This is a genomic window from Ralstonia sp. 22111, assembly GCF_052045895.1.
Classification (GTDB): domain Bacteria; phylum Pseudomonadota; class Gammaproteobacteria; order Burkholderiales; family Burkholderiaceae; genus Ralstonia; species Ralstonia wenshanensis.
On sequence record NZ_JBQEPR010000005.1, the window covers coordinates 51,791 to 278,543 of the forward strand.

Genomic DNA, 226,753 nt, shown 5'->3' on the forward strand with positions numbered 1-226,753 from the left:
TGCGGGTCATGCAGGATCAGGCTCAAGCGGCCATGGAAAGCGGGGAGAGCGCATCACGCAAGGTGCGTGGACGACTGAAGCGGCGCAGCCAGCCGAACGGGCCGTTGGCGAGCTCGCGGCGCGTGACGCGGTAGTGGGCGTAGTGCGAGTCGCCGGTCAGCACGAGCGAGACGGCGTCGATTCGGCCGTCCGCCAGCGCATCGGCGGCGGGGGTAAACCAGTCGCGGTCGTAAGCGCGGAGGGTTTCGATCCAGTCGTACCAGTCGGCGGAAAGATATGGCTTGCCGGCGTCGCCCAGCAGCACGGCGGCGCTTGTGTCGTCGAACGGCACAGCAGCCAGCGTTTCCGCGCAGAGTTCGGTGGCGTTGCCGGCGTGACACAGTCCGGCGAAGAATGGATCAGCGCCGATCATGCGCTCCGCAATGGGGCGGGCATCGACCAGTGCGCCCTGGCCGAACAGCCAGACCGAATTGACCGGCAGCAGGCCACGCGCCTCGCGCGCTTGGTTGACGGGGTGGTCGTACCACGTCATCTGGATCTCATTCTGGAATTTGCGCCAGGCGCGCTCCTGCTCGCCCCTGTGCATCCAGATGTCGATGTTGTGGCCGGTGGCGCGCTGCGGCGCGGCGGCAATCAGGTCGCCAAAGGGCGAATCGGCGACGTACCAGCGCGCGGCGTGCGTGGCATCGAGCGTGATGCCCATTTCGGCAACCAGCGGGGCGATGGCGGCGCGCAGGGCGTCGGCGTCGGCGGCTTCCAGGCGGAGCTGGGCCGGGTCGAGCATCACCAGATGGTCGCGGGCGGCGTGGATGTGGACCGGCTGCAGGCAGGCCCAGGTGCGCGTGTCGGCGGTGCCGCCATCCGCCAGGCGCATGTACGGCGCCGACGGCAGCGGAGAAATGGGCAGCCCGGCGTGCTTGGCCAGCCAGCGCTCGTGCGGCAGCGTGGGCAGGTAGGCGTCGTCGTGGCGCTCCCGTTCTGCTTCGCGCGCATGAGCAAGCAACCTTTCCAGGCCCGGCAAGGTCAATTGACGATAAGCGTCGTCCGCCACCTCGGCAGCGGGCGCGCAAAACGGGACAATCAGGGTGAGTTCAGGAATCATGGCTCCGAGATTGTAAACTTCCGGCTCGTCGGCCAGTGAGCCGGACAAATCACACCCACGGGGAATCCCCTTTGAAACTTCCATACGAATGGCAGATCGGCTGGCGGTATACACGCGCAAGCAAGCGCGCCAGCCGCAACAGCTTCATCTCTTTCATTTCGCTCATCTCTATGCTCGGCATTGCGCTCGGGGTGGCGGCGCTGATCATCGTGCTCTCGGTCATGAACGGCTTCCAGAAGGAGGTGCGGGACCGCATGCTGTCGGTGCTGGCGCATATCGAAGTGATGGCGCCGAACAGTCTGCCGGACTGGCAGCGTACCGCCAATGAGGCGATGCAGAACAAGGAAGTCATCGGCGCGGCGCCGTACGTGGGCGCGCAGGCCATGATCACGCGTGACGAGGCGGTGCGCGGTGTGCTGCTGCGCGGCGTGTCGCCCGCCGACGAGCCGAAGGTGTCGGACATCGCCAAGGACTTCAAGACAGGCACGATCGACGACCTGAAACCGGGCGAATTCGGCATCGCCCTGGGCAGCCAGCTCGCCAACGGCCTGGGCGTGCACCAGGGGGACAAGGTCACGCTGGTGGCGCCGCAGGGCACCATCACCCCGGCGGGCGTGTTGCCGCGCCTGAAGCAGTTCACCGTGACGGGGATCTTCGAATCGGGCCACTACGAGTTCGACAGCTCGCTGGCGCTGATCAACATGGAAGACGCCGAGCGCCTGTTCCGCCTGGACGGCCCGACCGGCGTGCGCCTGAAGCTGGTGGACATGGACCGCGCCCCGCAGGTGGCCGAAGCCCTGTCGCGCACGCTGACCGGCGAGCTGTACATCCGCGACTGGTCGCGCCAGAACCGCAACTGGTTTGCCGCCGTGAAGACCGAGAAAAAGATGATGTTCATCATCCTCACGCTGATCATCGCCGTGGCGGCGTTCAACCTGGTGTCTACGCTGGTGATGACGGTGACGGACAAGCAGGCTGACATTGCCATCCTGCGCACCATGGGCGCACAACCGGCGTCGATCATGAAGATATTCATCGTGCAGGGCGTGGCGATCGGTTTTATCGGCACATTGCTGGGCGTCGGCTTCGGCACGCTCATCGCGTACAACATCGACGTGATCGTGCCGTTCATCGAGCGTCTCTTCCACGTGCAATTCCTGCCGCGTGACATCTATTTCATTAGCGAACTGCCCTCGGACCCCCGCGTGAACGACATTGCGACCATTGGCATCATTTCCTTCATCCTCGCCTCGGTGGCGACGCTGTATCCAAGCTGGCACGCCTCGCGCGTGAATCCGGCGGAGGCACTGCGCTATGAGTGAGGCCGTCATGACTTCCATGGAAGCGCCGGCCGCGGCGCCGCAGGGCGTGGTGGTGCAGGCCGAAGGGCTGTCCAAGTCGTTCCGCCAGGGCGGCCTGAACGTCGACGTGCTCAAGGGCGTGGACATCCGCATCGGCGTGGGTGAGAAGGTCGCCATCGTCGGCGCCTCGGGCTCGGGCAAGAGCACGTTGCTGCATGTGCTGGGCGGGCTGGATGAGCCGACGTCGGGCCGCGTCTCGCTGCTCGGCAAGCCTTTCACCGCAATGAAAGAGCGCGAACGCAATACGCTGCGCAACCGGGCGCTGGGCTTCGTCTATCAGTTCCACCATCTGCTGCCGGAATTCACGGCGCTGGATAACGTCGCGATGCCGCTGCGCATTCGCGGCGTGGAAGAGGCGCAAGCGCGCCACACCGCACAGGCGATGCTCGAACGCGTGGGTCTGGGCCCGCGCACGGCACACCGTCCGGGCGAGCTGTCCGGCGGCGAACGCCAACGGGTGGCGATTGCGCGTGCGCTGGTCGGGTCTCCGGCTTGCGTGCTGGCGGATGAGCCCACCGGCAACCTGGACGACCACACGGCCGGTGAAGTGTTCGACCTGATGCTGGAACTCACGCGCACGCTTGGCACCAGCTTTGTCATCGTCACGCACGATATCGAGTTGGCAGGCCGTTGCGATCGCATTTTCCGCCTGCGAGAGGGCCATCTGCACCAGGAGCGCTGAGTCGGGTGGCACGATCGGAAAAGGCGGATTCCAGAACACCCCGCTTTCCGGTACGTTGCCGCCTTTTCCAACGCAGAACGGACTATGTGGATCGATACCCATTGCCACCTCGACGCCAGCGACTTTGATACCGACCGTGATGCGATCGTTGCGCAGGCGCGTGCGGCGGGGGTCAACCTCATTGTCGTGCCGGCGGTCGCACGCTGGAATTTCGATGCGGTGCGGGCGCTGGCCCATCAGCATGCCGGGTGCAGTTATGCGCTGGGCATCCATCCAATCTACGCCGCGCAGGCCAGCGACGACGATCTGCTCGAGTTGCGCCGCCAGATCGCCGCGTCAATGGACGACCCGCGTTTCGTGGCCGTCGGCGAGATCGGCCTCGATTTCTTCATTCCCGACCACGACGTCGAACGGCAGACCGCCGTGTTCCGCGCGCAACTGCGCATCGCACGCGAATTCGATCTGCCTGTGCTGATGCACGTGCGCAAGTCGCAGGACCAGGTGCATAGCGCCGCCGCCAAGGCGGGCGTGCGTGGTATTGCGCATGCGTTCAACGGCAGCCCGGAACAGGCGCGTCGCTTTGTCGATTCGGGCTTCAAGCTCGGGTTTGGCGGCGTCTTTACCTTCTCGCGTGCCAACCGGGTGCGTCGGCTGGCGCAGGACATGCCGATCGAGTCGATCGTGCTGGAAACCGACGCGCCCGACCTGGCCCCCGCCTGGCTTGCCGACGACCAGTTCGGCGAGCAGGGCGCTGCGCGCAATGCACCCGCCGAAGTCGCTCGTATCGCCGAGGCGATGGCGCAACTGCGCGGCATCTCTATCGACGCGCTGGCCGCCCAGGCACGCCGCAACAGTATCGAAGCCATTCCTCGCTTGGCTGCGCTCCTGCACGCTTGACGCTCGCACATGCGTCTTGGGTTGATCGGCTTCGTTGCCGGCTGCGTGGCATTGCAGATGCAGGCGGCGCTGCCGCCGGTTTGGCAGCCGCTTTGCGTGCTCGTGCTCTGTCTGTCGCTGGCGGCCGTCATGCGGCGTCGACCAGCGCTGTTTCCCGTGTTGCTCGTCGCCAGCACCGTTGCGGCTGGTTTCGGCTGGAGCGACTGGCGCGCGCAGCAGCGCATGGCCGTGGCGCTCAGTCCTGCGTGGGAAGGCAAGGACATCATCGCGACCGGCGTGGTGGCCGAGCTGCCGCAGACGGGCGATGAGGCCACGCGTTTTCTCTTCCACATCGAATCCAGCAATGCGGGTGATGCCGTGCCGCCACGCGTGCGCCTGTCCTGGTATGGCACGCGGAACTGGGGCAACGTGGGCGAAGAGGGCGCAAAGCCCGATCGACGTGCCGGCATCCCCGATCTGCAACCCGGCCAGCGCTGGCAACTGACGCTGCGCGTCAAGCGCCCGCACAGCCTGACCAACCCCGGCGGCTTCGATGGCGAATACGCGATGCTGGCCGACGATATCCGGGCCGTCGGCTATGTGCGTACAGGCAAACGCGCGCAGAACATCGCGCTGGATGAGGAGGGTGCCGGGTTTGGAATTGGCGTGGAGCGCTGGCGTGCCAGCGTGCGGCGCCACATCTTGGCCGCGTTGCCCGATGCACGCTACGCGGCTGTCATGGTGGCGCTCGTGGTGGGCGACCAAAGCGGCATCGCCCGCGACGACTGGGGCCTGTTCCGCCGCACAGGCATCAGCCACCTTGTCAGCATTTCAGGGTTGCACGTCACGATGATCGCCGGGCTGTTTGCCGCGTTGTGGATGGCGTTGTGGCGCCGGTCGTTCGGGTTGGCGCGCTGGCTGCGCACGCCGTTGCCGCTGCGTATGCCTACCCCGCGCGCAGGTGCCGTCGCGGCCATGTTGGGGGCGTTCGGCTACTGCTTGCTTGTCGGCATGGGCGTGCCAGCGCAGCGCACGCTGCTGATGCTGTCCACCGTAGCCATCGCCCGGCTGACCGATCGCAATGTGCCGGCCAGCCTGTCGCTGTGCTGGGCGGCGGCAGTGGTGGCGATGGTGGACCCGTGGGCAGTCATGTCGGCGGGGTTCTGGTTGTCGTTCGGCGCGGTGGCGATCATCTTCTTCGCCGCCCGAATGGCTGTCGATGACACGCGCAATGGCGAAGTCGACGGCAAATTTGAAGGCATCCGCCGAGCGGTGGTTGGTGCTACGCGGATTCAGTTTGCCGTCACGTTCGGCTTGTTGCCGTTGACCTTGCTGCTGTTCCAGCAGACGTCGGTCGTCTCTGCGGCGGCCAACGGGCTGGCGATCCCCATGGTCAGTTTCGTGACGACACCGTTGGCGCTGATCGGCGCAGCGCTCCCTGATCCGCTGGCGCAGCCCGTGCTGATGTTGGCCGAGGCGAGCTTCCGCTGGCTGGCGGTTTGGCTTGAGTGGCTGGCGCAGCCGCGCTGGGCGGTGTGGGTTGCGCCGGCCGCGCCCAAGTGGGCGTTGCTGCTGTCGTTGCTTGGCGTAGCGCTATTGCTGGTGCCCGGTGGCGTGCGTGCATGGGCGTGGCGCGCTCAGGGCGCCTTGCTCCTCTTGCCGCTGGTGCTGGCGCGGGTGCCAATGCCATTACCCGGCGAATTCCGGCTTGTCGCGTTCGACATCGGGCAAGGTGCCGCAGCATTGGTCGAAACCGCCAACCATCGTCTGCTGTTCGACACCGGCCCGCGCTACGGCGATCACGCGGATGCTGCCGCCCGCGTCATCGCTCCTTACCTGCGCAGCCACGGCGTGGAATCGCTCGACACGCTTGTCGTCAGCCACGAAGACAGCGACCACGCCGGTGGCACCGAAACGGTGATCGGTGCGGTGCCGGTGCGCACCATGTTGGCGTCTTTGCCTCCGGGACACGCCTTGCGCGGCGTGGCCGATGAAAGCGGCGTCCGCTTTGCCGATTGTTTGGCTGGGCAAACATGGACGTGGGACGGCGTTGTCTTTGAGGTGCTGCACCCCCTGCGCCTGCCCGCTGAAAGCGAGCGCGTGTCCAGCAATGCTCGCAGTTGTGTGCTGCGTATCGCCAATGGCCGCCATGCTGCGCTGCTGACGGGCGATATCGAAGCCGCCCAGGAAAGCGCCCTGATCGCCGCTGAAACGCCTGAGCGACTGATGGCAGACATCTTGCTTGTGCCGCATCACGGCAGCAAGACAAGCTCCAGCGGCGCGTTCTTGGACGCGGTTTCTCCGCAGGTGGCGGTTTTCCAGGTCGGCTACCGCAATCGGTACGGACATCCGCATCAGCAGGTCTGGCGCCGCTATGTGGCGCGCGACATCGACAGTTTGCGCACGGACAAGACCGGTGCCGTCGTCATCGAGACCGGCGGCGATGTGCTGAACGTCCAGACCGCGCGCACCATGCGGCCGCGGTACTGGTCTTCCGCGCAGGAAGTCGAACCCCTGGCAACGGCCGCCGGCGCCGTCGACGCCCAGCCGTGAAACTTGGTGGCATAACGGGTTGGCCCCATTGTGGGGGTCAAAACCGCTGTGCTATAAAAACCACGTGCCGCGTACATCGCGCGGCGCCGTCAGGGGGAGAAAAGCATGGCAGTCCGGTTCTACGATGAAATGCTCAACTGGCATGACGGGGGCCGCAACCCCCATGCCGCCGAACCGGCCCCGGCAGCACTCGTCCAGCAGGGCGAGGTACGCGGCCACTACGGACGTTTCGCCGAATGGCTGGGCGCGCAATCGGCCACGACGCTGCAGAACAAGCGCGCCGAGGCAGACCTGATCTTCCGCCGCGTCGGTATCACCTTTGCCGTGTACGGCGACAAGGACGAATCGAACAGCGGCACCGAGCGCACGATTCCGTTCGACATCATTCCGCGCATCTTCCCGGCCAGCGAGTGGGCCACGCTCGAGCGCGGCCTTCGGCAACGCGTCGATGCGCTCAACCGCTTCCTGCACGACATCTATCACGAGCAGAACATCCTGCGCGCCGGTGTCATTCCGCCCGATCAGATCTACAACAACGCCCAATACCGCCCCGACATGCTCGGCGTGGACGTGCCGCGCGACATCTACGCGCACGTGGCCGGCATCGACATCGTGCGTGCCGGCGAGGGCGAGTTCTACGTGCTGGAAGACAACCTGCGCGTGCCATCGGGTGTGTCGTACATGCTGGAAAACCGCAAGATGATGATGCGGCTGTTTCCGGAGTTGTTCGCGCGCAATCGTGTGGCGCCCGTCGCGCATTACCCCGACATGCTGCTCGACATGCTGCGCAGCGTGTCGCCGCAGAACATCGCCGACCCGACGGTAGTGGTGCTTACGCCCGGCATGTACAACTCGGCGTATTTCGAGCATGCGTTCCTTGCGCAGCAGATGGGCGTGGAGCTGGTGGAGGGGCACGATCTTTTCGTGCAGGACGATCACCTTTATATGCGCACGACGCAGGGCCCGCAGCGCATCGACGTCATCTACCGCCGGGTGGACGACGACTTCCTCGATCCGCTGGTGTTCCGCCCGGATTCTTCGCTGGGCGCGGCTGGGCTGCTGTCGGTCTATCGAGCGGGCAACGTCACCATCTGCAATGCCATCGGCACCGGCGTGGCAGACGACAAGTCGATCTATCCGTACGTGCCGGACATGATCCGCTTCTACCTCGGCGAGGAGCCGATCCTCAATAACGTTCCGACGTACATGTGCCGTCGCCCCGACGACCTGCAATACGTGCTCGACCACATGGGCGAACTGGTGGTCAAGGAAACGCACGGTGCAGGCGGCTACGGCATGCTCGTCGGTCCGGCGGCCACCCAGGAAGAGATTGCCGCTTTCCGTGAGGTGGTGAAGGCTCGCCCCGATCAGTACATCGCCCAGCCAACCCTGGCACTGTCGACTTGCCCGACGTATGTGGAAGCCGGTATCGCGCCGCGCCATATCGACCTGCGGCCGTTCGTGCTATCCGGCAAGGATGTGCGCATGGTGCCCGGTGGCCTGACGCGTGTGGCGTTGCGCGCCGGCTCGCTGGTGGTCAACTCGTCGCAGGGCGGCGGCACGAAGGATACGTGGGTGCTGGAGCGCTGAACGCTCGCGCAGTGTCGCAACAGGCAATCGATCAATCGCCTATCGAATACGTAGAAGGGAACGCCATGCTCAGTCGCACCGCAGACCACCTTTTCTGGATGGCGCGCTACACCGAACGCGCCGAGAACACCGCCCGCATGCTCGACGTGAACTACCAGACCTCGCTGCTGCCGCAATCCGCGGAAGTGGCCGAGCAGGGCTGGTGGGCAATGCTCGACATCTCCGAACTGACGCAGGTCTTTGACGAGCGCTATGGCCTGCTCTCGCGCGACGATGTGATCGATTTCATGGTGCGCGACATGACCAACCCGTCGTCGATCATGAGCTGTCTGCGCGGGGCGCGCGAGAACGCCCGGGCGGTACGCGGCTCCATCACGACCGAGGTTTGGGAGACCATCAACACCACGTGGCTGGATGTGCAGCGCCTGATTGCCGAAGGCATGCTGCGCGATGATCCGTCTCAGTTCTTTGAGTGGGTGAAGTTCCGCTCGCATCTGTCGCGCGGCGTGCAGGTCGGCACCATGCTGACGGACGACGCGTTCCATTTCATGCGCCTGGGCACCTTTCTGGAACGCGCCGACAACACTGCCCGGCTGCTGGACGTGAAATTCCAATCAACGCCTACGCGCGATGAAACGGCGGCGGAGCAGGGCGACTTCTACCATTGGGCTGCCACGCTGCGCTCGGTGTCGGGCTTCGAGGTCTACCGCAAGATTTATCGCAACGTCATCACGCCGACGCGCGTGGCGGAGCTGCTGATTTTGCGCAGCGACATGCCGCGGTCGCTGCTGGCCAGCATGGACGAGGTGGTCGAGATTCTTTCGACAGTGCGCAACAGTCAATCGGCAGAGACTGAACGTCGCGCTGGTAAACTGCACGCCGACCTGCGGTACGCCCGCATCGAAGATATTTTTGCTGTTGGCCTGCATGCCTGGCTGACCAACTTCCTGGAGCGGATAGGCGACCTAGGCAACGGCATCAGCCAGGATTTCCTGGTGCCGCTCGAGGTGGCGTGACGTGCAGGACAACGTGCATACATCGGGGCGCCGCTTTCGGGTGGCGCCCGTGTCATCGTGAAATACCAAATTCGACATACGACGGTCTACCGTTATGCCGAGCCGCTGCGCCACAGCGTGCACGAGCTGCGGCTGACACCTCGCAGCGGCGAGCTGCAGCAGGTGGACACCTGGCAGATCCATGCGCCCGGTAACCTCACGCGCGCCACCGACGGTTTCGGCAACGTCGTTCATCACTTCACCCTCGGCAACCGTACGGAAGACGTCATCATCGACGCGCGCGGCGTTGTCGAGGCGTTTCCTGCGGGCTCGCCGGGCAGTCAACGGTTTGTCGATGCGCCTGGGCAAGGGCGCTATCGCGTATCGCCGCTGTACTTTTTGAGTGCCACGCCGCTGACTTCCGCGCCGCCCGAAATGATCAACTTCGCGCGCGAGCACGCGCTGGTGCTCGGAGACGCGGAATCTGCCGTGCGGCTTGCGCAAGCTATCGCCAAGCGCGTGAGCTATAAGCCGAATACCACTCACGTCGGCACTACCGCAGCGGAGGCGTTTGGCCTGGGCACGGGCGTATGCCAGGACCAGGCGCAGGTGATGGTCGCGTGCTGCCGGGCGTTGGGCGTGCCGGCGCGCTATGTCAGCGGCTATTTCCACGCCGTGGGCGAAGAAGACCTCGCCAGCCACGCGTGGGCCGACGTTTGCCTCGATGCCGAATCGCACATCTGGTGCAGCATCGACGTCACCCACCAGTGCTTTACCGATGCCCGCCACATTCGGTTGGCGGTCGGGCGCGATTACCAGTCGGCAGCACCGGTACGCGGCGTGCGGCAGGGCGGGGGTGCCGAGACGCTGGATGTCAGCATTTCCATTGAGCCATTGCCCGTCGAGGCGGCTCGAGTGAATTGAGCACCTCTTCCAAGCGCGCGGATGGGTTCCGATCGGCGCGCTAGAATGCCTTCAACCTACCGATTCCGTTTGTTGCTTCGCCCATGACTTATTGCGTCGCCATGCGCCTGGACGCAGGCCTTGTGTTCCTGTCCGATTCCCGCACGAATGCGGGCGTGGACGCCATTTCCACGTTTCGCAAGATGACCGTGTTCGAGCGCGAAGGCGATCGCGTCATGGTGCTGCTGACGGCCGGTAATCTCGCCATCAGCCAGGCGGTGCGTCAGGTGCTGACCGAAGCGCGCGGCAAGCCCCGCTCGCTATGGACGGCGCGGGACATGTTCGAGGCAGCCACAATCGTTGGCGAGGCCGTGCGCGATGTCTACGACCGCGATGCCGCGGCGCTGGCCAAGGCCAAGATCGACTTCAACGTCAGCATCATCTTTGGCGGGCAGATTGGCGCAGAGCGCCCGCGCCTGTTCAACGTCTACGCAGCAGGCAACTTCATTGAAGCCACGCCCGAGAACTGCTACTTCCAGATCGGCGAGGCCAAGTACGGCAAGCCGATCATCGATCGCGTGGTCAGCCCGGGGCTGCCGCTGGACGAAGCCGCAAAGTGCGCGCTGATCTCGATGGATTCGACGCTGAAGTCGAATATTTCCGTGGGTTTGCCGCTGGATTTGCTGGTCTATGAGGCCGACTCCCTGCGTGTGACGCGCTTTGTCGCCATCGACGAAGAGAACCCATATTTCACGATGATTCGCGGCACGTGGGGCAAGCGCCTGCGCCAGGTGTTTGCCGAGATCGACGATCCGGACTGGGAAACCGGCACTTCGCCTTCGCACCCGTTGCGCCGCGAGGGCCATTCTTCCGCAGAGGTCGAGCCCGTGCGCATTGCACCGCCCGCCGCCGACGTTCCAGCCGCGCCGGATCGTGCGCCCGGCCCAGCGTTGGAGCAGGTGTCCACGATCCAGCGCGTGGCTGGCGGATCGCAAAAGTCGCACTGAACGGCACAGGATCTGCGATGCGCGATGTGATGCTTTTTTCGCATGCCAACGGCTTTCCCGTGGGGACGTATCGCAAGATGCTGGGCGTGCTGGGTGACGAATTCGACATCCGCGCCGTGGAGCGTTTTGGTCACGACCCGCGTTTTCCAGTGACCCGTTCGTGGCCCGGTCTGGTGAAGGAGCTGCTCGCCGAAATCGACGCGCAGGCGGAGCCGGTCTGGCTGGTGGGCCATTCGCTGGGCGGCTTCTTGAGCTTGATGGCGGCGCTGCGCCGGCCCGAGCGCGTGCGCGGCGTCGTGATGCTCGATTCGCCGATCATTGCCGGGTGGCGCGCCAAGCTGCTGCGCGTGGCGCAATGGCTGGACATCGATGAGAGCCAATCGCCTGCTGCAGCGACGAAGAACCGGCGCCATCTGTGGCCCGATCGCGACGCCGTCTGGAGCCACTTCAAGGCCAAGCGCAAGTTCGATCGTTGGGACGAAGACGTGCTGCGCGATTATGTCGAACATGGCACCGAGCCCACGGGCCGTGACCACGAGCGCACACTGCGTTTCTCACGCGAAATCGAATACCAGATCTACCGGACGTTGCCGACCAACATGGGGCGCAAAGTCGCGGGCGGCACGGCGTTCCCCGTCAGCTTTGTGGCGGGCACCCGTTCGCGCGAGATTCGCCAGGTCGGGCTGGGTGCCACCCGGCGCATCGTCGGCGGCAGGCTGCGCTGGATCGAAGGTAGCCATCTTTATCCAATGGAAAAGCCGCTCGAAACGGCTGAGTTGATCCGCGAATTGATCAACGAAATGCGCGCCAACACAGGCGCCATGCGGCACGCCGCATAGGCGAGGCTGGTCGGGGGCAAATTCCACCGTTCTGTCACGGATTGGTGAGGGGACCTTTGCTATAATCCGGCTTTCCCCGGCAAGCTAGGTCATGACCAAGTTCGTATTCGTTACCGGTGGCGTAGTGTCCTCACTCGGCAAGGGCATCGCCGCCGCCTCGCTCGCGGCCATTCTTGAGTCGCGCGGCCTCAAAGTCACCCTCCTCAAACTCGATCCTTACATTAACGTCGACCCGGGCACGATGAGCCCGTTCCAGCACGGCGAAGTGTTTGTGACCGAGGACGGCGCAGAAACCGACCTCGATCTTGGCCATTACGAGCGTTTTGTCTCGGCCAAGATGCGCAAGGCGAACAACTTCACCACCGGCCAGATTTACGAATCCGTGATCCGCAAGGAGCGTCGCGGCGAGTATCTCGGCAAGACGGTGCAGGTCATTCCGCATATCACCAACGAAATCCAGGCGTTCATTGAGCGCGGTGCAGCGGCTTCGCACGACGGCAAGGCCGATGTGGCGATCGTGGAAATCGGCGGTACGGTGGGTGATATCGAATCGCTGCCGTTCCTGGAAGCCGCTCGTCAGATGAGCCTGCGCCTGGGTCGCAACCAGGTAGCATTCGCGCACCTGACGCTGGTGCCGTTCATTGCCAGCGCCGGCGAGCTGAAGACCAAGCCGACCCAGCACTCGGTGCAGAAGCTGCGCGAAATCGGCGTGCAGCCGACCGCGCTGCTGTGCCGCGCCGACCGCCCGATCCCTGACGATGAACGCGCGAAGATTTCCCTCTTCGCCAACATGCCGCAGGACGCGGTCATCTCGGTGTGGGACGTCGACACCATCTACAAGATCCCGCAGATGCTCAACGAGCAGGGGCTGGATCGCATCATCTGCGAAGAGCTGCGCATCGAAGCGCCGCCGGCGGACCTGTCGGTGTGGGCGCACATGGTGCACACGCTGGAAAATCCGCAGCACGAAATCACCATCGGCATGGTCGGCAAGTACGTTGACCTGACCGAGTCGTACAAGTCGCTGATCGAGGCGCTGCGCCACGCCGGCCTGCATACCTCGACGCGCGTCAATATCGAGTACATCGATTCCGAGGAGTTGGAATCGGGCCATACCCAGGTGCTGGACACACTGGATGCCATTCTGGTGCCGGGCGGCTTCGGCAAGCGTGGTACGGAAGGCAAGATCCGCGCAATTCAGTACGCCCGCGAAAAAGGCGTGCCGTACCTGGGCATCTGCCTGGGGATGCAGTTGGCCGTGATCGAATTCGCTCGCCATCTGGCCGGCATGAAGGACGCCAACAGCACGGAGTTCAACGACGAGACCGAACATCCGGTGGTCGCGCTCATCACCGAATGGCTCGATCGCGATGGTCGTGTGGAAAAACGCTCGGCCGACTCCGATCTGGGCGGCACCATGCGCCTGGGCTCGCAGCGCGTGCCGGTGCAATCCGGCACCAAGGCAGCGGCAATCTACGGCGCGGAGGTCAACGAGCGCCATCGACACCGCTACGAGGTGAACAACCACTACGTGCCGCAGCTGGAAAAGGCCGGGATGATCATCTCGGCGCGCACGCCGTCGGAAAACCTGCCGGAAATGATGGAGCTGCCGGCGTCGATGCACCCGTGGTTCGTCGGCGTGCAGTTCCACCCGGAATTCACCTCGACGCCGCGCGACGGCCACCCGCTGTTCAAGGCCTACGTTGAAGCCGCGCTGGCGCATCACCAGCAGAACACGCAACGCGCTGTCGCCTGAGCGCCGGCACACGGGAACATCATGAAACTCTGCGATTTCGAAGTCGGCCTCGACAAACCGTTCTTCCTGATTGCCGGCACCTGCGTGATCGAATCGGAGCAGATGGCGATCGACACCGCCGGCACGCTCAAGGAAATCACGGGCGCACTGGGCATTCCGTTCATCTACAAGTCGTCGTTTGACAAGGCGAATCGGTCGTCGGACGCCTCGTTCCGCGGTCTGGGCATGGACGAGGGGCTGCGCATTCTGGCGGAAGTGCGTCGTCAGGTTGGCGTGCCGGTGCTGACCGACATCCACGACATCGACGAGATCAAGCCGGTGGCCGAAGTCGTGGACGTGCTCCAGACGCCGGCGTTCCTGTGTCGTCAGACCGATTTCATCCGTGCGTGTGCGCAGAGCGGCAAGCCCGTCAACATCAAGAAGGGTCAGTTCCTCGCGCCGCACGACATGAAGAACGTCATCGACAAGGCGCGTCACGCCGCCCGCGATGCCGGCCTGCCGGAAGACAACTTCATGGCCTGCGAGCGCGGCGCCTCGTTCGGTTATAACAACCTCGTGTCGGACATGCGCTCGCTGGCGATCATGCGCGAGACAGGGGCGCCGGTGGTGTTCGACGCCACGCATTCGGTGCAGTTGCCGGGCGGCCAGGGCACCAGTTCGGGCGGCCAGCGTGAGTTCGTGCCGGTGCTGGCCCGTGCTGCCATCGCCGTAGGGGTTGCGGGTGTCTTCATGGAAACGCACCCGGATCCCGCATGCGCAAAATCAGATGGCCCGAATGCCGTGCCGCTGCGCCGCATGAAAGACTTGCTGTCAGTACTGAAAGAACTGGATGCGCTCACCAAGCGCAGCGGTTTCCTGGAAAATCAGTTCGACTGATTCTTCCCGATGACCGGCGGCTCCACTAGCCGCCGCAGTCGTTTTCGGTTCAGCCCAGTTCAGTTTTCGTTTCGGCATCCGGAGAAAGACACATGGCCGCTGGCTACATCCTCGCGTACGTGGACGTGACAGACCCCGTGCAGTACGAGCAATACAAGACGCTGTCGACCAAAGCCATGCAAACGCATGGCGCCGAGCCGCTGGTGCGCGGCGGCAAGACGGAGCAGTTGGAAGGCGAGTGGAACCCTACCCGCATCGTTGTGCTCAAGTTTCCGAGCTACGACGCTGCCAAGTCGTTCTACGACAGCGAGGAGTATCTCGCTGCGCGCAACGCGCGCGCCAAGGCTGCCAACATGAACATGATCGTGGTCGAAGGCGTTTGAGCTGCCTGTCGACCTCGTAGCGTTACCTGCTTTAAGACACCAAGAGGGATTTTCATGAGTGCCATCGTAGATATCATCGGTCGCGAAGTGCTGGACTCGCGCGGCAACCCCACCGTCGAATGCGACGTGCTGCTGGAATCGGGCGTGATGGGCCGTGCAGCGGTGCCGTCGGGCGCGTCCACCGGCTCGCGTGAAGCCATCGAACTGCGTGACGGCGACAAGTCGCGCTACCTGGGCAAGGGCGTGCTCAAGGCCGTCGAGCACATCAACACCGAAATCTCCGAGGCCATCATGGGCCTGGACGCGTCGGAACAGGCGTTCCTGGACCGCACCCTGATCGATCTGGACGGTACCGAGAACAAGAGCCGCCTGGGCGCCAACGCCATGCTGGCCGTGTCGATGGCCGTTGCCAAGGCCGCTGCCGAAGAAGCCGGCCTGCCGCTGTATCGCTATTTCGGCGGTTCAGGCGCCATGCAGATGCCGGTGCCGATGATGAACATCGTCAACGGCGGCGCACACGCCAACAACAGCCTGGACATCCAGGAATTCATGGTGATGCCGGTCGGCCAGTCGAGCTTCCGTGAAGCCCTGCGCTGCGGCGCGGAGATCTTCCACGCGCTGAAGAAGATCCTGGCTGACAAGGGCATGAGCACGGCCGTGGGCGACGAAGGCGGCTTCGCACCGAACTTCGCCAGCAACGAAGAGTGCCTGAATACGATCCTGTCGGCCATCGAGCAGGCTGGCTACAAGGCGGGTGAAGACGTGCTGCTGGCGCTCGATTGCGCCGCGTCCGAGTTCTACAAGGACGGCAAATACCACCTCGAAGGCGAAGGCCTCCAGCTGTCGTCGGAAGATTTCGCCAACTACCTGGCAAATCTGGCTGACAAGTTCCCGATCGTGTCGATCGAAGACGGCATGCACGAGAGCGACTGGGCCGGTTGGAAGGCCCTGACCGAAAAGCTCGGCAAGAAGGTGCAGCTGGTGGGCGACGATCTGTTCGTCACCAACACCAAGATCCTGAAGGAAGGCATCGAGAAGGGCATTGCCAACTCGATCCTCATCAAGATCAACCAGATCGGTACGCTGACCGAGACGTTCGCTGCCATCGAGATGGCCAAGCGCGCCGGCTACACCGCCGTGATCTCGCACCGCTCGGGCGAGACCGAAGACAGCACGATCGCCGACATCGCCGTTGGCACGAACGCCGGCCAGATCAAGACCGGCTCGCTGTCGCGCTCGGATCGCATGGCCAAGTACAACCAGCTGCTGCGCATCGAAGAGGACCTCGGTGATATCGCCAGCTACCCGGGCAAGTCGGCGTTCTATAACCTGCGATAATCCCTCGCAGTTTCGCTCCGCATGACTGTGCGACCGCCGCTCTGGCGGTCGCATGGTATTTGGGGCCCGAGTACTGCCAACGCTTGTCTCTATGCGCCTGATTACGCTGTTCCTGCTGCTGTTGCTGCTTGCTATCCAGTACCCGCTTTGGCTGGGCAAGGGCGGCTGGCTGCGCGTGTGGGATATGCAGAAGCAGGTGACGGCGCAGAATCAGCGCAACGCTGAACTGAAGCAGCGCAACACCAAGCTTGAAGGCGAGGTGAAGGATTTGAAGGAAGGCACGGGCGCCATTGAAGAGCGCGCGCGCTATGAACTGGGGATGGTGAAAGACGACGAAGGCTTCGTGCAGTTCGTCGCACCGGCCCCGAAAACCAGCGAAACTCCGCTACCTCCGCCCCCTCCGGCGGGCCAGCAGGCGCATCACTGAGTCTGCTATGCGACGTGTCCTGCAGACGCGATCGCCTTCAGGGCAACTTCCGGGATTTACCAGTAGTACGGATAGCCCCACACGGGCGCCCCGTAGCTGACGCCCCAGCCGCCACGGTGGTGCCATCCGCTGCCGTAATACACCGAATACCCCCCGTAGTACGGATACGGCGCGTAGTACGGCGTGGCTGCATAGGCGCGCGCTTCCGCATCGCGTCGGATGGCTTGATCCGATTCGCGCAGCGCCTTGGCATTCAGCGCATCCAGCTTCTTGCGGTCTTCAGCCGACAGCGGCGCCGGTGCCGCGGCCTGCGTATCGTCCGACAGCCGGGCGGTGTAGGGCATGCCGCCCGGGCCACGCGGCAAGGCAACGCAGGCCGACGCCAGCAGCGCCGCCGCAATCGGCAACGCCAGCGCGCCAGCGCGAGAGAAATTCAACGATCGCAAGGGCGAGGAAATGAGCTTGAACATGGTGCGCTCCGCAGCAAGCGGCAGATGAAGAATCTGGCGATTTAGAGCGTGGCCGGCACCGATAAGTGCCGCGCGCCACGCGCACTTCATACTATGTCGCTTGTATTCAGTGACGCTGCTCGGACGCGCCCTGGATGCCTTGCGCGACGGTCTCTTGCGCGAAGAGTTGCGCACAATCCACAGCGTCGAAGCTGTAATGCTGGCCGCAGAATTCGCAGTCGATTTCCACCTTGCCGCGTTCTTCCAGAATGCTGTCGACTTCGGGTTGGCCAAGCGTACGAAGCATGGAGCCCACGCGCAGCCGAGAGCACGAGCAGCGGAAACGCGGGCTCTGCGGCTCGAACATGCGGATGCCGGCCGATTCCATTTCTTCCCAGTACAGGCGCTTGATGAGCGTGTCGATCGGCTGCTCGAGCAGTTCGTCGCGACGCAGCGTCTTACCGAGCTGGCAGACGCGTTCCCACGTGTCGAGGTCTTGCTCCTGCACGTCCTTGTGCAGCGGCTGGCCCGTTTCACCGACCTGCGCGGGGGCATGGCCGGTGCGGCCTTCCATTGCCCCGCCATATGAAGGCAGGCGTTGCAGCAGCATGCCCGACGCGACCTTGTTGTCAGCCGCCAGCCACAGGCGCGTGTCGAGCTGCTCGGAGCTTTGCATGTAGTGCTCAAGCACTTCGGTGATGGTGGCGAGCGGCCCGTTCTCGTCCGACAGCGGCACGATGCCCTGATACGGCTGTTGGCCGGGCAGCTTGTCCTGCGGATCGAGCGTGATGGCGAAGCGTCCGTTGCCGTGCACGTTGACCATGGCGGCCAGCGTGGCGTCGTCGGCAATCTCTGCGCCTTCGGCAATCTTGGCGGTGGCGCGCATCGACAGGTCGGAGTTGCACTCGACGACCAGCATGTGTACCGGGCCGTCGCCGTGCAGTTGCATGACGAGCGCGCCGTTGAACTTCAGATTGGCAGACAGCAGTGCGGCCGCGGCCATCATCTCGCCCAGCAGCGTGCTGACCGGGGCGGGGTAGCGGCGGCGGCTCAGCACCTCTTGCCACGTTCCTTCCAGGCGCACCAGTTCACCGCGCACAGGCGCGGCGTCGAATACAAATTTCTTCAGCTCGTCAGTCATCCATCGATCCGTTTCAGTTGCTGCTTGTACATCGCCTGTCGCACCGCATACGTTTCGGTGTTCAGGTGCATCTTGGCGATGTCGTCTTCCGTCAGTTTGCGTACGGCCTTCGCAGGCGCGCCCAGAATGAGTGTGCCATCTTCGAAGACCTTGCCCTCCGTCACGATCGCACCCGCACCTACCAGGCAGTTCTTGCCGATCACCGCGCGATTGAGTACCACCGCCTGGATGCCGATCAGCGAGCCTTCGCCGATCGTGCAGCCATGCAGCATGGCTTGGTGGCCGATCGTTACGCGGTCGCCAATGTTCAGCGGGCAGCCCGGGTCGGTGTGCAGCACCGAGCCCTCCTGCACGTTGCTGGCCTCGCCCACGGTAATCGGCTCGTTGTCGCCGCGGATGACGGCACCGGGCCACACGCTCGCGCGTGCTTTCAGCTCCACGCGGCCGATGACGGTCGCTTCGGGGGCCACATAGGCGTTGGCGTCAATGGTCGGTGCAACATCGCCGAGTTGGTAGAGGGCCATGCGATCGGTCTCCATAATCTGCGTAAATGGGGGAAAAGGGCGCGTCTTCAAGCTTGCCGGGCAAGGCAAGCCGATGCGTCGAATTAAAATGGCGGAAAGCCCAAATTGTACGCTGATGACCGCTCCGCAGCCTTGCCCCAAAACGCCTTCCGACACGCTGCGCCATGCTGCCTTGGCGGCCCTGTGTCTCACAGATCCAGCCAGCAAGGTGGACGCCACGCTGCATCTGGGCGAGCGCGCCAAGTGCGCCGACGACGCGAGCTGGGGTATTGACGAAGCCATTGCAGCACCCGAAAGCGGAGTCCCGGGCCGCCCAGACGCGCCGGTGCTCGTGCCGCCTTCCGAGGTTCCGCGCCGTCGTGCGATCGATACGCCACGGGGCCGGGGCGCGTTACTGCACGCGCTCGCGCACATCGAATTCAATGCCATCAACCTTGCGCTCGATGCTGTATGGCGTTTTGCGGCGATGCCCGTGGCGTTCTACCAGGACTGGGCGCGCGTGGCGGCGGAAGAGGCGACGCACTTTTCGTTGCTTGCCGCCCATCTGGAAACGCTCGATTGCCGCTACGGCGATCACCCCGCCCACGACGGCTTGTGGCAGATGACGGAGAAAACCGCCGCCGATCCGCTCGCGCGCATGGCGCTGGTGCCGCGCACGCTGGAGGCGCGCGGGCTCGACGCCTCGCCGCCGATCCGCGCCAAGCTCGCCCAGGCGGGCGATATGGCCGCTGCGGGCATCCTCGACATCATCCTGCGGGACGAGATCGGCCACGTGGCGGTCGGCAACCGCTGGTACCGTTGGCTCTGCGAGCGCGCGGGGCTGGACCCCGTGCCGACGTATCGCAAGCTGGCCGAGCAATACGGTGCGCCGCGTTTGCGCGGGCCATTCAACCTGGAGGCGCGCCGCCAGGCTGGTTTCGACGACGACGAAATTGCCACGCTGGAAGCGTCGTTCTAAGCGCGACGGCGTTGCCCATCCGCCGCTATAATCCCCAGAAAAAGAACGATCGTTCGATTTCTATTCGGTGACGGAAACCATGGACTCCACCACGCAGCCTGCCGCACGTCAGGCCTCAAGTTCGACATATTTGCCCGTGCGCGGTCTGCGCTACCACATCCGCGAATGGGGCGAGCCGGGGGCGCCCATCCTCTTCCTGTTTCATGGGTGGATGGATGTGTCGGCATCGTTCCAGTTTCTGGTCGATGCGCTGCGCGAGCGCTGGCATATCGTGGCACCGGATTGGCGCGGCTACGGCCAGTCTGCCCGGCCGACCGACGCCCCGGGTGTAGAGAGCTACTGGTTTGCCGATTACGTGGCGGACCTCGAAGCCATCATTGATCACTATCAGCCGGAGGGGCAGGTGACACTGGTCGGGCACAGCCTGGGCGCCAACGTGGTTTGCCTGTACGCGGGTATCCGGCCCGAGCGCGTGCGGCGCGTGGTGGATCTGGAGGGCTTCGGCATGTCGGCGTCGAAGGCATCCCAGGCGCCGCGCCGTTACGCGCGTTGGCTCGACGAGCTGAAGGACAAGCCGCGCCTGAACACCTACGCTACCGTTGAAGACGTCGCCGCGCGCTTGCAGAAGACCAACCCGCGTCTACCGGCCGACAAGGCGGCATTTCTGGCGCAGCACTGGTCGAGCCAAAACGCCGAAGGGCGCTGGGAGATCCTTGGTGACCCTGCGCACAAGATCATCAATCCGCAGCTTTATCGGCTGGATGAGGTGATGGAAATCTGGCGCCGTGTTGCCGCGCCCGTGCTGCACGTCGAGGCCGTCGATTCGCCCACGCTGAAGGCGATCGCGGGCGACGTGCCGCTGGCCGAGTTCAAGACGCGCTTTGCGGCGTTTCCTGATTTCCGTGAGGTGCTGATTGCAGACGCGGGGCACATGCTCCATCACGATCAGCCGGAGCAGGTGGCCGCGCTGATTGAAGCGTTCTGCTTGCAGCGCTGAGCGGCAGGCTCAATGAAGAAACCGCTGTGCTGCGCCGGGCGTCGGCAGCATGCGCGGGTCGCGCGGCGCTTTCATGCCACGCACGGCCGTCTCGCGCGAAGAGCACGGTAGATGGCACGGTAGACAACGATCATTCGTGCTCCAACGTCGCCAGGTCGAGATAGCCTCGATACGCCGCGACCACGCCCAGTAACGGCACGCTGGCGCGTATGTTGAAGTGGAAGCGGTCACCGTCGCCGGATTCCTCGGCCAATACGGCCGGCCGCAGCCATGCCGGGCAGGGGATACCGAGGAAGCGCAAGCCTTGCAGGCGCATTTGCAACACACCGTGCTCTGCTTCGAGCGCAAAGAACAGACGCACCGCGCCGAGCCGCTCCGTGAGGCGCCCCTGCCGCAGCGACAAGGTTGAGCGCATCGTGTGTCGGGGAAAATCGCGCGTCCAGGTTTCTTCCATGGCGGCGGTTTGGAGCGTGACCCGGATCGGGCCACGCGTCGGTGTCCGTGGCGTGCGAATGCACCATGCAAGCACCCGTGCGAGGCGCGAGGCGGGCGTTTCTGTTTCGACCTCGCCGTGCAGGGTCACCACGCCGGTCATTCGGTGGAATGTCTGCACGGCCGGCGCCAGTTCCGCATATCGCGCGCCAAGCACAGTTTCGTAGAGCGACGGCGCGCGCATGCGAGACCTTATTCCGCCGTTACATGCAGCTTCGTCTGCAGCCCCGCATCGTTGCTCGAATGCGTATGCACGAGCGTCTTATCCGGATTCGCGTAGCGGTATGCCCGGCGCAGCGCCATCGCCACCTCATGGAAGCCCGACAGAATCAGCTTCTGCTTGTTCGGATACAGCGCGATATCGCCTGCGGCGAACACCCCGGGGCGCGACGTCTCATACGCCGTCGTTTCGACCGTGATGCGGCCCGCGCGCATCTCAACGCCCCAGTTGGCAATGGGCCCAGGCTCGGAAACCAGCCCATACAGCGCGATCAGTTCGTCGCAGGGCAGTACGGTTTCGCCGTCGCGCCCGCGGATGGCCGCGCCGGTGAGCGTGCCGTCGGGCGTGCTGTCCAGGCGCGAAAGCATGCCGAGCACAAAATCCATTTCGCCGGCGGCGACGGCGGCGCGCATTTCAGCGACGCTCGCATCGGCGGCGCGAAAGCCCTCTCGCCGATGGACCAGCGTCACGCGTGCGGCCACCTTACGCAACGCGAGCGCCCAGTCGAGTGCGGAATCGCCGCCGCCTGCGATCACCACGCGCTTGCCCGCAAAGCGCGCGGTGTCGCGCACGGCATAGTGCAGATGGCGACCTTCCAGCGCGGCCGCTTCAGGCAAGGCCACGCGTTGTGGGGTGAACGCGCCGTTGCCCGCCGTGATGAGTACGGCGGCGCAGTCGAACACGTCGCCGGCGCTGGTGGTGACGCGAAAGCGCTGGCTGTGCCCGCTTTCCAGCGTTTCGACGGTTTCGGCGCGGCGTCCGCAGAGGATGGGGTAGTTGAACGGCGCACATTGCGCCATCAACCGGTCAACGAGTTCCTGAGCTGTGCACGAGACCAGCGCCGGGATGTCGTAGATCGGTTTTTCCGGGTACAGCTCCGTGCATTGGCCGCCCGGGCGGTCCAATGCGTCCACCAGCACACACGACATGCCCAGCACGCCGGCCTGGAAGGCTGCAAATAGGCCCACCGGCCCCGCGCCCACGACGAGCACGTCGATGCGTTGCTCCAAGGGCTGAGGGAGATCGGCGGGGGCTGTGGCGGCGGAAGTCATTGCAAAGCGTCGAGGACGAAACAATGCGACCACTATAGCCCGCAGCAAGCGCCTCGCCGTGAACACCGCCACGGGCAGTCGGGTCTTCCGAATGCCGATCTTTAGTGGGGTGAGGCCCCCGGTTGCGCGACGCAGCAGTAAAATGGCGGAATGCCAAACCTCTCCGCCGCCTCCGCCCGAAATGCCGATCTGCACTGCCATTCCACGGTGTCGGACGGCATGCTTGCACCGCACGAAGTGGCCGCCCGTGCTGCTGCGCACGGTGTGACGCTCTGGGCATTGACCGACCACGACGAAGTGGGCGGGCAGGCCGCCGCGCGCGAGGCCGCAGCGGCGCTGGGCATGGATTACCTGTCGGGCGTAGAGATTTCCGTGACCTGGGCGGGGCGCACGCTGCACATCGTCGGCCTGGGTATCGACCCGGATAACGCCGATCTGGTGCAGGGGCTGGAGCGAACACGCTCCGGTCGCTGCGCGCGTGCTGAAGACATCAGCGCCGCGCTGGCCAAGCTCGGCATCGAAGGCGCCTACGAAGGTGCATTGCGCTACGCCGGCAATCCCGACATGGTCTCGCGCACCCATTTCGCCCGCTTCCTGGTCGAGCATGGACACTGCCGCGACATCCACGAAGTGTTTGACCGCTACCTGGGCGACGGCAAGCCGGGCTACGTGCCGCATCGCTGGGCGCGTCTGGCCGATGCGATCAACTGGATCAAGGGCGCGGGTGGGGTCGCGGTGATGGCGCATCCAGGACGCTACACGCTGTCGCTGGTCGAGCACGGCGCGCTGTTTGATGAATTCAAGGCGCTAGGCGGGGAGGGCGTCGAAGTCATCACCGGCAGCCATACGCCCGACCAATACGCGCTGTACGCCGACGTGGCCCGCCGTTACGGCCTGATGGCGTCGCGCGGTTCAGATTTCCATGGCCCGGGCGAGGGCCGTGTCGAACTCGGCACGCTGCCGCCGCTGCCCGACAACCTGACGCCGGTGTGGAGCCGGTGGATGTCCTGAGCGCGCGGCTGCCATGTCCCAGTTCTTCCAGATTCACCCGACTACGCCGCAAGGGCGCTTGGTTCGCCAGGCCGTGGAGATTATCCGCGCCGGTGGCCTTGTCGCGCTGCCCACAGATTCCTGCTACGCACTCGCCTGCCATCTTGACGATAAATCGGCCGTCGAGCGCCTGCGCCGCGTGCGGGGCATCGACGATAAGCATCACCTCACGCTGATGTGCCGTGACCTTTCCGAGCTGGCCACGTTTGCGCGCGTCGATAACAAACAGTACCGCGTGCTGAAGGCGGCCACGCCGGGGCCGTTCGTCTTCTTGCTGGAGGCGACTAAGGAGGTGCCGCGCCGGCTTTCGCACCCGTCGCGCAAGACCATCGGCCTGCGCGTACCGGAACACGCGATCCCCCTGGCGCTGATGGCTGAACTGGGTGAGCCGCTGCTCTCCGCCACGCTGCAACTGCCCGGCGATGACGAGCCGCTCAATGAGGCCGAGACCATTCGGGATCGGCTTGAAAAGCAGCTTGAACTCGTCATCGACGGCGGCCCGGCCCCGGCCGAACCTACCACCGTCATCGACCTGACGAGCGGCGAGCCCGAACTCGTAAGGCGCGGCCGAGGCGATCCGGCCCGCGTGGGCTTGTAGGCGAGCGTTTGGTGCGCGCTTCGGTGGCGTCGTGCCGAGGCGCGCGCTTGCTACAATAGCCCGCCTATGGACCCCGCACTGATCCAAAACATCGCGGTTTACGCGATTCCCGTCCTGTTTGCCATCACGCTGCATGAGGCGGCGCATGGCTATGTCGCCAAGCATTTCGGCGACGATACGGCCTATGTCATGGGTCGCATCAGCATCAATCCGCTGCGGCACATCGATCCGATCGGCACGATCGCGATGCCGCTGCTGCTGTATTTCGCCACCAAGGGCGCGTTTGTGTTCGGTTATGCCAAGCCGGTGCCGGTGCGCTTCGGCCGTCTGCGTGATCCGCGCTGGCATGGCATGTGGGTGGCGCTGGCCGGGCCCGCTACCAACTTTGTCCAGGCGATCTTCTGGGGCGTGCTGGCAGTTGCGTTCGCGGTGGGCGGTGTGAACGAGCCGTTCCTGATCGGCATGGCGCGCGCTGGCATTCTGGTCAATATGGTGATGGCGGCGTTCAACATGTTTCCGCTGCCGCCGCTTGATGGCGGGCGCGTGCTGGCGGCACTCCTGCCGCCTCGGCTGGCGCTTGGCCTCTCGCGCATCGAACCGTTCGGCTTTTTCATCGTGATGGCGCTGATCATTTCCAACGTCATCACCAATGTCTGGATGCGCCCAATCATGGCGCTGCTGTTTCAACTGCTGCAGTGGATCCTGAGTCCGCTGCAGATGCTGTTTTCCTGAGTCTTCAACTCCATTTCCCACATGTTTCCTGACCGCGTTCTCTCCGGCATGCGTCCGACCGGTGCTCTGCACCTGGGGCATTACCACGGCGTCCTGAAAAACTGGGTCCGGCTGCAAGCCGAGTACCCATGCTTCTTCTTCGTAGCCGACTGGCATGCGCTGACCACGCACTACGAGTCGCCCGAGGTGATCGCGGAATCGGTGTGGGAAATGTTGATTGACTGGCTGGCTGCCGGCGTCGATCCGACTCAGGCCACGCTGTTCATCCAGAGCCGTGTGCCCGAGCACGCAGAGCTGTTCCTTCTGCTCTCGATGGGCACACCGCTGGGCTGGCTGGAACGCGTGCCGACGTACAAGGATCAGATCGAGAAGCTCAAGGAAAAAGACCTCTCCACCTATGGCTTCCTCGGCTACCCTTTGCTGCAGGCCGCGGACATCCTGATTTACCGCGCCGGCTTCGTCCCCGTGGGTGAAGACCAGGTGCCGCACGTCGAGATGACGCGCGAAGTTGCCCGCCGCTTCAACTACCTCTACGGTCGTGAACCGGGCTTCGAAGAGAAGGCGCTGGAAGCGGCCAAGAAGCTCGGCGGCAAGCGCGCCAAGCTGTATCTGGAACTGCGCACGGCCTACCAGGAGCGCGGCGAAGACGAAGCCCTGGAGCAGGCCCGCGCGCTGCTGGCCGAGTCGCAGAGCCTCTCGATGGGCGACCGCGAACGCCTGTTTGGTTACCTGGAAGGCGCCCGCAAGATCATCCTGCCCGAGCCGCAGGTGCTGCTGACCGAGGCGTCGCGCATGCCGGGTCTTGATGGCCAGAAGATGTCCAAGTCGTACGGCAACACGATCCGCATGCGCGAGGACAAGGAAACTGTCGAGAAAAAGGTTCGCACCATGCCGACCGATCCGGCCCGCGTGCGCCGCACCGATCCGGGCGACCCGGACAAGTGCCCGGTCTGGCAACTGCACCAGGTCTACTCCGACGCCGACACGAAAGAGTGGGTGCAGAAGGGCTGCCGCAGCGCCGGCATCGGCTGCCTGGAGTGCAAGCAGCCTGTGATCGAGGGCATTCTGCGCGAACAACAGCCGATGCTCGAACGCGCCCAGAAATACATGGACGATCCGTCGCTGCTGCGCGCCATCATCGCCGATGGCTGTGATAACGCGCGCAAGGTCACGCAAGAGACCATGCGCGAGGTGCGCGAGGCGATGGGTCTGACGTATAGCTGATGGGCCGTTGATGTCTGCTGTCGCATTGGATCCGCACACGCTTGCTGCGCCGTCACCGTGGGTGGCACGGTGGGCGGTTGAACTACCGGCCGGCGCCTCCGTGCTGGATGTGGCTTGCGGCAGCGGCCGCCACGCACGTTGGCTTGCTGGACGCGGCCTGCAAGTGACGGGCATCGATCGTGACGCGGCAGCGCTGTCGGGCCTCGCGGGCATCGCCCAAACCATCGTCGCCGACATCGAAGGAAACCCGTGGCCGTTGCCCGCGGGGGCCACTTTCGATGCCGTTGTGGTCACGAATTACTTGCATCGACCGCTCTGGCCGCGCTTGCTTGCGTCCGTCGCGCCGGGCGGCCGCCTGATCTACGAAACCTTCGCCATCGGAAACGAAACCGTCGGGAAGCCGTCCAATCCGGCATTCCTGCTGGCGCCGGGCGAATTGCTCGATGCCGTGCGCGGCCAACTGCGGGTGATCGGCTATGAGGACGGCTTCCTCGTAGCGCCCCGAGAAGCTTACGTGCAGCGGGTTTGCGCGGTTCGCGAGCCGGCCGGGTCGGTTGCGCCGCGCTACGCACTTTGAAGTTGCTGAGGACGGCGGCTTACCCGTCTCTTGGCGGGTCCCAGATGTGGCGAATCCGTTCTGACGATCCGGTACAATCCGACTGTTTACGTTCACGTTTTTGTCTGCTTTCGAAACCATGATCCAGATTTCCGGCAGTCTCGTCGCCATCGTCACGCCCATGCACGAGGACGGCAGCCTTGATTTTCCGTCCCTGCGCAAGCTCATCGACTGGCACATCGCCGAAGGCACCGACGGCATCGTGATCGTCGGCACCAGCGGCGAATCGCCGACCGTGTCGGTGGAAGAGCACCGTGAGCTGATCCGCGTGGCGGTCGAGCAGGCCAACAAGCGCATCCCCATCATTGCGGGTACCGGCGGCAACTCCACGACCGAGGCCGTCGAGCTGACGGCCTATGCCAAGCAAGTGGGCGCCGATGCCTCCCTCCAGGTCGTGCCGTACTACAACAAGCCGACGCAGGAAGGGATGTACCTGCACTTCCGCAAGGTGGCCGAGTCGGTGGATCTGCCGGTCATTCTGTACAACGTGCCGGGTCGCACGGTGGCCGATATGACGGTCGAAACCATGCTGCGTCTGGCCGAAGTGCCGGGCGTCATCGGCGTGAAGGAAGCCACCGGCAACATCGACCGCGCGGCGCACCTCATCAAAGGCGCGCCGGCCTCGTTCAAGATTTATAGCGGGGATGACCCGACGGCCATCGCGCTGATGCTGCTGGGCGGCCACGGCAACATTTCCGTGACAGCCAACGTGGCGCCGCGTGCCATGCACGAACTGTGCGCGGCTGCCATGCGTGGTGACGTGGAAACGGCTCGCCGCATTCACATGCAATTGCTGTCGGTGCACAAGAACCTGTTCGTCGAGTCGAATCCGATTCCCGTCAAGTGGGCTCTCCAGGCCATGGGCAAGATGGAAGGTGGCATCCGCCTGCCGTTGACGCCGCTGGCACCCCAGTATCACGAGGTTGTGCGCGCATCCCTGAAGGATGCCGGGCTGCTCTCCTGATTGTTTCAAGGCCCCTTCCAGACGCTTCTGGGCCCTTAAGCCATCGTTCTCATCTGAAGGATCGCAAGTCAATGAAACTGCACCAAACCCGTCGCGGGGCTGTGGCGACGTCCGCTCAACTGTTGCTGGCCGCGCTGTCGGTTGCCCTGATTTCCGGTTGCGATACCGTCAATGAGGCGATGCAGCCGGACCGCATCGATTACAAATCGCAGGCCAAGAAGGGCCCGACGCTTGAAATCCCGCCCGACCTGACCGGCATCCAGGCTGATCGCCGCTATGCCGCGCCGGACACGGGCACGACCACGCTGTCGGCCTACACGTCGACGGCGCCCAAGGTAACGACGCCTGGCTCGGGCACCGACAACGTGCTGCCGGCCGTGTCCGACATGCGCATCGAGCGCGATGGCAATCAGCGCTGGCTGGTCGTGAAGACCACGCCGGATGCTCTGTGGCCGCAATTGCGCACCTTCTGGCAAGAGCTGGGTTTCCTGCTGGTGATCGATTCGCCCGAGACCGGCATCATGGAAACCGACTGGGCCGAGAACCGCGCGAAGATTCCGCAGGACATCATCCGCCGCACTGTCGGCAAGGTGTTCGATGGTCTGTACTCGACGTCGGAACGCGACAAGTTCCGCACTCGCATCGAGAAGGGCCCGAATGGCACGGTCGAGGTCTACATCTCGCACCGCGGTGCGCAGGAACAACTGGTCGGTTCGTCCAAGGACCAGACTGTGTGGACACCGCGTCCGGCCGATCCCGAACTCGAAGCCGAATTCCTCTCGCGCCTGATGCAGCGTCTGGGTGCCAGCAAGGAAGCCGCACAGCAGAAGCTTGCACAAACGCAGGCTGCGCATCCGGTGCAAGACGGCACGAAGGCTGAACCGGCCCCGCGTACCGGCCCGTCGCTGCTGACGCAATCGAATGGCCAGCCGGTTCTCCAGGTGCCGGAGCCTTTTGATCGCGCCTGGCGTACCGTGGGTCTGGCGCTGGACCGCGTGAACTTCACCGTGGATGATCGCGACCGCTCGCAAGGCGTGTACTTCGTCCGCTACGCCGATACGCGCGCCGAAGCCAACGCACCTGGCTTCTTCTCGCGCCTGTTCTCGGGCACGAAGATCGAAGACCTCAAGCGCGCCAAGCGTTACCGTGTGGTGGTGAAGGACGCAGGCACGTCGTCGACGGTGCTGGTGCAAAACGACGATGGCTCCGCGCAGACCGGCGACATCGGCAAGCGCATCCTGTCGCTGCTCGACGAGCAACTGCGGTAATCGGCATCATGCAGTACGGCTGCCTGGGTGGGCGATGACACTGAGATTCGCGAGCCTTGGCAGCGGCAGTGAAGGGAATGCGCTGCTCGTCGAATCCGCGAGCGGAGCGACGTGCACGCGCATTCTGCTGGATTGCGGATTCGGTATCCGCGAGACTGTGAGGCGGCTCGAACGCCTGGGCTGTACGCCCGAATCCCTCAACGCCATCCTCGTCACGCACGAGCATAGCGATCACGTTGGCAGCGCCTATGCGTTTGCCGCCAAATTCAATATTCCCGTCTGGACCAGCCACGGCACGTATCGCGCCACGGAAAACCTGCGCGGCGCTGACCGTGCGGCCGTGCGTTTCTGCCGCGCCGACGATATGTTCTGTGTTGGCGATCTGCAAATCTTGCCGTACACCGTGCCGCACGACGCGCGCGAACCACTGCAGTTTGTTTTCGATGACGGTGCGCGGCGCCTGGGGGTGCTTACCGATGCCGGCATGTTGACGGAATACCTCTGCACCCACCTGACGGGCATGCACGCCCTCGTGCTGGAATGCAATCACGACCGGGAGATGCTGGCCAACTCAGCCTATCCCTGGTCATTAAAGCGTCGTATCGGGGGGGATTTTGGCCACCTGGCCAATGACATTGCCGCCGCGATCCTCACTCGCGTGCGCCATGACGCCTTGCATACTGTCGTGGCCGCGCATCTGTCCAAGCAGAACAACACACCGCTATTGGCGGCTGAGGCGATCGCAGTGCCGCTGGGTGCCAGCGTTGGAGACGTGCCGATCGCGGATCAGGAAGAAGGGTTGCTCTGGCGCACCGTTTGAGTGCGGCAGGACAGATCGGAGCGCTTTGTAAGATTCAGAAACAACTTTGAATAACAGAGGGCCAGCGCGACTGCTGCCCGGATGCTCGAGCGCCAGTTTGCGCCCATAAAAAAAGCCGACCCGAAGGTCGGCTTTTTTGTCTCGCGAGAAACGCGATTATTGCTTGGCAGCCGGAGCCGAAGCAGCAGCGTCCGAAGCAGCCGGAGCAGCAGCGGCGTCCGAAGCGGCCGGGGCAGCCGGAGCAGCAGCGTCCGAAGCAGCCGGAGCGGCCGGAGCAGCAGCGGCCGGAGCCGAGGCTTCCGGAGCAGCAGCCGGAGCAGCAGCTTCTTCCTTCTTACCGCAAGCAGCCAGAGCCACAGCAGCCATCAGCGAGGCGATCAGGAGAGACTTTTTCATTTTTTCGATCCTTAAACTGAATATGGAAAGCGGACAACAAAAAGGGCGATGAATAATTACCGGTAATTATCGCTCAGGTACTACACCTTCTTCTCTGCTGGCAGCCAAGCCGCACGAGGGCTGCTCGGCCTGCAAGCTAGCGTCGGATTATAGCGACCTTTACCTACCCTGTGTAGCCGAGTCGGGGCTGACGCACGTGCGATTCAGACGCTTTTGTAACGATCTGTTTCAATGGGGAATCATCGCTGTGCGGGGCCACCCAGCCTCAGCCAGCCTTCTTCGTACCATGCATGCAGCGTATCCATCAGATCCGGCAAACCGGCCGCCGCATCGACGGACGCCGCGCTCGCACGACGGGCGTCCGCCAACGCGGAAAGCCACGCAAGCAACGTTCCCGAAGGCTCGAACGTATCGCCGTTGATCCAGAATCGGTGCGCGTCATACAGCGCCTGTGTGCGCGCGTCGAGCACGATGCCTTCCTTGCGTGCCCGGGCTGTGAAACGGGCGAGCGGCAAACGGGGCTGCGTGACGAAGTCGACGTGATCCTTGGGCTCGGAAAGGTACGCGCCTAGGAACTCGCCGACGAGTTCAGGCGTCCAGCGCAACGCATTGAGTTTCTGGGCGAGGGCCTTGACCATGGCAGCCGGCAGTTCGCCGGGGTGCGCGGTGGGTTTTTGCTCGGGATCGGCGTACCGGCCTTCGAAGTTGGGATCGTCTTCCAGCGTTTGCGACAGGAAGCCCAAAAAGTGGCCGGCCAGTTCACGGTACGAGGGCGAGCGGAATCCGATGGAGTACGTCATGCAGTCTCCCTCTGCCACGCCATCGTGTGCGTAGTGCGGGGGCAGATACAGCATGTCGCCTGGCTCGAGCACAAATTCCTCTTCAGGTTGGAAGTTGGCCAGGATTTTGAGCGGCAGATCGGGGACGAGCGTGAGATCGTCCTGGGCGGAAATGCGCCAGCGGCGTTTGCCGTGGGCCTGCAACAGGAACACATCGTACGAATCGAAGTGCGGGCCGACTCCGCCGCCGTCGGTGGCGAAGCTGATCATCACGTCATCGAGCCGCGCGTCCGGAATGAACCGGAAGCGCTGCATGAGCGCTTCAACCGCCGGCTCGACGAGGTTTGCGCCTTGCACAAGCACCGACCAATTGCGCGTCTTGCGTGACGGCAGCGGGCGTTCGTCGAAGGGGCCGTGGTTGAACGACCAGCGCCCGCGCGATTGCGCGATCAGGCGGGACTCGACGTCAGGGCGCTCCGCCAGGGCAAGGACACGTTCGGGAGATAGCGGAAAGTGCAGTGCACGCATCTCTTCCGGGGAAAGTGCCTGCCGGATCAGCAGAGGCTTTTTCTGCCAGTGCGTGCGCATGAAATCGCGCGGCGACAGCCCGCCGAGGAGTTGCGCCGGCCGCTCGAGCGGAAGAGCGGGTTGGACGCCGCCATCGGCAGCGTATAATGGGACTTCGTTCATGGAGTGCGCAATTGAAAATCGCGAAGAATACGGTGGTGTCGGTGGCTTACAAACTGTCCGACGCGCAGGGCAACGTCATCGAGGAATCCGATGAGCCGATGGTGTACTTGCACGGCGGCTATGATGGCACGTTCCCCAAAATCGAGGAAGCGCTGGACGGCCAGGAGCAAGGCTTTGAGACCAAACTGCAGCTCGAGCCGGACGACGCCTTCGGTGACTACGATCAAGAGCTGATCAAGATCGAGCCGCGTGATCGCTTTCCGGAACCGCTTGAAGTCGGCATGCAGTTCGAGGGCGTGCCCGAAGATGGCGACGAGGAAGACGCCATCGTCTACACCGTCACCGACGTGGCGGAAGACAAGGTTGTTCTGGACGGCAATCACCCGCTGGCCGGCATGGCGCTGCGCTTCGAACTGAAGGTTACGGAAGTTCGTGAAGCCACGGCAGAAGAAATCGAGCACGGCCATGTGCACGGTGAAAACGGCCTTGAAGTGGTGGACGAGGACGAAGACGACGACAAGCCGCACACGCTGCACTGATCGGCAAGTCCATCGAGATGCAAGAACGGGAGCTTCGGCTCCCGTTTTTTATTGCACCGGCGCTGGCGTGATTTCCGGCGCCGGGGCAGGGGTGTTGTCGAGGCGACGGCTGCGGAGATGAAACAGCGGCGAGTGGCCTGGTGTGACGGACACTTCCAGCCAGCGATCCAGCACTGGCGAACCATAGGTCCGGGCGCGCATCACGTGCGAGTCCGGGCGGCCGTTTTCGTCCTTGAGCGGACGGTCGAGCATGAAAGTCTGACTGGCGCCGTGGATCAGGAGGACGGCGCCGTCGTAATCGCGCGTGAGCGTTCGCAACTGGCGCTTCAGTGCGAGGTAGCCGTCATGCGAGCGCCGCCGAAGCAAGCCGTCGAACAGATTAGGCGCACGACGCCGTTCCCATCCGTCTTCAAAGAGCGGGTCGGCCTGCATCATGATCACCACGCCGGCCATCTTGCGTTGGCGCGCGACGGCAAAGGCGCGTGCTAACCATTGGCGATTGGCTTCGAGGCGATCTTCGTATTCGCCGTTGCGTCCGCCTGCGATCTTGTAGTTGTTGTTGTCGCCGGGCACGTTGAGGGTGACGAACAGCACGTCATTCATCGTCCAGCGTGTGTTTTCGCGGTAGCTGCGGAACTTGGCCTGATCGGACTGGCGCATGACGGTCATGGCGCGCTGGCCGAGCGTGTTGTCGTCCGGGTAGAACAGCTCGCGCAGGCGCAACAGGCGCTCCACCGGGTCGAAGCCGCCGGCGGCGGGGCGTTGGCAGTCGCTCCAGTCGTGGTCGCCCGGGATGTAGATGACCGGGGTGATCAGGCTGTCGAGCAGGTCATGACGTGCTTCGAGCAGCGTGTCGGAGCACGATTCATCCCGGCCCTTGAGGTTGCCCAGATGGACAACAAAGGCCGGATGTTCGGCGTCGATGGCGTCCAGTAATGCATGCGCAGGGGCGACATCTTCAGCGCGCTCGGGCACATTGCCGATCACCGTGAAGGTGAAGGCGGCCGGCGCGTCAGTTGCAGGCTTCGTGCTCTTTGACGCGGCGGGCGCAGCCATCGGCAGCAGCATCGCCAACGTTATGGCGATGCATTGGAGCGTGCGGAAAGCTGCGCCGGGCCGGGTCATCGGAATCAGGCGGATGGGCTTGCCAGCGCCTTGAGGCGGTACAACGCGTCGAGCGCCTCGCGCGGCGTCATGTCGTCAGGGTTGATTCCGGCGAGCGCATCCGTCAGCGCGCTGTCGGGGGCTTCATCGCTGGCATCGTCTTCGTCGTCGATGGGCGTTTCGGCTGCGAGTGCGAACAGGTCGAGCTGGGGCGTGGCGCCGGTGTCGGCGGAATGCTGCTCCAGCCAGGCGAGCCGTTTGCGTGCGGCACGAATGACCGGTTGCGGCACCCCGGCCAACTGCGCGACCTGCAACCCGTAGCTTTGGCTGGCCGGACCTTCCTGCACGGCATGCAGAAAAACGATGCCGTCACCGTGTTCGACGGCGGAGAGGTGCACGTTGGCGGCCTGTGCAAACTCCTGCGGCAGTTGCGTCAGCTCGAAATAGTGCGTGGCGAATAGCGTGTGGCTGCGGTTGTGCGACAGCAGGTGGCGCGCAATTGCCCAGGCGAGCGCCAGACCATCAAACGTGCTCGTGCCGCGGCCGATTTCGTCCATCAGCACCAGGCTGTTGGGCGTGGCGCGGTGCAGGATGGCAGCGGCTTCGGTCATCTCGACCATGAAGGTCGAGCGCCCGCCCGCCAGATCGTCGGCCGCGCCGATGCGCGTGAAGATGCGGTCGATCGGTCCGATGACGGCTGCTTCCGCCGGCACAAACGCGCCCACGTAGGCGAGCAGCACGACCAGCGCGGTTTGCCGCATGAAGGTCGATTTACCACCCATGTTGGGGCCCGTGATCAGCAGCAGCTTGCGCGCCTCCTGCAGCACGCAGTCGTTGGCGACGAACTGTTCGACTTGTTGTTCGACCACCGGATGGCGTGCGCGGGTCAGTTCAATGCCGGGTGCATCCGTCAGCATGGGACGCGACCACGACAGCGCATGCGCACGCTCGGCCAGCGTCGCGAGCACATCGGCCTGGGCCAGCGCGGCGGCAATGCGCTTGAACTCGGCCAGATGCGGCAGCAGCTTCTGCAGCAGTTCCTCATAGAGCAGCTTTTCGCGCGACAGCGCGCGGTCTTGCGCCGACAAGGCCTTGTCTTCAAACGCCTTCAACTCGGGCGTGATGTAGCGCTCGGCGTTCTTCAGCGTCTGGCGACGCCGATAATCGTCGGGCACCTTGGCGGCCTGGCCATTGGTGACTTCGATGTAGAAGCCGTGCACGCGGTTGTACTCGACCCGCAGATTGGCGATGCCGGTGCGCTCGCGCTCGCGGGCTTCCAGATCGACGAGAAACTGGCCACAGTTTTCAGAGATATCGCGCAGCTCATCAAGGTCTGCGTCGTAGCCTCGGGCGATGACGCCGCCGTCACGCACCATGGCTGCGGGCTCAGCCATCACGGCGCTCTGGAGCAGAGCGTGGGCATCTTCGGGCAGGGTGAGCGCGGCGTACAGCTCGGCGAGCAGCGGCGCGGCATCGCTTTGAGGCAGCTCTTCGCGAATCTCAGGCAGGCGTGCGAGCGTGTCACGCAACGATGACAGGTCGCGCGGGCGCGCCGACAGCAGCGCCAGTCGCCCGGTAATGCGCTCCACATCCGAGAGCGTGCGCAGCGTCGCACGCAACGTTTGCCAATCGCTGCCGAGCAGCACTTCGATCGCCTGCTGCCGTGCTTGCGGCACTGCGCGATTCCGCAGCGGATGATGCAGCCAGTGGCGCAGCAGACGGCTGCCCATGCTGGTCGCGCAGGTGTCCAGCAGCGAGAACAGCGTCGGCGATTCCTGCCCACGCAGCGTCTCGGTCAACTCCAGGTTGCGGCGCGTGGCGGTGTCCAGGCCGATGAATTCGCTCTCATGCTCGACGGTCAAGCCGATCACGTGGCGCAGAGACTGGCCTTGCGTGGCCGCCGCGTAATTGAGCAGCGCGCCGGCAGCCGCCAGTGCGGCCGTCAACGTTTCCGCACCGAAAGCAACGAGGCTCGCCACACCGAGTTGTTCGCGCAGGCGGCGGGTGCCGGCTTCCACGTCGAAATGCCAATCGGGCAGGCGCGTGCGGGCAACATCCACCTGGATGGTGTTCAGCGTTGCATCGTCGGCCAGAACTTCAGCAGGACGGATGCGCTCGAGTTCGCGGTCGAGCTGGTCGGGGCTGCACTCCATCACGCGCAGTTCGCCGCCGACCAGGTTGAGCCACGCCAGACCGATCAGCGGTGCCGAGCCACGCTTGCCCGGTAAGTGCGCGATGGCCAGTAGGTGATTGTTGACCTTGTCGGAGAGCAGCGCGGCGTCTGTCAACGTGCCGGGTGTGACGACGCGCACGACCTTGCGCTCGACCGGCCCCTTGGTCGTGGCCGGATCCCCGATCTGCTCGCAGATCGCAACGGATTCGCCCAGCTTGACGAGCTTGGCGAGGTATTGCTCCGCAGCGTGGAACGGGATGCCCGCCATGCGGATCGGATGCCCGTTGGAGCTGCCGCGTGCGGTGAGCGTGATATCGAGCAGGCGCGAGGCTTTTTCGGCGTCTTCAAAGAAGAGCTCGTAGAAGTCGCCCATGCGATAGAAGACAAGCGTGTCTGGATGCCCAGCCTTCAAGCGAAGGTACTGTTGCATCATTGGAGTGTGCTTGTCGAAGGGGCCGTATTTCGGGTCGATCTCCAGAACCGGAGCGGAGTGTTCAGCCATGAGTACCAATGCGCAGCGCGCGGCCCGATGTCATGCGATTAGGCCGCGCGCGGAAGGTGTTGAATCGTGCAATTGTTGCACACCCGCGAGGGCGCATCACCGCACATCGTCGGTGAGCCTGGCTTCCAAAAAGTCGAGAAAGCACGCAATCCGCGAAGCCAGCTGCGTGTTGCGGTAGTACACCGCGTGAATCGGCTGCAGCACCTCGACCGTGGCATCCGGCAGCACCTGCACAAGATCGCCGGCGCGGCGGTCTTCAGCGGTCATGAAGTCGGCCAGACAGACGATGCCCGCGCCTTGCAGGGCGAGCTGGCGCAGGGTTTCACCGCTTGATGCTTTGAGCGTGGGTTCGATGCGCAGGCGGTCGCCGTGCGGGCCGCGCAGGGGCCAGAAATTGAGCGATTCCGGCTGCGCGAAGCCGAGCAGGGCGTGCTTCTGCAGGTCTTCCAGGTTGCGTGGCCGCCCGTGCGCTTTCAGATAGGCGGGGCTTGCCAGCACACGCAGCCGCCGCGTGCCGAGCAGACGCGCACGCAGGGTGGAATCGCGCAGCGTGCCGATGCGGATCGCCACGTCGGTGTCTTCCTCCAGCAGGTCGATGATCAGGTCGTTGGTGTTCAGTTCCAGCTCGATCTGCGGATACTGTGCGCGGAAGTCCGGCACCAGCGGCGCCACCACATGCAGCATGAAAGGCATGGCAGCGTTGACGCGCAGGCGGCCGGCTGGCTGCTGGCGGCGCAGGGCGATCTGCTCCTCGGCCTCGTCGACGGCGGCGAGGATCCTGCGCGCCTGCGCCAGAAATGTCGCGCCCTCGTCAGTAAGTGACAGCCGCCGCGTTGTGCGCGAGAGCAGGGTGGTGTCCAGCTTCTCTTCGAGGCGGCGCAGCGCCCGGCTCACACCCGACACAGTCTGGCCGAGCTGCTCCGCAGCGGCCGTGACGGAGCCCGTATCGACCACCGTGCGGAAGGCGAGCAGTTCTTCGAGCGTGGTTTTCATCGTCGATTGTCAATTCCAAATCAAAAGAATTCTGACCAATGTAGCGTGATTTGCAAAGATCAATCGCCGCCCCCGTCGTCGTGGGAAGGCCGAAATGCCGCGTAGCCGCTCGGCGCGCGGGTACGCGCCCTCAAGATTGGGGCCCTGCCTGCCGATAGACCATCCGGACCCCTAAAACCATAGTGGAATCGCATTTGCGCAAACGGCGCGTCGCGGTTCCGCATCCGGAGACTCTGGAATGAGCAAGCTCAGCTTTCGCCAAAAGCTTTGGCTGCCGTTGGTCATCAGCCTTGTCGCGCTGACCTTGATCTCGGTATTCAACGCGTATCAGGCGCGCGAGATCCGCGTGGAGGAGCGCAAGAACAACCTCGTCAGCGTGACGACCATGGCCATGAACCTGGTCAAGCAGTACGACGACCTGACGAAGAACGGTACGTTGACCAAAGACGCCGCGCAGAAGGAGGCGATCGACCGCTTCAAGGCGCTGCGCTACGACAAGGACGGCTACTTCACCATCACCAGCTCCAACAATGTGGTGGTGATGCACCCGATCAAGCCGGAGTTCGTCGGCAAGGACCAATCCGGCTTCAAGGATGCGCAGGGCAATGCGGTCTACATGGGCCTGACCAATGCGGCCAAAGATCCCAAGGGCGGATTCACCAGCTATGTCTGGCCGAAGGTCGGCGGCACGGAGCCGGTGCCCAAGACGGCGTTCGCGATGCGCTATGAGCCGTGGGACTGGGTCTTCTCGACCGGCGTCTACATGGACGACATCAATGCCGCGTTCATGACTTCGCTGTACCAGACGGGCGGCCTGCTGGTGCTGGTGGCCGGTTTGCTTGTATTGCTGGGCGGTATCGCGAACCGCGGGCTGCAGCGCACGCTCGGCGGGGACCCTGCCTACGCGGCGGATGTGGCCAATCGCATCGCCGGCGGTGACCTGACGGTCGAAATTGCCACCCGTGCCGATGACAACCACAGCCTGCTCTACGCCATGAGCCGCATGCGCGGCGCGCTGGTGCAGACCATCGGCCGCATCAAGGGCGCCTCGGAAACCATTGGTACCGCCACGCGCGAGATCGCCAGCGGCAACCTCGATCTGTCGTCGCGCACCGAACAGCAGGCCAGCTCGCTCGAAGAAACGGCTTCTGCCATGGAACAGCTGATGTCGACGGTGCAGCAGAACGCCGACAACGCCCAGCAGGCCAACCAACTGGCGGCGTCCGCCTCGGATGTGGCCGTGCGCGGCGGCGATGTGGTGACGCGCGTGGTGGAGACGATGGGCTCGATCAACGCGTCGTCGCGCAAGATCGTCGACATCATCGGCGTGATTGATGGCATTGCCTTCCAAACCAACATCCTCGCGCTGAATGCCGCGGTGGAAGCGGCCCGTGCCGGTGAGCAGGGCCGTGGCTTTGCGGTGGTGGCCGGTGAAGTGCGCAGCCTCGCGCAGCGCAGCGCCGCTGCCGCCAAGGAGATCAAGGCGCTCATCGACGATTCCGTTGTCAACGTGGATGCAGGTAGCGCGCTGGTGGAAGAGGCGGGTACGACGATGCGCGAAATCGTTGCGAGCGTGAAGCGCGTGACCGACATCGTTGGCGAGATTTCGTCGGCCAGCCAGGAACAGCGCTCGGGGATCGAAGAAGTCAGCCACGCCGTCACGCAGCTTGACGACGCCACGCAGCAGAACGCCGCGTTAGTGGAACAAGCCGCCGCAGCCGCGCAATCGCTCGAAGAGCAGGCGGTGAGTCTGACGCAGGTGGTGGCGCAATTCCGCCTCGACGCGCATGCGCTGCGTGCTCCCGCCATGGTGGCCAAGGTTGAGCCAGTTGTTGCGCCGGTCAAATCAATCGCAGTTGCAGCGCCGGGAGCGCCCAAGGATGAAGCGCCGCGCCGCGGGGCCGCCAAACCGAGCACCGATGCGGCCAAGCCCAGGCTGACGTCGCGCAAGCCGCCTGTGCTGCGCAAGGCGGCGGCCAAGCCGGTCGACCGAGCCGAGACGAGTGCGCCCGCACCGGCGGTGATACCGGCAAGCCTGACCAAAGCGAAGCCGCTGGTGGCCGCAGGAGACGATTCGGACTGGGAAACGTTCTGACCTCCGACCGACTTTCACCTCGTTGACTTCACGCACGCAATCGCGTGCTTGCCTGCCCGGATTCCGGAGACAAGATGGACCGCATTTTGAAGAACACCAGCGTGCGCGCTGGCCTGCTGGCGATTCTGATCACCTTTGCACTGATGATCGTGGTCGGGGCGGCGGTGGGTGTGCTGGCCCTGCGCACCACCAACACTGCCACTGAGCGCGTGCATGAGATTTCTGACCGCAGCATGCTGTTGAACGACGCGTACAAGGACATGCAACGTGCCCGCACCGGCATGTCGCGCCTGTATAGCGTCCTGCGCGAGAACATGGATGACGCCGCCAAGGCAGCAGCGCTTGCCAGTTCGGAGAAAGGGCTGAAGAAATCCATCGCGCAGGTGGAGGCATTCAAGAATGCGCCGCCCATCGAAGGTGTCGACGAATCGCTGCACCAGGCGATCGTCCAGGCCGCACAGACGCACATCGAAGCCGTGCAGCGCGCCCTCGCCGCCTTGCGTGCCGGTGATGCCGCAGCCTATGCCCCGATCAACTACAAGGACGTGACCGATACCGGTGCGGCGTGGTCTGTGCAGATCGAGAATTTCCAGCAACTCGTCAAGAAGCTGGCCAAGGACGAGGCTGACAATGGCCGCGCGCGTTATGAAACGATTCTGAAGTTCGTGGCACTCGGCATTGCGATGGCACTGGCGTTGATCGTGGCGGTGTTCTACGGGCTCAGGGCCTTTGTGATCACGCCGCTCAACGAAGCCGTGACCGTGCTGAGCCGCGTGGCTGAAGGCGATCTGGCCGTTCACGTCAAAACGGGTGGCCGCAATGAACTCGGCCGTCTGCTGGCCGCTGTGGGCCGCATGCGCGAAAGCCTGGTGAACACCGTACGCCAGGTGCGCAACAGCTCGGATTCGGTCAACACCGGCGCGCACGAAATCGCCAGCGGCAACCTTGATCTGTCCACGCGCACCGAGCAGCAGTCGGCCTCGCTGGAGAAGACCGCCGCGAGCATGGAGCAGATGACCTCCACGGTGACCAACAATTCCGAGAATGCCCGTCAGGCCAGCGCGCTGGCTTCGAATGCGGCAGACCTGGCTTCGCGCGGCGGCGACGTGGTGCGCGGCGTGGTGGCCACCATGGATGACATCAGCGCAGGCTCGCGCAAGATGGCCGACATCATCGGCGTGATTGACGGCATTGCCTTCCAGACCAACATCCTGGCGCTCAACGCTGCCGTGGAAGCCGCTCGCGCTGGCGAGCAAGGCCGCGGCTTTGCCGTGGTGGCTGGCGAAGTGCGCGCGCTGGCTCAGCGCAGTGCGGCCGCTGCCAAGGAGATCAAGACGCTGATCGACGATTCAGTGTCGCGCGTGCAAGCGGGCCACACGCAGGTCGCGCAGGCCGGCGAGACCATCACCGAAACGGTGGAGGCCGTACGCCGCGTCGCCAATATTGTTGAAGACATTGCTTCCGCATCGGCCGAGCAGACGCAGGGCATCCTGCAGATCGGCCAGGCCGTGACGGAAATGGAGCAGGTGACGCAGCAGAATGCCGCGCTGGTCGAACAGGCCGCTGCCGCGGCGCAGTCGCTTGAAGAACAGGCGCAGAACCTCACGCAAGTGGTGTCGCAGTTCCGGTTGGACGGGGCAGAGACCGCCGCGATGGCTGTGGCGAGACCTGACAAGACTATGAAGCCTGCGGCCAAGGCCGCAGCAAAGCCGGTCAGCGCGGCCAAGCCCGCGCGCGCGGCTCTGCGCAAGCGTGAACCGAAGATCGCTGCTCAGCCGGCGGCAGCTGCGCCGGCCGCACCTGCCGCAGCTGCCGCAGCTGCTCCCGCCCGCAAGCAACCTCTGGCCGTGGCCGGTGGCGGTTCCGACGCCGATTGGGAAACGTTCTGATCGGTTGAGAACTCAGGCATCGAGCGCTGGGCCATCAATGCGTTTGGCCCAGCTTTCCACCTCGCCGCGTGCGAGGCGGCCCTCCACAAGCTTGCGCCATGACGGCGTGAGCGGCAGCGTCAGCATCTCGGCCAGCGCCGCACGATCGAGCATGTTGCGGTAAAGCACGTCGAGCACACGCGCCAGCGGCCATTGCGGCCATGGGCGCTCAAGCCATTCGAGCGCATCACCGGCGCGCAGTGTGCCGCCTTCCAACACCCGGTAGTACCAACCGGTGCGCCCTGTGTTCTGCACGCGGCGCGCCATGTCACGCGCGTTGAAGCGGTCGTTGAGCTTCCAGCATGGCTGACGCAGTTGCGATACCTCCAGCACCACGCTGCCCGCACGCAGGCGGTCACCCACGCAGATGTCGGCTTCGGTGATGCCCGTCGTGCTCAGGTTTTCGCCGAAAGCGCCGGGCTGTGCGAGCAGGGGCTGCGCGCCGATGTCCGTTTGCCAAGCCGCGTAGTGGTCGAACGGGTAGTGGTGGATCGCCTTGTCGGGGCCGCCGTGCACCCGCAAATCGCCTTGCTCATCACCGACGATGCCGTTGACGTCTACCTTCACCGCGTCGCTCACCGGGCGCTTATCGATGGCGCTGCGTGAGCCCGGACGCGTGTAATCGACAGCACGGCCGGTGAGGAGGGTATCGATGCGAATAGGGCCAGGCAGCGTCATGCCGCCTCCGCGCCATCCAGCCAGGCGATGAAGACTTCGCGCGCGCGTTGCGCCAGGCGTTCCGCAATTGCCGGTGCCTGAGCACGCAGCGCGCGCGGGTCGATGCCTGCGGCACTGAGCTCCGCCGCATGCCCGATCAACCAAGCTTCCAGCTCCTTCAGATTTGCCTCCAGATGGAATTGCAGCCCCAAGGCGTGGTTGCCAATGGCGAAGGCCTGCTCTGCGCAGACTGCCGTGAATGCCAGCCGTCGCGCGCCCGGCGGCAAGTCGTATCGATCGCCATGCCAGTGCAGCACCGGCGTGCCGTCGGCCAGCGGCGCGAGCGGCGAATCTGCGCCTTCGGCCGTGAGGGTGATAGGCGCAAAGCCGATCTCCTTCGTGCCCATCGGCTTGACCGCCGCACCCAGCGCCCGTGCCATCAACTGCGCCCCCAGGCAGATGCCAAGCAGCGGCTTGCGTGCGGCCAGTCGCTGCGCAATGGCGGCGGCTTCCTCGCGCACGAACGGATACGTTGCATCGTCGTATGCACCGATTGGCCCGCCCAGGACGATCAGCAAATCGGCCACCGCCATGTCGTCGGCTGGCACAGGCTGCACGCCCACGTCCACGGTGCGCACGGTGTAGCCGCGCGCTTGCAGCAGCGGCTGCAGGATGCCGAGATGCTCGAACGGAACGTGGCGCAGAGCGAGGGCGGTTTTCATGGCTGGCAATGACGGTTGTAGGCGAATCGCATTGTGATTGAGGGGCGCCCGTTGCAAAACCCGTGCGGGTGGCGAGGGAGTGTTTTGCGGCATTGGCGCGGTGCGGCGTTGGAATATGCCGGCAAAGCATTGCTTATATCAGCTCTTAATAACTTGCATCGGTACCCCCTCGAAAAAGGCCATGCGAGGGGATGTCCCTTCCTTAGCAGTTCATTAAGATCAGCTGTCGGCATACATGCGGGAAGCGCAGAGCCGACGGAGTCAATAAGCAAATTCGATGAAAAAAGGGGTAAGGGAGTAATGCGTTCACTATCGAAACTGGCGCTGATCGGCATGGTCGCGCTGTCGGGTTGTGCCGTGATTCAAAAGCCGATTCCGGCTTCTCCGGCGCTATTTACGGATCACGAATCGACTGTCGCCGTGGTCATGACAAAAATGCCGGAGCCCGCTGCGCGAATGACGGGCGCGCAGGGCATTCTTGATATCGCGATCAATCGCGGCCTGGCGAAGCCGATCGTCGAGCGCCTGCAAAAGCAGGATTTTTCTACGGTAGCGGCGCTGCCCAAGAAGATGGCCGAGGGGTTGGAGTCGCGACAGATGAAAACAGTGCTGATTCAAGAGCCCCTAGATGTGGCCACGATGAGCCAGTTCACCGAAGGTTCGGGTGAGGGAATCGCCCGTCTAGACTATCGTCCCCTGGCGAAGAAGTACGATGCGCAACGCTTGTTGGTGCTCTCCCCGATTTGGCTGGGAACCACGCGGGCCTACCATGGCTTTCTCCCCCTGGGTGCACCGAGCGGATACGTCGCGATCGTTGGCCAGCTTGTCGATTTGAAAACGAACAAGCTGCTTTGGTATCAGTCGATCGAATCCAGCGAGTTCGCAGCGGGCGAATGGGATGAAGCGCCCGAATATCCGAACCTGATGAAGGCGGTCAGCAGCAGTACCGACGATGCAGCGACCCGGTTGCGTACCTCGTTCTTCATGGAAGGTACGACGCCGACGGTGGCAACGACTGCAGCAGCAACAGCGACCGCACCTGCTGCGCAGTAATGCGGTGGTGGACAATAAAAAAGCCCGCATGAAACGGGCTTTTTCTATCGGCGCCTACTGGCAAGCAGCGCACCGATCAAACCTCAGCTTTCGACCGCGAGAACGGCGAGGTGATCTTGATCATCTGCACGAAGGCCTTCGGGTTGCCGGCCAGGATTTCACCCTGGTCGAGGTAGCCCGATTCGCCGGTGTAGTTGCCCACCAGACCACCCGATTCCGTCACGAGCAGCGAGCCGGCGGCCATGTCCCATTTGCTCAGGCCCTGCTCGAAGAAACCGTCGAGGCGGCCGCAGGCAACGTAGGCGAGGTCTAGCGCAGCAGCGCCAGGGCGACGCAGGCCGGCGCAGTTTTCCGTCATGGTCGCAAACAGGCGGGTGTAGTCGTACAGGCCTTCCATGTCGCGGTAGGGGAAACCTGTGCCGATCAGGCAGTCGGCCAGCTTGTCGCGGCGCGTGACGCGGATGCGGCGGTTGTTCAGGAACGCGCCGGCGCCCTTGGAGGCGGTGAAGAGTTCGTCGCGCGTCGGGTCGTACACCACGGCCTGCGTGACGACGCCACGCTGCATCAGCGCGATGGAAACGCCGTACTGCGGGAAGCCGTGGATGAAGTTCGTGGTGCCGTCGAGCGGGTCGATCACCCAGACGTTTTCGCTGATCGTTTCGCCGTCGGCCCAGGATTGGCCGGACTCTTCCGCTAGAATCGCGTGATCGGGGTAGGCAGTCTTGATGACTTCGATGATCGCCGCTTCAGCTGCGCGGTCGACTTCGGTAACGAAATCGTTGTGTTGTTTGCGCTCGGTGCGCAGGCTATCGACGTCGAAGGACGCGCGGTTGATGACGGTGCCGGCCTTGCGAGCAGCCCGGACGGCGATATTGAGCATCGGATGCATCTGGGATCTCCGCGCCTGGCGCGCCGATTTTTCGAAAGCGGCCGCAGGCGAAACAACACAACGAATTGTAGAAGAACGAGCGGCGGGCCAATCTCGCGATCCTGCCCGCCGTCAAAAGAGTGGCCGTATTGTATATGAACCCCGCCTCCGGCGCCCCGCGAATTGCGCCAATGAGCACCCCAAGCACCACCCCCGCCGACCCGGAAACGCTGCACCAGCGCGCCGCGCGGTGCCGTTTCGTGCTGGTTGAGACCAGCCACCCCGGCAATGTCGGCTCCACCGCACGTGCGCTCAAGACGATGGGCTTTGGAGAGCCCGGCAGCTTCGTGCTCGTGCGCCCGCGCGAGGCCGACGCCCAACGCCACGCCGATGCCGTTGCCATGGCAAGCGGTGCCGATGACGTGCTGGCCGCCGCCCGTGTGGTAGACGGCATTGGCGAAGCGCTGGCCGGCGCCTCGCTCACCATCGCATTGACTGCCCGCCCGCGTGAATTCGGCCCGCGCCGCATCGGCCCGCGTGCCGCGGCAGAAGAAGTGGCCGCATTGCTGGCCGCGCCGGACACCACCGTCGCGTTCGTCTTCGGCAATGAACGATTCGGTTTGCCCAACGAGGTGGTGGAGCGCTGCCACGTCGTCACGCACATTCCAGCCAACCCGGCGTATGCCTCGCTGAACCTGTCGCAGGCGGTGCAGTTGATTGCGTACGAGGTCCGGATGGCGCTGCTGGCCGGCACGGGCACGGGCGACACCCGCATGGAAGGCGTCGGCTTTGTCGGCGAGCCGGCCACCGCCGAGCAGATCGACGGGATGTTCGAGCATCTGGAGCAGGGTTTGGTCGAGATCGGTTTTCTGGACCCCGCCCAGCCGAAAAAGCTGATGTCGCGCCTGCGGCGGCTGTTTGCCCGCACGCAGTTGGAGACCGAAGAGGTCAACATCCTGCGGGGGATTGCCAAGCGCATGCTGGGCCGCCGCGCCGCAGCCGCCACGCCGCCCACCGGCGCAGCCGACGACTGTCGCTGACCGCCCTGAGAGCCGCCCGTTGTTGATCGACCTGGGCGGCATCCCCTGCATGTCTGGTTAAAACCCTTGCCGCAGCACGGTAAGGCAATGCCTTACACTGCCCTCAGCGCATCGCGCATATAGAAATAACGATCCACACACCTCAAGATGTTCACACGCATTCGCGAAGATATCGGCGCCATCATGGAGCGAGACCCGGCCGCGCGCAGCCGCTGGGAAGTGCTGACCTGCTACCCAGGTCTGCACGCCATCATCGTCCATCGGATCGCGCATGCGTGTTGGCACGGCGGCTTCCGGTGGCTGGGGCGGTGGTTCTCGCACCTCGGGCGTTTCCTTACCGGCATCGAGATCCACCCCGGCGCAACGATCGGGCGGCGCGTGTTCATCGACCACGGCATGGGTGTCGTGATTGGCGAGACGGCCGAGATCGGTGACGACTGCACGATCTACCAGGGCGTCACGCTGGGCGGCACGTCGCTCTACAAAGGCGCCAAGCGGCACCCGACGCTCGGCAAGGGCGTGGTGGTCAGTGCGGGCGCCAAGGTGCTCGGCGGCTTTGTCATCGGGGATGGGGCGCGTGTTGGGTCCAACGCGGTCGTGCTCAAGCCGGTGCCGCCGGGTGCAACAGCGGTTGGCATACCGGCGCGCATCATCGAGCGCGATGTCGCTACCGAAGCCCGGTCTGCGCTCAAGCAGGAGTTTTCCGCGTATGGCATCACGCCCGATGCGGACGATCCAGTATCGCTGGCGCTCAAGCGGCTGATCGACCACAGCGAGCTTCAGCAGGAGCGCATCGAGTCGATTCTTTCTGCGCTGGATCGCCTGGGCGCGCACCTAGAGAACTCCCCGAACGACCCGTTCGATGCGAGCGAGTTGAAGCGGATGCTCAAGTAAGCAAGGTCAGGTGGGCAGGTGGCGGCGGCTTATGTCGTCACTTGCTCGACCGTCAGCGTGCCGTCTTGCAGTTTGAGGAAACTGCCGCGCGGTTGCTCTTGATCGAAATCCCAGTCGGAAAGGACCCAGCGCTCACCGCTGGGCTCGTGATGCAGCTGCGGGCGGTGCGTGTGGCCGTGGATCAGCGTGCCGGTATTCGATGCCGTGAGTAACGCGTCCACCGCCTCTGGAGCGACGTCGCCCATCATCGCGGCGGCGCGGGGCTCGCCGGCGACATTGGCGGACACGGCGCGGCCGGCTTCGCTCTCTGCGCGCATCTTCTGCGCGACCTTCAAGCGCCAGCGCAGCGGCATCGCCAGGAATATCCCTTGAACCCAGCGCTTGCGCGTCCAGTGGCGAAAGCGCATGTAGGCCGTGTCGCGCGTGCAAAGGGCGTCGCCGTGGGCAAGCACGATGCGCGGGCCATCGTCCGCTTGGAGCACGGTGGGGTCGGGCAACAGCGTAGCGTGCGCAGCCTTCAAGAAGCGCTTGCCGAGCAGGAAATCTCGATTGCCGTGCATGAACAGCACGCGCGTGCCGGCCGCGGCCAGTTCGGCGAGCAGGTTGGCGATGTGCCGGTGGAACGGATCAGCCAATTCTTCATCGCCGACCCAGTATTCGAAGAAGTCACCCAGGATGACGAGCGTGCGTGCCTCGCGGGCGCGCGTGCGCAGGAAGCGCTCGAACGCGGCGGCGGTGGCCGGCATGCTGGCCGTCAGGTGCAGATCCGAAATAAAAAACACCGGCCCGGAAACCCGGACCGGTGTCTTCAGCGCGGAGGCCTGTGCGGCGTGCGCTGCGTCGATCATTCGATCACTTCAGCGCTTTCGATGATCACGTCTTCCATCGGTACGTCCTGATGGAAGCCGCGGTTGCCGGTGCGCACGGAGCGGATCTTGTCGACCACATCCATGCCTTCGGTCACCTTGCCGAACACGGCGTAGCCCCAGCCTTGCGGCGTCGGCGACGTGTGGTTCAGGAAGTCGTTGTCAACCGTGTTGATGAAGAACTGGGCCGTGGCCGAGTGCGGATCGTTGGTGCGTGCCATGGCAATGGCGCCGCGCTCGTTCTTCAGGCCGTTGTTGGCTTCGTTGTCGATCGGAGCCTTGGTGGGCTTCTGGTTCATCTTCTCGCCCGGCTCAAAGCCGCCGCCCTGGATCATGAAGCCCTTGATGACGCGGTGGAACACCGTGCCGTTGTAGTGGCCATCCTTCACATAGGCGACAAAGTTGGCAACCGACTTCGGTGCCTTCTCAGCGTCCAGGGCCAGGGTGATGTCGCCGTGGTTGGTGTGCAGCTTGACTTGGGTCATGGTGAATTCCTTGGGTGGGGCAAAAATGCGTTACTTGGAGACGACGGTAGCCGATTCAATCACGATCGGCTTCACGGGCACATTCTGGTGCGGGAACTTGGTGGTGGTTTCCACCGCCTTGATCTTGTCGATGGTGTCGGTGCCATCGACCACCTTGCCGAAGACGGTATAGCCGTAACCGTCCTGACCAGGGTAGTTGAGCATGTTGTTGTCGACCACGTTCACGTAGAACTGCGCGGTAGCGGAGTTCGGGTCCATGGTACGTGCCATGGCGATCGTGTACTTGTCGTTCTTCAGACCGTTCTTCGATTCGATTTCGACCGGTGGGCGGGTGTCCTTCTGCTTCATGTCGGCCGTGAAGCCGCCGCCCTGGATCATGAAGCCGTCCATCACGCGGTGGAAGATCGTGCCCTTGTAGAAGCCGTCCTTCACGTACTGCAGGAAGTTGGCGACCGTCTTGGGTGCCTTGTCCGGATACACCTCAACGGTGAAGTTACCCATCGACGTCTTGAACTGGACGCGCGGCGCGGACGCGGTGGCTGCCGTGGCTGCGGTGGCGGTTACGGCCAGTGCACACACGAGCCCGGCAAAGAGGGAGCGAATACGGAGCATGGTCAGGAAGAGAGAGCTTGTGGGTGGGAAAAGCAGGATCGGGGCCGCGTCTTCTTATTGACGCTTCGCTGGCTTGGCACTCACGCCGCTGGCTGCGGGCAGCGTGGTCGTGGCGGGTTTGGACGCGGGATGCACGCCTGGCAGATCAAGCAGGGCATCCAGACGCGCGCGCGCGGTGGCGTTCTTCGGATTCAGCTTGATCGCGCTCTGATACGACTGCGCGGCCAGGCGGACGTAGACGTCGCCAAGGTTGGATTGCGCTAGCGCATTCTCCGGCGCCACGCGGTTCGCCATGATCAGGTTGTCGCGGGCGCGGAGTAGCTCGCCGCGCTCGGCATACAGCGCGGCCAGGTTGATGTACGGTTCGGGCAGTTCCGGGAAATCTTGTGTCATCTGACTGAAGGCGACGATGGCATCGTCGGCGCGGCCCAGGCCGGCAAGTGCCACGCCTCGCTGGAAGCGAGCCTGCGCGTTGCGCGGCTGGGAGGCGACGTCCTTGTCCAGTTCGGCCAGTGCCTCGGCGTATTGCTTCTTGGCCAACGCGTCGTCGATGCGCTTCTGGCGCGCGACCTGCGGCGCTTGCTGCGTGCTGGGCATCAAATCGGCCGGCAAGGCAAAGCCGGCGGTCTGGGCGAAGGCCGGTGCCGCCGACATGGCAAGCAGGCAAGCCAGGGTGGCAGCGGTCTGACGCAGCGGTCTGTTCATGAGAATCGGTTCCGTTATACTCCGCCGCATTCTAACAAACCGTCTTTGTGCGCAGCAGCGGCCGTGCGCGCCAGGAAAGGTTCTTGACGGGGAGCATGCCAGACGCACTGGCAGGCCGCCCCGTCAGCGCAGTTCCGGTAAGATATGCCGCTAGTTTTGCAGGCGCCGCGCCGGCGCCGATTGCCTCCAATTTGGTCCGCCCGCAACGTTGTACATCGCATGCGCGGCGCGCTGAGTCTCCCGACACCGCTTCATGGAATCACTCAAGATCTACAACACGCTCGCGCGTGAGAAACAGACGTTCGTCCCCATCGAGCCCGGCCGCGTGCGCATGTACGTGTGCGGGATGACGGTGTACGACTACTGTCACGTGGGGCATGCGCGGGTCATGGTGGTGTTCGACATGGTGCAGCGTTGGCTGCGTGCGGCAGGTTACGAGGTGACCTACGTGCGCAACATCACCGACATCGACGACAAGATCATCAAGCGTGCGGTCGAGAACGGCGAGACGATGAGTGCGCTCACCGGCCGCTTCATCGCCGCCATGCACGAAGACGCAGATGCGCTTGGCGTGCAGCGCCCCGACCACGAACCTCGCGCCACCGAATACGTGCCGCAGATGCTGAAGATGATCGGCAGGCTGCAGACGAACGGTCTCGCCTACCAGGCCACCGACGGCGACGTGAACTACGCCGTGCGCAAGTTCCCCGGTTACGGAAAGCTCTCCGGCAAGTCGCTCGAAGACCTGCGCGCCGGCGAGCGCGTGGCAGCCAACGATGCCAAGCAGGATCCGCTCGACTTCGTCCTCTGGAAATCCGCCAAGGCAGACGAACCCGCCGAGTCGCGCTGGGCGTCACCGTGGGGCGAGGGGCGCCCTGGCTGGCACATCGAGTGCTCGGCGATGAGCTGCGAACTGCTGGGCGAGCATTTCGACCTGCACGGCGGTGGCGCCGATCTGCAGTTTCCGCACCATGAAAACGAGATCGCCCAGTCCGAGGGCGCGACCGGCAAGACGTTCGTCAACACGTGGATGCACAACGGTTTCGTGCGCGTGAATGACGAAAAGATGTCGAAATCGCTCGGCAATTTTTTCACTATCCGTGACGTGCTGAAGGTGTACGACGCGGAGGTCGTGCGTTTCTTCATCCTGCGCTCGCACTATCGCAGCGACCTCAACTACAGCGATACGCACCTTGACGACGCGCGTCATGCCCTCACACGTCTGTACACCGCGCTAAAGGATGTGCCGGCGGCCGCGGGTGCGAAGCCCGACTGGAGCGAGTCGCACGGCAAGCGCTTCCTTGAAGCCATGAACGACGACTTCAATACGCCGGTTGCCGTGTCGGTGCTGTTCGAGCTGGCGAGCGAAGTCAACAAAACGCGCTCGCCCGAGCTGGCCAACCAGCTCGCTGCGCTGGCAGGTGTGCTGGGCCTGCTGGGCCGAGATCCGCACGCGTTCCTGCAGGGCGGTGTGTCGGCCGATGGCCTGGACGCCGCAGAAGTGGAAGCGCGCATCGAAGAGCGCCGCGCGGCCAAGGCTGCCCGCGACTTCGCCCGTGCGGACGCCATCCGTGCTGAGTTGCTCGCCGCTGGCATTGTTCTGGAAGACAAGCCGGGTGGCGTGACCGAATGGAGACGCGCATGAACGCGGTGGCCAAGAAAGCCAACGTAGTGCGCAGCACCGCCGCCAAGAAAACGCCGGCGGCGAAGGTGCCGTCTGCCAAGAAGGCGGCTGTCAAGAAAGTCGATGGTGTGGCGAGCAAGTCGGTCGCCGGCAAGAGCGCACCGATCAAGGCCGCCAAGGCGCCGGCCAAACGCGCACCCGCGAGCAAGGTGCCGCTGCCTGAAACGCTCGCCGCTAGCGAGGCGCTGCCTGTACCGGCGGAAGTGGTGCTTTCTGGCCCACCCGAGTATTGGCAAGAAGCTTGCGCAGACCTGATGAAGCGAGACCGCATCTTGCGCAAGATCATCCCCACGTATGGCCCTGCGCACTTGGCGTCGCGCGGCGACCCGTTCGTCACGCTGGCGCGATCGGTCGTTGGTCAGCAGATTTCAGTCAAGGCAGCGCAGTCGGTGTGGGAACGGGTGGTGGCTGTGTGCCCCAAGCTCGTGCCTTCCCAGTTTTTGCGTGCCGGCCAAGAGAAGCTGGCGGGTTGCGGGCTGTCGAAGCGGAAGGCGGAGTACATTCTTGACCTCGCCGATCACTTTCGCAACGGCACGGTGCACGTCGCCAAGTGGGCCGAAATGGACGATGAGGATGTGATCGCCGAACTGACGCAGATTCGCGGCATCGGCAGATGGACGGCGGAGATGTTCCTGATGTTCAACCTGATGCGGCCGAACGTGCTGCCGCTGGACGATATCGGGCTCATCAACGCGATTTCACAGAATTATTTCAGTGGCGAACCCGTCACTCGCAGCGAAGCGCGTGAAGTGGCTGCCAACTGGGAACCGTGGCGCACTGTGGCCACTTGGTATATGTGGCGCAGCCTCGACACGGCGACCACCTATTGATCTGTTCATTTCGATGAAACGGAGCGCGTCGCCGGGCGGTCAAAATCCGGTAGAATGCGCGCCTTCAAGAGCCTTTCAGAAGATCCATGAAAACAACCTTCCTGGAGTTCGAGCAGCCGATCGCAGAACTTGAGGCGAAGATCGAAGAACTTCGCTTCGTACAAGACGATTCCGCTGTCGACATTTCTGAAGAAATTTCCCGCCTGGCTTCCAAAAGCCAGCAGCTCACCAAAGATCTGTACGCCAACCTGACGCCATGGCAGGTCGCGCAGATCGCCCGGCACCCGCAGCGTCCGTACACGCTCGATTACGTCCGCGAGATCTTCACCGACTTCCACGAACTGCACGGCGACCGTACTTTCGCCGATGACTTGTCGATCGTGGGCGGTCTGGCGCGCTTCAACGGCCAGGCTTGCATGGTGATCGGTCACCAGAAGGGCCGCGACACGAAGGAGCGCGCGCTGCGCAACTTCGGCATGTCCAAGCCTGAGGGTTACCGCAAGGCCAAGCGCCTGATGGAACTGGCGGACAAGTTCGGCCTGCCGATCTTCACGTTCGTCGATACGCCGGGCGCATTCCCCGGCATTGACGCAGAAGAGCGCGGTCAATCCGAAGCCATCGGTCACAACCTGTTTGTGATGGCCGGTTTGAAGGTGCCCCTGATCGCCACCATCATCGGTGAAGGCGGTTCGGGCGGTGCACTGGCCATCGCCATGGGCGACTCGGTGATCATGCTGCAGTTCGCCACCTACGCCGTGATCTCGCCGGAAGGCTGCGCGTCGATCCTGTGGAAGACCGCAGAGAAGGCGCCGGAAGCCGCTGAGGCTCTGGGCCTGACCGCGCATCGCCTGAAGGCGCTCGGCCTGATCGACAAGATCGTCAACGAGCCGCTGGGCGGCGCGCACCGTGATCCGAAGGGCATGGCGACGATGCTCAAGCGCGCGCTGGCCGAGTCGCTGCGCCAGTTCCAAGGCATGAAGACGTCGGAACTCCAGGCGCGCCGTCACGAGCGCCTGATGGCTTATGGCAAGTTCAAGGAAACCGAAGGTCGCTGATTCGTCGGCTGATCTCGTCAACAAGGTCGCACAACGCGTTGCCGCGTGTGCGGCCTTTGTTGCTTCTGGCGGGGCCGAAGCACCGATCGTGGCGATTGCCCTGTCGGGCGGACGCGATTCTGCCGCGCTGCTGCACGCGTGTGCGGCGTGGCGTGATGCGGGTGCTCACGTGCAGCTCGTTGCGCTGCATATTCACCATGGCTTGCATGCCGAGGCCGATGTTTGGGAATGCGCCAGCCAACGCATGGCAGAAGCAGCCGGCGTCGCGTTTCATGCGCGTCGTGTCCATGTGGCGGTCGATGCGGGGCAGGGGGTAGAGCAGGCAGCGCGCGAAGCCAGATACGCCGCGCTCGAAGCGCTTTGCGCCCAGGCAGGCGCCTCCATTTTGCTGACGGCGCATCATCAGGATGACCAAGCTGAAACGGTGCTGCTGCAATTGATGCGCGGCGCTGGCCTCGACGGCCTCGCAGCTATGCCGATGGCTCGGGCGGGCGCTGTCACATTGCTGCGTCCGTGGATCGATGCGCCGCGCAGCGAGATCGAGTTGTACGCACATACGCACGCGCTCAGCTGGGTCGAGGATCCGTCCAACGCCGACGCACGTTACGCACGGAATGCGCTGCGTCCTCTGCTTGTGGGCATGGCGGATCATTTCCCGGCGTATCGCGAAGCGCTGTCGCGCAGCGCTGGACACTTGGCGGATGCAGCTGCGCTGATCGACGAGATCGCACGGGCCGATTTGACGTTGATCGCCTCAGCGGACGGGTTGGATGTGGGCGCGTTGAGCGCACTATCCGTGCCGCGTCAGCGCGCGGTGCTGCGTGCCTGGTTGGCCGATGCGGGGGTGCGCGCGCTCTCCACGCGTCGCCTTGAGGATCTGCGTACGCAACTGGTCGACGCGCGCGACGATGGGGCGCTTTGCATTGAATTGCCTGCGGGACAAGTTAGGCGCTATCGCGGCGTTGCGCGAGTCGACGCTGGCACCGGCGACGCATCGGATCTGGTCGCGTTGGCCATTGAGGCGACGCAATTTGAACCGACGCATCCGGCTGAGCAACGCGTGAATGTGGCCGCATGGGGTGGGGTGCTGTCGTTTGCACCCGTGGCACGCGATGGCATCGCTGTGCAAACCTTGCAAGCGCCGCTGTTGCTGACGCCGCGCCGCGGTGGTGAACGCATCGTGCTGCGCCCGGGAGGACCGTCCCGCGCGCTCAAGCAGGCGTACCAGGAGGCTGGCATTCCTGCCTGGGGGCGCCAGCGCTTGCCGCTGCTGTATGCGGGCGACTTCCTGGTGTTTGCGGCCGGGTTGGGAATGAACCGAGCGGCCCTCCACAGCGGCGCAGGCTGGCAGGTCACATGGTCTGCCGCTACCGAGGGTGCACCCTGATACACATCGGCAGCAGTGAATTGCTTGCCGATCGATGCAAATTGCTGTATTTTCAAAAGCTTTTGCACCGCTCCGCCTCCTCCTGATCTTTCCAAGATGGCTCTCATCGTTCACAAATACGGTGGCACCTCGATGGGTTCGGTTGAACGCATCAAGAATGTCGCCAAGCGCGTTGCCAAGTGGCACCGTGCAGGTCACCAGATCGTGGTCGTTCCGTCGGCCATGTCTGGCGAAACCAACCGCCTGCTGGGCATGGCCAAAGAGATTTCGGCCCAGCCCGACCCGCGTGAACTCGACATGATTGCCTCGACTGGCGAGCAGGTGAGTGTGGGACTGCTGGCCATCGCGCTGCACGCCGAAGGCATTGACGCCCGCAGCTACACGGGCTGGCAAGTGCCGGTGAAGACCGATTCGGCCTACACCAAGGCGCGCATCCAGTCGATCGACGATGAACGCGTACGCGCTGATTTGGACGCTGGTCGCGTGGTCGTCATCACCGGCTTCCAGGGCATCGACAGCGAAGGCCATATCACCACGCTGGGCCGTGGCGGTTCGGACACCTCGGCCGTGGCGGTTGCCGCTGCGCTCGAAGCCGACGAATGCCTGATCTACACCGACGTGGATGGCGTCTATACGACCGACCCGCGCGTGGTAGACGACGCCCGTCGCCTGGACAAAATCACCTTCGAAGAGATGCTGGAAATGGCCAGCCTCGGTTCCAAGGTGCTGCAGATTCGCTCGGTGGAGTTTGCCGGCAAGTATCGCGTGAAGACCCGCGTGCTGTCGTCGCTGACCGACCCGCTGATGCCGCTCGACGTTGAGATGAACTCCGGCACGCTGATTACTTTTGAGGAAGATTCGAACATGGAAGCCGCCGCCATTTCCGGCATCGCCTTTGCCCGCGACGAAGCCAAGATCACCGTGATCGGTGTGCCGGACAAGCCTGGCATCGCTTATCAGATCCTGGGGCCGGTCGCCGACGCCAACATCGACGTCGACATGATCATCCAGAACCAGTCGGTGGAAGGTAAGACGGACTTCACCTTCACCGTGCCGCGTGGCGAATACCAGCGCGCCCTGGCGATCCTGAACGACAGCGTGAAGGCGCACATCGGTGCGGCCAGCGTGTCGGGCGACCCGAAGGTCTCGAAGGTTTCGGTGGTGGGTGTGGGCATGCGCTCGCACGTGGGCATCGCCAGCAAGATGTTCCGCACGCTCTCGGAAGAAGGCATCAACATCCAGATGATCTCCACCTCGGAAATCAAGATCTCGGTGCTGATCGATGAGAAGTACATGGAGCTGGCCGTGCGCGCGCTCCATAAGGCGTTCGAGCTGGATCAGGCGTAATCGGCTGAGCTGAGACCGGATGGCCGGGTGGCGACCCAGGGCCACAGATTCTCATCGCGTGTCATGCAGTTGTCGTTGACCGGGTGGGGTGAAGTGGCTAGAATACGCGCTTCGTTGCACGGGCTCCTTCGTGTGACGCGAGTTTGGGAGACGTGGCCGAGAGGTCGAAGGCACTCCCCTGCTAAGGGAGCATCCGGGCCAAAACCTGGATCGAGGGTTCGAATCCCTCCGTCTCCGCCAGTTTGGCGCTTCTCGCGGGAAGCGCACACAACAGGCGGATGCGAGTCGAGCTGACGTGACGGCTCGCATTGCACTGCACGTCAAAAAGCCCGCATGGCGCAAACCATGCGGGCTTTTTCTTTCGTCTGCTCTGCACGCACGCGCCTTCCGAAGATGGCGCGCGCATGCGTAGTGCATTAACGCATCAGCCTTGGCCGACGACGTCCGGCACACCGGCGGTCACGTTGAAGCCACAGTCCACGTACGTGATCTCGCCAGTCATGCCGCTGGCCAGATCCGACAGCAGGAACGCCGCCACGTTGCCCACCTCCTCGATGGTGACGTTACGGCGCAGTGGTGCCACGTCTTCCATGTACTTGAGCAGCTTGCCGAAATCCTTGATGCCGGACGCGGCGAGCGTCTTGATCGGGCCCGCCGAGATGCCGTTGGCGCGGATGCCCTTCGGACCCAGCGCGCTGGCCAGGTAACGCACGCTCGCTTCGAGCGACGCCTTGGCCAGGCCCATCGTGTTGTAGTTCGGGACCACGCGCTCAGCACCCAGGTAGGTCAAGGCCAGCAGCGAAGCATTTGGCGAGAGCATCGGCAGCGCGGCCTTTGCCAGCGCCGGGAAGCTATACGCCGAGATGTCGTGGGCGATGCGGAACGATTCGCGCGACAGGCCATCGATGAAGTTACCGGCAATCGCTTCGCGCGGCGCAAAGCCGATCGAGTGCACCAGGCCGTCGAAATGACCCCAGTGCTGGCCAAGATCTTCGAACACCTTGGCGATCTGTTCATCGCTGCTGACGTCGCAATCAAACACCAGCTTGCTGTCGAACTCGGTGGCGAATTCAGTAATGCGGTCCTTGAAGCGTTCGCCGACATAGGTGAAGGCCAGTTCCGCGCCTTCGCGCTTACAGGCGTTGGCGATGCCGTAGGCGATCGAGCGGTTGGACAGAAGGCCGGTAATCAGAATGCGCTTGCCAGCGAGGAATCCCATGGTTTCTCCGTACAAATGTGGGGCAACGTCGCGCCCGTATGTTGCTTGGGTTACTCGTCACTGCGGTTAGGCAGCGGCGGTATCCCGGGCACGAGGCAATTAGGTGGGCGCGATCATACCGGAAAGCGCGGGGCGGCTCCGCATTTGCGCAGTGCCGCACGACCGGCTGCCAGTCTTGTCAATGCGGGACGATCCTCGGGCCGGAATTGGTCGGATTGCCATGTGAGGGCGTTAGAATCGTCCAAAACAGTTTTTCAGACAGCGATCAATCGGATCAACGCATGCAAGGACATTGGGGGCAAGGGGCGCAATGAGCGTGCGCGTTGCGACACACAAGCGATTCATGGCGCTGGTCAGCCTGCTGGCGGCGCTCTGCGCGACACCCGCCTGGGCGGCCCATGGCTACGCCGAATATGGCGACCTCAAGTATCCGGCCGGTTTCTCGAACTTCGGCTATCTGAACCCGAAGGCGCCCATCGGCGGCATGCTGCTGCTCGGCAATCCAGACCGCCGCACGAGCTTCGACAAGTTCAATCCCTTCACGATCAAGGGGACGTCGGCACCGGGGCTGAATCAGCTTGTCTTCGAAAGCCTGCTCATTACAAGTTGGGACGAGACCGCCAGCGGCTATGGGCTGCTTGCCGACGACGTGACGGTGGCGCCCGACGAGCTTTCGGTCACGTTCCACATCAACCCGCGCGCCCGATTCTCCAACGGCGATCGCGTGCGCGCTTCAGACGTCAAATACTCCTACGACATGCTGATGGGCAAGGGTGCGAGCCCGGCCTACCGCAGCATGACAGCGGACGTGGCCAAGGTGACGGTGGTGGACGCGAGCACCATCCGTTACGATTTCAAGCGCAGGAACAAGGAGCTGCCGCTCATCGTCGGTGGGCTGCCGGTGTTCTCGCCAAAGTGGGGCAAGGGCAGTGGCAAGCCCGACGACCCGGACGGCGGCAAGGATGTCGCGTTCGACAAGCTGACCTTCCAGGACCCGATTGCCAGCGGCCCGTACGTAATCGACCGCTTTGATCCGTCGCGCGGCATTACCTTTCGGCGCAATCCCGACTATTGGGGCCGTGATCTGAACGTGCGCCGTGGTTCGTTCAATTTCGAACGCATCCAGTACAAGCTCTACAAGGACGAGACGGCCCGCCTCGAAGCCTTCAAGGCCGGCGAGTACGACGCCATGGTGGAATACCGCGCCAAGAACTGGGCGAAGAGTTACGTCGGCGTGAAGTTCCGCAGCGGTGAACTGATCAAGAGCGAATTCCCGCATCGCAACGGCGCGGGCATGCAGGGCTTTGTGATGAACCTGCGGCGCCCGCTGTTTCAAGACCTTCGGGTGCGCAAGGCGCTGGCGCTGGCGCTTGATTTCGAATGGCTCAATCGCCAGCTTTTCTATGGCGCCTACCGCCGGCTCGACAGCTACTTCGCCAATAGCGAGCTGGCCGCGTCGGATTCGCTCACGGGCATGCCCAGCAAGGGCGAGCTGGCGTTGCTGGAGCCGCTGCGCAGCAAACTCGATCCGGACGTGTTTGGCGTGCTGCCCGCACCGCCTTCGACTGATCCTCCCAGTTCACTGCGTGACAACCTGCGGCAGGCGCGCCGCCTGTTGGCGCAGGCCGGTTGGACGTACGCAGACGGCGCGCTGCGCAACAGCAAGGGCGAGCCGTTCGTCTTCGAGATGCTTGACGACGGCGGCGCCATGAGCCGCGTCATGGCGGCGTATGCGCGCAACCTGGAAAAGCTCGGCATCCAGGTCAACCAGCGCATGACCGACTTCGCGCTCTACCAGAAGCGATTGGAGGAGTTCGATTTCGACATGATTTCGCTGCGCTTCCCCGATTCGCAAAGTCCCGGCAACGAGCTGAAGGACCGCTTCGGCTCTGCCGCGGCCGACGAGGCGGGCTCAGATAACGTGATCGGCCTGAAATCGCCGGCCGTCGATGCGCTGATCGATGATGTGCTGCGTGCTGACAGCCGCGACGAGCTGGTCATCGCTTCGCGCGCGCTCGACCGCGTACTGATGCAAGGCTGCTATGTGATTCCGCACTGGTATTCGGCTTCCCACCGCGTGGCCTACAACAAGAACCTGATGTACCCGGATCGTCTGCCGTATTACTACTCGGCCGAGGCCTGGGTGCTAACGGCGTGGTGGCGGACGCCGGAATCCGCCCAATCGGCTGCCAAATGACCGCATCGGTGACACCATGTTCGCGTACCTGATCAAACGGTTGCTGCTTCTGATCCCGACACTGATCGGCGTGATCACGCTGACGTTTATCGTGATCCAGTTCGTACCTGGTGGCCCGGTCGAGCAGATGATGATGGAGATGAAAGGGCGCGGCGCAGGCAGCGAGGCCAGTGGCGGCGGTGCGTTTGACTATCGCGGCCGCCGCGGCGTCGATCCCGAGAAGATCAAGGAAATCCGCGCGCTGTATGGTTTCGACAAGAGCCCCGTCGAGCGCTACTTCCTGATGCTCGGCCGTTTTGCACGCTTCGACCTTGGCGAGAGCTATTTTCAGCACCGTAGCGTGTGGGACCTTATCAAGTCGAAATTGCCGGTATCGATTTCGATCGGGTTGTGGACGTTCTTTCTCACGTACCTGATAGCGGTGCCGCTCGGTATTGCAAAGGCTGTGCGGGCTGGCAGCCGGTTTGACCTGGTGACCAGCATCATCGTGTTGGTCGGCTACGCCATCCCGGGCTTCGTGCTCGGGGTGCTGCTGCTTGTGCTGTTTGGCGGCGGCACGTTCTTCCAGTGGTTCCCGATCCGGGGGATCACATCGGATAACTGGGATCAGCTCAGCCTGCTCGGCAAGATCACGGATTACCTTTGGCACATCACGCTGCCCGTCATGGCGTCGGTGGTGGGCAGCTTTGCCGTCATCACCATGCTGACGAAGAACGCGTTTCTTGAGGAAATCCGCAAGCAGTACGTGCTGACGGCACGCAGCAAGGGGCTGTCGGAGCGGCGCGTACTGTGGAAGCACATCTTCCGCAACGCGCTGCTGCCGCTGGTGACGGGCTTCCCGTCGGCCTTCATCGGGGCATTCTTCACGGGGTCGCTGCTGATCGAGCAACTGTTCTCGCTCGACGGCATGGGCTTGCTGTCGTATGAGGCGGTGGTGCGGCGCGATTATCCGGTCGTGCTCGGCACGCTGTACCTGTTCACGCTGATCGGGCTGGCCGCGCGGTTGATTTCCGACGTGTGCTACGTGCTGGTTGATCCGCGTATCCATTTCGGCTCGGTCGGGCGATAGGCGGGCCGGCAATCATGACCCAGTATTCGCGCACTTCCACGCATCCATCCAATACGGCAACGCCGCATCCCGTGCGGCATTCGCCGTCGCCCCTCAAGCGGGCGTGGCGCCGCTTCAAGCAGCATCGGCTCGGTTACTGGAGCCTGATCATCTTCGTGGCGCTGTTCGTGCTCAGTCTGGGCGCCGAATGCATCTCAAATGACCGGCCGCTGGTGGTCAAGTACCACGGCCACTGGTATTTCCCGATCGTGAAGGCCTACCCCGAGACGACCTTCGGCGGGGATTTCCCGACCCCGACGGATTACCTCGATCCGTTCATCCGAGACAAGTTCAAGGAGCCGGGAAGCTTTGCGATTTATCCGCCCAATCCGTATTCGTACGAGACGCTGAACTATTTTTCGAAAGAGCCCAACCCGGCGCCGCCCTCTGCCGAGAACTGGCTCGGTACCGATGACCGTGGTCGCGATGTGTTTGCGCGGCTGCTGTACGGCTTCCGTGTCTCGGTGCTGTTCGGGCTGGCGCTCACGGTGCTTGGCGTGCTGGTCGGCACGCTGACGGGCGCGCTGATGGGCTTCTTCGGCGGGCGCTTCGACATGGTGTCGCAGCGGCTGATTGAAATCTGGAGTTCGATGCCAGAGTTGTACCTGCTGATCATCTTCGCGTCGATCTTCACCCCCAGCCTTGGGCTGCTGATCATTCTGCTGTCGCTGTTCGGGTGGATGAGCCTGTCGGATTACGTCCGCGCCGAGTTCTACCGCAACCGCTCGCTCGACTATGTGAAGGCCGCGCGGGCGATGGGCCTGTCCAGTTGGCAGATCATGTGGCGCCACATCATGCCCAACAGCCTGACGCCCGTGATCACCTTCCTGCCGTTCCGCATGAGTGCGGCCATTCTTGCGCTCACCAGCCTGGATTTTCTTGGCCTGGGCGTGCCGCCATCCACCCCCAGCCTGGGTGAACTTCTCGCACAGGGCAAGGCCAACTTGGATGCGTGGTGGATCTCGCTGTCGACTTTCGTGGTGCTCGTGCTGACCCTCGTGCTGCTGACCTTCATGGGCGACGCGCTGCGCGATGCCTTCGACACGCGCCTGTCGTTCGCCCAACTGCGTACGCGCCAGAAACCGGCGGGGGTGAAATGACTCGCGTTGATCTGCGTACCTCCACGCCGAAGTACGACGGTCCGCTGTTGCGGTTGGATGACCTGTGCGTGCATTTCGAATCCGAACACGGCGAGGTGACGGAAGCCGTCAAGCACGTCTCGCTCGACTTGCACGCCGGCGAGCGCTTCGCCCTGGTGGGCGAATCGGGCTCCGGCAAGTCCGTGACCGCGCTATCGATCATGCGATTGCTGGCCGACGCGCAATACAGCGGCCGCATCCTGCTCGAAGGCCGCGACCTGCTGGCGGCCAGCGAGCGTGAGATGCGCGGCCTGCGTGGCGCCGACGTCGCCATGGTGTTCCAGGAGCCGATGACGGCGCTCAATCCGCTGTACACGATCGGCAACCAGATCGTCGAAACACTGGAATTGCACGAGGGTCTGGACAAGCGCGCCGCCAAGGCGCGCGCGATTGCTCTGCTGGAACGCACCGGCATTGCCGAGGCGCCGCGCCGGTTTGACGCCTTCCCGCACCAACTGTCAGGCGGGCAGCGCCAGCGCGCAATGATCGCCATGGCGCTGGCGTGCTCGCCGAAGCTGTTGCTGGCCGACGAGCCGACCACCGCGCTGGACGTGACGGTGCGCATGCAGATCCTGCAATTGCTGCGCGAGCTGCAGGCCGAGTTTGGCATGGCCATCATGCTGATCACGCACGACCTGAACATGGTGCGCGCCTTTGCCGAGCGCGTTGGCGTGATGGAGCGCGGCGTCCTGGTCGAAACCGGCAACACGGCCGACGTGTTTGCCGCGCCCAAGCACCCGTACACGATCCGCCTACTTGAGAGCCGCCCGCAGCGCGACGTGCTGCCGCTGGTGCCGCTTGCGCCCGTGCTGCTCGAAGCCGACAAGCTGACGGTCACCTACGAACGCCATCGCCCAGGGTTTGCGGGCTGGTTCAGGACCGACCCGTTCACCGCGGTCGACTCCGTGTCGCTGCAACTGCGCGAAGGCGAGACGCTTGGCATCGTGGGCGAGTCAGGTTCTGGCAAGACCACGCTCGCGCAGACGCTGCTGGGTTTGCAGGCGGCAAAGAGCGGCGACCTGCGTTTCCTGGGCAATTCGCTGCTGCGTATTTCGCGCGACGAGCGCCGCGCAGTGCGGGCGCGCATGCAGGTGGTGTTTCAAGACCCATACGGCTCGCTGTCGCCACGCATGACGATCGAGGAGATCGTGGGCGAAGGGCTGGCGCTGCACCAACCGCACATCAACGCCACGGAGCGACGTCACCGCGTGATCGAAGCCCTGCGCGAGGTGGGGCTTGATCGCACGGCGCTGGGCCGCTATCCACATGAGTTTTCGGGCGGGCAACGCCAGCGCGTCGCCATTGCCCGTGTCCTGATCCTCAAACCGCAGCTGCTGGTGCTCGATGAGCCGACTTCAGCACTCGATGTGTCGATCCAGCAGCAGGTGCTTTCACTGCTGTCAGCCCTTCAGAAAAAGTACAACCTGTCGTATCTATTCATCAGCCACGACCTTGCTGTCATCCGCGCGATGTCACATCGCGTGGTGGTGATGAAGGATGGAAAAGTGGTGGAAGAGGGTGACACTGAAGCGGTGTTGGCGTCCCCCTCGCACCCCTACACCTGCAAGCTGATGGCGGCTGCCTCACTCATCCCTGCGCGGGATAACCCGTAAAACCTATCGCGTTTGCCCCGAATCAGTGCAGTTTTGATGCGCGGTTTTTGTAAGAATGCGCATCCAAAGTCATGTCTAAGTGCCTGATTTGCATGTGGATTCCGAAGAATTTGTAACGACCTTTGACAAGTCAAAGTGTCACTTTTATCATCCTGCGAGATTGTTTTAACAAGATTCGGACTGGTCTCATTTGCGGGGGCATATGTTCGCCGCATCATTACGAGTTTCCGAGGGAGAACCAATGCAGCATTTCGTACTTCATTCCATGGCGCGCCTGGCGGTAGGGGTTGTGATCGGCTGCGGCGTGATCGTGTCGAATGCAGTGCACGCTGATACGGTCTTCAAGGACACGGAAGTCCGCGCCGACGTCAAGCCTGAAGCCAAACCGGGCCTCATCTCCAACGTGATGAGCAAGACGGGTGACGTGGTTATGAACGCGCTGGGCATGATTGGCCTGCGTTACCGCTTCGGTGGCAACACGCCGGAATCTGGCCTCGACTGCAGCGGATTCGTCCGCTACGTCTTCAACGACACCTTTGGTTTCCTGCTGCCGCGTCGCGCTGTGGAAATGAGCCGCGTCGGCACCAGCGTGGACACAGCTGAACTGCGCCCCGGCGACTTGGTGTTCTTCAACACCATGCGCCACACCTTCTCGCACGTCGGTATCTATATTGGCGACAACAAGTTTGTGCACGCACCGTCCACGGGCAGCAAGATTCGCGTGGATGACATGACCGCCTCGTACTGGGTGACGCGCTACAACGGCGCCCGCCGCATCGAAGGCAACTCCGGTGCGGCCATCAAGGACGGCGCCGATAACTTCGTCGAGCAACTCAAGCGCGTCGATCCGAACGCCGCCGGCAAGCCACTCGCAATGTACGGCGGTTGATTCGCTCGGGCTCGCTATCACACAATAGAAAAAAGACCGCCGCGGCGGTCTTTTTTGTTGCCTGCTGAAGGGGCATCAGCGGGGTGGCAGCGGGGTGCCGACGATGGTCTGCGTCAGATGCAGCTTCTCCCGCAGCAGCGGCATGGCGGCCTGGGCGGCCTGCTCGCCTGCCAGAATCGCCTCGTTGCGCGCGGTGAAGTCGCTGCCCTTAACAAACGGCAGCGATGGTGTGATCACCACGTCCGCCTGGGCCAGCTCGGTCTTGTTGATGCTCTGACCCATGATGGCCGTCGTCTGCAGCAGCATGCTCGCTTGCCCCGATACCGCCTGGTTGGACGGGTCTGCCGAGATATTCACTGCAATCACGAACGTTGCGCCCATCTGCTTGACGTACGTCACGGGCACGGGCGCCACCAGTCCCCCGTCGACGTATTGGCGGCCGCTGATCGTTACCGGCTGGAACACGCCTGGGATGCTGCACGAGGCACGCACCGCCTGACCGGTATTGCCGCGCCGGAACAGGATTGGCTTGCCGCTCGCCAGGTCCGTCGCCACGATGCCCAGCGGAATATGCATCTGCTCGATGGTCTTCTGCTTGACCAGCCGGTTGATGTACTTCTCCAGCGCCTCGCCCTTGAGCCAGCCGCCGAAGCGCGTGCCGAACGGCAGAGCCCAGTCGGCGATCATGGCTTCGTCCATCTTGAGCGCCATGCGGTTCATTTCCAGTCCTGACATGCCGGACGCGTAGATCGCCGCTACCACGCTACCCGCACTTGTGCCGGTGATGAAGTCGATCTGAACGCCCTGGGCTTCCAGCATCTTGATGACCCCGATGTGCGCAAAACCGCGCGCGGCACCGCCGCCTAGAGCCAATCCGATTCGCACGGGCTGTGTGGCCGGCTGCGCCGTAGGCGGCAGCACGGCCGTGGCGGGAGTGGCAGGTGTCTCGGTTTTGCCGGATGAGAAACCCGTCACGGTGCAGGCGGAGAGGACGGAGGCGCCGGCGGCGCCCAGGAAGAGGCGGCGTTGCATGAGGAGGTTGGGGCGGTTTGATATGCCGCGCAGTGATGTTCAGTCGTAACCGAGCGCACTGCGGCCGGCCGCCATTGTGCCAAAGTTCAGCGACAGGTCGGCCGGATATGCGTGGCACGGTTGCTATAATTTCGGTTTTGATAGAGGCCGCTCAGGATCCGCGCTCGCGGTCCGACCATGCGGCCTTATTCGTTCAGCCATTCCTATGACACAGCGCGTCCGCACTCGTTTCGCCCCAAGCCCCACGGGCTTCATCCATCTCGGCAACATCCGCTCGGCACTCTATCCGTGGGCTTTCGCGCGCAAGATGAAGGGAGACTTCATCCTGCGCATCGAAGACACCGATGTGGAGCGTTCCAGCCAGGAAGCCGTCGACGTGATCCTGGAGGCGATGGCATGGCTGGACATGGACATCGATGAAGGCCCGTTCTACCAGATGCAGCGCATGGACCGTTACCGCGCCGTGGTCGCGCAGATGGTGCAGCAGGAACTGGCTTATCCGTGCTACATGAGCACCGAAGAGCTTGACGCCCTGCGCGAAGCGCAACGCGAGCGCGGCGAGAAGCCCCGCTACGACGGCACCTGGCGCCCCATGCCCGGCAAGGTCTTGCCCACGCCGCCGGCCGGCGTGCAGCCTGTGATCCGTTTCAAGAATCCCATCGGCGGTAGCGTCGTTTGGGACGATGCGGTGAAGGGCCGCATCGAAATCTCCAACGACGAGCTCGATGATCTCGTGATCGCGCGCCCGGACGGCACGCCGACGTACAACTTCTGCGTGGTCGTTGACGACATGGATATGCAGATCACGCATGTGATCCGCGGAGACGACCACGTCAACAACACGCCCCGCCAGATCAACATCCTGCGCGCGCTTGGTGGCACGCCGCCGGTCTACGCCCACTTGCCGACCGTGCTCAACGAGCAGGGTGAGAAGATGAGCAAGCGGCACGGTGCCATGGCCGTCACGGGCTACCGTGACGCGGGCTATCTGCCCGAGGCCATCGTCAACTACCTTGCCCGCCTGGGCTGGGCGCACGGCGATGCCGAGATCTTCTCGCGCGAGCAGTTCATCGAATGGTTCGATCTCGAGCACCTGGGCAAGTCGCCCGCGCAATACAACCCTGAGAAGCTCGCCTGGCTGAACAACCACTATATCAAGCAGGCCGACAATGCGCGCCTGGCTGATTTGGTGAAGCCGTTCATCGAAGAGCTGGGTGGCAAGGTGGATGGTGGCCCCGTCCTGGCTGACGTGATCGCTCTCGTGAAGGACCGTGCCAACACGTTGCGTGAAGTCGCCCAGACGGCGCTGCTGTTCTATCGCACCGATCTGGCTGTCGAACCGGAGCTGGCCGCGCAGCACCTCACCGACGACGTACGCCCTGGCATCGCAGCGCTGGCTGAGAAGCTCGGCGCGCTGCCTGAGTGGAAGCGCGAAGCGATTGGTGCAGCCTTCAAGGAAGTGCTCGCCGCACACGGCTGGAAGATGCCGAAGCTGGCGATGCCGGTGCGCTTGCTGGTGGCCGGGCAACTGCAAACGCCGTCGATTGATGCCGTGCTGGAACTGTTCGGCCGCGACGTTGTTCTGCGTCGTCTGGCGGCGTGACGAGCACGACGCAAAAAATTTTGCGAAAGGGTATTGCCAAGCGCTAAATACTTCCCCTATACTCTTGTTTTCGCTGCAACACGAAGCGAAATGCAGTAAGAAGCAAGCAGTAAAAGACAGTACCTCGGGGCTATAGCTCAGCTGGGAGAGCGCTTGCATGGCATGCAAGAGGTCAGCGGTTCGATCCCGCTTAGCTCCACCAAAATGCCGGAAGATTCGATTCAAAAAAATAATTTGAAAAGAGGCTTCCAAAACGCAAAAAAGTTCGTTATAGTAGCGGACTTCGCAGCGTAAGACAGAAAGCGTTGCAAAACAGTTTCTGTCCCCTTCGTCTAGAGGCCTAGGACATCACCCTTTCACGGTGAGTACAGGGGTTCGAATCCCCTAGGGGACGCCAAAACAAGAGCTTAACCAGAAGCTCATTAGCAAAATCAGTCTCTAGCTGATTTTGCAACCGACACGGAGCGGTAGTTCAGTCGGTTAGAATACCGGCCTGTCACGCCGGGGGTCGCGGGTTCGAGTCCCGTCCGCTCCGCCAAATCAAAACCCGCTGCTTGCAGCGGGTTTTTTCTTTTGCGCTTTCAATTCAAGCCACGCTAATCAAGATTGATGCTGCTTTAAAGTGAGTGTGAATGGCTCGCTTTAATTGGCAGCGCGGCTCACGCGATTGAAATAGCTGACCAGCAGCGCGCCAGCCACCAGCAAACTGAGCCCATTGGCGGCCCAGAAACCGGCTGCGCCGCGCAGTGCCGCAGCAATGTCCCCCAACAGCCCAAATCCAAGCACATAACCGCCGCCAATCCCTACGCCCCACAGCGATAGCGCATAGATCACAGTGGGGATGAGCGCGATTTTGTATGCGCGCAGAATGAACGCCGTCATGACCTGGAGCGCATCGAACATCTGATAGAAGGCGATGAAAGGCAGCAGCGGCACCGCAATCGCCAGGACGGCGGCATCGTGCGTGTATAGGCTGACCAGCTCCCGCCGCAAGAACAGCACGGCCGCGCCAACGATGACCGCACACATCACCGCCAGCTTGATGCCATTCAGTGAGATGCGCCGTGCTGCTACGCGATCGCGGGCCCCAATGGATTGCGCGGCCAGCGTGGACGTCGCGATCGATAGCGATAGGGGCACCATATACGCAACCGCTCCAAGGTTGGCGGCAATCTGATGCCCGGCCAGGACCACCGTGCCAAGGCGCGCGATGAAGATCGCCATCAACGTGAACGACGTGATCTCGATCAGGTAGGTGAAACCCATTGGCACGCCCAGGTGTACCAGCGCCCACAGCCGCGCGCGGTTAGGGGGCGAGTAGTGCGTGAAAATCGCGAACGGCTTATATGCCGGATTGCGCATCAGGATGATGACCGCTGCGACGAACCATAGCCAGCTGATGATCATCGAGGCAAGTGCGCAGCCTGGGCCGCCCATCGCCGGGAAGCCCATGCCGCCGTACAGAAATAGTGCGTTGAGAGGAAACTTGATGGCGAGGCCTGCGAGCTGCAGTACCGTCACCATCACCGGGCGCGACAGCGCGTTGTTCAACGCAGAGTAGATCCGGAAGCCGAGTGCCGCAGGCAACGCGAGCGCTTCATACCGCAAATAGGCGGTGGCTTTCTCAGTGAGTTCTGGCGTGGCGTCCGCCAGGTGCAGTAGTGGGGCGGGGAACCAGAGGATCAGCATACCGATCGCGGCGAGCACCAGTCCGAGCCAGGCGGCCTGGCGCACTTCTTCGCCGATCTCGCTGTGCCTTTGCGCGCCGTAGAGTTGTCCTGCGATGGGCGAGAGCGCTTGCAGCACGCCCATCAGGCTGATGTACACCGTCACGTAGATCGAACCGCCGAGGCCGATGGCCGCGAGGTCTGCTGCAGAGGCGCGGCCAGCCATCGCCGTGTCCAGTACGCCGAAGGCGATGACAGCCAACTGGCCGATCAGTACCGGCCAAGCCAGTTCGGTAATGCGGCGGACGTCGGCGACAAACATGAGGGGCTACGGAAACCTTACTGGCGCAGCTTGCGTCGGCGTGTGGTTGCCGGGGTGGGCGGCGGATGTTTGGCGGCCGCGGCCTCAGTCAGGCGGTACATGCGGAAGTGCTCATCGCGATCGGCTGGGCGGCGGCCTTCCCAGATCAGGCGCCACTCGTAGTTGGAGACGCTCGTCGGTGCGCCGTAGTCGTACGGATCATGACGCAGCAGGATGTCGCAGTTGTCTTCGGCGCTGCCAAAACGGATGTGGCCGAAGTACGCAAATGAGGCGAGCTGCGCATCGCCCATACGGATCGGCTGCACGCACGTGTAGGTGCGCGGCAGTGCGAGGGCGGCCGACTGCGCGACATCGCGATATGTCTTGGCGTAATTGATGGTGGGTAGCCACAGCGTCATCATCAGCACCCACATTAGCGTGGTGCCGGCGGCCGAGATCACCACTGCGCGCCAGATGGCCTTTGGTGCGCGTGATGTACGCCAGACGACGATCAGCACCCACGCCGCGGTCACGAGCAGTGCGCAGACCAGTGCGGTCCAGCTGAACTCGGGGCGATAGCCCGGCACGATGCGGTACACGTTGCGCGCAAGCTGAGGCGGAAAGCCCGTCATCTTGGCGATCCACAGCAGCCAGAGGGTGCCACCCAGAATGGTGAAGGCCAGCAGCGCAAACCAGTCGATTGCGCTGATGGCGCCACGCTTGAGTGTCGGCAGCGCGAACGTGGCCATCACCGCCATCGGTGGAATCAGCAGCAGGAAGCCGTCGTCGCCCGGGTGGGGCTGCATGAGCAGCAGCACCAACTGCGGCAGCAGGACGGCCAAGGGCAACGTGATATGCGGAGCGGTGCGCATGCCGCCCCAGCTCTTCCACGCCCATGCGGCCAGCGGCCAGACCGGCCAGGCGAACAATGGCAGGTTGCGCGCGACAAAGCCGAGCGAATGCGCCGTCGGGCCAGCGTATTGGTGGCGATCGAAGCGTGCCCATTCGCGAACGTAGGTCACGGCGTCAGTCGGATTATTTGCCAGCAAGTACGCCATCGCCGGCCACGAGCATCCCAGTACGAGCGACACGGGCAGTGCCACTGTGAGCAGTGCGCGCAGCGGCAGCACGCGCGTGGCATGCGCGGCGATCAATACGGCCACCGTGATTGTCAGGGGCAGGATTGGGCCGCCCGCCAGCGACAGGCAACCGATGCCGATGCCGTAGATGAGACTGCCGTGCACCGGCTTGTCCAGCGCTCGGATCAAGCCATACACCGCGACCGCCACGAAGCAGAGCGCCCCAACCAGCGGTGTCGTTTCGTGACCGCGCTGCGCGAGGCCTACGCAGGCGAGGAAGATCAGTAGTGCGCCATCTGCCAGCGTACGGCCGTAGTCGCGCGTGTTGGGCTGGCCACCAAAGACGAATTCAAACGGTTGGACTTCCGCGCGACGACCCAGCAGATAGGCGCCATACCAGATGCACGCGCTGGTGACGAAGAAGAAGAGGGCGGTCGCCAGGCGCGACGCATCCGCGGGGCCGAGCCATTGTCCGAAGAGGCGAATGAACGCCCCGCCGATCCAGAACACCAGCGGCCCCGATTGCACGACAGGGCGCCCGACGATGTTTGGCATCAGCCAGTCTTGCGCGTTGCCGGTGGCCAGCGTCCACATCGCGCCGAAGCCGGCGGCGTCTTCGTTCTTCCACGGGTCGCGCGAAAACAGGCCCGACAGGCCGTAGATCACGCAGATGGCGAGCAGCAGCCAACGCGGCAACTCACGGGTGGCGGCGGCAGTCAGGCGGATGCGCGAGACGCGGGTGGTGTTCATCGAGTGTCAGACCGGGCGAGCCCGGCCGGGGTTGCACAGCGACGTGCTGATCGTAAAGAGAGGGGCCGAATCAACGGCCTAACATGTGCCGAAAAACAAAAAAGGCAGCCGGAGCTGCCTTTTTCTGACCACTAAGACGGTCTGCACTGAGCGGGTCATGCGCTGAGCCGTCTCCGGCGCCGGTATTACTTGGCAGCCTTGCCGATCTTGCTGCCGAACTTGTTGCGGAACTTTTCGACGCGGCCTGCCGTGTCCAGAACCTTTTGCTGGCCCGTGTAGAACGGGTGCGATTCGGACGAGACTTCGATCTTTGCCAGCGGATATTCCTTGCCGTCCAGCGTGATCATTTCCTTGGTCTGGATGGTCGAGCGGGTGATGAACTTGAAGTCGCTGGACATGTCCTGGAACACGACTTCGCGGTAATTCGGGTGAATGCCTTCTTTCATGATGGGCCCTGGGGTAGAGGTAGCCAATTCGCGGCGCGCTTCAGGTGCTCACATGGTAGGAGCCACCGTGCGACCAGCCCTCGAATCACTTGCCGGGTGGAGAAACGAGGATTATGCCAGAGAAACAAAGGCTTGAGCAACGCGCCAGCCGCAAAATCCGTCGTGCCGGCGCATCGGAAAGTGACTTTAGGAGCCTATTTCGATCAAGGTTTGGCCAGACGCTCGATGGTGAGCACGCCGTGGCCGTCCAGATCCACGGTCCTGGTGTCGCCGACGCGCAACGAGGTGTCGAGGTTGCGCGCCAAGGTGTCGACGCGTGCAGGGGCCTCGGTGTCGGGCGACGGCTGGAACCGATGCAGCGTTACACCGATGGACAGCGTCTGGAACTCGCCCGACGCTCCCATCGGCCGCAGGGTGACGTCCACGCCGGTCTTGGCCCAGCGGTGGCGCATGAATTGGCAGGTAGTGGTGTCGCAGCCGAGCGGGATTGTGTCATCGGGCAGGCCGGCGGCGAAGCGCGCCTCCCATTCTTTCCTGGGCATCGAGCCGCCCACGTCGTACGTGTGGGTACGTTCGAGCAGTGCGATGTGCTCGCCCGTGGTGGATGTGTCGGCCGAAAGCGTGACGCGTTTGGTTTCTGATTGCCCATCGAATTGGGCGGTGACGCTGAGGATTACGGGCACGGCTGGCTGTGCCCACGCTGTGCCGGCAGCGAGACAACAACCGAGCAGCGTTGTGCGAAGCGCTTGGCGAATCGTCATGGCAGGAAACCCTCCTGGCGTTGCTCAGCGTCCAGCACGCGCCGTGCCGGATCTTGCAGGTAGAAGTCTTGCAGGAGCGCGTACAACGAGGGCAGCGTCTCAAACAAAGCCACCGGTTCAACGAAGAACACTTCCGACGCTACCGCAAAGAACTCGGCCGGATGCTGTGCGCCATAGGGGTCGAGCAATGAAAGGATCGGGTCGTCGCCCCACCGGCGCTCGGGAATCTGGTCGCAACGATTGGCGAAGGCGTCGTACTCGGCATAGAGTTCATCGGCCCATTGCTCGCTGTCAACATCGGCATGCAGCCGCGATGAAAACGCCGGGACGCCGTCCGATTCGCCGTTGAGCATGTCGAGCTTGTGTGCAAACTCGTGCACGACCACGTTGTATGGCTGCGCGCCTGGCGCGGCCAGTGCGCCCCCCAGTTCGATGTCCTGCCACGAGAGGATGACCGGGCCGTGCTCCCATGCCTCACCGGCGGCTTCTTCACGCACGTTGTGCACGACGCCGTCTTCGTCCATGACCTCCTTGCGGATGACGAACTCTCCGGGGTAGATGACCACCCCGTGCCATCCGCCGTACCACGACATGCCCAACTCAAGGATCGGCACGCTGGCCTGCACGGCAACGCTGATCACCATGTCGTCGGTGAGCGGCAAATCGTGCGCGGTGGTGAATTCCTTTTCGGCGATGAAGAGCGTGGCCTTTTCACGCAGGCGTGCGAGGTCTGCGTCAGACCAGTCGACCAGGAAGGGCAGGCTATCGAGCGCGCGTGACCACAGCGCGTCGGAGATGGCGTAACGGTTCAGCCGCCGCGTGCGTGCGCGGCCGGAGAACCACCGGAGGACAGACGAAAGCATGCGTCCAGTATATCGGCCGGCGCCTGCAGCTTTGCGACGCGCGCTTGCGCCCTTGTCGGGGAATCAGGCGACTGACAGGAGTCGTGCACCGCGCTGATTGGCGACGTACACGGCCTCGGTGCGGCTGCGGACTTTCAGGCGCCGATACAGCGTGCTGATATGCGCCTTGGCTGTCGCCTCGGAGATGTTCAGCATGCGGCTGATGGTCTTGACCGGATGCCCGCGCGAGAGCAGCACCAGAATCTCGTACTGCCGCGGCGTGATGCCGAGCAGCTTCGGATCGGTCTGCGGGTCGCCTGCAAGCGCCGGGTTGGGTGCGCCGTCCAGGCGTGATTCCGGCAGCAGCGCGCTGGCCGGAATGTACTGACCACCCACCAGAACGAGCTCCAGCGAAGCCGCGATGACTTCGCCCGGCGAATGCTTGAGCGTGTAGCCTGACAATCCCATCTGCATGAGCGTACGGATGATGTCGGGCGATTCGGATTCCGCCAGCACGACCACGTGGCGCGCATGGGGCCGATGCATGATTTCGCCGATGGCCGACAACTCGTCGAGATGTGGCAAGGGCAGGCCGATCACAAGCAGTCCGGCGTCGGCATTGGTTTCGATGGCGTCGAACATCCCTTCGTCCGGTTCGACAACCGTGACGCCAGTGACGCCCTTGAGCGTCCGTAGCAGGTGCGCAATGCCTGTACGCACCAACGGATGGGCTTCGATCAAAACAGTGTTCATCGTTGTTCTCGACCTGTTACCGATCTTGCGAACATCCTTGTCGCCCAGGCGAGATACAGGCCGGAGCAGACCCCCGTTCCGAATCATTTTAGTGGCGGAAGTCAAAAATGACAGCCGCCACGGCCATGCCTCGGGACCCTCCTTGCGGCGTCCTGGGTACTGTAGCCCAGCGTTTGCCAGGGCGCGCAATTCGACCACCGCAGCACCTGCGCCCGATAACCGCGGTTTTTGTGGCGACTGCTGTTTCAGTCGCGACACAAAAAGCGCATGCCATGCAGGGGCGCGCGGTTCTCCGTGTGGAAAATATCCCGTTAAAACAAGGCGTTAGCCATCATGGCATGGATGTCGCTCTATATCCGTCGGGGAGGAGCGAGCCATGCCGACAATCGCGCAGCGCTGTGCTCGACGTTTGCCGTTCGGGTGGACGGTCGAGAAGACCGGAGTGGTCGCAAATCGCACGGCCATGATCGTCATGGTGCCTGCGCTTGCATTAGACGGCGATTTCGTCGCGCGGCGTCCAGTTACACCGCTGATCGCCCTTCGAAGCGTTCTCGCCGATACGTTGCCGGCGCGACTCGCATTCGGTCTCATTCCCACCCGCGCATTCGATCCATCCACCGGTTCTGTCGTGTCCGCACTCACGGACGGCGAACTGAGTACGTCGCATGCGTGGCTTAACAATCCAACGGCGAAGGGGCTTTCGCAATCCCCCCGGAAGTGGGGTGCTTTGCGGTATGTGCCGCTTACCGTGTCAGATTGCCGGCGCCGCAACAGTCTCTTGGCACAGGTTGTCGTTGGTTGCGCAGCCTTGGGTGCACCAAAAATGTGGCGCTTTCGCAACGTGCGCCGAACAGGCCGGCGTAGCGGCTCTTCAACGGTTTCGTGCTCCGTCCCCCGGCGGGCACTCTTTTCTTAATAGCCATCCTGGAGCTAGATCCCGATGCACACCAACCTGGCCGCGTTTGCGGCGCTGGCACCGCCGATTGACTCCGTTGCCGGCAACTGAATTGAATGCACTGAACCAAATGCTGGATGAATCCGGTTGGGGGAAGCAGGCAGTGCCAGGTCGGTCATTTTTCGTTCTTGCCCTCAATGCCCCTCAGGAGCGCAGCGCTAACGCTACGCCCCCGATCGCATGAAACCGATGAGACGGACGACGCTCAGGCCGTATGCAGCGGATGCTCTGCGCGAATGCCGTGCTTTTGCATCAGCCGGTACAGCGTGACTCGGGACACCGCCAATTCGCGCGCCGTCATGCCCATGTGGAAGCCGTTGCGCGCGATGGCCGTACGGATGGCGTCCGACTCGGCGCCTTCGCGCGCTTCTTCCAGCGTCTGGCCCGACACGGATGCGTAGCCTTCGAGATGCAGGTCAGCGGCGGAGATCTTGCGGTTGTCGGTCATCACCAGCGCGCGGCGCACGCGGTTGATGAGTTCGCGTACGTTGCCCGGCCACGGGTAATGCATCATCGCGTGCAACGCGCAGGGCGTGAACCCGCGGATGCGGTGCGAGGCTTCGCTCGCGTGCTGGGCCAGGATGTGTTCGGCCAGCAGCACGATGTCGCTGCCGCGCTCGCGCAGCGGCGGCACCGACAGGGTCAGCACGCACAGTCGATGGAACAGGTCGGTGCGGAATCCGCCGTGGTGTTGGGCTGCCTCCAGATCCACGTGTGTCGCCGAGATGATGCGGATGTCCAGCGGGATCGCCTGGTGCCCGCCCAGCCGCGTGATCGTGCCTTGCTGCAGGAACCGCAGTAGGCTGACTTGGCTCTCGAGCGGCAGGTCGCCGATTTCATCGAGGAATAGCGTGCCGCCATTGGCATGCTCGACCCAGCCGATATGACGTTGATGCGCGCCGGTAAATGCGCCTTTTTCGTAGCCGAACAATTCGGACTGGATCAGGTGCGGCGGAATCGCTCCGCAGTTGATGGCGATGAACGGCCCGCCTGCGCGCGAGGACGCTTCGTGAATGGCCTGCGCTGTCAGCTCTTTGCCGGTGCCCGACTCGCCCGCAATGAAGGCTGGCGCACTGTTCTGCGCGACCTTGCGGATGGCGCGGAACAGGCTGTGCATGGCGGGGCACTCGCCCAGCATGCGAGCGTGATTCGCCTTGGGCGCCGGCGTGACTTCTTGTGCGAGCGAGGCCATGCCCCAGGCGTGACGCAGCGAATACGCGGCTTCATCCATACGCAGCGGCATCTGCACGTAGTCCACGCAGTAGTCGCGCACGAGTTGGCGCACGCGTTCGTGGTTCAGCATGGCGGGCGGTAGGGCGGCCACCCAGCCTACATGCGAGACCTGCATGCAGCGCTCGAGCAAATCCAACTCCGCAGCGGAGAACGCGCTGCTGAAATCGACCAACCCGGCCATGGGAACGCCGTCGCGAATGGCGCAACCCAGTTCACGCATCGACGTTACGCGCCGCACGTGCCACTCTGCACCCAGAATCGTCTCGTCGATCTCCCCCATCCCTGCGCGCGACGCCACTACGACGGTTCGGCACGCAGCAGTACATTCCAGCGACTCTTCGCGCATGGTTTCCCCCGTTCGATTCTTGGTGTGGTTCGTTCTTTGCCGAGGCGGCTCAGCCAGGGCAGGCTTGCAGTATGGTTGCCGAGTTTCTCTTTTGCGATGACGTTTAAGGACGATGGTGGCAAACGCTTGCGCGCCCGCGCTGTAATGCAAACGAACTAGCGAATTTCACAGCTATGACGAGGAAATCCGCTGGAAAAACAGGCGGTTGACGCAGCAATAAAAAAGCGCACCACAATGGGTGCGCTTTTCGCTATGCAGACAGGAGATTCAGCCGCCGCGTCGCATCATGTCGAAGAACTCGGCGTTGTTCTTTGTCGTCTTGAGTTTGTCGAGCAGGAATTCCATCGCCTCGACCTCATCCATGTCGTGGATGAACTTACGCAGAATCCACACCTTCTGCAGAATGTCCGGTTTGATCAGCAGCTCTTCGCGGCGCGTGCCCGACTTGTTCAAATTGATGGCGGGGTAGACGCGCTTCTCGGCCAAGCGGCGTTCCAGGTGCACTTCCATGTTGCCGGTGCCCTTGAATTCTTCGTAGATCACGTCATCCATGCGGCTGCCGGTTTCGATCAGCGCCGTGCCGATGATGGTGAGCGAACCACCTTCTTCCAGGTTACGTGCCGCACCGAAGAAACGCTTCGGACGCTGCAGCGCGTTGGCGTCGACACCGCCGGTCAGCACCTTGCCCGAGGTCGGCACCACGGTGTTGTAGGCGCGGGCCAGACGCGTGATCGAGTCCAGCACGATTACCACGTCCTTCTTCAGTTCGACCAGGCGCTTGGCCTTTTCGATGACCATTTCGGCCACTTGCACGTGACGAACGGCCGGCTCGTCAAACGTCGAGGCCACCACTTCGCCGCGCACGGTACGCTGCATTTCGGTCACTTCTTCCGGGCGCTCGTCGATCAGCAGCACGAACAACTCGGCTTCCGGATGGTTGGTCGCGATGGCGTGCGCAATGTGCTGCAGCATCACGGTCTTGCCGGACTTCGGGCTTGCCACCAGCAGCGCGCGTTGGCCGCGGCCGATCGGGGCAATCATGTCGATGATGCGGCCGGTGATGTTTTCTTCGGCCTTGATATCGCGTTCGAGCGTGAGCGGCTTGTTCGGGTGCAGCGGCGTCAGGTTCTCGAACATGATGCGGTTCTTGACCGCCTCAGGAGGCTGCGTGTTGACCTTGTCGACCTTCACCAGCGCGAAGTAGCGCTCGCCATCCTTGGGCGTGCGGACTTCACCTTCGATCGTGTCACCGGTGTGCAGATTGAATCGGCGGATCTGCGACGGGCTGATATAGATGTCGTCGGTGCTGGCCAGATACGAGGTTTCCGGCGAGCGCAGAAAACCGAAGCCATCGGGCAGCACTTCAAGCGTGCCGTCACCGAAAATCGTTTCCCCCTGTTTCGCCTTCTTTTTCAGGATGGCAAACATCAACTCCTGTTTGCGCATGCGTTGGGCGTTATCGATCTCCAGCTGCCCCGCCATTTCCAGCAATTGGGACACGTGCAAGGATTTCAGTTCTGTCAGATGCATAGACGAAAGATGAGGGAAGGGCCCGAACGGGCGGCGAAACGAGAAACGGGGGGAGGGGGAAAGGTCGAGCGAACGCTCGGAGAAACAGATTGGCTGCAATCTTAGCACAACGCTGGCGAGCTTCCAGGCGGAAGTGCGCCAGCGTGGGCGAGGGGCAACGCGAAGGGTCGCCCGCAGCCGAAAAAGGGCTTACAGGTGGCTGTCCAGGAATGCGGTCAGCTGCGACTTGGACAGTGCGCCCACCTTTTGCGCCGCCACAGCGCCATTCTTGAACAGAATCAGCGTCGGGATGCCGCGAATGCCGAACTTGGCCGGCACGCCTTGGTTTTCATCGACGTTGATCTTGGCGATCTGCACCTTCTCGCCGTAGTCCTTGGAAACTTCGTCCAGGATCGGGGCGATCATTTTGCAGGGGCCGCACCATTCGGCCCAGAAATCGACCAGCACGGGTTTGTCGGACTTGAGCACGTCTGCCTCGAAGGACGCGTCGCTCACATACTTGATCTGTTCGCTCATGGCGGGAACCTCTGTTATTTCGTAATAGCTGGCGACGTGCGCCGAACCCATACATTACACGATTACACGAACCGGCGTGTATTGAGACCACTGTCGGCGCGGATGCTGCTGATATAGTACCGACGCCCTCATTTTCAACCGATTCAATCGTTGATTGTGGCTATCAGGCCGATAGCCGCACGTTTCCCGGTATATCGCCATATTCCCTCGCATGCAGACGCTTGCCTTCGCGCCTGGCCCAGCATTCCTTTCCCATGCCGCCGACGCTGCATGGCGCTTTCTGGATGTGCATGCCCAATCCTCGCGTGCCGCCACGGTTGTTGTGCCGACAGCCGCGCAGATTCCTGGGGTGCGCAGTGCCCTGCACGCCAGTGCGCAAGCAGCCGGCACGCCGCGCTTGCTCCCTCGCATTCTGACGCTGGGGCACTGGCTGCTCGATTTGCCACCCGAAGCGGGTGTGCCGGTTGCGCGCACGCCGCTGTCGCGACTGCTCGCCGTGCAGCAGGCCCTCAAGACGCAGGCATGGCTGCGTGAAGCGCTTGGCGCACAGGACGATGCCGCCCTGTGGGGCGTGGCGCAGGTGCTTGTGACGGTGTCGGATGAGTTGTCTCAACGTTGGCTGACGCTGGATGCCGCGCACAGTGGCGCCGATGGGCGTTCCGACGAGCTGGAGTCGGCATTGGCGGAGGCGTTGGAGCGTACCTACGCACAATTGTCCGAGCGTTTCCTCGGTACCGAATCGCGCATCGTGCTGACGTTCTGGCGGTTGCTTTCGGGCGCGGCGGACCCGATTCCAATGCGCCTGCGGGCCATGCGGCGCCTGCTGGACGAACTGGACGGGCCGATCGTGTGGATGAGCCCGACCGATCCCGAGGCAGTTGATCTGGATTTCCTGCAGCGCGCCGCCGAGCGCGTGCCTGTGCTCAACATCGGCTACGACTGGAATGCCCCTGAAGCCGGCGCGTCTGCGGCGCCCGCCACACACGCGGATTTCCGCGATCTGCTGCTGCATGCTTGGCCCGAATGCGTCACGCCCGCCCAGGCGGCGGACGATGCTGGCGACGCGCAGATTCCGGCGCCAATCCTGCGCATTGCGGGTGCCGCCCGCTTTGAGGACGAGGCGGCCTTCGCCGCGCATACGCTGGTCGACTGGTTGAACGCCGGACGCCGCTCGCTGGCGTTGGTGGCGCAGGATCGCATCGTCGCGCGGCGTGTTCGCGCGTTGCTGGCCCGGGTGAACGTGCCGGTGCGCGACGAGACCGGCTGGAAGCTTTCCACGACGCGCGCCGCTGCGGCGCTCATGCGCTGGGTCGACGTGGTGCAGGGCGATGGCGATACCGCTGCGCTGCTCGATTTCATCAAAAGTCCGTTCTGTTTGCGCGATGCCGATGCAGGTGTTGCCACGCCCGCATGGGTTGCGGAACTGGAGCGTCGGGTGCGCCGGCATAACGTTTCGGGTGGCTGGGGGCGGTTGCGCCGACTGGTGGCCGATCGCTCCACCAATGAAGCCGATGGCGAAGCGAAGGTCAGCCGCCTGGCCGATCGCCTCGGCGTGCTGGCTGACGAGGCGGCCCTGTGGCGCCGCGCCGGCAGCGCCACGCTCGGCGCATGGGTAACGCTGCTGGCAGGCACGCTCGATCGTCTGCATATGCGCACCGGTTTGCAGAACGACGATGCAGGCCGCCAGTTGCTGGACTGGATTGACCGCCTGCGTACTTCCATACATGGCAGCACCGATGCGGGCGCGCGGTTCTCGCTCACCGAGTGGCGTGCGTTGCTGTCGATGCTGCTCGAATCTGCGGTCTTCAGCGAGCCTTCACCCCCTGCGGATCGGCGTGTTGTCATCCTGCCGCTGAACGGCGCGCGCATGCGGCGCTTCGATGGCGTCGTGGTGGTGGGTTGTGACGATGCGCAATTGCCGTCGGCGCAGCCGGAGTGGCTGTTCTTCTCCAACGACGTGCGACGCGAACTCGGTTTGCCCGACCGGGCCCAGCGCTTTGCGCAGCAGGCGCGCGACCTGGCCGAAGTGCTGCTCAACCAGCCCGAGGTGGTGTTGACCTGGCAACGCCATGGCGGACGCGGCGAGCCGCATCGCCTTTCGGGCTGGCTCGAACGCTTGCAGCGCCGGCTGGCGGTGAGCGGCGTTCGTATCGATACGTCGGTCACGTTGCCCAGTCTGCAGACCACGAGCCAGCCCACCGACATGCCCGCGCCCGCCGCTCCGTCTCTGGTGCCGTCCACGCTGAGTGCGGCCGCTTACAACAGCCTGCGCCGTTGCCCATACCAGTTTTTCGTCGGTCGCATGCTTCGTCTGGGCGAGCTGGAAGAGGTGTCCGACGAGCTGGAGAAGCGCGACATTGGCGAGATCCTGCACGCGATCCTGCATCGTTTTCACCGGCAGTTGCTGGAAGTGCCAATGCACGATCCGGCGGATCGTCAGGGCTTGCTGCTAAGCATCACCGATGAACTGTTCGGCCCGCTGTTGGCCGAGGATGGCAACGCGCTGCGTTTCTATCGGCGCTGGCTCGGGGTGATGCCGTCGTACCTGGCGTGGCAGGCCGCGCGCGAGGCTGACGGCTGGCGCTTTGAGGCGGGCGAGGTCGATGCCGATACGTCCATCACGTTGCCGGACGAGCGCCCGCTGCGCTTGCGCGGCCGTATCGATCGCATTGACGTGCACGCCGAACACGGCGTGGCGGTGCTCGATTACAAGACGCAATCGCAAATGGTGCTGGTGCGTCGCGCCAAGTCGCCGTTTGAGGATTGCCAACTGCCGTTTTACGGCGTGCTCGATGCGCGCGCAGACTCGGGCGGCTGGGTTTCGCTCGACGGAGAGGCGCGCGGGGACAAGCGCGACGTTGCGTTGCCCGACTTCACGCAAGTCGTCGACTGGTTGATCGAACAGATGCAAAAGGACATGACGGCCCTTGCAGCCGGTGCGCCGCTGCCGGCCTTCGGTGATGAATCGGCGTGCCGCTACTGCGCGGCGCGTGGCCTGTGCCGCAAGGGGTATTGGACAGACGGCGCACCGCGTGAGCCGGAGGGCACGGCATGAGCGATCACGCTTACGAACGCGATGGCGCAGCGGTCTCGCCCGAGGCCTTCTCGCGCGCCGCGTGTGACCCGCAGGGCTCCGTTGTGGTTGAAGCGTGCGCGGGCAGCGGCAAGACGTGGTTGCTGGTCACGCGCATGCTGCGCCTGCTGCTGGCGGGTGCGGCACCATCGGACATTCTCGCCATCACGTTCACGCGCAAGGCGGCCGAAGAGATGCGCCAGCGTTTGCTCGACATCCTCGCGCAACTGGCCAGCGCTGACGATGAAGGCGTCGTGCGCGAGCTGATCGCGCGCACGGTGGATGAGCGCGATGCGCCGGCGCTGATTGAAACCGCGCGTGGGTTGTATGCCCGCGTGCTGGAATCGCCGTCGCGCATGGCGATCGACACGTTCCACGGCTGGTTCGGTTCGCTGCTGCGCGGGGCGCCGTTGTCGTCTGGCGTGCAGCAGGGCGCATCGTTGCGTGAAGATGCCGGGCGGCTGCGGCGTGAGGCTTGGGCGCCTTTCTGGCGCGGCTTGCTGGCCGACGATCACGCTGACTTGCGCGCCGCGTATGAAGCGCTTGCCGATCTGGTCGGCGATTTCCAGGCGGGTCGCCTGCTCGATGCAATGTTCCACCAGCGCAGCGATTGGTGGGCGTACAAGGCCCAGGCGGCGGGGCGTCCGCTGGATGCATTGGACGGACTGCTTGGCGACGATGCGACGGTCGATCCGTTGATCGAAGCGCTGCAGGATGCGGCGCTGTTGGCCGACATGCTGCGCGTGTCAGGCTGGCTCGGGCAGGGCGGTGCGGCCGAGGGCAAGCGCGCGGTCACCATCGAATCGGCGGTCACCGCAGCGCGCGGAACCGATGTGTCGGATGAGGCCGCTCGTGCGCAAGCATTTGATGCGCTCTTCGCCGCCTTCCATACGCAAGCCGGCAAGGCGCGCGCGTGCAAGCCGACCAAGGCGCTCATCAAAGCCGTTGGCGACGAGCACGCACAAACGCTGGTGACCTTGCACACCACGCTCTGCGAAGCGCTGACCGCCATCCAGGCCCGCCGCCAGGAAGCCCGCGTGCGCGCCGTCAACGCAGCATTGTTTGCGCTGGGCGACGCACTCATCGAACGCTATCAGGCCTACAAGCGCCAGGCGCGCGCGATGGACTTCACCGATCTCGAATGGGAAGCCGCGCGCCTGATGCAGCAAGACGATACCGCCGCCTACCTCCAGGTGCGGCTCGACGCGCGCTACAAACATCTGCTGCTCGACGAGTTTCAGGATACGAACCCGATGCAGTGGTGCATCCTGCAGGGCTGGCTGGCCGGTTATGCCGGCACCGGCACGCAGCCGAGCGTGTTTCTGGTGGGCGATCCAAAGCAATCGATCTACCGTTTCCGCCGCGCGGATGCGCGATTGTTCGATGCTGCGCGTGAAATGCTCGTCGCCGAATTCAACGCGACCGTGCTGCGCACCAACCGCACGCGTCGCAATGCGCCGGCCGTGCTGGAGTGGGTCAATGCCGTGTTCCTGCAAGCGCGGGCGCGCGGCGACTATCCCATCTACGCCGAGCAAAGCACTGCCGTGGACGCACCCATCGGGCAGGCGCTGCTATTGCCACTGGTGCCCGTGTCCGAAGCCGAACAGGCTGACGAAGCCGCCCCCCGCGATACGCTCACCGAGCCGCGTGAGGAGGCCGGCGATTCGCAGCGCTATGAAGAGGGCCGCCAAGTGGCCGCTTGCCTGCGCGCATTGCACGCTAACGAGCGCATTCGCGAAGGTGGCGTCGAGCGCCCCGTGCGGTGGAGCGATTTCCAGCTGCTCGTCCGCCGCAAACGCTATCTCGCCGATTACGAACGCGCGCTGCGCGACGCCGGCGTGCCATATCTGAGCCCGCGCCGTGGCGGTCTGCTGGCGACACTCGAAGCGCTTGATCTGTGCGCGCTGCTTGATTTCCTGATGACGCCGCAAGCCGATTTGTCGCTCGCCCATGTGCTGCGCAGCCCGGTCTTCGCCGCCACCGACAAGGACCTCATCGCGCTGGCGGAGTTTGGCGAAAGCACGGTCGCATTGACGTGGTGGGAGCGCCTGGCCGCGCTGGCCGCCCAGGCTGATGCGGCGGACACCTTGCGTCACGCGCATCGCATGCTGTCGCGCTGGCTGGCAGTGGCGCCCACGCTGCCCGTGCACGATCTGCTCGATCACATCGTCTACACGGGCGAACTCAAGCGCCGCTATGCAGAGCGCGCACCGGCCGCAAACCGCGATCAGGTGCTTGCCAACCTGGATGCGTTTTTGAAGCTCGCGCTCGATCTGGATGGCGGCCGCTATCCGAGCCTGCCGAAGTTCATGGCCGAACTGCGCGCCATCCGCCAGGGCGACGAGGACGAAAGCCCTGACGAAGGCATGCAGGGCGACACGGAAGCGCCGGACGCCATTGATGCCGAAGTTGCCAGCGAAGGCCTTGACGCCGTACAGATCCTGACCGTACATGCCTCCAAGGGGCTCGAGGCGCCGTTCGTCGTGCTGCTCGACAGCCACCACAGCGACGCGCGTGTCGATACGGCCGGCATCTTGATTGATTGGCCGCCCGGGGCGCAGGCGCCTGTGCATTTTTCTGCGTTCGGCAAAACGTCAGAGCGCGGCCTCGCGCGCGAGTCTCTCTTCAAGCAAGAAAATGAGCTTGCCGAGCGCGAGAACTGGAACCTGCTCTACGTGGCGATGACCCGTGCGCGGCAAGCGCTCATCGTTTCCGGTGTGGCGAACAAGCGCGATGTCGCAGCGGCCCAATCAGTCGATGAAGGTGATGCGCCCGAGGTGGACGGCACGGCGAGCTGGTACACGCTGCTCGCCACGGCAGGCGTGGCGTCACCTGCGCCGATGCTAGATGGCCTAGCAGATTCGGCGGGCAATGCGGCAGGGGCGGAGGCGGTCTCTTACCACGACTTCCGCGCGCCGCTTACGGTGACGGTGCGTGTCGGAGCGGCCGGCGCATCCGCAGAGGGGCCTGCCGATGTCGTCTTTGACCAAGGCGCCGTCGCACAGGGCGAACTGCTGCATGCCGTGCTCGAGCGCCTGACGCGCCGTGGCTTGCCTGAACAGGCGCCCGACGCAGAGACAATCGCGCGCTGGTTCGGTGCCACCGGCGTCACGCAAACCGACGCCACGCGCGCCGCCGATGCCGTGCGCCGGATGCTTTCAGCCGAGGCGCTGGCGCACGTTTTCGACCCCGCGCGCTTCGATGCCGCACATAACGAGATCGAACTCTTCGGCCCAGACGGCGCGCTGTTGCGCATCGATCGCCTGATCGAACGCGGCGACGACATCCTCGTGGTCGACTACAAACTGCGCTTGCTGCCCGTTGAACGTGCCGCCTATGCGGATCAGTTGCGCGGCTATGTGGCCGCCGTCGCGCCGATGTATCCGGGGCGCACCGTGCGCGCAGGCGTGGCGACCGCGCAGGGGGAGTGGATCGACCTGGACGCGTTGCCCAAGCCGGTGCAGACGTCACACGACGACAGCCAAGGCGCGTTGTTCTGACGCGGGCGGCACAAACAGAAAAGGGGAGGGTGATGCGGACGGGCAAAAGAGAAGGGGGACGAGCCTGACCCTCGGCACTGGCGGAAAACGGCTGTGGCTGCTTCGTTCCCGACCTGACCAGGTTGACCGCGCCACCATGCGAGGAGGCCCGTCCGACCGGCATTGTAACCGACTCCCACGTCCCCACCTGAATATCCTTGCAATTCGCTCGGCGCGCATGGCGGTTGACCCCTCCGAAGCCGCGTCGGAAATCCACCTCGCTTTGCTACAATCCGCCGCATGAGTTATCAAGTGCTCGCCCGCAAGTGGCGCCCTCGCGATTTCACCACGCTGGTCGGTCAGGAACACGTGGTGAAAGCGCTCACGCATGCGCTCGAACAGCAGCGCCTGCACCACGCATACCTGTTCACGGGTACGCGCGGTGTCGGCAAGACGACGCTGTCGCGCATCCTTGCCAAATCGCTCAATTGCGTCGGCGCAGACGGGCAGGGCGGCATCACCGCGCAGCCGTGCGGCGTGTGCCGCGCCTGTACCGAGATCGATGCCGGGCGCTTTGTCGATTACATCGAGATGGATGCCGCCTCCAACCGCGGCGTCGACGAGATGGCGCAGTTGCTGGACCGCGCGGTCTACGCGCCAACCAGCGGCCGCTTCAAGGTCTACATGATCGACGAAGTGCACATGCTGACCAACCACGCCTTCAACGCGATGCTGAAGACGCTGGAAGAGCCGCCCGAGCACGTCAAGTTCATCCTCGCGACCACCGATCCGCAGAAGATTCCGGTGACGGTGCTGTCGCGCTGCCTGCAGTTCAACCTCAAGCAGATGCCGCCGGGGCACATCGTGTCTCACCTGGACCGCATCCTTGGCGAAGAGGGCATCGCCCACGAGCCGAATGCGTTGCGTCTGCTGGCGGCCGCTGCCCAGGGTTCGATGCGCGATGCGCTGTCGCTCACCGACCAGGCCATTGCGTACAGCGCTGGCGAGGTGAGTGAAGCTGCCGTGCGCGGCATGCTTGGTGCGATCGACCAGAGTTACCTCGTGCGTTTGCTCGATGCGCTGGCCGATGAGAATGGCGCGGCGCTTGTCGAGATCGCTGACGAGATGGCCGGGCGCAGTCTGAGCTTCTCGGGCGCGCTGCAGGATCTTGCATCCCTGTTGCAGAAGATTGCGCTGGCGCAGGTCGTGCCTGTTGCCGTGCAGGACGACTGGCCCGAGGCCGACGATGTGCGCCGCCTTGCCGAGCGCTTCGATGCGCAGTCGGTGCAACTGTTCTACCAGTTTGCCAACCTGGGCCGGAACGAACTGGCGCTTGCGCCGGATGAATACGCCGGCTTCACGATGACGCTGCTGCGCATGCTGGCGTTCCAGCCCGGACAGTCGGGTGGGGACGCGCCGCCGCCTTCGGGCGGTGGTGGCGGGAAGCGGGCGATGCCGCTGGCAGCAACCCCGACCGCATCGACGCGCTCTGCGGCCCCGGCGATTGCGCCCGTGGCGGCACCGCATGCTGAGGTTGCGCCGGTGGCGGTGCGTCCGGAGCAGGTGGTCGAGGCGCCGCGTGCGACTTATCAAGCGACTCCGACGGCCCCAGCGGCCGTTGCAGCGGCCGTGCCGACGCCGGCTGCGGCGCCAGCGCGTCGCTCGCCGGCGATGGAAGCCTTGGCCGCCGCGCGCCAGGCGTCGAGTCGTGGCCGCGGCGGAGCTTCTGCACCTGTTGCTACGCCGGTAGCGGCGCCCGCGCCTGTCGCGCCTGCCTCTGCATCCGCTGCAGGTCCACGTCCGAATCCGGCTGCTGCGCCGGCATCCGCACCGCAGCGCCGTGAAAAGCCGGTTGCAGTTGCCGCGCCCACCGATGACGGCCCGCCGCCCTGGGATGAAATGCCGGGCGAGTTTGCTTCGCCGTCGCTTGAAGAGATGGACGCCGCGTTTGCCGGCTGGGATTCCGCTTCCAACGTGCGCCCCGGAGCGTCTGAGCCGGCGGCACGTCGTCCTGCACCGATCGAAGCGCCGGCAGCTGCGCCTGCGCCGGCTAAGGCGGTCGCCCCGGAGCCGGTAGCCGCAGCGACGCCGCCTGATCTGAGCGCCAGCGGTCTTACCACGTTCGACGGCAATTGGCCGGCACTGGCAGCGAGCCTGCCGATCCGCGGTCTGGCACAGCAACTGGCCTACCAGAGCGAGTTGGCTACCGTCGAAGGCGTCACGATGCGCCTGCGCGTACCGTTGCCTCCGCTGACTGACGCCAACGTCGTCGAGCGCCTGGAGGCAGCACTGACGGAACACTTCGGCACGCCCGTTCGCGTGGCGTGCGATATCGGGCCTGCACGCGCCACCGCGGCGGCTGTCGATGCCGAACAGCGCGCCGAGCGCCAACGCAATGCCGAAGACGCCATCGCCGCCAACCCGTTTGTGCAGGCGCTGGTTCGTGACTTTGCCGCGCAGGTCGTTCCCGGTTCGATCCAACCGCACGCGCACTGAATCGCATTCCAAGACTGAACATTGAATACCGGCGCGCCAACCTGAGCGGCGCGCCCTTCACGACCCATTTCAAGGAGCAACGACCATGATGAAAGGCCAGATCGCGGGGCTGATGAAGCAAGCCCAGCAGATGCAGGAAAACATGAAGAAGGCGCAGGAGCAGCTTGCGTTGATCGAGGTGGAAGGCGTGTCCGGTGCCGGCCTCGTGAAGGTGGTGATGACCTGCAAGAACGACGTGAAGCGTGTGTCGATCGACCCGAGCCTGCTGGCCGAAGGCGAAGACAAGGATCTGCTGGAAGACCTCATCGCCGCTGCGTTCAATGACGCCGTGCGCAAGGCCGAGGCCACTGCGCAAGAGAAGATGGGCTCGCTCACCTCCGGTTTGGGCGGCATGGCGAGCATGCTGCCGCCCGGCTTCAAGCTGCCGTTCTAAACGACGCTGATCAGGATCGCGCCATGGTGCTGGAATCCGCGCTGCTGCACGTCAGGCCCGGCCAGGAAGCTGCCTTCGAGGCGGCCTTCGGCGAGGCTCGCCACATCATCGGTGCGATGCGGGGCTTCGTTTCGCTTTCACTGTCGCGCTGCGTGGAGAAGACTAGCGATTACCTGCTGTTGGTGCAGTGGCAGAAGCTGGAAGACCATACCATCGGCTTTCGTCAGTCGCCCGAGTACCAGCGGTGGCGCGCGCTGCTGCATCATTTCTATGACCCGATGCCGGAAGTGCTGCACCACACGACGGTTCTGGAGCACGTGTGATGCGTAACGCTCCAGGCACGCCATCGGCGCTGCAGATGCTGGTTGAAGCCTTGCGCGTCCTGCCGGGCGTGGGCCCCAAGTCTGCCCAGCGGATGGCGTATCACCTCATGCAACATGACCGCGAGGGCGCCGCGCAACTGGCGCAGGCGCTGTCGGAGGCGACGGAATCGATCCAGCACTGCAGCCGCTGCAATACCTTTACCGAGCAGGAAATCTGCGAGACCTGCCTGGACACGCGCCGCGATGCGTCGCTGCTATGCGTGGTGGAAACGCCGGCTGATCAGATGATGATCGAGCAGACGCTGACTTATCGGGGCCAATACTTCGTGCTGATGGGGCGGCTCTCGCCGCTCGACAACATCGGCCCGAAAGAGATCCACCTCGAACGCTTGCTGGCCCGCGCGATCGATCCTGCGCTGGGCGGGCCCTGCTCCGAGGTCATCCTTGCCACCAACTTCACCAGCGAGGGTGAGGCGACCGCCCACTACATTGGCGAGATGTTGAAGGCGCGCGGTATCAAGGCGACGCGTCTGGCGCGTGGTGTGCCGGTGGGCGGTGAGCTGGAATACGTGGACGCGGGCACCATTGCCCGCGCGGTGCTGGATCGGCGCCAGCTCTGAACCGGCGCACCTGAATCTCAGAATTCGGTATGCAGGCGCGTACCGAAAAACACCGCAGGACCCCGATCCGCGTTGTAGCCGGGATTGCGAATCCATTGCGCGTCGGCACTGATCCACAGGTGCTTGGTCGCCTGGAAGCTATAGAACGCCTCGACGATCTGCTCGGGCGCATAGTTCAGCTTGCCGTCTCCCAGGAATACGCCCAGGCCGCCTTGCTGCAGGTAGCGACGGTGATCCGGCGACAGCATGTTGATCGCCGCCGCGAGCCCGACCGTGTCATCCGAGCGGCCCCACTTGCTGCCCTTGACCAGCGTGCCGAACGACACGGAGCGATCGATCTCCGTAAAGGCGTAGGTTTCCGTCTTGCCGTCCGCCCAGGATGCACGTGCGAAGACGCCAATGTCATCGTTGATCTGCTGTTCGCCGCCAATACCGACGCCGACCTTGGAGTTGTCGCGTCGCGCCAGGCTGATGTCCGGCGCGCTGCCCGTCGACTGGCCGAGGGCGAGGGCATCGTCGTAGCGGGCCATGTCGGTCCTGTTTCGGAAGAGCATCACGCGCAGCTTGCCGGGCTGGCCCGCGAGCGTGTGGCTCCGCTCGACTTCAAACACGTCGCCGTAGTGGCGGCCGATGCGCGTGTCGAGCGGCAGGCCGTTGGATTCTTCCGGCTGGATGAAGCGGCCGATGCGATAGGCCCAGTCGCCGTCGTAATACTCCAGGGCGGCACCCCAGGTGTAGCCGCGTGCATCAGCAGCGTAGTCGAACGCGCCGTGCGTGAGGAACGACCAGTTCAGGAATTGCGTGCGCGGATCGTGCGCGTAGGTCACGCTGTCGAACACGTCCAGCACCGAAAAATTGCCGGCTGTGAAGACAAGGCGACGCTTGTCGACTTGGCCGGCAAACTGGTTCATCTCGGCTTCCCTCTCTTCAGTGCCGCCACCCAGGCCGACCGTCTGGCGGAAGAAGGCGCGTGCGCGGTAGAGCGTCGGGTTCGGCCCGGCGGTTTTGGCCAACTCACCATTGGTGAATCCGGCCAGGCCATGCAGACCCGAGAAGGGCTGGCCGAACGCCATTTCCGGATTGAAGTGCACTTCAGCGCCTTGCCACAGGCGCATGCCCAGATCAAGCGTCGTCGTGACCGAATAGCTGGTGGTGGACTTGCTCGACAGGCTGTTCGGCCCGCTGTACGGCGAGTGGAACGATAGGTCGTGCTGCCACACGTAGGTGGCCTGGCCATGCACGGCAAAGCGGTCTGGATCGTTGATCGTCCAACTGGCGGTGTCGCCTGTGCTGCTTTCGGCTGCCAAGGCATGCCCGGCGCTCAAGGATAGGGCGCACAGGGCGGTCAAGCGGGCAAGACGGAACGGAAGCGGCATGGCGGCAAGCAAGGAGAACGCCGTTAGAATCCCTTTTTCGGATCCGGGAACGGCAAAAGTCCGCCATGTTAAACGTGGGCGGGTGACGGTCGGATGAAACACGCACGGAACGTGCCCCGATGTCACATCCGATGTTGTGTATTTCCCACCTTCAGCTTTCCACAATGAATCTCGCCCGCTTCGATCTCGTCACCCTCGGCCTGTTTGTGGCGGTGGCCCGGCTGGGCAGCATTTCGGCCGGGGCGCGCCAGTCGCACTTGGCCGTGGCTGCGGCAAGCAAGCGGATTTCCGATCTGGAAGCGGCTGTGGGCGCGCCGTTGCTGTATCGCCATGCCGCCGGCGTGGAACTGACCGAGGCCGGCCAAGCGTGCTTCCGCCATGCTGTGGGCATCCTGCAGGACGTCGAGCGTATGGCCGGCGCACTGTCGGACTTTGCCGCGGGCACCCGCGGGCTGGTGCGCGTGTGGGCCAACACGTCGTCGATTACGCAATTCCTGGCAGATGACCTGGCCGCCTTCATGCTGGCCAATCCGGCCATCCGCATCGCGCTGGAAGAGCAGGACAGCGGCGATATCGTTGCCGCGCTGCGGGAGAACCGGGCAGACCTTGGCATCTTCGCGGCCGGTACACCCTGCGACGGGCTGCAATCGTTCGATTACCGCGAGGACGATCTCGCGTTGGTGACACCGCGCGGGCATCCATTGGCCGGGCGCAAGCACGTCCATTTCGCTGATGCCGTGGATTTCGACTTCGTCAGCCTGCCGCCGGGCACGTCGCTGGCCGCGCAACTGGTCGACGAGAGTGTTCGCCTGGGTAAGCCGCTGCGTTTGCGTATCCAGGTGCGCAGCTTTGAAGCCGTCTGTCGCATGGTGGCCTCCGGTCTGGGCGTGGGCGTGTTGCCCCGCATCGCCGCGCAAGGGCATGTATCGAGCCTGCCGGGTGCGGGTCTGGCGCTGGTGGCACTGCAAGACGAATGGGCGCATCGCCGCCTGTTGGTGGGCGTGCGCGACCCCGATGCCCTGACCAGCTCTGCGCGCCTGCTGATGACGCATCTGCTTGGCAACCCCGCTGCACTGTAAATTCAACGTTTTCTACAACCATGCCGACACAGGTTTTGCAGGACATCCGCGTGCTCGAACTCGGGCAACTGATTGCCGGGCCGTTTGCAGCCAAGACGCTCGCCGACTTTGGCGCGCAGGTCATCAAGATCGAGCCGCCGGGGCAGGGCGATCCGCTGCGCAAATGGCGGATGCTGCATGAGGGCACGTCAATCTGGTGGGAAGCGCAGTCGCGCAACAAGCAGTCTGTTTGTGTGGACCTGCGTGTGCCGGAGGGGCAGGAAGTCGTACGCAAGCTGGCCGCCGAAGCCGATGTCCTGATCGAGAATTTCCGCCCCGGCACGTTGGAAAAGTGGGGGCTGTCGTACGAGGCGCTTTCCGCCATCAACCCGAAACTGATCATGCTGCGCGTGTCCGGCTATGGCCAGACGGGCCCCAAACGCGACGAGCCGGGCTTTGCCGCCATTGCTGAAGCCATGGCCGGCCTGCGCTATCTGACCGGTGAGCCGGGGCGGCCGCCTGCACGTGCGGGGCTGTCGCTTGGCGATACTATCGCCGGCCTGCATGGTGCACTAGGCGTGTTGCTGGCCTTGTACGAACGCGATGCGCGTGGCGGCAAGGGGCAGGTGATCGACGTGGCGCTGTACGAATCCGTGTTCAACCTGACGGAGAGCCTGCTGCCCGAATACTCGGTGTTCGGGGCAATCCGCCAGCCGGCGGGCGGGGCGCTCCCGGGCATCGCACCATCGAACGCCTACCGGTGCGCCGGCGGCGAGTATGTTCTGATTGCCGCCAACGGCGACAACATCTTCCGCCGCCTGATGCAGCAGATGGGCCGGCAAGATCTGGCTGACGATCCCGATTTGGCGCGTAACGACGGCCGCGCCGCCCGGGCGGAAGAAATCGATGCCGCTATCAACGCCTGGACGGGCACGCTGCCCATCGCCGATGTACTGGCCGCGCTGCATGCGGCCGAAGTGCCCAGCGGCCCGATCTACACCGTCGCCGACATTGCCGCAGACCCTCACTACCGGGCGCGCGGCGTGATCGAGACGGTGCGCGCGCAGTCCGGCATTGATGTAGAGATGCCGGGCGTGGTGCCCAAGCTTTCCGCTACGCCGGGCGCCGTGCAGGCGAGCGCGCCGCGTCTGGGCCAGCACACGCGGGACGTACTGCGCGGCCACGGCCTGACCGACGCGCAGATCGACGCGCTGGCTTCGCAAGGCATCATTGCCGAAGCCAAAAGCTGAACAGCTAGGACGATCCCGCATGTTGTGTTGCAAATCGTTGCGGTAATATCGCCGCCGAGGCAGTGAACGCCGCAAAACGGGAGACAGACATGGGGACACGAGTCATTGGGCGCTGGGCAAAATGGGTGGGAGCAGCACTGTGTGCGACGAGCCTGGTGGCTGCCAGCCCCACCGTTCTGGCACAGGGCAAGCCTGAAAAGAGCAAGGTCACCATCGCAGTGGGCGGCAAGGCGCTGTTCTACTACTTGCCGCTGACGATTGCCGAGCGCCTGGGCTACTTCAAGGACGAAGGCCTGGACGTTGAAATCGTCGACTTTGCCGGCGGTGCGAAAGCGCTGCAGGCGGTGGTGGGCGGCAGCGCCGACGTGGTGAGCGGCGCGTATGAGCACACGCTGGTGCTGCAGGCCAAGGGCCAGATGTACCAGGAGTTCGTGTTGCAAGGGCGTGCCCCGCAGATCGTGCTGGCGGTCAATAACAAGACGATGCCCAACTACAAGTCGATTGCCGATTTGAAAGGCAAGAAGATCGGCGTGACGGCTCCGGGTTCATCGACCAACATCATGGTCAACTACGTGCTGGCGCGCGCCGGCATCAAGCCGAACGAAGTGTCGATCATCGGCGTGGGCCCGAGCAGCGGTGCGATTGCCGCCGTGCGTGCCGGCCAGATCGACGCCCTGGCCAACCTGGACCCCGTGATGTCGATGCTCACGCAGAAGAACGAAGTGCGCGTCGTCTCGGATACCCGTACGCTGGCCGATACCAAAGCGGTCTTCGGCGGCAACATGCCGGCCGGCTGCCTGTACGCATCCACGGCGTTCATCCAGAAGAATCCGAACACGACGCAGGCGATGACCAACGCCATGGTGCGCGCACTCAAGTGGCTGCAGAAGGCGGGCCCGTCGGACATCGTCAAGACGGTGCCGGAAGCCTATCTGCTGGGCGATCGCGCGCTGTATCTGGCAGCGTGGGACAAGGTGCGCCAGGCCATCTCACCGGATGGCACGATGCCCACCGACGGCCCCGCCACGGCACTGCGCACACTGTCGGAGTTTGATGCGGAAGTGAAGGGCAAGCAGATCAAGCTCGACCAGACCTTCACCAATGCCTTCGTGCAGAAGGCCAACGCCAAGTACAAGTAATTCCAACAGGCTTTCAGCAACGCGCCCGGCTCCGCCCGGGCGTATTGCTTTTGGACCGCAGACCATGTCTCATCCCGCGCTTTCGTTTGATCAGATCACCTGTACGTTCATTTCACCCGACACGCCGGGCCAGCGTTACACCGCCGTCCAAAACACCTCGCTGGAGGTGCAGGCCGGGGAGTTCGTCTCCGTGGTGGGCCCGACCGGCTGCGGCAAATCCACCTTGCTGAATCTGGCGGCGGGCCTGTTGCAGCCGTCTTCCGGGCAGGTCCGGGTGTTTGGCGAACCGCTGGTCGGCATCAATCGTCGCGCCGGCTACATGTTTCAGGCAGAGGCGTTGATGCCATGGCGCAGCGCGCTCGACAACGTGACAGCCGGGCTGCAGTTTCGGGCCATGCCCGACAAGGAAGCGCGTGATCTCGCTATGTCTTGGCTCGCGCGCGTGGGTTTGGCTGGGTTTGAAGACCGTTATCCGCATCAGCTTTCCGGCGGCATGCGCAAGCGCGTGAGCTTGGCGCAAACGCTGGTGCTCGACCCAGACATCATTCTTATGGACGAGCCGTTTTCCGCGCTCGACATTCAGACGCGCCAGCTGATGGAAAACGAGGTGCTCGATCTCTGGGCCGCCAAGCGTAAGGCGGTGCTGTTCATCACGCACGATCTGGACGAAGCGATTGCCATGAGTGACCGCGTGGTCGTGCTGGCCGCCGGACCCGGCACGCACCCGATCGGCGAATTCACGATCAACCTGCCGCGCCCGCGCGATGTGGCCGAGATTCGCGACCAGGCCGGCTTTGTCGACCTGCATTCGCGCATCTGGGATGTGCTGCGCGAAGAAGTGCTCAAGGGCTATGCGCAGCACCGCCGCGTGGCTTGAACTGAATCTGATCGATTGCATCCATGGCTAACCGTCCGCTTTCTCTATTCGCGCTGCGCACCTGGCAGCTTGGCCTGCTGGTCGTCACGTTGGGCGTGTGGCACTTCGCCACGCGCTCGCAGGAAGTCGCGTTCTTCTTCGGAGAACCGCTCATCGTTGCCCAGCGCATCTGGGCGTGGTTTGTCACTGAGGGCGATATCTATCAGCACCTTGGCGTGACATTGGCCGAGACGGTGCTGGCATTTGCGATCGGCACGGCCACTGGCCTGGGTGCGGGGCTGTGGCTGGCGCTGAGCCCGGCCGCATCGGCGGTGCTTGATCCGTACATCAAGGCTGCCAACTCGATGCCGCGCGTGATCCTGGCGCCAATCTTTGGCGTGTGGTTCGGGCTGGGGATCTGGTCAAAGGTCGCGCTGGCGGTGACGCTGGTGTTCTTCATCGTCTTCTTCAACGTCTATCAGGGCGTGAAGGAAGTGAGCCCGGTCGTGCTGGCCAATGCGCGCATGCTGGGCGCATCGCAGCGGCAACTGCTGCGCTTTGTCTACCTGCCGAGCGCGACGAGCTGGGTGTTCTCGTCCCTGCATACGTCGGTGGGCCTGGCCTTCGTGGGCGCGGTGGTGGGGGAGTACCTCGGCTCCGCGCGCGGTGTTGGCTACCTGATCCTCCAGGCCGAGGGGACGTTCGACATCAACACCGTGTTTGCAGGCATCGTCGTGCTGACGGTCTTTGCGCTGGTGCTCGACTGGCTCGTCGGTTTGATGGAAAAACGCCTGATGCGCTGGCAGCCGAAGAGCGGCGAGACCGAGAAGCTCTGAGCGAGCGCGCTAACGACGCGAACGTCACATCGACCCTGCTCGTGGCAGGGTCATGCGGCTAGACGGTCGGTCTACTACAATGCGATCCATCATGAGCAAGCACCCCGAACCCGTCACCGCTGAAGGCGCCGAAGCCCGGCACGACACCCGCGACCGCATTCTGGACGCCGGTGCCGAGCTGATCCTCGGGCGCGGTTTCTCGGCTGTCGGCTTGGCGGAAATCCTCGGCCGCGCGCAGGTACCCAAAGGCTCGTTTTATTACTACTTCGGGTCGAAGGAAGACTTTGGCGTCGCCATGCTGGAGCGCTATTTCCAAGACTACGACGCAGGCGTTGTCAGCCTGTTCAACGACACGCGCATCACCGCCCGCGAGCGGCTGTTGCGCTATTTCACGGCCTGGATCGATCTGCACGAGCGCAGCGCATGCGAGGTCACCTGCCTGGCGGTCAAGCTGTCGGGGGAGGTATCGGATTTGTCGGAGCCGATGCGCAAAGTGTTGTCGACGGGAATGACGCGCATGGTCGAGCGTATCGCCACGGCAATCGAGGCGGGCGTCACCGACGGTTCGTTAGCGCCTGTGGAGGATGCGCGCCAGTTGGCCGAAGGGCTGTACGCCATGTGGATGGGCGGCGCGCTGTTGGCCAAGGCGCACCGCAATGTCGCCGCGTTCAAGAGCTGTGTGACGCAAACGGAAATTCTGCTGGCCAAGCCGAAACACTGATTGCAAAAGCCATTGCCGGCGAGGCACGTTCCTCGCTTTTTCTTTGACTCCGGTTCTAGATGACCGGTCGAATAGTCTTTCTTTCAGGAGCTGATATGACTCAACAATTGCTGTCCCCGATTCAGACCGGCCGTACGACCCTCGCCAATCGTGTCGTGATGGCGCCGCTCACGCGCTCGCGCGCCGGTCAGCCTGGGGACGTGCCGACCGAGCTGAACGTGATTTACTACGCCCAGCGTGCAACCGCCGGCCTGATCGTCACGGAAGCAACGCAAATTTCCCGCCAGGGCCAGGGCTACGCCTGGACGCCGGGTATGTACACCGACGAACAGGAAGCCGGTTGGAAGGCGGTCGTGGATGCCGTGCACGCCAAGGGTGGCCGCATCTCGCAACAGCTCTGGCACGTGGGCCGCATTTCCAACACGTTGCTGCAGGAAAACGGCCAGGCGCCTGTCGCGCCGTCGGCCATCGTCGCCAAGGGCGCGCAGAGCTTTGTCGTGCAGCCCGACGGCACGCCCGCCAATGTGCCGACCAGCGAGCCGCGCGCGCTCGCCACGGAAGAAATCCCTGGCGTGATCGCGCAATATCGTCAGGCTGTGCTGCGTGCACGCCGCGCTGGTTTCGACTTCGTCGAAATCCACGCAGCCAACGGTTACCTGCTGCACCAATTCCTGTCGACCAACAGCAATCAGCGCACCGACCAATACGGCGGCTCCCTGGAAAACCGCGCCCGACTGATTCTCGAGGTGGTCGATACCGCCATCGCCGAGATTGGCGCAGACCGCGTCGGCATCCGCCTCTCGCCGCACTTCGTCGCGCATGACATTGCCGACGCACAAGCCGAAGAAAGCGCGTTGTACTTGGCCCGCGAGCTGACCAAGCGTGGCATCGCCTATCTGCACATCGCCGAGCCGGATTGGGCTGGCGGCCCCGAGCTGACCGACGATTTCCGCCGGCAACTGCGCGACGCCTTCAAGGGCACGCTTATCGTGTGCGGCCAATACACGGCGGAAGAGGGCGAGCAGATGATTGCCTCCGGTCTGGCGGATGCCGTTGCGTTCGGTCGTCCGTTTATTGCCAACCCCGATCTGGTGGCGCGCTTCCGTGTCGGCGCCTCGCTTAACAAGCCCGATCGCGCAACCTTCTACGGCGGCCAGGAAAAGGGCTACACCGACTACCCGACGTTGGAAGAAGCGGCCTGATAATCGGTCGCGTCAAAAAGAAAGCCGCGCAGGCGATCAACCTGCGCGGCTTTTTTGTCTCCGGCGCCCCCGTTTTTAAGGCTGGATCACCACCTTGCCCGTCACCTTGCGCGCCGCCATGTCGAGCAGCGCCTGTGTCGTCTGCTCCAACGGATAGCGCGCCGAGATGTGCGGACGAATCTTGCCTTCCTGCATCCAGCCGAGCATCTGCATCATGTTCGCCAGATTCGCCTTCGGCTCCCGACGTGCAAACTCGCCCCAGAACACGCCCACCAGCGACGCGCCTTTGAGCAGCGCCAGGTTCAACGGCATCTTCGGGATCTCGCCGTTGGCAAAGCCAACCACGAGGTAGCGGCCACGCCAGGCGATCGAACGGAACGCCGGTTCTGCATAGATTCCGCCGACCGGGTCATAGATCACGTCCGGGCCCTTGCCGTCGGTCAATTCCTTGATGCGCTCGCGCAGGTCTTCGGTCGAATAGTTGATGAGCGCATCGGCGCCGTGGTCTTTGCAGACCGCGAGCTTCTCGTCGCTCGACGCCGCCGCGATGACGCGTGCGCCAATTGCCTTGCCGATCTCAATGGCCGCCAGCCCGACGCCGCCCGCCGCGCCGAGCACCAGCATCGTTTCGCCAGCCTTCAGTTGCCCGCGATCGACCACCGCGTGGTGCGACGTGCCGTATGTAAGCGTGAATGCGGCTGCGGTGTCGAATGCCATGCCAGGCGGCATTGGCATCACCACCTTGGCCGACGCCTTGACCTGTGAAGCAAACGCGCCCTGGCCAAGAAACGCGATCACGTGGTCGCCGGCATTGAGGTGCGACACGCCTTCGCCTACTGCATTGACCACGCCCGCGACTTCCGAGCCGGGCGTAAACGGCAGCTCCGGCTTGAACTGGTATTTGTTCTGGATGATCAGCACGTCAGGAAAATTCACCCCCGCAGCCTTCACGTCGATGACCACTTCACCGGCACCCGGCGAGAGGTCCGGCAGCGTTTCGATCACCAGCGATTCGGGCGGGCCCCAGGTTTTGCAGACGACGGCTTTCATCATGTGTCTCCTCAACAGTCTTGCGTTGGATTGTTCGCCATCTCGCATGCATTGCACGCGATCTCGTCCGGCAGTGTAACCGAATAAAAGCACGGTCGTTCGATTTAGCCGGCGGCGATAAATCGTGCGGCTTGTCGATGCATTTTTTGTAAGCGTGTAGAACGTGTGCGCGAGCACGATTCGCGAACGTTGCTCGGTTACAATCCGCGCCATGCATATTCTCATTGCCAACGACGACGGATACCTCGCGCCCGGGCTCGCGGCGCTGCATCGTGCGCTGAGCCCTCTCGGCCGCGTGACGGTGGTCGCACCGGAGCAGAACCACAGCGGCGCGTCGAACTCGCTCACGCTGCAACGGCCGCTTTCGGTGTTCGAAGCAACCGAGGGTGCCCAGAAGGGCTTTCGCTTCGTCAACGGTACGCCAACGGACTGCGTGCACATCGCGCTCACCGGCATGATCGAAGAGAAGCCCGATCTGGTCGTCTCGGGCATCAACCAGGGCCAGAACATGGGTGAAGACGTGCTGTATTCCGGCACCGTCGCCGCTGCCATCGAAGGTTATTTGTTCGGTATTCCGTCGATTGCGTTCTCGCAGGCCGACAAAGGCTGGACGCACCTTGACGCTGCCGAGCGCGTCGCCCGTGAGGTTGTCGAGCGCTATCTGTCCGATCCGCCGGATGGCCCGGTCCTGCTCAACGTCAATATCCCGAATCTGCCGTACGGCGAGCTTGGCGGCTGGCGCGCAACGCGTCTAGGCAAGCGGCACCAATCGCAGCCGGTGATCCGCCAAGCCAATCCGCGCGGCGAGCCGATCTTCTGGGTCGGTGCCGCCGGCGATGCGAAAGACGCCAGCGAAGGCACCGATTTCCATGCCGTCGCGCATGGCTTCGTCTCGCTGACACCGCTGCAGCTTGATCTGACCGATACGGCCCAACTGCGTACTGTGCGCCGCTGGCAGACGCCATGATCGCCTTGGTGGCTCATGTCTGAACGCCCGCGCGACCGGCGCTTTCCGTTGACGCTCGATGCTGTGGTCGAGCGCAAGCCCGTGGAACGTCAGCGTGAAACGCGCATCTCGTCGGGGGTGAGCGCAGTGTCGTGCCCCACGCCGGTGCGCATGGCATCCGTCGAGCGCGCGTCGCCCGCATCCGCTCCGGCGCCTGCGCCACAGCGTGTGGCGGGTGTCGATGCGGCAGTCGGTGCCGTCGCCGCGAGCGCCGTTCAGGCACGCACGGCTGCAGCGCACGCGGCAGCCGGTGGCATGGCATCGGATCGTGCGCGTCAGGCGCTGGTTGGCCGTGTGCAGGCGGGAGGCGTGAGTGATAAGCGCGTGTTGGCTGCAATCGGCACGGTGCCGCGTCATCTGTTTGTCGATGCCGGCCTTGCCTCGCAGGCGTACGAAGATTCCGCATTGCCGATCGGCCATCAGCAAACGATCTCGAAGCCGTCAGTGGTCGGACGGATGATCGAGCTGTTGTTGAGTGGGCGGCCCGGCCGCACTGGCATGCCGCTGGCGCGCGTGCTGGAAATTGGTACCGGCTGCGGCTACCAGGCAGCCGTTCTCGCACAGCTCGCCGACGAGGTGTACTCGATCGAGCGCGTTCGCCCGCTGCATGAAAAAGCCAAAGCGAACTTGCGGCCACTCCGCGTGCCAAACATCCGTCTGCACTATGGCGACGGCATGCTGGGGCTGCCGAAGGCCGCGCCGTTCGACGCCATCATCCTGGCTGCGGCGGGGCTGGAGGTGCCGCAGGCGCTGCTCGACCAGTTGACAATCGGCGGCAGGCTGATCGCCCCCGTGGCTACCGACCGCAACAGCGGCCCCGCGCAGCAGCTCGTTCTCATCGAGCGCCGCAGTCGCTTCCAGTTTCACAGTACCGCGCTTGAAGGCGTTTTCTTTGTCCCGTTAAAATCAGGAACTGTTTAGCATGTTCATTTCCCGGAGCTCCATGAACCGTCCAAGCCCCGTACGCGCAGGCCGGCTCGCCGTGGCGATGGTATCGGCCGCACTACTGGCGGCTTGCGCATCCTCCGGCAACCAAGCGCCCGTTCTCGATCGTACATCGCGCGCCGGCAACACTGGCACCGTGTCGCAAGAGCCACCGCCCCCCGGCTACTATCGGGTCAAGCGTGGCGATACCTTGTACAGCATCGCCTTGCGTAACGGCCAGGCGCCGCGTGACCTAGTGGCCTGGAACAACATCGCCAACCCCAACCAGATCGAAGTCGATCAGCTGTTGCGCGTCGTTCCGCCGAACGCGGAAGTCAGCAGCACCGGGGCCGTGGTCACGCCGGTTCGCCCCGCCAACACGAGCACGCAGCCGGTCGATTCCGCACCGGTCACGCCGCCGCCCGCAGCGTCGTCCAGCGCTCCTGCCGGGGCAACCGACGGCGCAATTTCGCTGGCGTGGCCTGCCCGCGGCTCGCTCATCAACCGTTTCGATGACAAGAGCAACAAGGGCATCGACATTGGTGGCAAACGTGGTGACGCGGTGGTCGCTGCCGACGACGGAAAAGTGATCCACGTTGGACCCTTGCGTGGGTACGGGAATCTTGTCATCATCAAACACAACGACACGTTCCTGACCGCCTACGGCAACAACGATAAGGTTCTGGTCACCGAGCAATCCACGGTTAAGAAAGGGCAGAAGATCGCCGAAATGGGCAGTACCGATGCGGATCGCGTGAAGCTTCATTTTGAAGTGCGCCGCAACGGTAAGCCGGTCGATCCGATGCGCTACTTGCCGCCTCAATAGAGGAATGCATGCCGCGCCAGAAAGCCGCCACGCCCGTCACCCCCGCCGATGACAACATCGACGCTGCTGTAGAGGGCCAGCGCACCCCGAATGGGCGCGCTGGGCGGCGTGCGCGCGGCGAGGCGCAGCCGCCCGCTGAAGAGATCGAAGTCGTCGACGCGCTCGTCGACGACCTGCCCGTTTCCGATTCCGCCGAACTCAACGACACGTCGGACAGTGCCGACGAGCCCGATGAAGAAGAGGAAGAAGGTGAAGAGGCCGAGGAAGCTGCACCAGAGGAAGATTTCCGCAAGGTGCTGCAGGCCGAACTGGCCGCCGACACCGTTCAGCACTATCTCAATCGCATCAGCATCAAGCCGCTTCTGACGCCGGCCGAAGAACTGCATTTCTCGACGTTGGCCAAGGCTGGCGAGTTTGCCGCGCGCCAAGTCATGATCGAGCGCAATCTCCGCTTGGTCGTAAGCATTGCCAAGGGCTATCTGAACCGCGGTGTGCCGCTCCTTGATTTGATTGAAGAGGGCAACCTTGGGCTGATGCACGCGATCGAAAAGTTCGATCCGGAACGCGGATTCCGCTTCTCCACCTATGCAACGTGGTGGATTCGCCAGAGCATCGAGCGCGCGATCATGAATCAGGCGCGCACGGTTCGTTTGCCGGTGCATGTGATTCGCGAGCTCAACCAGGTGCTGCGCGCCAAGCGCCATCTGGAAAAGAGTGGCGTGGATGGCCGAGACGCAAGTCTTGAAGACATCGCCCACCTGCTCGGCAAGACCACGGAGGAAGTGCAGGACGTGCTCTCGCTCAATGAGCACACGACTTCGCTGGATACGCCGTTCGATCTCGACCCGGGTACGAGCCTGCTCGATTTCCTGTCGGACGAGCATGGTGCCTCGCCCGATCAAGAGGTGGCACATCGCGAGCTGTCACTCTTGATGAAGTCGTGGCTCGCACGCTTGTCTGACAAGCATCGCTATGTCGTTGAGCGCCGCTTCGGCCTTAACTACATCGAGCCCGCGACGTTGGAAGAACTTGCCGCCGAGATGGGTTTGACGCGTGAACGCGTGCGTCAGATTCAGCAGGAAGCGCTGGTGAAGCTCAAACGCCATTTCGCCTCGCAAGGCGTGCGCAAGGACGCGGTGCTGTAAGGCACTGCTGTCCCTTTGTCCCTCGTCTCTTTTTCTAGTCGTTCCGAAGCTCCAGCAGCATCGGTTGATGATCCGATGCCTGGGTGGTGCTGTTGACTTCCAGGCGCAGAACGCGCGGCTTCAGTGGTTCGCTGACCAGCATGAAATCGCACGCGTAGGCCGGTTCGGTCCACCCAGCGCGGTCGTGCACGCCGAAAGTCGGTGGCTGCGGCGTCGCGCCGTGCGCAATCTCCCACGCATCATGCAAAGCGGGTTCGCGAGTGAATGGCACGGTAGCCAAGCGCTTGGGCGTCGAGTCGGGCTTGCAGTTGAAATCGCCGCAGACGATGGTTGCCGAGGTCTGTGCAAGCGGGCGGAAAGGGCCAGCTTCGGGCTCTGTGCCAAGCACGGATGGTTGAGTCGTGCGCGCGCAACCTTCTGCGTGGATGGCCCGCAGAGCATCGACTTGCGCGACACGCTGATGTTCCGAGTAGTACTCCAGATGTGTGGTGACAACACGCAAGGCACCGAACGGCGCCTGCACGATTGCCTCAATGGCCATGCGCGGCATGCACGGTGTGGCATCGGGCGGACAGGGCAATGCGTGGCGCCGGATGTAATGCACGGGCAGGCGCGTGACAATGGCGTTGCCGAAGCGCTGCGCTTGCGCGCCGTTGTGGCGCTCCAGCGCGAATCCACTGATGACGGTGTATTCGCTGCCAAGCGCCTCGGTCAGCTCGCTCCATTGGTCGACGCCCGGTCGGCCCGGGAGGTCGCTGAAGCCGGAGGTGACTTCCTGCAGGCATAACACGTCAAATTCGTCCATCGCACGTGCTTGCGCGAGTTGGCGCTCGAGGCTGACGTGTCCGTCGGCGCCCCGGCCCCATTGGATGTTCCACGTCAGGATGACGGTGCCCATGCTGGTCCTCCAGTGTCTTACAATGCCGCCCTTGCCCTCATTTTGCCCAGGCTCGCTCGTGTCTCAAGCTGCACCCAACGTCACGCCTTCCTCTTCTGCTCCAGCAACGGTTGCGCCGGACGCACCGTCGGCCAAGCCACGTGGTCGCCGTAAGCCCGAAATGCCCGTGGCAGGGCCGCTGGACATCGTCTCGCTCGATGGCGAAGCGCGTGGCATCGGGCGTTTGATGAACGAGGATGGCACGCCGGGCAAGGTTGTTTTTGTGGAAGGCGCACTGCCGGGTGAGCGGGTGATGTATCGCAGTCACCGCGTCAAGCCTTCATACGAGCAGGCGAGCGTCGTGAACATTCTGCGCCAGTCCGCCTCGCGCGTGACGCCGCAATGCAAGTTCTTTGGTGTGTGCGGTGGTTGCTCGATGCAGCATCTGGATTCGCGCGCGCAGGTTGCGATCAAGCAGCGCGTGCTGGAAGACGATCTGTGGCATTTGGCCAAGCTGCGTCCGGACGTGGTGTTCCGGCCCATTGCTGGCCCGGATTGGGGCTACCGCTATCGGGCGCGTTTGACCGTGCGCCATGTTGCGGCCAAAGGTGGCGTGCTGGTGGGTTTTCACGAGCGCAAAAGCAGTTATGTGGCGGACATGACGTCGTGCGAGGTGTTGCCGCCGCACGTGTCCGCGCTGCTGGTGCCGTTGCGCGAATTGGTGGGGCGCCTCTCGATCGTGCAGCGCATGCCGCAGATCGAGCTCGCAGTCGGCCAGGATGTGACCGCGTTGGTGCTGCGTAACCTCGAGCCGATCACCGCTGAGGATGAGGCCGAGCTGCGCGCTTTTGCCGATCATCACAACGTTCAGTTCTGGCTGCAGCCCAAGGGGCCGGATACGGTTTATCCGTTCCATCCGCTTGATCGTACGCTGACGTACACGCTGCCCGAGTTCGGCATCACCATGCCGTTCAAGCCGACTGATTTCACGCAGGTCAATCACCAGATCAACCGGGTGCTGATGTCGCGGGCGCTGAAGCTGCTCGATGCGCAACCGGGTGATCGGCTGCTCGACCTGTTCTGCGGTATCGGCAACTTCACGCTGCCAATGGCGACGCGTGCCCGCGAGGTTATGGGGATCGAGGGCAGTGAGGCGCTGACGACGCGTGCCTTGGCCAACGCCCAGTACAACGGCCTGGACGCGAAGACAACATTTGCTTGCCGCAATCTGTTCGAAGTGACGGCTGATTATATTGCCGCGCTGGGCAAGTTTGACCGTTGGCTGATCGATCCGCCGCGCGAAGGCGCGCTGGCTGTGTCCAAGGCGCTGGCCGAGTTGTTTCAGCGTGGTGGTGATGCGGCTGAATTGTTGCCGAAGCGCATCGTCTACGTGTCCTGCAATCCGGCGACGCTGGCGCGCGACGCGGGTCTGCTTGTGCATGAAGCCGGCTACAGGCTGGCCGGTGCGGGCGTAGTGAACATGTTCCCGCACACATCGCACGTCGAGTCGATGGCGGTATTCGAGCGCGACTAAGCACTCGTCACGTAATCTTGCGGACAACAAAAAACCGGCGCACTAGGCGCCGGTTTTTTTGTTGCTACGCGCCAGTGCTCGCGCGTGGGGGGGGGCGAATTTCGGTCAGTTGCGATTTCCGCCGAAGATGCCGAGGATCGCCAGCAGGTTCGTGAAGATGTTGTAAACATCCAGGTAGATCGCCAGGGTGGCGGTCACGTAGTTGGTCTCGCCGCCGTTCACGATGCGCTGCACATCGAACAGGATATAGGCAGAGAAGATCGCGATGGCCAGCACCGAGATCGTGAGCATCATCGCCGGCAGTTGCAGCCAGATATTGGCCACCGAGCCTACGATCAGCACCAGCACGCCCATGAACAGCCACTTGCCCAGCCCAGAGAAATCACGCTTGCTGACCGTGGCGACCGTCGCCATCACACCGAAGATGATCGCTGTCCCGCCGAACGCCGTCATGATGAGCGACGCGCCGTTCGAGAAGCCCAGGATCATGCCGATCAGCCGCGACAGCATCAGCCCCATGAAGAACGTGAAGCCCAACAGCAGGGCCACGCCCAGGCCGCTGTTCTTGAAGCGCTCAATGGCGTAGAAGAAGCCAAAGGCCACTGCCATGAAGATGACGAACCCCATCAGCGGGTTACGCCCCATCAGGTTGAATCCGGTGGCGACACCGATCCACGCACCGAGGATGGTGGGGATCATGGAAAGCGCGAGCAGCCAATAGGTATTGCGCAGCACGCGGTTGCGGACGGCCAACGCGCCGGCGGTGCCGGAAGCGCCAAAACCGTACGTGTTGAGTTGGTTGTCCATGCGAACTCCTTGGGGTGAATGACATTGCAGACAATGCGACGACGCAGCGAATGTGGCATCCGAAGACGGCTTTTGCAAGCCGCATCGTCCTTAGTTGGAGAGCCAGCATGCCACGCGGTTCCGGTCGCTGGCAGGCAATCACGGCGGAAAATGCCCTCCGCAGGTGACTTTCCGTGCGCCCGATAAGGGGATCCTAAGGCGCGTTCATCGAACTGGTGGTGTGCTCAGTGCGAAGTGATCGCTGAATCTCGTGGCTTTGCCAGCATTCGTGGCGTGGGGTTGCACCGCTTGACATTCAATCTGGCTCCCTCCCGTGTTAGAATCTAACGTTTATCTTTCACGTAACACCTTCATTTTTTGGAGTTTTTGATGGCGCTCGAACGCACTTTGTCGATTATCAAACCGGATGCCGTGGCCAAGAATGTCATCGGCCAGATCTACGCCCGCTTCGAAGGCGCAGGCCTGAAGGTCGTCGCGGCCAAGATGATCCATCTGTCGCGCGCAGAAGCCGAGCAGTTCTACGCCGTGCACAAGGAGCGCCCGTTCTTCAAGGATCTGGTGGACTTCATGATCTCGGGCCCGGTGATGGTGCAGGCACTGGAAGGCGAAAACGCAATCGCCAAGAACCGTGACCTGATGGGTGCAACCGACCCGAAGAAGGCTGAGAAGGGCACGATTCGTGCCGACTTCGCTGACAGCATCGACGCCAACGCCGTGCACGGTTCGGATGCTGCTGAAACGGCTGCCGTGGAAGTCGCTTTCTTCTTCCCGGGCCTGAACATTTACAGCCGCTAAGCGTCAACACTAGACTGGAATTGGTGGTTTCGGGTTGCAAGTCATGAGCGATGTGGTGAATCTCCTCGATTTCGACGCACAGGGCCTTATCGCGTACTGCGAGAGCCTGGGCGAGAAGTCGTTTCGCGCCAAGCAGTTGCAGCGCTGGATTCACCAGTCGGGCGCATCCGATTTTGGCGAGATGACCGATCTCGCCAAGTCGCTGCGCGAAAAGCTTGCGACCCGCGCCAACATCCAGGCGCCGGCGGTCATTACCGATCACCTTTCGTCGGACGGCACGCGCAAGTGGCTCGTCGACGTAGGGCAGGGCAATGCCGTCGAGACGGTCTACATCCCCGAAGAGACGCGTGGCACGTTGTGCGTATCGTCTCAGGCGGGGTGTGCCGTCAACTGCCGGTTCTGTTCGACCGGCAAGCAGGGCTTCTCGCGCAATCTCAGCACGGGCGAGATTATCGGTCAGCTGTGGATGGCCGAATTCGCCATGCGCAAGCAGCTCGGCCGCGGCCCCAAGGACGATCGCGTCATCACCAACGTGGTAATGATGGGCATGGGCGAGCCGCTGCTGAACTACGACGCCGTGGTGCCGGCGCTGGCCCTGATGCTGGATGACAATGCGTATGGCCTTTCGCGGCGCCGCGTAACGGTGTCCACTTCTGGCGTTGTGCCGATGATGGACCGCCTTGCGCGCGATGTGCCCGTGGCGCTTGCAGTGTCTCTGCATGCGTCCAACGATGCGTTGCGCGACGTGCTCGTGCCGCTCAACAAGAAGTACCCGCTGGCCGAACTGATGGCAGCTTGCCGCCGCTATCTTGAGTTTGCGCCGCGCGATTTCATCACCTTTGAATACTGCATGCTTGATGGCGTCAACGACACCGTCGAGCATGCCCGTGAACTGCTGCGCGTCGTGGCCGACGTGCCGTGCAAGTTCAATCTGATCCCATTCAACCCGTTCCCGGAATCGGGGTTGAAGCGCTCGAACAATGAGCAGATCCGCCGCTTTTCACAGGTGCTGCTGGATGCCGGCATTGTCACGACCATCCGCAAGACGCGGGGTGACGACATCGATGCGGCCTGCGGTCAGCTCGCCGGCGAGGTCAAAGATCGCACACGCCTGGCCGAGCGCGGCAAGTTCGGCAAGATCGTCGAGATCCCCGTGGTCGGGGCCGACTCAACTCACCGCATGGGTACCGCATGAAGCGTTGGTCGACTGCTGTCAGTCTGGTCTTCACGCTGGCAGCTGCCGGGTGCGCATTGTCGCCGCCGGTCCAGACACAGACACGAGAAGTCACGACCGTCCCGGATCAAAAGGCTGACGCCGGCCGTCGCGCCGCGATCCGGTTGCAGCTCGCGACGCAATACTTGGAAGCTGGTCAGAATGCGACAGCGCTTGAGGAAATCAAGAACGCCATCGCGATTGATCCGAGTGTCCCAAATGCGTATCACATCCGCGCGCTGGCCTATATGAATCTCGGTCAACGCGAACAGGCTGACGAGAGTTTCCGCAGCGCGCTGGCCGCGACTCCGCAAGATGGTGACCTGCTGAACAACTATGGCTGGTTCCTGTGCTCGCAAGGCGGCAAGCCGGATCAAGGCATGGCGATGTTGCGCCGGGCCATCGAGACGCCTGCTGCTGCCAGCCCGGCCAAACCGTGGACGAACCTGGGCGTTTGCCAGATGCGTCAGGGCGATCTTGATAGCGCGGAGAAGAGCCTGACGCGCGCCACCTACATCGACGCGAACAATCTGCTGACTAACCTCACGTTGGCGCAGCTCTATTACAAACGCCGCGAATATGCGCGTGCCATGCCGTTTATCGAACGTGTGAATGGCCGTGGCAATGCGACCGCAGAAAGCCTGTGGCTGGGCGCGCGCATCGCGCGTCGCCTGGGTGACACTTCGCAGCAGAACGCATGGAGCGCGCAATTGCAGCGTCGCTTCCCCAATGCGCCCGAAGAGGCGGCATTCGAACGAGGAGCCTGGGATGACTGACCGCGACGTGGCAAACGCTGCCGACCTCTCTCACGGCACAGCGCCTGCCTCGAATCCGCCTGCCGCCGCGTCGCCTGAGCGCGACGATGCGTTGCGTCAGATTGCCGAACGTCTGCGTGCCGGCCGCGAGCGTCAGCGTCTGACGGTCGACGATCTGGCCACGCGCTTGAAAGTGGCGCCGGGCAAGTTGTTGGCGGTGGAGTCGGCGGATGTCAGTGCGTTGCCCGACATGACGTTTACCAAGGGCCTCATCCGCGCCTATGCGCGCGCTCTGCAGGTCGATGTCGATGATCAGCTTGCGCGTTTGAACGCGCGTGCGCAGGTCACCAACATCGGATTGCGCCCTGAAGGCGGGCTCGGTGAATCGTTCTCTGACAAGCCGAGCTTTGCCAAGCGTCGGGGTGGCAGTGGTCGCTGGCTGATTGGCGTGCTGGTTGCGGTGATCGTGGCCGCCGGTGCGCTTGCGGGTATGGACCGTCTCAAGCAGTGGTTTGCCACGCAAACGGCGGCTACGCAGAGCACCGACTCAACCGCGAAGGAAGCACCGACTGCGGAGCAAGCCGCGCCCGCGCAAGTGGCTCCGGCGGCTGAGCAGGCACCGGCAGAAGCGCCGGCCGCTTCGATGCCGACGCCATTGACGCCCGTTGCACCGGCCGCTCCGGCCTCCGGTGTGGTGACTGCGCCGCTGGCGCCGCCGCCTACGCTGCCGCGTTCGGACAACGGTGGCGCGCCGGCTCCCGCTGTACCGGGTGCGAGTGCCAAGCCGGCTGTCATCAACGTCGACGCTCCGGTCGTTGCGCTGCCGGCAGAAGCCGCCAAGCCGGCTGAATCGGGCAGCGGCACGGTTTCGGTACGCTTCTCGGGTCCGTCCTGGTACGAGATCAAAGATAAGACCGGCAAGACGCTCGCCAGTGGTATTTCCAAGGAAGGCGACGCGCGCGATCTGACCGGCACGCCGCCGTTCAAGGTCGTCTTTGGCAACGCGGAAGCTGTCGAATCGCTGGCCGTGGGCGGTGCCACCGTCGATCTTCAGAAGTACGCCCGCAATCGCGTGGCACGGGCTACGTTGCCCTGAACCGTTTTGTAAATGGCGCGGTGCCTGTAGGCGGCGCGCCTTGCCTGATCATGGAAATCACCACGCCTCTCGATTGCGCTCCAGCCTTGGTGGGCCCGTTGCCGCGCCGGAACTCGCGCGCGGCAGAAATCCGCTGGGGCGATCGCGTTGTGCACGTTGGCGGCGATGCGCCAGTCTGCGTGCAATCGATGACGAATACCGACACGTCGGACGCCATCGGTACCGCAATCCAGGTAAAGGAACTCGCACGCGCCGGCTCTGAGTTGGTGCGCATCACGGTCGATACGCCGGCCGCTGCTGCTGCAGTGCCGGCCATCCGCGAGCAGCTCGACCGCATGGGTGTGGACGTGCCGCTGGTCGGCGATTTTCACTACAACGGCCACAAGTTGCTGCAGGACTATCCGGAGTGCGCGCAGGCGCTTTCCAAGTATCGGATCAACCCGGGCAACGTCGGGCAGGGTGCCAAGCGAGACACGCAGTTCGCACAGATGATCGAGATCGCCTGCCGCTACGACAAGCCGGTGCGTATCGGCGTGAACTGGGGCAGCCTTGATCAGGATCTTCTCGCGCGCATCATGGACGAGAACGCACGGCGTGCAACTCCGTGGGATGCCCGGGCTGTGATGGTCGAGGCGCTGATTACCTCGGCGATCCAGTCCGCGCAGAAGGCTGAAGAGCTTGGCTTGCCGGGCAGCCAGATCATCCTGTCGTGCAAGGTGTCAGCGGTGCAGGATCTGATTGCTGTGTACCGCGAGTTGGCGCGTCGCTGCAATTACGCGCTGCACCTGGGGCTGACAGAGGCAGGCATGGGTAGCAAGGGGATTGTCGCTTCCACGGCGGCGCTTTCGGTGTTGCTGCAGGAGGGCATCGGCGACACGATCCGCATTTCGCTCACGCCGGAACCGGGTGCGCCGCGCGAGAAGGAAGTCATCGTCGCGCAAGAGATTCTGCAGACCATGGGCCTGCGCAATTTCACGCCCATGGTGATCGCGTGCCCGGGTTGCGGGCGCACGACCAGTACTGTGTTCCAGGAGTTGGCGGCGCGCATCCAGTCGTACCTGCGTGAGCAGATGCCGACGTGGAAAAAGCAGTACCCCGGCGTCGAAGAGATGAACGTGGCCGTGATGGGCTGCATCGTCAACGGCCCCGGCGAGAGCAAGCACGCCAACATCGGCATTTCGCTGCCAGGCACGGGCGAATCGCCGGCGGCGCCGGTGTTCGTTGACGGCGTGAAGGTGAAAACGCTGCGCGGCGAGCGCATCACAGAAGAATTCCAGACGATCGTCGACGAGTACGTGCGCACGCATTACGGCGCACAGACCCCGGCGACGGTCTAAGCGGCACAGGCTTCAAAGCTTGAAACTGAAGCGCGAAACGACCGGCCGGCCCCCGTACGAAGGTAGATGCGAGAGGCGGGCTTTCAACGTGACATCATGAGCGATACACAAAAACAACGCGTGCAGAAGATCGCCGGCGTCAAAGGCATGAACGATCTGCTGCCTAGTGACGCCCCGCTGTGGGAGCATTTTGATAACGCCGTGCGCAGCATGCTGCGCGCCTATGGCTACCAGCAGATCCGCACGCCGATCGTCGAGCAGACGCAATTGTTCGTGCGTGGCATCGGCGAGGTGACGGACATCGTCGAGAAGGAGATGTACACCTTCACCGATGCGTTGAACGGCGAGCAACTGACCATGCGCCCGGAAGGCACCGCCGCCGCCGTGCGCGCCGTGATCGAGCACAACCTGCTGTACGACGGCCCGAAGCGCTTGTGGTACACCGGCCCGATGTTCCGCCACGAGCGTCCGCAGCGCGGTCGCTATCGCCAGTTCCATCAGGTGGGTGTGGAAGCGCTGGGCTTTGCGGGCCCGGACATCGACGCAGAAGTCATCCTGATGTGCCAGCGCCTGTGGGACGATCTCGGTCTGGTCGGTCTGAAGCTTGAGTTGAATTCGCTCGGTCAGGCGGAGGAGCGCGCTGCGCACCGCGCCGATCTCATCAAATATCTGGAAGGCTTCCAGGACATTCTGGATGAGGACGGCAAGCGCCGTCTTTACACCAATCCGCTGCGGGTGCTCGACACAAAGAATCCGGCGCTGCAGGAAATGGCGGGGGGCGCGCCGAAGCTGATCGACTATCTGGGCGACGAATCGCGCGCGCACTTTGAAGGCGTGCAGAGGCTGCTGAAGGCGAACAACATTCCGTTCACCATCAATCCGCGTCTGGTGCGCGGGCTGGATTATTACAACCTGACCGTCTTCGAGTGGACCACCGATAAGCTGGGTGCACAGGGCACCGTGGCCGGCGGCGGCCGCTATGACCCGCTGATCGAGCAGATCGGCGGGAAGCCAGCCCCCGCGTGTGGTTGGGCGATGGGCGTTGAGCGCATCATCGAACTGTTGCGTGAGGAGAAGCTGGAGCCCGAAGCGCAAGGCTGTGACGTCTACATCGTCCATCAGGGCGATGAGGCGCAGGTTCAGGCGTTGATTGCGGCAGAGCGGCTGCGTGATGCCGGCCTCGACGTCATCCTTCACGCCTCGCCGGAAGGTCGCAACGGCAGCTTCAAGTCGCAGTTCAAGCGTGCTGACGCAAGTGGCGCATCCTATGCGGTTATCATTGGCGACGATGAAGTCACCCAAGGTGTTGCACAGATCAAACCGCTGCGTGGCGATCCGGCCGCGGATGCCCAGCAGACCGTGCCGTCGGACCAACTGGTCGACCGCCTGATTGACGCCATGGTGGCCAACAACGACTAATCGCGACAGTGCGTTCGGCAGCGAACCACCGTGATTCACTTCCAATATTCAAGCTCTGCAAAGCATGGCCTACGATCTCGAAGAACAGGAACAGATAGAGAGTCTCAAGCACTGGTGGCGTGATAACGGCAACGTGATCACGTGGGTCGCCATCGTGGTGCTGCTGGCCGTGGCCGGTTGGTTCGGCTGGAAAAACTGGCAGCGTAAGCAGGCCGGCGAAGCGTCCGTGCTGTACGAGCAAGTGCAGAAGGCCGTTGATGGCAAGGACGCTGAAAAGATCAAGCGTGCCGCGACTGACATGGAAGACAAGTTCGGCGGCACGGCCTACGCGCAGATGACCGCGTTGGCCGCGGCCAAGGCGCTTTACGAAGCCAACGATGCGGCCGGCGCCAAGGCGCAGCTGCAATGGACGGTTGATCACGCGCGCGACGATGAATACAAAGCGCTCGCCAAGCTGCGTCTGGCCGGTCTCCTGCTCGATGAGAAAGCCTACGATCAGGGCATCGCGCTAGTCTCCGGCGACGTAGCGCCGGCGTTCGCGGGCTTGTACGCCGATCGTCGCGGCGATCTTCTGGCCGCGCAGAACAAGAACGAAGATGCCCGTGCCGCCTACAAGCTGGCGCTGGAAAAGTTCGGTCCGGCTGATGCTTCGGCGCGCCAGATCGTGCAGTTCAAGCTGGATGCCCTGGGCGGCGCCTGATTGGCGCACCCCATGCAATTCGACGCATAACAAAAGGATCCCGATTTCATGATTCACGCACTTGAGCAGGGTGGTGCTGCGCGCGGTGTTGCACGGGCGGCACGCGTGGCAGTGCTGGCACTGGCAGCGACGGCCGTCCTTGGCGGTTGCTCGCTGTTCAGCAGCAAGAACAAGCATGAGCCGGCCAAGCTGAAGGACGTTCAGCAAGTGCTGGTCGTGCGCCAGGTGTGGAGCGTGAGCGTCGGCAAGAGCGGCCGCTACGTGATGCAGCCGGCGGTGGCGGGCAACAACGTCTATGTGTCGGCCGCTGGCGGTACTGTGACCGCCCTGGATGGCGCCACCGGTCGCACGGTTTGGCAAGGCAAGGCAGACGTGGACCTCACCTCCGGTCCCGGCAGCGATGGCACCCTGACAGCCGTGGCGGGTGAGAAGGGCGCGGTCATCGCGTTCGACGAGAAAGGCGCACAGAAGTGGAAAGTTGCTGTCAACGGTGAAGTCCTGACGGCGCCGCTGGTTGGCCAGGGATTGGTGATCGTCCGTACGACCGATGGCCGCGTCATGGGTCTGGACCCCAGCAATGGCGAACGCAAGTGGATTTACCAGCGTTCTCCGTCGGCGCTGAACCTGCGCAGCAGTCTCCCGATGATTTTCTCCGGCGATAACATCATCCTCGGATTTGCAGGCGGCAAGCTCGGCGCACTGTCGGCCAGCAACGGCGCCTTGCGCTGGGAAGCTGCCGTGTCGTATCCGCGTGGGGTATCGGAAATCGAGCGCCTGAACGATGTGACGGGGGCACCGTCGGTCAACGGTTCGCAAGTCTGTGCAGCCAGCTTCCAAGGGCGCGTGGCATGTTTCGATACGAGCACCGGCGCACCGCGCTGGGGTCGTGATTTCTCGTCGCCGACCGGTGTAACGCAAGAGGATGACGGGCTGTTTGCCGCTGACGAGAAGTCGGTGGTCTACGGTTTTAACGCACAAAACGGCGCTGACCTCTGGAAGAACGACGCGCTGCTGTGGCGCGACCTCGGCACGCCGCTGGCGTTTGGCCGTGCGGTCATCGTGGGCGATTCCGAAGGTTGGCTGCACTTCCTGTCCCGTGATGACGGCAAGTTCGTCGCCCGCGTGAAGACCGACAGCAGCGCCATTGGAGCAGCACCCGTGGTAGTTGGCCAGACGCTGGTCGTGCAAACCCGCGGTGGCGGTGTCTACGGCTATCTGCCTAAGTAACATCGGCCGCCTTGGCCCGGATGGGCTGCGGCGGCACACGCATCACATCGGGGCGGTATCGCCGCCTTGAACTTGCGCCCGCGTATTCCGCGGGCGTCTTGCATCTGTGTCGTCAGGCATTCAGCCGTACAGATGCCAACCGCAGTTGCAACAACCAGAATTTGCCGTGGCGCCATTCGCGTGCGGCACACAAGCATGAAACCAGTCATTGCCCTCGTAGGGCGGCCGAATGTCGGCAAATCGACCCTCTTCAACCGTCTGACGCGCTCGCGTGACGCGTTGGTGGCGGATATCCCGGGCTTGACGCGCGATCGCCACTACGGTGAGGGCCGCGTGGGCGATCGTCCGTTCATCGCTATCGATACCGGCGGCTTCGAACCTGTCGCCAAGGACGGCATCGTTGCAGAGATGGCCAAGCAGACGCGTCAGGCCGTGGTCGAAGCCGATGTCGTGATCTTTATCGTCGATGGTCGTCTGGGGCTGGCGCCGCAGGATCGCGTGATCGCCGACTATCTGCGCAAAACCGGGCGCCGCATCCTTTTGGCCGTCAACAAGGCTGAGGGCATGCGCTACACCGCCGTCGCCAGCGACTTCTACGAGCTTGGCCTGGGCGATCCGGCTGCCATCTCGGCCGCGCACGGTGACGGGGTCAATGATTTGGTGGCCGAGGCGCTCGACCTGGCGTTTGCCGAGCGCCCTGAACTTGCCGAGGCAGCCGACGCGCACGACCATGGCACCCGCATTGCCATCGTTGGTCGTCCGAACGTGGGCAAGTCGACGCTGGTGAACGCGTTGATCGGCGAAGAGCGTGTGATCGCATTCGATATGCCGGGCACCACGCGCGACGCCATCTATGTGGATTTCGAGCGTAACGGCAAGCCTTACACGCTCATCGATACGGCCGGCTTGCGCAAGCGTGGCAAGGTGTTCGAGGCAATTGAGAAGTTCTCGGTGGTGAAGACGCTGCAGTCGATTGCCGACGCCAACGTGGTTGTGCTGATCCTCGACGCGCAGCAGGACATTTCCGACCAGGACGCGCATATCGCCGGATTCATCGTAGAGTCCGGGCGGGCGCTGGTGATTGGCGTCAACAAGTGGGATGGTCTGACCGGCCATGCACGCGATCGCATCAAGCACGATATGGAGCGCAAGCTGCAGTTCCTTTCGTTTGCCAACGTGCATTACATCTCGGCCAAGGAGGGCACGGGCATTGGCGCGCTGATGAAGTCCGTGGACGCCGCGTACGCTGCCGCCATGGTCAAGCTGCCGACACCCAAGCTCACGCGCGTGCTGATGGAGGCAGTCGAGTATCAGCAGCCGCGTCGCGCAGGCGTCTCGCGCCCGAAGCTGCGCTACGCGCACCAGGGCGGTTCCAACCCGCCAATCGTGGTGATTCACGGCAATGCGCTGTCGAATATTCCCGAGACCTACCGCCGCTACTTGGAAGGGCGTTTCCGGGAGGCCTTCCAACTGAAGGGCACACCGCTGCGGATCGAATTTCGTACGAACAAAAACCCGTACGCCCAATCGAACGATTGAGCATCGCACGGGCGGTGCTCCACGGCGGGGGCGTGTGACGCGGGGGCATTTGAACGGGGGATCACCAAAAAGGCCGAGCCATTTCATATGGCGGGGTCATCGGTTTTCCGTTTGCTTTCCCTGATTTCTAAGGCTAAATTCTCGAGACATGGCGCTTGGTGTCTGCAAATCCCAGGCGCCATTGGCGTCATTTGGACGCGTCTGGCCGACTCTTTTGACGAACTTTTTTTGCGTCGCCTGCTTGAACCCGGGCTTCCTAGCCCCATAACCCATCACTAAACCTATAAATCTGGAGTGTGCCATGAGCAACAAAGGGCAATTGCTACAAGACCCGTTTCTGAATGCGCTGCGTAAGGAGCATGTGCCGGTGTCGATCTATCTCGTCAACGGTATCAAGCTGCAAGGCAACATCGAGTCGTTCGACCAGTACGTCGTGCTCCTGCGTAATACCGTGACGCAGATGGTGTACAAGCACGCAATCTCCACCGTGGTGCCGGCCCGTGCCGTGAACTTCCGCGTGGACGAAGCGCCTGACGCCTGATTCTGCCTCGCTCCCGCCGCCGTCCGCGCGGCGGGACGCACCCACCCCGTTTCTCCCTTCTCTATTTCCCCGTTTGGCATCCCATCCCACCTCCAGCTCGGAGCCGACGCGCGCCATTTTGGTCGCCATCGATTTCGGCAAGCATGATTTCCAAGAAAGCCTGAGTGAACTGGCCCTGCTGGCCTCCACAGCCGGCTCTGAACCGGTGCGCGCGGTTACGGGTAAGCGTTCCCGGCCTGATGCAGCGCTGTTCATCGGCGCAGGCAAGGCGGAGGAAGTAAAGATCGCCGCAGACGAGGAGGACGCGGAAATCGTCATCTTCAACCACGCGCTGAGCCCAGCTCAGCAGCGCAACCTCGAGCGCTTTTTCGGGCGCCACGTGGTGGACCGGACCGGCCTCATTCTCGATATTTTCAGCCAGCGCGCGCAAAGCCACGTCGGCAAGGTGCAGGTTGAGCTCGCTCGCGTGCGATATCAGGCGGCACGTCTGGTGCGTGCGTGGAGCCACTTGGAGCGCCAGAAAGGCGGTGTCGGTCTGCGCGGTGGCCCGGGCGAGCGTCAGCTCGAATTGGACCGGCGGATGTTGGACGAACGCGCCAAGCGGCTATCGTCCGAGTTGGACAAACTGCAGCGTCAGCATGATACGCAGCGCCGTTCGCGCAGCCGCAACGACGCGTTTTCCGTCTCCCTGGTCGGCTACACCAACGCCGGCAAATCGACGCTTTTCAATGCGCTGACCAAGGCGCGCGCGTACGCGGCCAACCAGTTGTTCGCCACGCTGGATACGACATCCCGCCGGCTGTACCTCGAAGGGCTGGGCAACGTGGTGCTGTCGGACACGGTCGGGTTCATCCGCGATTTGCCCACGCAACTGGTGGCGGCTTTCCGCGCCACACTGGAAGAGACCGTCCACGCAGACGTGCTGCTGCACGTGGTGGATGCAGCCAGCACCGTCAAGCATGAGCAGATGGAGCAGGTAGATCGCGTGCTGGATGAAATCAATGCCAGCGGCATTCCCCAGATTCTGGTGATGAACAAGATTGACGCGGCGGAGGAGCTGCGTGCGGCTGGCCCGCGCATCGAGCGTGACGAATCCGGCGCCGTGCGGCGTGTGTTCGTTTCCGCCATCGAAGGTACCGGGCTCGATTTATTGCGCGAGGCGCTGGTCGAGACCGCGATCCGCTTGCGTGAGCACCCCGCGCCGCATGGCGGCGATTTCGATCCGCGCTTCGATACCCGCCGTGATTCGCTGCCGGCGCACCGTGACGAACTGTCGCAAAGCTTGCCGAACAGCGGTTCTTCAGCCAAAGGTGACGAAGAGGGCTGATAGAATGCCCCGTCACTCCTTCGCAGTCAGACAATCAGGACAAGCCCGACCGCTCATGCCCGAGATTTCGACCCAGTCTTCCTCCATGGCCTCGCCGCGTCCGGCGCGAGGTTTGTGGCACCGCTTGCGTGTGCTGCTTTCGCTGAACGATCCCCGCTGGGGTCGCGGCGATGACAACAACGCCGAGCGCGAAGGCAAAGACGAGCCAAAGCGTCAAAGCAAGCCGCCTCAGGACGGCCCCCCCGACCTCGACGAGTTGTGGCGCGACTTCAATCGCCGCCTGAATAACCTGTTCGGTCGCAAGGATAGCGGTAACGGTAACGACGGCCCCACGCCGCTGCGTCCGGGTAATGGCCGAAGTGGTTCGGGCCTGGGCGTCGGTGTGCTGCTGGCGGTGCTTGTTGGCCTGTGGCTGGCCAGCGGTTTCTTTATCGTGCAGGAGGGCCAGACGGGCGTGATCCTGCAGTTCGGCCGCTTCAAGTATCTGGCAACGCCAGGTATCAACTGGCGCTTGCCGTATCCGATCGAATCGCACGAGATCGTGAACCTGTCGGGTGTACGCACGCTGGAAATCGGTCGGACTACCCAGATCAAAGATACAAACCTGAAAGACTCGTCGATGCTCACGCAAGACGAGAACATCGTCGACGTGCGGTTCTCGGTTCAGTACAACATTGCCAACCCCGTCGACTACCTGTTCTACAACCGTACGGACCGCGGCGGCGATGAAGAGCTGGTGACGCAGGCGGCAGAGACGTCGGTGCGCGAGATCGTCGGCCGCAACAAGATGGACGCGGTGCTGTACGAAGGTCGCGATGCCGTTGGCCGCAACCTGGCCGAGTCGATTCAACGTATCTTGTCGGCGTATAAGACCGGGATCCGAATCCTTAGCGTCAACGTGCAGAGCGTGCAGCCGCCCGAGCAGGTGCAGGCCGCGTTCGATGACGTGACCAAGGCGGGGCAGGACCGCGAGCGTGCGATCTCCGAAGGTCAGGCATATGCCAACGACGTGGTGCCGCGCGCCAAGGGTACCGCCGCACGTTTGGGTGAAGAGGCGCAAGGCTACAAGGCACGGGTCATTGCACGTGCGGAAGGTGATGCGGCTCGCTTTGCGTCGGTGCAACGCGAATACGCGAAGGCGCCGCAGGTCACGCGCGACCGTATCTATCTGGAAACCATGCAGGACATTTACGCCAACTCGACCAAGGTGCTCGTCGATCAGGGCAGTGGCAGCCTGTTGTATCTGCCGCTGGACAAGCTGATCGCGCAAACGCAGGGCGATACATCGCGTCCGGCCGCCGCGCCTGGTGCGTCGCCCCAGGATAGTGGTTCTGCGCAGGGCGTGCCGACCCCCTCCAATCCGTCGCCGGCCAATGACGCAGATTCGCGCTCGCGCGAAGCACTGCGCAACCGTGACCGCGATTCGCGCTAACAGGAGGGCACTATGAATCGTCTGATTTCTGCCTTCGTGGCGCTGGTCATTGCCCTGGCGGTGTTCTCGTCGGTGGTGTTTGTGGTGGATCAGCGGCAGTACGCCGTGGTGTTCGCCTTTGGTGAGATCAAGCAGGTCATCAAGGAGCCGGGCCTGCACTTCAAGCTTCCGCCGCCGCTGCAGAACGTGGTGTTCATGGACAAACGCCTGCAGACCATCGATGTGGCCGGCGCCGACCGTTTCATTACGGCTGAAAAGAAGAACCTGCTGGTCGACTGGTTTGTGAAGTGGCGCGTGTCTGATCCGCGTCTGTTCTACGTGAGCTTCAAGGGCGATACTCGCCTTGCGCAGGACAGCATGACGCAGAAGATCAACTCCATCGCTCGCGATGAGTTTGCGCGCCGCACCGTGTCTGACGTGGTATCGACGGATCGTGAAGCGGTGATGCAGAGCATCCTCAAGGGCGTGCAGGAGTACGGCAAGTCGGTCGGCGTAGACATCATCGACGTGCGCCTGAAGCGGGTGGACCTGCTGGCCAGCGTGACCGAATCGGTCTATCGCCGCATGGAAGCCGAGCGTAAGCGTGTGGCCAATGAGCTGCGTTCGACGGGGGCTGCCGAGGGCGAAAAGATTCGCGCCGATGCCGATCGTCAGCGCGAAGTCGTCTTGGCCGACGCCTACCGTGATGCCCAGAAGATCAAGGGTGAAGGCGATGCCCGCGCCGCCGACATTTACGCCGATGCGTTTGGCCGCGATCCGCAGTTCGCCGCATTCTGGCGCTCCATGGAGGCGTATCGCGCGTCATTCCGTGACCGGAAGGACGTGATGGTGTTGCAGCCGAACAGCGATTTCTTCAAGTACATGCGCAGCCCGAACGGCGGCGGCTCGGCCGCAGCGCCAGCTGCCCAGACGGGGCGCCATCGCTAGTACAATGCGTCGCTGATCATTTGAGGCGGACAGACCCCGGCTTGCCGGGGTTTTGTTCGTTCGCCAACCGCACCCCATGGAAGAGTCACTCCCCACCGTTTTGCTGGCAGCGTGCGCGCTGGTGCTCGTAGTCGAGGGCATCCTGCCGTTTGTAGCGCCGCAGGCCTGGCGACGCGCTTTCCAGACGCTGACCGAACTGCCGGACGAAAAGCTTCGCGTGATCGGTCTCGTGTCGATGGCGATCGGGCTGATCCTCCTGCGGTTGCTGCATCGCTAGCCCACTCCCTGCGTTTTTACGAATTTCTGCTGTACCAAGACTCCCGAGCGAGACCGCCATGCCGACCAATTGGCTGCTGCCTGAATCCATTGCTGATGTGCTGCCTTCCGAGGCGCGCAAGATTGAAGAGTTGCGCCGCCGCATGCTCGACCTGTTCCGTACTTACGGCTATGAACTGGTCATGCCCCCGATGCTGGAGTACATCGAGTCGCTGCTTTCGGGCACCGGTCACGATCTGGATCTGAAAACGTTCAAGCTGGTCGACCAACTTTCGGGGCGCACCATCGGTCTGCGCGCCGACATCACGCCGCAAGTCGCCCGTATCGATGCACACTTGCTGAACCGTGCTGGCGTGACGCGTCTTTGCTATGCGGGATCGGTATTGCATACGCGCCCAAGTGGATTCCACGTCACGCGTGAGCCGCTGCAGATCGGTGCCGAAATCTATGGTCATGCCGGTCTGGAGGCTGACCTCGAAATTCAAGAGCTGATGCTTGCCGCGCTGTCGGCCGCCGGTCTGGCGGATGTACGCTTGGACCTCTGTCACGTTGGGGTGGTGGCGGCATTGCTAGACCAGTCGCCGGTTGCCGCTCGTATTCAGGACGACCTCTTCACGGCGCTCGCCGCCAAGGACGTCCCCGCTTTGCGTGCTATCACGGCCGACTTGCCGCCGACACAGCGCGACGCCATCAACCTGTTGCCAGCACTGTACGGCGGTGTCGATGTGCTGGACCGTGCGCGTAAGCAGTGGCCCGCGCTGCCCGCCATCGGCCGTGCGCTGGACGACTTGGCTACACTGGCCGAGCGCGCAGGCGGGGCAACCGTCAACATCGACTTGGCCGATCTGCGCGGCTACCACTACCACAGCGGTGTGATGTTCACTGCCTACGTGGCCGGTGTGCCGAATGCCGTGGCGCGTGGCGGTCGGTACGACAAGGTTGGAGAGGCTTTCGGCCGTGCTCGCCCGGCGACCGGCTTTTCGCTGGACTTGCGTGAGGTCGCAGGCATTTCGCCGGTGGAGGCGCGCGCCGCTGCCATCCACGCGCCCTGGTCGGGCGATGCCAAGCTTCGTGAGGCCATCGCTGCGCTGCGCGCGGCGGGCGAGATTGTCATCCAGTCGCTGCCGGGCCACCCGGAAGATCTGGAGGAGTTCGCTTACGATCGGCAACTCGTCGAAGAGGGCGGTCGCTGGATCGTCAAGCCCCGCAACGCTTCGGTCTGAAGTTGTTGCATAACGTTGTGTAAATACCCGGTAATTCCAGGGAAGGCCCTGGCAACAAGGGTAGAATACGTTTTTAACCCATCTGCAAATTCAACATGTCCGCACCAGCAGTGAGCCAAGGACGCAATGTCGTCGTCATCGGCACCCAATGGGGTGACGAAGGTAAAGGGAAAATCGTCGATTGGCTGACCGATCATGCGCAAGGCGTGGTTCGTTTCCAGGGCGGACATAACGCAGGCCATACCCTCATCATCGGCGGCAAAAAGACGATTCTGCGTCTGATTCCGTCGGGCATCATGCGCGATGGTGTCGCGTGCTACATCGGCAACGGTGTTGTGCTCTCGCCTGAAGCGCTGTTCAAAGAAATCGACGAGCTTGAATCGGCCGGCGTGCAGGTGCAGAACCGCCTGCGCATTTCGGAAGCAACCAACCTGATCCTGCCGTACCACGTGGCCATCGACAAGGCGCGCGAAGCCAAGCGTGGCGCCGCCAAGATCGGTACCACCGGCCGCGGCATCGGCCCGGCATACGAAGACAAGGTGGCCCGCCGCGCGCTGCGTGTGCAGGACCTGTTCGATCCGGCTTACTTTGCCGAGCGTCTGCGTGAGAACTTGGACTTCCACAACTTTGTTCTGACGCAGTACCTGAATCACCCGGCGCTGGATTTCCAGCAGACCCTGGACGAGATGCTGTCGTACGCAGGCCGCCTCGCCCCGATGGTGACGGATGTGTCGGCCGAACTGTTTGCCGCCAACGCGGCCGGCAAGAATCTGATGTTCGAAGGCGCGCAAGGCACGCTGCTCGATATCGACCACGGTACGTATCCGTTCGTTACGTCGAGCAACTGCGTGGCAGGCAATGCCGCGGCGGGTGCAGGCGTTGGTCCGGGCCAGCTGCATTACATCCTTGGCATTACCAAGGCGTATTGCACGCGCGTGGGTTCCGGCCCGTTCCCGAGCGAGCTGTATGACGCGGACAACCCGGCGCGCCAGGATCCGATCGGCGTGCGTCTGGCCAATGTCGGCAAGGAATTCGGCTCGGTCACTGGCCGGCCGCGCCGCACGGGCTGGCTGGATGCCGCCGCCCTGCGTCGGGCGATCCAGATCAACGGCGTGTCGGGTCTCTGCATGACCAAGCTCGATGTGCTGGATGGCCTGGAAACGCTCAAGCTGTGCGTCGGCTACATGCTCGATGGCAAGGAAATCGACATCCTGCCGCGTGGCTCCGATGCTGTGGCGCGTTGCCAGCCGATCTACGAAGAATTCCCGGGCTGGAACACCTCGACCTTCGGCCTGAAGGAGTGGGATGCGCTGCCCGAGACTGCTCAGGCTTACCTGAAGCGCGTCGAAGAAGTGGCTGGCATTCCGATCGCCATGATCTCCACCGGCCCTGACCGCGACGAGACCATCCTGCTGCGTCATCCCTACAAGGACTGATGCGCTGCTCTCAGATTCGCCCGGTGATTCGCCGGGCGAATTTGCATGGAGCGCCGTTTTTCATAGAACACGATAGCGGCAACTCACGCCGCATTCACGATACGAAGAGGTACACCATGAACCAGCCGATCAACGACGACTCGCACCTGTGGGTGTCTTGGGATGACTACCACGGCCTGATCGAGCGCCTGGCGCTCGTCGTGCACGAGTCGGGCTGGAAGTTCGACAAGATTCTGTGCCTGGCGCGCGGCGGCTTGCGTGTTGGCGATCAGCTTTCGCGCATTTACGACCTGCCGTTGGCCATCCTGGCGACGAGCAGCTATCGCGAAGCCGCTGGCACGCAGCAGGGCGATCTCGACATCGCGCAATACATCACGATGACGCGTGGCGAGCTGTCGGGCCGCGTGCTGTTGGTGGATGATCTGGTGGACTCGGGCATCACGCTGGAGCGCGTTGGGCGTCACCTCAAGGAGCGCTACCCGGCCGTGACCGACGTGCGTACTGCTGTGTTGTGGCACAAGGCGTGTTCGAAGATCAAGCCTGATTATGCCGTGCAGTTTCTTGCGACCAATCCGTGGATCCATCAGCCGTTCGAGGAATACGACACGCTGCGCCCGCATAACTTGGCGGCGTGGATCAAGCGCGGCAAGTCACGTTCAGCCGGCAACGGCGAGGCGCCGGCAGTTTGAGGCGTTGGTCGATAGCGTCGAGGAGCGAATGGAGTGGCGTGTGCGGCTTGCGTCGTGCGTGCCACTTCGGTAACCTGCTGTCACGGGCTGCAATATTGGCCCGAAACCCGCGTACGGATTGGCTTTGCAGGAGTTGGTCAATCGGAGGTGCGCGGTTGATCGAGGCGAGGTGTGTCTTTGTGGATGCACTGGGCTTCGAGCCCACCCAGCGTTTGGGGCAGGTGAGGCCGGTGATCCTGGCTCGGCCCTGGCGCGATAGCCAAGACACAATGCACGTCGCACTTCGCGGAATGTCGCATCAGCAACTGAACAACGGCAATCCAGCCGCAGAAAAGAAAAACGGCGCAACTTGCGTTGCGCCGTTCCTAAACTCTGGTGCCCAGGAGAGGACTCGAACCTCCACGGAGTTACCCGCTAGTACCTGAAACTAGTGCGTCTACCAATTCCGCCACCTGGGCAGGTGTGCGTGTACCTAAGCTGTAATTATTACGGGATCCAGCGATCCTGTCAACACTCTAGAAGAAAAAATTGAATCAACCGACTTATCCGATCCCGAGCCGCGAGGAAATCCTCGGTGTGCTACGCACGTCGGGGTCTCCGCTGTCTGCCACCGACATTGCCAAGACGTTGTCTGTCACGCGCAAGGAGCATGACGGTTTTATCAAGCGTCTGACCGCCATGGAGCGGGATGGTCAGATCGAACTCAACCGCAAGGGGCGCTACGAACTGGCGCACCAGCCCAATTTCATCGAGGGCCGCGTGATCGGCCATCGCGACGGCTTCGGCTTCTTCGTGCGCGATGATGGCGAGCCCGATATCTTCCTGCCCGAGCGCGAGATGCAGAAGGCCATGCACGGCGACCGCGCCCTGGTGCGTGCCGTCGGCTACGACCGCCGCGGGCGTTCGGAAGGGCAGATCGTCGAGATCCTGCAGCGGGCCAACAAGCGCGTCATCGGACGGTTGCTGTCGGAGAGCGGCACGCTGGTCGTGGCGCCCGAAGACAAGCGCCTGGGCCGCGACATCCTGATCGCGCCGAAGGGACAGGGCAAGGCCAAGGTCGGCCAAGTGGTGAGCGTCGAGATCCTGGAATATCCGGATCGCTACGTACAACCGATCGGCCGCGTGGTCGAAGTGCTGGGTGAGATTGACGACCCGGGCATGGAGATCGAAATCGCGGTGCGCAAGTACGGCGTGCCGCACGAGTTTTCCGAGCCGACGCAACGCGAGGCGGAAGCGCTGCCAGACGTGGTCCGCGACGCCGACCTGGCTGGCCGCATCGACTTGCGCGATGTGCCGTTGGTCACCATCGATGGTGAAGACGCACGCGATTTCGATGACGCGGTCTACGCAGAGCAGGTCAAGATCGGCCGCACCAAGGGCTGGCGTCTGATCGTGGCGATTGCCGACGTGTCGCATTACGTGCGGCCCGGACATCCGCTGGATGCAGACGCCATTGATCGCGCGACCTCGGTCTATTTCCCGCGCCGCGTGATCCCGATGCTGCCGGAGAAGCTCTCGAACGGCTTGTGTTCATTGAACCCGGAAGTGGACCGTCTGTGCATGGTCTGCGATGCGGTGATCACGGCCAAGGGCGAGATCAAGGCTTATCAGTTCTACCCGGCAGTGATGCACTCGAAGGCGCGCCTGACCTACAACGAGGTCTGGGCGATCCTGTCGAACGTGAAGGGTCCGGAGGCTGCCAAGCGTGCGCCGCTGGTGCCGCATCTGCAGGATCTGTACGAGCTGTATCAGACGCTGCTCAAGGCGCGCCGCGAGCGTGGCGCGATCGACTTCGACACCACCGAGACGTACATCGTCTGCAACGCGCAGGGCAAGATCGAGCAGATCCTGCCGCGCACCCGCAACGACGCGCACAGGCTGATCGAGGAGTGCATGCTGACGGCCAACGTCTGCGCGGCCGAGATGCTGGAGAAGTACAAACATCCGGCGCTGTACCGCGTCCACGCTGGCCCGACGGAAGAAAAGCTGCAGGCGCTGCGGGCCTTCCTGAAAACGAGCGGCTTGACCCTGGGCGGCGGCGACAAGCCGCAGGCGGCCGATTACGCCGAACTGATGGAAAAAGTGGCTGCGCGTCCTGACGCACCGATGCTGCAGACCATGCTGCTGCGCTCGATGCAGCAAGCGGTTTACAGCCCGGACAACATCGGCCACTTTGGCCTGGCGTATCAGGCATATGCGCACTTCACCAGCCCGATTCGCCGCTACCCGGACTTGCTGGTGCATCGTTCCATCAAGTCGATCCTGCATCGCACGCGCTATGTACCGGCGCTGGCACCGGGCGTGCAATTGAATAGCGCGCTGTCGCCCAAGGCGCGCCGTTTGCAAGCCGAAGCCGAGAAAGGCGTGCCGGCAGCGGTCGTCAACAAGGCCAAGACAGAAGCGATCTGGAATGAACTGGGCGTGCACTGTTCGGCCAACGAGCGTCGCGCCGACGAAGCCTCGCGCGATGTTGAAGCCTGGCTCAAGTGCTACTTCATGCGCGACAAGCTCGGCAACGAGTTCTCGGGCACCGTCAGCGCGGTCACATCGTTCGGCATCTTTGTGCAGCTGGATGAGCTGTACGTGGAAGGCTTGGTACACGTGACCGAGCTGGGCAGCGATTACTTCCAATACGACGAAGCCCGCAACGAACTGCGCGGCGAACGCACGGGCATCCGTTATCGCCTGACCGACCGCGTGCGCGTGCAGTTGCTGCGCGTGGATCTGGATGCCCGGAAGATGGATTTCCGCCTGATCCAGGAGCCTTCAACCAAGGCGCTGCGCCCGGCCAAGGTGACCGGCGCCCCAGAAGCCGCGACCGCGCGTCAGCCTGCAGGGGCAACGCCGGCGCCGCCGGTTGGCCGCAAGAAGCCGCGCCAGTTGGCCGCATTGCTGGGCGGTACGGCCAAACCGGAGGAGTCTTTTGACGAGACGCTTGATCGCGTCATCGAAGAGCAGCCGGTGTTTGAGCCGGGAGGCCGTGCCGTGCCCCCGGGCCATGCCCACGCCAAGCCAGCGCGTAAGAAGCAGCCGGCGCGAGGCCCGAAGCCCAAGGGCAGCGCCAAGACTGCTGCGCCGCGCAAGACAGCAGGCAAGGCTCCGCGCAAGACCAAGGGACGTTAAACCGGTTAAAGCGGCCGGGGAGCGAGGGCAGACGGGTACAATCGCGCCATGTCTAAGTCCAAGCTCCTCATCGGCTTTCATGCCGTTACCGCCCGACTGCGCCACGGCGCCAAGTCGATCGACGAAATCTACTTCGAGGCCAACCGCCGCGACCGCCGCATGCAGGATTTCCTGAAAGCGGCGGAAGCAGCGGGCGTGCGTCTCATCCCCGCTGATGCCGACCGTCTGCGCGGCATTGCCGGGACCGACCGCCACCAGGGCGTGGTTGCCAAGGCAGAGTCGCTGTCGCTGGCGCTCAATCTCGATGAACTGCTCGACGGCATCGAAGGCACGCCGCTGCTGCTGGTGCTCGACGGTGTGACGGATCCGCATAACCTCGGTGCGTGCCTGCGCGTGGCGGATGCTGCCGGCGCGCATGCCGTGATTGCACCGAAGGACCGCAGCGTTGGGATCAACACGACGGTCGCCAAGGTGGCCAGCGGCGCGGCCGAAACCGTTCCGTACATCACCGTGACCAACCTGGCGCGCACGCTGCGCGAGTTGCAGGAGCGCGGCGTATGGGTGATTGGCACGGCTGACGAGGCCGAAAAGGATCTCTACCAGGCGGACTTCAAGGGCCCCATCGCCATCGTGATGGGCGCCGAAGGTGAGGGCATGCGTCGCCTCACGCGCGAGACGTGCGACGCGCTGGTCAGCATTCCGATGGCGGGCAGCGTGGAGAGCCTGAACGTATCGGTGGCCAGCGGCGTGTGCCTGTTTGAAGCTGTGCGCCAGCGTGCAGCGGCACCTGCCAAGAAGTAATGAGTATCGAACCCTCGGCCGCATTGGCCCAGGCCCGTGCCTGGGTCGAGGCCGCCCAGCGCGTTATGGTGCTGACGGGCGCTGGCGTCTCAGCAGAATCCGGCGTGCCTACCTTCCGTGATGCGCTGACTGGCCTGTGGTCGCGGTTCAACCCCGAAGACATGGCCACCGAGGCCGCGTACCGCAAGCACCCGCGCACCGTGTGGGACTGGTATCAGGAGCGCCGCGAGCGCGTGCTGCAGGCGCAGCCGAATCCCGCCCATCTGGCGATTGCCGCACTGGCCAAGCGCAAGAGGGTGACGCTCGTCACGCAGAACGTCGATGGTTTGCACCAGCGCGCCGGCAGCGAAGGGGTGATCGAACTGCACGGCAACCTGTTTGCCAACAAGTGGTTGGGTGGCTGCGGCAAATGCGATATCGCCACCGCCGAGCAGGGCAGGCCGCCGCGTTGTGCGACGTGCGGCGCGATGTTGCGCCCCGGCGTGGTGTGGTTTGGCGAGCAGCTGCCCCTCGTGGCGAACTACCGCGCTGAAGAGGCAGCCAACACGTGTGACGTATGCCTGGTGGTTGGCACGTCCGGCATGGTGTATCCGGCGGCCGGGCTGCCGGGGTTGGCAAAGGACCACGGCGCTAAGGTGATCGTCGTGAATCCGGAGCCGAGCGCGCTGGATGCAACGGCCGACCTGGTGATCCACCAGCGGGCGGGCGTCTGCTTGCCCGCCATGCTGGAATAAGGCGCGGCGTTCTTCTTACGCTGCCACGCGCAGCGGCTCAATCAACGCTTCCAACTTGACCGCGTCCGCCGCAAACAGGCGGATGCCTTCGGCCAACTTTTCGGTGGCCATGGCATCGGCGTTCATGTGCCAGCGGAACGATTGCTCATCAGCCGGCAGCCGCACGATGTTGGCGGCGTTGGCATTGTCCGGAGAGAGCTTGCGTTCGACGGGCGCGTCGGACTGCTGCAGCTGGGCGAGCAAATCGGGGCTGATGGTCAGGAGGTCGCAGCCGGCCAGTTCAACGATCTGCGAGATGTTGCGGAAGCTCGCGCCCATCACTTCGGTCGGGTAGTCGAACTTCTTGTAGTAGTTGTAGATGCGCAGGACGGACTGCACGCCGGGGTCGTTCGCGCCGCCTTGTGCGATCGGGTCCCAGTTTGCGCCGGCGTCCTTCTTGTACCAGTCGTAGATACGGCCGACGAACGGCGAGATGAGCTGCACACCTGCTTCCGCGCACGCCACGGCCTGGGCCAGCGAGAACAGCAGCGTCATGTTGCAGCGAATGCCTTCGGCGCGGAGTTGATCCGCTGCGCGAATGCCTTCCCACGTCGACGCGATCTTGATCAGCACGCGCTCGCGCGCCACGCCACGCGCCTCGTACAACGCAATCAGATGCTTGGCCTTGGCGACCGTCGCCTCGGTGTCGAACGACAGGCGCGCATCGACTTCGGTCGACACGCGGCCCGGGATGATCGACAGGATTTCGCAGCCGAATGCCACGAGCACGGCATCGATGATGTCCTCCACGCTGTCGCTGCGGGCGTCACGCACGGCTTGTTCCAGCAGCGGACGGTACTCGGCCTTCTGCACGGCCTTGAGAATCAGCGACGGATTGGTCGTCGCATCGTGCGGCGCGAAGGCGCGCATGGCCTGGAAATCGCCCGTGTCGGCGACGACGGTGGTGAACTGCTTGAGTTGATCGAGCTGAGTCATGAAGCGAGTCCGAAGTGCGTTCCAGCGTTTCGCTGGAGGTGGAAAGGTGAATCGATTGTACTCCGCAGGTTTGCCTCCGCCAGCCGGTCGAGAGCCATCGCATTGATCCGGTACACTACCGGGTTTTCCGATCCCGACCGAGTTTTTGCGATGACGCAGGATGAACTGAAGGCGCTGGTGGCGCAGGCCGCAGCAGATTACGTATTGGCCAACGTACCCGAGGGCGCCGTGCTGGGTGTCGGCACCGGCTCGACCGCCAACCTGTTCATCGACGCCATGGCGCCGCACAAGGCGCGCTTTGCCGGCGCGGTGTCCAGTTCCGAAGCTTCGACGCGCCGCCTGCAGGGGCACGGCTTCACGGTGCTCGATCTGAATGAGGTCGATGCCATTCCCGTGTACGTGGACGGCGCTGACGAGATCGACGCCTCGGGCGCCATGATCAAGGGCGGCGGCGGTGCGCTCACACGCGAGAAGATCGTCGCCTCGGTCGCCAGCGTGTTTGTCTGCATCGCCGATGGCAGCAAGCTGGTTGAAACGATGGGTGCGTTCCCGTTGCCGGTGGAAGTGGTGCCGATGGCACGTGCGGCCGTGGCCCGCCAACTTGCTGGGCTGGGAGGTCAACCGCGTCTGCGCATGACGAAGGAAGGCCAGATCTACAAGACCGATAACGGCAACGTGATCATCGACGTGGTGGGCCTGCGCATTGCCGATCCGAAGGGCCTGGAATCGATCGTCAACGATATTCCGGGCGTGGTGACAGTCGGCCTGTTTGCCAAGCGCGGCGCCAATGTGCTGCTGCTGGGGACCGAAGCGGGTGTGCAGCGTCGCGATTTCTGATCGCTGTTCGCGCATTGTCGAAAGGCTGCCCATGCAAATGGGCGGCTTTTTTTGTGGTCGTTGCGGCGCGTTGAGTCGGCATTGCCCAAACAAAAAGCCGTTCAGTTTTGCGCTGAACGGCTTTTTATTGGCAACGGCCGATTAGGCCGAGGGCGGCGGCACGTAGCCGGCGGCCTCGTCTGCACCATCGCCAAAAAAGTACTTCTCGGTCTGCTTGAGCAGGTACTGGCGTGCGCGCGAGTCCGCCATGTTCAGGCGGTTTTCGTTGATCAGCATGGTCTGGTGCTTGAGCCAGCCGGCCCAGGCTTCCTTCGAGACGCTTTGCCAGAGTTTCTTGCCCAGTTCGCCGGGCAGGGGCGGGAAGTCGAGACCTTCGGCTTCCTTGTTGAGCTTGACGCAGTGGACCATGCGGGCCATGGGGATTCCTCTTGTGTGGCGGGAGCGCCGCTCGAGCGCGACGCAGGTGCCGCTATTGTAAAGGCCGCGCGCCGCCGGGCTAGGATTCCACGACGCGCGCCAAGGGTTTAGAGCTTCTTCATCAGCACCATCGAGCGCCGCTGCCAGTTGTACAGCTTGCGGCGGTCTTCCGGCAGATCGTCCACGCTGGCACGTACGAAGCCACGCTTGAGGAACCAGTGTTCCGTCCGAGTCGTGAGCACGAACAGGCGCTTGAGGCCCAGCGCACGGGCGCGCACTTCGGTGTGCTTGAGCAGGCGTTCGCCGTCGCCGGTGCCTTGGCTGTCTGGGGAGACGATCAGGCAGGCCATTTCGGCCATGCCGTCCTTCGGGTACGGATACAGCGCGACACAACCAAAGATGATGCCGTCGTGCTCGATGACCGAGAAGTTTGCGATGTCGCGCTCCAGCAGCCGGCGTTCGCGCGGCACCAGCGTGCCGTCTGCCTCGAGCGGCTCGATGAGCGAGACGATGCCGCCCACGTCGTCCAGTGTGGCATCGCGCAGATATTCCAGATCGGTGTGCGACACCATGGTGCCCACGCCGTCGTGCAGGAACAGCTCCAGCAGGATGCTGCCGTCCAGCGCAAACGGAATCACGTGTGCCCGGCGCACGCCGCCGCGCATCGCCTTGACGATGTGCTGCAGGTAATACGCCGTGTCGTGCGACAGGCTGCCGTCGCGCAGGCGTTCGATGGCGGTTTCCATCGACAGGTCTTGCTGCAGCTTGCCCACGCGGTCCATGATGCCGGGCAGCTCTGTGATGAAGATGAGCTTGTCGGCCTTGAGCGCGGTGGCGGTGTTGGCGGCCACGTCTTCCATCGACAGGTTGAACGCCTGGCCCGTGGGCGAAAAGCCTAGCGGCGAGAGCAGCACGATCTTGCGGTTGGACAGCGAGTGCTGGATCGACTCCGCATCGATCTTGCGCACCAGCCCCGTGTGCTGGAAGTCCACGCCGTTGACAATGCCCACCGGCCGCGCCGTCACGAAGTTGCCGGACACTACCGACATGCGCGCGCCGGCCATTGGGGTGTTGGGCAGGCCTTGGCTGAAGGCGGCTTCGATATCCAGGCGCAGTTCGCCGGAAGCCTCTTTGGCGGATTCCAGCGCGGCTGCGTCCGTTACGCGTACGCCATCCACGAACTGGGTTTTCACGTTGCGCAGGGCAAGCTGTTCTTCCACCTGCGGGCGCGAGCCGTGCACGAGCACGATGCGCATGCCCATCGCATGCAACAGCGCGACGTCGTTGACGAGTGCGCCCAGCATGCCGGCCTGGACCAGCTCGCCGCCAAAGCCGATCACGAACGTCTTGTCGCGGAAGGAATGAATGTAAGGCGCCACCTCGCGCAGCCAGTCCACAAACTGCTGCTGTTCGGGCGTGGGCGGAATTGGCGCGACGTCGACTGGGGCGGGCGTGTGCGCCGCCAGCGAAACGCCGGAGGCGGGGGCGGAGGAGCGAGCGGTCACGGACGGAGGAGGAAAAGCGGCACGGGGCGCGGGCCGGCGTAGGAAAGATGCGCGGATTATAATCCCGCCCGATGTCAGATTCCCACGCCCAGCCGCCCCGGCCACGCCCGGCGGCGCCTTCCCCGAAATCGCCGAAAGACACGCCGCCGCCCGAGCGCAAGCCGGGCGGCAATGGTCGTCCGCAGCGCCGCCAAAAGCCCACGCCGGAAGAACTGGCCGCGGCGCTGGAGGCTCGCCGCGCACGTGCGAACCGCGTCCCCCCGATTACATTTCCTGAAGCGCTGCCCGTGTCGGCCCGGCGCGACGAGATCGCCCAGGCCATCGCCGCCAACCAGGTGGTGATCGTCTCGGGCGAGACCGGCTCAGGCAAGACCACGCAGTTGCCGAAGATCTGCCTGTCGATCGGGCGAGGCATTGGCGCGGGCGGTACCGGGCTGATCGGCCATACGCAGCCGCGCCGGATTGCCGCAACGTCTACCGCCAAGCGCATCGCGCAGGAAATCGGCACGCCGGTGGGCGAGCACGTGGGCTTCCAGGTGCGCTTCAACGACACGCTGTCGGCGGGTGCATCGGTCAAGCTGATGACCGACGGCATCTTGCTGGCCGAGACGCAGAACGATCCGCTGCTGCGCGCCTACGACACGATCATCATTGACGAGGCGCATGAACGCAGCCTCAACATCGATTTCCTGATCGGTTACCTGAAGCAGCTTCTGCCGCGCCGGCCTGACCTGAAGGTGATCATCACCTCGGCGACCATCGACGCGCAGCGGTTTGCCGAGCACTTTGCGGGCCCCAAGGGGCCGGCGCCCGTCATTGAAGTCAGCGGCCGGTTGTATCCGGTCGAAGTGCGCTACCGCCCGATCCAGCGCGACGAGAAAGACAAGGAGCGCGATCTTTACGAAGCCCTCGTCGATGCGGTGGACGAACTGGCCCGCGAAGGGTCGGGCGATGCGCTGATCTTCCTGCCGGGCGAGCGCGAGATTCGCGAGGCGGCCGAGGCGCTGCGCAAGCACCATCCGGCGCATACCGAGATCCTGCCGCTGTTTGCGCGCTTGTCCGTGCAGGAGCAGGAGCGTGTTTTCAAGCCGTCCAATGCGCGGCGCATCGTGCTGGCAACCAACGTGGCCGAGACCTCGCTCACGGTGCCCGGTATCCGCTACGTGGTCGATACGGGGCTGGCGCGCGTGAAGCGCTATTCGTATCGCAACAAGGTCGAGCAACTGCAGATCGAGCCGGTGTCGCAGGCCGCGGCCAACCAGCGCGCCGGTCGTTGCGGCCGGGTGGCCGATGGCGTGTGCATCCGCCTGTATGACGAGGCGGATTTCGTCGCGCGGCCGCGTTTTACCGATCCGGAAATCCTGCGTTCGTCGCTGGCGGCGGTCATCCTGCGCATGAAGGCGTTGCGGCTGACGGACGTCGAGCAATTTCCCTTCATCGAGCCGCCGCTGGGCCGCGCGATTGCAGACGGCTATCAGCTCTTGCAGGAACTCGGTGCTGTCGACGATGAAAACGCGCTGACGCCGCTGGGCAAGCAGGTCGCCCGTCTGCCGCTGGACCCGCGCGTGGCTCGGATGATCCTGGCTGGCCGCGACCACCAGTGCCTGCGCGAGATGTTGATCATCGCGAGCGCCTTGTCCGTGCAAGACCCGCGCGAGCGTCCGCAAGAACTGCAACAGCAGGCTGATCAGGCGCATCGCCAGTTTGCCGATGAGAAATCGGAGTTCCTCGGCTGGGTGAAGCTGTGGAAGTGGTTTGAAGAGGCTGTCGCACACAAGAAGTCGAACAAGCAGCTGCAGGATCAGTGCCGCTCGCACTTCCTGTCGCACGTGCGGTTGCGGGAGTGGCGCGACGTGCATTCGCAGTTGCACACCACGGTGGCGGAGCAGGGCTGGAAACTCAACGAATCCGATCCGACGTATGAGCAGTTGCACCTGGCGCTGCTGACGGGGCTGCTCGGCAATATCGGTGTGCGTATTGAAGAGGCGGATGGGAAAGGCCGCGAATACCTCGGCGCGCGCGGTATCAAGTTCTTCCTCTGGCCGGGGTCGGTCATTGCGCGCAAGGCGGGCAAGTGGGTCGTGGGTGGCGAACTGATCGAGACCAGCCGCCTGTTCGGCCGCACGCTGGCACGCATCGAACCGGAATGGGTGGAGAAGGTCGGCGCGCACCTGTTGAAGGTGTCGTGGAGCGATCCGCACTGGGAAAAGAAGGCCGGGCAGGTGATGGCCTTTGAGCGCGGCACGTTGTACGGCCTGCCGGTCTATCAGCAGCGCCGTGTGCATTTCGGGCCGATGCAGCCGAAGGAAGCGCGCGAGATGTTCATCCGCCGCGCGCTGGTCGATGGCGAGTTCGAAACGCGTCTGCCGTTCTTCACGCACAACCAGCGCCTGGTGCGGGAGATCGAAAACCTCGAACACAAGTCACGCCGACAAGACGTGCTGGTGGACGACGAACTGATCTACGCGTTCTACGACAGCCAGATTCCGGCGGACATCTACAACACCGTATCGTTCGAACGCTGGTATGCCGAAGCCGCCAGCGCGGGCGGCAAAAGCGGCCAGAAGCTGCTGTACCTGAATCGCGATGACCTGATGCGGCACGAAGCGGCCGGCATCACGACTGACCTGTTCCCGAAGGTGCTGCCCATTGCCGGTATCGACATGGGGCTGACGTACCACTTCGAGCCCGGCAGTCCGCGCGACGGCGTAACGCTCACCGTGCCGCTGTATGCGCTCAACCAGGTGCCCGTGCAGCGCACCGAATGGCTGGTGCCGGGCATGCTCAAGGAGAAGGTGCATCTGCTCCTGAAGAGCCTGCCGCAGAAGCTGCGTCGCCATTGCGTGCCGCTGCCGGACTACGCCGCAGGGTTCGTCTCGCGCGTGCGGTTGGGCGATGGCGACCTGCTCGACCGCTTGATCGCCGACGTGCGCGAGCAGACCGGCATCGCGCTCAAGCGTGCCGATTTCAAGCTCGAAACGCTGCCCGCGCATCACTTCATGAATTTCAAGGTGATCGACGAGCACGGCCGCCAGCTCGACATGGGCCGCAATCTGGCCCAGTTGCGCGCGGAGCTGGGCGGACGCGCGCAGCAGACATTCCAGTCGATCGCCGCGCAGGACGCTTCCGTGGCCGGAATTCAGAGCGACAGTGCGAGGCCCGGCAAGGCGGGCAAGTCGGAAGCGCCGTCAAACGCCGCGCTTTACTCGGGCCTGACGACATGGAGCTTTGGCCAGTTGCCGGAACTGCTGGAGGTCCGCAAAGGCAACCAGACGCTGTTCGGGTATCCGGCACTCGTTGATGCCGGTGATCACTGCGATGTGGAAGTCTTCGATGATCCGGCGGAAGCCACGCGCATCCATCGCCTGGGCTTGCGGCGGTTGTTTGCAATTCAGCTGCGCGAGCCGTTGAAGTACCTGGAAAAGAACATCCCGGGCCTGTCGCAGATGGCGATCCAGTTCATGAACCTCGGCACGCAGGACGATTTGCGCGACCAGATCCTGGATGCCACGCTGGAGCGTGCCTGCCTGCAAGACCCGCTGCCCACCGATGACGCCAGCTTCGGTGCCCGCAAGGACGAAAGCCGCGCGCGCCTGACGTTGCTGGCACAGGAGATTTCGCGGCTGGTCGGCACCATCCTTGCCGAATATGCGCAACTGCCGCGCAAGCTGCAGATCGCCAAGCCGTTTGCCGCCGCCACCGCCGATATCGACGCGCAGCTCAAGACGCTGATGCACAAGCGCTTTATCGAGGCGACGCCGTACGCGCAATTAACGCATTTCCCGCGTTACCTGAAGGGCATCGCCCTGCGCATCGACAAGCTCAAGGCTGACCCCGCCCGCGACACGCAGCGCATGCAGGAGATGGCGCCGCTCATCCAGCAATACCAACGCGCCGAAAAGGCCTTGCGCGTGCAAGGGCAGGGCGGTAACGACCCACGCATGGAGGAATTCCGCTGGATGCTGGAGGAGTTGCGCATCGCCCTGTTTGCACAGGAGCTGCGCACGCCGGTGCCGATGTCGGTCAAGCGGCTGCAGAAGGTGTGGGAATCAATGCAGCGATAGCTGGAATGCGTTGTCGGGAGCGGGGAAAGTTCCCGCTTTCTTTTTTTGATTTGTGTCAGCGATGGCGTAAATGCGAGCGTTAAAATGGCTGGCTAAGTTGCTGAATCTTCTCGATATGTCTGCCTTGCGCGCCTCGTTTGCCTCCCGTTGGTTTTCCACGCTTGTCCTTTCGGCCGCTGCTTTGATGGCAGCGCATGCGGCGCGTGCTGAAGTCGTCACCGTGCTCAATTCGGGCGACGCAAGCGTCTCTTTGATCGATAAAGACACCCGCAAGGTGCTGGAGACGTTTCCGATCGGCAAGGAGCCGCACCACCTGATCGCGACGCCAGACGAAAAATCGTTGATCGTCGCCAACGCCGTCGGCAACGAGCTGGTATTCCTCGATCCCGTGACCGGCAAGATTCAGCAGCGTGTTCCGCACATCGACGATCCATACCAAATCGGCTTCTCGCCGGACCAGAAGTGGTTTCTGACGACCGGCAACCGTCTGGATCGCGTTGACATTTACCGTTGGGACGGCCACGCGCTGACCATCGCCAAGCAAATTCCGGCAGCCAAGACGCCCAGCCACATTGCCTTCACCGCCGACAGCAAGATCGCGTTCATCACCCTGCAGGATTCCAACGAGGTAATGGCCATCGATTTGCCTACGCAGAACGTGATGTGGCGCATGACCATTGGCTCTGCACCGGCCGGCGTGTGGGTCACGACCGATCAGAAATACCTGCTGGTGGGCATGACCGGCGCGGATTACGTCGAGGTGATCGACTGGCACAACCGCACCAGCGTCAAGCGCATCCCGACCGGCAAGGGCGCGCACAACTTCCGCGCGCTGGGTGACAAGCGTCACCTGTTCCTGTCGAACCGCGTGTCGGGCACGATCAGCATCATTGATCAGCAAACGCTGACGAAGGTGGGCGACATTACCGGCCTGCCGCCTGGCCCCGATGACATGGAATTGACCGCCGACGGCAAACAGCTGTGGGTGACCTGCCGCTGGGCCAAGCGCGTGGCGATCGTCGACGTGGCAAGCCGCAAGGTGGTGGAAGAGATCAAGGTGGGGCGCTCGCCCCATGGCATTTACTTCCGCACACGCGCTCCCCTGATTTGAGTATTGCGACGATGAAATCCGGCCTGTCGATGTTGCGCACGGTCGCTGCTACGGCGGCGCTTGGTTTGTGCGCGTTGGCCACGGCTGCGCCCGGTGGGGTGAATGCCGGCGCGTGCAAAGGCACCGTCTATTTGACGTTCGACACAGGCAGCATGAGCCAAGCGCAGTTGATTGCCGACACGCTGCGCCGCCATCGCATCCACGCCACGTTCTTCCTTGCCAACGAGAAGACCATCCACGGCGACAGCACGCTGGATGACGGCTGGGCGCCGTATTGGAAATCGCTTGCTGCCGATGGTCACGCCTTCGGTACGCACACCTTCGACCACGTCTACTACAAGGGCGAGGCGGGCGTGGGCAAGGTCCGCTTCCGCCCGCAGTTTGGCGAGCAGGGCGGCCGTAATGTCGTGTGGGGCGAGCCTGAATTCTGTGCGGAACTGAAACACAGCGCCGAGCGCTTCAAGGCCATGACCGGTCAGCCGATGGACCCGCTGTGGCGCGCGCCGGGTGGGCATCTTTCGGCAACGACCGAGGCCTGGGCCAAGCAATGCGGGTTTGCCCACGTGGCATGGGCGTCCGCCGGTTTTCTGGGCGATGAGTTGCCGTCCGAGCGTTACCCGAACGATGCGCTGTTGCAGAAGGCACTGTCCAGTCTGCGCGACGGCGACATCACCATGGCGCATCTGGGCATCTGGTCGCGTAAGGATGCGTGGGCGCCAGCGGATCTGGAGCCGCTGATCACCGGTCTGGAGCGCAAGGGTTTCTGCTTTGCCACGCTGCGCGATCATCCGCAGTACAAAGCCTGGTTTGCTGCTCACCCGGCACACACGGCGGCCCGCTGACATGTTTGACTGGATTGCCGACACCTTCACGCAAGCCCAGGATGTGCTCTTCCAGCACGTCGTGATGCCGATCACCTATGCCATCGGCCTGGGTGGTTACGTTGAAGATGCGTACCCGGGCACCGAATGGCTGCTGATGGGGCTGGTGCAGATTGCAGTGCTGCTGTTGGTCTTCCGCCCGCTGGAGCGCTGGCGCCCGGTGGAGCCGATGCATGACCGCAAGGCCGTGCGCGCCGACATCTTCTACACGCTGTTTCACCGCCTGGGATTCTTTCCGCTGCTGCTGTTCTTCACGCTGCAGCCGCTGATCGACCGCCTCGACGGCAAGCTGCGCTTCTGGGGCTGGGCGCATTTGAACGTTGAAGACTGGTGGCCAGGCGTCACGTCGGTTTCCATCGTCAGCTTTCTGATCTATCTGGTGATGTTCGACTTGCTCGACTACTGGTACCACCGCCTCTCACACAAATTTCACTGGTGGTGGAACCTGCATTCGCTGCATCACAGCCAGCAACAGATGACGCTGTGGTCTGATGACCGCAACCACATCCTCGACGATGTGCTGCGCGGCGCGGTGTTTGCCGTTGCGGCACTGGTCATTGGGGTAGAGCCCTCGCAGTACGTGCTGCTCGTGGCCATTTCGCAGTTGCTGCAAAGCCTGCAGCACGCCAACGTGCGGTTGCATTTTGGCTGGCTGGGCGACCGGCTGCTGATCTCGCCGCGCTTTCATCGGATGCATCACGCCATCGGGCTGGGGCATGAGGTGCCGGGGAAGCCCGGCGTGCTGGGTGGCTGCAATTTTGGCGTGCTGTTCCCGTGGTGGGACATGCTGTTCGGCACCGCCATCTTCTCGCCGGAGTACCACGCCACCGGTATCCGCGATCAACTTCCCGCACCGCAAGGGCGCTCGCGAGACTACGGACGCGGCGTGCTGCGTCAGCAGTGGCTCGGCCTCAAGCGCTTGTTCGGCCGAGCGTAAAGCGCACGTGCGGCGGCGCCGGCGTCGTTTCTGCGCGCTGTGCTAGGCTGTTCGCTCCCTGAATTCCCGATTTCTGCATGAACGACCTGATTCGCTCATTTGGCCGGGCGCTGCTCTCGCAACTGCATCCGCGCATGCTGTTCCTGACCGTCATGCCGTTCGTCGTGGCTGTCGTTGTCTGGGGCGGGCTGCTGTATTTCGGCTGGGATGCCATGAACGGCATGGCCCGCAACGCCGTGGAAGGCTGGGCCTTCATGGGCTGGATCAAGAGCGGCCTCAACGCTATCGGCATGGCCGGGTTGTGGTCGGCCATCGCACCGCTGCTGGTGATCACCTTGCTGGTGCCGGTGATTGTCGTGTCGATCCTGGTGCTGGTGAGCGTGGCGTCCGTGCCGGTGGTCATGCGTTTTCTTGATCGCAGCTATCCGCAGTTGGAGCGTCGCAAGGGCGGCTCGGTGTTGGGCAGCCTGACGCATGCGCTGCTATGCACGCTTGTGGTCATCCTGGTGGCCGTCGTCACGCTGCCGCTGTGGCTGATTCCCCCGTTTTTTGCACTGATTCCACCCTTGTTGTGGGGGTGGCTCACGTACCGGTTGATGACGTACGACGCGTTGGCTGACCACGCGACGGTCGAAGAGCGTCGTGCGATCATGCAGCGCTACCGGCTGCCGCTTCTGGGTATCGGCGTGGCCGTTGGCATGTTGGGCTCGGCGCCCACGCTGCTGTGGGTATCGTCGGTGGTGACGATTGTGCTGTTCCCGATCATCGCCATCGCCGTCATCTGGTTGTATGTGCTGATCTTCATTTTCTCGGCACTGTGGTTCGGTCATTTCTGCTTACGTGCGCTCACGCGCCTTCGCGCTGAAGCGCCGCCCGCGCGCATGGTCGAGGCCAGCGTGATCGAAGTCACTACCATTGAACTACCTCGCGAATAATCAGAAACCATCGGAACTGACATGGCTTTCGGCATGATCATCATCGGCGACGAGATTCTCTCCGGCCGCCGCGAAGACAAGCACCTGCGCAAGCTGATCGAAGTGCTCGGCGAGCGTGGCCTGGCATTGGAGTGGGCCGAGTACGTCGGCGATCAGCCCGCGCGCATCACGAGCGTACTCAAGCGTACGTTCGCCAGCGATGACGTGGTGTTCTGCACTGGGGGCATCGGCGCAACACCCGATGACCATACACGCCAATGCGCCGCTGCTGCGCTGGGCGTGCCATTGGAGCTGCATCCGGAAGCGCGCGAGCAGATCACGTTGCGTATTTCAGAGTCGGCCAACGGTGACCCGGTCAAGGCCGATGTCTCCACGCCTGAAAACCAGCACCGCTTCAAGATGGGTGAATTTCCGCTGGGCGCGCGCATCATCCCGAACAGCTACAACCGTATCCCCGGATTCTCGGTGGCGCATCACCATTTCATGCCGGGTTTTCCGGTGATGGCGTGGCCGATGATGGAGTGGGTGCTTGACACCTATTACGCCGATCAATTCCACCGCGCGCCGCGTGAAGAGCGCTCGTTCCTGGTGTTCGGCTTGCCGGAGTCGCGGCTTACGCCGCTGATGGAGCGCATCGAAGCTGAGTTCGATGGGGTGAAAGTCTTCAGTCTGCCCAGTGTGGGCGATGCAGCGCGCGGCGAGCGCTATGCCCGCTCGCACATCGACCTGGGCGTTAAGGGCTCACCGGACGCTGTGTCGCGCGCCTATCTGTTGTTGCGAGAGGGCGCGTTGGCGCTGGGTGGCGAGATTTTCGAGGCGGACGCCCCTGCGGCGTCCTGACGCCCAGCAGCGTGCCTCAGGCGCCGTGCCAGGGCAGGCCCCGGAAGCACCAGCCTTCCACGGTCTTGCGATGGCCTTCGGTGTCTTTGGCGCCCTCAAAGCCTTCCAGCACATCCATCGCTGCCGCATAGCCTGCTTGCGCAGCCGCTGCCGCCGCGTGCTTGGAGCGCGCAGCGCTGCGGCACAGGAAGAGCACCGGCGCATCTTTTGGAACGGCAGCTTCCAGCGCGCTCAGAAAGTTGGTGTTGCGTACGCCGCCCGGATACTGATTCCATTCCACATGCACGAACTGGCTTGGCGAGATGTCCGGTGTGCCGACCCAGTCGAGCTCGGCGCGCGTGCGCACATCCACGAGACGAGCCTGCGGGTCGGCGGCCAATAGGGCGGCAGCCTCTTGCGGCGACAGTGCGCCGAAGTACGGCAGTTGGTCTGCCTCGCGGCGGGCGGCAGCAGCCTCGAGCAGGGACTCGCGGGTCAGCGTGGTGGCAGTCATGGTGGGCAGGAGCGAGTGAAAGGGTAAATGACCATTTTAGCGCCGCCGTCACATGGCGCGGGTGAAAATCCCCGAGATGGTGCGCGCACCGTCTTTGTGCACACAAATAGTGCTGCTTGGGGTGATATGCACTGTTTGTGTGCGTTGACTATGCTGCTTGGACAGCCTTAGCTCTTTCAGCGGGGCAGCGCGAACATGGGGCCGGCCGGATTGGCGGGACGCGCGCACCGTGTCAGGCATGGGCTGGCGCGGCGCTGCACTGTTTGCGGGAGTGCATGCCCGATGTCGGACCGGAATTGGCATAGTTTCTGCTAAGATTCCCGCGGTCTTTTTCGGGGGCGTCCGTTCGTGTCGGACGACCTTGCTGGAAAGAAGATGTTTCGGAGTGAGGACGAATTGCGGCCGATGTGCAGCGATCCGTCACACAACCGGCTCACAATACTTTGCGTTATTGCGCTACCAGGAGAATGGCATGTCCCAAAGCATTGCAGACGTGATGAAGCTCGTGAAGGAAAACGACGTCAAGTTCGTCGATTTCCGCTTCACCGATACCAAGGGTAAGGAGCAGCACGTCTCGGTCCCCGTTTCGCATTTCGACGAAGACAAGTTCGAAAGCGGCCACGCTTTCGACGGCTCGTCGATCGCCGGCTGGAAGGGCATCGAAGCGTCGGACATGCTGCTCGTGCCGGATGCAAACACCGCGCACGTCGACCCGTTCTATGAAGAGCCGACCCTGGTCCTGACCTGCGACGTGGTCGAGCCGTCGGACGGCAAGGGCTACGATCGCGACCCGCGCTCGATCGCCAAGCGTGCTGAGGCCTACCTGAAGAGCACCGGCCTGGGCGACACCGCCTACTTTGGTCCGGAACCCGAATTCTTCATCTTCGACGGCGTGACCTGGAACATCGACATGCAGGGTTGCTTCGTGAAGATCGATTCCGAAGAAGCTCCGTGGTCGTCGGGCAAGGAGTTCGAGCACGGCAATTCGGGTCACCGTCCGGGCAAGAAGGGCGGCTACTTCCCGGTTGCTCCGATCGACACGTTCCAAGACATGCGCTCGGAAATGTGCCTGATCCTGGAATCGCTGGGCATTCCGGTTGAAGTGCATCACCACGAAGTGGCAGGCCAAGGCCAAAACGAAATCGGCACGAAGTTCAGCACGCTGGTGCAACGCGCCGACTGGACCCAACTGCAGAAGTACGTGATCCAGAACGTCGCACACACCTACGGCAAGACCGCAACGTTCATGCCGAAGCCGGTCGTGGGCGACAACGGTTCGGGCATGCACGTTCACCAGTCGATCTGGAAGGACGGCCAGAACCTGTTCGCAGGCAACGGCTACGCCGGTCTGTCGGAATTCGCGCTGTACTACATCGGCGGCATCATCAAGCACGCTCGCGCGCTGAACGCCATCACCAACCCGGGTACGAACTCGTACAAGCGTCTGGTGCCGGGCTTCGAAGCCCCGGTCAAGCTGGCTTACTCGGCACGCAACCGCTCGGCTTCGATCCGTATTCCGTACGTTGCGAACCCGAAGGGTCGTCGTATCGAAACGCGCTTCCCGGATCCGCTGATGAACCCGTACCTGGGCTTCTCGGCACTGATGATGGCCGGTCTGGATGGCGTGCAGAACAAGATCCACCCGGGCGAAGCCGCAGACAAGAACCTGTACGACCTGCCGCCGGAAGAAGACGCAAAGATCCCGACCGTGTGCTCGAGCCTGGATCAGGCCCTCGAGTACCTGGACAAGGATCGCGAGTTCCTGACCCGCGGTGGTGTGTTCTCCAACGCCATGCTGGACGCCTACATCGAACTGAAGATGGAAGAAGTCACGCGCTTCCGCATGACGACTCACCCGCTCGAGTTCGAGATGTACTACTCGCTGTAATCTGTGAGCGCCCCGGGCAATGTGTCGGGGCGAAGAGACGGTTGTGAGAGGAAGGGCGGCGCAGGTCGCCCTTCCTTTTTATGAGCGGAGTTTTGTGGCTAGAATGATCGTCCGCCGGACTCCGGCGCCCGATCGACGTATCCGCCAGGTTTCCATTCATGCTCCGTCCTTCCCCACGCATCGCATCCGGACTGTTTGCCGCGGCTGCGGCGGTGTTTGCCACGCTGTCCGTGCAGGCGCCCGCGTACGCCGATGATGTCTATCTGTGCACCGGCCCGAACGGCGTGCCGGAGTACCGCAACAGCGGCAACGTGAAAGGCTGCAAGAAGTTGACGCTGCCCGATGTGGTGACCGTCCCCGGTACACGCAGCCCGCGCAGTGCAGGAGCCGCGCCCGCACCGGCTCAAAACAATGCAGGCGGCGGTTTCCCCCGCGTGGACAACGCCACGCAGAAGGCACGTGATGGCGAGCGCCGCCAGGTGCTGGAGGCCGAGCTGGCAGACGAGGAGCGCAAGCTCCAGGCGTTGAAGACCGAATACAACAACGGTCAGCCCGAGCGCCAGGGCAACGAACGTAACTATCAGAAGTATCTGGACCGCACCGCGCAGTTGAAGGGCGACATCGAGCGCAGCCAGGCCAATGTCGATTCGATCCGCCGGGAGCTGGGCAACCTCAAGGACTAGATGAACCATGCGTCGACTGATCCGCAAAGCGGCACGCCGCGATGAACAGGAACAGACGACGCCATCCGCGCCGTCAGCCTCCGCCGCCGGGCTGGAAGTCTCCGTAGGCGAGCCCATCGACGGGCCGCCGCTGATTCCGTTCTCACATGGTGCACCGCCGTCGTTCCCTGGGCTCGATGCGGTGCCCAATCCCATCCTGTTCGTCCGCCATCCGGCGCTGACGGTTTTCTACGCCAATCCTGCTGCTGAAGCCGCACTGGCCGTGTCCCGCCGCCAGTTGGTGGAGATGTCGCTGTACGAGCTGTTTGCCGATCCGTCGGAGCTGGCCGAGATGATCGCCACCGTGGCAGCGCGTCAGTTCGACGCCAAGCGGCGCGACGTCTCGCTCGACCGTGTGGGTCATGAGCCGCTGCACGCGCACGCCGTGGTGGGGGCGCTCGACTTTGCGCCCGGTTCGGTGCTGCTTGAGCTGCTGCCCAACGAGCAGAAGATCCGCAGCGAGCGAGAAGAGCGTCTGCTCGACCTGACCTCCGCCAACAAAGAACTGATCCGCAACCTTGCGCATGAGATCAAGAACCCGTTGGGCGGCATTCGCGGCGCGGCCCAGTTGCTGGAGTTCGAGCTGCCCGAGCGCTCGCTGCGCGAGTACACACAGGTGATCATCAAGGAATCCGACCGGTTGCAGACGCTGGTCGACCGCCTGCTGGAGCCGCACCGGCATCCACATATCGTGGGCGATGTGAACATCCACGAGGTGCTGGAGCGTGTGCGCTCGGTGGTGCTGGCGGAGTTTCCGCAGGGCTTGCGGATCGTGCGCGACTACGACGCGAGCCTGCCGGAATTCCGAGGCGACAAGGAGCAGCTCATCCAGGCCGTGCTCAACATCGTTCACAACGCGGCGCATGCGCTGGGCCCTCGCATTGCGCAGGGCGACGGCGAAATCATTCTGCGCACCCGAGTGGCACGCAAAGTTACGATTGCAAAACGTCTTTACAAGCTGGCATTGGACTTGCATGTAGTGGACAACGGTCCTGGTATCCCGGAGGACATCCGCGAGCGAATCTTCTTCCCGCTGGTGTCCGGAAGGGAGGGGGGAAGTGGGTTGGGCCTGACACTCGCGCAGACGTTCGTGCAGCAGCACGATGGTCTGATTGAATGCGAGAGCAGGCCAGGCCAGACGGATTTCCGCATTCTCGTGCCGCTGCACTGAAGCGCCTGAGCTTCAGCGACGCAGCGCGAGACGGCCCAGGCGAGACGAAGTCAAGCAGACGAACCAACACATGAAGCCAATCTGGATAGTCGACGACGATCAATCCATCCGCTGGGTCCTCGAGAAGGCGCTCGCGCGTGAGAGCCTGCTCTCACGCAGCTTTACCAACGTGCGCGACGCGCTCAATGCGCTCGACGAAGAAACGCCGCAAGTCCTGATTTCTGACGTCCGCATGCCGGGCGGCTCGGGGCTGGATCTCCTGCAGGCCATCAAGGCCAAGCACCCCGGGCTGCCGGTCATCATCATGACCGCGTATTCGGATCTGGACAGCGCCGTGGCGGCGTTCCAGGGTGGCGCGTTTGAATACCTCGCCAAGCCGTTTGACGTGGATCGCGCGGTCGAGCTGATCCGCCGCGCGCTGGAAGAGAGCCTGCGCGAAGAGGAAATCGACGATCGCCTGAGCGATGCGCCTGAGATTCTCGGTCAGGCGCCGGCCATGCAGGACGTGTTCCGCGCGATTGGGCGGCTGTCGCAGTCGAACGTGACGGTGCTGATCACCGGGGAATCGGGCACGGGTAAGGAACTGGTGGCCCGGGCGCTCCATAAGCACAGCCCGCGCGCGAGCGGCCCTTTCATCGCGCTGAATACGGCGGCGATTCCGAAAGACCTGCTCGAATCCGAGCTGTTCGGCCATGAGCGTGGCGCCTTCACTGGCGCACAGACCATGCGCCGCGGTCGCTTCGAGCAAGCCGAGGGAGGCACGCTGTTCCTCGACGAAATCGGCGACATGCCGTTCGATCTGCAAACGCGGTTGCTGCGCGTGCTGTCGGATGGGCATTTCTATCGCGTGGGCGGTCACAACCCGCTCAAGGCCAACGTTCGCGTCATCGCGGCCACGCACCAGAATCTTGAAACGCGCGTCAAGGACGGTCTGTTTCGCGAGGACTTGTTTCACCGCCTGAACGTGATCCGTCTGCGCTTGCCGGCGCTGCGTGAACGCCCGGAAGACATCACGCTGCTGGCACGTCATTTCCTGCAGAAGAGCGCCAAGGAGCTGGGCGTGGAGCCCAAGCGTATGTCGGATGATGCGCTGGCGCATATCGCCACGCTGCCGTTCCCGGGCAACGTGCGACAACTGGAAAACCTCTGCAACTGGCTCACCGTGATGGCGCCGGCGCAGACCATCGAAGCCAAGGACTTGCCCGCCGACCTGGTGCGGGGCAATGCGCAGATGCTGCCGGCCATGGGCGACGCCCCGGCGCGCCAGGCATTCATTGGCGAGCCGTCGCAGGGTGCCGAACCGTATGGTGTTGCGCCGTCGGTCGATACGTTGCTCTCGACCGCTTCAGTAGGCGCATCCATCGCCGCAGGGTGGGAGCGTGCGCTCGCGGGTGAGGCCAAGGCCATGCTTGAAGCGGGCCAGCCTGACGTGATGGACGCGCTTACCCGTCGCTTCGAAAAGGCGATTCTGGAGGCTGCGCTTGGTGTCACGCGCGGGCGCCGCGTCGAGGCGGCAACGCGCCTGGGCATCGGCCGCAACACCATCACACGCAAATTGCAGGAGCTTGGCTTCGACTGACGCGCTGTCAGCAGGGCCAGTCCACCGGATATCGTCGAGCTTGGCGATTGGGATTGGGCGGATTTCCGATACGGGAGTCCGCCCTTTTTTTGTGCCGCGAATGCGTGCCGCGCTTAGTGCAGCTTGTGCTTCAGCTGCGACAGTTCTTCATGCGCGCGCATCACGGCCGATTCCACGGAGTGGTCGACCTTGCCGGTGGCGTTTTGGCAGGCCATCTTCGCGCGGTCGGAGCAGGCTTCGAGCTTGTCGATGGCCTCGACGAAGGTCTGCTGATCTTCAGCGCCTTCCAGGCGCGAGTGGCATTGGCGAGCTTGGTCGTCCAGTTGCTGGATCGATTGCTTCAACGAGTCGGGCACGTCCTTGTGCGAGGCACAGGTCCGGGCCAGTTCGGCGATGGTGCTTTCCGCATGTTCAAAACGTTGGCGCAGTTTCTCTGTTTGCATGGAGGGCTCCTGTCGGTTGCGTGAAAAGGGCGTTGCCGCCGTATGCACCGTTATGAGGCCGTCACATGGTGCAAAGCGGTGCAACGCCCAATTTCGGCGCAAGCGGCGTGCCGTGTGCGGCAAGCGACGCTGCACCTCCGGGTTGTGTTGCGGTGCAAGGATGCTGTGTCAGTCGCGTGGCGCGGGCAGGGCCAGAGAACGCGCTTCCAGGATGCGCTGGGCAACTTCGGCAAAGCCGCCGCCGCCCTCGGCCTCTGTGAGGTAAGTGGGCGGCACGGGCAGCGTATCGATCACGTCCAGCACATTGGCCACACCCACCGAGAGCGGGAAGAACTCGAACATTGCAGCATCGTTGGCAGAGTCGCCCACGAACACCCAGCGGTCGCGCTCGGCATGCAAGTCCAGGCCGAATGCGCGGCGCGCGAGCGACACGCTGGCGCTCAGCTTGTCGTGCTTGCCGAACCAGCCGTTGACGTGAATCGAACTGACCGTGGCATGCATGCCGTGCGTGCGCATGATGTCGACGATATGTTGCACGGCGTGTTGCGGCAGCGGCGGGACTTGCTCCGCATGATCGACAGCGAGATCCGCCGCGTGCCAAGCCTGGTCCGTTGCCAGCGCAGAACCCGGCACGGCGCGCCTGATCTCCGCACCGACTTCACGGATGCGCTCCAGATTGCGCGCGCGCGTTTGCGCGTCGTCAACAAAGTCAGTGGCGAGATGCCCGCGCGAATCGACGCGCATCGCAAACGCGCCGTTCTCGCCGATCACGGCATCGACGGGCCACAGTCGCGCGATGACTTCGCACCAGGCAATCGAGCGGCCCGTGACCGGCACGACCTTGATGCCGGCACGATGCAGGCGCTCGAGCGCCGAGTACGTCTGCGCGGGAAGCTTCCCCCTCGTGGTGAGGGTGCCGTCCACATCGGTGAAGACGCCGGTGATATTGCGCAGCGCATCATCCGAGAGCTGGTGCAAGGCCAGCGGAACACGTCGCTCGGCGATGAGGGGCGTGGCTTCAGGCGAGTCCGGAGCGGCAGGAGTGGTGGGCGAGGCGAGCATGCTGCGGGTGCAAAAGAGAGTGTCTTGAACCCATTCTAACGGCCGTTGCAAGCCAAACCTTGGAGGGATTTCCCGATTTCTTTGTGACAGAAAGCCAAGTAACATCCCGCTGTCATAAAAATGACCGACCGTGCATATACAGTCGGCGCGCCGTGGGCGGAGCGAGGGAGCCCGCCGGGTCGAAACCAGGAGAAATCATGTCGATCAAGAAGATTGCGGGGGCCGCAGCAGTATTGGCCGCGTGTACGTTTGCGCAAGGCGCGTACGCGGTGACGGAAATCCAATGGTGGCATTCGATGGAAGGCGCCTTGAACGACAAGGTGAACGAGATCGCCGCCAAGTTCAACGCGAGCCAGTCCGACTACAAGATCGTGCCGGTCTACAAGGGCCAGTACGATGAATCGCTGGCTGCGGGCATCGCGGCATTCCGCGCCGGCAACGCACCGGCCATCCTGCAGGTGTTCGAGGTGGGTACCGCGACGATGATGAACGCCAAGGGCGCCATCGTGCCGGTGGCCAAGGTCATGAAGGACGCCGGCGAGAAATTTGATCCGAAGGCCTACGTGCCTGCTGTGGCTGGCTACTACACGTCGAACAAGGGCGAGATGCTGTCGTTCCCGTTCAACAGCTCGACGACGATCATGTATTACAACAAGGACGCCTTCAAGAAGGCCGGCCTTGACCCGAACAAGCCGCCCGCAACGTGGCAGGAAGTGGCCATCGATGCGGCCAAGCTCAAAGCCGCAGGCGTGCCCTGCGGCTACACGACCGACTGGCAGTCGTGGGTGCATCTGGAGAGCTTCTCGGCCTGGCACAACGTTTCGTTTGCGACCGAGAACAATGGTTTTGGTGGCGCAAAGGCTCGCTTGAACTTCAATGGCCCGGTGCAGATCAAGCACATCCAGAACCTGCTCGACATGGAGAAGAAGGGCTACTTCACCTACGCCGGCCGCAAGGACGAGCCGAAGGCGAAGTTCATTGCGGGTGAGTGCGCCATGCACACGGGTTCGTCGGCAGCGCTGGCGAACATCCGCAAGGGCGTGGGTACCAAGTTCGCCTTCAGCCCGGCTCCGCTGCCGTACGAAGCCGGCGTGCCGGGCGCCCCGCAGAACACGATCATCGGCGGCGCTTCGCTGTGGGTGATGGGCGGCCACAAGGCTGAGGAGTACAAGGGCGTCGCGAAGTTCTTCTCGTTCCTGTCGCGTCCGGATATCCAATCTGACTGGCACCAGTCGACCGGCTATCTGCCCGTCACGATGGAAGCGTATGAGCTGACCAAGAAGTCCGGCTACTACGACAAGAACCCGGGCGCCGACGTGGCCGTCAAGCAGATGATCGTCAAGACGACCGACAAGTCGCGCGGCATTCGTCTGGGCAACTTCCCGCAGATCCGGCAGGTGATCGACGAAGAGCTGGAAGCCGTCTGGGCCGGCAAGAAAACGCCAAAGGAAGCGCTGGATACGGCTGTGGCACGCGGCAACGAGCTGCTCGCCCGCTTCGAGAAGACCGTCAAGGAATAAGCGCCGATTCGGTGCTCGTCTAAACCGCCGGCCTCGTGCGTTCGCACCGGCCGGCGGTGCGTTTTTGGAATGTCGCATGGAAAAACGCGTCGTTTTTCGGTCGCGCTGGCTGCCGTATGTGCTGGTGGCCCCGCAGATCGTCATTACTCTGGTGTTCTTCTTCTGGCCCGCGGGGCAGGCGCTGTATCAGTCGCTGCTGCGCCAGGATGCCTTCGGCATCAACCTCGAATTCGTGGGGCTGGAGAACTTTCGTGATCTCTTCAACGATCCGACCTATCTCGGGTCGTTCCAGACCACGGCGGTGTTCGCCATTGGCGTTGCGCTGGTGGGTCTGGGCACCTCGCTGGCGCTGGCGTACTTTGCTGACCGCGCGCTGCGTGGTGCCACGTTCTACAAGACCCTGCTGATCTGGCCGTACGCCGTTGCGCCGGCCGTGGCTGGCGTCTTGTGGAGCTTCCTCTTCAACCCGACGCTGGGCATCGTGTCGTTCGTGATCCGCAAGATGGGCGTGGACTGGAACTTCGTGCTCAACGGCGGTCAAGCGCTGACGCTGGTGGTCATCATCGCGGCGTGGAAGCAGATCAGCTACAACTTCCTCTTCTTCCTGGCGGGGCTGCAGAGCATTCCGAAGTCGCTGATCGAAGCGGCGGCCATTGACGGTGCGGGGCCGTGGAAGCGCTTCTGGTCGATCGTTTTTCCGCTGCTGTCGCCCACCACGTTCTTCCTGATGGTGGTGAACGTCGTGTACGCGTTTTTCGACACCTTCGCCATCATCGATTCGGTCACGCAGGGCGGGCCGTTCAAAGCGACGGAGACGCTGGTGTTCAAGGTCTATCAAGACGGCGTGCGCGGTCTCGATATCGGTGGATCGGCGGCCCAGTCGGTGATCCTCATGGCCTTGGTGATCGTGCTGACGATCGTCCAGTTCCGCTACGTCGAACGCAAAGTCCAATACTGAAAGGGGGGCAACCGTACCATGATTGAACGCCGTCCGTTCCTGGACTTCTTCACTCACGTCGTGCTGATTCTTGGCGTGATCGTCGTGGCGTTTCCGGTGTACGTCGTCTTCGTCGCGTCGTCGTTGACGGCCGAAGACGTGCTGCAAGCACCGATGACGTTGATTCCTGGTCCGCACCTCATCGAGAACTACCGCACGGTGCTCACGTCGGGCATGGGCAACTCGGCCACGCCGGTCGGCACCATGCTGATGAACAGCCTGATCATGGCGTTGGGCATCTCGCTCGGGAAGATCGCGATCTCCATCATCTCGGCCTTCGCGATCGTCTATTTCAAGTTCCCGCTGCGCAAGACGTTCTTCTGGCTCATCTTCGTTACGCTGATGCTGCCGGTGGAAGTTCGCATCCTGCCCACGTACAAGGTGGTGTCGGATCTCGGCATGCTGAACACCTACGCTGGCATGACGATTCCGATCATCGCGTCGGCCACGGCCACGTTCCTGTTCCGGCAGTTCTTCCTGACCATTCCCGATGAACTGGCGGAAGCTGCGCGCATCGATGGCGCCGGCCCGCTCAAGTTCTTCTGGGATGTGGTGCTGCCGCTCTCGCGCACCAGCATCGCGGCGCTGTTCGTGATCCAGTTCATCTACGGCTGGAACCAGTACCTCTGGCCGCTCCTGATCACGACGGAAAAGAACATGACCCCCATCGTGCTGGGCGTGACGCAAATGATCTCCCGCTCTGGCGATTCCGCCACCGACTGGAACCTGCTGATGGCCACCGTGATGCTGGCCATGTTGCCGCCCGCGGCAATCGTGATCGGCATGCAGCGGTGGTTTGTGAAGGGCCTCGTCGAAACCGAAAAGTAAAAGAAGCAAGATGGCAAAACTTTCGCTACGCAACGTGCAGAAGCATTACGCCAACCTCCAGGTCGTGCACGGCATCGACATGGAAATCGGCGACGGGGAGTTCATCGTCATCGTCGGCCCGTCGGGCTGCGGCAAGTCCACGCTGCTGCGCATGGTGGCGGGGCTGGAGCCCATCACCGGTGGTGAAGTGTGGATTGGCGACCGCGTCGTCAACGAACTGGAGCCGGCCGAGCGCGATATCGCGATGGTGTTCCAGAACTACGCGCTGTATCCGCACATGAGCGTGTTCGACAACATGGCCTACGGCCTGAAGATTCGCGGCTTGCCCAAGAGCGATATTCAGGCGCGTGTGGAACAGGCGGCGGGCATTCTTGAACTCGGCAAGCTGCTGGATCGCAAGCCGCGCCAGCTCTCGGGCGGCCAACGCCAGCGTGTGGCCATGGGCCGCGCGATCGTGCGTGAGCCGGCCGTGTTCCTGTTCGACGAGCCGCTCTCCAACCTGGATGCCAAGCTGCGCGTGCAGATGCGCCTGGAGCTGAAGGATCTACATCGCCGTCTGCGCACGACGAGTCTTTACGTCACGCACGATCAAGTTGAAGCGATGACGTTGGCTGATCGCATGATGGTGCTCAACGGCGGGCGGGTCGAGCAGATCGGCACGCCGCTTGAGGTGTACTCGCGTCCGGCCAGCACGTTCGTGGCGGGTTTCATCGGTTCGCCGCCGATGAACCTCGTGCCCGTGTCGCGCCATGCCGGCGGCGGTACGCAGATCCGGGTGGATGGTGCGAAGGAGGGTGAGGCTGCCGCCACGCTGGGCCACCTGCCGATGGGCCTTCACCTGCCCGAGCGCGCGCTGATGGGTTTGCGCCCCGAGCACATCGAGCCGTGCTCTGCCGATGAGGCCATCGCCTTGATTGACGTGCGCGTGGTCGAAGCCCTCGGTGCAGATGCGTTCGCGTACGGCACGCTGGCGGGTCACCCTGTCGTGGTCCGCCTGGAACCGCACGCCAGCGTAAAGGCCGGTGACAAGCTGCCGATCACCGCCTCGGCCGAGCATCTGCACTGGTTCGACCCGCAAACCACGCGCCGCATCGAGGCCCTGGCATGACCGGCGCACGCGTCTTGCCGGCCTGGCCGTATCCGCGTGCCATTGCACACCGTGGCGCGGGCAAGCTGGCGCCCGAGAACACGCTCGCTGCGTTCCGCCATGGCGCATCGTTCGGCTACCGCATGTTCGAGTTTGATGTGAAGCTCTCCGGCGACGGCGCATCGGTCCTGTTGCACGATGCCACGCTGGATCGCACCACCAACGGCGCAGGCCGCCTCGATGCGCTCACGCTCGGTCAGATTGCGCACCTCGACGCAGGCAGTTGGCACAGCCCCGCCTATGCCGGCGAGCCGGTGCCGACGCTGGCAGCCATCACGCGCTACCTGCGCGCCAACAACTTCCTCGCCAATATCGAGATCAAGCCGGTGCCGGGCGCCGAGTGGCGCACGGGCGCTGCTGTCGCGCTCGACGCCCGCACGCTGTGGGCCGGCGCCGACGTGCCGCCGCTGCTGTCGTCGTTCTCCGAAGAAGCGCTGGCCGCCGCGCGCGAAGCTGCGCCGGAGTTGCCTCGCGCTTTGCTGCTCGACAAACTGCCCGCTGATTGGCTCGATCGCCTGCGTGCATTGGATTGTGTTGCGCTCGACGCCAACCATCGCGAACTGACGCCCGAAATCATTGACGAGGCACACGCCGCAGGGTTTCGCGTCTGCTGCTACACGGTCAACGACCTGGACCGTGCGCAGTTGCTCTGGGGCGCTGGGCTGGATGGGTTGATCACCGATTGGGTTGACCGCATTTCGCCCGCCTGAATGTGATCAAGGCATGGCTTTGACGTGGCATAACAACGGTCCTTTGTCACGTCAAAGAATCAGAATATTGCTTATAAACATGCTATGCTTCCCCTCCGTGAAGACTTAGGTCCTTCCCGCACAACTTGTCTGTAAAAGCTGTCTCGGTACCTCCTTTCTGCATTGCGCGATCCGGTCCGACCAGGTGATTTCAGGCGATTTAGTTTGCGATCCGCTAACCGGTCAAGCCGTGTCGCGGAAGGTTGATGAACCCGCTGAACTCCGGCAGACCCGGAGAAAAGTGAGCGCCCCATGACAGAGCTGTATAAGCAGTACCAGGACACTTCGTACCTGTCCGGCGGTAACGCCGCCTACGTTGAAGATCAGTACGAAGCGTATCTTCAAGATCCCACGTCCGTTAGCGAGGCCCTGCGCGCGTACTTCGATGCGCTGCAGAACGTCCCCGCCGTCGACGGTTCCAACGCCCGGGATATCCCCCACGCCCCCATCGTCACGTCGTTTGCTGAGCGCGCCAAGTCCGGCCCGATCAAGACGATTGTCGCGTCTGCCGATTCCGATATGGGTCGCAAGCGCGTGTCGGCCACGCAGCTGATTGCCGCGTACCGCAATGTGGGCCTGCGTTGGGCCGATCTTGATCCGCTCAAGCGTCAGGAGCGCCCGCCGGTGCCGGATCTGGACCCGGCTTTCTACGGTTTCACCGAAGCCGATCAGGACATCATCTTCAATGCCAGCAACACGTATTTCGGCAAGGAGTCGATGAGCCTGCGCGAGCTGGTCAACAACCTGCGCGAAACGTACTGCGGCTCGATCGGTGCCGAATTCATGTACATCAGCGACCAGGCCCAAAAGCGCTGGTGGCAGGAGCGTCTGGAAACCATTCGCTCCAAGCCGACGTTCTCGGCTGAAAAGAAGAAGCACATCCTGGAACGCCTGACGGCCGCTGAGGGCCTCGAGCGCTTCCTGCATACCAAGTACGTCGGTCAGAAGCGCTTCTCGCTGGAAGGCGGCGAGAGCTTCATCGCGGCGATGGACGAACTGATCCAGCACGCCGGCGCCAAGGGCGTGCAGGAAATCGTGATCGGCATGGCCCACCGCGGCCGCCTGAACGTGCTGGTCAACACGCTGGGCAAGATGCCCGCCGACCTGTTTGCCGAATTCGAAGGCAAGCACGTGGACGACCTGCCGGCCGGCGACGTGAAGTACCACAAGGGTTTCTCGAGCGACGTCACCACCCCGGGCGGCCCCGTCCACCTGTCGCTGGCGTTCAACCCGTCGCACCTGGAAATCGTCAACCCGGTCGTGGAAGGCTCGGTCAAGGCACGTCAGGAACGCCGCGGTGACAAGCACGGCGCGCAAGTGCTGGCAGTGCAGGTGCACGGCGACGCGGCCTTCGCAGGCCAGGGCGTCGTGATGGAAACGCTGAACCTCGCACAGACGCGTGGTTACGGCACGGGCGGTACGATCCACATCGTCATCAACAACCAGATCGGTTTCACGACGTCGGACCCGCGCGACTCGCGCTCGACGCTGTACTGTACCGACGTGGTCAAGATGATCGAAGCGCCGGTCCTCCACGTGAACGGCGACGATCCGGAAGCCGTCGTGCTGGCCATGCAACTGGCCGTGGATTACCGTACCGAGTTCCAGAAGGACATCGCGGTCGACATCATCTGCTTCCGCAAGCTCGGCCACAACGAGCAAGACACGCCGGCGATGACGCAGCCGCTGATGTACAAGAAGATCGGCACGCATCCCGGTACGCGCAAGCTCTACGCAGACAAGCTCGTCACGCAGAACACGCTGAAGACCGAAGAGCCGGACGGCCTCGTGCAGGAATTCCGCGCCGCCATGGACGCGGGCAAGCACACGGTCGACCCGGTGCTGTCGAACTTCAAGAACAAGTTCGCTGTGGACTGGATGCCGTTCCTGAACCGCAAGTGGACGGATGCGGCCGATACCGCCGTGCCGATGGCCGAACTCAAGCGTCTGGCCGAACGCATCACCGCCATCCCGGATCATTTCAAGCTGCACCCGCTGGTTGAGAACGTCGTCAACAACCGCGCCAAGATGGGCAAGGGCGAGCTGTCGCTGGACTGGGGCATGGGCGAGCACCTGGCCTTCGCATCGCTGGTGGCGTCGGGCTATCCGGTGCGTATCACCGGTCAGGACGCTGGTCGCGGTACGTTCACGCACCGCCACGCCGTGCTGCACGATCAGAACCGCGAGCGTTGGGACGCCGGCAGCTACATCCCGCTGCAGAACGTGTCGGAGAGCCAAGCTCCCTTTACGGTGATCGACTCGGTGCTGTCGGAAGAAGCCGTGATGGGCTTCGAATACGGCTATTCGTCGGCTGAGCCGAACACCCTGGTGATCTGGGAAGCCCAGTTCGGCGACTTCGCCAACGGCGCACAGGTGGTGATTGACCAGTTCATCTCGTCGGGCGAAGTGAAGTGGGGCCGCGCCTCAGGCTTGACGCTGATGCTGCCGCACGGCTACGAAGGCCAAGGTCCGGAGCACAGCTCGGCACGCCTGGAGCGCTACTTGCAGCTCTGCGCAGACCACAACATGCAAGTGGTGCAGCCGACCACGCCGGCACAGATCTTCCACCTGCTGCGTCGCCAGATGATCCGGATGTTCCGCAAGCCGCTGATCATCCTGACGCCGAAGTCGCTGCTGCGTAGCAAGGACGCTGTGTCGCCGCTGTCGGATCTGGCCAAGGGCCATTTCGAAACGGTGATCGCCGATACGGCCGAAGATCTGAACGCCGCCAAGGTCAAGCGCGTCGTGGCCTGCTCGGGCAAGGTCTACTACGACCTGGTCAACGCCCGTAAGGAACGTGGCCTGACCGACACGGCCATCATCCGCGTGGAACAGCTCTATCCGTTCCCGCACAAGGCGTTCGCAGCCGAGCTGAAGAAGTATCCGAACCTCGCTGAAGTGGTGTGGTGCCAGGACGAGCCGCAGAACCAGGGTGCCTGGTTCTTCGTGCAGCACTACATCCTCGAGAACATGACCGAGGGGCAGAAGCTGGGCTACGCAGGCCGCCCGGCATCGGCATCGCCGGCCGTGGGCTACTACGCGAAGCACAACGAGCAGCAGAAGGCGCTGATCGATGCCGCGTTCGGCAAGCTCAAGGGCTTCGTGCTGAACAAGTAAGCGACCTCTGCACCAGGGCGGCAGCTTCGGCTGTCGCCTTGACGCATCTTCGCTCCCGAATTCCACCGTATATCGAATTAGCGCGGCTCCCGCACAAGAGGAGTACGTGCACATGAATCCAAGGAAGCACCGAAATGGCTATCGTTGAAGTCAAGGTCCCGCAGTTTTCCGAGTCCGTTGAAGAGGGCACGCTGATCTCCTGGAAGAAGAAGCCGGGCGAAGCCGTGGCCCAGGACGAAATCCTGATCGAAGTCGAGACCGACAAGGTCGTGCTGGAAGTGCCGGCCCCGTCGGCTGGCGTGCTGGCTGAAGTGCTGGTGGCGGACGGCGCAACCGTGACGTCGGAACAACTGCTGGCCAAGATCGACACCGAAGGCAAGGCAGGCGCTGCCGCTCCGGCTGCTGCTGCACCGGCTCCCGCAGCTGCTGCACCGGCACCGGCTGCCGCCGCTCCGGCCGCTGCTGCTGCGGGTGGCGTGGCCATGCCGTCGGCTGCCAAGCTGATGGCTGAGAACAACCTGTCGGCTGGCCAAGTGGCCGGCACGGGCCGCGATGGTCGCATCACCAAGGGCGACGTGCTGGGTGCCGTGGCTGGTGGCGCCAAGCCGGCTGCCGCTGCCGCTGCCGCTCCGCAAGCCGCTCGTCCGGCGCTGCAGCAAGTCGCTGCACCGGTAGATTTCGCCGCCCTGGGCGACCGTCCGGAAGAGCGCGTGCCGATGAGCCGCCTGCGTGCCCGTATCGCCGAGCGCCTGGTGCAATCGCAATCGACCAACGCCATCCTCACCACCTTCAACGAAGTCAACATGAAGCCGGTGATGGACTTGCGCGCCAAGTTCAAGGACCAGTTCGAGAAGACCCATGGCGTGAAGCTGGGCTTCATGTCGTTCTTCGTGAAGGCGGCTGTCCACGCGCTGAAGAAGTACCCGGTCATCAACGCCTCGGTTGACGGCAACGACATCGTGTACCACGGCTACTTCGACATCGGTATCGCTGTCGGCTCGCCGCGCGGCCTGGTGGTGCCCATCCTGCGCAATGCCGACCAGATGAGCCTGGCCGATATCGAGAAGAAGATTGCCGAATTCGGCCAGAAGGCCAAGGACGGCAAGCTGACGCTCGACGACCTGACCGGCGGTACGTTCTCGATCTCGAACGGCGGCACGTTCGGCTCGATGCTGTCGACTCCGATCATCAACCCGCCGCAATCGGCCATCCTGGGCGTGCACGCCACCAAGGACCGTGCTGTGGTGGAGAACGGCCAAGTCGTCGTTCGCCCGATGAACTATCTGGCCATGTCCTACGACCACCGCATCATCGACGGCCGCGAAGCCGTGCTGGGTCTGGTGGCGATGAAGGAAGCGCTGGAAGACCCGGCCCGCCTGCTGCTGGATCTGTAAACCTGCCCACGGTCCTACTGCGCGACCCGATCTTGAACCTGCGGTGCTCGCCGTACCCGTGTACGGCCGCGCTTCTCGCTCCAACCTAGGGCCGCTCGCTACAGACCGTGAACAGGTTTAAACCGATTGTTGACGTTCCCGCTTAGGCGGGAACGACAGACCAAAGGATTTCTCCATGAGCAAAGAATTTGACGTGCTGGTGATCGGCGCCGGCCCCGGCGGTTACATCGCCGCCATCCGCGCTGGTCAGCTCGGCCTGAACGTGGCCTGCTGCGAAGACAACCCCTACGACGATCCGAAGGGCGAGCCGCGCCTGGGCGGCACCTGCCTGAACGTCGGCTGCATTCCCTCGAAGGCGCTGCTGGCCTCGTCGGAAGAGTTCGAGAACGTGAACCACCACCTGGCCGACCACGGCATCACGGTGGACGGCGTCAAGGTCGACGTGGCCAAGATGCTCAAGCGTAAGGACGACATCGTCGGCAAGATGACGAAGGGCATCGAGTTCCTGTTCCGCAAGAACAAGGTGACGCTGCTCAAGGGCCACGGCAAGTTCGTCGGCAAGACTGACGCCGGCTATCAGGTCGAGATCGCGGGCAAGGCCGGCACGGAAGTCGTGACCGCCAAGCACGTGATCATCGCGACGGGCTCGAAGGCTCGCCACCTGCCGGGCGTGACGGTCGACAACGTGACCATTGCCGACAACGAAGGCGCACTGAAGTTTGGTGAAGTGCCGAAGAAGCTGGGCGTGATCGGCGCTGGCGTGATCGGCCTGGAGCTGGGTTCGGTGTGGCGCCGTCTGGGTGCCGAAGTGACGATTCTCGAAGCGCTGCCGAGCTTCCTCGGTGCGGCTGACGAATCGGTTGCCAAGGAAGCCAACAAGCTGCTGACCAAGCAGGGCCTGAAGATCAACGTCGGCGTGAAGGTCGGCGAGATCGAATCGTCGGGCAAGGGCGTGAAGGTGAACTACACCGACGCTGCCGGCGCTGCGCAAGTGCTGGAGTGCGACAAGCTGATCGTGTCGATCGGCCGCGTGCCGAACACCGACAACCTGGGTCTGGAAGCGATCGGCCTGGCGGCGGATCAGCGCGGCTTTATCGAGGTCGATGAGCACTGCGCGACCAAGCTTCCGAACCTGTGGGCGATCGGCGACGTAGTGCGCGGCCCGATGCTGGCGCACAAGGCTGAAGACGAAGGCGTGGCCGTGGCCGAGCGCATCGTCGGTCAGAAGCCGCACATCGACTACAACTGCATTCCGTGGGTCATCTACACCTACCCGGAAATTGCATGGGTGGGCAAGACGGAGCAGCAGCTCAAGGCCGAAGGCCGCGAAACCAAGGCCGGCCAGTTCCCGTTCATGGCGAACGGCCGTGCACTGGGCATGGGCGCATCCGACGGTTTCGTGAAGGTCATCGCCGACGCGAAGACCGATGAAATCCTGGGCGTGCACATCGTGGCAGCCAACGCCTCGGACCTGGTTGCCGAAGCCGTGGTGGCGATGGAGTTCAAGGCTGCAGCCGAAGACATCGGCCGCATCTGCCATCCGCACCCGTCGATGTCGGAAGTGATGCGCGAAGCTGCGCTGGCCGTCGACAAGCGTCAGCTCAACATGTAAATCGCAAGCCGTAAGGCAAGCACGATGCCCGGTGAATCCACAAGATTGCCGGGCATCGGTCCATTTGGGCCCGCAAACGGTGCCCCATGCAGAACAAGCAGATGAACGTCCAGGAAACCTACCTGCAGGAACTGAAGGCGCGCGGCTATCAGCCCGACGAAGCGCAACAACGCGCCGTCGATCGTCTGCAGCGGTGCTACGACGAATGGGTCGCCTACAAGGCCCGTCGATCGAATGCGCTGCGCAAGATGCTCGTGCGCCCCGATTTGCCGCGTGGCGTCTACATGTGGGGCGGGGTCGGGCGCGGCAAGTCGTTCCTGATGGATGCGTTTTATAGCTGCGTGCCGTTGGTGCGTAAGACGCGCCTGCACTTTCACGAGTTCATGCGCGAAGTGCATCGCCAACTGGAAGAACTGCGCGGCCGCGCGGATCCGCTGGACGAGCTGGCCCGGCGCATCGCCAAGCGCTACCGCTTGATCTGTTTTGACGAATTCCACGTCAGCGACGTTGCCGACGCGATGATCCTGCACCGCTTGCTCGATCAGTTGTTTGCCAACGGCGTGCAGTTCGTGATGACATCCAACTATCGGCCCGACTTGCTGTATCCGGACGGCTTGCACCGCGACCGTGTGCTGCCGGCCATTGCGCTGCTGCAGGAGAAGCTCGACGTCCTCAACGTCGATGCGGGCGTCGACTACCGCAAGCGGGCGATGGAGCAGGTGCAGGCGTACTACACGCCGCTAGGCGCCAAGGCCAACTCGGCGCTGCGCGATGCGTTCGCTGCGGTGGCCGGAGTGCCGGACGAGTCCCCGGTGCTACGCATCGAGCACCGGGAGATTCGCGCGGCGCGCAAGGCGGGCGGGGCGGTGTGGTTCGATTTCGCCACGCTGTGCGGGGGGCCGCGCTCACAGAACGATTACCTGGAAATCGCCTCACGCTTTCACACCGTCATCCTGGCCGATGTGCCGAAGATGACGCCGCGCATGGCGTCTGAAGCGCGCCGCTTCACGTGGCTGGTCGACGTGTTCTACGACCACAAGGTCAAGCTGCTGATGTCGGCGGAGGTGCCGGCGGAAGAGCTGTACACCGAAGGCCAGATGGCCAACGAATTCCAGCGCACCGTGTCGCGCATCGTCGAGATGCAGTCGCGCGAATACCTCGAGGCACCTCGCCGCGAAGTGGACACGTCACTGACCTGAGCGTGCTGAGCCTTGCCTTAGTGTGACGTCGGCGGCGAATTGCGGTGCGACGGCGGTGCCTGCGAGGGCCCCAGGCTTGCGCCAAAGAAGTCCTGTGGCAGGCGCTCGGTCTTGCGGTTGACGTTGCGGAACGCGCCTTCGACCAGCATGGGGGCGACGTTGCTCACATCGGTTTGCGAAGCCATGGTCACGTCTTCGGTAAAGCCGCGTTCGCACAGTTCGCGGCCGGACACTGAATCAAGCAACCACGCTTTCATCATGCCGGTCCGCGACGCCTCGCGATAGATCGCACGAGCGGCGAGCGCTTCGGGCGACAGCGCTTGGGGCAAGAATCCCGCCACCGTTTCCGACAGGTGATGCACGATCGCCCCGGCGGCCAACCAGTCTTCCAGGGCCGGGCGCAGGCTGCCATCAGCCCAGCGCTCTCCTGACGCCACCACAGCCACGCGACGGCCCAACCGCGACGCGGCTTCCGCCACCGCGCGCGCGTTGCGCAGGCAACCAGCAAACGTCGGCGTCGACCCGGTGGCGAGTGCGAGCGTTGCCCCATTGGGCGAGGGCAGGACCAAGCTGCTGCCGATGGGCAATTCACGCAGCGACGCTGGCGAGAGCGTATACCCCGCCTGGCTGCGGTTGTAGCCCGCTAGCATGGCGCCGGCGCGGCGCGCGAAAGTTTCAGCGCTGGCGTCGCGCCATGGATACGGATAGATGCGTGCCCCGCGCGCCACGGCCACATCCACACAGGTGCAAAAAGACAGCACGTCCACCACGATGACGGCGTCGCAATGTGGCGCCAGCGCGGATGCTCCGTGCTCACCCCATTCACAGTGGATGTTGTACAGGCTGAATTCGGTTGCCATGTCGCGCCCTCCTGTTTGCCTGGTGCAGCTATTCACTATAGGCGGCCTATTTTTTTATGGGAGGGTAGGCGTGGTTGATGTGCGCTGAGAATCGCCTGACCGGTGGATTCTTATTGCGCCGTGCTTGATGCGCATCAAGGGCGCGCCCGGGGTTACTGGCTAGCATCGTCCCCATAATGACGACGATATTCGCCCCCAACCATCCAACCGCGCCGGTTGACGGCATAAGCTCGCCTATCGGCCCGAGCGGGGCAGGCGCGTCGCACGTCACCTGCTATCACTGCGCGTCGCCACTGGACGGCGCCACGGCCGTCCATGCCGACATTGGCGGCAAGTCCCGGGAATTTTGCTGCGCTGGCTGTCAGGCTGTCGCGCAAACGCTGCACGCCTCCGGCATGGGGCACGTCTATGACGGCCCAATCGCCTTCGCCAAGCCGATCGAAGGCGACCGTCGCACCGAAGCCGAAGCCGTTTGGGCGACCTACGATCTGCCCGTCATGCGTGAGCGCTTCGTACGCACACGGGCTGACGGCGCGGAAGAACTTTCTCTTGCCATCAGCGGCATGCGTTGCGCCGCGTGTGTATGGCTGATCGAGCGCGCGCTCTCGCGAGTGCCAGGCGTGCGCGAAGCCACCGTCAATTACGCCACGGAACGCGCGCGCATCGTTGGAGATGCCGGGGCGATGCGGCTGTCCGCGGTATTTGCCGCCGTTGCCGACGTCGGATACGAAGCGTGGCCCGACCAGCCATCCGCCCGCCGCACTGCCGAAGCGCGTGAGCGCCGCAGCCTGCTGATCCGCTTGGGGCTGGCGATGCTCGGGATGATGCAAGTGATGATGTACGCGTGGCCGGTTTACCTGCACGGCAGCGACATCCCCGTGAGCCAGACGCGCCTGATGCAGTGGGCCAGCTTGATGCTGACCGTGCCGGTGGTGTTGATTTCTGCGCGGCCCATTTTCGTCAATGCTTGGCGGCAAGTGCGGCATGCGCACGTCGGCATGGATGTGCCCGTGGCGCTGGGAGTCGGCGCGGCGTTCATTGCCAGTGTGCTGGCGACTTTGCGTGGTCATGGCGAGACGTATTTCGATTCCGTGACGATGTTCGTCGCTTTCCTGCTGGCGGCGCGCTATCTCGAACTGCGTGCGCGACAGAGTGCTGCTTCTGGCGCTGAAGCGTTGGTGCACCAGTTGCCAGCCACCTGCCGTCGCTTCCATGCCGAAAGCGGCGCGCTGGAAACCATCCCCGTTGCAGCCTTGCAGCAAGGCGATTGCGTGGAAGTGCGCGCCGGCGAAGTTCTGCCCGCCGACGGCACCATTGAACGCGGCACCACCGAGATCGACGAATCGCTTCTCTCCGGTGAAAGCGTGCCGCGTCCGCGTGACGTGGGCGCGACCGTGCTGGCGGGCAGCTACAACGTCGTGAGCGCCATTCGCGTGCGTGTGAACCGCGTGGGCGCCCAGACGCGCCTTGCCGCCATCGTCGATCTGCTGGAACGCGCACTGTCGGACAAGCCCCGTATGGCTGAACTCGCCGATCGTGTGGCCGGGCGCTTTGTGGCAGTGCTGCTCGGTTGGGCGCTGCTGACGGCGATCGCGTGGTGGTGGATCGATCCGACTCGCATGTTTGCCGTCACCGTGGCGGTGCTGGTGGTGAGCTGCCCATGTGCGTTGTCGCTGGCCACGCCGTCTGCATTGGCCGCAGCCAGTGGCGCGCTGGCACGGCGCGGTGTGCTGGTCACGCGCGGTCACGCGATCGAGAGCCTGGCAGCCGTGACGGACGTGCTGCTCGACAAGACCGGTACGCTCACCGAAGGGCGTCTGCGCTTGCTGAGCATCGAGACATTCGCCGATGTGGATGCCGAGCACTGCCTCGCATTGGCGTGCGCGATGGAGCAATCCGAGAATCATCCGATCGCCCAGTCGTTGCGCGCCGCCACCTCCGCTGAAATGCTTTTGCCAACGTTGGGGCGCGTGACGAATGTGCCGGGGCAGGGCGTGTATGCCGCGGCTGATAACCAGTTGGTGCGTCTTGGTACGCAGTCGTTCGCAGCAGCGCGCTACGCAGATCAGCCGGTTGCTTCCATTCGCTACGGCACGCAAGCGCCGATGGAGGAAGTGCCGCCGGCGGCCGCATGCACGTCGATCTGGCTCGGCCGCGATGGCCAACCGCTCGCGCGCTTCACGCTGGCCGATACGCCACGTGCCGATGCGCCCGCATGCTTGAGCGCGTTGCGTGCACAAGGATTGCGCCTGCATCTCGTTTCCGGCGATGCGCCAGAGACCGTGCACTGGTGGGCCAACCGCCTTGGCATCGACCGCGCCGTGGGCGGCGCCAGCCCCGAAGACAAACGTGCCTATGTGCGCCAGCTGCAGGCAGACGGCGCTCGCGTGCTGGCCGTCGGCGACGGCATCAACGACGCGCCGTTGCTCGCGCAGGCGCAGGTCTCCATCGCCATTGGGTCCGGTGCGCCGCTGGCCCAGGCCGGTGCGGATGCCATTCTCACCGAGCCTCGCCTGTTTGCCATCAGCGAGGCCGTGTCGATTGGCCGTCGCACGTTGCGCGTGGTGCGCCAGAACCTTGGCTGGGCCTTCGCTTACAACGCGATCAGCATTCCGCTCGCCACGCTTGGGTGGCTGTCGCCGCTGGTAGCGGGCATCGGCATGTCGGTGTCGTCGTTGCTGGTGGCGCTCAATGCGTGGCGTTTGTCACGTGCCGCTTAAGGAGCCGAAATGGAAACGCTGTTCCTGCTGATTCCGCTGTCGCTGATGTTGGTGGTGGCGATTGTCGGAGTGCTGTGGTGGGCCGTCGGCTCGGGCCAGTACGACGATCTCAAGGCGCCTGCTGAATCGATTCTGCTGGACCCTGATACTCCGGCGCGTGACGCAGTGTCGCGGGACGGAACTACTTGACCACGTTGGCTGGGGTGCCTTGACGCACGTCAAGACTCGAATATCGCCCCATTCTTAACATGACCCTATCAAACCAACACTCTCGGGGAGCAAGCATGCAATCGTCCAGCGCGTTGCAGCCCACCCAGACCTTCAATTACCGCGTTGTTCGCCAGTTCTCGATCATGACGATCGTCTGGGGCATCGTCGGTATGGCGGTCGGTGCGCTGATCGCGGCCCAGTTGATCTGGCCGCAACTGAATTTCGGGGTGCCTTGGCTGACCTACGGCCGGCTACGCCCTCTGCACACGAATGCCGTCATCTTTGCGTTTGGCGGCAGCGCGCTGTTTGCGACGTCTTACTACATCGTGCAGCGTACCTGCCAGGTGCGTCTGCTTTCCGACAAGCTTGCTGCCTTCACGTTCTGGGGCTGGCAGGCAGTGATCGTGGCGGCTGCCATCACGCTGCCGCTGGGCTACACAAGCTCGAAGGAATACGCCGAACTCGAATGGCCGATCGACATCCTGATCACCGTGGTGTGGGTGGCTTACGCGATCGTGTTCTTCGGCACAATCGCCAAGCGCAAGACCCGGCACATCTACGTGGCCAACTGGTTCTTCGGCGCCTACATCATCACGATTGCTTTGTTGCATATCGTCAACAACGCTGAATTGCCGGTGTCGATGTGGAAGTCGTACTCGGCCTATGCCGGCGTGCAGGATGCGATGGTGCAATGGTGGTATGGCCACAACGCAGTGGGCTTCTTCCTGACCACCAGCTTCCTGGGCATGATGTATTACTTCGTGCCCAAGCAGGCCGAACGCCCGATCTATTCGTATCGCCTCTCGATCGTGCACTTCTGGGCGCTGAACTTCACCTACATGTGGGCGGGTCCGCACCACCTCCAATACACGTCGCTGCCCGACTGGGCGCAGTCGCTGGGCATGGTGTTCTCGCTCATTCTGCTGGCCCCGTCGTGGGGCGGCATGATCAACGGGATCATGACCCTGTCGGGTGCCTGGCACAAACTGCGCACCGATCCGATCCTGAAGTTCCTCGTGGTGGCGCTGTCGTTCTACGGCATGGCGACGTTCGAGGGCTCGATGATGTCCATCAAGACCGTGAATGCGCTGTCGCACTACACCGACTGGACGATCGGCCACGTGCACTCCGGCGCCCTGGGCTGGGTGGCGATGATCACTATCGGTTCGATGTACTACATGATTCCGCGCCTGTTCGGTCAGCAGAAGATGTACAGCACGCGTTTGATCGAGGTCCACTTCTGGGTGGCGACCATCGGCGTGGTGCTCTACATCGCCGCCATGTGGGTTGCCGGCGTGATGCAAGGCCTGATGTGGCGCGCCACCGAGGCTGACGGCACGCTGACCTACAGCTTTGTCGAAGCGGTGAAGGCAACGTACCCGTTCTACCTGATTCGCTTGGCTGGCGGTCTGTGCTTCCTGGGCGGCATGCTGCTGATGGCATTCAATGTGTTCAAGACCATCCAGGGCAGCAAGGCCATCGATGCACCGATTCCTCAATCGGCCCAGACCCCGATGGTCGCGGCACAGTGAGGAGGGGAACATGAGCAACCAATCCAACAAGTTTTTCTCGCACGAGACGCTGGAAAAGAACATCGGCTTGCTGATTGTGATGACGCTCGTCGTCGTCAGCATTGCGGGCCTGGTGCAGATCTTGCCGCTCTTCTTCCAGCATTCGACCACTGAACCGGTCAAGGGCATCGCCCCGTATTCGGCGCTGCGGCTGGCGGGGCGCGACATCTACATCCGCGAAGGCTGCGTTGGCTGCCACTCGCAGCAAGTGCGTACGCTTCGCGCCGAGACCGAGCGCTATGGCCACTACTCGCTGGCTGGCGAGTCGGTGTTCGACCACCCGTTCCTGTGGGGCTCCAAGCGTACGGGCCCGGATCTGGCGCGCGTTGGGCAGCGCTATTCGGACGACTGGCATCGCATCCATCTGCGCGATCCGCGTGAAGTGGTGCCCGAGTCGAACATGCCGTCGTATGCGTGGCTCTCGAAAACGCCGCTGGACAACAGCGACATCGAGAAGAAGATGCATGTCTTGCGTCAGCTGGGTGTGCCTTATACGGATGCCCAGATCGCCGGGGCGCGCGAGCAACTGGCAGGCAAGACCGAAGAAGATGCCGTGGTCGCCTATCTGCAAGGCCTTGGCGTGGAGCTGCGTAACGTCAGGGACGTGGCTGTCGCTCCGGCTGCCGCGCCTGCCACCGTTGCAGCGAAGGAGTAAGCCATGGCCACGCTGAGTGCAATTGCGACTGCCGTCTTCCTCGTGCTGTTCGTCTGCATTACCTGGTGGGCATTCTCCGCGCATCGCCGCGCTGCGAATGCGGAATCGGCCATGCTGCCGTTCCTGCTGCCCGATGAGACCGAGGTCGCCGGTGCGCACGCAGACGCGTCGCGCCCGCATCAATAAGGACACAGAATCATGAGCGACTTCATTTCGGAGTTCTGGGGGTATTACATCGCAGCGATCGCCCTGGTCGGCATCGTGTGGTGTGTCTGGTTGCTGTTTTCGCAGCGGCGCATTCAAGTGGCACCCGGGCACAGCGCCGGGGAAGATACGGGCCACGTATGGGATGGCGATTTGCGGGAATTGAACAACCCGCTGCCGCGCTGGTGGATGTGGATGTTCCTGCTGTCGTGCATCTTTGCGTTGGGGTACCTGATCCTCTACCCGGGGTTGGGTTCATACGGCGGCGCGCTCGGTTTCTCGACACGGGGCGAATTGGCCGCGCAGCGTGCTGCAGCCGATGCGCAGGTCCGTCCGGTCTATGCGCGTTATGCCAGCATGGATATCAAGCAGATCGCCGCCGATCCCCAGGCCCACGAGATCGGCCAGCGCCTGTTCCTGAACAACTGCGCGCAGTGCCACGGCTCCGACGCCGGCGGCTCGAAGGGCTTCCCGAACCTGACCGACAGCGACTGGCTGTACGGCGGCGATCCCGAGACGATCCTGACCACCATCACCAAGGGGCGCCACGGTGTCATGCCATCGCTGGCTGCGGTGGTGGATGGCAACCAGGCGGTCAACGTGGCCAACTACGTGCGCTCGCTGTCGGGCCTGTCTTACGACCCGATCAAGGCAGCGCGTGGTGAACCGACGTTCAAGTCGGTCTGCGCGGCCTGCCACACGGCAAGCGGCAAGGGCAATCAGACACTTGGCGCACCTAACCTGACCGACCGCGTCTGGCTGTACGGCAGTTCGGAAGCAACCATCGTCGAGACCATCCTCAAGGGTCGTGACAACACGATGCCGGCACACGAGAACCTGCTCTCACCAGAGAAGATCCGCATGCTGGCGGCCTATGTCTGGGGTCTGTCGAACAGCAACACGAGTCACGCGCAATGAGCGACAAAGAACCAGCCTGGCGTCCGATGACGCCCGCCACCGCGGCGGCGGGCGCCGAAGACGCACCCACCGAGCAGATGCTCTATGAGGTCCGGCGCAAGATTTATCCGCGCGCCGTGACCGGCGCCTTTGCGCGTTGGCGAGTCTGGCTGGTTCTGGCCACGCAAGCCATCTTTTATGGCCTGCCGTGGTTCCAGTGGAACGGTCGCCAAGCGGTGCTGTTCGACCTAGGCGCACGCAAGTTTTACCTTTTTGGGCTCGTGTTGTGGCCGCAGGATGTCATCTATCTGACGTTGCTGCTGGTGCTGTCGGCGCTGGCGCTGTTTCTATTTACGGCGGTGGCGGGGCGCCTCTTTTGCGGCTATGCCTGTCCGCAGACGGTCTACACCGAGATTTTCATGTGGATCGAGCGGCATATCGAAGGAGATCGCTTCGCGCGCATCCGCCTCGACGGTGAGCGTTGGAGCCTGCGCAAGTTCCGCCTGAAGGCCGCAAAGCATTCGGCCTGGATCCTCATTGCGCTCTGGACGGGCTTCACCTTCGTCGGTTTCTTCACGCCGATCCGCGATCTGGGCATGGAGACCTGGACGCTGTCTCTCGGCCCCTGGCAGACATTCTGGATGCTGTTCTACGCATTTGCGACGTGGGGCAACGCCGGTTTCATGCGCGAGCAAGTCTGCCGCTACATGTGTCCCTACGCTCGTTTCCAGAGCGTGATGGTCGATCCCGATACCTACGTCGTGACGTATGACACGCAGCGCGGCGAGCCGCGCGGCAGCCGCTCGCGCAACGCCGATTTCGAAGCTCAGGGTCTGGGTGCGTGCGTCGACTGCAGCATCTGCGTGCAGGTGTGCCCCACCGGCATCGATATCCGCCAAGGGCTGCAATACGAATGCATCGGTTGCGGTGCTTGCATTGACGCCTGTGACCAGGTCATGGACAAGATGCGCTACCCGCGGGGTCTGATCCGGTACACGTCGGAACGCGCGATGCTTGATCGGCTCAGCCCGAAGGAAGCCCGGCGACATCTGCTGCGCCCGCGCGTGCTGATCTATACGGGGATCATGCTGGTGCTCGTCACGGGGTTCATCGTGGCGTTGGCCATGCGGCAGCCGCTCAAGGTTGACGTGATTCGTGATCGTGGCGCACTGGCGCGTGAAGTGGACGGCGGCAAGATCGAGAACGTTTATCGCCTGCAACTGATGAACGCGTCCGAGCACCCCATGCGCGTGACCATCACCGCAGAGGGCATGCCGGAACTGGACGTGCAGGGCGGTCAGGGCGAGTCCACCACACTGGAGCTCCCGCCGGCGGCTAACCGGCTGCTGCCAGTGCGCGTGCGCCGGCCGGCTGACGATGCCGCCCCCGGCTCGCACAAAATCCGTTTCGTCATCCATGCAGACAGCGGTAGCGACAGCCTTGTACTGCGCGAACCGTCGAGCTTCATCGTGCCGCGCTGATGCGGCATCCCCAACAGGAGGCAACGATGCACGCAACGCAATCTTCCGCACAGGCCCGTCCGTGGTGGCGCGAGCCTTGGCCGTGGCTGCTGATGGCAGGGCCGTTCGTCGCCATGATCGGCTGTGGCGTGACCATCTGGCTGGCAATGTCGCATCCCGATGCTGTCATTCACGACAACGTCGTACGGCGCGGTTTGGTCGTCGAAAAGACGGCTGGCGCACCGGCGCATGCCATTCACACGGAGGCCCGATGAAGCGTCGACTGCTGATGTGGATTCTGTGGCCGGCATTTCTGTCGGCTGCCCTGGCTGAGCTGGTGGTCTTCGCGGTGGTAGACCCCGCCGACCTGCGCTTTTTCGGCGAACAGATCACGGTGTCGGCCCAGGCCGTCTACACCGTGTCGTTCTTTGTGTTCTGGTTGTTGTGCGGATTGTCGAGCGCGCTGACGCTCTATGTGTCGCCTGGCATTGGCAAGCTGGAAGCGCATGAGCACCCGCTGGTCTGAGCGGGCGCCATGGACGGCAGCTTAGGCCGCCTGACCGCTCATGACCTGGCGCAGGCCGGCCAGGTCGATCAGCTTGACGTGGCGTTGGCGGATCTGGATGAGACCTGCTTCGGCAAAGCGCGAGAACAGGCGGCTGACCGTTTCGAGCTTCAGGCCAAGATAGCTGCCGAGTTCTTCGCGGCTCATGCGCAGGACAAACTCGGTCGACGAATATCCGCGCTGGGCCGAACGCTTCGACAGGTTGAGCAGGAAGGCTGCGAGACGCTCCTCCGCACGCATGGAGCCCAGCGTGAGCAGCATCAGATGATCCTGCGAAATCTCCTTGCTCATGATGCGCAGGAACTGATGCTGCAGCGAAGGCAGCCGGCGCGAAAGGTGCTGCAACTCGTCGTAGCGCACCACGCAGACTTCGGTATCTTCAAGCGCGGTGGCGTCCGACACGTGGCGCATATCGCCAATGCCATCAAGCCCGACGATTTCACCCGGCAGGTGGAAACCCGTGATCTGATGCCGGCCGTCTTCAAGCGTCAGATGGGTTTTGAGCGTGCCGAAACGAATGCCGTACACCGCCTCCAGCGGCTCACCCAAAGAATAGAGCGATTGCCCCTTCTTAATGCGGATGCGCTCGCCGACCAAATCGTCCATCTTGCGCACGTCGTCCGAGTTCATCCCCACCGGCAGGCAGATTTGCCCGAGTACACAGGTGGAGCAACGCGAGGCTTGGTCGGTAAGTGCGATTCGAGTGAGCACGGGCGGGGGCGAATTTCGGGAAAGTGAAATGAGTAATTCTTGTTGTACAGCACCAGCTTATTATAACGGCGACCTTCTTGTCCTCGGACATTTCCGATGGGGCAAAACGCGTCAATTAGGCTTAGTTCGCAACAGTAAAACGAAAACCTTGGTCCATATCAAAAGAGCGTCAGAAAGATGAGTGCCGCGGCGCTTCTGAGCGTTTTCCTGATTGCATTGCTCGGCGGTGTGCATTGTCTGGCGATGTGCAGCGGTATCGCACTCGCGGCCGAACGTGGCGCTGTGGCGGTGCGGATCGTGTCCCGTCGCCGGCTCTGGTTTGAACAGGTCGTCATGCATGCCGGCCGGCTGTCCACCTATGCGTTGCTGGGCGCAATCATGGGTGCGATGGGCGCGACCGTCTGGCGCCAGCAATGGCTGCCGATTCAACGCGGCTTGTTTGCTTTCGCTAGCGCATTGCTGGTCGCCTATGGGGTTTTACTGCTTGTGCGTTCCGCTGGAGATGCGTGGCGGAGTGTGTGGCTTGAGCGCTTGCTTGGCCGCGTGGCAGGTGGCCTGTCTCGAGGGGCTGCCACGCTGGGCGGTAGGCTGCAGCGTCAGCCGCCGCTGCTGCGCCGCTATCTCACGGGTATGGCCTGGGGGCTGGTGCCGTGTGGCATGGTCTACGGCGCATTGGCTGTGGCGTTGTTGGCAGGCAACGCCGCCTCCGGCGCCGTGGTCATGCTCGCCTTTGGTGCCGGTACGCTGCCGAACCTGCTGATGATGTCTGGTCTGGCTGGGTGGCTGCGCGGGCTGTCGCGCCAGCGATGGGCGCGGGGCGCGGCCGGCATCGCCATCGCCGGGTTTGGGGTCTGGGGACTGGCTCACGCAATCTGGTTGCCAGAGATGCTTAACGCACACGGATTCTGTCTGGTGCTGTAGGCGTTCAGGCAGCCGAAAATTGCCAATCGCCCCATGATGGGAGGCTAGGACATCTTCCCGGTTGCGGCGCCGCTGGAAATTGCCCTACAATCAACCACAATTCGATTCGCCACCCGCGCAAATCAACAATCCTAAGCGCGGCGCCAAGCGATGCCATCCAGCGGTAGAGTCCCCTGGACAGTCGATTCGGGCGGGCTGCCGTTCTTCTTGGCAGTCGTCCGGTGCAGTATCCGTCCCCATGGCGGCGGAAGAAATTGCCCTTGTGGTGCCTGACCGGCACCGGATCAACTCGCTCCTCCGGCCCTACTTCGCGGGCATAGCCACTGCGTTTCGGTGCAGGGTCCAATTGAATTAATTGGTCTTCGCGCGCCGGGCCCGGGCGGGCAACAGCATTCAGAAATGCCGCGTGCTTCGCGGTGGGACGACAAACCTCAAGCGTGACGGCGACTGGCCGCGCGCGAGCAATGACGAGCCGCTCAACCCGATGAATACCCAAGAGGCGAAGATCGTCCTCGAAACCGCGCTGATCTGCGCGCAGGACCCGTTGCGAGTCAATGACTTACGCAAGCTCTTCGACGAAGATGTGTCCGCAGATACCATCCGTGTGCTGCTCGAAGAGCTGCGCCAGGATTGGTTGAATCGAGGTGTCGAACTGGTCGCGCTGGCCTCCGGCTGGCGCTTGCAGAGCCGCCCGGAAATGCGCGTGTACCTCGATCGCCTGCACCCGGAAAAGCCGCCCAAGTACTCGCGCGCTGTGATGGAAACGCTGGCGATCATCGCTTATCGCCAGCCGGTCACTCGCGGTGATATCGAAGACATTCGTGGCGTGACGGTCAACACGCAGGTCATCAAGCAGATTGAAGACCGTGGCTGGATCGAGGTTATCGGTCATCGCGACGTGCCGGGCCGCCCCGCGCTGTATGCGACGACCAAGCAGTTTCTCGACGACCTTGGCTTGCGCTCGCTGGACGAACTGCCGCCGCTTGAAGATGCCCGCGCCCAGGCGCAGGCGAGCTTGCTGGAGCAGGGTGCCATCGAATTTGAGGGCGGTGCAATTGCTGTGGAAGAGCTGACTGCGCTCGTCAACGACGCGCCGGAAGGCGCTGAGAGCGCCGAGGTTTCGGTGCAGGAATCGGCTGGGTCGCCGGTTGCCGAGGCTTCCGTTGAGGTCATCGTTGAAACGCCGGTGCCGCCTGCTGAGGTTGCGGCGGGTGACGAGCCAGCGCTGGAAACCGAGTCGCAAGCGCTGAGTGCGACCGAGGTTCCATCCGAAGATGAGTACAAAACACCGGTCCAGCCGCCTGCGGCTCCGGCCAATGAACATTCGTAATGCCATGGCAGCCGCGCAGTCGGCGCATGGTCTGAACCCTTAGATTTGAAAGACGTTGTGAGCACCCAGCCAGATTCCATGGATACACGTATGCCGGCCGACGCCGACGCTCAGCCGCCGCGACAAGACGGCGGTGATGGGACTGAGGCCGCGCCTCGTCGCAAGGGACTGCGCCGCGGCTTGCGCAACCTCGTGGCTTCGCGCCGCCAGCAGCAGGACGGCCGCCCTGAGGGTGAAGCCGCTGAGGCGGGTGGCGCGGACGCTGGCCAGCCTGCTCAGCCGCGCAAGAGCCGCGCGCCACGGGTGCGGAAGCCGAAAGAGGCGGCGGCTGAGCCGACGGTCGTTGCCGCAGAAAGTGCTGCATCGGCCGAACAGGCGCCAGCAGACGGCCAGGGCGAGCGACGTGGTCCGCGCGGCCGTTTTGGCAAGAATCGTCGCCGTCAAGGCGAAGGCCAGCCGGCAGAGCGCGCCGAGCGCAGCGAGCGTACGGAAGGCGCAGGGGGCAAGAATGCCGGCGGTCGTGGCAAGCAGCAGAGCCGCAACGGCAAACCGCAAGGCAAGGCCGGCGGCCCGACCCAGAATCGCGGGGGCAAGGGGCTGAAGGGTGGCAAGGGCTCCGAAGACGTCTTCCAATACGTGATTTCAGGCGCGTACGACTCGGAGGTTGACGCCGGCGGCGCCTCGCAGTCTCCCAAGACGCGCGAACTGACATCCGACGATGACGCGCCCAAGCTGCACAAGATCCTGGCTGATGCCGGACTTGGCTCGCGCCGCGACATGGAAGACCTGATCCTGCAGGGTCGCGTTTCCGTGAATGGCCTGCCGGCTCATATCGGCCAACGCATTCTCGCGACCGACCAAGTGCGCGTGAATGGCAAGCTGATCCAGCGCAAGCTTCCCAACAAGCCGCCGCGCGTGCTCCTGTATCACAAGCCGGCCGGTGAGATTGTCAGCCAGTCCGATCCGGAAGGCCGTCCGACCGTGTTCGATGCATTGCCGCGCATGAAGACCGGCAAGTGGGTCGCTGTCGGTCGCCTAGACTTCAACACCGAAGGCCTGCTGATTTTCACGACCTCCGGTGACATCGCCAACCGGTTCATGCACCCGCGCTATGGCGTTGAGCGTGAATATGCGGTGCGTACGCTTGGAGAGCTGGCTGAGATCGATCGCCAAAAGCTGTTGCACGGCATCCCACTCCAGGACGGCGAAGCCAACTTCCTGCGCTGCGTCGATGGCGGCGGCGAAGGTGTCAACCACTGGTATCACGTCGCTCTGACCGAAGGCCGGAACCGCGAAGTCCGGCGCATGTTCGAAGCGGTCAACCTGACCGTGTCGCGCCTGATCCGTACGCGCTATGGCAGCTTCGTCCTCCCGCGTGGCCTCAAGCGCGGGCGCTGGCAGGAAGTGTCGGCCGAGGATGTGCGTACGCTGATGGGCACGCTGGGCATGAAGGTGCCGACGGCCAGTTCTGGCGGTGGGCAAGACCGCCAGGGCAATCGTCGCCGTGGGCCTGCGCCGGTGCTGATGGGGCCGATGTCGTCTGGCTTTGCCGGTGAAGCAAACTTCCAGTCGCGCGGTATGGGTGTTGAGAACGGTAATCGCGCGCAGCCCGCGCAGCGCCGTCCGTCCAACCCGCGTCAGCCCGATCCGATGCAAACGTCCATGGGCTACATCAATGTGGGCGGTCCGACCACGCTGACAGCGCGCACCCGTATGGGCGAGCGCACGAATGTCCGCGGCGGCGCGGCCGGTGGCGGTGGGATGCGTGATGGGAATCGTTCGCCCGGCGGCAAGCGCCCTGGAAAGAGCGGCGGCGGCATGCCTAACGGCAACAAGGCGCCGCGCGGTGGTGGAAAACGCGGCGGTAAGCGCTAAAAAATGCGGGCGTTGTGTGCGGCAGCCGTCGCAACGCCCCCCTTTTGTGGCGGCTTCAGGGCAATTTTTGCGTTTTGCCTGGAAGCGTATTACAATGTGAGTCTAATCAAAAGTCATCCTGTAGAAGATGGGCGAATGATATGGGCGTTGCGCCCATTTTTTTTTGCTTCCGCAGGTTGGCCATACCGGGAAATTCTTCAGGAAAAACGTGCATCTGACTGATCTGATTGAGAAAACCCTCACCGCCATGGGTTACGAGCTGGTGGAAGTGGAGCGCGCGCCCGCCGGGCTGCTGCGCGTGTATATCGATCAGGCAGAGAACGGCATCGTCATTGAAGATTGCGAAAAAGTGAGCCATCAGCTCACGCGCGTGTTCGAAGTTGAAAACGTCAACTATGACCGGCTGGAAGTGTCGTCGCCGGGGCTGGATCGCCCGCTGCGCACGCTGGCCGACTTCACGCGCTTCGCCGGCCTTGAGGCCAAGGTGACGCTGCGCTTGCCGGTTGGCGGGCAAAAGAATTTCACGGGAATCATTCAGGCCCCGACGGGCGAACCAGGCCAAGAAAGAATCGGCCTTGAGTTTGAGGGCAAGGAAGGCCCCGCGCTGCTGGAATTTACGCTGTCGGAACTCGACCGCGCCCGGCTGGTGCCCGTGCTGGACTTCAAAGGAAATCGAAACAAAGGGAACAAGCAATGAGCCGCGAAGTTCTGTTGCTCGTCGATGCGCTTGCGCGCGAAAAAAACGTCGACAAGGATGTGGTGTTCGGGGCGCTGGAGGCCGCATTGGCTTCCGCGACCAAGAAGCGCTTTGAAGAAGACGTGGATGTGCGCGTGGCGATCGACCGTGAGTCGGGCGAACACGAAACCTTCCGTCGCTGGCTCGTCGTTCCCGACGATGCAGGCCTGCAGGAACCGGACAAGCAGATCCTGCTGTTCGAAGCCAAGGAGCAGAATCCTGACCTCGATGTAGACGACTTCGTGGAAGAGCAGATCGAGTCGGTCGAGTTCGGTCGCATTGGCGCGCAGGCTGCAAAGCAGGTGATCCTGCAGCGCATCCGCGATGCCGAGCGCGAGCAGATCCTGAATGATTATCTGGATCGTGGCGAGAAGGTTATGACCGGTACGATCAAGCGTGCCGACAAGAAGGGCCTGATCGTTGAAACCGGTCGCGTCGAGGCGCTGCTGGCCCGCGACCAGATGATCCCGAAGGAAAATCTGCGTACAGGCGACCGCGTCCGGGCGTACATCCTGAATGTCGACCGCACCGCACGCGGCCCGCAGATCGAGCTTTCGCGCACTTGCCCTGAGTTCCTGATCAAGCTCTTCGAAAACGAAGTGCCGGAAATGGAACAGGGCCTGCTGGAGATCAAGGCAGCCGCGCGCGATCCTGGCGTGCGTGCGAAAATCGCGGTTGTTGCACACGACAAGCGTATCGATCCGATTGGCACCTGCGTCGGCGTGCGCGGCACCCGTGTGACGGCTGTGCGTAACGAAGTTGGCGGCGAGGCCGTGGACATCGTGCTGTGGTCGGAAGACCCGGCGCAGTTTGTGATTGGTGCGCTGGCGCCGGCGCAAGTGCAGTCCATCGTCGTGGACGAGGAAAAGCACAGCATGGACGTGGTGGTCGACGAGGAAAACCTCGCCGTTGCCATCGGCCGTAGCGGCCAGAACGTTCGCTTGGCGTCGGAATTGACCGGCTGGCAGATCAACATCATGACGCCGGCAGAGTCTGCGCAAAAGCAGGCAGAAGAAAGCTCCGTCGTTCGCCAGTTGTTCATGGCGAAGCTGGACGTGGACGAAGAGGTTGCCGACATCCTGATCGAAGAGGGCTTCAGCTCGCTCGAGGAAGTGGCCTACGTGCCGCTGCAGGAAATGCTGGAAATCGAAGCGTTCGACGAAGACACCGTCAACGAGCTGCGCAATCGCGCTCGCGACGTGTTGCTGACGATGGAGTTGGCGAAGGAAGAAAAGGTCGAGAAGGTGTCGCAAGACCTGCGCGACCTCGAGGGGCTGACCCCGGAGCTGATCGGCAAGCTGGCCGAGGGGAACATCCAGACGCGTGACGACTTGGCCGAGCTGGCCGTGGACGAATTGGTCGAGATGACCGGCGTCGACGAAGAACAAGCCAAGGCGCTGATCATGAAGGCGCGTGAACACTGGTTTTCGTGAGTCGCATAAGCGTTGATCGTTTATCGCAATCCTCACTGAAACCAAGCATCGAAAGGGTTTGAATGGCAAGCACAACAGTTGCCCAACTCGCTGGCGAATTGAACCGTAGCGCATCTGCGCTGCTGGAACAATTGCAGGCCGCGGGCGTGCAAAAGGCGACGCCGGAAGACGTCATCACCGAATCGGACAAGACCCGTCTGCTCGACTATCTCAAGCGAGCACACGGCAGCGCCGAGGATGGCGCGCGCAAGAAGATCACGATCACCAAACGCGAAACCAGCGAAATCCGCCAGGCGGATGCCACCGGCAAGACGCGTACCGTGCAAGTGGAAGTCAAGAAGAAGCGCGTGCTGGTCAAGCGTGATGAGCCGAACGCGGCACAGGCCGAATCGGAGGCTGCAGAGGCCGCGCCGGTGGTCGATGCCGAGGAAGTCGCGCGTCGCGAGGAAGAACAGCGCCGCCAGGCCGAATTGCTGGCTCGCCAGGAAGCCGAGCTGAAGGCACGCCAGGAAGCGATGGAGCGCGAGGAGGCTGAGCGTCGCGCCCGTCAGGAAGCCGCCGAAGCCGAGCAGAAGCGTCAGGCTGAACTCGCTGCCAAGAAGGCGGAAGAGGAAGCCGTGGCTGCCCGCGCTGCCGCTGAAGCGTCGGACGAAGCCCCGCGCCGCAAGGCCGAGGAAGACGCCGCACGTCTGGCAACCGAGCGCGAAGCGGCCCAGAAGGCTGCTGACGAAGCGCGCGTTGCTGCCGACAAGATCAAGGCCGAGGAAGATGCCGCTCGCAAGCGTCGCGAAGCTGCTGAAGCCGAAGCCCGAGCCATCCGCGAGATGATGAGCGCTCCGGCTCGCGTGCTGAAGACGCCCGCTGAGCGTAAGGCTGAAGAGGTCAAGAAGGCCGAGCAATCGGGCACGCTGCACAAGCCGGTCAAGCCAGCTGGCGAAGCACGCCCGGCTGCGGCTGCCAAGAAGCCGGCTGCCCCCGCACCTGCCGCTGCTGCACCGGGCTCGCCTACGGGTGACAAGAAGGGCGGTCGTGGCAAGGCGGGTTGGCAAGACGACAACCGTGGTGGCAAGCGTGGCGGCCTGAAGACGCGCGGCGACACCGGTGGCGGTGCCGACGGCTGGCGCTCCGGCTCCAAGGGTGGCCGCAACCGCCATGGCGACGACAACCGCAATGCCTTCCAGGCACCGACCGAGCCGGTCGTGCGTGAAGTGCACGTGCCGGAAACCATCTCTGTGGCCGATCTGGCGCACAAGATGTCGGTCAAGGCTGCCGAAGTCATCAAGCAGATGATGAAGCTCGGCCAAATGGTGACGATCAACCAGGTGCTGGACCAGGAGACCGCGATGATCGTGGTCGAAGAGATGGGCCACCAGGCGGTCGCAGCCAAGCTGGACGATCCGGAAGCGCTGCTGATTGGCGGCGTGGAAGAGCCGACGAACGCCGAGGCCGAAACCCGTCCGCCTGTCGTGACCGTCATGGGTCACGTCGACCACGGCAAGACTTCGCTGCTGGACTACATTCGTCGTGCCAAGGTTGCGGCAGGCGAAGCCGGCGGCATCACGCAGCACATCGGTGCGTATCACGTTGAAACCGATCGCGGCGTCATCACCTTCCTCGACACCCCGGGTCACGAGGCCTTCACGGCCATGCGTGCACGTGGTGCCAAGGCAACCGACATCGTGATTCTGGTCGTGGCTGCCGACGACGGCGTCATGCCGCAGACGAAGGAAGCCATCGCCCACGCGAAGGCGGCCGAGGTGCCCATCGTGGTGGCGATCACCAAGGTCGACAAGCCCGAAGCCAACCCCGACCGGGTCAAGCAGGAGCTGGTGGCTGAGAGCGTGATTCCGGAAGAGTACGGCGGCGATGTGCCATTCGTGCCGGTATCCGCCAAGACTGGCGAAGGTATCGACAGCCTGCTGGAAAACGTGCTGCTGCAGGCTGAAGTGCTGGAACTGAAGGCGCCGGTCAATGCGCCGGCCAAGGGTCTGGTGGTGGAAGCGCAGTTGGACAAGGGCAAGGGCCCGATCGCTACGGTGCTCGTGCAGAGCGGTACGCTCAAGCGCGGCGACGTGGTGCTCGCAGGCACGGCCTATGGCCGCGTGCGCGCCATGCTGGACGAAAACGGCAAGTCGGCCAAGGAGGCTGGTCCGTCGATCCCGGTGGAAATTCAGGGTCTGTCGGAAGTGCCGGGCGCCGGTGAAGAAGTGCTGGTACTGCCGGACGAGCGCAAGGCGCGCGAAATCGCGCTGTTCCGCCAAGGCAAGTTCCGCGACGTGAAGCTGGCGCGCCAACAGGCTGCCAAGCTGGAGAACATGCTGGAGCAGATGAGCGAAGGCGACGTGAAGTCGCTGCCGCTGATCATCAAGGCAGACGTTCAGGGCTCGCAGGAAGCGCTGGTGCATTCGCTCAAGAAGCTGTCGACCGGCGAAGTGCGTGTGCAGATCGTGCACGCTGCTGTGGGCGGCATCACTGAGTCGGACGTCAACCTGGCAACCGCGTCGAAGGCCGTCATCATCGGCTTCAACACGCGGGCCGATGCCGGTGCGCGAAAGCTGGCGGAGAACCACGGCATCGACATCCGCTACTACAACATCATCTATGACGCTGTGGATGAGGTGAAGGCGGCGATGTCGGGCATGCTTTCGCCGGAAAAGCGAGAAGAGACGACGGGCCTTGTCGAGGTGCGCCAGGTCTTCCACGTACCGAAGGTGGGTGCCGTGGCTGGCTGTATGGTGCTGGACGGCTTCGTCAAGCGCAATTCGCTGGTGCGGGTGCTGCGTGCGAACGTGGTCATCTTCTCGGGCGAACTCGATTCGCTCAAGCGCTTCAAGGACGATGTGAAGGAAGTGAAGCAAGGCTTCGAGTGTGGCCTGTCGATCAAGAACTTCAACGACGTTCAGGAAGGCGATCAACTCGAGGTCTACGAGATCACCGAGGTGGCGCGTACGCTGTAATACGTTGGCCGGACGCTGCGGTGTCCGGCTCGACTTTGCGACGGTGGCCCGGGCGCGTCCCGCGCCACCGTTTTGTCTTTTGGGCCGGGCTGGCGCGGGCCGGCGGCGCCCATGTGAGGAATACTCTATGCCGAAGAAATCGGGATCGGCCGCTGGCCGCAACGTGCGCATCGCCGATCAGATCCAGCGTGATCTGGCCGAATTGATCCAGCGCGAAATCAAGAACCCGGCGATGGGCCTGGTGACGCTGCAATCCGTGACGCTCACGCCTGACTACGCGCACGCCAAGATCTACTTCACGGTGCTGGGCGCCGAGCCGGAAGTCGCCGGCGCCATCCTGAACGAGAAAGCCGGCTACCTGCATTCGCTATTGTTCAAGCGCCTGCACATCCACACGGTGCCGACACTGCATTTCCACTTCGACGGTTCGGTCGAGCGTGGTATCGAGATGTCGCGATTGATCGATGAGGCCAACGCCACGCGCGCCAAAGACGACTGAAGATGGCTGAGCAACATGCGCCCAGGCCGCAGAAGCCGCCGCGCCGCGATGTACACGGTGTGCTGCTGCTGGACAAGCCGATCGGCTGGTCGAGCAACGATGCGTTGATCCGCGCCAAGCGCCTGCTGTGGGCTAAGAAGGCGGGGCATACCGGCACGCTCGATCCGCTGGCTACCGGCCTGCTACCGCTGTGTTTTGGCGAGGCAACCAAGTTTTCACAGGATTTGCTCGATGCGGATAAGACGTATGAGACCGTCGTGCGGCTTGGCATCAAGACGAGTACCGCAGATGCGGAAGGCGAGGTGCTGAGTGAGCGTCCGGTGTCGGTCACGCCGGAGCAACTGCACGTAGCCATCGCACGCTTTGTCGGCGAGATCGACCAGGTGCCGCCGATGCACTCTGCGCTGAAGAAGGACGGCAAGCCGTTGTACGAGTACGCGCGCGCGGGTCAGACCGTGGAACGTGCTGCACGTCGAGTAACGATCCATGCGATCGATGTGCTGGCGACGGATCTGGAGTCGGCAACGCCGACGATCAAGTTGCGCGTGTCATGCAGCAAGGGAACGTACATCCGCACGTTGGGCGAAGACATTGGCGAAGCGCTGGGCTGCGGCGGGCATCTGGTTGCGCTGCGTCGCACGCAGGTCGGCAATCTGACACTGGACGGCGCCGTGACGCTCGAATCGCTGGACGCAGCCCCTGACGATGCGCGCGCCGCATTGCTGGCACCAGTCGATGCGCTGTTGCAGACCCTGCCGCGTGTGGAGTTGGATGCGGAAGAGAGCCGCCGCTTCCTGCATGGTCAGCGCTTGCCGTTGCGATTGGCGTTACCGAATGCAGATCAGGTGCGTGTGTACGGCGTGCGTGACCCGATTGCAGCGGATGCCACAGCGTCGCTGCTCGGTGTGGCGGCTTGGCAAGGCGGCGTGCTGCGGCCGGAACGGCTCGTGCATCTTTAAGCCGATCGACGGCAACAAAAAAGCCACGCAGCTACGCGTGGCTTTCTTGTTTGCGCGATCTTGGATCAGTGCGCGCCGGCTGCCGCTTCTGCACCCGCCGCCGACTTCGCCGGCTTGGTCAGCCAGATGAAGACGATCAGTACGATAAACAGCACCGCCGAAATCCAGAAGATATCGTTGGCGCCCAACATTGCGGCTTGCTGCGAGATCACGCGTTCGATCACGCCATTGGCCTGCAGGTTGGGCATGCCAAGCTGCGTGTACTGGTTGATCGACGACGCATAGGCCGGGTTGTACGGATTCACGTGTTCAACCAGTTGCGCGTGGTGCAGGGCAGAGCGGTTGTCCCACACCGTAGTCGAGATCGATGCTCCGATGCCACCGAACATGATCCGCACGAAGTTCGATAAACCCGATGCTGCCGGAATCCGCTCGGGCGACAGGCCCGACAGGATGATCGACGTGAGCGGGATGAAGAACATTGCCATGGCGGCGCCCTGGATCAGCGTCGGAATCATCAGCGTCCACGTATCCACCTGCACGGTAAAGTGCGAGCGCATCCAGAACACAAGTGCGAAAGTCATGAACGCCGTGGTCGCGACCCAGCGTGCGTCCATTTTGGGCAGGTTCTTGCCGATGACGGGCGAGAGGATGATGGCGAAGATGCCCACTGGCGCCATGATCAGGCCCGCATCCGTGGCGGTGTAGCCGACGATGGTCTGCAGCCACAGCGGCAGGATCACGAGGTTGCCGAAGAACAACCCGTATGCCACCGAGATGGCCACGACCCCGGCGCTGAAGTTGCGGCCCTTGAACAGCGTCAGGTCCACGACGGGGTGATCTTCGGTCAGCTCCCACACCAGGAAGAACGCGAAGCCCACGATCGCAACGACCGTCAACACCACGACCTCGGTCGAGTTGAACCAGTCGAGTTCCTTGCCTCGATCGAGCATCAGCTGAAGCGAGCCCACCCACAGGATCAATAGCGCCAGGCCGATCTTGTCGATCGGGAGCGCGCGTGTCGGCGATTCACGATCCTTGTAGATGACCCATGTCGCGTACGCTGCGAGGACGCCCACCGGGATATTGATGTAGAAAATCCACGGCCAGCTCATGTTGTCAGAGATCCAGCCGCCGAAGATCGGCCCCATGATTGGCGCGACCAGCGTTGTCATGCCCCATAGGGCCAACGCCATTGAGCTTTTGGCGGGCGGATATGTCGACAGCAGCAGCGATTGCGACAGCGGAATCATCGGACCTGCGACAGCGCCCTGGATGATCCGGGCCGCGATCAGCATGCCCATATTGGGTGCCAGCCCGCACGCCCACGACGACAGCACGAACAGCAGAATGGACGTGACGAACAGGCGCACCTGCCCGAAACGCTGCGTCAGCCACCCCGTGAGCGGCACCGAGATGGCGTTGGCTACCGCAAACGAGGTGATGACCCACGTGCCCTGGTTCGGGGCCACGCCCAGGTCGCCCGAAATTGCCGGGATCGACACGTTGGCGATGGACGAATCCAGCACGTTCATGAAGGTGGCCAGCGACAGCGCGACCGTACCGATCGCCAGTTTGGCGCCGGTCAGTGGCTGTAGCGGCTTGGGCGCGGCGGTTGCCATGCGTCAGACCTTGGGTGCGGGTTGCGAAGTGCGCGGAGCCGTTGCAGCCGGCACGTTGGTGGCGGCCGGTGCCGTAGCGCCGCCGCGGCCGGCGTTGGCCGTGATGATGCTGGCAATGACCTGATCGGCGTCCTTGCCGGCCTGGTCGTACACCGTCGTTTGCAGCGGCGAGGCTGTCGGGGCGGTGGCCAGACTCTGGCCGCCTTCATCGTGGATGTCGACCTTGGCTTCCATCGACAGGCCCACGCGCAGCGGGTGGTCCTTCAGGTCCTTCGGGTCGAGCGACACGCGTACCGGCAGGCGTTGCACCACCTTGATCCAGTTGCCCGTGGCGTTCTGTGCCGGCAGCAGCGAGAACGCCGAGCCCGTGCCCGCCGAGAAACCGACCACCTTGCCGTGATACGTCACGCTGCTGCCATATACGTCGGCCACCAGTTCAACCGGCTGGCCCACGCGCATATGGCGCACCTGGACTTCCTTGAAGTTGGCGTCCACCCAGAGCTGGTCCAGCGGCACGATGGCCATCAGCGGCGTGCCCGGGGCGACGCGCTGGCCGACCTGCACCGAACGCTTGGCCACATAGCCCGTCACCGAAGCCGGCAGGCTCGTACGCGCATAGGCGAGGTAAGCCTCACGCACCTTGGCGGCAGCCTGCAATACGTTCGGGTGACGCTCCAGCGTGGTCTGCTCGGTCAGCACACGGTTGCCTTGCAACTGTTCCTTGGCGGCTTCCAGTGCGGATTGCGCAGCCTGAACAGCGGTTTGTGCGTGCGAGATTTCTTCTTGCGACACGGCACCCGTGCCGGCGATCTGCTTGCGCCGTGCCAGGTCGTCCTTCGCTTTGGCGAGATCGCTTTCGCGCATGGCCAACGTGGCGGTGAACGCGCTGGTGTTCGAATACAGCGTGCGCACCTGGCGCACCGTCTGCGCGAGCGCCGCTTCGGCCTGCTCCAGAGCGACGCGTGCATCGGCACGGTCCAGTTCGATCAGAGGCTGGCCAGAGGTGACGAGCTGCGTGTCATCGGCGCGAATGGCGACCACGGTGCCAGCCACCTGCGGCGTCACCTGGACCACGTTGCCTTGCACGTATGCATCGTCGGTCGACTCGAACCAGCGGCCGTACAGGCCCCAGTAGAGGCCGTAGCCGACGCCGGCAACCACCAGTGCGGCGGCCAGCGTGGTCAGCATGCGCTTGCGCTTTCCGTTGGCATTGCCGTTGCCGGCGGGCGTTGCCGCGGGGGCTGCGGGGGCTGCGGGTGCGGGGGCAGCGGACGGTGCGGCTTGGGGCTTGTTGTCACTCATGATGTTGGCTCGAAAGAATGCGGTGGAACGGTCGGTTCAGTTCAGTTCAGTACAGCTCAGCCATGTGAGGCGGTGGCCTCGGGCTTGGCGCCCGGCAGGTCTTCTGTTGTATAGCCGCCGCCCAGGGCCTTGATGAGGGCCATCTGCGCGTCGAGCCGGCGTGCCTGCAGATCGGTCGCGAGCTTGCGTTGCTGCAGCACGGTCGTCTCGGCGTTCAGCACAACCAGTTGTGTGCCAAGGCCGGCGCTGTAGCGGGTGCGGGCGAGGCTGTAGGCGCGCTCAGCTTCGCTCAAGGCGGTGCGCTGGATGGCGATCTGCGAGTCAATGCTGTGCAGCGTGGTGATCTGGTCAGCGGTGTCGTGCAGGGCTTCGGTCAGCGTCTGGTTGTAGCTCGCGACAGCGGCGTCATAGTTGGCGTACTTGCCGCGCAGGTTGGCGCGCAGCTTGCCGCCCTGGAAGATCGGCAGCTTGAGCGCCGGCCCAATACCGAGCTGACGCGATGCGCCAAGCAGCAGGTTTTCCGGCGCAATCGAGGCCAGCCCCAGGAATGCAGTCAGGCTGATATCCGGCAGGAACTGCGCCTTGGCGACGTCGATATCCTTCGACGCGGCTTCTACGCGCCAGCGCGCAGCCACGAGATCCGGGCGACGGCCGATCAGGTCGATGGTCAGGTTGTTCGGCAGCTTGGGCGTGGTTTGCGCGAGCAGCGTCGGGCGTGTGATTGCGAGTCCGCGGTCGGGGCCCTTGCCCAGCAGCGCGGCCAATTGGTTGCGTGCCAGCGCGATCTGCTCGTCGACTTGTTCAAGTTCCGTTTGTGCAGCGGCCACATTGGCGCGGGCCTGCGTGGTTTCAACTTGCGTATCAAGACCCGCACGCACGCGTTGGCCTGCAAGGTTGGTCAGATCCTTGCGCTGCACGATCGCACGTTCGGCCACGTCGCGCTGCGCGTAGAGCGCCGCGAGCTTGGCGTAGGTGCGTGCCACCGTGGTCGACAGCATCAGACGCGAAGCCTGGCTTTCCGCTTCCATCGATTTGTCATCGGACAGCGCAGCTTCCAGCGCGGAGCGATTCTTGCCCCAGAAATCCAGGTCGTAACTCACGCCCAGCTGGATCTTCGATTCCGTGAACCACCGGCCAGCCAGCGGCGTGCCTTCAAACATGTCGTATTCCGACAGGCGCTGGCGCGTCATGTCGGCATCGAGCCCGACGCTCGGATACAGGTTGCCGCGCACCACATCGGCCATCGCACGCGACGCGCGCACGCGGGCAAAGGCGACTTGCAGGTTCGGGTTGTCCTTGATGGCTTCATCTACCAGTGCGCGCAGTTGCGGATCGTTGAACTGATCGACCCAGTTCTGCGACGGCCACTGGCCGCCTTGCGAGGGCAACGATTGCGTGCTCGCCAACTGGCTCGGCGTGGTCAGAGTCTGTGTGCTGTGCGAATTGCCGAGGTTCGCGCAACCGGCCAGCACGGCCAGCGTCACGGCGGAAAGCGCCACACCCAGGCGTGCCGGCCATTGCGCGCGCGTACTGCCGGCGCGGCTTAGGGGCGAAAGTGCCTGAGGGGCGGAGTTCAAGGCGTTCATGTTGTTTGATGGGTCAAGCGATCAAGGGGGCGGGAAGCGTCCGGTGCTGCGGGTGCAATTCGGGCAAAGCGGCGTCAGTGACCGGCGGGGCGCACGCGATGCGCCTCCGTTGCGGCGCCGTTGTCGAGAATGCGCTTGAGAAGTCCGCGCAGCGTATCGACGTCGCCCGGCGTGAAGCCAGCAAAGAAACGGTTCAGCACGTGCGTATAGATGGCCGGCATGCGGTCGGCCAAGTCGCGGCCGGCCTGGGTCACCTCCAGATGCACGACACGGCGGTCGGACTCGCTGCGCACGCGCTCGATCAGGCCACGCTTTTCCATGCGGCTGAGCATGCGCGTGAGTGAGCCGATGTCGGTATTCAGCTCGCGGCCGAGATCGGTAGCGGTTTGGCATCGGCCGTTGGCGAGCAGCACCAGGCAGCTGGCCTGCGAGTGCGTCACATCCATCGCGGCAACCTCCTGCTCGATGGCCATGGACAGCGCCGTCTTGGCGCGCCCCACGAGGTAGCCCACGCTTTCGCACATGCGGTAGTCCTCCACCCGGAAGAGGGTTCCGGCAGCAATTTCGGTGGCGGGTCTTGTTTGTTCGGACATCTTATGTATGCACAATCATTGTCCGGACAAATATACGAATCGGCGCAGCAAACAGCAAGGTACTGAATGCGCGATTCCACTTTTAGAAATAATTGGTGATCTAGTGCGCACGCAATCTGTGCTCCTTCATCGATTCGTCAAGGAGTGTCATGTGTTGCGCATCGCAGCATGCTAGAATGTCAGGTTATTCCGCGAGCTGAATTTGGGTGCTGTCCCGGGCTCGTGTCACGTCTTTTCGAGTTCACATCCCATGCGCGCGCTTCGCAACATCGCCATCATTGCCCACGTTGACCACGGCAAAACCACGCTGGTCGACCAGCTCCTTCGCCAAGCCGGCACGTTCCGCGAGAACGAGCAGATCGCCGAGCGCGTGATGGATTCGAACGACATCGAAAAAGAACGCGGCATCACGATCCTGGCCAAGAACTGCGCGGTCGAATACAACGGCACGCACATCAACATCGTCGACACGCCGGGGCACGCCGACTTCGGCGGTGAAGTGGAGCGTGTGCTGTCGATGGTCGACGGCGTGCTGCTGCTGGTCGATGCCGTGGAAGGCCCGATGCCGCAAACGCGTTTTGTGACGCGCAAGGCGCTGGCCCTGGGCCTGAAGCCGATCGTCGTGATCAACAAGGTGGACCGTCCGGGCGCGCGTCCGGAGTGGGTGATCAACCAGACCTTCGACCTGTTCGACAAGCTGGGCGCCAACGACGACCAGCTCGACTTCCCTGTCGTGTACGCCTCGGGCCTGAACGGTTACGCCGGCCTGACTGACGACGTGCGCGAAGGCGACATGAAGCCGCTGTTCGAGACCATTCTCGACAAGGTGCCGCAGCGTAACGACGACCCGAACGGCCCGTTCCAGCTGCAGATCATCTCGCTGGACTATTCCAGCTACGTCGGCAAGATCGGCGTGGGCCGCATCACGCGTGGCCGCGTGCGTCCGCTGCAGGACGTGGTGGTCAAGTTTGGCCCGGAAGGCAACCCGATCAAGGGCCGTATCAACCAGGTGCTGAAGTTCCGCGGCCTGGAGCGCGAGCTGGTGCAGGAAGCCGAAGCCGGCGACATCGTGCTGATCAACGGTATTGAAGAACTGGGCATCGGCTGCACCGTGTGCGCCCCGGACGCTCAGGAAGCGCTGCCGATGCTGAAGGTGGACGAGCCGACGCTGACGATGAACTTCTGCGTCAACACCTCGCCCCTGGCTGGCCGCGAAGGCAAGTTCGTGACGAGCCGCCAACTGCGCGATCGTCTGGACCGCGAGCTGAAGTCCAACGTGGCCCTGCGCGTGAAGGACACCGGCGACGACACGATCTTCGAAGTGTCGGGCCGTGGCGAATTGCATCTGACGATTCTGGTGGAAAACATGCGCCGTGAAGGCTACGAGCTGGCCGTGTCGCGCCCGCGCGTGGTGTTCAAGGAAATCGACGGCGTGAAGTGCGAGCCGTTCGAGCGCCTGACCGTGGACGTGGAAGACGGCCACCAGGGCGGCGTGATGGAAGAGCTGGGCCGCCGTAAGGGCGAACTGCTCGACATGGCGTCGGACGGCAAGGGCCGTACGCGTCTGGAATACCGCATTCCGGCCCGTGGCCTGATCGGCTTCCAAGGTGAATTCCTGACGCTGACGCGCGGCACCGGCCTGATCAGCCACATCTTCGACGATTACTCGCCGGTCAAGGAAGGCGACCTGGGCGAGCGCCACAACGGCGTGCTGATCTCGCAGGACGACGGCGCCGCCGTGGCCTACGCGCTGTGGAAACTGCAGGATCGCGGCCGCATGTTCGTGTCGCCTGGCGATGCGCTGTACGAAGGCATGATCATCGGGATCCATAGCCGCGACAACGACTTGGTCGTCAACCCGATCAAGGGCAAGCAGCTGACCAACGTGCGTGCGTCGGGCACCGATGAAGCCGTTCGCCTGGTGCCGCCGATCCAGATGTCGCTGGAATACGCGGTCGAATTCATCGCCGACGACGAACTGGTGGAAGTCACGCCGAAGAGCATCCGCCTGCGCAAGCGTCACCTGAAGGAACATGAGCGCAAGCGCGCCTCGCGTGAAGAAGCGGTCTGATCGCAGGTCGATCTGCCAAGAAGAACGCCCCGAGATGTCGGGGCGTTTTTTTGCTTAGCGCTCAGGACGGATAGCCGATATGGTCGGGCTCAGCCGTCAAGGTGGAGCGCGGGCTGCGCCACTCGGGTGGTTTCCACAGGTAGCGAATATCCCGATCGCGGAACACGTCGGCCCACATGTCGCGCCATTCGTGGAAGGTGAGGGTGATCGGGTTATGCGTGTGGATCTGCCGCGTGATGCCAAAGACGGGCGCGTCTTCCTCGGGCACGAAGCTGCCGAACATGCGATCCCAGATGGTCAGCACGCCGGCGTAGTTTCGGTCGATGTACTGGGGGTTCTTGGCGTGGTGCACGCGGTGCACCGACGGCGTATTCACGTATTGCCCGAGCCACCGCCAGAAGCCGGCGTAGCGTGAATCCAGCGCGCCCAGCCGCGTATGCACGAAGAACTGGAATGCTAGGTTCAGACCCACGGCCAGGATCACCCAGTCCGGCGTAAAGCCGGTCCACGCAAGCGGAATCCAGAACAGCCACATGCCAGAAATCGGATAGGTCAGGCTCTGGCGGAACGCCGTCGAAAAATTCATGCCTTCCGACGAATGGTGCGTCACATGCGAGGCCCACATCCAGCGCACGCGGTGGCTGGCGCGATGGAAGAAGTAGTACAGAAAATCCTGCAACAGCAGGAGCAGCACGAACGACCACCATGTCTCCGGCACCGCGCGCAGACCGTGGCTGTACGTCCACGCGTACACGGTCTTGATCATCAGCCACAGGAAGAACGCGTCCGACGCCTGGTGCATGAGCGCGAGGCACGCGTTTGAAACGGTGTCCTTGAGGCTGTAGACGGACGGATCGCGCTTGCGCCAGTACCACGCCTCCGCGCCGATGGTCAGCAGGAAGACCGGCGCAAAGGCCAGCAGGATCGGGCCTGGGTCGAAACCGGACGCGCCCGGGGTGGCGTTGGCAGGGTTCATTGGATTGTTGTGATGTGTGTCGTCTCCAACTGGCAGGTATACGCCCAACACCCGCGCTGCGAAAGGGGGCAGGCTAGAGCCATTCCTCGCTTCAATACGCTGTCGTGTACAGTGCGAGCCGTTATTCCCACAACAACATCCGAGACATGCAATCCACCGTTTCCATCGCGCCGCAGGCTGAAGTTCAACCCAACGTGATCGCTGAAGTCCGCGGCGGCATCGGCTGGCTGACGCTGAACCGGCCGCAGGCGCTCAACGCGCTGTCGCTGGAGATGATCCGCGCGATGTCGCATGCGCTGCTGGCCTGGCAGCACGATCCGGAAGTCCACGCCGTCATCCTGTGCGGCGAAGGCGGCAAGGCCCTGTGCGCAGGCGGGGACATCCGCTTCTTCCACCGCGCCGCCACGGCCAACGACCCGCAACTCATCACCTTTTTCACCGAGGAATACCGTCTCAATCACCTGATTTTCAGCTATGCCAAGCCCTACTTCGCGCTGATGGACGGTGTGGTCATGGGCGGTGGCATGGGCATCTCGCAAGGCGCATCGCTGCGCGTGGTGACCGAGCGCACCAAGATGGCCATGCCCGAAACCAATATCGGCCTGTTCCCAGACGTGGGCGGTGGCTGGTTCCTGGCGCGCGTGCCCGGCCATGTGGGCGAATATCTGGGCGTGACGGGGCAGATGATCGAAGCGGCGGACGCGTTGTCGGTGGGCCTTGCCGATTGCCACGTCACCACCGAGGCGCTGTCGGCCATCGTCCAGCGCCTGCACGACGGCAACTGGAGCAGCGCCGAGCAGATCGCCGCGTGTTTTACCGAAGCCGCTTCGGCCCCCGATGATGCCAAGGCCATCATCGCACCGCACCGCGAGGCCATCGATGACTGCTTCAGCCAGGGGAGCGTGCAAGGCATCTTCGCCGATCTGGCCGGCAGCACGGACACCGAATGGGCCGCACAGACCGCCGCGCACATGGCCAAGCGCTCGCCGTTGATGATGGCGGTGACACTGGAGCTGATCCGCCGTGGCCGCCATACCACCTTGGCCGACGAGCTGCGCCGCGAACTCGACATGATGACGCACGTGTTTGCCGAAGGCGACGGTATCGAGGGCATTCGCGCGCTCGCGGTCGACAAGGACCATGCGCCCAAGTGGAAGCACACCAGCATCGACGCCGTGCGTGACGATGAAGTGACTGCGTTCTTTGTCTCGCCGTGGCGCCATGAGCAGCATCCGCTGCTGGGGCTGTCGGACTAGAACCGGTAAACTGCGCGCCTGGATTTTGAATCGTTGACTTGCTGTGACCGCTGAACGCCCCACGCCGAACCCCCGCCGCTTGTCGGTGGCGCCCATGATGGATTGGACGGACCGCCATTGCCGCTTCTTCCATCGCCAGATCTCGCGCCACACCTGGCTCTACACGGAAATGGTGACCACCGGAGCGCTGCTCCACGGCGACGTCCCGCGTCACCTCGATTTCGACGAGGTCGAGCATCCGGTGGCGCTCCAGCTGGGGGGCAGCGAACCTGATGATCTGGCACAGGCCGCGCGCCTCGGCCAGCAATGGGGCTACAAAGAGATCAACCTCAACTGCGGCTGCCCGTCTGAGCGCGTGCAACGTGGAGCATTCGGCGCATGTCTCATGGCCGAGCCCAAGCTGGTGGCGCAGGGCGTCAAGGCGATGCGCGATGCGGTGTCGATTCCGGTCACGGTCAAGCACCGCATCGGCATCGACGCCATCGAGACCTACGATTTCGTGCGGGATTTCGTCGGCACCATCGCCGAGGCGGGTTGCGAGACCTTCATCGTCCACGCGCGCAACGCCATCCTGAAAGGCCTGAGCCCCAAGGAAAACCGCGAGATTCCGCCGCTACGGTACGAAGTCGTCTACCAGCTCAAGCGCGATTTTCCGCATCTGGAAATCCTCCTTAACGGCGGGGTGCAGACGCTGGAGCAGGTCGACGCGCATCTCGCGCATGTGGATGGCGTCATGATCGGCCGCGAGGCATATCATCATCCCCACCTGATGGCCGCGTTCGATGCGCGGTACTACGGGGCGGGCACCCAGGCCCCCACGCGCGCCGAGGTGGAAGATGTGATGATCGGCTACGTCGGCCGCTGGGTTGAGCGGGGCGGCTACGCAGGGGCGGCGGTGCGCCACATGCTGGGGCTGTATCGCGGCGTGGCCGGTGCGCGCGGGTGGCGGCGCGTGCTGTCGGATTCCAAGGCCTTGGCGCGCGTCAAGACGCTGGCCGACGCCCATGCGCTGTTCGATGAGGCGCGGGCGCACCTGCGGCGCGGCGAAGAATCAGGCGAGGAGGCGGTCGCCGCATAAATTGCGCGACCCCCTAGGCACGCTGAAAGAATGTTTGTATAATTTCGTTTTTCGCCGAGCAGTTGTCAGTTTTGCTGTTCGCACGATGGTGGCTGTAGCTCAGTTGGTAGAGTCCCAGATTGTGATTCTGGTTGTCGTGGGTTCGAATCCCATCAGTCACCCCAAGGTTTCAATAAAAAAGCCCGCTTCTGCGGGCTTTTTTACGTCTGCGCGTCGGCTACCACCGTACCCTGGTGATACACCACCTTCCAGCCATCGGCCGTCCGCCGCCATAACGTCGCCCGGCGCGTCGTCCGGTTCGATTGCACCAAGGTGTACGTCAGCAAGTAGTTGTCGGGCGCGATCTCCTGGCAGCGGAAATCGCGCGTTTGCCAGAAATCCTCGCCGATATGGCCGTGCCGGGCATCGAGAACGCCGAGCACATAGCTGCGGCTATAACGTTGGCCTGACGCACCGGTTTCCCAGAAATCTTCCGTAGTCATGCGCTCGAAGTCTTCGCGGCGCGTGCCCAATTCGGGGCGATGGAAGATGGGTTCGCGCCGGCGCAGTTCTTCCAGCACGCTCAGCAGAGCTGGGGCGGTATCCAGAGACGGTTCCATGTGGCAAGCCTCCTTGGAAAACTCCAAGCATACTGCGCAGCGTGCGTAGCTTAGCGTTTTTCGCGCCGCACAATGCGGGGCTTGCGCTTCGCCCCTATGATGGCGCCTTCGCCTTTTCCGGAAACCACTTCGATGCAACGCACTGCCCGTATTGGCCTGTCTTCGCTGACGATCGCACTGTCGCTGGCTTGCGGCACCGGCGCCTTTGCCGCCACGCTTCAGAAACCCCAGCTCGATGCGTTGCTCGCCGCTGAACAATCCTCGGCGTCGGCTGACCTGAACAGCTTTCTCGCGGCAGTCGCCAAGGCAGATCCGCAAGTTGCAGGCAGTGTCGCCGCATACCAGAAGAAGGCCGTGCTCACTGGCGACGACCTCGTCAACATTGGGCGTCTGCTGGGGCTGTACAACCGCCTGCACAATCAGCAGGCCGTGATCGCCTCGATCGAGAGGATGGTCGCGCTGCCGACGGTGCGTGACGACAAAATTCCGCAATACGAGAACCCCGCCATCGTGGCGTTCGGCAAGCTGGTCGAGGGCATGGCGCGCGACTTCGGCCTGAAATACCGCAACGTCGACAACCGCGTCTTCGAAGTTACGCTGCCGGGCACCGGCTCTGACGAATTCGGCATCCTGACCCACGCGGACGTTGTGCCCGCCAAGGCGGAAGAATGGGTGCTCGGCGACGGCACCGAGCTCGATCCGTTCAAGGTCACGCGCGTCGGCAATCTGCTGTACGGCCGCGGCACGATTGACGACAAGGGGTCCATTGCTGCCGCGATGTACGCCATGAAAACGGTCAAGGACAGCGGCGTGCCGCTCGCGCGCACGATCCGCCTGATGATCGAAACCACCGAAGAAACCGGTGGCGATGGCATGAAGTACTACCGTGAACACACGCAATTGCCGGCGTACAACATCGTGCTCGACAGCAAGTACCCGGCCGTCGTTGCGGAGAAAGGCACCGGCGCATTGAAGGTGTTTTTCCCTGCGCAGGCCGGTGATGCGACGCACACGGCCATCGTTTCGATGACGGGCGCGGCGTCGGCCAGCTCCATCCCACAAACGGCCACCGCTACCCTCAAGGGCGGGGATCTGGGCGTGGCGGCCGCCGCGCTCGAAGCCAAACGCGATGCGTTTGTGAGTAGCTTGGCCGCACAGGGCAAGTTTGCAATTGACATCACGCACACCGCGGACAGCATCGTCGTGAAGGTGACCGGCACCTCCGCACACGGTTCGCGCCCGGAAGAGGGCGTGAACCCGCTGCCGCGCTTGGCGCTCTTCCTGCGTGCAACTGATCTCGGCTTGGCAGACAACGCCTACGCCCACGCCGTGCGGTATCTGGCCGACGTTTACGGCACCGATTACCTCGGCAACACCATGGGCGTGGCCTACAAGGATGACTTCATGGGCCCGCTCACCATCTCGCCTACGGTGATCGGCGACAAGAACGGCCGCGTGGAGGTGACCGCCAACGTGCGCATGCCGCGCGGCAAAACGCCCGATGCGCTGCGTGGCGAGATCGCCGGCAAGATCAACGCATGGGCCACCGCCAACCATGTCGCCCTGGAGATCAATCATGACCAGGGCAACTGGATGGCGCGCGATCCGAAGGGCGCGTGGTTGTCGACGCTGCTCAAGATCTACGGCGACACGACGGGCCTCGATGCCAAGCCTGTCCCGACGGCCGGCAGCACGACCGCCAAGCTGATGCCGAATGCCATCAACTTCGGCCCGGCGATGCCCGGCAAGAAGTACACCGCGCACAACGCCAACGAGTACAAGGAAGTGCCGGACCTGGACCTCGATATGCAGATGTTCACCGAGATGCTGGTGCGCATTGGCAATCTGCCTTACATGCAGTAACCGCCGGGAACCGCCATGAACATCATCCGCGCCAAGTCGTTTACTGCTGAGCATGCCTGGGGCGCGCTCGACATTGCCAACATGAGCGGCATTACCACGCGCTTGCATTGGACCGACCAGCCTTATCGCTGGCATGTGAACGATGGCGAGGAGGTGTTCGTGGTGCTCGACGGCACGGTCGACATGCATTACCGCGAAGCCGGCGAAGAGAAGGTCGCAGTGCTGGAGCCCGGTGACATCTTCTTCGCCGGTGTCGGCTGCGAGCACGTGGCGCACCCGCGCGGCGAGGCAAGAATTCTCGTTGTCGAGAAAGCGGGGAGCGTGTAGCGGATCGCCAGCCGGTTTCGGCGAAAAAAAAGCCCGCAATGTGCGGGCTTCGAATTCAGCGATCTCATTGCCCCTGAGGGCATTGGCAATACTACTGTCACGTACGCCAAACAACATCGGGGTAAACGTCCGTTTTGCTGAGGGAACATCGTTGAATGTGCCGCTGCAGCAACTTGCGAACAAAAAAACAGCCCGCTCAAGCGGCGGGCCGAAAATCAGTTGAAGAAAGCCCTGTCCTCAGGGCAGGGCAAGTGTATGAAATCAGTTGCGGCGGCAGCATTGGGGTATGCCCTGATCGGCTGCGGTAGCGCCATGCAAAGCCCTTCATCGTCGTCTTCCCTTAGCAGCTTTCGGCGCCAGCAGCACGTGAACCCGCCGGAATCGCATCCAGCATGCGGCAGATGGCGGCCATGCTGCCGACCATCGTACGGCGCTGCTCCCCCTGATAAATGCGCACGCCCTGGGTTTGGCGGAAGGGCACCGGCTGTACCGGACGGCGGCGGGAAGACATCGATCCGAGTCGCATGGCAGACCTCGTGAGTTCGGGTGGAAAAGCGAGTGGCAAGACTCCGCCCTGGCGGGCCGATGGCTCACCTCCAGGTAGGATCAAACGGCGAAGGTTTGGCGCTGAGATGCGCCGGAGACTTACGGAGCAGCGGGCCGGATCAGACCGACGGCCAAGCCCTCCAGGTGAAACTCATCACGATCCAGATCAACGTGGATCGGTTCGAAATCCGGATTCTCGGCAATCAGTTCGACATGGCGGCCTTTGCGCTGGAAGCGCTTGACCGTGACGTCGTCGCCCAATCGAGCAACAACGATCTTGCCGTTGGTGGCTTCGGCAGCGCGTTGCACGGCCAGCAGATCACCGTCCAGAATGCCGGCGTCGCGCATGCTCATGCCACGCACCTTCAGCAGAAAATCGGGCTGCGCAGAAAACAGCGACGGATCGACCTGATACTGGCGATCAATGTGCTCTGCAGCCAGGATCGGACTACCGGCAGCCACACGGCCCACCAGCGGCAGCGTCAATTGCATCAACCCCATCGACGGCAGCGAGAACTGATGCTGCGCCGTGTCGCCGGCCGCCCGCAGCCGAATGCCGCGCGAGGCGCCAGGCGTCAGTTCGATCACGCCCTTGCGTGCCAGCGCGCGCAGGTGTTCCTCGGCCGCATTGGGCGATGAAAAACCGAACTCTGCGGCAATCTCGGCGCGTGTGGGCGGGAAGCCCGTGCGCTGGATCGTCTGACGGATCAAGTCGTAAATCTGCTGTTGGCGAGGGGTGAGGGCGGCCATTGGCGTACTGTATATTTGAACAGGTGCTGTGATTTTATACAGTGGCGCGGGAAGCGCAAGTGATTTTGTTGTGATGTGTTGCGTGAGCACCCGGCCCTTATGACCGGCGTCAAAACCTATGCGACTGGTTAGAAGCTTATGCGCAATCCATGCAGGCGCGGCCGCGGCGAATCGCATAAAATCAAGGTCTTGACCGATTTTTTGCATCGCCACATAGCCCGATTGAGCCTCGTTGGGCTGGCCCGAACGTCACCATGTCCGCCTTCAATCAAGAGACCGTTCTGAGCGTCCATCACTGGAACGACTCGCTGTTCAGCTTCAAGACCACGCGCGATCAGGCGCTGCGCTTCCATAACGGCCACTTCGTCATGATTGGGCTGGAGGTCGAGGGCAAGCCGCTGATGCGCGCCTACAGCATCGCCAGCCCGAACTATGAAGAGCACCTCGAGTTCTTCAGCATCAAGGTGCAGAACGGCCCGCTGACGTCGCGTCTGCAGCATCTGAAGGTGGGCGACAAGCTGCTGGTGAGCAAGAAGCCGGTCGGCACGCTCGTGCTGGATGACCTGCTGCCCGGCAAGAACCTGTATCTGTTCGGTACTGGCACCGGCCTCGCGCCCTTCATGAGCATCATCCAAGACCCGGACACTTACGAGCGCTTCGAGAAGGTCGTGCTGCTGCACGGCGTGCGCCAAGTGAGCGAGCTGGCCTATGCCGACTTCATCACCCGCGAATTGCCGAATAACGAGTTCTTCGGCGATCAGGTTCGCGAGAAGCTGATCTACTACCCGACCGTCACGCGCGAGCCGTTCCGCAACATGGGCCGCCTGACCGACCTCGTCGATAACGGCAAGCTTTCTGCCGACATCGGCCTGCCCCCGATGGACCCGGCTGTCGACCGGGCGATGATTTGCGGCAGCCCGGCCATGCTGGAAGACACCTGCAAGCTGCTTGATGCCCGCGGTTTCAAGATTTCGCCGCGTATGGGCGAAGCCGGTGACTACGTGATCGAGCGCGCCTTCGTCGAGAAATAATCGACACGGCTCCTGCTGCAAACGCCGGCCTGTGTGCCGGCGTTTTGTTTTCTGGGCGCACAGGGCAATCCCGCGTCGGCAAAGGCGGGGCGGGCGGATACAATGCGCGCCTTGCCCACAACGCATGTCTGCAACGATGTCCTTGCCTACCATCGCCATCCTCGCCACCGGCGGCACAATCGCCGGCTCTGCTGACGACGCTGGCTCCGCCGCACGCTATCGCGCTGGCGCCGTCCCCATCGATCAACTGCTTGCGGCCAGCAAGCTCGGTTTGGAGCGCCTTGCCAATGTGCGCGCCGAGCAGGTCGCCCAGATCGATAGCAAGGACCTGACGTTCGACGTGTGGGAAAAGCTGGTTGCGCGCATCCGTCACTGGATCGACGTCGAGCGTGTGGACGGCGTGGTCATCACGCACGGCACCGACACGCTGGAAGAAACCGCGATGCTGCTGCACCTGACGCAGCAGACCGATACGCCGATTGTCCTGACGGCGGCGATGCGGCCGTCGACGTCGCTGTCGGCGGATGGGCCGTTGAATCTGCTGAATGCGGTGCGGCTGGCAGCCAGTCCGTCTGCGCGCGGGCGAGGCGTTCTGGTTGCGCTCAACCAGCGTGTGCATGCCGCTCGCGATGTGCAGAAGGGACACACTTACGCGGTCGAAGCCTTTGTCTCGCCGGACACGGGTGCGCTGGGTTTTGTGCTCGACGCGCAAGTACAGTTTCAGCGTGCAGCGCAGCGTGTAGCCGCAACCGACGTGCTGCCGATGCCGCCCGCAGGCCAGTGGCCGTGGGTTGAGGTTGTGGCGAGCTATGCGCAGCCCGATGCGCGCTTGGTTGATGCCCTGGTCGCCGCTGGCGTGAAGGGGCTGGTCGTTGCCGCAACCGGCGCGGGCTCCATCCATGCGAATCTTGAGGCGGCGCTGAACCGAGCGAGTCAGCAGGGCGTTTTCGTGCTGCGTTCCACGCGTACCGGTGCCGGCGTGGTGCCCGCGCAGCCGGGCGGAGAGCGCTGGGCATCGAGCGGCTCGCTGAACCCCTATAAGGCGCGTGTGCTGCTGACGTTGCTTCTGGCCTCGGGCCGCGCCCGGGCAGAAGTTGCCTCCCTGCAGCAAGTCATTGATCGATATTGAAAAAATCGCCAAGGCCTGCGTATAATGGCAGGCTAACCAACCTTGCTGCACCGGAGTGTGACGCCCGGGCGGCTTAATCCACAAGGAGCGTCAATGCGTCATTACGAAATCGTATTCATCGTCCATCCGGACCAGAGCGAGCAAGTGCCCGCGATGATCGAGCGCTACAAGAGCACGGTCACCACGCAAGGCGGCCAAGTGCACCGCGTCGAGGACTGGGGCCGTCGTCAACTGGCCTACATGATCCAGAAGCTCGCGAAGGCTCACTACGTGTGCCTGAACATCGAGTGCGGCAAGGAAACCCTGGCTGAGCTCGAGCACGCGTTCAAGTTCAACGACGCCGTGCTGCGTCACCTCATCGTTCAGACCAAGAAGGCTGAAACGGCGCCGTCGCCGATGATGAAGGAAGTCGCACGCGAAGAGGCCAAGAAGGCCGCCGCTCAGACCGAACAGGCTGCCTGATGCCGCGTGGTGCTGCGCAAGCCTGATCGCGCATCGCCAGCATGAACGAAACCCACGGGGACAACGCCATCAACCGCCTGCAGCTCGTCGCCACTCTGGTCGAGCGCGAGGTGATGCGATACACCCCGGCCGGCGTGCCGATCGTCAACTGTCTGCTGGCATACAGCGGGCAGGCGGTCGAAGCGCAGACAGTGCGGCAGATCGAGTTTTCGATGGAAGCACTGGCAGCCGGCAAGATGGCTTCCGTTCTGGATCGCATCGCTCCGGGCACCGTCCTGGATTGCGTAGGATTCCTGGCTCGCAAGCACCGCAGCAGTAAGGCACTGGTCTTTCACATCTCCGGATGTAACGTATTCGTAAAGGATTGAATCATGGCATTCATGAACAAGAAGCAGCGCGACGCGAAGAACAAGAAGCGCTTCCAGCAGCAAAACCCGTTGTTCAAGCGCAAGAAGTTCTGCCGCTTCACCGTGGCCGGCGTTGAGCAGATCGACTACAAGGATCTGGACACGCTCAAGGACTTCATCGGCGAGAACGGCAAGATCACCCCGGCCCGCCTGACCGGCACGCGCGCGATCTATCAGCGCCAGCTGGACACGGCCATCAAGCGTGCACGTTTCCTCGCGCTGATGCCGTACACCGATCAGCACAAGCACTAATCAGCGGGATAAGGAGAACTCACAATGCAAATTATTCTGCTCGAGAAGGTCGTCAACCTGGGTAACCTGGGCGACGTGGTGCGTGTGAAGGATGGTTACGCACGTAACTTCCTGATCCCGAACAAGCAAGCCCGCCGCGCTACGGATTCCGCCATCAAGGAATTCGAAGCCCGCCGCGCTGAGCTGGAAAAGCTGGCCGCTGAAAAGCTGGCTGCCGCGCAAGCCGAAGGCGAGAAGCTGAACGGCCTGACGCTGCAACTGTCGCAAAAGGCTGGTGTGGATGGCCGTCTGTTCGGCTCCGTCACGAACCACGACATCGCTGACGCACTGGTTGCGCAAGGCTTCAAGGTTGAGAAGGCGCAAGTGCGTCTGCCGAACGGTCCGCTGAAGACCGTGGGCGACCACCCGGTCGTCGTCTCGCTGCACACCGACGTGGCAGTTGACGTGAACGTGTCGGTGCAGGGCGACGCAGCCTAAGCACGCACGCAGCACCTCGCGGCGCCCGGGTCACCGATCGACGCGAGTCAAGAAGGCAGGGACGAAAGTCTCTGCCTTTTTTGTTGTCCTTTGTATCAGGGGTCCAGATTGAAGACCGAGCAGCGCCGCTATAATCCCGCCATGAACGCGCCCTCCGATCCCCAGCTCGATTCCCTCAAGGTGCCCCCGCATTCCATCGAGGCCGAACAGTCGGTGCTTGGCGGGTTGTTGCTGGATAACGCCGCTTGGGATCGCATTGCCGATTTCATCAATGAGCACGATTTCTACCGCTACGACCACCGGCTGATCTTCCACAACATCGGCAAGCTGATCTCGCAGGCCAAGCCGGCTGACGTGATCACGGTGTACGAGCAGTTGCAGGCCGCTGGCAAGGCGGAAGAGGTGGGCGGCCTAGCCTACCTGAATGCGCTGGCACAGAACACGCCGAGCGCCGCCAACATCCGTCGCTATGCGGAAATCGTCCGTGACCGCGGCGTGCTACGCCAACTTGTGACGATTGCCGACGAGATTTCCGCCGGAGCCTTCAACCCGCAGGGGCGCGACGTGCGCCAGCTGCTGGACGAGGCCGAATCCAAGGTGTTCGCGATTGCCGAAGAAGGTTCGCGTGGGCAGAAGGGCTTCCTGGAAATCCAGCCGCTGCTGACGCAAGTGGTCGAGCGTATCGACGAGCTATACCACCGCGATAATCAGAGCGACATTACCGGCGTACCGACCGGCTTCGTTGACCTCGACCGCATGACCAGCGGTATGCAAGGCGGCGATCTGATCATCGTGGCCGGTCGCCCATCGATGGGTAAGACGGCGTTCTCGCTGAACATTGGCGAACACGTTGCGGTGGAGCAAGGCCTGCCGGTGGCCGTGTTCTCGATGGAAATGGCGGGCACGCAGCTCGCCATGCGTATGCTGGGTTCGGTCGGGCGATTGGATCAGCACCGCCTGCGTACCGGTCGTCTGCTCGACGAGGACTGGCCGCGCCTGACGCATGCCATTCAGAAGATGAACGACGCGCAACTGTTCATCGACGAAACGCCCGCGTTGAACCCGATGGAATTGCGTGCGCGCTCGCGGCGGCTTGCACGGCAGTGCGGGCAGCTCGGCCTGATCGTCATCGATTACCTGCAGCTGATGTCCGGCTCGGGTGGTGGCGAGAACCGTGCGACCGAAATTTCGGAAATCTCGCGTTCGCTGAAGGGTCTGGCGAAGGAACTCAACTGCCCGGTGATCGCGCTGTCGCAGTTGAACCGAAGCCTGGAACAGCGCCCGAACAAGCGCCCTGTGATGTCGGATTTGCGTGAATCCGGCGCTATCGAACAGGATGCCGACGTGATTTTGTTCATCTATCGGGACCAGGTCTACAACCCCGATTCTCCGGACAAAGGTACGGCAGAAATCATTATCGGTAAGCAGCGTAACGGCCCAATTGGTACCGTTCGTCTTACGTTCCTGGGTGAATACACGAAGTTCGATAACTTCACCGGGGGCAATGCGTTCTTTGACAACGATACGTAACCTGTAATTCGTGTCGGCCCGCCACAACGTGCCACGTATTTCGCGGGGCCGGTTCCGGTAAAATATTGCGTTTTAATGACAGCGCCGGCGGTGATCCCGTCCGGCGTTGTTTTTACGACTCCTGCTTTTTTCCGTTCCCAAGGATCATCATGTTCGGTCGCTTCATGCCCACCGAAGGCAAGTTTTTTGAGTACTTCAACCAGCACGCCGAGTGCGCCGTCAAGGCGGCCCATGCACTCAAGGAGCTGGTCAATGACTTACCCAATGCCGAAATGCATGCACGCAATGTGCAGAACTTTGAAAAGAAGGCCGATCGCATCACGCATGACACGATCGAGTTGCTGCACAAGACCTTCATCACCCCGCTCGACCGCGACGAGATCCACAAACTGATCACGACGATGGACGACATCCTCGACCTGATGGAAGACGTGTCGCTCACCATCTCGTTGTATGACGTGACCAACCTGACGGACGAATCGCGCCAGCTCGCCATGATCTGCGTGGCTTGCTGCGAGGAAGTCCGGAAGGCCGTGGCGCTGCTCAGTGACATGAACAACGGCCGTCAGATCCTCACCATCGCCCAGGAAATCGACCGTCTGGAGTCAGAGGCCGATCGCGTGATGCGTGCCGCCATGGCCAAGCTGTTCCGCACCGAGAACGACATCAAGCTGCTGATCAAGCTGAAGGCGATTTACGAGCAACTGGAGAGCGTCACAGACCGTTGCGAGGATGTTGCCAACATCATCGAAGGCATCGTGCTCGAAAACGCCTGACGAGACGACGCCCTCATGCATACGCTTCAGATCAGTCTCTGGGTGGTCGTTCTGCTGGTGGCGCTGGCCATCGTGTTCGACTTCATGAATGGCTTCCACGACGCGGCTAACTCCATTGCGACGGTGGTGTCGACCGGCGTGCTCAAGCCGCAGCAGGCGGTGGCGATGGCTGCAGCCTGCAACGTGATCGCCATTTTCATCTTCCACCTCAAGGTGGCAACCACGGTAGGGCGCGACACAATTGATCCGTCCATCGTTGATCATTACGTCATCTTTGGGGCGTTGGTCGGCGCCATCGCGTGGAACATCATCACGTGGTACTACGGCATTCCGTCCAGCTCGTCGCACGCACTGATCGGTGGCCTGGTGGGCGCGGCTGTGGCCAAGTCGGGCACGGGCTCGCTGGTGGCCGGTGGCTTGCTCAAGACCGTGGCGTTCATCCTGATTTCGCCGTTGCTGGGTTTTATCCTCGGCTCGCTGCTGATGGTGGCGGTGTCTTGGCTATTTTTCCGAACGCCGCCGTCCAAGGTGGACCGATGGTTCCGGCGCTTGCAGTTGCTCTCGGCCTCGCTGTACAGCTTGGGCCATGGCGGCAACGATGCGCAGAAGACCATCGGCATCATCTGGATGCTGCTGATTGCGGGCGGCTACGCATCGGCCACTGCAACTGAACCGCCGATCTGGGTCATCGTGTGCTGCTATGTGGCGATCGGTCTGGGTACGCTGCTGGGCGGCTGGCGGATCGTGCGGACGATGGGTCAGAAGATCACCAAGCTCAAGCCGGTCGGCGGTTTCTGCGCTGAAACTGGTGGCGCCATGACGCTGTTCTTTGCGTCGGCATTGGGTGTGCCAGTGTCGACGACGCATACCATCACCGGCGCCATCGTCGGCGTGGGATCTGCGCAGAAGGCTTCCGCAGTGCGCTGGGGTGTGGCCGGCAACATCGTCTGGGCGTGGGTTTTGACGATTCCCGCATCCGCGTTCATGGCGGCGATTGCCTGGTGGATCGGCCGACACGTGCTGTAAGTTGACCGTAGGTCGACACCGAAAAAAACGAAACGCCCACCAAATCGGTGGGCGTTTTGCATTGGGTGAGCGCCGCGTTAGTTATTGCGTTGCGAAGCGCGCGATGGGGTCATCGTCCGCAGGAGCCGTCGCAGCGGCCTGCCCGCGCGTCGACATCAGGTTGTCGGTTTGAGCATCGCGTGCGCGGGCGAGGGTACCCAGGGGATCATCATCGATCGGACGGGCAGGGCTGGCGGGTGCCGGAGCCATCGGTGCGACGGTCGGTGCTGGTGCATCCGGCAGGTTGCTTACGGCCACGACGCGGCGCGCGCCCATGTAGCGGCTTGCCCAGTAAGACTTGGTCATGTCTTCCAGGCGCACAGTGCCACCCGTGGCTGGTGCATGGACAAACCGGTTCTGGCCAACATAGATGCCGACGTGCGAATTCGGCTGGCCGGTCGTGTTGAAGAAGACGAGGTCGCCCGATGCGACGTCGCGGCGATCCAATAACGTGCCGCGGCGGCCCATTTCGGCGGCGGTCCGTGGCAGATTCACAGAAGCAGCGCGCTGCACGACGTAGCGCACGAGCCCACTGCAATCGAAGCCGCTGTCGGGTGTATTGCCGCCGTAGCGGTAAGGGGTACCGACCAGCGCCATCGCCTCAATGGAGATTTCTTCCAGACCAGCGCTGGGGTCGTGGATCGGGGCGCCGCGTGTGCGCAGGCCCGCGTCGCGCGAGGCGGTGGAGCGGGTAGGCGTTGACGAGCAGGCGGACAGCAGGCAGACCAGCGCAAGCAGAGCGGTGCCTGCTACTCGGGTATTGCCAAAGGAAGAGCTGTACCGCGTCAGCATGCGCCATCAGGAGAGTCTGGATAGCGAGCATGCTATGCGCGCGGCGTCAGAAAGCCAAACTGCGTGTTGGCGAGGCGCAACGCCAAGCGGGGCGCGGGTCTGCGGATTCTGCCCCGATGGCGTCGCGTTTTGCGGGCAGTTTTACCAGCGTAGCTGGACGCTGCGCGTGCTGCCGGTCTGCACCGTTGCGCGCTTGGTGGCGCCTTGGTACGTGGCGATGACGTTATAGCTGGCCGGCGGGGCCTTGATCAGGCAGCGCGGGCCATCGGCGCGAAAGCTTGCGACCTCCTTGCCGTGTCGCGTGAGCTGTACGTCGACGTCGGCGAGATACTCCCCGCGTGCGCCTTGCGTGAACAGCAGAGACAGGTTGTAGTTGCGCGCCTCGCTGTTCAGCGCCTGCTGCTCGTCCTGTGCAACGCCGCCGCAGACGTAGCTGATCTGGCCGGCGGTCTTTGGCGTGAGGTCGTCGGCGAGCGCAATGGAGGCGCCGGCGGACAGCATCATCGCCAGCGCGGCCGACGTCAGGGTCAAACGCGATCGGGTCTGCAGGTTTTGCTGCATGGGCATCATTGGCCTCCATCGGGAAAAAGAGAGGTGCCCGATATGCAGCAAAAAAAAGGCCACGCGATTGCGTGGCCTGATGGCACAACGATTTGCGGCAGACAAATTTGTTGCGGCGTGATCCTTAAAGCACGTCCGAGGCGTGATCCGCGAGTCGCGAGCGCTCGCCGCGCGCCAACGTGATATGCCCGCTGTGGCTCCATCCCTTGAAGCGATCCACTACATAAGTCAGGCCCGACGAACCTTCCGTCAGATACGGCGTGTCGATCTGCGCGATGTTCCCCAGGCAGACGATCTTGGTGCCGGGGCCTGCGCGCGTGACGAGCGTCTTCATCTGCTTGGGCGTCAGGTTTTGCGCCTCGTCGATGATCAGGAACTTGTTGACGAAGGTGCGGCCGCGCATGAAGTTCATGCTCTTGACCTTGATGCGCGAGCGGATCAGCTCCTGCGTGGCAGCGCGGCCCCATTCGCCAGCGTTGTCGTCGGACTTTTGCAGTACCTCGAGGTTGTCGTCGAAGGCACCCATCCACGGCTGCATTTTTTCTTCTTCCGTGCCGGGCAGGAAGCCGATGTCTTCACCCACGGGCACCGTGGCGCGCGTGATGATGATCTCGTTGTAGAGCTTCTGATCCAGCACTTGCTCAAGGCCCGCCGCCAGTGCCAGCAGCGTCTTGCCCGTGCCGGCTTGGCCGAGCAGCGAAACGAAGTCGACTTCCGGATGCATCAGCAGGTTCAACGCGAAGTTCTGCTCGCGGTTGCGCGCGGTCACGCCCCAGACGTTGTTTTTCTGGTGCGTGTAGTCCTTGAGCGTTTGCAGCACGGCGGTTTTGCCGTTCAGCTCCTTCACCTGTGCATACAGCGGCAGGCTGCCGTCATTTGGCTCCAGGAAGACAAACTGGTTGACCAGGAACGACGGCACCAGCGGCCCGGACAAGCGGTAGAACGTCATGCCCGTCTTGGGGTCCTGCCAGCTCTCGATGTTCTTGCCGTGCTTCTGCCAGAAGTCTGTCGGCAGCGCCATGATGCCGCTGTAGAGCAGATCGGTGTCTTCCAGCACGCGATCGTTGAAGTAGTCCTCAGCCGGCAGGCCGAGGGCGCGTGCCTTGATCCGCATGTTGATGTCTTTGGACACCAGCACGACTGATCGGTCCGGACGTTGCTGCTGCAACGCGGCCACCACACCAAGGATCTGGTTGTCCGCTTTGCCCTGCGGCAGGCCATCGGGCAGCTTGATGTCGTTCAGACGCGTCTGGAAGAACAGGCGTCCCTGCGCATCGCGGTTGCCGAGCTTGGCGAGAGGAAGGCCGTCGTCCATGACACCATCGGTGCCAGCCACGAGCTGGTCGAGCGTGCGGCTGACCGTGCGGGCATTGCGTGCAACTTCGCTCATGCCCTTCTTGTGGTTGTCCAGTTCTTCCAACGTCATCATCGGCAGATAGACGTCGTGCTCTTCAAAACGGAAGAGCGATGTCGGATCGTGCATCAGCACGTTGGTGTCGAGCACGAACAGCTTGGCGGGGCCTTCGTCGCGGCGGGTGCGGCGGCGGGCGGCAGTTTCGGTCGATTTGCCCGTCGCGCTTACTTTGTCGACGGCCTTGGCCAGAATGCCTGCATGTTCGCGCGAATTGTCTTTCGCCATGGGAGACGCTTCGCCCGAGCGGGCGCGGGCCGTGCTGGCTGCATTGCGTTTGGGTTGTGCACGGCCGGTTTCTGACAACGCCTCGCGCTCGAGCGCTGGCACCGGTTTTCGAGGTTCCTGACCCGCCTTCGGCTTTCCGGCTTTGCCGAAAGGCTTGAATTCAGCCGGGTCAAGCAATTGGGCTGGCTGGGTGGGCATGGTCGGCAGCGGCATGCTTCGATTACCTCTCTGGGTGGAACAACGACGAAACACCGTCCGCGCACATGGCGAGGCGGCGCTGGCGGGAAACGCTGGAAAACGGATGGGCGCGTCGCAGCGGTTGATGCATGGACGACGGCCACAAAAAAGCCGCCATGACCTGCGAGAGGTGGGGCGGCCTAGTTGAACGCCACGACAAGCTGCACGTTTCGGACGTTCTGCCCGGCCTGCTTGCCGGGAAAAACGCAGAAGCGGTATCAGGCCAACTTGGCCGCCGGTACCGTCGTGGGCTATCGGAATGGCATCCGGATTTCGTACTCATCGGTTCCGACTGTATCGGAAGCTTTTGTGATTTGCAATCGCTCACATGTGACCTGTGGTGCGTCGCAAACTGGCCACGACAGACGATGCGAAATCGACGGGAGAATCAGCCGCCAGGATGTCCTGCACGGCACTTTCCCGACCGCTGGCTCCCCGTGCGGTTACAGCGCGCGTACCGCCGCGAGGACATCATCCACATGATTGGGCACTTTCACGCCGCGCCATTCCTTGCGCAGCACGCCCTTGCTGTCGATCAGGAATGTGCTGCGCTCGATGCCACGCACGTCCTTGCCGTACATCTTCTTCATCTTGATCGTGTCAAAGATGTTGCACACGGCTTCGTCGGCGTCGGAAATCAGCTCGAACGGCATGTCCAGTTTCGCCTTGAAGTTTTCGTGCGATTTCAGGCTGTCGCGCGAGATGCCGAACACCACGGCGCCGGCGGCTTCAAAGGCCTCATACTGGTCGCGGAAGTTCATCGCCTCCGTGGTGCAGCCGGGGGTGTTGTCCTTCGGATAGAAATACAGCACGACGATCTTGCCGCGCTGCGATGCCGGCGAGAACGTGATACCGCTGGTTGCCGGTGCGGAGAAATCGGGAAGAGGCTGGTCGATCGTGACGGGCATGGTGTGTTCCGGAAAACCGCGAGGAGAGAGATGGAGAAGCTCGTGGACGGGCAAATCTGAGATACCGCGCCCGACGCCAACCGGAGATCGGAAAGATCAGGCCGGCTGAACGATCAGGCTGCCGCTGCGGCCGGCAACTTCGCCCCATGTGACGGGCTGCACGGGCAGGGTACTGCGATCGAGCGTCGCGTAGTAATCGCCCATCGACCCTAGCCGATGGCCTTGGGCGCGCCAGCCTCGCAGCAACTCGCGGAAGATCGGGGCGAGTTTCTGCCCTTCAAGTTCTGCATGCAAGGTAAATACCTGGTCACGGTCGGACTCCGTCATCTTCAGGATATGCCGGGCGACGTTATCGAGGGTGATGTCTTCCACGCCGATCAGTTCGTCCAGCGTGGGCAGCGTCGTCGGCAATTGCACGTGGTTCAGCGCTTTGCCATCAATGCTCGGGATGTACGGATGCGTGCCCCGGCCGTCGGAGGCGTAGGCCATGCCCCAGTTGTCGATCTGGCGGAACGCGTGGTCGTTCATCTGCCAGCCGGCGGCGCCGTGCGTCACGGGTGGCCGGCCGAACACCTGGATGAAACGTGCGTGTGCGGCGGTCATCTGGCGGGCCGTCCAGCCGGCATCGCGCTGGCGGACATTGTCTTGCCAGAGCACGTGGTCCCACGTGTGGATGCCGGTCTCGAAACCTGCCTCGGCGATGGCGCGCATTTCGGCAGCGGCTTTGCGGCCGATGTCGGGGCCTGGCAGCAACACGCCGTACATCAGCGTGCGAAGGCCGTAATGCTCGACGACTGACGTGCGGGAAACCTTTTTGAGGAAGCCGGGACGGAAGGCGCGGCGCAGCGCCCAGCCGGTGTGATCGGGGCCGAGGCTGAAGAGGAAGGTCGCGCCAGCCTCGTGCTCGCGCAACATACGCGCGAGATTGGGCACGCCTTCGCGGGTGCCGCGCAGGGTGTCGACGTCGATCTTGAGGACGATGAGAGCCATGAACCTGCGCGGAAGGTGCGACTGAGATGCAGCTTTTACTTGTTGCCGTTGCCGTCTTCGACCAGGCTGCGGGCTTCAGCCACGTGCGTGCGATACGCTTCGAAGATGTTCGCCAGCGCGTCCTTCATCACCGTGGTCGGCTTCCAGCCGAGGTCTTCCATGGTGTTGGCGATCTTCGGTACGCGGTTCTGCACGTCCTGGTAGCCGGTGCCGTAGTAGGCGCCGGAGGTCGTTTCCACCAGTTGGACCTGCTTGGCAGTGTCTTTGTACTCGTCGATCTGGGCGGCCTGTTCCAACATCATGTTGGCCAGTTCACGCACCGAGTAGTTGTTCGACGGGTTACCGATGTTGTAGATCTTGCCCGAGGCCACGCCGTCCTTGTTGGCAATGATGCGTACCAGCGCGTCGATGCCGTCATCGATATACGTGAAGGCGCGCTTCTGGCTGCCGCCGTCGACGAGCTTGATGTTCTCGCCGCGCACGATATGGCCGAGGAACTGCGTCACAACGCGTGACGAACCTTCCTTCGGGGTGTAGATCGAGTCGAGGCCCGGGCCGATCCAGTTGAACGGACGGAACAGCGTGAAGTTCAGGCCTTCCATGCCGTAACCCCAGATCACGCGGTCCATCAACTGCTTCGAGCATGCGTAGATCCAGCGCGGCTTGTTGATCGGGCCATAGATCAGCGGCGAGGCTTCCGGATCGAATTCGGAATCGCTGCACATGCCGTAGACCTCGGAGGTCGACGGGAAGACCAGATGCTTGCCGTACTTGGCAGCCGAGCGAACGATCGGCAGGTTGGCTTCAAAGTCCAGCTCGAACACGCGCAGCGGGTCTTTGACGTAGGTCGACGGGGTGGCGATGGCCACCAGCGGCAGGATCACGTCACACTTCTTCACGTGATACTCGACCCATTCCTTGTTGATGGTGATGTCACCCTCAAAGAAGTGCATGCGCGGGTGGTTGATCAGGTCGCCCAGACGCTCGGTCTGCATGTCCATGCCATAGACCTCCCAATCGGTGGTCTCCAGGATGCGCTTGGACAGGTGGTGGCCGATGAAGCCGTTGACGCCGAGGATCAGTACTTTTTTCATGAAGGCAAACTCAAGATCAGGAGAGGGCGAGCTGGCTGGCGAGCTGCTGCGCGGTCACGACAGACGTTCCGCTGGCAGCTTGGGGCTCGACGCGCCAGAGCTCGTGGATGGCGATGGCTCCCCCATCGCCGCACACGCCGAACATCGCATTATCCACGACGTGCAAGCCCGGCGGCAAATTCGTAAAGGTTTGGTGCGCCAGACGGGCCCGCGCGACAACGTAGCGTTCGCTGCCCGCGTCCGTAAAGGCACCGGGGTAGGGGGGCGCCACTGCACGGATGAGGTTATAGACCTGCTGGGCCGGTTTGGACCAGTCGATGCGGCCGTCTTCGGGTTTGCGGCCGCCGAAATAGCTACCGTTGGCCAGCACGTTCGGGTGCTGCGGAATGTGCCCGGCAATCATCGCGGGAAGCGCACGCCACAGGGTTTGCTCTGCCGCAACAGTGGCCTTTTCGAACACTTCGTGCGAGGTGTCGTCCGGCAGGATCGGCACGATAGTCTGGTCGACGATGTAGCCCGCATCCGGCTTTTCGACCATTTCGTGCAGGGTGGCGCCGGTTTCGGTCTCGCCGTGCAGCACCGCCCAGTTGATGGGCACGCGGCCGCGGTACTTGGGGAGCAGCGAACCGTGCATGTTGAACGCGCCGAATTTGGCGAGGCTCAACAGGCGCATCGGGATCATGTGCCGGTAATAGAACGAAAAGATGAAGTCCGGCGCAATCGCGGCGATCCGGGCGTGCAGATCTTCGCCGTTTGCATTGTCCGGCGTGATGTACGGGATACCCAGTTCCTGTGCGGTGGCGCGCACGCTGCCGAACCAGATGTTCTCGGCGGCGTTGTCCTCGTGCGTGACAACGAGATCAACCTGAATGCCACGCGCTGCCAGCACGCGCAGGCAGCGTACGCCGACGTTGTGATACGCGAAAACGACGGCTCGCCGCTTGAGCTGCGAACTCATGCAACACCCCGCTGCGAGCCAGTCTTCATATCGGCGGCGCCGGCTTCATGCAGATGCGGCGTCTCTTCCAGCACACCCTGCACCAGATAGCGCGGGCGTTCACGCACCTGTTGATAGATGCGGCCGATGTATTCGCCCAGCAAGCCAATGCCAAACAGCAGCACGCCCATCAGGAAGAACGTGATGGCGAACAGCGTGAACACGCCCTGGACTTCCGCGCCCAGGATGAAGCGCCGCACCACCAGCAGGATGAACAGCACCGCAGAGGCGAGCGACAAGAGCATCCCGATCGCCGAGAACCACTGCAGCGGCACGACGGAAAAGCCCGTCACCAAGTCGAAATTCAATCGCACGAGCTTGTACAGCGAGTATTTCGACTCGCCGGCAAAGCGTTCTTCGTGGTCGACTTCGATTTCGGTCGGGTTCTTGCTGAACGTGTAGGCCAGCGCCGGAATGAAGGTGTTGACTTCGCGGCAGCGGTTGATCGTGTCGACGATGGTCCGGTTGTAGGCGCGCAGCATGCAGCCCTGGTCCGTCATCTTGATGTGCGTGATGCGCTCGCGCAGCGAGTTCATCGCACGCGATGCGGTGCGGCGGAACCAGCTGTCCTGGCGCACGCGACGGATGGTGCCGACGTAGTCGTAGCCTTCGTCGAGCTTTTCCACTAGGCGGCCGATTTCTTCCGGCGGATTCTGCAGGTCGGCATCGAGCGTGACGACGCGTTCGCCGCGCGCATGTTCAAAGCCGGCCAGGATGGCCATGTGCTGGCCATAGTTGCCGTTGAACAGCACGACGCGCGTGCTGTCCGGGCGCGCCCGGAACTGCTCGGCCAGCATGGCGGCGGAGCGGTCGCGGCTACCGTCGTTGACGAACACGACTTCATACGAAATGCCGAGCGCGTCGAGCGCGGGATACAGACGCGCAAACAGCGCGGCGAGCCCGTCTTCTTCGTTGTAAACAGGAATGACGACCGAGAGAGCGGGTGTCTTCATTATTGGATTATTGGTACTGGGCGCAAAGTTGGCGGACCGCGCTGACCACGCGATCCACATCGGAATCTTCCATGCCGGCAAACATCGGCAGCGTAACGATGGCGCGGCCAATGCGCTCGGCCACCGGGAACATGCCCGGCTTCCAGCCGAGTTCGCGGTAGAGCTTGAACAGGTGGATGGGCGGATAGTGCACGCCAGCGCCGATGCCCAGCGCCTTCAGGCCAGCCATGAAGCCGGCGCGATCGACCTTCAGGCGATCCAGCGGCAGCACGATCTGGAACATGTGCCAGTTGGTGTGCGTGAAGTCCTCCACGGGCAGTTCAACGCCGAACGACTCGATATCGGCTGCTCGCATGCCTGCAAAGTAGCGGCGGGCCAGCGCAGCGCGGCGTGCAGTCACGGCTTCCAGCTGAGCGAATTGGCCCAGGCCGATCGCCGCATTCACGTCGGTCAGGTTGAACTTGCCGCCAACCAGATCGACTTCCATGCCGTCAAAGCCGGTGCGCACGACGCCCTGCAGGCGATATTTTTCGGCCAGCACCGCTTCTTCGGGCGTGTTGAGCACCAGCGCACCGCCTTCGATGGTCGTGATGTTCTTGTTGGCCTGGAAGCTGAAGCTGACGAGATCGCCGATCTCGCCGATGCGCTTGTCACCCCAGCGCGAGCCAATGGCCTGCGCGGCGTCTTCCACCACGCGCAGCTTGTGGCGGCGGGCGATGTCGTACAGACGGTCCATGTCGACGGGCAGGCCCGACAGATAGACCGGAATAATGGCCTTGGTGCGCGGCGTAATGGCGGCCTCGACCTTGTCCAGGTCGATGTTGCGCGTTACGGGGTCGATGTCGACGAAGACTGGCTTGGCGCCGACCGTCAGCACCACGTTGGACGTGGCGACCCACGAGATCGGCGTGGTAATGACTTCATCGCCAGGACCGATGCCCGCGATGCGCAGCGCGACTTCCATCGTGGCCGTGCCGTTGGCAAATGTGCGGACGATGCGGCCGCCGAAATATTCCGACAGTGCGGCTTCGAATGCCGCGACCTTGGGGCCCGAGGTGATCCAACCCGAGCGCAGCACATCGGCCACGGCAGCGATGGTCGCCTCGTCAATGGTCGGGCGCACGAAGGGCAGGAAGGGAAGCTCGGCAGTGGCGGTGGTTTGCGTCATGACTTGAATAAGGTTGGGTACCGGGTGTGGGCGGATCGGCTCACGAACGAGCCAGCACAAGTACGCCGACGAGGATGATCGCGATGCCAATCAGGCGCTGCACCGACAGCACTTCGCCAAACAGATACCACGCCAGGAAGGCGTTGACCACGTAGCCCAGGGAGAGCATCGGATACGCGATGGTCACATCCACGCGCGACAGGCCGAGAATCCACACCACCACCGAGATGACGTAGCACGACAGGCCGCCAATGATGGGCCATTGCGTTGCAAGCTTGATGCCGATCGGCAGGATGTTGTCGGCCGAAAACGCAAATCGGCCGATATTGTTGACGCCCGCCTTGAGCAGCAGTTGAGCGCAGGCATTGAGCATGACGCCCGTCAGGATCAGCCCGAAAGTGACCAGATTCATGTGTTCTTTTGATGTTTTACAGACTGCGGCGGTTTCCCCGTGCGGATGTTCTCAATCCCGCCGCCGGGGCGCATGTTACGACAATTCCGCTTGCACGCCCCTTTCGGCAATCCGTAGCGGTGAAACCTAGTTGCGCCGGACGATCACACGGCGGGCATCGCGGGCGATCACGATCATCGGTACGCCCTCGGCTGCCAGCCGGTCATAGGTGCCCGGACCCATCATGGCGACGGCCTGACCGCCGGCTTTCCAGCGCGCCACGAAGGCTTCGGTGGTCGGCACCCACTTGGCCGGCTCCTGTTTGACGCCAAATGCCAGTTCATCGGGCTCCTGCACCATGATGGTGGGCCGGCCGAGGTAAAACGGCATTGTATGGTCCAGGCGCTCCACCGCATAGAACGGCACGTCGGGCTTGAGCCACTGTCTGACCGCGGCCACGAGATCGATACCCGACATGGAGCGCCCGAAGGCTTCGTGACCCAGCGTGGCCGCTGTAAACGTCAAGAACCACGCGCAAGCAAACGCGGCCACGCTTTCGAAGCGCCTGCCTGCCAAGCGAAGTGCCAGCCACGTGAAGCCTGCTCCAGCCGCGAACGCCACGGCCAGGAACATCGCAAATCGAGAAAACACGGCGTTCGGGTACATGTCCGACGACATGGTTGCCACGTAACCGCTGGCCGCGAGACCGACCACCGCCAGCGCCAGGAAGGCCTTGAGCTGCCAGCGCCATGCGCGCTCGCTGGTGTGCTCCAGCACCAGGGCTGCCAGAATCGCCAGCGCGGGGATGATCGGGAAGATATAGCCCGGCAGCTTCGAGTCCGAAATGCTGAAAAACGCGAAGATGAGGATGGCCCACAGGCCTAGCATGAGCGTGGGGCGGAAACCATTCCGGGCGGTTTCACCACGTGCAAGGGTCAGGCGTGCGGCACCCGGCAATTGAGCAAGCCACGGCAGGAAGCCGGCCACCAGCAATGGCACGAAGTACCAAAGCGGCGCGTTTCGGTTATGCACGGTCGACGTGAAACGCTGGAAATGCTCGTGCACGAAGAAGAACCACGCGAATTCCGGATTGCGTATGGAGATCAGGACGAACCACGGCGCGCCGACGGCAAAGAAGATGATCAGCCCGCTCACCAGATGCAATCGTTTCCACAGGGCCCAGTCGCGCGCGACCAACGTGTAGACCACCAACACAAAACCCGGCAGGACCACGCCGATGAGGCCCTTGCTCAACACGGCCAGCGCCATTGATGCCCAGCAGGCCCACATCCAGCCACGTTGTTGAGCGCGTGTGGCATCCGGATACTGCGCGAGCAGTAGCGCACCCAACGCCATCGTCATACAGCCGGCCACGCCCATGTCGAGCGAATTGAAGTGCGAGCCTACGTTCCACAGAGGCGCGCTCACGAGCACCAGCCCGCTGATGACGGCCGTCCGCTTGCCCCACCAACGCGCTGCCGCCAGCATCGTGAAAACAATGCCGACGATGCCGGAGAGCGCCGTGAACAGCCGCGCCTGCCAGTCGCCGATGCCGAAGAGTGTGTAGGCGAGTGCGGTGCCCCACATCTGCAGTGGCGGCTTCTCGAAATATTTCAGGGCGTTGTAGCGGATGGTCACCCAGTCGCCGGAGACGAACATCTCGCGCGCGATTTCAGCGTAGCGGCCTTCGTCGGTGGGGATCAGGTGCCGGTAGCCCAGCGTGCCGAGCCAGACGGCCAGGAACGCAGCAGCCAGGAGCCAAAGGGAGGCGTCGCGCCAGGGCAGGGTGGGCGCTTGAGCGGTGCGGTCGATCGGCATGCGGTCAGGCGCGCTCGATCAACAGGGCGGCGGCCACTTTACGGCCTTCCAGCATCAGGATGTTGTACGTGCGGCCGGCGGCCTGCAGGTCCATGGCGTCCACGCCGATGCGCTTTTCGGTAAGCGGCACCGTCAGCCGCGGGTGCGGGAAGCGCAGCTTGTTGCCCGTCCCGAAGATCACCACTTCGGCCCCCAGTTCAAGCACGCGCGCGAAATGCTCGGGCGTCAGATCCTCAAAGCGCGACACATCCCACGGCACCACGGCGCCCTCGGGCATCACCAGCACGGAGTGCTCGTAGCGCACCTTGTTGATTTCGATATAGCCGTCGCCATAGCCGGTAACGGTATTGAGAATGGTCGACGAATCGGATGAATGGAGCTTCAAGGCGGGAATCCCATCGGGCGCCATGGCGGCGGCGCATGGTGCGGCACGCTGGCTAGGGCGCTAGGTTTCAGACTGCGGGCAGGTTTCGCTGCGTTGCAAAAATGCCCGCCTAAGTCTGTCATAATGGGCTAAATTATATCTTTTTCTCTCCTTCGCCCGCCGCGCCATAAGCGATGTCCGGCAAGGAATAGCGTAGCGGCGCCTGCCGCTGTGTGGCGTTACCGTCGCCGCTTTGCTGCGCCACAGAATGCCCCGTAGTCCAGCCCGTTCAACGTCGCCCATCGCCGCCTTGCCCGTGAAAACGATCCAGAAATCCGCCAAGCTCAACAACGTCTGCTATGACATTCGCGGCCCCGTGCTCGAGAAGGCCAAGCAGATGGAAGAAGAGGGCCACAAGATCATCAAGCTGAATATCGGCAACCTGGCCGTGTTCGGTTTCGATGCGCCTGAAGAGATCCAGCAGGACATGATCCGCAACCTGCCGAATTCGGCGGCGTATTCGGATTCCAAGGGCATCTTCGCGGCGCGCAAGGCGGTGATGCACTACACGCAAGAGCAGGGCATCAAGAACGTCACGCTGGAAGACATCTATCTGGGCAATGGCGCGTCGGAGCTGATTTCGCTGGCCACCAACGCGCTGCTCGACGCTGGCGACGAGCTGCTGCTGCCGGCGCCCGACTACCCGTTGTGGACCGCCGTGACCAGCCTCTCGGGCGGCACGCCGGTGCACTACATCTGCGACGAAGCCAACGGCTGGATGCCAGACCTGGACGACATCCGCGCCAAGATCACGCCCAATACCAAGGGCATCGTCGTCATCAACCCGAACAACCCGACCGGCGCGCTGTATTCGGACGAACTGCTGCTGGGCATTGTTGCCATTGCGCGCGAACACGGCCTGGTGATCTTCGCCGATGAGGTGTACGACAAGGTTCTGTTCGACGACAACAAGCACACCGCGATCGGCTCGCTGTCGGAAGACGTGCTGACCGTGACGTTCAACAGCCTGTCGAAGAGCTACCGTTCGTGCGGTTACCGCGCGGGCTGGATGGTCGTATCCGGCGACAAGCGCCCGGCCAAGGACTACATCGAAGGCCTGAACATGCTGTCTTCGATGCGCCTGTGCGCCAACGTGCCGGGGCAGTGGGCCATTCAAACCGCGCTGGGCGGCTATCAAAGCATTAAAGACCTGGTGGCGCCGGGCGGCCGCATGCGTCGCCAGCGCGACCTGGCGCATGAGTTGATCACAGCGATCCCCGGCGTGACCTGCGTCAAGCCCAAGGCTGCGCTCTATATGTTCCCGCGCCTGGACCCGGCGGTGTATCCCATCGAAGACGACCAGACCTTCATCCGCCAGCTGCTGGAAGAGGAGCGTGTGCTGCTGGTGCAGGGCACAGGCTTCAACTGGCACTCGCCGGACCATTTCCGCATCGTCTTCCTGCCCCACGAAGACGATCTTCGCGAAGCGATTGGCCGAATTTCGCGCTTCCTGGAGCGGTACCGTCAGCGTCACGGTACTGGCATCCGGGCCGCATAAATTCGGTCTTCCGCCAGATCAGTAATTGCGGGGCAGACCGAAGTGTCTGCCCTGTGTGTTTTTTGCTTCTCCGCTTTTTCGTTTCTTTACGACACGTCTCATGAATCCCATCAAGATCGGCCTGCTCGGGCTCGGTACCGTCGGTGGCGGTACCCTCAAGGTTCTGCAACGGAACCAGGAAGAAATCCGCCGTCGCGCGGGTCGCGGCATTGAAGTCGCCATGATTGCCGTGCGCAATGTCGACCGCGCCCGCGCCATCGTGCAGGAAGCCGGTGCGACCGTGCCGGTGGTGAACGACCCGTTTGCGATTGTGGATTCGCCCGAGATCGACATCGTCGTGGAGCTGATTGGCGGTTACGACCTGACGCGCGAGCTGGTGCTGCGCGCCATCGCCAACGGCAAGCACGTTGTCACCGCCAACAAGGCGCTGCTGGCCGTGCATGGCAACGAGATCTTCAAGGCCGCGCAGGACAAGGGTGTGATGGTGGCGTTCGAGGCGGCCGTGGCCGGCGGCATTCCGATCATCAAGGCGCTGCGCGAGGGCCTGACGGCCAACCGCATCGAGTGGATCGCCGGCATCATCAACGGCACCACGAACTTCATCCTGACCGAGATGCGCGACAAGGGTCTGGACTTCGATACCGTGCTCAAGGAAGCCCAGCGCCTGGGCTACGCCGAGGCCGATCCGACCTTCGACATCGAAGGCTTTGACGCCGCGCACAAGCTCACGCTCATGAGCGCCATCGCCTTTGGCGTGCCAGTGCAGTTCGAGCGCGCCTACGTGGAAGGCATCACGAAGCTGGAAGCGGTCGACATCCGCTACGCAGAAGAACTTGGCTACCGCATCAAGCTGCTGGGCATCACGCGCCGTGTCGAAGCGGGCATTGAGCTGCGCGTGCATCCGACGCTCGTGCCGGCCAAGCGCCTGATCGCCAACGTCGAAGGCGCAATGAATGCCGTGGTCGTCAACGGCGATGCGGTGGGCCCGACGCTGTACTACGGCAAGGGCGCGGGCGCCGAGCCGACCGCTTCGGCCGTCGTCGCCGATCTGGTGGACGTGACGCGCCTGCACACGGCCGATCCGGAACACCGCGTGCCGCATCTGGCATTCCAGCCCGATGCGCTGTCCGATACGCCCGTGCTGCCGATCGACGAAGTGCGTTCGAGCTACTACCTGCGCATGCGCGTGGCCGATGAAACGGGCGTGCTGGCCGACATCACGCGCATCCTGGCCGAAGGTGGTATTTCGATCGACGCCATGCTGCAGAAGGAATCGCGCGAAGGCGAGCCGCAGACCGACATCATCATGCTGTCGCACGTGACGGTGGAAAAGCGCGTGAACGCCGCCATCGCCGCCATCGAGGCGCTGCCGACCGTGCTGTCGAAGGTCACGCGCATCCGCATGGAAGAACTGAACTAAGCGCAGGACACGAGCATGCAATACCGATCGACCCGCGGCCACGCAGAGCCGCAAAGTTTCTCCCGCATCCTGCTGGGCGGCCTGGCGCCGGACGGCGGCCTGTACCTGCCCGAGCAGTACCCACAAGTCAGCGTTGAAGAGCTGACCCGCTGGCGCGACCTGCCGTACGCGGACCTCGCCTTCGAGATCCTGCGCAAGTTCGCCACCGACATTCCCGAAGACGACCTGCGCGCACTGACCCGACGCACCTACACGCCCGAGGTCTACTGCAACGCGCGCGCCGGCGACAACACTGTCGACATCACCCCGCTGCACAAGCTGGGCGAGGAGGGCGGCACGTCGCTGTCGCTGCTGTGCCTGTCGAACGGCCCGACGCTGGCCTTCAAGGACATGGCGATGCAGTTGCTGGGCAACCTGTTCGAATACGCGCTCGATCGTGAGCACGCCGAGCTGAACATCCTGGGGGCCACCTCTGGCGACACGGGCAGCGCCGCCGAATATGCCATGCGCGGCAAGCGCGGCGTGCGTGTGTTCATGCTGAGCCCGCACCGCAAGATGAGCGCGTTCCAGACTGCGCAGATGTTCAGCCTGCAAGACAAGAACATCTTCAACATCGCCATCGAAGGCGTGTTCGACGACGCGCAGGACATCGTCAAGGCGGTATCGAACGATCTCGAATACAAGGCGCGCCAGAAGATTGGTACGGTCAATTCGATCAACTGGGCACGTGTCGTTGCGCAGGTCGTCTACTACTTCAAGGGCTACCTGCTGGCGGCCCCGACGATTGGCGACAAGGTGTCGTTCTGCGTGCCGTCGGGCAATTTCGGCAACGTCTGCGCCGGCCACATCGCGCGCATGATGGGTTTGCCGATCGACAAGCTGGTCGTGGCCACCAACGAGAACGATGTGCTGGACGAGTTCTTCCGCACCGGCACATACCGCGTGCGGTCGGCCGCGCAGACGTATCACACCTCCAGCCCCAGCATGGACATCAGCAAGGCGTCGAACTTCGAGCGCTTCGTGTTCGACCTGCTGGACCGCGATCCGGCGCGCCTCGCCCAGCTCTTCCGGGACGTGGACGAAAAGGGCGGCTTCTCGATGACGGGCAAGCCGGAGTTCGACCGCATCGCCGAGTTCGGCTTTGTCTCGGGCCGCAGCTCGCACGCAGACCGCGTCGATACCATCCGCGATGTCTTTGCCACCTACGGCACGATGATCGACACCCACACCGCCGACGGCGTGAAGGTGGCGCGCGAGAACCTGACCCCGGGCGTGCCGATGGTGGTGCTGGAAACGGCGCTGCCGGCCAAGTTCGGTGACACCATTCGCGAAGCGCTGGACCGCGAGCCGGAGCGTCCGGCTGGCTACGCTGACATCGAATCGCTGCCGCAGCGCTTCGAGGTCATGCCGGCAGACGCTGACCGCATCAAGGGCTACATCGCCCAGCACACCGGCCTTTGAACCTGCCCATGGTCCTACTGCGCGCCCCGATCTTGGCGCTGCGATGCTCGCCGTACCCATGTACGGCTGTGCTTCTCGCGCCAACCTCGGGCCGCTCGCTACGGACCATGAACAGCTTCCAAAAAGATGAAGATCCTGCCGGATGACGTCGCCGGGGCAACCTTCGAGCGCTGCCTGCACGACATCCGCGCCTGCCGCGAGTGCAAGGGCGCTTTGGCGCACGAGCCGCGCCCGGTTGTGGTGGCGGACCGCCGCGCCCGCGTCCTGATCATCGGACAGGCGCCGGGCCGCATCGTCCACGAGACCGGCATCCCCTGGAACGACCGCTCGGGCGACCGCCTGCGCCAGTGGCTGCAAATCCCGTACGACGATTTCTACGCCGACCGGCGCATCGCCGTGGTGCCGATGGGTTTCTGCTTTCCTGGCGCCGGCACCAATGGCGATTTGCCGCCCCGGCCGGAATGCGCGCCCAAATGGCATCGCCCGCTGCTCACAGCCATGCCCGATGTGCGGCTCGCGCTGCTGGTGGGCACCTATGCCCAGCGCAACTACCTCGACGTGCCGCGCGACTGGTCGCTGACCGACGTGGTGCGCAACGGGCCCGTGCAGGACGCCGACGGCCGCATGCTGTTTCCCCTGCCGCATCCAAGCCCGCGCAATCTGGCCTGGTTCAAACACAATCCGTGGTTTGACGCGCACATCGTGCCGGCACTGCGTGCCGCGCTGGCCGACGCATTCGCTTGATACGCCTGGGCTGATGCATGGCATTGGCCTGGAACCGATACAATCGAAATCTCCCTTTCGATTCCGCTTTCCCATTCCCGCATGTCCGCCAACGATGCTCCCGCCGTCAAACCGTCTTTGCTGACGCTCGATGCGGCGCTGTCGCAACTGCTTGCCGCAGTGCGCGTTTTGCACGAGACCGAAACCGTGTCGACGTTGCACGCCAACGGGCGCGTCCTCGCCGAGGCGGTCCGCAGCAGCTTGAACGTGCCGCCCGCCGACAACACGCAGATGGACGGATACGCCGTGCGCGCCGCCGACATCACCGCGCCTGGCACGCGCCTGAAAGTGGCGCAGCGCATTCCCGCCGGCCATGTCGGCCAGCCGCTGAATGCGGGCGAGGCGGCGCGCATCTTTACCGGCGCGCTGATCCCGCCGGGCGCCGATGCGGTGGTCATGCAGGAGCAATGCAAGGCTGATGCGGACACGGGCACCGTCACCATCGATCACGTGCCGGAATCCGGTGAGTGGATCCGCCGCGCAGGCGAGGACATTGCCGACGGCGCCGAGATCCTGCCGCGCGGCGCGCGTCTCGGTCCGCAGCAACTGGGCCTGGCGGCTTCGGTCGGCTGTGCCAATCTGCACGTGGTGCGGCGTCCGCGCGTGGCTGTGTTCTTTACCGGCGACGAGCTTGCCATGCCCGGCGAGCCGCTCCAGCCCGGCGCCATCTACAACTCCAACCGCTTCACGCTGCGCGCACTCCTGGAAAACCTCGGCTGCGACATCACCGATTTCGGCATCGTGCCCGACACGCTGCAAGCCACGCGCGACACGCTGCGCGAAGCGGCCGAGGAGCACGACCTCATCATCACCTCCGGCGGCGTGTCGGTGGGCGAGGAAGACCACATCAAGCCGGCGGTGGAAGCCGAAGGGCGCCTGAACCTCTGGCAGATCGCCATCAAGCCGGGCAAGCCCCTGGCCTTTGGCGAGGTGCGCCGGCCCGAAGGCATGGTGGGCGGCCCGACCGCCTTCTTCATTGGCCTGCCGGGCAATCCGGTGTCGAGCTTCGTCACCTTCCTGCTGTTTGTGCGGCCGTTCGTCCTGCGCCTGCAGGGCGTGGCCGACGTGGCACCGAAGCGCATCCCGATGCGTGCCGACTTTGCGCTGCCCAAGGGCGATCGCCGCAACGAGTTCCTGCGTGCGCGCATCAACGCGGGCGGCGGGCTGGACCTGTTCCCGAATCAAAGTTCCGGCGTGCTGACCTCCACGGTGTGGGGCGATGGCCTGATCGACAACCCGCCCAACCAGCCGATCGCGCCGGGCGATGTGGTCAGCTTCCTGCCGTTTGCAGGCTTGGTTTAAGGAGCGATGGACATGCAGATCGAGCTTCGTTTCTTTGCCAGCGTGCGTGAACAACTCGGGACTTCGCAGGAGCAGGTGGTCGTGCCGGAGGCCGTGCGGACCGTGGGTGATGTGCGCCGCTGGCTCGCGCAGCGCGGCCCGGTCTGGGGCGAAACGCTGGCCGAAAGCCGTGCGCTGCGCATGGCGGTGGACCACCAGATCGTGCCGGCCGATACCGCCGTGCACGACGGCTGCGAAGTCGCTTTCTTCCCGCCCGTGACCGGTGGTTGAGCGCAGGAGACCGACCATGTCCGTCCGCGTGCAGGAAGCCGACTTTGACCTCGGCGCCGAGATTGCAGCGCTCCGTGCCGGCCGCCCGAACATTGGCGCGGTGGCCAGCTTCATCGGCACCGTGCGCGATATCAACGACGGCACCGGCGTGTCGGAGATGGAGCTGGAGCACTATCCCGGCATGACCGAAAAGGCGCTCGCCGACATCGTGAGCGCGGCCATGCAACGCTGGGAGCTGATCGACGCGCTCGTCATCCACCGCGTTGGCAAACTCAAGCCGCAAGACCAGATCGTGCTGGTGGCGGTGGCGTCCAAGCACCGCGGCGAATCCTTTGCCGCGTGCGAATTCATCATGGATTACCTCAAGAGCGAGGCGCCGTTCTGGAAGAAGGAGCAGACGCCCGAAGGCGCGCGCTGGGTCGATGCGCGGGTCACCGACGACAAGGCGCTCGCCCGCTGGGGCATTGCCACCAACAACGCCGCGAAAAGCACGGCTGATCAGCCCGGCGCATCGGCGCAACCGAACGACTACGAATAACAAGGACGCGACCGCATGAGCGGAATAGGCTTTCTGGCAGTTGGGGTGGGCGCTGCGCTGGGAGCCTGGTTGCGCTGGGCGCTCGCCATCTTGTTGAACGCCATCAATCCGGCCTTGCCGTACGGCACGCTGGCAGCCAATCTGGTGGGGGGCTACCTGATCGGCATCGCGGTGGGTTTTTTCGACATGCATGCGGGGCTGCCGCCGGAATGGCGTTTGCTTGTCATCACCGGTTTTCTGGGCGGGCTGACGACGTTCTCCACCTTTTCAAGCGAGGTTGTCGCCAACATCCTGGCCGGCGACCACCTGATGGGCGCGCTGCACATCGTGGCGCATCTGGGCGGCTCGCTGTTCCTCACGATGCTTGGTCTCTGGACGGTACGCACGTTCAGTTGATCGCAAGACCGGCCCTGCAAATTGAGTTGCGAATGAGAAGTTGGGTTCACATACTGGTAGTGCCTGCGGTGGCTTAGGGACGTCCAGTACGGACGTCCAGTAAGGACGTGCAGTATCGAAGGCCGCCGCGGGTTGCTTTGTGTTGTTCCATCCATAACGAGAAGGAGACGCAATGAAACCAACCCGAACGGCGCGCCTGCGACGGCACGTCTCGCCAAGCAACCTCATCGCCGCCGGTGCCGTGCTGCTGGCCGGTTGCGGCGTACTGAGCGCCTGTGGCGGCAGCAATGACGGCAACAACGTGCCGGGCAATACCAAGCCGGCCTTTGCCGGCAAGGTGACCGTCACGCGGTACGACGGCGTATCGGATGACCTGCTGACCGCCGGCCTGGGTGCAAGCGGCCTGGCTTCGGCCACCGCGCCGACCATCGCCAACCCCACGGCGCCCACGGCAGCCGAGCTGCGCCGCCTGGCGATCTACGCCAATTACCGCGCGCTGGTCGACACGGCGGCCAAGGGCGGCTACGGCACGCTCTACGGCCCGAACGTCGATGCCAGCGGCAACGTCACGCAGGGCTCCGGCATGATCGCCGGCACCGAATACGTGACGTACTCCGATGACGGCACCGGCCAGCAGAACGTGGTGCTGCTCGTGCAGATCCCAGACAGTTTCGACGTCAACAACCCCTGCATCATCACCGCCACGTCGTCGGGCTCGCGCGGCATATACGGGGCCATTTCCACCGGCGAATGGGGCCTCAAGCGCAAGTGCGCCGTCGCCTATACCGACAAGGGCACCGGCGCCGGCCCGCACGACCTGGCCACCGACACCGTCGCCCTGCAGGACGGCACGCGCACCACGCGCAGCGCAGCCGGGTCCAACGCGCACTTTGCCGCGCCGCTCACCAGCAGCCAGCTCGCCGCCTTCAACACGGCCACGCCGAACCGACTGGCGTTCAAGCACGCGCATTCGCAGCGCAACCCCGAGAAAGATTGGGGCCTGTTCACGCTGCAGGCCGTGCAGTTCGCGTTCTGGGCGATCAACGACAAGGTGTCGGGGACGAGCGGTGCGTTGGTCGGCAGCGCGCTGCCGGTGCGTCCGGACAACACCATCGTCATCGCATCGAGCATCTCCAACGGCGGCGGGGCGGCCATCGCGGCGGCTGAGCAGGACACCGGTGGTTGGATCGATGGCGTTGCTGTTGGCGAGCCGGGCCTGAACCTGCCGCCCAATACCGGTGTGCAGGTGGTGCGCGGCGGCACCACGCTGCCGACGACCGGCAAGCCGCTGTTCGACTACGTGAGCTATGCCAACGTGTTCCGGCTTTGCGCGGCGTCGTCTGTGAGCGTTGCCACCGCACCGGCGCAGGCGTTCTTTGGCAGCCTCACGACGTTCCCGGCAGGCGTGCAGGCCAATCGCTGCGCTGCGCTCAAGGCGGCCGGGCTGCTGACGTCCACCACTGCGGCTGCCCAGGCTGACGAAGCCCTGCAGAAGATGCACGCCTATGGCTGGGAGCCCGAGTCGGATCTCGTGCATGCGTCGATGTCGTTCTACGAGATCGACCCGTCCGTGGCGACCACGTTTGGCAACGCGCTCTCGCGCGCCAGCGTGACCGACAACCTATGCGGGCTGAGCTTCGCGGCAACCGACGCATCGTTCCATCCGACGGCCGTGAACGCCACGGCGCTCGCGCAGATGGCGGCGGTTGGCAACGGCATTCCGCCCACCTCCGGCGTGCAACTCGTCAACAACAACGCCCAGGGCGGGCCGACGCGCAGCAACCAGTCGGTCGATTCGACCGGCACGCAGGCCGCCAACCTTGATGGCGCGCTGTGCCTGCGCAACCTGCTGACAGGCGCCGATGCCGCCTCGCAATCGTTGCAGACCGGCATCAGCCAGACGCTGCGTACCGGCAACCTGCAAGGCAAGCCGGCGTTGATCGTGCAGGGCCGCAACGACGCGCTGCTGCCGGTCAACCACGGCTCGCGGCCGTACCTGGGGCTGAATGCGAAGGTGGAGGGCGGCTCGAGCAAGCTGTCGTACATCGAGGTGATGAACGCGCAGCATTTCGACGGCTTTATCGACCTCGTGCCCGGCTATGACTCCCTCTTCGTACCGCTGGTGCTCTATGAACAGCGCGCGCTGGACGCCATGTACGCCAACCTGAAGAACGGCACGCCGCTGCCGCCTTCGCAGGTGGTGCGCACCACCCCGCGCGGTGGCACGCCCGGTGCTGCACCAGCCATCAACGCGGCCAACGTGCCGAACTTCACGAGCACACCGGCGGCGGGCGACCGCATCTCGGTGAGCGTGTCGGGCGGCGTGGCGACGGTATCGGTGCCCAACTGATGCGATAGCCGGGACGGTTTTGACGCACTTGGGACGGCGGCGCGGCCGGCAGGCACGCCGCCGTTTGTTCTGGCGCAAATCTGCATCAAAACCCGCGTTTCCACGCTTGAAATGCCACCGAAGCTCCCTATCTTTCGGAGCAGTGAAACATTTTCCGCAAGGGGTTTTTAATGCGTTTGGACAAACTGACCACCCGCTTCCAGGAAGCGCTGGCCGACGCGCAGAGCCTGGCGCTGGGCAACGACAATCCGTACATCGAACCCGTCCACCTGCTGCTGGCCATGCTGCGCCAGCCGGACGGCGCGACCAAGAACCTGCTCGCCCGCGCGGGCGTGAACACGGGGGCGCTGGACACGGCGCTGGACCGCGCCATCAAGCACCTGCCGCAGGTGCAGGGTGGTGAGCAGGTACAGGTCGGCCGTGATCTGGGCAACCTGCTGCAGCAAACCGAGAAGGAAGGCATCAAGCGTGGCGACCAGTTCATCGCCAGCGAGCTGTTCCTGCTGGCCGTGGCCGACGACAAGGGCGAGGCTGGCCGTATTGCGCGCGAACACGGCTTGTCGCGCAAGCCGCTCGAAGCCGCCATCGACGCCGTACGCGGCGGCCAGACCGTCGGCAGCGCCGAGGCCGAAAGCCAGCGTGAAGCGCTCAAGAAGTACACCATCGATCTGACCGAGATGGCCCGGATCGGCAAGCTGGACCCCGTCATCGGCCGCGATGATGAAATCCGCCGCGCCATCCAGATCCTGCAGCGCCGCACCAAGAACAACCCGGTGCTGATCGGCGAGCCGGGCGTGGGCAAGACGGCCATCGTCGAAGGCTTGGCGCAGCGCATCATCAACGGCGAAGTGCCTGAGAGCCTGAAGAACAAGCGCGTGCTGGTGCTCGACATGGCAGGCCTGCTGGCCGGTGCCAAGTACCGCGGCGAGTTCGAAGAGCGCCTGAAGGCCGTGCTCAACGACATCGCCAAGGAAGAGGGCCAGACCATCCTCTTCATCGACGAGATCCACACCATGGTGGGCGCGGGCAAGGCCGAAGGCGCGATGGATGCCGGCAACATGCTCAAGCCGGCGCTGGCGCGCGGCGAGCTGCATTGCATCGGCGCGACCACGCTGGATGAATACCGCAAGTACATCGAGAAGGACGCCGCGCTGGAGCGCCGGTTCCAGAAGGTGCTCGTGGGCGAGCCAAGCGTGGAGGCGACCATCGCCATCCTGCGCGGCCTGCAGGAGAAGTACGAACTGCACCACGGCGTGGAGATCACCGATCCGGCGATCGTGGCCGCGGCTGAACTCAGCCACCGCTACATCACCGACCGCTTCCTGCCGGACAAGGCCATCGACCTGATCGACGAGGCCGCGGCGCGCATCAAGATGGAAATCGACTCGAAGCCCGAGGCGATGGACAAGCTCGACCGCCGCCTGATCCAGCTCAAGATCGAACGCGAGGCGGTGAAGAAGGAAACTGACGAAGCGTCGCAAAAGCGCCTGGAGCTGATCGAGCAGGAGATCGAGCGCCTGCAGAAGGAATACGCCGATCTGGACGAGATCTGGAAGGCCGAGAAGGGTGCCGCGCAAGGTGCGGCTACGCTCAAGGAAGAGATCGAGAAGATCAAGCTTGAGATCACCAAGCTGCAGCGCGAAGGCAAGCTCGAGAAAGTGGCCGAACTGCAATACGGCAAGCTGCCCGAGCTGGAAGGCAAGCTGAAGGCCGCCACCGCCGCGGAGTCTGCCGGCCAGAAGCAGCCGAACAAGCTGCTGCGCACGCAGGTGGGCGCCGAAGAGATTGCCGAAGTCGTCAGCCGCGCCACGGGCATCCCCGTGGCGAAGATGATGACCGGCGAGCGCGAGAAGCTGCTGAAGATGGAAGACCGCCTGCACGAACGCGTGGTCGGTCAGGACGAAGCCGTGCGTTTGGTGTCGGATGCCATCCGCCGCTCACGCGCCGGCATTGCGGACGAGAACAAGCCGTATGGCTCGTTCCTGTTCCTGGGCCCCACGGGCGTCGGCAAGACCGAGCTGTGCAAGGCGCTGGCCGGCTTCCTGTTCGATTCGGAAGAGCACCTCATCCGCATCGACATGAGCGAGTTCATGGAGAAGCATTCCGTGAGCCGCCTGATCGGCGCGCCGCCGGGCTATGTCGGCTACGAGGAAGGCGGCTACCTGACCGAAGCCGTGCGTCGCAAGCCTTACAGCGTGGTGCTGCTCGATGAAGTGGAGAAGGCGCACCCGGACGTATTCAACGTGCTGCTGCAGGTGCTGGACGATGGTCGCCTGACCGACGGTCAGGGCCGCACGGTCGACTTCAAGAACACGGTGATCGTGATGACGTCGAACCTCGGCTCGCAGCTCATCCAGCAGATGGCGACCGAACCGGCGGACGTGATCAAGGGTGCCGTGTGGCAGGAAGTGAAGACGCATTTCCGCCCCGAGTTCCTGAACCGGATCGACGAGGTGGTGGTGTTCCACGCGCTGGACCAACGCAACATCGAATCGATCGCGCGGATCCAGCTCAAGCGTCTGTCGGCACGTCTGGCGCAGATGGACCTGGCGCTGGAGATCAGCGACGAGGCAGTGGCCAAGCTGGCCTCTGCGGGTTACGACCCGGTGTTTGGGGCACGGCCGTTGAAGCGGGCGATCCAGCAGCAGCTTGAGAATCCGGTGGCCCGTATGATCCTGGAGGGCAAGTTCGCGCCCAAGGATGTGGTGCCGGTGGATTATCGGGATGGGCAGTTCTCGTTTGATCGGGTTGTGCACTGAGGCTGTGTTGTCGTGCGTTAAAAAGCCGCTCCGGAGGGTTCCGGAGCGGCTTTTTTGTTTTTGGCTTTTTGTTTTTGTTGGTGGTGCATCTCTGTTTCACCCCCTGCCGGGGGCGACTCACTTTCTTTGTCTTGCCAAAGAAAGTAAGCAAAGAAAGGCGCGCCCGAGATGGCGAAAGACTCCTTCAATTTTCGTCAGCGGGCGGAGGCGGGGAAAACTCGCTGCGCTCAAACAGTTCCCCGCCTTTTTTCCGCCCGCCGACGAAAATTGAAGGCGCCATCAAGGGCAGGAACGTCAACGGCCAAACCGGTGGCTTGCGTGTCCTGTCGGAGTTTCGTTTGTTGCGGTGTGCTGCTTCGCTTCGCTCGCTATCTCAACCTGTTCTTACTGCTTTGCCTCGCGTCTTGCCGCGCATCTACGACTGCGGTTGTGCTTCGATGGTGTGGCCGTACCCTGCCCTAGATGGCGCCTTGAATTTCTGTTGCAGAGAGGAAAAAGGAAGGGAAACTGTCTGAGCGCAGCG

Annotated in this window: 202 protein-coding genes, 6 tRNA genes and 1 other RNA gene (1 of these 209 only partly in view); 145 read left to right on the plus strand and 64 right to left on the minus strand. The window is 63.3% G+C overall.

Annotation, left to right across the window (positions count from 1 at the left end; genetic code table 11):
* Together recJ and ACTJK4_RS14315 are read right to left on the minus strand one after the other, a co-directional pair.
* Positions 1-10: the 5' end (the start) of a single-stranded-DNA-specific exonuclease RecJ gene (recJ, locus tag ACTJK4_RS14310; protein ID WP_440818229.1), read on the minus strand. 1,685 nt of this gene lie to the left of the window's left edge; the window shows 10 of its 1,695 coding nt (coding positions 1-10); the start codon lies at positions 8-10; its stop codon lies beyond the left edge, outside the window.
* 12 nt (positions 11-22) lie between these two features.
* Entirely contained in the window at positions 23-1,102 is a 1,080-nt protein-coding gene (locus ACTJK4_RS14315) for a hypothetical protein (RefSeq protein WP_414560448.1), read from the minus strand.
* 71 nt (positions 1,103-1,173) lie between these two features.
* On the opposite strand from ACTJK4_RS14315, the gene ACTJK4_RS14320 reads away from it, so the two are divergent.
* From ACTJK4_RS14320 to ftsB, 14 genes are all read left to right on the plus strand, one after another.
* On the plus strand, positions 1,174-2,424 hold the full coding sequence (locus ACTJK4_RS14320) for a lipoprotein-releasing ABC transporter permease subunit (RefSeq protein ID WP_253536806.1): 1,251 nt from the start codon (positions 1,174-1,176) through the stop codon (positions 2,422-2,424).
* Positions 2,417-3,145 carry a lipoprotein-releasing ABC transporter ATP-binding protein LolD gene (gene lolD, locus ACTJK4_RS14325; protein ID WP_232042434.1) on the plus strand — a complete coding sequence of 243 codons (729 nt, stop codon included), beginning with the start codon at positions 2,417-2,419 and terminating at the stop codon, positions 3,143-3,145. Before ACTJK4_RS14320 ends, lolD begins: the two co-directional genes overlap by 8 nt.
* Positions 3,146-3,229: 84 nt before the next feature.
* Positions 3,230-4,042: a TatD family hydrolase gene (locus ACTJK4_RS14330; protein WP_440818230.1), complete on the plus strand. Its 813-nt coding sequence runs from the start codon at positions 3,230-3,232 to the stop codon at positions 4,040-4,042.
* A gap of 9 nt (positions 4,043-4,051) precedes the next feature.
* Positions 4,052-6,574, plus strand: a complete 2,523-nt coding sequence (locus ACTJK4_RS14335) for a DNA internalization-related competence protein ComEC/Rec2 (RefSeq protein ID WP_440818231.1) — start codon at positions 4,052-4,054, stop codon at positions 6,572-6,574.
* Between the two features lie 105 nt (positions 6,575-6,679).
* Positions 6,680-8,164 carry a circularly permuted type 2 ATP-grasp protein gene (locus ACTJK4_RS14340; RefSeq protein ID WP_260802704.1) on the plus strand — a complete coding sequence of 495 codons (1,485 nt, stop codon included), beginning with the start codon at positions 6,680-6,682 and terminating at the stop codon, positions 8,162-8,164.
* Between the two features lie 65 nt (positions 8,165-8,229).
* Positions 8,230-9,180 carry an alpha-E domain-containing protein gene (locus ACTJK4_RS14345; RefSeq protein WP_232042438.1) on the plus strand — a complete coding sequence of 317 codons (951 nt, stop codon included), beginning with the start codon at positions 8,230-8,232 and terminating at the stop codon, positions 9,178-9,180.
* A 57-nt stretch (positions 9,181-9,237) separates the two neighbouring features.
* Positions 9,238-10,083 (plus strand): transglutaminase family protein, encoded by an 846-nt coding sequence (locus tag ACTJK4_RS14350; RefSeq protein WP_343619079.1) that lies wholly within the window; start codon positions 9,238-9,240, stop codon positions 10,081-10,083.
* A gap of 83 nt (positions 10,084-10,166) precedes the next feature.
* Positions 10,167-11,069: a peptidase gene (locus tag ACTJK4_RS14355; RefSeq protein WP_316868760.1), complete on the plus strand. Its 903-nt coding sequence runs from the start codon at positions 10,167-10,169 to the stop codon at positions 11,067-11,069.
* Between the two features lie 17 nt (positions 11,070-11,086).
* On the plus strand, positions 11,087-11,908 hold the full coding sequence (locus ACTJK4_RS14360) for an alpha/beta fold hydrolase (protein ID WP_440076910.1): 822 nt from the start codon (positions 11,087-11,089) through the stop codon (positions 11,906-11,908).
* Positions 11,909-11,999: 91 nt separating this feature from the next.
* Positions 12,000-13,664, plus strand: coding sequence for a CTP synthase (locus tag ACTJK4_RS14365; protein ID WP_232042442.1), 1,665 nt, complete (start codon positions 12,000-12,002; stop codon positions 13,662-13,664).
* Positions 13,665-13,685: 21 nt separating this feature from the next.
* Complete coding sequence (gene kdsA / locus ACTJK4_RS14370; RefSeq protein WP_232042443.1) at positions 13,686-14,540, plus strand: 3-deoxy-8-phosphooctulonate synthase; 855 nt, start codon at positions 13,686-13,688, stop codon at positions 14,538-14,540.
* Between the two features lie 92 nt (positions 14,541-14,632).
* Positions 14,633-14,923: a DUF1330 domain-containing protein gene (locus tag ACTJK4_RS14375; protein ID WP_316868764.1), complete on the plus strand. Its 291-nt coding sequence runs from the start codon at positions 14,633-14,635 to the stop codon at positions 14,921-14,923.
* A gap of 54 nt (positions 14,924-14,977) precedes the next feature.
* Positions 14,978-16,261, plus strand: coding sequence for a phosphopyruvate hydratase (eno, locus tag ACTJK4_RS14380; RefSeq protein WP_009238483.1), 1,284 nt, complete (start codon positions 14,978-14,980; stop codon positions 16,259-16,261).
* Positions 16,262-16,352: 91 nt separating this feature from the next.
* Positions 16,353-16,688 (plus strand): cell division protein FtsB, encoded by a 336-nt coding sequence (gene ftsB / locus ACTJK4_RS14385; RefSeq protein ID WP_012435260.1) that lies wholly within the window; start codon positions 16,353-16,355, stop codon positions 16,686-16,688.
* Positions 16,689-16,744: 56 nt separating this feature from the next.
* On the opposite strand, the gene ACTJK4_RS14390 is transcribed toward ftsB, so the two are convergent.
* From ACTJK4_RS14390 to ACTJK4_RS14400, 3 genes are all read right to left on the minus strand, one after another.
* Positions 16,745-17,158 (minus strand): hypothetical protein, encoded by a 414-nt coding sequence (locus ACTJK4_RS14390; RefSeq protein WP_440818232.1) that lies wholly within the window; start codon positions 17,156-17,158, stop codon positions 16,745-16,747.
* A 106-nt stretch (positions 17,159-17,264) separates the two neighbouring features.
* A complete protein-coding gene (gene hslO / locus ACTJK4_RS14395; RefSeq protein WP_440818233.1) occupies positions 17,265-18,278 on the minus strand; it encodes an Hsp33 family molecular chaperone HslO in 1,014 nt (337 codons plus the stop codon).
* A complete protein-coding gene (locus ACTJK4_RS14400; protein WP_004626140.1) occupies positions 18,275-18,802 on the minus strand; it encodes a gamma carbonic anhydrase family protein in 528 nt (175 codons plus the stop codon). The genes hslO and ACTJK4_RS14400 overlap by 4 nt, the downstream gene beginning before the upstream one ends.
* Before the next feature lie 115 nt (positions 18,803-18,917).
* On the opposite strand from ACTJK4_RS14400, the gene ACTJK4_RS14405 reads away from it, so the two are divergent.
* Together ACTJK4_RS14405 and ACTJK4_RS14410 are read left to right on the plus strand one after the other, a co-directional pair.
* Positions 18,918-19,760 carry a ferritin-like domain-containing protein gene (locus tag ACTJK4_RS14405; RefSeq protein ID WP_440818234.1) on the plus strand — a complete coding sequence of 281 codons (843 nt, stop codon included), beginning with the start codon at positions 18,918-18,920 and terminating at the stop codon, positions 19,758-19,760.
* Between the two features lie 79 nt (positions 19,761-19,839).
* Positions 19,840-20,757 (plus strand): alpha/beta fold hydrolase, encoded by a 918-nt coding sequence (locus tag ACTJK4_RS14410; protein ID WP_316868767.1) that lies wholly within the window; start codon positions 19,840-19,842, stop codon positions 20,755-20,757.
* Positions 20,758-20,887: 130 nt separating this feature from the next.
* Here the strand turns inward: ACTJK4_RS14410 and ACTJK4_RS14415 are convergent, their stop codons facing one another.
* The gene (locus tag ACTJK4_RS14415) at positions 20,888-21,433 is read right to left on the minus strand and encodes a DUF4166 domain-containing protein (RefSeq protein WP_440818235.1); all 546 of its coding nucleotides are present in this window, start codon (positions 21,431-21,433) and stop codon (positions 20,888-20,890) included.
* 8 nt (positions 21,434-21,441) lie between these two features.
* A complete protein-coding gene (locus tag ACTJK4_RS14420) occupies positions 21,442-22,521 on the minus strand; it encodes an NAD(P)/FAD-dependent oxidoreductase (protein WP_433866817.1) in 1,080 nt (359 codons plus the stop codon).
* 150 nt (positions 22,522-22,671) lie between these two features.
* Here ACTJK4_RS14420 and ACTJK4_RS14425 point away from each other — a divergent pair, with 150 nt between their 5' ends.
* The 8 genes from ACTJK4_RS14425 to ACTJK4_RS14460 all read left to right on the plus strand — a co-directional run bounded on the left by ACTJK4_RS14425 (position 22,672) and on the right by ACTJK4_RS14460 (position 29,793).
* Positions 22,672-23,532, plus strand: coding sequence for a 3',5'-nucleoside bisphosphate phosphatase (locus ACTJK4_RS14425; RefSeq protein ID WP_316877846.1), 861 nt, complete (start codon positions 22,672-22,674; stop codon positions 23,530-23,532).
* Between the two features lie 13 nt (positions 23,533-23,545).
* Entirely contained in the window at positions 23,546-24,169 is a 624-nt protein-coding gene (locus tag ACTJK4_RS14430; protein WP_440818236.1) for an L-threonylcarbamoyladenylate synthase, read from the plus strand.
* Positions 24,170-24,235: 66 nt separating this feature from the next.
* Positions 24,236-24,901: a site-2 protease family protein gene (locus ACTJK4_RS14435; protein ID WP_440818237.1), complete on the plus strand. Its 666-nt coding sequence runs from the start codon at positions 24,236-24,238 to the stop codon at positions 24,899-24,901.
* 21 nt (positions 24,902-24,922) lie between these two features.
* Positions 24,923-26,125 (plus strand): tryptophan--tRNA ligase, encoded by a 1,203-nt coding sequence (locus ACTJK4_RS14440; protein WP_232042454.1) that lies wholly within the window; start codon positions 24,923-24,925, stop codon positions 26,123-26,125.
* Positions 26,126-26,135: 10 nt separating this feature from the next.
* Positions 26,136-26,702: a class I SAM-dependent methyltransferase gene (locus ACTJK4_RS14445; RefSeq protein ID WP_440818238.1), complete on the plus strand. Its 567-nt coding sequence runs from the start codon at positions 26,136-26,138 to the stop codon at positions 26,700-26,702.
* Positions 26,703-26,820: 118 nt separating this feature from the next.
* Entirely contained in the window at positions 26,821-27,705 is an 885-nt protein-coding gene (dapA, locus tag ACTJK4_RS14450) for a 4-hydroxy-tetrahydrodipicolinate synthase (RefSeq protein ID WP_024976031.1), read from the plus strand.
* A 71-nt stretch (positions 27,706-27,776) separates the two neighbouring features.
* Positions 27,777-28,973: an outer membrane protein assembly factor BamC gene (gene bamC, locus ACTJK4_RS14455; protein WP_232042456.1), complete on the plus strand. Its 1,197-nt coding sequence runs from the start codon at positions 27,777-27,779 to the stop codon at positions 28,971-28,973.
* 34 nt (positions 28,974-29,007) lie between these two features.
* Positions 29,008-29,793 (plus strand): MBL fold metallo-hydrolase, encoded by a 786-nt coding sequence (locus ACTJK4_RS14460; protein ID WP_316868773.1) that lies wholly within the window; start codon positions 29,008-29,010, stop codon positions 29,791-29,793.
* A gap of 156 nt (positions 29,794-29,949) precedes the next feature.
* On the opposite strand, the gene ACTJK4_RS14465 is transcribed toward ACTJK4_RS14460, so the two are convergent.
* Positions 29,950-30,189 carry a hypothetical protein gene (locus tag ACTJK4_RS14465; protein ID WP_440818239.1) on the minus strand — a complete coding sequence of 80 codons (240 nt, stop codon included), beginning with the start codon at positions 30,187-30,189 and terminating at the stop codon, positions 29,950-29,952.
* A gap of 239 nt (positions 30,190-30,428) precedes the next feature.
* Positions 30,429-31,658, minus strand: a complete 1,230-nt coding sequence (locus ACTJK4_RS14470; RefSeq protein WP_433866826.1) for a JmjC domain-containing protein — start codon at positions 31,656-31,658, stop codon at positions 30,429-30,431.
* An 11-nt stretch (positions 31,659-31,669) separates the two neighbouring features.
* Here ACTJK4_RS14470 and ACTJK4_RS14475 point away from each other — a divergent pair, with 11 nt between their 5' ends.
* Complete coding sequence (locus ACTJK4_RS14475; RefSeq protein WP_147213627.1) at positions 31,670-32,197, plus strand: FKBP-type peptidyl-prolyl cis-trans isomerase; 528 nt, start codon at positions 31,670-31,672, stop codon at positions 32,195-32,197.
* 48 nt (positions 32,198-32,245) lie between these two features.
* Here ACTJK4_RS14475 and ACTJK4_RS14480 read toward each other — a convergent pair whose 3' ends face one another.
* The 3 genes from ACTJK4_RS14480 to ACTJK4_RS14490 form a co-directional block, all read right to left on the minus strand.
* Entirely contained in the window at positions 32,246-33,322 is a 1,077-nt protein-coding gene (locus ACTJK4_RS14480; RefSeq protein WP_440818240.1) for a hypothetical protein, read from the minus strand.
* Between the two features lie 5 nt (positions 33,323-33,327).
* Positions 33,328-35,976: a DNA mismatch repair protein MutS gene (gene mutS / locus ACTJK4_RS14485; RefSeq protein WP_260802686.1), complete on the minus strand. Its 2,649-nt coding sequence runs from the start codon at positions 35,974-35,976 to the stop codon at positions 33,328-33,330.
* A 96-nt stretch (positions 35,977-36,072) separates the two neighbouring features.
* Positions 36,073-36,969, minus strand: a complete 897-nt coding sequence (locus tag ACTJK4_RS14490; protein WP_440818241.1) for a LysR substrate-binding domain-containing protein — start codon at positions 36,967-36,969, stop codon at positions 36,073-36,075.
* Between the two features lie 238 nt (positions 36,970-37,207).
* Here ACTJK4_RS14490 and ACTJK4_RS14495 point away from each other — a divergent pair, with 238 nt between their 5' ends.
* Both ACTJK4_RS14495 and ACTJK4_RS14500 read left to right on the plus strand, forming a co-directional pair.
* Positions 37,208-39,064 carry a methyl-accepting chemotaxis protein gene (locus ACTJK4_RS14495; protein ID WP_232042463.1) on the plus strand — a complete coding sequence of 619 codons (1,857 nt, stop codon included), beginning with the start codon at positions 37,208-37,210 and terminating at the stop codon, positions 39,062-39,064.
* Between the two features lie 74 nt (positions 39,065-39,138).
* Positions 39,139-40,953, plus strand: coding sequence for a methyl-accepting chemotaxis protein (locus ACTJK4_RS14500; protein WP_440818242.1), 1,815 nt, complete (start codon positions 39,139-39,141; stop codon positions 40,951-40,953).
* Between the two features lie 12 nt (positions 40,954-40,965).
* On the opposite strand, the gene ACTJK4_RS14505 is transcribed toward ACTJK4_RS14500, so the two are convergent.
* Together ACTJK4_RS14505 and ACTJK4_RS14510 are read right to left on the minus strand one after the other, a co-directional pair.
* Complete coding sequence (locus ACTJK4_RS14505; RefSeq protein ID WP_260802682.1) at positions 40,966-41,670, minus strand: MOSC domain-containing protein; 705 nt, start codon at positions 41,668-41,670, stop codon at positions 40,966-40,968.
* The gene (locus tag ACTJK4_RS14510) at positions 41,667-42,371 is read right to left on the minus strand and encodes a glutamine amidotransferase (RefSeq protein WP_440818243.1); all 705 of its coding nucleotides are present in this window, start codon (positions 42,369-42,371) and stop codon (positions 41,667-41,669) included. Before ACTJK4_RS14510 ends, ACTJK4_RS14505 begins: the two co-directional genes overlap by 4 nt.
* Before the next feature lie 300 nt (positions 42,372-42,671).
* Between ACTJK4_RS14510 and ACTJK4_RS14515 the strand changes: the two genes are divergently transcribed.
* A complete protein-coding gene (locus ACTJK4_RS14515) occupies positions 42,672-43,424 on the plus strand; it encodes a hypothetical protein (RefSeq protein WP_440818244.1) in 753 nt (250 codons plus the stop codon).
* Positions 43,425-43,500: 76 nt separating this feature from the next.
* Here ACTJK4_RS14515 and ACTJK4_RS14520 read toward each other — a convergent pair whose 3' ends face one another.
* Positions 43,501-44,313, minus strand: a complete 813-nt coding sequence (locus tag ACTJK4_RS14520; RefSeq protein WP_232042469.1) for an inositol monophosphatase family protein — start codon at positions 44,311-44,313, stop codon at positions 43,501-43,503.
* Positions 44,314-44,447: 134 nt separating this feature from the next.
* Between ACTJK4_RS14520 and ACTJK4_RS14525 the strand changes: the two genes are divergently transcribed.
* Positions 44,448-45,332 (plus strand): RNA methyltransferase, encoded by an 885-nt coding sequence (locus ACTJK4_RS14525; protein ID WP_440818245.1) that lies wholly within the window; start codon positions 44,448-44,450, stop codon positions 45,330-45,332.
* 147 nt (positions 45,333-45,479) lie between these two features.
* Positions 45,480-46,226 (plus strand): serine O-acetyltransferase, encoded by a 747-nt coding sequence (cysE, locus tag ACTJK4_RS14530; RefSeq protein WP_440818246.1) that lies wholly within the window; start codon positions 45,480-45,482, stop codon positions 46,224-46,226.
* A 29-nt stretch (positions 46,227-46,255) separates the two neighbouring features.
* Here cysE and ACTJK4_RS14535 read toward each other — a convergent pair whose 3' ends face one another.
* The 4 genes from ACTJK4_RS14535 to ACTJK4_RS14550 are packed head-to-tail and all read right to left on the minus strand — an operon-like array spanning position 46,256 to position 48,894.
* Positions 46,256-47,074 carry a UDP-2,3-diacylglucosamine diphosphatase gene (locus ACTJK4_RS14535; protein WP_440818247.1) on the minus strand — a complete coding sequence of 273 codons (819 nt, stop codon included), beginning with the start codon at positions 47,072-47,074 and terminating at the stop codon, positions 46,256-46,258.
* Positions 47,071-47,577, minus strand: coding sequence for a peptidylprolyl isomerase (locus ACTJK4_RS14540; RefSeq protein WP_024976009.1), 507 nt, complete (start codon positions 47,575-47,577; stop codon positions 47,071-47,073). The genes ACTJK4_RS14535 and ACTJK4_RS14540 overlap by 4 nt, the downstream gene beginning before the upstream one ends.
* A 30-nt stretch (positions 47,578-47,607) precedes the next feature.
* Positions 47,608-48,189 (minus strand): peptidylprolyl isomerase, encoded by a 582-nt coding sequence (locus ACTJK4_RS14545; protein ID WP_024976008.1) that lies wholly within the window; start codon positions 48,187-48,189, stop codon positions 47,608-47,610.
* Between the two features lie 54 nt (positions 48,190-48,243).
* Complete coding sequence (locus ACTJK4_RS14550; protein WP_440818248.1) at positions 48,244-48,894, minus strand: hypothetical protein; 651 nt, start codon at positions 48,892-48,894, stop codon at positions 48,244-48,246.
* A 253-nt stretch (positions 48,895-49,147) separates the two neighbouring features.
* Here ACTJK4_RS14550 and cysS point away from each other — a divergent pair, with 253 nt between their 5' ends.
* The 6 genes from cysS (at position 49,148) to ACTJK4_RS14580 (ending at position 55,437) form a co-directional block, all read left to right on the plus strand.
* Positions 49,148-50,539: a cysteine--tRNA ligase gene (cysS, locus tag ACTJK4_RS14555; protein ID WP_440818249.1), complete on the plus strand. Its 1,392-nt coding sequence runs from the start codon at positions 49,148-49,150 to the stop codon at positions 50,537-50,539.
* On the plus strand, positions 50,524-51,408 hold the full coding sequence (locus tag ACTJK4_RS14560; protein ID WP_322016508.1) for a DNA-3-methyladenine glycosylase family protein: 885 nt from the start codon (positions 50,524-50,526) through the stop codon (positions 51,406-51,408). Before cysS ends, ACTJK4_RS14560 begins: the two co-directional genes overlap by 16 nt.
* A gap of 86 nt (positions 51,409-51,494) precedes the next feature.
* The gene (locus tag ACTJK4_RS14565) at positions 51,495-52,463 is read left to right on the plus strand and encodes an acetyl-CoA carboxylase carboxyltransferase subunit alpha (RefSeq protein WP_009238448.1); all 969 of its coding nucleotides are present in this window, start codon (positions 51,495-51,497) and stop codon (positions 52,461-52,463) included.
* A complete protein-coding gene (gene tilS, locus ACTJK4_RS14570; RefSeq protein WP_440818250.1) occupies positions 52,432-53,850 on the plus strand; it encodes a tRNA lysidine(34) synthetase TilS in 1,419 nt (472 codons plus the stop codon). The genes ACTJK4_RS14565 and tilS overlap by 32 nt, the downstream gene beginning before the upstream one ends.
* Before the next feature lie 96 nt (positions 53,851-53,946).
* Entirely contained in the window at positions 53,947-55,197 is a 1,251-nt protein-coding gene (locus tag ACTJK4_RS14575) for an aspartate kinase (protein WP_045204290.1), read from the plus strand.
* A gap of 146 nt (positions 55,198-55,343) precedes the next feature.
* A tRNA-Ser gene (locus ACTJK4_RS14580) sits at positions 55,344-55,437 on the plus strand.
* 184 nt (positions 55,438-55,621) lie between these two features.
* Here the strand turns inward: ACTJK4_RS14580 and fabI are convergent.
* Positions 55,622-56,416 (minus strand): enoyl-ACP reductase FabI, encoded by a 795-nt coding sequence (gene fabI / locus ACTJK4_RS14585; RefSeq protein WP_232042477.1) that lies wholly within the window; start codon positions 56,414-56,416, stop codon positions 55,622-55,624.
* Positions 56,417-56,726: 310 nt separating this feature from the next.
* Here fabI and ACTJK4_RS14590 point away from each other — a divergent pair, with 310 nt between their 5' ends.
* The 5 genes from ACTJK4_RS14590 to ACTJK4_RS14610 all read left to right on the plus strand — a co-directional run bounded on the left by ACTJK4_RS14590 (position 56,727) and on the right by ACTJK4_RS14610 (position 63,362).
* Positions 56,727-58,613 (plus strand): extracellular solute-binding protein, encoded by a 1,887-nt coding sequence (locus ACTJK4_RS14590; RefSeq protein ID WP_440076963.1) that lies wholly within the window; start codon positions 56,727-56,729, stop codon positions 58,611-58,613.
* 16 nt (positions 58,614-58,629) lie between these two features.
* Complete coding sequence (locus ACTJK4_RS14595; protein ID WP_232042479.1) at positions 58,630-59,682, plus strand: microcin C ABC transporter permease YejB; 1,053 nt, start codon at positions 58,630-58,632, stop codon at positions 59,680-59,682.
* A gap of 14 nt (positions 59,683-59,696) precedes the next feature.
* Positions 59,697-60,821 carry an ABC transporter permease gene (locus tag ACTJK4_RS14600; RefSeq protein WP_232042480.1) on the plus strand — a complete coding sequence of 375 codons (1,125 nt, stop codon included), beginning with the start codon at positions 59,697-59,699 and terminating at the stop codon, positions 60,819-60,821.
* The gene (locus ACTJK4_RS14605) at positions 60,818-62,473 is read left to right on the plus strand and encodes an ABC transporter ATP-binding protein (RefSeq protein ID WP_440818251.1); all 1,656 of its coding nucleotides are present in this window, start codon (positions 60,818-60,820) and stop codon (positions 62,471-62,473) included. The genes ACTJK4_RS14600 and ACTJK4_RS14605 overlap by 4 nt, the downstream gene beginning before the upstream one ends.
* Positions 62,474-62,714: 241 nt before the next feature.
* Positions 62,715-63,362, plus strand: coding sequence for a C40 family peptidase (locus ACTJK4_RS14610; RefSeq protein WP_027677664.1), 648 nt, complete (start codon positions 62,715-62,717; stop codon positions 63,360-63,362).
* A gap of 75 nt (positions 63,363-63,437) precedes the next feature.
* Here ACTJK4_RS14610 and ACTJK4_RS14615 read toward each other — a convergent pair whose 3' ends face one another.
* The gene (locus ACTJK4_RS14615) at positions 63,438-64,394 is read right to left on the minus strand and encodes a patatin-like phospholipase family protein (protein WP_260802668.1); all 957 of its coding nucleotides are present in this window, start codon (positions 64,392-64,394) and stop codon (positions 63,438-63,440) included.
* A 205-nt stretch (positions 64,395-64,599) separates the two neighbouring features.
* Between ACTJK4_RS14615 and gltX the strand changes: the two genes are divergently transcribed.
* The 4 genes from gltX (at position 64,600) to ACTJK4_RS14635 (ending at position 66,535) form a co-directional block, all read left to right on the plus strand.
* On the plus strand, positions 64,600-65,997 hold the full coding sequence (gltX, locus tag ACTJK4_RS14620) for a glutamate--tRNA ligase (protein WP_232042483.1): 1,398 nt from the start codon (positions 64,600-64,602) through the stop codon (positions 65,995-65,997).
* Positions 65,998-66,123: 126 nt separating this feature from the next.
* Positions 66,124-66,199 (plus strand) — tRNA-Ala (locus ACTJK4_RS14625).
* Between the two features lie 119 nt (positions 66,200-66,318).
* Positions 66,319-66,394: transfer RNA gene (locus ACTJK4_RS14630), tRNA-Glu, on the plus strand.
* Positions 66,395-66,458: 64 nt separating this feature from the next.
* Positions 66,459-66,535: transfer RNA gene (locus ACTJK4_RS14635), tRNA-Asp, on the plus strand.
* Positions 66,536-66,639: 104 nt separating this feature from the next.
* On the opposite strand, the gene ACTJK4_RS14640 is transcribed toward ACTJK4_RS14635, so the two are convergent.
* From ACTJK4_RS14640 to trxA, 9 genes are all read right to left on the minus strand, one after another.
* Positions 66,640-67,986 (minus strand): MATE family efflux transporter, encoded by a 1,347-nt coding sequence (locus ACTJK4_RS14640; protein ID WP_316868795.1) that lies wholly within the window; start codon positions 67,984-67,986, stop codon positions 66,640-66,642.
* Between the two features lie 17 nt (positions 67,987-68,003).
* Positions 68,004-69,794: an ArnT family glycosyltransferase gene (locus tag ACTJK4_RS14645; RefSeq protein ID WP_260802666.1), complete on the minus strand. Its 1,791-nt coding sequence runs from the start codon at positions 69,792-69,794 to the stop codon at positions 68,004-68,006.
* Positions 69,795-69,979: 185 nt separating this feature from the next.
* Entirely contained in the window at positions 69,980-70,240 is a 261-nt protein-coding gene (locus ACTJK4_RS14650) for a type B 50S ribosomal protein L31 (protein ID WP_004626237.1), read from the minus strand.
* Between the two features lie 203 nt (positions 70,241-70,443).
* Positions 70,444-71,001 carry a hypothetical protein gene (locus tag ACTJK4_RS14655; protein WP_440818252.1) on the minus strand — a complete coding sequence of 186 codons (558 nt, stop codon included), beginning with the start codon at positions 70,999-71,001 and terminating at the stop codon, positions 70,444-70,446.
* Complete coding sequence (locus ACTJK4_RS14660) at positions 70,998-71,864, minus strand: zinc-dependent peptidase (RefSeq protein WP_440818253.1); 867 nt, start codon at positions 71,862-71,864, stop codon at positions 70,998-71,000. The genes ACTJK4_RS14655 and ACTJK4_RS14660 overlap by 4 nt, the downstream gene beginning before the upstream one ends.
* 63 nt (positions 71,865-71,927) lie before the next feature.
* On the minus strand, positions 71,928-72,596 hold the full coding sequence (locus tag ACTJK4_RS14665; protein WP_009238433.1) for a LuxR C-terminal-related transcriptional regulator: 669 nt from the start codon (positions 72,594-72,596) through the stop codon (positions 71,928-71,930).
* Between the two features lie 1,160 nt (positions 72,597-73,756).
* A complete protein-coding gene (locus ACTJK4_RS14670) occupies positions 73,757-75,130 on the minus strand; it encodes a sigma-54 dependent transcriptional regulator (protein ID WP_232042488.1) in 1,374 nt (457 codons plus the stop codon).
* A gap of 267 nt (positions 75,131-75,397) precedes the next feature.
* Positions 75,398-76,660 (minus strand): transcription termination factor Rho, encoded by a 1,263-nt coding sequence (rho, locus tag ACTJK4_RS14675; protein ID WP_004626250.1) that lies wholly within the window; start codon positions 76,658-76,660, stop codon positions 75,398-75,400.
* Positions 76,661-76,849: 189 nt separating this feature from the next.
* Positions 76,850-77,176 carry a thioredoxin TrxA gene (gene trxA / locus ACTJK4_RS14680; protein WP_004626253.1) on the minus strand — a complete coding sequence of 109 codons (327 nt, stop codon included), beginning with the start codon at positions 77,174-77,176 and terminating at the stop codon, positions 76,850-76,852.
* Between the two features lie 211 nt (positions 77,177-77,387).
* On the opposite strand from trxA, the gene ACTJK4_RS14685 reads away from it, so the two are divergent.
* Complete coding sequence (locus tag ACTJK4_RS14685; protein ID WP_440818254.1) at positions 77,388-80,231, plus strand: PD-(D/E)XK nuclease family protein; 2,844 nt, start codon at positions 77,388-77,390, stop codon at positions 80,229-80,231.
* Positions 80,228-83,749 (plus strand): UvrD-helicase domain-containing protein, encoded by a 3,522-nt coding sequence (locus ACTJK4_RS14690; protein WP_440818255.1) that lies wholly within the window; start codon positions 80,228-80,230, stop codon positions 83,747-83,749. The genes ACTJK4_RS14685 and ACTJK4_RS14690 overlap by 4 nt, the downstream gene beginning before the upstream one ends.
* 54 nt (positions 83,750-83,803) lie before the next feature.
* Here the strand turns inward: ACTJK4_RS14690 and ffs are convergent.
* An RNA gene (gene ffs / locus ACTJK4_RS14695) (signal recognition particle sRNA small type) lies at positions 83,804-83,902 on the minus strand.
* Positions 83,903-84,028: 126 nt separating this feature from the next.
* On the opposite strand from ffs, the gene ACTJK4_RS14700 reads away from it, so the two are divergent.
* The 4 genes from ACTJK4_RS14700 (at position 84,029) to recR (ending at position 87,600) form a co-directional block, all read left to right on the plus strand.
* Positions 84,029-86,224 carry a DNA polymerase III subunit gamma/tau gene (locus tag ACTJK4_RS14700; RefSeq protein WP_440818256.1) on the plus strand — a complete coding sequence of 732 codons (2,196 nt, stop codon included), beginning with the start codon at positions 84,029-84,031 and terminating at the stop codon, positions 86,222-86,224.
* Positions 86,225-86,309: 85 nt separating this feature from the next.
* A complete protein-coding gene (locus ACTJK4_RS14705) occupies positions 86,310-86,657 on the plus strand; it encodes a YbaB/EbfC family nucleoid-associated protein (RefSeq protein ID WP_024975986.1) in 348 nt (115 codons plus the stop codon).
* Positions 86,658-86,680: 23 nt separating this feature from the next.
* A complete protein-coding gene (locus ACTJK4_RS14710; protein ID WP_232042492.1) occupies positions 86,681-86,980 on the plus strand; it encodes an antibiotic biosynthesis monooxygenase family protein in 300 nt (99 codons plus the stop codon).
* Positions 86,980-87,600 carry a recombination mediator RecR gene (recR, locus tag ACTJK4_RS14715; protein WP_232042493.1) on the plus strand — a complete coding sequence of 207 codons (621 nt, stop codon included), beginning with the start codon at positions 86,980-86,982 and terminating at the stop codon, positions 87,598-87,600. The genes ACTJK4_RS14710 and recR overlap by 1 nt, the downstream gene beginning before the upstream one ends.
* A 17-nt stretch (positions 87,601-87,617) precedes the next feature.
* Here the strand turns inward: recR and ACTJK4_RS14720 are convergent, their stop codons facing one another.
* Positions 87,618-88,907, minus strand: coding sequence for a carbohydrate porin (locus ACTJK4_RS14720; protein ID WP_440818257.1), 1,290 nt, complete (start codon positions 88,905-88,907; stop codon positions 87,618-87,620).
* 233 nt (positions 88,908-89,140) lie between these two features.
* On the opposite strand from ACTJK4_RS14720, the gene ACTJK4_RS14725 reads away from it, so the two are divergent.
* The 7 genes from ACTJK4_RS14725 (at position 89,141) to ACTJK4_RS14755 (ending at position 96,038) form a co-directional block, all read left to right on the plus strand.
* Positions 89,141-90,055: a LysR substrate-binding domain-containing protein gene (locus tag ACTJK4_RS14725; RefSeq protein ID WP_232042495.1), complete on the plus strand. Its 915-nt coding sequence runs from the start codon at positions 89,141-89,143 to the stop codon at positions 90,053-90,055.
* A gap of 20 nt (positions 90,056-90,075) precedes the next feature.
* Positions 90,076-91,284 carry a CaiB/BaiF CoA transferase family protein gene (locus tag ACTJK4_RS14730; RefSeq protein ID WP_440818258.1) on the plus strand — a complete coding sequence of 403 codons (1,209 nt, stop codon included), beginning with the start codon at positions 90,076-90,078 and terminating at the stop codon, positions 91,282-91,284.
* A gap of 89 nt (positions 91,285-91,373) precedes the next feature.
* The gene (locus tag ACTJK4_RS14735; protein WP_440818259.1) at positions 91,374-92,423 is read left to right on the plus strand and encodes an ABC transporter substrate-binding protein; all 1,050 of its coding nucleotides are present in this window, start codon (positions 91,374-91,376) and stop codon (positions 92,421-92,423) included.
* A 64-nt stretch (positions 92,424-92,487) separates the two neighbouring features.
* On the plus strand, positions 92,488-93,300 hold the full coding sequence (locus ACTJK4_RS14740) for an ABC transporter ATP-binding protein (protein ID WP_440818260.1): 813 nt from the start codon (positions 92,488-92,490) through the stop codon (positions 93,298-93,300).
* 23 nt (positions 93,301-93,323) lie between these two features.
* Complete coding sequence (locus ACTJK4_RS14745; RefSeq protein ID WP_440818261.1) at positions 93,324-94,115, plus strand: ABC transporter permease; 792 nt, start codon at positions 93,324-93,326, stop codon at positions 94,113-94,115.
* 91 nt (positions 94,116-94,206) lie between these two features.
* A complete protein-coding gene (locus ACTJK4_RS14750; RefSeq protein ID WP_260802656.1) occupies positions 94,207-94,836 on the plus strand; it encodes a TetR/AcrR family transcriptional regulator in 630 nt (209 codons plus the stop codon).
* A 95-nt stretch (positions 94,837-94,931) separates the two neighbouring features.
* Positions 94,932-96,038 carry an alkene reductase gene (locus ACTJK4_RS14755; RefSeq protein ID WP_440818262.1) on the plus strand — a complete coding sequence of 369 codons (1,107 nt, stop codon included), beginning with the start codon at positions 94,932-94,934 and terminating at the stop codon, positions 96,036-96,038.
* A gap of 75 nt (positions 96,039-96,113) precedes the next feature.
* Here ACTJK4_RS14755 and ACTJK4_RS14760 read toward each other — a convergent pair whose 3' ends face one another.
* Complete coding sequence (locus ACTJK4_RS14760) at positions 96,114-97,088, minus strand: NADPH:quinone oxidoreductase family protein (protein ID WP_440818351.1); 975 nt, start codon at positions 97,086-97,088, stop codon at positions 96,114-96,116.
* Positions 97,089-97,299: 211 nt separating this feature from the next.
* Here ACTJK4_RS14760 and surE point away from each other — a divergent pair, with 211 nt between their 5' ends.
* The 4 genes from surE to rpoS are packed head-to-tail and all read left to right on the plus strand — an operon-like array spanning position 97,300 to position 100,989.
* Positions 97,300-98,055 (plus strand): 5'/3'-nucleotidase SurE, encoded by a 756-nt coding sequence (gene surE, locus ACTJK4_RS14765; protein ID WP_232042502.1) that lies wholly within the window; start codon positions 97,300-97,302, stop codon positions 98,053-98,055.
* Between the two features lie 15 nt (positions 98,056-98,070).
* Entirely contained in the window at positions 98,071-99,015 is a 945-nt protein-coding gene (locus ACTJK4_RS14770; RefSeq protein ID WP_440818263.1) for a protein-L-isoaspartate(D-aspartate) O-methyltransferase, read from the plus strand.
* Between the two features lies 1 nt (position 99,016).
* Entirely contained in the window at positions 99,017-99,844 is an 828-nt protein-coding gene (locus ACTJK4_RS14775) for a peptidoglycan DD-metalloendopeptidase family protein (protein ID WP_316877780.1), read from the plus strand.
* An 8-nt stretch (positions 99,845-99,852) separates the two neighbouring features.
* On the plus strand, positions 99,853-100,989 hold the full coding sequence (gene rpoS, locus ACTJK4_RS14780) for an RNA polymerase sigma factor RpoS (protein WP_232042505.1): 1,137 nt from the start codon (positions 99,853-99,855) through the stop codon (positions 100,987-100,989).
* A gap of 34 nt (positions 100,990-101,023) precedes the next feature.
* On the opposite strand, the gene ACTJK4_RS14785 is transcribed toward rpoS, so the two are convergent.
* Entirely contained in the window at positions 101,024-101,887 is an 864-nt protein-coding gene (locus ACTJK4_RS14785; protein ID WP_440818264.1) for an endonuclease/exonuclease/phosphatase family protein, read from the minus strand.
* 160 nt (positions 101,888-102,047) lie between these two features.
* Between ACTJK4_RS14785 and rlmD the strand changes: the two genes are divergently transcribed.
* Positions 102,048-103,400, plus strand: a complete 1,353-nt coding sequence (rlmD, locus tag ACTJK4_RS14790; RefSeq protein ID WP_440818352.1) for a 23S rRNA (uracil(1939)-C(5))-methyltransferase RlmD — start codon at positions 102,048-102,050, stop codon at positions 103,398-103,400.
* A gap of 105 nt (positions 103,401-103,505) precedes the next feature.
* On the opposite strand, the gene ACTJK4_RS14795 is transcribed toward rlmD, so the two are convergent.
* The gene (locus ACTJK4_RS14795; protein ID WP_024975969.1) at positions 103,506-104,207 is read right to left on the minus strand and encodes a Bax inhibitor-1/YccA family protein; all 702 of its coding nucleotides are present in this window, start codon (positions 104,205-104,207) and stop codon (positions 103,506-103,508) included.
* Positions 104,208-104,576: 369 nt separating this feature from the next.
* Here ACTJK4_RS14795 and ndk point away from each other — a divergent pair, with 369 nt between their 5' ends.
* From ndk to ACTJK4_RS14880, 17 genes are all read left to right on the plus strand, one after another.
* Positions 104,577-105,002 carry a nucleoside-diphosphate kinase gene (gene ndk / locus ACTJK4_RS14800; protein WP_045204261.1) on the plus strand — a complete coding sequence of 142 codons (426 nt, stop codon included), beginning with the start codon at positions 104,577-104,579 and terminating at the stop codon, positions 105,000-105,002.
* Positions 105,003-105,045: 43 nt separating this feature from the next.
* Positions 105,046-106,197: a 23S rRNA (adenine(2503)-C(2))-methyltransferase RlmN gene (gene rlmN, locus ACTJK4_RS14805; protein WP_045204260.1), complete on the plus strand. Its 1,152-nt coding sequence runs from the start codon at positions 105,046-105,048 to the stop codon at positions 106,195-106,197.
* A complete protein-coding gene (gene pilW / locus ACTJK4_RS14810) occupies positions 106,194-106,991 on the plus strand; it encodes a type IV pilus biogenesis/stability protein PilW (protein WP_440076977.1) in 798 nt (265 codons plus the stop codon). Before rlmN ends, pilW begins: the two co-directional genes overlap by 4 nt.
* The gene (locus ACTJK4_RS14815) at positions 106,984-108,066 is read left to right on the plus strand and encodes a RodZ domain-containing protein (protein WP_440818265.1); all 1,083 of its coding nucleotides are present in this window, start codon (positions 106,984-106,986) and stop codon (positions 108,064-108,066) included. Before pilW ends, ACTJK4_RS14815 begins: the two co-directional genes overlap by 8 nt.
* A gap of 50 nt (positions 108,067-108,116) precedes the next feature.
* Complete coding sequence (gene ispG, locus ACTJK4_RS14820; protein ID WP_232042509.1) at positions 108,117-109,403, plus strand: flavodoxin-dependent (E)-4-hydroxy-3-methylbut-2-enyl-diphosphate synthase; 1,287 nt, start codon at positions 108,117-108,119, stop codon at positions 109,401-109,403.
* A 96-nt stretch (positions 109,404-109,499) separates the two neighbouring features.
* A complete protein-coding gene (gene hisS, locus ACTJK4_RS14825) occupies positions 109,500-110,822 on the plus strand; it encodes a histidine--tRNA ligase (protein ID WP_232042510.1) in 1,323 nt (440 codons plus the stop codon).
* A gap of 64 nt (positions 110,823-110,886) precedes the next feature.
* The gene (locus tag ACTJK4_RS14830) at positions 110,887-111,522 is read left to right on the plus strand and encodes a YfgM family protein (protein ID WP_232042511.1); all 636 of its coding nucleotides are present in this window, start codon (positions 110,887-110,889) and stop codon (positions 111,520-111,522) included.
* Positions 111,523-111,570: 48 nt separating this feature from the next.
* Entirely contained in the window at positions 111,571-112,749 is a 1,179-nt protein-coding gene (gene bamB / locus ACTJK4_RS14835; protein ID WP_440818266.1) for an outer membrane protein assembly factor BamB, read from the plus strand.
* A gap of 195 nt (positions 112,750-112,944) precedes the next feature.
* The gene (gene der / locus ACTJK4_RS14840) at positions 112,945-114,288 is read left to right on the plus strand and encodes a ribosome biogenesis GTPase Der (protein ID WP_232042513.1); all 1,344 of its coding nucleotides are present in this window, start codon (positions 112,945-112,947) and stop codon (positions 114,286-114,288) included.
* Positions 114,289-114,589: 301 nt separating this feature from the next.
* Positions 114,590-114,829: an RNA chaperone Hfq gene (gene hfq / locus ACTJK4_RS14845; protein WP_004626316.1), complete on the plus strand. Its 240-nt coding sequence runs from the start codon at positions 114,590-114,592 to the stop codon at positions 114,827-114,829.
* 73 nt (positions 114,830-114,902) lie between these two features.
* A complete protein-coding gene (hflX, locus tag ACTJK4_RS14850) occupies positions 114,903-116,156 on the plus strand; it encodes a GTPase HflX (RefSeq protein WP_440818267.1) in 1,254 nt (417 codons plus the stop codon).
* Between the two features lie 55 nt (positions 116,157-116,211).
* Entirely contained in the window at positions 116,212-117,588 is a 1,377-nt protein-coding gene (gene hflK / locus ACTJK4_RS14855; protein WP_322016533.1) for an FtsH protease activity modulator HflK, read from the plus strand.
* Between the two features lie 12 nt (positions 117,589-117,600).
* On the plus strand, positions 117,601-118,515 hold the full coding sequence (gene hflC / locus ACTJK4_RS14860) for a protease modulator HflC (protein ID WP_260802643.1): 915 nt from the start codon (positions 117,601-117,603) through the stop codon (positions 118,513-118,515).
* Between the two features lie 76 nt (positions 118,516-118,591).
* Complete coding sequence (locus ACTJK4_RS14865) at positions 118,592-118,792, plus strand: DUF2065 domain-containing protein (protein WP_232042517.1); 201 nt, start codon at positions 118,592-118,594, stop codon at positions 118,790-118,792.
* A gap of 58 nt (positions 118,793-118,850) precedes the next feature.
* A complete protein-coding gene (locus ACTJK4_RS14870) occupies positions 118,851-120,014 on the plus strand; it encodes an ATP phosphoribosyltransferase regulatory subunit (protein WP_440818268.1) in 1,164 nt (387 codons plus the stop codon).
* A 95-nt stretch (positions 120,015-120,109) separates the two neighbouring features.
* Positions 120,110-121,450: an adenylosuccinate synthase gene (locus ACTJK4_RS14875; RefSeq protein WP_232042519.1), complete on the plus strand. Its 1,341-nt coding sequence runs from the start codon at positions 120,110-120,112 to the stop codon at positions 121,448-121,450.
* 116 nt (positions 121,451-121,566) lie between these two features.
* On the plus strand, positions 121,567-122,139 hold the full coding sequence (locus tag ACTJK4_RS14880) for a phosphoribosyltransferase (protein WP_045204246.1): 573 nt from the start codon (positions 121,567-121,569) through the stop codon (positions 122,137-122,139).
* Positions 122,140-122,512: 373 nt separating this feature from the next.
* Here ACTJK4_RS14880 and ACTJK4_RS14885 read toward each other — a convergent pair.
* Positions 122,513-122,597: transfer RNA gene (locus ACTJK4_RS14885), tRNA-Leu, on the minus strand.
* Between the two features lie 70 nt (positions 122,598-122,667).
* Between ACTJK4_RS14885 and rnr the strand changes: the two genes are divergently transcribed.
* The 3 genes from rnr to ACTJK4_RS14900 are packed head-to-tail and all read left to right on the plus strand — an operon-like array spanning position 122,668 to position 126,797.
* Positions 122,668-125,262, plus strand: a complete 2,595-nt coding sequence (gene rnr, locus ACTJK4_RS14890) for a ribonuclease R (protein WP_232042520.1) — start codon at positions 122,668-122,670, stop codon at positions 125,260-125,262.
* Positions 125,263-125,310: 48 nt separating this feature from the next.
* Entirely contained in the window at positions 125,311-126,063 is a 753-nt protein-coding gene (gene rlmB / locus ACTJK4_RS14895) for a 23S rRNA (guanosine(2251)-2'-O)-methyltransferase RlmB (RefSeq protein WP_440818269.1), read from the plus strand.
* Positions 126,063-126,797, plus strand: coding sequence for an SIR2 family NAD-dependent protein deacylase (locus tag ACTJK4_RS14900; RefSeq protein ID WP_440076982.1), 735 nt, complete (start codon positions 126,063-126,065; stop codon positions 126,795-126,797). Before rlmB ends, ACTJK4_RS14900 begins: the two co-directional genes overlap by 1 nt.
* Positions 126,798-126,812: 15 nt before the next feature.
* On the opposite strand, the gene tal is transcribed toward ACTJK4_RS14900, so the two are convergent.
* Positions 126,813-127,772, minus strand: coding sequence for a transaldolase (gene tal, locus ACTJK4_RS14905; RefSeq protein WP_232042522.1), 960 nt, complete (start codon positions 127,770-127,772; stop codon positions 126,813-126,815).
* Between the two features lie 150 nt (positions 127,773-127,922).
* Between tal and rpiA the strand changes: the two genes are divergently transcribed.
* Entirely contained in the window at positions 127,923-128,609 is a 687-nt protein-coding gene (gene rpiA / locus ACTJK4_RS14910; RefSeq protein ID WP_316868821.1) for a ribose-5-phosphate isomerase RpiA, read from the plus strand.
* Between the two features lie 141 nt (positions 128,610-128,750).
* Here the strand turns inward: rpiA and ACTJK4_RS14915 are convergent, their stop codons facing one another.
* Positions 128,751-129,026, minus strand: a complete 276-nt coding sequence (locus ACTJK4_RS14915; RefSeq protein ID WP_004626344.1) for an oxidative damage protection protein — start codon at positions 129,024-129,026, stop codon at positions 128,751-128,753.
* 107 nt (positions 129,027-129,133) lie between these two features.
* A complete protein-coding gene (argA, locus tag ACTJK4_RS14920) occupies positions 129,134-130,531 on the minus strand; it encodes an amino-acid N-acetyltransferase (protein WP_260802636.1) in 1,398 nt (465 codons plus the stop codon).
* A 71-nt stretch (positions 130,532-130,602) separates the two neighbouring features.
* On the opposite strand from argA, the gene hrpA reads away from it, so the two are divergent.
* The 6 genes from hrpA (at position 130,603) to ACTJK4_RS14950 (ending at position 139,299) form a co-directional block, all read left to right on the plus strand.
* Complete coding sequence (gene hrpA / locus ACTJK4_RS14925; RefSeq protein WP_440818270.1) at positions 130,603-134,595, plus strand: ATP-dependent RNA helicase HrpA; 3,993 nt, start codon at positions 130,603-130,605, stop codon at positions 134,593-134,595.
* A 115-nt stretch (positions 134,596-134,710) separates the two neighbouring features.
* Complete coding sequence (locus ACTJK4_RS14930) at positions 134,711-135,706, plus strand: YVTN family beta-propeller repeat protein (RefSeq protein ID WP_440818271.1); 996 nt, start codon at positions 134,711-134,713, stop codon at positions 135,704-135,706.
* Between the two features lie 11 nt (positions 135,707-135,717).
* A complete protein-coding gene (locus ACTJK4_RS14935; protein ID WP_260802633.1) occupies positions 135,718-136,548 on the plus strand; it encodes a polysaccharide deacetylase family protein in 831 nt (276 codons plus the stop codon).
* A 1-nt stretch (position 136,549) separates the two neighbouring features.
* On the plus strand, positions 136,550-137,524 hold the full coding sequence (locus ACTJK4_RS14940; RefSeq protein ID WP_440818272.1) for a sterol desaturase family protein: 975 nt from the start codon (positions 136,550-136,552) through the stop codon (positions 137,522-137,524).
* A gap of 77 nt (positions 137,525-137,601) precedes the next feature.
* Positions 137,602-138,459, plus strand: coding sequence for an EI24 domain-containing protein (locus ACTJK4_RS14945; protein ID WP_440818273.1), 858 nt, complete (start codon positions 137,602-137,604; stop codon positions 138,457-138,459).
* 21 nt (positions 138,460-138,480) lie between these two features.
* Positions 138,481-139,299, plus strand: coding sequence for a competence/damage-inducible protein A (locus ACTJK4_RS14950; protein ID WP_440818274.1), 819 nt, complete (start codon positions 138,481-138,483; stop codon positions 139,297-139,299).
* Between the two features lie 16 nt (positions 139,300-139,315).
* Here ACTJK4_RS14950 and ACTJK4_RS14955 read toward each other — a convergent pair whose 3' ends face one another.
* Positions 139,316-139,792 (minus strand): rhodanese-like domain-containing protein, encoded by a 477-nt coding sequence (locus ACTJK4_RS14955; RefSeq protein ID WP_232042530.1) that lies wholly within the window; start codon positions 139,790-139,792, stop codon positions 139,316-139,318.
* A 472-nt stretch (positions 139,793-140,264) separates the two neighbouring features.
* On the opposite strand from ACTJK4_RS14955, the gene ACTJK4_RS14960 reads away from it, so the two are divergent.
* The 4 genes from ACTJK4_RS14960 (at position 140,265) to ntrC (ending at position 145,152) form a co-directional block, all read left to right on the plus strand.
* Positions 140,265-141,680, plus strand: coding sequence for a 3-hydroxylaminophenol mutase (locus ACTJK4_RS14960; RefSeq protein ID WP_232042531.1), 1,416 nt, complete (start codon positions 140,265-140,267; stop codon positions 141,678-141,680).
* Positions 141,681-141,838: 158 nt separating this feature from the next.
* A complete protein-coding gene (locus tag ACTJK4_RS14965; RefSeq protein WP_440475851.1) occupies positions 141,839-142,363 on the plus strand; it encodes a DUF4124 domain-containing protein in 525 nt (174 codons plus the stop codon).
* Positions 142,364-142,370: 7 nt separating this feature from the next.
* Positions 142,371-143,573 (plus strand): nitrogen regulation protein NR(II), encoded by a 1,203-nt coding sequence (gene glnL / locus ACTJK4_RS14970; protein ID WP_232042533.1) that lies wholly within the window; start codon positions 142,371-142,373, stop codon positions 143,571-143,573.
* 70 nt (positions 143,574-143,643) lie between these two features.
* Positions 143,644-145,152, plus strand: a complete 1,509-nt coding sequence (gene ntrC, locus ACTJK4_RS14975) for a nitrogen regulation protein NR(I) (protein WP_440818275.1) — start codon at positions 143,644-143,646, stop codon at positions 145,150-145,152.
* Positions 145,153-145,265: 113 nt separating this feature from the next.
* Here ntrC and ACTJK4_RS14980 read toward each other — a convergent pair whose 3' ends face one another.
* Together ACTJK4_RS14980 and ACTJK4_RS14985 are read right to left on the minus strand one after the other, a co-directional pair.
* Positions 145,266-145,595 (minus strand): hypothetical protein, encoded by a 330-nt coding sequence (locus tag ACTJK4_RS14980; RefSeq protein WP_024975937.1) that lies wholly within the window; start codon positions 145,593-145,595, stop codon positions 145,266-145,268.
* 168 nt (positions 145,596-145,763) lie between these two features.
* Positions 145,764-146,657 carry an HAD family hydrolase gene (locus tag ACTJK4_RS14985; protein WP_440818276.1) on the minus strand — a complete coding sequence of 298 codons (894 nt, stop codon included), beginning with the start codon at positions 146,655-146,657 and terminating at the stop codon, positions 145,764-145,766.
* A gap of 197 nt (positions 146,658-146,854) precedes the next feature.
* Between ACTJK4_RS14985 and ugpB the strand changes: the two genes are divergently transcribed.
* From ugpB to zapE, 9 genes are all read left to right on the plus strand, one after another.
* Entirely contained in the window at positions 146,855-148,177 is a 1,323-nt protein-coding gene (gene ugpB / locus ACTJK4_RS14990) for a sn-glycerol-3-phosphate ABC transporter substrate-binding protein UgpB (protein WP_322016544.1), read from the plus strand.
* A gap of 76 nt (positions 148,178-148,253) precedes the next feature.
* Complete coding sequence (gene ugpA, locus ACTJK4_RS14995) at positions 148,254-149,135, plus strand: sn-glycerol-3-phosphate ABC transporter permease UgpA (protein ID WP_232042537.1); 882 nt, start codon at positions 148,254-148,256, stop codon at positions 149,133-149,135.
* An 18-nt stretch (positions 149,136-149,153) separates the two neighbouring features.
* Positions 149,154-150,002: a sn-glycerol-3-phosphate ABC transporter permease UgpE gene (ugpE, locus tag ACTJK4_RS15000; RefSeq protein WP_440818277.1), complete on the plus strand. Its 849-nt coding sequence runs from the start codon at positions 149,154-149,156 to the stop codon at positions 150,000-150,002.
* 10 nt (positions 150,003-150,012) lie between these two features.
* Positions 150,013-151,110 carry a sn-glycerol-3-phosphate import ATP-binding protein UgpC gene (locus ACTJK4_RS15005; RefSeq protein ID WP_316868831.1) on the plus strand — a complete coding sequence of 366 codons (1,098 nt, stop codon included), beginning with the start codon at positions 150,013-150,015 and terminating at the stop codon, positions 151,108-151,110.
* Complete coding sequence (gene ugpQ, locus ACTJK4_RS15010; RefSeq protein WP_440818278.1) at positions 151,107-151,859, plus strand: glycerophosphodiester phosphodiesterase; 753 nt, start codon at positions 151,107-151,109, stop codon at positions 151,857-151,859. The genes ACTJK4_RS15005 and ugpQ overlap by 4 nt, the downstream gene beginning before the upstream one ends.
* 291 nt (positions 151,860-152,150) lie before the next feature.
* Positions 152,151-155,015 carry a 2-oxoglutarate dehydrogenase E1 component gene (locus tag ACTJK4_RS15015; RefSeq protein WP_232042540.1) on the plus strand — a complete coding sequence of 955 codons (2,865 nt, stop codon included), beginning with the start codon at positions 152,151-152,153 and terminating at the stop codon, positions 155,013-155,015.
* A 134-nt stretch (positions 155,016-155,149) separates the two neighbouring features.
* Positions 155,150-156,409, plus strand: a complete 1,260-nt coding sequence (gene odhB, locus ACTJK4_RS15020) for a 2-oxoglutarate dehydrogenase complex dihydrolipoyllysine-residue succinyltransferase (protein ID WP_440818279.1) — start codon at positions 155,150-155,152, stop codon at positions 156,407-156,409.
* A gap of 175 nt (positions 156,410-156,584) precedes the next feature.
* Complete coding sequence (lpdA, locus tag ACTJK4_RS15025) at positions 156,585-158,021, plus strand: dihydrolipoyl dehydrogenase (protein ID WP_440818280.1); 1,437 nt, start codon at positions 156,585-156,587, stop codon at positions 158,019-158,021.
* A gap of 101 nt (positions 158,022-158,122) precedes the next feature.
* Entirely contained in the window at positions 158,123-159,220 is a 1,098-nt protein-coding gene (gene zapE, locus ACTJK4_RS15030; RefSeq protein ID WP_414561404.1) for a cell division protein ZapE, read from the plus strand.
* 17 nt (positions 159,221-159,237) lie between these two features.
* Here the strand turns inward: zapE and ACTJK4_RS15035 are convergent, their stop codons facing one another.
* Complete coding sequence (locus ACTJK4_RS15035) at positions 159,238-160,080, minus strand: 2-phosphosulfolactate phosphatase (RefSeq protein WP_440475849.1); 843 nt, start codon at positions 160,078-160,080, stop codon at positions 159,238-159,240.
* Positions 160,081-160,256: 176 nt separating this feature from the next.
* On the opposite strand from ACTJK4_RS15035, the gene ACTJK4_RS15040 reads away from it, so the two are divergent.
* The 9 genes from ACTJK4_RS15040 (at position 160,257) to ACTJK4_RS15080 (ending at position 168,323) form a co-directional block, all read left to right on the plus strand.
* Positions 160,257-162,800: a heavy metal translocating P-type ATPase gene (locus tag ACTJK4_RS15040; protein ID WP_440818281.1), complete on the plus strand. Its 2,544-nt coding sequence runs from the start codon at positions 160,257-160,259 to the stop codon at positions 162,798-162,800.
* 9 nt (positions 162,801-162,809) lie between these two features.
* Positions 162,810-162,989, plus strand: a complete 180-nt coding sequence (ccoS, locus tag ACTJK4_RS15045) for a cbb3-type cytochrome oxidase assembly protein CcoS (RefSeq protein ID WP_232042544.1) — start codon at positions 162,810-162,812, stop codon at positions 162,987-162,989.
* A 95-nt stretch (positions 162,990-163,084) separates the two neighbouring features.
* Positions 163,085-164,542 carry a cytochrome-c oxidase, cbb3-type subunit I gene (gene ccoN, locus ACTJK4_RS15050; RefSeq protein ID WP_232042545.1) on the plus strand — a complete coding sequence of 486 codons (1,458 nt, stop codon included), beginning with the start codon at positions 163,085-163,087 and terminating at the stop codon, positions 164,540-164,542.
* Positions 164,543-164,552: 10 nt separating this feature from the next.
* Positions 164,553-165,236 (plus strand): cytochrome-c oxidase, cbb3-type subunit II, encoded by a 684-nt coding sequence (gene ccoO, locus ACTJK4_RS15055; protein WP_440818282.1) that lies wholly within the window; start codon positions 164,553-164,555, stop codon positions 165,234-165,236.
* Positions 165,237-165,239: 3 nt separating this feature from the next.
* Entirely contained in the window at positions 165,240-165,422 is a 183-nt protein-coding gene (locus tag ACTJK4_RS15060; protein WP_232042546.1) for a cbb3-type cytochrome oxidase subunit 3, read from the plus strand.
* Positions 165,423-165,434: 12 nt separating this feature from the next.
* The gene (ccoP, locus tag ACTJK4_RS15065; RefSeq protein ID WP_232042547.1) at positions 165,435-166,358 is read left to right on the plus strand and encodes a cytochrome-c oxidase, cbb3-type subunit III; all 924 of its coding nucleotides are present in this window, start codon (positions 165,435-165,437) and stop codon (positions 166,356-166,358) included.
* Positions 166,355-167,818 carry a cytochrome c oxidase accessory protein CcoG gene (ccoG, locus tag ACTJK4_RS15070; protein ID WP_232042548.1) on the plus strand — a complete coding sequence of 488 codons (1,464 nt, stop codon included), beginning with the start codon at positions 166,355-166,357 and terminating at the stop codon, positions 167,816-167,818. The genes ccoP and ccoG overlap by 4 nt, the downstream gene beginning before the upstream one ends.
* 26 nt (positions 167,819-167,844) lie before the next feature.
* The gene (locus ACTJK4_RS15075; protein ID WP_260802621.1) at positions 167,845-168,072 is read left to right on the plus strand and encodes a FixH family protein; all 228 of its coding nucleotides are present in this window, start codon (positions 167,845-167,847) and stop codon (positions 168,070-168,072) included.
* Positions 168,069-168,323 carry a hypothetical protein gene (locus tag ACTJK4_RS15080; protein WP_004626404.1) on the plus strand — a complete coding sequence of 85 codons (255 nt, stop codon included), beginning with the start codon at positions 168,069-168,071 and terminating at the stop codon, positions 168,321-168,323. Before ACTJK4_RS15075 ends, ACTJK4_RS15080 begins: the two co-directional genes overlap by 4 nt.
* 21 nt (positions 168,324-168,344) lie before the next feature.
* Here the strand turns inward: ACTJK4_RS15080 and fnr are convergent, their stop codons facing one another.
* On the minus strand, positions 168,345-169,073 hold the full coding sequence (gene fnr, locus ACTJK4_RS15085) for a fumarate/nitrate reduction transcriptional regulator Fnr (RefSeq protein WP_080633364.1): 729 nt from the start codon (positions 169,071-169,073) through the stop codon (positions 168,345-168,347).
* 177 nt (positions 169,074-169,250) lie between these two features.
* On the opposite strand from fnr, the gene ACTJK4_RS15090 reads away from it, so the two are divergent.
* From ACTJK4_RS15090 to truB, 8 genes are all read left to right on the plus strand, one after another.
* Positions 169,251-169,994 (plus strand): sulfite exporter TauE/SafE family protein, encoded by a 744-nt coding sequence (locus tag ACTJK4_RS15090; protein WP_232042550.1) that lies wholly within the window; start codon positions 169,251-169,253, stop codon positions 169,992-169,994.
* A 484-nt stretch (positions 169,995-170,478) separates the two neighbouring features.
* Positions 170,479-171,324, plus strand: a complete 846-nt coding sequence (gene scpB, locus ACTJK4_RS15095) for an SMC-Scp complex subunit ScpB (RefSeq protein ID WP_440818283.1) — start codon at positions 170,479-170,481, stop codon at positions 171,322-171,324.
* A 90-nt stretch (positions 171,325-171,414) separates the two neighbouring features.
* A complete protein-coding gene (locus ACTJK4_RS15100; protein ID WP_440818354.1) occupies positions 171,415-173,199 on the plus strand; it encodes a pseudouridine synthase in 1,785 nt (594 codons plus the stop codon).
* A 208-nt stretch (positions 173,200-173,407) separates the two neighbouring features.
* Entirely contained in the window at positions 173,408-173,896 is a 489-nt protein-coding gene (gene rimP / locus ACTJK4_RS15105; RefSeq protein ID WP_440818284.1) for a ribosome maturation factor RimP, read from the plus strand.
* On the plus strand, positions 173,893-175,368 hold the full coding sequence (gene nusA / locus ACTJK4_RS15110; RefSeq protein WP_027677577.1) for a transcription termination factor NusA: 1,476 nt from the start codon (positions 173,893-173,895) through the stop codon (positions 175,366-175,368). The genes rimP and nusA overlap by 4 nt, the downstream gene beginning before the upstream one ends.
* 62 nt (positions 175,369-175,430) lie before the next feature.
* The gene (gene infB / locus ACTJK4_RS15115; protein ID WP_260802616.1) at positions 175,431-178,325 is read left to right on the plus strand and encodes a translation initiation factor IF-2; all 2,895 of its coding nucleotides are present in this window, start codon (positions 175,431-175,433) and stop codon (positions 178,323-178,325) included.
* 127 nt (positions 178,326-178,452) lie between these two features.
* A complete protein-coding gene (rbfA, locus tag ACTJK4_RS15120; RefSeq protein WP_004626422.1) occupies positions 178,453-178,824 on the plus strand; it encodes a 30S ribosome-binding factor RbfA in 372 nt (123 codons plus the stop codon).
* A gap of 2 nt (positions 178,825-178,826) precedes the next feature.
* Positions 178,827-179,783, plus strand: a complete 957-nt coding sequence (truB, locus tag ACTJK4_RS15125) for a tRNA pseudouridine(55) synthase TruB (RefSeq protein WP_440818285.1) — start codon at positions 178,827-178,829, stop codon at positions 179,781-179,783.
* 65 nt (positions 179,784-179,848) lie between these two features.
* On the opposite strand, the gene ACTJK4_RS15130 is transcribed toward truB, so the two are convergent.
* The 4 genes from ACTJK4_RS15130 to ACTJK4_RS15145 form a co-directional block, all read right to left on the minus strand.
* A complete protein-coding gene (locus tag ACTJK4_RS15130; RefSeq protein WP_260802614.1) occupies positions 179,849-181,405 on the minus strand; it encodes a DHA2 family efflux MFS transporter permease subunit in 1,557 nt (518 codons plus the stop codon).
* Positions 181,406-181,408: 3 nt separating this feature from the next.
* Positions 181,409-182,707: an HlyD family secretion protein gene (locus ACTJK4_RS15135; RefSeq protein ID WP_440818286.1), complete on the minus strand. Its 1,299-nt coding sequence runs from the start codon at positions 182,705-182,707 to the stop codon at positions 181,409-181,411.
* Positions 182,708-182,763: 56 nt separating this feature from the next.
* Complete coding sequence (locus tag ACTJK4_RS15140) at positions 182,764-184,293, minus strand: AdeC/AdeK/OprM family multidrug efflux complex outer membrane factor (RefSeq protein ID WP_260802612.1); 1,530 nt, start codon at positions 184,291-184,293, stop codon at positions 182,764-182,766.
* Positions 184,294-184,367: 74 nt separating this feature from the next.
* Positions 184,368-184,886 (minus strand): MarR family winged helix-turn-helix transcriptional regulator, encoded by a 519-nt coding sequence (locus ACTJK4_RS15145; protein WP_232042559.1) that lies wholly within the window; start codon positions 184,884-184,886, stop codon positions 184,368-184,370.
* Positions 184,887-185,136: 250 nt separating this feature from the next.
* On the opposite strand from ACTJK4_RS15145, the gene typA reads away from it, so the two are divergent.
* Positions 185,137-186,957: a translational GTPase TypA gene (typA, locus tag ACTJK4_RS15150; RefSeq protein WP_004626434.1), complete on the plus strand. Its 1,821-nt coding sequence runs from the start codon at positions 185,137-185,139 to the stop codon at positions 186,955-186,957.
* 61 nt (positions 186,958-187,018) lie between these two features.
* Here typA and ACTJK4_RS15155 read toward each other — a convergent pair whose 3' ends face one another.
* The gene (locus ACTJK4_RS15155) at positions 187,019-187,933 is read right to left on the minus strand and encodes a sterol desaturase family protein (protein ID WP_440818287.1); all 915 of its coding nucleotides are present in this window, start codon (positions 187,931-187,933) and stop codon (positions 187,019-187,021) included.
* Positions 187,934-188,079: 146 nt separating this feature from the next.
* Between ACTJK4_RS15155 and ACTJK4_RS15160 the strand changes: the two genes are divergently transcribed.
* The 3 genes from ACTJK4_RS15160 (at position 188,080) to ACTJK4_RS15170 (ending at position 190,431) form a co-directional block, all read left to right on the plus strand.
* Positions 188,080-189,189: an enoyl-CoA hydratase/isomerase family protein gene (locus ACTJK4_RS15160; RefSeq protein WP_440818288.1), complete on the plus strand. Its 1,110-nt coding sequence runs from the start codon at positions 188,080-188,082 to the stop codon at positions 189,187-189,189.
* Between the two features lie 43 nt (positions 189,190-189,232).
* Positions 189,233-190,267 carry a tRNA dihydrouridine(20/20a) synthase DusA gene (gene dusA, locus ACTJK4_RS15165; protein WP_440818289.1) on the plus strand — a complete coding sequence of 345 codons (1,035 nt, stop codon included), beginning with the start codon at positions 189,233-189,235 and terminating at the stop codon, positions 190,265-190,267.
* Positions 190,268-190,355: 88 nt separating this feature from the next.
* Positions 190,356-190,431 (plus strand) — tRNA-His (locus ACTJK4_RS15170).
* 36 nt (positions 190,432-190,467) lie between these two features.
* On the opposite strand, the gene ACTJK4_RS15175 is transcribed toward ACTJK4_RS15170, so the two are convergent.
* Positions 190,468-190,866 (minus strand): nuclear transport factor 2 family protein, encoded by a 399-nt coding sequence (locus ACTJK4_RS15175; protein ID WP_232042627.1) that lies wholly within the window; start codon positions 190,864-190,866, stop codon positions 190,468-190,470.
* A 132-nt stretch (positions 190,867-190,998) separates the two neighbouring features.
* On the opposite strand from ACTJK4_RS15175, the gene ACTJK4_RS15180 reads away from it, so the two are divergent.
* Both ACTJK4_RS15180 and ACTJK4_RS15185 read left to right on the plus strand, forming a co-directional pair.
* The gene (locus ACTJK4_RS15180) at positions 190,999-192,729 is read left to right on the plus strand and encodes a dipeptidase (protein WP_440818290.1); all 1,731 of its coding nucleotides are present in this window, start codon (positions 190,999-191,001) and stop codon (positions 192,727-192,729) included.
* 15 nt (positions 192,730-192,744) lie between these two features.
* Positions 192,745-193,056 carry a cupin gene (locus ACTJK4_RS15185; RefSeq protein ID WP_232042629.1) on the plus strand — a complete coding sequence of 104 codons (312 nt, stop codon included), beginning with the start codon at positions 192,745-192,747 and terminating at the stop codon, positions 193,054-193,056.
* A 340-nt stretch (positions 193,057-193,396) separates the two neighbouring features.
* Here ACTJK4_RS15185 and ACTJK4_RS15190 read toward each other — a convergent pair whose 3' ends face one another.
* Positions 193,397-193,582 (minus strand): hypothetical protein, encoded by a 186-nt coding sequence (locus ACTJK4_RS15190; protein ID WP_232042630.1) that lies wholly within the window; start codon positions 193,580-193,582, stop codon positions 193,397-193,399.
* A 119-nt stretch (positions 193,583-193,701) separates the two neighbouring features.
* Positions 193,702-194,352: a transcriptional repressor LexA gene (gene lexA / locus ACTJK4_RS15195; protein WP_316868855.1), complete on the minus strand. Its 651-nt coding sequence runs from the start codon at positions 194,350-194,352 to the stop codon at positions 193,702-193,704.
* A gap of 254 nt (positions 194,353-194,606) precedes the next feature.
* On the opposite strand from lexA, the gene ACTJK4_RS15200 reads away from it, so the two are divergent.
* The 9 genes from ACTJK4_RS15200 (at position 194,607) to ACTJK4_RS15240 (ending at position 201,442) form a co-directional block, all read left to right on the plus strand.
* Positions 194,607-195,383, plus strand: coding sequence for a ferredoxin--NADP reductase (locus ACTJK4_RS15200; protein ID WP_045204191.1), 777 nt, complete (start codon positions 194,607-194,609; stop codon positions 195,381-195,383).
* 136 nt (positions 195,384-195,519) lie between these two features.
* Positions 195,520-196,512, plus strand: coding sequence for an asparaginase (locus ACTJK4_RS15205; protein ID WP_232042633.1), 993 nt, complete (start codon positions 195,520-195,522; stop codon positions 196,510-196,512).
* A gap of 93 nt (positions 196,513-196,605) precedes the next feature.
* Positions 196,606-196,974 (plus strand): 30S ribosomal protein S6, encoded by a 369-nt coding sequence (rpsF, locus tag ACTJK4_RS15210; RefSeq protein ID WP_027677553.1) that lies wholly within the window; start codon positions 196,606-196,608, stop codon positions 196,972-196,974.
* A gap of 41 nt (positions 196,975-197,015) precedes the next feature.
* Positions 197,016-197,342, plus strand: a complete 327-nt coding sequence (gene priB, locus ACTJK4_RS15215) for a primosomal replication protein N (protein ID WP_024975888.1) — start codon at positions 197,016-197,018, stop codon at positions 197,340-197,342.
* A 12-nt stretch (positions 197,343-197,354) separates the two neighbouring features.
* Complete coding sequence (gene rpsR, locus ACTJK4_RS15220) at positions 197,355-197,633, plus strand: 30S ribosomal protein S18 (protein ID WP_037022304.1); 279 nt, start codon at positions 197,355-197,357, stop codon at positions 197,631-197,633.
* A 24-nt stretch (positions 197,634-197,657) separates the two neighbouring features.
* Entirely contained in the window at positions 197,658-198,110 is a 453-nt protein-coding gene (gene rplI, locus ACTJK4_RS15225) for a 50S ribosomal protein L9 (protein WP_260780717.1), read from the plus strand.
* Between the two features lie 141 nt (positions 198,111-198,251).
* Positions 198,252-199,640: a replicative DNA helicase gene (locus tag ACTJK4_RS15230; RefSeq protein ID WP_027677550.1), complete on the plus strand. Its 1,389-nt coding sequence runs from the start codon at positions 198,252-198,254 to the stop codon at positions 199,638-199,640.
* Between the two features lie 149 nt (positions 199,641-199,789).
* The gene (locus ACTJK4_RS15235) at positions 199,790-200,416 is read left to right on the plus strand and encodes a DUF47 domain-containing protein (RefSeq protein ID WP_092971390.1); all 627 of its coding nucleotides are present in this window, start codon (positions 199,790-199,792) and stop codon (positions 200,414-200,416) included.
* A 15-nt stretch (positions 200,417-200,431) separates the two neighbouring features.
* Entirely contained in the window at positions 200,432-201,442 is a 1,011-nt protein-coding gene (locus ACTJK4_RS15240) for an inorganic phosphate transporter (RefSeq protein WP_252692675.1), read from the plus strand.
* An 81-nt stretch (positions 201,443-201,523) separates the two neighbouring features.
* On the opposite strand, the gene ACTJK4_RS15245 is transcribed toward ACTJK4_RS15240, so the two are convergent.
* The 12 genes from ACTJK4_RS15245 to ACTJK4_RS15300 form a co-directional block, all read right to left on the minus strand.
* Positions 201,524-202,273, minus strand: coding sequence for a C40 family peptidase (locus tag ACTJK4_RS15245; RefSeq protein WP_440818291.1), 750 nt, complete (start codon positions 202,271-202,273; stop codon positions 201,524-201,526).
* A 141-nt stretch (positions 202,274-202,414) separates the two neighbouring features.
* Positions 202,415-202,840 (minus strand): hypothetical protein, encoded by a 426-nt coding sequence (locus ACTJK4_RS15250; protein ID WP_092971870.1) that lies wholly within the window; start codon positions 202,838-202,840, stop codon positions 202,415-202,417.
* 118 nt (positions 202,841-202,958) lie between these two features.
* Positions 202,959-204,686, minus strand: coding sequence for a PhoH family protein (locus ACTJK4_RS15255; protein WP_440818292.1), 1,728 nt, complete (start codon positions 204,684-204,686; stop codon positions 202,959-202,961).
* A 467-nt stretch (positions 204,687-205,153) separates the two neighbouring features.
* Positions 205,154-205,618 carry a peroxiredoxin gene (locus ACTJK4_RS15260; protein ID WP_440818293.1) on the minus strand — a complete coding sequence of 155 codons (465 nt, stop codon included), beginning with the start codon at positions 205,616-205,618 and terminating at the stop codon, positions 205,154-205,156.
* Positions 205,619-205,714: 96 nt separating this feature from the next.
* Positions 205,715-206,608, minus strand: coding sequence for a 4-deoxy-4-formamido-L-arabinose-phosphoundecaprenol deformylase (locus ACTJK4_RS15265; protein WP_316868860.1), 894 nt, complete (start codon positions 206,606-206,608; stop codon positions 205,715-205,717).
* Positions 206,609-206,643: 35 nt separating this feature from the next.
* Positions 206,644-207,702, minus strand: a complete 1,059-nt coding sequence (locus ACTJK4_RS15270; RefSeq protein ID WP_316885105.1) for a bifunctional UDP-4-keto-pentose/UDP-xylose synthase — start codon at positions 207,700-207,702, stop codon at positions 206,644-206,646.
* Positions 207,703-207,718: 16 nt separating this feature from the next.
* The gene (locus ACTJK4_RS15275) at positions 207,719-208,660 is read right to left on the minus strand and encodes a formyltransferase (RefSeq protein WP_414560555.1); all 942 of its coding nucleotides are present in this window, start codon (positions 208,658-208,660) and stop codon (positions 207,719-207,721) included.
* A complete protein-coding gene (locus ACTJK4_RS15280; protein ID WP_440818294.1) occupies positions 208,657-209,652 on the minus strand; it encodes a glycosyltransferase in 996 nt (331 codons plus the stop codon). Before ACTJK4_RS15280 ends, ACTJK4_RS15275 begins: the two co-directional genes overlap by 4 nt.
* 7 nt (positions 209,653-209,659) lie before the next feature.
* Positions 209,660-210,820 (minus strand): DegT/DnrJ/EryC1/StrS family aminotransferase, encoded by a 1,161-nt coding sequence (locus ACTJK4_RS15285; protein WP_232042644.1) that lies wholly within the window; start codon positions 210,818-210,820, stop codon positions 209,660-209,662.
* Positions 210,821-210,860: 40 nt separating this feature from the next.
* On the minus strand, positions 210,861-211,232 hold the full coding sequence (locus ACTJK4_RS15290; protein WP_004626520.1) for an SMR family transporter: 372 nt from the start codon (positions 211,230-211,232) through the stop codon (positions 210,861-210,863).
* Between the two features lie 126 nt (positions 211,233-211,358).
* On the minus strand, positions 211,359-213,029 hold the full coding sequence (locus ACTJK4_RS15295; protein WP_440818295.1) for a glycosyltransferase family 39 protein: 1,671 nt from the start codon (positions 213,027-213,029) through the stop codon (positions 211,359-211,361).
* A 4-nt stretch (positions 213,030-213,033) separates the two neighbouring features.
* Positions 213,034-213,414 carry an Mth938-like domain-containing protein gene (locus ACTJK4_RS15300; protein ID WP_232042647.1) on the minus strand — a complete coding sequence of 127 codons (381 nt, stop codon included), beginning with the start codon at positions 213,412-213,414 and terminating at the stop codon, positions 213,034-213,036.
* Between the two features lie 295 nt (positions 213,415-213,709).
* Between ACTJK4_RS15300 and ACTJK4_RS15305 the strand changes: the two genes are divergently transcribed.
* From ACTJK4_RS15305 to clpB, 10 genes are all read left to right on the plus strand, one after another.
* On the plus strand, positions 213,710-214,951 hold the full coding sequence (locus ACTJK4_RS15305) for a pyridoxal phosphate-dependent aminotransferase (RefSeq protein ID WP_045204177.1): 1,242 nt from the start codon (positions 213,710-213,712) through the stop codon (positions 214,949-214,951).
* A gap of 100 nt (positions 214,952-215,051) precedes the next feature.
* A complete protein-coding gene (locus ACTJK4_RS15310; protein WP_232042648.1) occupies positions 215,052-216,371 on the plus strand; it encodes a homoserine dehydrogenase in 1,320 nt (439 codons plus the stop codon).
* Between the two features lie 15 nt (positions 216,372-216,386).
* Positions 216,387-217,832, plus strand: coding sequence for a threonine synthase (gene thrC, locus ACTJK4_RS15315; protein ID WP_440818296.1), 1,446 nt, complete (start codon positions 216,387-216,389; stop codon positions 217,830-217,832).
* A 126-nt stretch (positions 217,833-217,958) separates the two neighbouring features.
* Positions 217,959-218,576 (plus strand): uracil-DNA glycosylase family protein, encoded by a 618-nt coding sequence (locus ACTJK4_RS15320; RefSeq protein ID WP_316868874.1) that lies wholly within the window; start codon positions 217,959-217,961, stop codon positions 218,574-218,576.
* 81 nt (positions 218,577-218,657) lie between these two features.
* Positions 218,658-219,917 (plus strand): molybdopterin molybdotransferase MoeA, encoded by a 1,260-nt coding sequence (locus ACTJK4_RS15325; protein WP_440818297.1) that lies wholly within the window; start codon positions 218,658-218,660, stop codon positions 219,915-219,917.
* Positions 219,918-219,929: 12 nt separating this feature from the next.
* Complete coding sequence (gene moaD / locus ACTJK4_RS15330) at positions 219,930-220,187, plus strand: molybdopterin converting factor subunit 1 (RefSeq protein WP_440818298.1); 258 nt, start codon at positions 219,930-219,932, stop codon at positions 220,185-220,187.
* 16 nt (positions 220,188-220,203) lie between these two features.
* Complete coding sequence (locus ACTJK4_RS15335; RefSeq protein ID WP_232042653.1) at positions 220,204-220,725, plus strand: molybdenum cofactor biosynthesis protein MoaE; 522 nt, start codon at positions 220,204-220,206, stop codon at positions 220,723-220,725.
* Positions 220,726-220,740: 15 nt separating this feature from the next.
* Positions 220,741-221,121 carry a fluoride efflux transporter CrcB gene (gene crcB / locus ACTJK4_RS15340; RefSeq protein WP_232042654.1) on the plus strand — a complete coding sequence of 127 codons (381 nt, stop codon included), beginning with the start codon at positions 220,741-220,743 and terminating at the stop codon, positions 221,119-221,121.
* Positions 221,122-221,293: 172 nt separating this feature from the next.
* Positions 221,294-223,471: a 3-hydroxybutyrate oligomer hydrolase family protein gene (locus ACTJK4_RS15345; protein WP_433867162.1), complete on the plus strand. Its 2,178-nt coding sequence runs from the start codon at positions 221,294-221,296 to the stop codon at positions 223,469-223,471.
* Positions 223,472-223,641: 170 nt separating this feature from the next.
* Positions 223,642-226,230, plus strand: a complete 2,589-nt coding sequence (gene clpB, locus ACTJK4_RS15350; RefSeq protein ID WP_440818299.1) for an ATP-dependent chaperone ClpB — start codon at positions 223,642-223,644, stop codon at positions 226,228-226,230.
* The last annotated feature ends 523 nt before the right edge of the window (positions 226,231-226,753 follow it).

Coding starts and splice junctions, on each gene's coding strand:
- ACTJK4_RS15130 (WP_260802614.1), bottom strand. CDS start 181,405: ATGGCAACCGCCGCGCCCAAGCCGCTACAGCCACTGACCGGCGCCAAA.
- lolD (WP_232042434.1), top strand. CDS start 2,417: ATGAGTGAGGCCGTCATGACTTCCATGGAAGCGCCGGCCGCGGCGCCG.
- ACTJK4_RS15175 (WP_232042627.1), bottom strand. CDS start 190,866: ATGGAACCGTCTCTGGATACCGCCCCAGCTCTGCTGAGCGTGCTGGAA.
- ACTJK4_RS15255 (WP_440818292.1), bottom strand. CDS start 204,686: ATGCCGCTGCCGACCATGCCCACCCAGCCAGCCCAATTGCTTGACCCG.
- ACTJK4_RS14710 (WP_232042492.1), top strand. CDS start 86,681: ATGGTGCTGGAATCCGCGCTGCTGCACGTCAGGCCCGGCCAGGAAGCT.
- ACTJK4_RS14750 (WP_260802656.1), top strand. CDS start 94,207: ATGAGCAAGCACCCCGAACCCGTCACCGCTGAAGGCGCCGAAGCCCGG.
- ACTJK4_RS14515 (WP_440818244.1), top strand. CDS start 42,672: ATGCGTTCACTATCGAAACTGGCGCTGATCGGCATGGTCGCGCTGTCG.
- ACTJK4_RS14500 (WP_440818242.1), top strand. CDS start 39,139: ATGGACCGCATTTTGAAGAACACCAGCGTGCGCGCTGGCCTGCTGGCG.
- ACTJK4_RS15245 (WP_440818291.1), bottom strand. CDS start 202,273: ATGCTGACGCGGTACAGCTCTTCCTTTGGCAATACCCGAGTAGCAGGC.
- ccoN (WP_232042545.1), top strand. CDS start 163,085: ATGCAATCGTCCAGCGCGTTGCAGCCCACCCAGACCTTCAATTACCGC.
- ndk (WP_045204261.1), top strand. CDS start 104,577: ATGGCGCTCGAACGCACTTTGTCGATTATCAAACCGGATGCCGTGGCC.
- tal (WP_232042522.1), bottom strand. CDS start 127,772: ATGACTCAGCTCGATCAACTCAAGCAGTTCACCACCGTCGTCGCCGAC.
- ACTJK4_RS15335 (WP_232042653.1), top strand. CDS start 220,204: ATGTCCGTCCGCGTGCAGGAAGCCGACTTTGACCTCGGCGCCGAGATT.
- ACTJK4_RS14330 (WP_440818230.1), top strand. CDS start 3,230: ATGTGGATCGATACCCATTGCCACCTCGACGCCAGCGACTTTGATACC.
- ACTJK4_RS14420 (WP_433866817.1), bottom strand. CDS start 22,521: ATGACTTCCGCCGCCACAGCCCCCGCCGATCTCCCTCAGCCCTTGGAG.
- ACTJK4_RS14730 (WP_440818258.1), top strand. CDS start 90,076: ATGCCGACACAGGTTTTGCAGGACATCCGCGTGCTCGAACTCGGGCAA.
- ACTJK4_RS14815 (WP_440818265.1), top strand. CDS start 106,984: ATGACTGACCGCGACGTGGCAAACGCTGCCGACCTCTCTCACGGCACA.
- ACTJK4_RS14745 (WP_440818261.1), top strand. CDS start 93,324: ATGGCTAACCGTCCGCTTTCTCTATTCGCGCTGCGCACCTGGCAGCTT.
- infB (WP_260802616.1), top strand. CDS start 175,431: ATGGCAAGCACAACAGTTGCCCAACTCGCTGGCGAATTGAACCGTAGC.
- hrpA (WP_440818270.1), top strand. CDS start 130,603: ATGTCAGATTCCCACGCCCAGCCGCCCCGGCCACGCCCGGCGGCGCCT.
- ACTJK4_RS14405 (WP_440818234.1), top strand. CDS start 18,918: ATGACCGCTCCGCAGCCTTGCCCCAAAACGCCTTCCGACACGCTGCGC.
- ACTJK4_RS14770 (WP_440818263.1), top strand. CDS start 98,071: ATGTCTGAACGCCCGCGCGACCGGCGCTTTCCGTTGACGCTCGATGCT.
- ACTJK4_RS15015 (WP_232042540.1), top strand. CDS start 152,151: ATGACAGAGCTGTATAAGCAGTACCAGGACACTTCGTACCTGTCCGGC.
- odhB (WP_440818279.1), top strand. CDS start 155,150: ATGGCTATCGTTGAAGTCAAGGTCCCGCAGTTTTCCGAGTCCGTTGAA.
- ACTJK4_RS14870 (WP_440818268.1), top strand. CDS start 118,851: ATGCCGACCAATTGGCTGCTGCCTGAATCCATTGCTGATGTGCTGCCT.
- ACTJK4_RS15230 (WP_027677550.1), top strand. CDS start 198,252: ATGAACGCGCCCTCCGATCCCCAGCTCGATTCCCTCAAGGTGCCCCCG.
- rpsF (WP_027677553.1), top strand. CDS start 196,606: ATGCGTCATTACGAAATCGTATTCATCGTCCATCCGGACCAGAGCGAG.
- ACTJK4_RS14980 (WP_024975937.1), bottom strand. CDS start 145,595: ATGCAAACAGAGAAACTGCGCCAACGTTTTGAACATGCGGAAAGCACC.
- ACTJK4_RS15035 (WP_440475849.1), bottom strand. CDS start 160,080: ATGGCAACCGAATTCAGCCTGTACAACATCCACTGTGAATGGGGTGAG.
- ACTJK4_RS14355 (WP_316868760.1), top strand. CDS start 10,167: ATGACTTATTGCGTCGCCATGCGCCTGGACGCAGGCCTTGTGTTCCTG.
- bamB (WP_440818266.1), top strand. CDS start 111,571: ATGATTCACGCACTTGAGCAGGGTGGTGCTGCGCGCGGTGTTGCACGG.
- ACTJK4_RS14985 (WP_440818276.1), bottom strand. CDS start 146,657: ATGCTCGCCTCGCCCACCACTCCTGCCGCTCCGGACTCGCCTGAAGCC.
- ACTJK4_RS14655 (WP_440818252.1), bottom strand. CDS start 71,001: ATGACGATTCGCCAAGCGCTTCGCACAACGCTGCTCGGTTGTTGTCTC.
- ftsB (WP_012435260.1), top strand. CDS start 16,353: ATGCGCCTGATTACGCTGTTCCTGCTGCTGTTGCTGCTTGCTATCCAG.
- hslO (WP_440818233.1), bottom strand. CDS start 18,278: ATGACTGACGAGCTGAAGAAATTTGTATTCGACGCCGCGCCTGTGCGC.
- ACTJK4_RS15285 (WP_232042644.1), bottom strand. CDS start 210,820: ATGACGCAAACCACCGCCACTGCCGAGCTTCCCTTCCTGCCCTTCGTG.
- ACTJK4_RS15275 (WP_414560555.1), bottom strand. CDS start 208,660: ATGAGTTCGCAGCTCAAGCGGCGAGCCGTCGTTTTCGCGTATCACAAC.
- ACTJK4_RS14425 (WP_316877846.1), top strand. CDS start 22,672: ATGCCAAACCTCTCCGCCGCCTCCGCCCGAAATGCCGATCTGCACTGC.
- ACTJK4_RS14915 (WP_004626344.1), bottom strand. CDS start 129,026: ATGGCCCGCATGGTCCACTGCGTCAAGCTCAACAAGGAAGCCGAAGGT.
- cysS (WP_440818249.1), top strand. CDS start 49,148: ATGGAATCACTCAAGATCTACAACACGCTCGCGCGTGAGAAACAGACG.
- mutS (WP_260802686.1), bottom strand. CDS start 35,976: ATGGCTGAACACTCCGCTCCGGTTCTGGAGATCGACCCGAAATACGGC.
- ACTJK4_RS15060 (WP_232042546.1), top strand. CDS start 165,240: ATGGCCACGCTGAGTGCAATTGCGACTGCCGTCTTCCTCGTGCTGTTC.
- lpdA (WP_440818280.1), top strand. CDS start 156,585: ATGAGCAAAGAATTTGACGTGCTGGTGATCGGCGCCGGCCCCGGCGGT.
- ACTJK4_RS14645 (WP_260802666.1), bottom strand. CDS start 69,794: ATGAACACCACCCGCGTCTCGCGCATCCGCCTGACTGCCGCCGCCACC.
- ACTJK4_RS14605 (WP_440818251.1), top strand. CDS start 60,818: ATGACTCGCGTTGATCTGCGTACCTCCACGCCGAAGTACGACGGTCCG.
- recR (WP_232042493.1), top strand. CDS start 86,980: ATGCGTAACGCTCCAGGCACGCCATCGGCGCTGCAGATGCTGGTTGAA.
- ACTJK4_RS14705 (WP_024975986.1), top strand. CDS start 86,310: ATGATGAAAGGCCAGATCGCGGGGCTGATGAAGCAAGCCCAGCAGATG.
- ACTJK4_RS14430 (WP_440818236.1), top strand. CDS start 23,546: ATGTCCCAGTTCTTCCAGATTCACCCGACTACGCCGCAAGGGCGCTTG.
- ACTJK4_RS15135 (WP_440818286.1), bottom strand. CDS start 182,707: ATGAGTGACAACAAGCCCCAAGCCGCACCGTCCGCTGCCCCCGCACCC.
- ACTJK4_RS14795 (WP_024975969.1), bottom strand. CDS start 104,207: ATGGACAACCAACTCAACACGTACGGTTTTGGCGCTTCCGGCACCGCC.
- rpoS (WP_232042505.1), top strand. CDS start 99,853: ATGCCGCGCCAGAAAGCCGCCACGCCCGTCACCCCCGCCGATGACAAC.
- ACTJK4_RS14775 (WP_316877780.1), top strand. CDS start 99,017: ATGTTCATTTCCCGGAGCTCCATGAACCGTCCAAGCCCCGTACGCGCA.
- ACTJK4_RS14520 (WP_232042469.1), bottom strand. CDS start 44,313: ATGCATCCGATGCTCAATATCGCCGTCCGGGCTGCTCGCAAGGCCGGC.
- ACTJK4_RS14665 (WP_009238433.1), bottom strand. CDS start 72,596: ATGAACACTGTTTTGATCGAAGCCCATCCGTTGGTGCGTACAGGCATT.
- rho (WP_004626250.1), bottom strand. CDS start 76,660: ATGCATCTGACAGAACTGAAATCCTTGCACGTGTCCCAATTGCTGGAA.
- ACTJK4_RS14345 (WP_232042438.1), top strand. CDS start 8,230: ATGCTCAGTCGCACCGCAGACCACCTTTTCTGGATGGCGCGCTACACC.
- ACTJK4_RS14435 (WP_440818237.1), top strand. CDS start 24,236: ATGGACCCCGCACTGATCCAAAACATCGCGGTTTACGCGATTCCCGTC.
- ACTJK4_RS15240 (WP_252692675.1), top strand. CDS start 200,432: ATGCATACGCTTCAGATCAGTCTCTGGGTGGTCGTTCTGCTGGTGGCG.
- ccoS (WP_232042544.1), top strand. CDS start 162,810: ATGGAAACGCTGTTCCTGCTGATTCCGCTGTCGCTGATGTTGGTGGTG.
- ACTJK4_RS15265 (WP_316868860.1), bottom strand. CDS start 206,608: ATGGCTCTCATCGTCCTCAAGATCGACGTCGACACCCTGCGCGGCACC.
- ACTJK4_RS14600 (WP_232042480.1), top strand. CDS start 59,697: ATGACCCAGTATTCGCGCACTTCCACGCATCCATCCAATACGGCAACG.
- ispG (WP_232042509.1), top strand. CDS start 108,117: ATGGAAATCACCACGCCTCTCGATTGCGCTCCAGCCTTGGTGGGCCCG.
- truB (WP_440818285.1), top strand. CDS start 178,827: ATGGCTGAGCAACATGCGCCCAGGCCGCAGAAGCCGCCGCGCCGCGAT.
- zapE (WP_414561404.1), top strand. CDS start 158,123: ATGAACGTCCAGGAAACCTACCTGCAGGAACTGAAGGCGCGCGGCTAT.
- ACTJK4_RS14595 (WP_232042479.1), top strand. CDS start 58,630: ATGTTCGCGTACCTGATCAAACGGTTGCTGCTTCTGATCCCGACACTG.
- ACTJK4_RS15005 (WP_316868831.1), top strand. CDS start 150,013: ATGGCAAAACTTTCGCTACGCAACGTGCAGAAGCATTACGCCAACCTC.
- gltX (WP_232042483.1), top strand. CDS start 64,600: ATGACACAGCGCGTCCGCACTCGTTTCGCCCCAAGCCCCACGGGCTTC.
- rbfA (WP_004626422.1), top strand. CDS start 178,453: ATGCCGAAGAAATCGGGATCGGCCGCTGGCCGCAACGTGCGCATCGCC.
- ACTJK4_RS14545 (WP_024976008.1), bottom strand. CDS start 48,189: ATGCTCCGTATTCGCTCCCTCTTTGCCGGGCTCGTGTGTGCACTGGCC.
- ACTJK4_RS14865 (WP_232042517.1), top strand. CDS start 118,592: ATGGAAGAGTCACTCCCCACCGTTTTGCTGGCAGCGTGCGCGCTGGTG.
- trxA (WP_004626253.1), bottom strand. CDS start 77,176: ATGAGCGAACAGATCAAGTATGTGAGCGACGCGTCCTTCGAGGCAGAC.
- moaD (WP_440818298.1), top strand. CDS start 219,930: ATGCAGATCGAGCTTCGTTTCTTTGCCAGCGTGCGTGAACAACTCGGG.
- ACTJK4_RS14575 (WP_045204290.1), top strand. CDS start 53,947: ATGGCTCTCATCGTTCACAAATACGGTGGCACCTCGATGGGTTCGGTT.
- ACTJK4_RS15270 (WP_316885105.1), bottom strand. CDS start 207,702: ATGAAAAAAGTACTGATCCTCGGCGTCAACGGCTTCATCGGCCACCAC.
- ugpA (WP_232042537.1), top strand. CDS start 148,254: ATGGAAAAACGCGTCGTTTTTCGGTCGCGCTGGCTGCCGTATGTGCTG.
- ACTJK4_RS14440 (WP_232042454.1), top strand. CDS start 24,923: ATGTTTCCTGACCGCGTTCTCTCCGGCATGCGTCCGACCGGTGCTCTG.
- ACTJK4_RS14550 (WP_440818248.1), bottom strand. CDS start 48,894: ATGAACAGACCGCTGCGTCAGACCGCTGCCACCCTGGCTTGCCTGCTT.
- crcB (WP_232042654.1), top strand. CDS start 220,741: ATGAGCGGAATAGGCTTTCTGGCAGTTGGGGTGGGCGCTGCGCTGGGA.
- ACTJK4_RS15140 (WP_260802612.1), bottom strand. CDS start 184,293: ATGAACGCCTTGAACTCCGCCCCTCAGGCACTTTCGCCCCTAAGCCGC.
- ugpQ (WP_440818278.1), top strand. CDS start 151,107: ATGACCGGCGCACGCGTCTTGCCGGCCTGGCCGTATCCGCGTGCCATT.
- ACTJK4_RS14535 (WP_440818247.1), bottom strand. CDS start 47,074: ATGATCGACGCAGCGCACGCCGCACAGGCCTCCGCGCTGAAGACACCG.
- ACTJK4_RS14365 (WP_232042442.1), top strand. CDS start 12,000: ATGACCAAGTTCGTATTCGTTACCGGTGGCGTAGTGTCCTCACTCGGC.
- pilW (WP_440076977.1), top strand. CDS start 106,194: ATGAAGCGTTGGTCGACTGCTGTCAGTCTGGTCTTCACGCTGGCAGCT.
- ACTJK4_RS14725 (WP_232042495.1), top strand. CDS start 89,141: ATGAATCTCGCCCGCTTCGATCTCGTCACCCTCGGCCTGTTTGTGGCG.
- ACTJK4_RS14760 (WP_440818351.1), bottom strand. CDS start 97,088: ATGAAAGCCGTCGTCTGCAAAACCTGGGGCCCGCCCGAATCGCTGGTG.
- ccoP (WP_232042547.1), top strand. CDS start 165,435: ATGAGCGACTTCATTTCGGAGTTCTGGGGGTATTACATCGCAGCGATC.
- rlmD (WP_440818352.1), top strand. CDS start 102,048: ATGCCCGTGGCAGGGCCGCTGGACATCGTCTCGCTCGATGGCGAAGCG.
- ACTJK4_RS14640 (WP_316868795.1), bottom strand. CDS start 67,986: ATGTTTGTCGCCGACGTCCGCCGCATTACCGAACTGGCTTGGCCGGTA.
- hisS (WP_232042510.1), top strand. CDS start 109,500: ATGAGCGATACACAAAAACAACGCGTGCAGAAGATCGCCGGCGTCAAA.
- ACTJK4_RS14560 (WP_322016508.1), top strand. CDS start 50,524: ATGGAGACGCGCATGAACGCGGTGGCCAAGAAAGCCAACGTAGTGCGC.
- der (WP_232042513.1), top strand. CDS start 112,945: ATGAAACCAGTCATTGCCCTCGTAGGGCGGCCGAATGTCGGCAAATCG.
- priB (WP_024975888.1), top strand. CDS start 197,016: ATGAACGAAACCCACGGGGACAACGCCATCAACCGCCTGCAGCTCGTC.
- ACTJK4_RS15080 (WP_004626404.1), top strand. CDS start 168,069: ATGAAGCGTCGACTGCTGATGTGGATTCTGTGGCCGGCATTTCTGTCG.
- ntrC (WP_440818275.1), top strand. CDS start 143,644: ATGAAGCCAATCTGGATAGTCGACGACGATCAATCCATCCGCTGGGTC.
- ACTJK4_RS15290 (WP_004626520.1), bottom strand. CDS start 211,232: ATGAATCTGGTCACTTTCGGGCTGATCCTGACGGGCGTCATGCTCAAT.
- surE (WP_232042502.1), top strand. CDS start 97,300: ATGCATATTCTCATTGCCAACGACGACGGATACCTCGCGCCCGGGCTC.
- ACTJK4_RS14335 (WP_440818231.1), top strand. CDS start 4,052: ATGCGTCTTGGGTTGATCGGCTTCGTTGCCGGCTGCGTGGCATTGCAG.
- ACTJK4_RS14460 (WP_316868773.1), top strand. CDS start 29,008: ATGACACTGAGATTCGCGAGCCTTGGCAGCGGCAGTGAAGGGAATGCG.
- ACTJK4_RS14525 (WP_440818245.1), top strand. CDS start 44,448: ATGAACCCCGCCTCCGGCGCCCCGCGAATTGCGCCAATGAGCACCCCA.
- rlmB (WP_440818269.1), top strand. CDS start 125,311: ATGTCTAAGTCCAAGCTCCTCATCGGCTTTCATGCCGTTACCGCCCGA.
- ACTJK4_RS14505 (WP_260802682.1), bottom strand. CDS start 41,670: ATGACGCTGCCTGGCCCTATTCGCATCGATACCCTCCTCACCGGCCGT.
- ACTJK4_RS14565 (WP_009238448.1), top strand. CDS start 51,495: ATGAAAACAACCTTCCTGGAGTTCGAGCAGCCGATCGCAGAACTTGAG.
- ACTJK4_RS14965 (WP_440475851.1), top strand. CDS start 141,839: ATGCTCCGTCCTTCCCCACGCATCGCATCCGGACTGTTTGCCGCGGCT.
- ACTJK4_RS15200 (WP_045204191.1), top strand. CDS start 194,607: ATGTCCGCCTTCAATCAAGAGACCGTTCTGAGCGTCCATCACTGGAAC.
- ACTJK4_RS14785 (WP_440818264.1), bottom strand. CDS start 101,887: ATGGGCACCGTCATCCTGACGTGGAACATCCAATGGGGCCGGGGCGCC.
- ACTJK4_RS14410 (WP_316868767.1), top strand. CDS start 19,840: ATGGACTCCACCACGCAGCCTGCCGCACGTCAGGCCTCAAGTTCGACA.
- ACTJK4_RS14465 (WP_440818239.1), bottom strand. CDS start 30,189: ATGAAAAAGTCTCTCCTGATCGCCTCGCTGATGGCTGCTGTGGCTCTG.
- ACTJK4_RS15190 (WP_232042630.1), bottom strand. CDS start 193,582: ATGCGACTCGGATCGATGTCTTCCCGCCGCCGTCCGGTACAGCCGGTG.
- rplI (WP_260780717.1), top strand. CDS start 197,658: ATGCAAATTATTCTGCTCGAGAAGGTCGTCAACCTGGGTAACCTGGGC.
- lexA (WP_316868855.1), bottom strand. CDS start 194,352: ATGGCCGCCCTCACCCCTCGCCAACAGCAGATTTACGACTTGATCCGT.
- ACTJK4_RS14445 (WP_440818238.1), top strand. CDS start 26,136: ATGTCTGCTGTCGCATTGGATCCGCACACGCTTGCTGCGCCGTCACCG.
- ACTJK4_RS14495 (WP_232042463.1), top strand. CDS start 37,208: ATGAGCAAGCTCAGCTTTCGCCAAAAGCTTTGGCTGCCGTTGGTCATC.
- ACTJK4_RS14685 (WP_440818254.1), top strand. CDS start 77,388: ATGCAGACGCTTGCCTTCGCGCCTGGCCCAGCATTCCTTTCCCATGCC.
- dapA (WP_024976031.1), top strand. CDS start 26,821: ATGATCCAGATTTCCGGCAGTCTCGTCGCCATCGTCACGCCCATGCAC.
- rpsR (WP_037022304.1), top strand. CDS start 197,355: ATGAACAAGAAGCAGCGCGACGCGAAGAACAAGAAGCGCTTCCAGCAG.
- ACTJK4_RS14400 (WP_004626140.1), bottom strand. CDS start 18,802: ATGGCCCTCTACCAACTCGGCGATGTTGCACCGACCATTGACGCCAAC.
- ccoG (WP_232042548.1), top strand. CDS start 166,355: ATGAGCGACAAAGAACCAGCCTGGCGTCCGATGACGCCCGCCACCGCG.
- ACTJK4_RS15295 (WP_440818295.1), bottom strand. CDS start 213,029: ATGCCGATCGACCGCACCGCTCAAGCGCCCACCCTGCCCTGGCGCGAC.
- bamC (WP_232042456.1), top strand. CDS start 27,777: ATGAAACTGCACCAAACCCGTCGCGGGGCTGTGGCGACGTCCGCTCAA.
- ccoO (WP_440818282.1), top strand. CDS start 164,553: ATGAGCAACCAATCCAACAAGTTTTTCTCGCACGAGACGCTGGAAAAG.
- ACTJK4_RS14735 (WP_440818259.1), top strand. CDS start 91,374: ATGGGGACACGAGTCATTGGGCGCTGGGCAAAATGGGTGGGAGCAGCA.
- hfq (WP_004626316.1), top strand. CDS start 114,590: ATGAGCAACAAAGGGCAATTGCTACAAGACCCGTTTCTGAATGCGCTG.
- ACTJK4_RS15345 (WP_433867162.1), top strand. CDS start 221,294: ATGAAACCAACCCGAACGGCGCGCCTGCGACGGCACGTCTCGCCAAGC.
- ACTJK4_RS14510 (WP_440818243.1), bottom strand. CDS start 42,371: ATGAAAACCGCCCTCGCTCTGCGCCACGTTCCGTTCGAGCATCTCGGC.
- cysE (WP_440818246.1), top strand. CDS start 45,480: ATGTTCACACGCATTCGCGAAGATATCGGCGCCATCATGGAGCGAGAC.
- typA (WP_004626434.1), top strand. CDS start 185,137: ATGCGCGCGCTTCGCAACATCGCCATCATTGCCCACGTTGACCACGGC.
- ACTJK4_RS15235 (WP_092971390.1), top strand. CDS start 199,790: ATGTTCGGTCGCTTCATGCCCACCGAAGGCAAGTTTTTTGAGTACTTC.
- ACTJK4_RS15090 (WP_232042550.1), top strand. CDS start 169,251: ATGAGTGCCGCGGCGCTTCTGAGCGTTTTCCTGATTGCATTGCTCGGC.
- ACTJK4_RS14540 (WP_024976009.1), bottom strand. CDS start 47,577: ATGACCCAAGTCAAGCTGCACACCAACCACGGCGACATCACCCTGGCC.
- ACTJK4_RS14360 (WP_440076910.1), top strand. CDS start 11,087: ATGCGCGATGTGATGCTTTTTTCGCATGCCAACGGCTTTCCCGTGGGG.
- ACTJK4_RS14390 (WP_440818232.1), bottom strand. CDS start 17,158: ATGTTCAAGCTCATTTCCTCGCCCTTGCGATCGTTGAATTTCTCTCGC.
- ACTJK4_RS14340 (WP_260802704.1), top strand. CDS start 6,680: ATGGCAGTCCGGTTCTACGATGAAATGCTCAACTGGCATGACGGGGGC.
- ACTJK4_RS15155 (WP_440818287.1), bottom strand. CDS start 187,933: ATGAACCCTGCCAACGCCACCCCGGGCGCGTCCGGTTTCGACCCAGGC.
- ACTJK4_RS14740 (WP_440818260.1), top strand. CDS start 92,488: ATGTCTCATCCCGCGCTTTCGTTTGATCAGATCACCTGTACGTTCATT.
- ACTJK4_RS14315 (WP_414560448.1), bottom strand. CDS start 1,102: ATGATTCCTGAACTCACCCTGATTGTCCCGTTTTGCGCGCCCGCTGCC.
- ACTJK4_RS14615 (WP_260802668.1), bottom strand. CDS start 64,394: ATGCAACGCCGCCTCTTCCTGGGCGCCGCCGGCGCCTCCGTCCTCTCC.
- ACTJK4_RS14590 (WP_440076963.1), top strand. CDS start 56,727: ATGAGCGTGCGCGTTGCGACACACAAGCGATTCATGGCGCTGGTCAGC.
- ACTJK4_RS15040 (WP_440818281.1), top strand. CDS start 160,257: ATGACGACGATATTCGCCCCCAACCATCCAACCGCGCCGGTTGACGGC.
- thrC (WP_440818296.1), top strand. CDS start 216,387: ATGCAATACCGATCGACCCGCGGCCACGCAGAGCCGCAAAGTTTCTCC.
- ACTJK4_RS14930 (WP_440818271.1), top strand. CDS start 134,711: ATGTCTGCCTTGCGCGCCTCGTTTGCCTCCCGTTGGTTTTCCACGCTT.
- ACTJK4_RS14945 (WP_440818273.1), top strand. CDS start 137,602: ATGAACGACCTGATTCGCTCATTTGGCCGGGCGCTGCTCTCGCAACTG.
- rlmN (WP_045204260.1), top strand. CDS start 105,046: ATGAGCGATGTGGTGAATCTCCTCGATTTCGACGCACAGGGCCTTATC.
- ACTJK4_RS15280 (WP_440818294.1), bottom strand. CDS start 209,652: ATGAAGACACCCGCTCTCTCGGTCGTCATTCCTGTTTACAACGAAGAA.
- ACTJK4_RS14690 (WP_440818255.1), top strand. CDS start 80,228: ATGAGCGATCACGCTTACGAACGCGATGGCGCAGCGGTCTCGCCCGAG.
- hflK (WP_322016533.1), top strand. CDS start 116,212: ATGCCCGAGATTTCGACCCAGTCTTCCTCCATGGCCTCGCCGCGTCCG.
- ACTJK4_RS14960 (WP_232042531.1), top strand. CDS start 140,265: ATGTCCCAAAGCATTGCAGACGTGATGAAGCTCGTGAAGGAAAACGAC.
- ACTJK4_RS14950 (WP_440818274.1), top strand. CDS start 138,481: ATGGCTTTCGGCATGATCATCATCGGCGACGAGATTCTCTCCGGCCGC.
- ACTJK4_RS15160 (WP_440818288.1), top strand. CDS start 188,080: ATGCAATCCACCGTTTCCATCGCGCCGCAGGCTGAAGTTCAACCCAAC.
- scpB (WP_440818283.1), top strand. CDS start 170,479: ATGAATACCCAAGAGGCGAAGATCGTCCTCGAAACCGCGCTGATCTGC.
- kdsA (WP_232042443.1), top strand. CDS start 13,686: ATGAAACTCTGCGATTTCGAAGTCGGCCTCGACAAACCGTTCTTCCTG.
- ACTJK4_RS14670 (WP_232042488.1), bottom strand. CDS start 75,130: ATGCGCGAAGAGTCGCTGGAATGTACTGCTGCGTGCCGAACCGTCGTA.
- ugpE (WP_440818277.1), top strand. CDS start 149,154: ATGATTGAACGCCGTCCGTTCCTGGACTTCTTCACTCACGTCGTGCTG.
- ACTJK4_RS14415 (WP_440818235.1), bottom strand. CDS start 21,433: ATGCGCGCGCCGTCGCTCTACGAAACTGTGCTTGGCGCGCGATATGCG.
- fabI (WP_232042477.1), bottom strand. CDS start 56,416: ATGGGATTCCTCGCTGGCAAGCGCATTCTGATTACCGGCCTTCTGTCC.
- ACTJK4_RS14755 (WP_440818262.1), top strand. CDS start 94,932: ATGACTCAACAATTGCTGTCCCCGATTCAGACCGGCCGTACGACCCTC.
- eno (WP_009238483.1), top strand. CDS start 14,978: ATGAGTGCCATCGTAGATATCATCGGTCGCGAAGTGCTGGACTCGCGC.
- ACTJK4_RS15205 (WP_232042633.1), top strand. CDS start 195,520: ATGTCCTTGCCTACCATCGCCATCCTCGCCACCGGCGGCACAATCGCC.
- ACTJK4_RS14935 (WP_260802633.1), top strand. CDS start 135,718: ATGAAATCCGGCCTGTCGATGTTGCGCACGGTCGCTGCTACGGCGGCG.
- ACTJK4_RS15250 (WP_092971870.1), bottom strand. CDS start 202,840: ATGCCCATGCAGCAAAACCTGCAGACCCGATCGCGTTTGACCCTGACG.
- ACTJK4_RS15100 (WP_440818354.1), top strand. CDS start 171,415: ATGCCGGCCGACGCCGACGCTCAGCCGCCGCGACAAGACGGCGGTGAT.
- ugpB (WP_322016544.1), top strand. CDS start 146,855: ATGTCGATCAAGAAGATTGCGGGGGCCGCAGCAGTATTGGCCGCGTGT.
- hflC (WP_260802643.1), top strand. CDS start 117,601: ATGAATCGTCTGATTTCTGCCTTCGTGGCGCTGGTCATTGCCCTGGCG.
- ACTJK4_RS14875 (WP_232042519.1), top strand. CDS start 120,110: ATGTCCGCACCAGCAGTGAGCCAAGGACGCAATGTCGTCGTCATCGGC.
- ACTJK4_RS15325 (WP_440818297.1), top strand. CDS start 218,658: ATGTCCGCCAACGATGCTCCCGCCGTCAAACCGTCTTTGCTGACGCTC.
- ACTJK4_RS15075 (WP_260802621.1), top strand. CDS start 167,845: ATGCACGCAACGCAATCTTCCGCACAGGCCCGTCCGTGGTGGCGCGAG.
- ACTJK4_RS15180 (WP_440818290.1), top strand. CDS start 190,999: ATGCAACGCACTGCCCGTATTGGCCTGTCTTCGCTGACGATCGCACTG.
- ACTJK4_RS14480 (WP_440818240.1), bottom strand. CDS start 33,322: ATGACCCGGCCCGGCGCAGCTTTCCGCACGCTCCAATGCATCGCCATA.
- ACTJK4_RS14375 (WP_316868764.1), top strand. CDS start 14,633: ATGGCCGCTGGCTACATCCTCGCGTACGTGGACGTGACAGACCCCGTG.
- ACTJK4_RS14955 (WP_232042530.1), bottom strand. CDS start 139,792: ATGACTGCCACCACGCTGACCCGCGAGTCCCTGCTCGAGGCTGCTGCC.
- ACTJK4_RS15260 (WP_440818293.1), bottom strand. CDS start 205,618: ATGCCCGTCACGATCGACCAGCCTCTTCCCGATTTCTCCGCACCGGCA.
- ACTJK4_RS14940 (WP_440818272.1), top strand. CDS start 136,550: ATGTTTGACTGGATTGCCGACACCTTCACGCAAGCCCAGGATGTGCTC.
- ACTJK4_RS14650 (WP_004626237.1), bottom strand. CDS start 70,240: ATGAAAGAAGGCATTCACCCGAATTACCGCGAAGTCGTGTTCCAGGAC.
- nusA (WP_027677577.1), top strand. CDS start 173,893: ATGAGCCGCGAAGTTCTGTTGCTCGTCGATGCGCTTGCGCGCGAAAAA.
- ACTJK4_RS15145 (WP_232042559.1), bottom strand. CDS start 184,886: ATGTCCGAACAAACAAGACCCGCCACCGAAATTGCTGCCGGAACCCTC.
- ACTJK4_RS14610 (WP_027677664.1), top strand. CDS start 62,715: ATGCAGCATTTCGTACTTCATTCCATGGCGCGCCTGGCGGTAGGGGTT.
- ACTJK4_RS14880 (WP_045204246.1), top strand. CDS start 121,567: ATGAACCAGCCGATCAACGACGACTCGCACCTGTGGGTGTCTTGGGAT.
- tilS (WP_440818250.1), top strand. CDS start 52,432: ATGGCAAGTTCAAGGAAACCGAAGGTCGCTGATTCGTCGGCTGATCTC.
- ACTJK4_RS15185 (WP_232042629.1), top strand. CDS start 192,745: ATGAACATCATCCGCGCCAAGTCGTTTACTGCTGAGCATGCCTGGGGC.
- ACTJK4_RS14700 (WP_440818256.1), top strand. CDS start 84,029: ATGAGTTATCAAGTGCTCGCCCGCAAGTGGCGCCCTCGCGATTTCACC.
- ACTJK4_RS14490 (WP_440818241.1), bottom strand. CDS start 36,969: ATGAAAACCACGCTCGAAGAACTGCTCGCCTTCCGCACGGTGGTCGAT.
- ACTJK4_RS14660 (WP_440818253.1), bottom strand. CDS start 71,864: ATGCTTTCGTCTGTCCTCCGGTGGTTCTCCGGCCGCGCACGCACGCGG.
- clpB (WP_440818299.1), top strand. CDS start 223,642: ATGCGTTTGGACAAACTGACCACCCGCTTCCAGGAAGCGCTGGCCGAC.
- rpiA (WP_316868821.1), top strand. CDS start 127,923: ATGACGCAGGATGAACTGAAGGCGCTGGTGGCGCAGGCCGCAGCAGAT.
- ACTJK4_RS15310 (WP_232042648.1), top strand. CDS start 215,052: ATGAATCCCATCAAGATCGGCCTGCTCGGGCTCGGTACCGTCGGTGGC.
- ACTJK4_RS15320 (WP_316868874.1), top strand. CDS start 217,959: ATGAAGATCCTGCCGGATGACGTCGCCGGGGCAACCTTCGAGCGCTGC.
- ACTJK4_RS14900 (WP_440076982.1), top strand. CDS start 126,063: ATGAGTATCGAACCCTCGGCCGCATTGGCCCAGGCCCGTGCCTGGGTC.
- glnL (WP_232042533.1), top strand. CDS start 142,371: ATGCGTCGACTGATCCGCAAAGCGGCACGCCGCGATGAACAGGAACAG.
- ACTJK4_RS14830 (WP_232042511.1), top strand. CDS start 110,887: ATGGCCTACGATCTCGAAGAACAGGAACAGATAGAGAGTCTCAAGCAC.
- ACTJK4_RS14470 (WP_433866826.1), bottom strand. CDS start 31,658: ATGAACGAAGTCCCATTATACGCTGCCGATGGCGGCGTCCAACCCGCT.